The sequence below is a fragment of the Amycolatopsis camponoti genome, assembly GCF_902497555.1.
Lineage (GTDB): Bacteria > Actinomycetota > Actinomycetes > Mycobacteriales > Pseudonocardiaceae > Amycolatopsis > Amycolatopsis camponoti.
The window spans coordinates 1,061,902-1,287,303 of record NZ_CABVGP010000001.1 but is presented as its reverse complement, the minus strand read 5'-3'; the positions used below and the strand labels follow the sequence as shown (position 1 = coordinate 1,287,303).

Sequence of the window (225,402 nt, the reverse complement as noted above, 5' to 3'; positions counted from 1 at the left end):
CGGACAGCATGCCGAGGCCGAGCAGGTCGAACTTGACCAGGCCGACGGTCGCGCAGTCGTCCTTGTCCCACTGCAGCACGCTCCGGTCGGCCATGGTCGCCCATTCGACCGGGACCACTTCGGACACCGGCTGCTTCGAGATCACCATGCCCCCGGAGTGGATGCCGAGGTGGCGCGGGAAGTCCTCGATCCGGGCGGCCAGGTCGAGGACGTCGGCCGGGATATCGCCCGCCGTCTGCTGCTTGGTCCCGCCCCAGCGGTCCACGAGCTTGCTGTAGGCGTCCTGCTGACCGGGGCTGTGGCCGAGGGCTTTCGCGGCGTCGCGGATCGCGGACGGCGCGCGGTAGGTGATGACGTTGGCGACCTGCGCGGCGTGGAAGCGGCCGTGTTTTTCGTAGACGTACTGGATGGCCTCCTCGCGGCGGCCGGACTCGATGTCGACGTCGATGTCCGGCGGCCCGTCGCGTTCCGGGGCGAGGAAGCGTTCGAAGAGCAGGTTCCACTTCACCGGGTCGGCGTGGCAGATCTCCAGGGCGTAGCAGACCGCGGAGTTCGCCGCGGAACCGCGGCCCTGGCAAAGGATGCCGGATTCCCTGCAGAACCGGACGATGTCCCACACCACGAGGAAGTAGCCCGGGAAATCGAGTTTCCCGATGATGGCGAGCTCGTGGTCGAGCTGGGCGTAGGCCTTCGGGTTCTCCTCCCGCGACCCGTAGCGTTTCGCCGCGCCGAGCCGGGTCAGCTCGCTCAGGAACGACATCTCGTCGTGGCCGGGCGGCACCGGGAAGGGCGGGAGATCGGGGGCGACGAGGTTCAGGTCGAACGCGACCTCGACGCCGAGGACGGCGGCCCGCCCGACCGCGCCGGGGTAGCGGCGCTCGAAACGGCGGCGTTGCTCCATCCCGGACCGCAGGAACGCCTGCCCCGACGGCGGCCGCCAGCCTTCGAGGTCCTCGGCCGACCGGCGGGCCCGGACGGCGGCGACCGCGTCGGCCACGACGGCGTCCTCCGGGCGGGCGTAGTGCGCGTTGTTCGAGACGACGGTCGGCAGCCGCAGCTCCCTCGCCATCCCGGCGAGGTGGTCGTTGGCCGCGTCGTCGAGGGGCTGGCGGTGGTCGATCAGCTCGACGGCGACGTGCCGGGGCCCGAACCAGTCCGCCAGCCGGCCCAGCTCGGCCCGCGCGGCGGCGGGCCCGTGCTCGGCGAGCGCCCGGCGGACCGGCCCCTTGCGGCAGCCGGTGAGCACGACGACGTGCCCGGCCAGCTCGTCGACCAGCTCCTCGACGTCGTAGACGGGCCGGCCCTTCTCCCCGCCGGCGAGCTGGGCGCGGGAGATGACCTTGCAGAGCCGGTGGTACCCGGCCTGCTGCCGCGCGATCACCAGCAGGTGCGAGCCTTTCGGATCGGGTTCGCCGGCCTGCGGTGCGGGCAGGTCGAGCGAGAGCTCGGCCCCGAACCCGACCCGGACGCCGAGCTCGCGGGCGGCGTCGTTGAACCGGACGGCGCCGTACATGCCGTCGTGGTCGGTGAGGACGAGGGCGTCGAGCTCGAGCCGCGCGGCCTCCTCGACGAGCGTCTCGGGGTGGCTCGCGCCGTCGAGGAAGCTGAAGTTGGAGTGGACGTGCAGCTCGGCGTAGGGGGCACGGATTCGGTCGCCACCGTGGTCCCGGCTCTTGCGGTCCTGAAGGTCTTTCGGCGCCCCGGCATACCCTTCGCGTTTGCGCGACCACGCCGGGGCGTCGTTGCCGTCGCCTCCCGGAGGTCGGCCGGAAGCGATCCGCTCCACTTCGGACCACGGCACATTCGGATTGTTGAACGCCAAGACTCCGCTCCCCCACAAGGAGTTCGCTGTGGGGAAGCCAGCGACTACTGTTCGAACACACGTACGACTACGACGTATCGATCCTGAGCCGGGGAGCGTCCGGTGTCAACCGCTCCGTCGCATCGGTCACAAAGGACTAGTCGTAGACGCCTTCGACTGTCCACTGTGGATCTACGCCGACGGTGGCTTCGAGCAGCAGCGCGAGGTCGTCGTCCTCGCCTTCCAGGACCACCTGCATCCGGGCCGTCGGCCGCGCGCCGCGCTTCGCCGGCAGCGACGGGTGCACCATCCACGGCCCCGCCGAGCCGAGGACCCGGCGCGACGGCCCGTCGCCGATCGTGACCGTGGCCGGCGGGTAGCTGAGCTCGCCGCGCTCGGTGCAGCGGACCGCGTCGCCGATCGCGTCGAGCACCCGGGCCGACGGTGGCCGGGGCGGCACCCAGGCCGGGGAGGGCGCGGGCAGGCGGCCCGGCCACGGCCGGTCCTCGGTCACCACGCGCCGCGGCTCGCCCCACGGGACCAGGCGGACGCGCTCGGCCGGGCCGCGGCCGCCGTCGAGGAGCGGGGTGACGACGGCGTCCGGCCCGAGCAGGCCCTGGATGCGCACCAGGGCGCGGCCGGCGCGCTCGGCGGCGTCGGCGTCGCGGCCCATCGAGCCGAGCTGCAGCTGCAGGGCTTCCCCGCCGACGACCTCTTCGGGGTCCAGGCGCAGCCGGACGATCCCGGCGCTGGGCCGGTCGCGGGTGGTGAGCCAGCCTTCGCACTGCCAGCGCACGCGGTCGGCCGTCGCGCGGGCGGTCAGGGGTTCGGCGCAGCGCCAGACGCGTACGCGCTCTTCGCCGGCTTCGGTGACGGCGACGATGGCCAGGCGGGTGCAGGCGAGGCCGTGGTTCGCGAGGCCGGCGAAGAAGCGTTCGCCGAGGGTCTTCGCGACGAAGGCGGCTTCGTCGATGCGTCTGAGGGGGTCGTCGAAGGTTTCGGTGACGGTCAGGTCCGGCGGGAGGGCGCGCCGCAGCGGCGGGCGTTCGGCGAGGCCGCGGGCGAGGCGGTGGGCGGTGATGGCGTCCTTGGCGAAGCGGCCGGCGACGTCGCGTTCGGCCAGGGCGGCGAACGCGCCGAGGGTGCGCAGGCCGAGGCGGCGGAGGGTGCCGACGAGCTCGCCGCGGTCGTCGCCCGGCTGGTCCAGCTCGGTGATCGGGAGGGGCGCGAGGAAGGCTTCGGTGCCCCCGGGCGCGACAAGGGCCGAGCGGCGGGCGGCGAGGGTCGCGGCGAAGAGGCCGTCGGCGATCCCGACCTGGCACTCGACGCCGGCACGGGCGGCGACCTCGTCGACGAGGAGCTCGGCAAGGGCTTCTTCGCCGCCGAAGTACCCGGCGGCACCGGTGACGGGCACGGCGACGATGCCCGGCCGCACGACCTCGACCCCGACGGCCTGCGCTTCGACAGCGGCGGCGACGGGTTCGAAGAGCCGGGCGTCGCGGTCCGGATCGTGCTGGTGCATCACGAGTTCCGGGCACCGCGACTGGGCATCGCGCCGGCGCATGCCACGTCCGACGCCACCGCGGCGCGCTTCGGCGGAGCAGGCGACCACCCGGCTGCCGGAGAAGACGGCGGCGGGAGCGAGGGGCGAGGTACCGGCAGCGGCCCCGGCGGCGACGACCGGCCAGTCCGGGCACCACAGCACGAGCAGCCGTGGCGGACCGTTCATCCCGCGGCCGCGCCGAGGATGGTGCGGTGGCGGCAAAACACCCGGCCGCTATCGGCGCGAGGGGCCTCTGTTGCCTGCCCATCGCGCGGAACTACGCAGGGGCGAGACACTGTGGCCCGCCGGTCATCGCACGACCGCGGCACGGCTCCCGGTTCGCCAGGCCCCGCCACGCGCGAGCCACGACAACCGCCGCGGGCAAGCACGACACGCCAGGCATCGCGCGATGCGCCCGATCCGCCGCACTTCCCCGCGCTGAAACAACACCCGGCACGACCTGCCTCATCGCCCAGTCCTAGGCCGCGGCGAAACACCGTGGCCCGCCGGTCATCGTGCGGATCCGGTGCGTCCGCGTGCTCCGGCACCGACCTCTGCGGCACCATCGCTCACCCGGCCACCTCGGCCAAGCGCCGCTCTCGCGGCTCCCCCGCCGCCACCACCCCGCCCGGTCCCGGCAGCTGCAACCGCACCGATGACGGCCTCGCCGCCGATCCTCGGCCGTGGCTTGTCGCCGTCACCTCGCGGGTTCGCAGGTGGCCGTGGCCGTCCGGGGTCAGGCCGTGCCATCGGCGGCCCGATACGCGCAGCTCCAAGTCCGCTCCCGGCCACGGCCCCACCTTCAGCAACACCGTTCCCCGGTTGCGCACCCGGCCCGCCAAGCGGCGGGCGAGCTGGGGCTGGACCGCGACCGGTCCGAGGACCACCACGTCGAACCCGTCCACCAGCGCCGACAACACACCCGTCAGCTCCGCGCCGGGGTGGGGCACCAGCGCGATCCGCTCCAGGTCGACGCCCAGCTCCGCCGCCGCGGCCAGGCCCAGCTCGGGAAGCGCCGTCACCGCCGCCCACGAACCGTCGCGCGTGGCCGCCGCCAGCAGGGCCGGTACCAGGGACGTCGCGCCGGCCAGTGAGATCGTGCTGCCGCGGCGCAACCCGCCGCCCGGCAGCAACCGCGCCAGCGGGGGCAGCACCGTCAACAACCCGGCCGAAGCCGGCGACACGGCCGCGGCCGGGCTCAGCTCCGCCGCCGTGCGGACCCCCGGGATCGCCGTGAGCCCGGCCAGCGCCTCCGGCACCGCCACCACCGCTCACCTCCAGCACCACGTACTCGCACCGGAGACACCCGCACCGCGAAGCCACGGGCGAACCCAGGAGAAAGTTATCGAACACTTGTTCGCATAGTGCGAGACGAGCGGGCTCGCTGTCAAGCCGGGGGTCACCCCGGCGGGGCATGGCCGCTCCGGCACACTGGGCGGCATGACCCGCACGAACCCGGGCCTCGACGCCGCGAGCGTCGACAAGCTGACCGACGCGGTCCTCACCGCGTCGCGGCTGCTCGTGGCGGTGTCCGTCCGATCGATCGCCGCGGCCGAGGACAGCCTGACCCTGCCGCAGTTCCGGCTCCTCGTCGTCCTGCACACGCGCGGGCCGCTCAAGCACGCGACGCTCGCCGAACACCTCGGGGTCACGCCGTCCACCGCCAGCCGCATGGTCGACAGGCTGGTCGCCGGCGAGCTGGTCGACCGCCGGCACAGTCCCGTGTCACGGCGCGAGATCGTGCTGGAGATCACCCGCGAGGGCGCGCGGATCGTCCGGCAGGTGACGACCCGCCGTCGCCGGGAGATCGCCAAGATCGTCGCGCGGATGCCCGGGGAAAGCCGGCAGGGGCTCGTCGACTCGCTCACCGCGTTCGCCGAAGCCGGCGGGGAACCCCCGACCGACGCGGCACCCGAAGCCCTCTGGGGCTGACGCTCGACCGTTCGCCACTACAAGTATTGCCGCTGCGATACGAGCACTCCCCGCCCCCTTCAAGGTATAGCCGAACCCGGGGCTTGCCGCAAGGCCGGGGTCGTCCTCCACAATGGCCGCGCAACCAGCGGAAACAGGGGGAAGCAATGCGGGTTTTGCTGACGACGTGGGGTTCGCGCGGGGACGTCGAACCGCTCGCGGGGCTGGCTGTGGCCCTGCGGGGGCTCGGCGTGGACTCGGTGGTGTGCGGGCCGCCGGACGAAGATTTCGTGACGCTGCTGGAGCGCGCCGGGGTGGCGCACGTGCCGCTCGGCCCGTCGGTGCGCTCGGTGGTGACCCGCGAGCGGCCGGACCCGTTCGCGCTCGCGGACGAGCTGGTCACCGCGCGGTTCGACGCGCTCGGCGCGGTCGCCGGGGACTGCGATGTGGTGGTGGCGCAGGGATTGCTGCCCGCCGGCGCGCGCGACGTCGCCGAGCGGGCCGGGATCCCGTACGTGTACGCGTGCTACCACCTGCACGGGCTGCCGTCGCCGCACGTCCCGCCGGGGATGCGGCCGGGCACGCCGTCGCCGGCGGGCGAGACCGACAACGAGGTGCTGTGGCGCCACGACGCCGAGCGCGTCGACGCCTTGTACGGCCCGGCGCTCGACCGCAACCGGGCGGCGATCGGCCTGCCGCCGGTGACGAACGTCCGCGACCACGTCTTCACCGATCGGCCGTGGCTGGCCGCCGATCCGGTGCTGTGCCCGACGGACCTCGACGTCCGGCGGACCGGGGCGTGGCTCCTGCCCGACGACCGTCCGCTGCCGGACGAGCTGGCGAAGTTCCTCGACGCCGGCGAGCCGCCGGTGTACGTCGGCTTCGGCAGCATGGCCGCGTACGCGCCGGAGGGCATCGCGCGGATCGCGACCGAGGCGGTCCGGGCGCACGGCCGCCGGATCGTGCTGGGCAGCGGCTGGGCCGGCCTGACGGCGGTCGACGACGCCGAGGACAGCTTCGTCGCCGGCGAGGTCAACCACCAGGCGCTCTTCCGCCGGGTGGCGGCGGTCGTGCACCACGGCGGCGCCGGCACCACCACGACGGCCGCCCGGGCCGGCGCGCCCCAGGTGGTGGTGCCGCGGATCGCGGACCAGCCCTACTGGGCCGGACGGGTGGCCGAGCTGGGCATCGGCGCGGCCCACCCGGATCCGGTGCCGACCGCGGAGTCGTTGTCGGCCGCGCTGACCACGGCGTTCGCCTCGGCGGGCCGGACCGTCGAGATCCGCACCGACGGCGCGGTGGTCGCCGCGAAACAGCTCGTCGACCTGGTCTGAGCGTCTGAGCGACGGGCCTCGCCGGAACTCCCGGCGAGGCCCGTCCAGCCTCAGCCCGCGAACGGGCTCGCGTCGATCGCGCAGGTCTTGCCCGCGGCGGGGAACGTCCCCGAAATCAGGTAGTCCCGCTTGACCTGCTCGGTGCACGTGCTCGGCACGTACATCGACGAGTGCCCGTACCCCTCGGTGACGAACACGCGGGCCCGCGCCAGCTCCGCGGCACCGTCGCGAGCGCCGGCCAGCGGCGTCGACGGGTCGAAGCGGTTGTTCAGCACCAGGATCTCCGCCGACGTCCGGCGGTTCCACGGGCCGGTGTACCGGTCGGCGGCCTTCGCCGGCCAGAACGCGCAGCTCATCATGTCCAGCACCGCGATCCGGCCGAAGTACGGGACCCGCTGGTCCTCGGATTCCGCGTATCGGCTGTAGATCGCCGGATCGGTCGGCACGTCGCTGTCACTGCACTGGATCGCGTTGAAGGCCTCCGTGCGGTTGGACGTGTACGGCTCGCCCGCCTTGAGCGCGGCAGCCGTGCGAGGAGCGTCGTAAAGGCGTTGCAGCAGCGACGCGATGTCCGGCCAGCCCCGCGAGTCGGAGAGGTCCGCCGCCGCGTTGATGATCCCGGAGTACGTCCAGGTCTCGCCGTCGGTGGTGATCGGGGCCTGCTTGGCCCGCGCCGTGATCGACGCCCACTTCGCCTTCGGGTCGCCCGAGGAGAACGCGCACTTCGGACCGGCTTCGGTGCACAGGCGCAGGAACTGGTCGAACGTCTGCGAGATGCCGGTGGCGACGTCCTGGCGGGTGTCCAGCGGGACGCTCGTGCCGCTGCCGTCGTGTCCGGTGGCGTTGCCGGCGAAGTCCATCGTGCCGTCGAACGCCATCGCGCGGATGCGGTTCGGGAACAGGTTGGCGTAGGTGGCGCCGAGCTGCGTCCCGTAGGAAATGCCGTGGTAGGTCAGCTTCGCGTCGCCGACCGCGCGGCGCAGCAGCTCCAGGTCCCGCGCGGTGTCGGCCGTCGAGACGTGCTCGAGGATCGGGCCGGCCTTCGCCGAGCACCGGTCCGCGAGCTCCTTCGACTTGGCGTAGAAGGCCGCGTTGCCGCTCGGGTCGCCGGGCATCTCCGGGAACGAGCCGAAGAACGACTCCTGCTCGGCGAGGGTGTCGAAGCACCGGACGGCGGTGCTGCTGCCGATCCCGCGCGGGTCCCACGACACGACGTCGAACCGCGCGCGCAGCTCGTCGGAGAACAGCCACGGCCACTTCCCGCGCTCCCGCAGCCGTTGCAGGCCGGACGCGCCCGGGCCACCGAAGTTGACGAACAGCGTGCCGATCTTGTGCGCGGGATCGGTGGCGGGCTCTTTGATGAGCGCGAGGTCGATCTTCGCGCCGGACGGCCGGTCGTAGTCCAGCGGCACCTCGGCGGTGGCGCACTGGAAGCCGTCGTCGCAGCCGGTCCAGGTCAGTTTCGGTGCCGGGACGGTATCGACGGAGGCCGAAGCCGCGGCCGGTCCGGCCACGACGGCCATCGAGACGCCGAGCGCGACGACCAGGCCGCGCACGATGCCTCCCCCAGGAGAACGACGCACAGAAAGTCCTTTCGACGGAACGAAACGATCACCCCTCCAGACGGGCGAGGGGGTGGGGAGGTTGGCAGCCCGGCGAAAAAAGATCACCGGCGCCGCCGTCCACCAGTCATTCGCGGAAACCCCGGCGAAGGTTCCGGATCGGCCTCGCGGAAGAACCTCTGGCGCAGACTTGTGCTGCATGTCTATAGTACTAGTCACCTAGTTAAATGGAGTTGCCGATGATCGAATTCCACCTCGACGCCCGCTCGGGGCTGTCGCCGTACCAGCAGCTGGTCCAGCAGGTACGGCACGCGCTGCGGCTGGGCCTGCTCGACAAGGGAGACCAGCTCCCGAAGGTCAAGGACGTGGTCGCCGGCCTGGCGATCAACCCGAACACCGTGCTCAAGGCCTACCGCGAACTGGAGCACGACGGCCTCGTCTCGGCGCGGCCCGGCGTCGGCACGTTCGTGACCGCGACGCTCAACGGCGGCACCTCCTTCGCCGTGCTCGGGCCGTTGCGGCAGGACCTGCGCCGCTGGCTGGGCAAGGCGCGCCAGGCCGGTCTCGACGAAGAGAGCATCGAGGCCCTGCTGATGTCCACGTTTCGCGACTCCGCCAGAGAGGACATAGCGTGACCGTCCTGCGTGCCCAGGGACTGGGCAAGAAGTACAAGCGCAAGTGGGCGCTGACCGGCTGCACGCTCGAGATCGAGGCCGGCCACGTGACCGGGCTCGTCGGCCCCAACGGCGCCGGCAAGTCCACCCTGCTGAACATCGCGTCCGGCATGCTGGAGCCGACGACCGGCACCATCGAGGTCTGCGGTGGAACCCCCGGCAGCGGCCCGGACCAGCTGGCGAAGGTCGGCTACGTCGCCCAGAGCACGCCCGTCTACACCGGGCTCACCATCGAAGAGCACCTGCGGCTCGGCGCGCACCTCAACCCGCGGTGGGACGACTCGCTGGCCACCAAGCGGGTCGAGCGGCTCGGGCTCGACCCGAAGCAGCACGCCGGGAAGCTGTCCGGCGGCCAGCGCGCGCAGCTCGCGCTCACCCTCGGCATCGCCAAGCGCCCCGAGCTGCTGCTGCTCGACGAGCCGGTCGCCGCGCTGGACCCGTTGGCGCGCCGGGAGTTCCTGCAGGACCTCATGGAAGCCGTCGCCGAGCACGGGCTGTCCGTCGTGATGTCCTCGCACCTGGTCAACGACCTGGAACGGGTCTGCGACCACCTCGTCGTGCTGGTGGACTCCCAGGTCCGGGTGATCGGCGACGTCGAAGAGCTGCTCGCCACGCACCACCGGCTCTCCGGGCCGCGGCGCGAGGTCGACTCGCTGCCGGCCGAGCAGCACGTCGTCTCCGCGAAGCACACCGACCGCCAGACGACCGTGCTCGTCCGCACCGAGGCGCCGATCCTCGATCCCGCGTGGACGGTCGCGCAGATCGGCCTCGAAGACCTCGTCCTCGAGTACATGAGCAACCCCGCCGCCGCCCGCCCCGCCCTGGAGGTCCTGAGATGACCTGGCTGACCTGGCGCCAGTTCCGCCTGCCCGCGTTGTCCGTGTTCGCCGCGCTGGCTCTGATCGGCGTCGTGCTCGCGATCACCGGGCCGGAGCTGGTGGGGCGCACGAACTTCTCCGACGAGGACACCCTCTTCGGCGGCACGATCCTGGTGCTCTACCTGCTGCCCGCGGTGATCGGCGTGTTCTGGGGCGTCCCGATGATCACGCGCGAGCTGGAGAGCGGCACGCACAGCCTGGTGTGGAACCAGACCGTCACGCGCAAGCGGTGGCTCACCACCAAGCTCGGGTTCGGCCTGCTCACCGCGATGGTCGCGGCCGGCCTGCTCGGCTGGGCGGTGTCGTGGTGGGCGAGCCCGATCGACGCGCTCTCCGCGACGCAGACCGACCGCGGGATGCTCTCGCGCATCATGCCGGTGGTGTTCGGCGCGCGCGGCATCGTCCCGATCGGCTACGCGGCCTTCGCCCTCGCGCTCGGCGTCGCGGTCGGGATGCTGGTGAAGCGGACGGTGGCCGCCATGGCCGTCACGCTCGCCGTGCTCGCCGCCGTGCTGATCGTGGTCCCGACCTTCGTGCGGCCCTACCTCATTCCGCCGGCGCAGATGACGACGGCGATCGTCCCCGAGGACATCACGAACATCACCGGCGACGACACCCACGGGATCCTGGAGATCGGCATGCGGAACCCGGCCGGCGCGTGGGTGCTGGCGAACGAAACCGTGGACCCGGCCGGCACCGTGGTCCATCCGCTGCCGGACTTCGTGCAGAGCTGCGCCCCGAGGCCGGGCCAGGGCCCTCCGGAGCGCGGCAGCATGGAACAGTGCATGTCCCAGCTGGGCGCGCACGGCTACCAGCAGCGCCTGACCTACCAGCCGGGTTCGCGGTTCTGGCCGCTGCAGTGGCTCGAGCTCGCGCTCTTCCTCGCGATGGCCGCCCTGCTCACCTGGTTCTCCTTCCGCCGCATCCGTCACCTGTCCTGAACCGATTCCTGGGGGAATCATGCGCACTCTCGCGGTAGCCACCGCCTTGACACTCACCCTGACCGCGTCGCCCGCCGCTTCGGCGGCCACGACGCCCTCCCTGCCCCGCCCGACCGGTCACGCGCCGGTCGGCGTCACGTCACTGTCCCTGAAGGACACTTCGCGTCCCGACCCGTGGGTGCCGACGGTGCCCTACCGGGAGCTGATGGTCTCCGTCTTCTACCCGGCGACTTCGGCGAACGGGCCGAAGAAGCAGTACATGACGCCGCTCGAGTCCGAACGCAACCTCGAACGGGAGAACATCCCGGGGCTGTCCCTGGACGTCCTGAGCACGGTCCGCACGAACGCCGTCGTCGACGCGAAACCGGCCGGGCGGTGGCACGACCTGCCGCTGGTCTTGCTGTCGCCGGGCTGGACGCAGCCGCGGGCCGTCCTCACGGCACTGGCCGAGGACCTCGCCAGCCGCGGCTACGCGGTGGCGGCGATCGACCACACCTACGAAAACCGCGCGACGACGTTCCCCGACGGGCACGTCACCGGGTGCGCCGCCTGCGAAGTCGACGAGCAGCCCGGGATCTGGGAGAAGGTCGCGCAGGTGCGGTCGAAGGACACGTCGTTCGTGCTCGACGAGCTGCTGCACTCGAAGAAGTGGGGCGCGCTGATCGACCCGGGGCGGATCGGCATGACCGGGCACTCCGCGGGTGGCGCGGTCACGACGCAGGCGATGCTGGCCGACCCGCGGATCCGGGCCGGCGCCGACATCGACGGGAGCATCCACGTCCCGCTCCCGGCGTCCGGGCTGTCGAGGCCGTTCCTGTTCCTGGGCAGCATGGACAACTACGTGCCGGGCCAGGAAGGTCCTTACGACGACTGGGAAACCGACTGGACGCACCTCACCGGGTGGAAGCGCTGGCTCATGGTGTCCGGCACGGTGCACAGCTCGTTCACCGACCTCGGCGTACTCGCCGATCAGCTGGGCGTCGACATCGGCGCGTCGATCGACGGGGCCCGCGCGCTGGCGATCACGCGGAACTACGTAAGCGCTTTCTTCGACCAGAACCTGCGCTGCCGTCCGCAGCCGCTGCTGGCCGCGCCGTCGCCCACCTACCCGGAAGTGACGTTCATCGGATGAAGGTCCTCCTGATGGTGACCGCGCTGACGCTGGCACTGCCCGTGCCGGCGTCGGCGTCACCGGCGCTGTCGCTGGCCGCGCCGACCGGCGACCGGCCGGTGGGCATCACTTCGCTGTACCTGAAGGACACCTCGCGGCCGGATCCGTGGGTCGCGACGGTGCCCTACCGCGAGCTGATGGTGTCGCTCTTCTACCCGGCGGTTTCCGCGCAGGGCATGAAGAAGCAGTTCATGACCGAGACGGAAGCGCAGGCGGTGTTCGACGAGGCCGGGATCACCGGCATCCCGGCTTCGGTCATGACCGCCGTCCGCACCGACGCCGCGGTCGACGCGCGGCCGGCCGGGCACCACCTGCCGCTAATCGTCCTTTCGCCGGGGTTCAAGCGGCCCCGCGCCGAGCTGACGTCGCTGGCCGAAGACCTGGCCAGCCACGGCACCGCGGTCGTCGTGGTCGACCACACCTACGAGAACGTCGCCACGACGTTCCCCGACGGGCGGGTCACCGGCTGCGCGGCGTGCGGCAACTACGACGAGGCGTTCTGGAAGAAGCTGGAACGCGGGCGTGCGGCGGACGTCTCGTTCGTGCTCGACTCGCTGACGCACTCTCGCTGGGCGTCGCTGATCGACGCGTCCCGGATCGGCATGGCCGGGCATTCCGTCGGCGGCGCGAGCGCGCTCGACGCGATGGTGACCGACCCGCGGATCAAGGCCGGCATCGACATCGACGGCACGACGGACGACCCGCTGCTCGCGCCGGGACTCGACCGGCCGTTCCTGTTCCTGGGCCGCGCGAACACCTACACCCCCGGCACGGGCGTCGAATCGGGCAGCTGGCAACGGGACTGGGCGCAGCTGACGGGGTGGAAGCGCTGGCTCGTCGTGGCCGGCGTGGCACACCCGTCCTTCACCGACATCGGCCTGGTGGGCGAGCAGCTCGGCCTCGACTTCGGCGCGACGACGCCGGCGGCGCGCGGCCAGGCCGTCACGGCGGCCTACGTTCGGGCATTCTTCGAAGAGCACCTGGAGGGTCGGGCTCAGCCACTGCTCGACCGGCCGTCGTCGCGCTACCCGGAGGTCAGCTTCGCCATGACGTCGACGCCCTACCTGCCCGCGCCGACCGGGGACCGGCCGGTGGGCAGCACGCAGGTGTACCTGAAGGACACCTCGCGGCCGGACCCGTGGGTGCCGTCGATGCCCTACCGCGAGCTGATGGTGTCGCTCTTCTACCCGGCGGCTTCACCGCACGGGCCGAAGACGCGGTACGTGACCGCGGCCGAGTCGGCGGCGCTGCTGTCCGGCAGCGGCCTGGACGTGCCGCCGGACCTGCTCACCCGGCTGGTGACCACCTCGGTGGCCGACGCCCGGCCGGCCGGGTCCCGGCTGCCGTTGGTGGTGCTTTCGCCCGGCTACACGAAACCCCGGGCCACGCTCAGCGCGCTGGCCGAGGACCTGGCGAGCCACGGGTACGCCGTCGCGCTGGTCGGCCACACCTACGAGAACACCGGCACGAGCTTCCCCGACGGGCGGTTCGCGGGCTGCGCCTCGTGCGAGGTGCCGCACGACGCGGCGTTCTCGGAGAAGCTGCAGCGGGGCCGGGCGGCCGACGTGTCGTTCGTGCTGGATTCGCTGACGCACTCGAAGAAGTGGGCACCGCTGATCGACGCGTCGCGGATCGGCATGGCGGGGCACTCGGCCGGCGGCGCGAGCACGCTGCCCACGATGGTCGCGGACGCGCGGGTGCGCGCCGGGATGGACATCGACGGCACCACGGCGGTTCCGCTGACCCCGCCCGGGCTGGCGCGGCCGTTCATGTTCGTGAGCCACCAGCTCGCGGCCACGGCGTGCGCACCGAACGTCCCGTGGGAGCGGGACTGGGCGCAGCTGACGGGCTGGCGGCGCTGGATCGAGGTGGCGGGCACGCAGCACGCGTCGTTCACCGACGTGGGCCTGGTGGGCGAAGAGCTCGGCGTCGACATCGGCGCGACCACCACCGCCGTGCGCACCCAGGAGATCATCCGGACGTACGTGAACGCGTTCTTCGACCGGCACCTGCGGGGCGAAGCTCGGCCGGTGCTGGACGAGCCGGGCTACCCGGAAGTCTCGTTCTGCCGCTGAGCACGGCGGAAGCGGCACTCGTGGGGGTGTGCCGCTTCCGCCGTTCCCGTGCCCGGCGGGCGACGCGCCTCAACTCCGACAAACCGCGTAGATCAGATGTTCGGCGCGATCAAGCCGATACTGGACCGGTGTATGAAGCGCTCTCGCTGCTCGCCGCCCTCGTCAGCGCGGTCGCCGCCGTGGTCGCCACCTGGATCGCCGTCGCGCAGTGGCGTTTGTCGCGGCCGGGTTCTCCGGTCACCGCGCCGCCACGGTCTTCGCCCGCCGCCCCGCCGCAGCTACCCGCCGCCCGGCCCGCCGGACGCGGACTCGCCCGCGCGGCCGCGGTCGCGGTCGCGCTGGGGGCCGTCACCGCGGTGTTCTCCGCGCTGGGCGACCTCGTGTTCTACGCCCAGCAGCAGGAGTCATCGCCCGGTCAGGAAACCTGGCTCTCGATCCTGCTGGGCACCGCCGTCCTGGCCGGGGCGGGCGCGTTGCTGCTCGGGCTGTTCGTGCTCCTCGCGGGCCTGGTCAAGCGCCGCGGGCGCAGCACCCGGCTGGGCCTGCTCGCGATCGTGCTGAGCCAGACGTTCTGGCTGGCGACCTGGCTGACCACCTTCGTGTAGTCAGAGCTTCCCGCCCGCGACCGGCGGCATGTCCGGCGCCTCCGCGGCCTCCGTGGCCGCCTCGCGGAACAGGTGGTTCTCGACCTCGAAGAGGTTGTCGGCGGCGCGCTCGACGACCGTGAGCAGCGTGGACATCCGGGCCACCTCCTCCACCTGCTCCTTGAGGAACCAGGCCACGAACTGCTCGCCGAGGTAGTCCTCCTCCAGCCGCGCGGCCTTCGCCATCGCCTCGATGTCGGTGGTCACCGCCCGTTCCTGCTCCAGCGCCAGCTCGATGGCCTCGTGCGCGCTCGAGAAGTCGTTCCGGACGTCGCCGCTGCCCGGGATCGCCACCGGCTGGCTCCGGTCGAGCAGGTACCGGACCATCGCCAGCGCGTGGTTGCGTTCCTCGATCGACTGCCGGTAGAAGCGCTTCGCCAGCCTCGGCAGGTCACGCGCGTCGAACCAGACGGCGAGGGCGACGTACTGCTGCGCGGCGGTGAACTCGTGCCGGATCTGCTCCCGCAGGAGCTCGGAGAACTTCGAACGCTGGGTGTCGGCCATGCCCCACAAGGTACGGCGCCGGTGCACCGGCCGGCCACGTCACGGGCGGGGCTGGTACTGCTCCACCCGGATGCTGTCCTTCACCGCGTCCAGGAACTCGTTGCGAGCCGTGTGCAGGGCCCGGTACTCGGGCTTCCCGGGGTTGATCAGCTCGTGCCACAGCGAAACGACCACGCCGGTGCGGTCTTCCAGCTCGTGGGCCTTGGCGATCAACGCCGGCGTCCCGATCACCTCCAGCATCGCGACCTGTTCCCGCATGCCCGCGAGCGCGTAGGCACCGGCCTGGTACCGCAGCTGGCGTTCGTCCTCGTCGGTGAGCACCTGGTACCGGAAGGCGGTGATCCGGGCGAGGTGCCGGGTGATCTCCAGGTAGGTGTCGCGGATCTCCCGGTCCCACCGGCGGCGGTCTTCCCGGTTCAGCTTCCGGCGGTCGCTCAGCGCGATCGCGAGGAGCGCGAGCACCGCGCCCGCGAGCAGGAAGGCCCCCGCGATCACGGGAACGCCCCACCAGGGCGCGGGGCCCGTAACCGGTGCGGCTGGGTCGAGTGCGCTCGGCACCGGCGAGATCATGCGGGCACGATACTCGCGAAATCCGGTGAAAACGCCCGTCAATTCTCCCCTGGCTACGATCGGGCAGGTGGCGAGCTCCCTCCCTGACCTCTCCGGCAAGATCACCTGCGTCACCGGCGCGGCCGGCACCATCGGCCGCGGGATCGCGCTGCGGTTCGCCGAAGCGGGCAGCGCGGTGGCCGTGCACCACCGGCGCCCCGGCGCGGGCGACGACGTCGTCGCGGCGATCGAGGCCGCGGGCGGGCGGGCCCGCGCGTTCGCCGCCGAGCTGACCGACGACAACGCTTGCCACGCGATGCTGGAAGCCGTCGCGGACTGGGGCGGCGGGCTCGACGCGCTCGTGAACAACGCCGGCGTCCAGCCGGTCGAACCGCTCGCGGACCTGACGGCCGGACAGTGGCGGGCGATGCTGGACGCCACCCTGACCAGCGCGTTCTCCTGCACCCAAGCGGCGAGCCGGCTGCTGCGCGACGGCGGCAGCGTCACGCACATCGCGTCGATCGAGGCCCGGCAGCCCGCGCCCGGGCACGTCCACTACAGCGCGGCCAAGGCGGCTTTGGTGATGCACGCCCGCGGCGCCGCGCTGGAGTACGGGCCGCGCGGGATCCGCGTCAACACCGTGTCACCGGGCCTGATTTCGCGGCCGGGCCTGGAAGAGGACTGGCCGGAGGGCGTCGAACGGTGGCGGCGGGCCGCCCCGCTGGGCCGTCCGGGGACACCGGAGGACGTCGGCAACGCGTGCGTCTTCCTGGCGTCCCCGCTGGCTTCCTGGATCACCGGGCACGACCTCGTCGTCGACGGCGGGGTCACGGCCCGGCCGACCTGGTAGACTGGAACGTGTTCTAGTTCTGGGGGTGCCATGTCCTTTCCGATCGTCGACGGCGTGCCGCCGGGACGCGCGCTGCTGGGCTCCCGGATCCGGGAGCTGATCGAGGCTTCCGTGTGCACGGGCGACGACGCCGACTTCGCCGCCGCCGCCCGGCAGGTCGAGGCGGTCACCGCCGCCCTGCGCGCCACCGGCGGATCGCCTCCCCTGCTGCTGGCCGCCCTCGACGGCGGCGGCCACCTCAGCATCAACAACCCGCTGGAAGGACCCGGGAACCCGCTGGCGCCGCCGCTGTCCTGGACGCACATCGGACCGGCGGAGGTCCGGGCCGAGGTCCTGCTGGGCGCGGCCCACGAGGGACCACCGAACCGGGTCCACGGCGGCTGGGTCGCGGCGATCCTGGACCACGTACTGGGCCGCGCGACCGCGGCGGCCGGCTACCCCGGGATGACGGCGTCCTTGACGGTCGACTACCTCCGCGGTACGCCGTACGCCGAGCCGCTCGTCGCGGAAGGCCGGCTGGAACGCCGTGACGGGCGGAAGCTCCACGCGACCGGGACGCTGCGCGCCGGGGACACGGTCTGCGCCACGGCGAAGGCGATCCTGGTGCACTTCAGCGCCGACCGCTTCCCGGTCCCGGTGTCCACATCGGACTGACGACGGTCTGCCGAGGCCGGTCGTGAGTGGGAAACCGTGTTCTAACCCTGTTTCTCACTCACGACCTCACGGGCCACCGTCGTGTGGCGAGGCGACTCCGAACTCGACGACGCCATCAGCACCGCGCAGATCGGCACCGCCATCGCCAGCGCCGCCAGGACGAACACCGGGAACAGGAACGAGAACACCTCCGCGCCCGACGGGTCCGGTGCCGCCGGGTCCAGGTGCAGCCGGACCGCCGCCATGCCCGTGTAGTGCATGCCCGTCACCGCCGCCGCCATCACCAGGCCCGCCGCCAGCCGGGGCAGCAGCTTGTCCAGACCGACCGTGAACCACAGCGCCGCCGTCGCGGCGACCACCGCGATCACCACCGACAGCACCACCAGCGTCGGGTCGTAGCCGATCGTCCCCTTGATCTCGACCGCCCACATCCCCGTGTAGTGCATGACGTTCACCGCGAGCCCGGTCAGCAGCCCGCCGAGCAGCAGCCGCTTCCAGGCGAACCGGTTGCGGACGCCGAACACCAGCAGGCCGCAGAACACCGCCACCACCGACAGGATCGCCGACAGCGCCGTGCGCGTGATGTCGTAGCGCACCGGCAACCCGGGCGTCGAAAAGCCGAGCATCGCGATGAAGTGCATGACCCAGATGCCGACGCCGCCGATCGACAGCGCCGCGAGCCCGAGCCAGGTCAGCCGGGTGCGCGCGTTGTCCGTGGTCCGCGCCTGCAGCGTGCAGGCGAGCCCGAGCGCGCAGCCCACCACCGAAGTCAGGTACGCGAGCACGACGAGCCAGTGGCCCATCGCGAAGTCGTCGTGGTCCATGTGCATTTCCGTGCTCCTGTTCAGGCTTGCTCTGTCATCCGGGGTCAAACCCCGGACCCCGGCCGGGGGGCAAGCCCCCCTGGACCCCCCGAAAGCGATTGATGCGGCGCATGCAATGCGGCCAACGCGTACTCGGCCGCCGCGATGAGGGTCTCTTTCGTCGACTCCGGCGAACGCGCGTCGCAGGTGACCACCTGGACCTCCGCCGGGACCTTGAGGGCTTCGCGCACCTGCTCCGGCGGGTGCTGGCGGGTGTCCTGGAACTGGTTGACCGCCACCAGGAACGGCACCCCGCGCGACTCGAAGAAGTCGATCGACGCGAAGCAGTCCGCGAGCCGGCGCGTGTCGACCAGGACGATCGCCGCCACCGCGCCGCAGACGAGGTCGTCCCACATGAACCAGAACCGGTGCTGTCCCGGCGTGCCGAACACGTAGAGGATCAGGTCGTCGGCCAGCGTGAGCCTGCCGAAGTCCATCGCCACCGTCGTGGAGAACTTCCCCGGCACCGCTTCGGTCCGGTCGACACCGACGGCCGCGGCCGTCATCACGGCCTCGGTGCGCAACGGGTCGATCTCCGAGACGGCGCCGACGAAGGTCGTCTTGCCGGCCCCGAACCCGCCGGCGACCACGATCTTGGCCGAGGTGATCCGCTTGTCAGAGTGCGCGTAGTCCACTGAGGACCCTTTCGAGCAGGTCGTTGCGTTCGTCGAAGGAGGCGTCCGCGGTGAGCGTGTCGCGGATCGACACCTGGCCGGCGACCAGCAGGTCGCCGATGAGCACCCGGGCCACGCCCAGCGGCACGCGCAGGTGCACCGCGACCTCCGCCACCGAGCGCTGCTGCAGGCACAGCTGGGTCACCGCGGCCAGCGGGTTGGTCGGGCTGAAGGGCGCCGTGCGTCCCTCCGCCGTCGTTTCGACGAGGGCTTCCACCGCCAGGTCGACCGACGGCCGGGTGCGACCGGCGGTCCACGCGTACGGGCGGGCCAGTGACGCCGCGTGCCGCCCGCCCTCGCGTCGCCGGCCCTCCGTCACCGGCTCGCTCCCGGCGCGGCCGCGGGCCGCGCCGGTGTCTCGACCATCTTCCCGAACCGATCGACGAGCAGCGTCATCTCGTAGCCGACCAGGCCGATGTCGCAGCCGGGGTTGGCCAGCACCACCAGGTTCGAGCCGTCGCCGACGTTCATCAGCATCAGGAAGCCGTGCTCCATCTCGATGACCGACTGCACGACCCGGCCCGCGGTGAACAGGTCGGCCGTGCCGAGGGCCAGGCTCGAGAGGCCCGACGCGATCGCCGAGAGCTGGTCCGCCCGGTCGCGCGGCATCGCGTCGTTCGCCGCCACGAGCAGGCCGTCCGCCGAGACGAGCGCGGCGTGCGCGACGCCGGGCACCTCCTGCGTGAACGCCGACACCAGCCAGTTCCGGGACCGGTCGGCCACTTCCGCTCCTTCCTGCCGCACGCTCATCACTGCCCCTTCGGGTCGGTCGCGACCCGGTGGCGGGCCGCGCGCATGCCGCTGTAGTGCCGGGAAAGGTTGTTCCGCACGGCGGCCGGGTCCCGGAACGACGAGTCGGCCGGCTGCGGCTGCCGCGGGGCGACCGAGCCCGGGACGAGCTGCGCGCCGGGCTGCCGGGTCGGCAGGCCCGACTCGGTGAGCTCGAGGTCGTCCGGCGCGCCGACCGCGGCTTCGGCGGCCTGCCGGACCTCGTCGGCCGGGGTCGCCCACTCGCCGGGCCGCGCCGGCTTCGCGCGGTCGTCGGCGAACCAGTGCGACAGCATCTGGTCGAAGATCGGCGTCGGCATCGGCGCCACGGCGGCGGGTTCTTCGGCGGGCCACCGGGGTTCCGGCTCGGGCCGGGGGACGCCGTTGACCGCCGGCAGCAGCTCGGGCGGACCCGGCCGGGCCGGCAGGTCGACCAGGACCAGCACGCCCGGGACGTGCACGCTGGCGGTGATGCCGGCACTCGCGGTCCGCGTGGTCGAGGGCCGCAGCCGCACGGTGATCCCGTGCGAGGCGGCGAGCCTGCTCACCACGAACAAGCCCATCCGGCGGGTGGTCTCCGGGCTCACCGACGCGCCGGCGGCGAGCCGCGCGTTCGCCGCTTCGAGGTCCTCGCGGGTCATGCCGAGGCCGGTGTCGACGACCTCGATCAGCACGCCGCCGTCGAAGCCGCGGTCGGCGGTGAGCACGACCTGCTCGCCCGGCGGGGACGAGCGGATCGCGTTCTCCAGCAGCTCGGCGAGGATGTGCACGACGTCGGCCGCGGCCTCGGACTGCACCGACCCGCGGGGCGCGTTGCCGAGCGTGACCCGCTGGTAGTCCTTCACCTCCGACGTCGCGGCCCGCAGCAGCTCGACCGTCGCGACGGGCCCGACTTCCCGGCGCACCGGGCGTCCGCCCGCGAGGACCTGCAGGTTCTCGCCGTTGCGCCGCAGCCGGGTGGCGATGTGGTCGATCTGGAAGAGCTCCGCCAGCCGCTGCGGGTCCTGCTCGTCGGCTTCGAGGTCCTCGATCACCGACAGCTGCAGCTCCACCAGCGACTGGCTGCGCCGCGACAGCGTCATGAACATCTCGCTGACCTGGATCCGCATCTCGGCCTGCTCGCCGACGGCGAGCCGCACCGCCTGCCGGTGCATGTCGTCGAAGGCGCGGGCCAGCTGGCCGATCTCCTCCTCGGAGTCGACGGGCAGCCGCTCGGTCGCCCGCCAGTCGACGTCCTCGCCCTCCCGGATCCGCTCGATCGTGCCGGGCAGCCGCCGGCGCGCGGTGTCGACCGCGGCCGCGTGCAGCCGCCGGATCGGGACGACCACCGAGCGGGCCACGGCCAGGGCGATGGCGAGGGCGCCGAGCAGCGACGCGATCACCAGCGCGGCGTCGCGCAGCGCGTCGGACCGGGCGGCGTCGGTCCGCGCGCCGACGGCGTCCGAAAGGGTCTTCACCTGGTCGGCCAGGATGGTCCCGAGCGCCGCGCGCTTGGCCGCGGGTCCGCCGGCGCCGGGGATGGTGGCGGCGGCGAACCGCGCGGCCACCGCACCGGTGGGCAACGCCCGGCGGATCTGCCCGGTGAGCACCGATTCCTCGGCGACGGCGGCCGCGAGCGCGTCCACCGACCGTCCACCCGGGACTTCCTGCCCGGCGAGCGTCGACCTCAGCTGCGTCAACGCTTTGGTGATATCGGCCGCGGCGTCGAGATCGGTATTCCCGGCTTGGCCGACGACCCCGGGGATCACTTCACTGAGCGAGACGACGAAGTCGTGGTAGGCGGGGGTTTTCGCACCGGCCGAACCGTCCTGCTGGCGCAGGCCGGCCAATTTTCCCAATTGATCTTCCAGCGTCCGGGAAAGCTCCGGGCTCAGCTGCGCGAATTCGGCGTCGTGGCGGATGACGGCGGCTTTCGTGTCGACCGCGGCGGTCTGCGCGGCCGCGCCGTCGTGGATCAGCTCGTCGTCGACCAGCCCGGTGAGCTCGGCGATCCCTTGCACGACCGGCATTTGGTCCCGCACCCCGCTGAGCGCGCCCGCCTGGGCGAGCTCGGCCTGCACCCGGCCGCCGGCCAGCAGCAGCGCGACCAGGACGGGCAGCAACAACACGACGGAGATCTTGGTGCGCAGCCGCCAGGTGCCGGGATTCCACGACGCGGCGGAACTACTACGGCGAAGCGGTTCATCTTCTTTCATCGGTGGCGTGGCTCGATTCGTACCGGTGACCCGAGAACGAATTCCTGGATCCTTTTCCCCCGGAATTCAGAACGCAGACATAACTCCGGCGACCACGGTGCTGTCAAGGAATGCCGGGCGTTTCCCCCGTACGCATCAGCTACACAGGGTGAGCTTCGACGAATGCCCGGGATTCGCCGCCATCCGGTGAATTTCCGTCTTCCCGGCCGGCCTTCGTCCACTGAGGACGGTCAAGGGGCGGTGGCCGGACCGACCCCCAGCCGGTCCGCACCCGGCGCGCGACATCGTCGGCGGCCGTGCGGGATGAACGTGCCAGCGGCGCGGCGGTGGCGTCAACCGGCCTTCGGACGTTTCGCGCCTGCCGGAAACGTCGCAGGTCACAGTGCGGCGGGACCCGGTGCCACCGACGGCTATCCTCGCCGGGGAAAGGGCGGTACGTCGATGCTCAAGATTCACTTCACGGACGCGGACCTGGCGAAGGTGACCATCGCCGAGGACGCCGACCCGATGTGGGAGCTGCTGATGAGCAGCTACCGGATCCGGCGTCCGGAGGGCGAGCCGTTCTTCGGCCGGTGGCGCCGGGGGTCGCGCTCCGCGGTCCCGGAGTCGGGCCGGCTGGTGATGTCCGCCGTTCCGCCGTACGGGTACTGCCCGGACTTCCTCACCCCGGCCGCGCACGCCACGATCGGTGACGGCGTCTCGGCGGTGCTCGAAACGCCGCCGGCGGCCCTGGCCACCGACGTCGCCGAGCTGGCGGCGCAGGGGACGCGCGTCGCGCCGTGGCTGCGCCGGCTGGCGGACGGCGAGACCCGTGAGCTGCACCGCCTCGGCACGGCCCTGCACGACTACTACCGCCGGTGCCTGGCCCCGGACTGGGCCACGGTCCGCCGCGCCGTGGCCCGCGACCACGACCGGCTGCGGTCGAACCTGGACCGCGGCGGGCCGCAGCTGCTGCTCTCGACGGTGCACCCGGACATCACGTGGTCCCCACCGGTGCTGCGGGTGCGCTTCCCGATCGAGCAGGAGCTCCACCTGGACGGCCGCGGCCTCCGCCTGATCCCGACGTTCTTCGCGCACGGCATGCCGACGACGTACAAGGACCCGGGCCGCCCGCCGGCGCTGGTCTATTCGATCAGCCACCCCCGCTTCGACAGCGACGCGGAGCCGGGGGCGTCACTGGCGGCGCTGCTCGGCCAGACGAGGGCACGGGTGCTGGTGACGGTGGCGACGACGCGCTGCAACACGAGCGAGCTGGCCGAGCTGACGGGCGTCTCTCTGGCGACGGCCAGCCAGCACGCGTCGGTGCTGCGAGCCAGCGGCCTGATCACCAGCGCGCGGTCGGGGAAGTCGCAGATCCACGAGATCACGCCGCTGGGGCTGGGCGTCATCCGGGCCAGCTGAGGTACCTGGACGGACGACACGCGTGTCGTCCGGCTGGGTACGGGTTAGCGACGTTCCGAATGAGTCATTCGGGACGTTTCGGGCTGGGGTGCGTGAGCCCGGTGCCTTCCCGAGCCCGACCTGGGCCCGCGGCGCTACCGCGACACCGTCGCCACCCTCCGCGATCGGGTGTTGCCCCGGTGAGCGGCGATCGTGTTAGCCTGTCGCCGTGCAGCGCCCGATGACGTCCTCGCGACTCGTAACCCGGCGCGCCGGCTGAACCAGGTCGCCGGCGCGCAGCGTCGGCGATCGCTCTTTTCCGGGACCTGGCCCCGATCTCATTCCTTCTTCAGCTCGGGAGATCCGCCATGTCCACGTCCTTCGCCTTTCCCGCGACCCGCTCGGCCATGCTGCTGCGCCGGCGCATCGCCACCTACTTCGTCGGCGGCGCCGAGCAGATCCCGGCGCTGGTCGGCGCGCTGGACGGCCACCTCGTCCACGAGCTGTCGGTCGACATCAAGGACGGTGTCCGCGAGAGCGGCATGGTCTGCGCCGTCCTACTGGCCGCCGACGAGACCGAGCCCCTGCTCGACCGGCTGCGCGAACTGCCGTCGGTCGTTTCGGCCGAGCTCGCCTGAGCCGAGCAGGCCGCGCACCGCGTTGGCCACCATGCCCACGCCTTCCTGCGTGAACAGCGACTCGGGGTGGAACTGGACGCCTTCGATCGCGTGGCGGCGGTGCCGGATCGCCATGATCTCGCCGGTGTCCGACAACGCGGTCACGGCCAGCTCGGCCGGCAGCGAAGCGGGGTCGAGCACCAGCGAGTGGTAGCGCGCCACCGTCAGCGGGTTCGGCAGCCCGGCGAAGACTCCGCTCCCGTCGTGCGCCACGGCCGAGCACTTGCCGTGCATCGGCTCGGCCGCGTGCACCACCCGGGCCCCGAACGCCGCGCCGATCGCCTGGTGGCCCAGGCACACGCCGAGGATCGGCACGCGCCCGGCCAGCCGGCGGACCAGCTCGACCGAGATGCCCGCGTCGGCGGGGTCGCCGGGGCCGGGTGAGATCAGCACCAGCTCCGGGGCGAGCGCCTCGACGTCGGTCACGGAGATCTCGTCGTTGCGGTAGACCTGGCACGAGGCGCCGAGGGTTCCCAGGTACTGCACCAGGTTGTAGACGAACGAGTCGTAGTTGTCGAGCACGCAGATCACGCGGCCGCCCCTTCCACCGTCACGCCGAGGGCCCGGGCGCCGGACCCGAGCTTCGCCAGGCACTCCGCGTACTCCTCGGCCGGGTCGGAGTCGTGGACGATGCCGCCGCCGGCCTGCAGCCGGATCTCGTCGTCGCACCAGACCATGCTGCGGATCGTCAGGTAGAGGTCCACGTGGGACACCCCGAACGAGCCGACCGCGCCGGAGTACAGCCAGCGCCGCGACGGCTCGAGGGTGTCGATGATCTCCATCGCGCGCACCTTCGGCGTCCCGGTCATGGTGCCCGCCGGGAACGTCGCCCGGATCAGCTCGGCGGTGCCGCGCTCCCCCGACGGCTCGCCCCACACGTCGGACGTCAGGTGCATGACGTGCGAATACCGCTCGACGGCCATCAGCCGCTCGACCGAGACGGTGCCGGGGCGGCACACCCGGCCGAGGTCGTTGCGGGCCAGGTCGACCAGCATCCGGTGCTCGGCCAGCTCCTTCACCGACGAGCGCAGGTCGTCTTCGGCGAGCCGGTCGGCGCGGCCGTCACGGCCCCGCGGCCGGGTGCCGGCCAGCGGGCGGATCAGCGCCCGGCCGCGCCGGAGCGTCAGGCACGGTTCCGGAGACGCGCCGACCGCCTCGAACTCCGGCCCGCCGTACCAGAAGTGGTACGGCGACGGGTTGATCCCGGTCAGGCGGCGGTAGACGCGCAGACCGTCCACAGTGGCCGGTGCGGTCCAGGCGTTGGACAGCACCAGCTGGAAGACGTCGCCGTCGAGGATGTGCCGCTGCGCGCGCCGCAGGGCGTCGACGTACTCGTCGTAGCCGAAGCCGAACGTTCCGGCCCCGACCGCGACGGTCCCGAGCGGGGCGACGGCGAGCCGGTCGAGCGTCCGGGCGACCTGGGTGGCCGCCTTGCGGGCGGCCGCGGGGGTGGTGCCCCGGCCGATCACACGCCCGTCGGAGACCAGCACCTCGGGCAGGAAGAACTCGTACACCGGACGCCCGCCCGCCGGGTGCCGGCTGGGCAGCCGCTCGAAGTCGCGCGCGGCGTCGTAGGCGAGGAACCCGAACCAGGCCGCCTCGGCGTCGGTCACGTCCGGCGGGAGGTCCAGCCCGGCCAGCAGGTCCACCGCGGCCGTGAGCGGCGCGGGCCCGTCACCGCCGGGGTGGGAGAGGACGGCCAGTTCGCCCGCGGCCAGCACCGCGTCCCGGCCGCCCGGCCCGGCGGTCAGCATGACGCGCCCGGCGGGACGCAGGGCCGCGGCCGCCGCCACCGGGTCGAGCGCCGAGGTCAGCGGGACGACGTGGCGGTGCAGCCGGGCCCCCGGCGACAGCGCGGACGTGATCATCGGGCGACCGCCGGCACCCGGAACTGCGTGCGCTCGTGGTCGCCGACGGGCTTGCCCATGGCGTAGCGGAACGCGGCGAGCTGGATCGCCCGCGGCGGGCAGCCTTCGACGAAGATGCCCAGGTCCCGGCTCTCGTACAGGCAGTTGCCGACGAGGACGACCTCCCCGCGCAACGGCGGCACCTCGACCTGCGGCCCCGAAATGACCGTCATCTCCCCGTCCCACTCGCACAGTTCGCCGGCCAGCGCCCGCATCGCCCCGGCGACGAACCGGCTGCACGCCGGGCAGGCGTTGTCGGCGTAGACGTGGATCCCCTCGCGCGGCACGACGATCTCGACCGGCGCCTTCACCATGTCGAACGCCAAGTCCTCGAGCGGCGTGCCGAGCAGCTCGATGTCCTCCAGGGCCAGAGGTCCCATCCCCCGCGCGTGCGCGTCCCGCAGGTAGGCGACGCTCTCCGGGTCGAAGCCCGCCAGCGTCCCGACGGCGACGTCGAGCGCGACGGCGTTGCGGCTCGCGGCCAGGAAACCGACCTCGCGGGCCTGTCCGTCCATCGGGTAGTTGCCCTCGATCACCGTGGTCCCGTCGCACACGACCAGGTCCTGCGGCCGCATCAGGTTGAGGTCCACAGTGGACTCGTCGACGCCCGCCATGTGCACGATCCGGGTGGTGTACCCGGGCAGCAGCCCGACCAGGTTCTTCATCGCGTTCGAGTAGACGACGCTCGCGTGCGTGCGCAGCTGCGGGACGCCGATGAAGTAGTCGCAGTCCAGGATCAGCTCGGGGACGGCGATCGGCACCCGCAGCGACGTCGCACCGGGGATGCCGGTGATGCGCAGCGGCAGGTCGTCGAAGCTGACGACGCGGGCGTACTTCGCGGCCTCGTGGTCGCGCAGGATCTCGTAGATCGCGTGCGTGCGCTCGGCGATGACCGGGCGCGCCCCGTGCTCGGCGACGACGCGGGCGATCGCGGCCAGCAGCGCCGGCCGCACCTGGAACCCGGGTGCCGTCTGGAACAGGTTCGGCTTGATCAGCACCTCGGCCCCGGGCGGCAGCGCGGCCAGCGGGTCGCCGAGCAGGTCGAGCAGCCGGTCCAGGCCGTCCGGCACCTCGGCGTCGTCGCCGGCCGCCGTGAGGGCGACCTGCTCAGACATCGGTGTCCTCCATGGCGATGACGCGCGCCGGGGCCGCCTCGGCGCCGGCCACCTTGGTCGGCAGCGCGATCAGCCGCACCACCTGCTGGGTCAGCTCGTGCATGTTGGTGACGTACTCCAGCAGCGGGATGCCGGCGGCGAGCAGCGCGTGGTGCACCGGGGACTCCGCGTCGCCCGGCCGTTCGGTGAGGCAGTCGAAGCCGATGAGGCACGCGCCGTTGTCGATCGCCCACCGCGCGGCCGACGGCGTCAGGTAGGGCGGACGGTCCCAGTAGTCGGGCCGGCCCCAGTTGTGCCGCAGGTAGTCGGTGCGGATGAGCAGCCGGTCGCCCGCCTGCCACACCGGCCGCAGCGCCTTTTCCAGGTCGTCGCCGGTGACCTCGTCCAGCTCGCCCTTGTGCGACAGGTCGGCGACGCAGGCGCGGCCGATCAGCGTGTCGAGCGGGACCTCGTCGATGCCTTCGGTGCCCGGGTAGAAGTGCAGCTTGTACTCCATGTGCGTCCCGTTGTGCGGGAAGACGTGCAGGTAGGAGAACGTGCGCTTGGTGCCGTACGGGTCGTTCTCCGGCGTCATCGAGCGTTCGCTGACGAACTTCGGGAACCAGTCGGCGGGGTAGGACGGCATTCCGTCGTAGAAGCCGTGGGTGAGGTCGACGAGTCGGGGCACCGGGGTTCTCCTTGCTCAGCAGGTGAAGAGGCAGGTGTTGCGGACGTCGGGGTTGTTGATCATGGTGATGACGGTGGTGCCGCCGGGCGCGATCGCGCGTACGCCGCCGCCGGAGAGGCCCGACGGGGTCATGAACGCCGCCCACAGCGCGTACCACTCGGAGCGCTCGCCGGTCTCGGGGTCGATCACGGTCTCCAGGTTCGGCCGCACGATCTCCTGGACGAGCGAGCCGGTCCGCGAACCGGCTTCGAGCGTCTCCCGCCAGGTCCCGGCGTCCACCTCCCGGCCGATGACGACGCCCTGGCCGCCGTAGAGGCCGGTCGGCTTGAACACCAGCTGGTCCTGACGCTCGATGCACTCGTCGATGCGCCCGGCGTCCGGGCCCGCGCCGGGGCGTCCGAGCATCCGGCACCACGGCAGCACCCGCTCGATCACGGCCTGCTCGTCCGGGGTGAAGACCGCGGCGGACTCCGACAGCATCGCCAGCGTTCCCTTGTTGCTGAACACGTTCGTCGGCGTCCAGACGACCACCTGGCCGGTTTCGTGGGCGCGGAAGACCGGCTCCAGCAGCGCGTCGCAGTCCGGGTGCGCCAGCATTTCCTCGAGGCCGTAGTACCGCAGGACGACGTCGACCGGGGTGCCCTCCAGGTACGGCTTCCCGGACCGGTACTCCAGGTCGCCGATCTCGCCGACACGGCACTCGACGTCGTTCTCCGCCAGCAGCTCCGCGATCGCGCGCCGCTGGTGGCCGTAGGTCGTCATCCCGCCGGGGCCCTCGACGATCGCGACCACCGGCTCGCCGGCGCCGATCGTCTTGCCCGCGTTGCGCAGCGCCTCGGCGAGGTCGGACCCCATGTCCAGGAACCCGAGCCCGTGCTCGGCGGCGAACTCGGCGACGGCCGGCACCCGCAGGTACGCCTTGGGCAGCGTGCCCACCATGTCCAGGCCGCCGAGCGCGCTGCCGATGTTGTACTCCAGCAGCTTGAACGCCGTGCCGTCGTAGTAGACGTCGGCGCGGCCGTACAGCGGCGGCGGCCCCTCGCCGAGCAGCCGGGTCATCAGCGCGGCGTGCCGGTCGTCGATGCCGAGCGCGGTGCGGAACCGCGTGAAGTCGCCGTCGAAGAGCCGCCGCGGCAGCGAGCCGACGAGCTCGTAGATCGTGACGAGGTCCCGGCCGAACGCGCGGTACTCGGCCTCGTCGACCATGATCGGCCGCGGCAGCAGCCGGGGCCAGGACAGGCGCTTGGTCTCCGACAGCTCGAGGCTCGCCCGCGCGTGGCGCAGCGGGCCGTCCGCCTCCTCGCAGCCGGCGAGGTAGGCCTTGGTGATCCGATCGGACCGTGCCGACATGGTTACCTTCCAGGGTTTCAGGCGGAGACCGCGACGCGCGTCTCGCGACGGGCCAGGATCGCCCGGTACTGCAGGATGATCACGACGCCGAAGGCCAGGTAGATCCCGGCCATCCCGGCCATGCTGACGACCGCGCTCAGGCTGATCAGGATCGAGTTGACGATCTGGCCGAACCGGATGTGCAGGTAGTACGCGGCGAGGTAGCGCGGCCGGCCGTCGTCCGGGGCCAGCTCGGCCAGCAGGGCCTGCTGCACCGGCAGGTTCATCAGCTCGCCGACGGTCAGCACGACGACGGCGACGAGCAGCAGCCAGGCGTCGTCGGTGACGGCCAGCACCGCGAACCCGCCCGCGTACAGCGTGATGCCCGCGTAGAGCCGGGTGCGGTCGGGCATCCGCTTCAGCAGCGAGTTGACGACCAGCGCGAACGCGACGACCAGGACGGTGTTGACCGCCTTGAGCACGCCGAGCATCTCCACGCCGGTCACCGCGCCGAACGGGACCACCTCCTGCGTGGGGAAGTCCGTCGACAGCCGGATCCCGATCGCGGTGCTGAGCTGCCCTTCGAGCGTCAGGATCAGCGTGGCGGCGATGATCAGCCGCCGGAACGTCGCGTCGGCCAGCACCACCTTGTAGCCCTGGACGAACTGGGCGAGCCCAGTGAGCTTGACCGGCGGCCGGGGCGTCTCCGGCTTGGTCTCCGCCACGAGCGCCACGGTGACGGCGAGGGCGAACGCCATCCCGGCCGCGCCGCCGAGGATCACCGCGCCGAAGTGGGAGCTGTACAGGAAAGCACCGAGCAGGGCGCCGGTGCCGAGCGCGAGGTTGATCACCCAGTAGTTGACCGTGTAGACGAACTTGCGCTGCTCCGGCGGGGTGACGTCGATGATCGTCGCGTCGTTGGCGGGCAGCGCGAGGTTCGACCCGAACTTCACGATGGCGTAGCTGAAGTAGACCGCCAGCGCGCCCCAGCCCGAGTAGTACGCGACGGCCATCAGCGCGAGGAAGCCGGTGCCGACGACGTCGCCGATGATCAGCACGGGACGGCGGCCCCAGCGCTCGGACAGGTGGCCGCCGACGAGCATGCCGACCACCGCGAACGCGGCGAACACCAGGATCAGCGCACCGGCGACCGCGACCCCGACGTGCGCCGCGAGGTAGATAGCGATGAACGTCAGGATCATCGCGTCGATCAGCTTGTGCACGAACGCCAGCCCGATCCGGAGCCGGACGTTGCGGTGCAGGGCGAAGAAGCTCCTCATCGGACTTCCACTTCGATCAGGGCGCGGACGTGGTCCGCGCGGGCTTGGGCCTCCGCCGCGTCCGCGGAGCCGGTGAGGATGACGAACCCGTGGCGGGTCTTCGAGCTGACGGTCTCCGGCAGGACGTCACCGGGGGCGAACGGGAAGCTGAGGGTGTGCACGTGGTCCAGTGCGCGAGCCTCCTCGAGACCCGTCACCTTTTCGAGAACCCCGGTGGGAAAGGAGAAGTACGCGATGTGCCCGACGAGCCCGCCGCGGTCCGGGAGGGACGTCCGCCCGGCGAGGGCGGCGAACATCGCCCGCTTGACGTCGAAGCCGGTGGCCAGCCCGATGATGTCCGGGATCTTGTCCCCGCCCAGCCGGGCCTGCGACTCCACGATCCGCGGCCCGTCCTCGGTGCAGATGACCTCGGTGTGCGCCGGGCCGCACTGGTAGCCGACGGCGTCGAGCAGCTCGACCGCGAGCGCGGCGACCGCCCGCGTCTCCGCCGTCTCCGGCTCGCCGAAGAGGTGACCCCGCTCGACGAAGTGCGGCAGCGGGCCGAGCAGCTTGCGCGTCACGCCGATGACGTGGTGCTCGCCGCGCACGGTCATCGTCTCGACGCTGAACTCGGGCCCTCGCAGGTACTCCTCGACCAGCAACGGCCCGGAGTACGCCAGCGCGGCCAGCTCGTCGCCCCAGGCGGGCAGCTCGGCCGGGTCGGTGAGCAGCCGCGTCCCGCGGCTGGCCGACAGCGCGGCGGGTTTCACCACCACCGGCAGGGTGAAGCCGTCGAGCAGCCTTCCGACGTCCTGCCAGCGGTCCGCGGTGGCGAACCGGACCGTCGAGATGCCCTTGTCGCGCAACAGGGTGCGCATGGCGAGCTTGTCGTTGAGCAGGAACACCGAGCGCGGCGAATTGACCGCCGTGCCGAGTTCGTCGGCGACCTCGTGGGCGAGCTGCATGCTCTCCTCGCTGCCGACGTGCCAGACGTGGCCGGCTCCGCTGTCGCGGACGGCCGCGCGGATCGCTTCGGCGTAGGCCGCGCGGTCGGTGAAGTCGACCAGCCACAGGCTCTCGGCGAGGCTCTCGACCTCCGCGAGGTACGCGGGCGCGTCCGCGCCGAACAACCGCGTGGCCTCGGCCGGGTCCCAGATCGCCGTGATCCGGAAGCCTTCCGCCCGCGCCTTGCCGAGGTATGCCTTGTAGGGCATCACCATCACGAGGTTCGGCATGTCTGCTCTCCCTGTCCGGGCATCGGGTGGCCCCAGCCTCGCCGACGCGGCCATCAGCGGGCCATCGGCGGCGCATCGGCGCGGGTGCCGACCACGATCTGCTGGGCGGCGGCCTCGGCGATCCGGCCCGCCAGGTAGGCGTCGGACGCCGTCGTGAGGACGTGACCGACGCGGTCTTCGTTCACCCGCAACGGATCGACCCGCCCACCGGGCTCGACCGACACCCCGGCTTCGCGGACCCCGGGGACCGCGGCGGCGATGTCCAGGCCGCTCACCTCGGTGACGATCCCGGGGTCGGCGGTGAGGTACCGGATGGCCGCGCCGCGCGCCGGCTCGGTCACGACGTCGCCGGCGGGCTCCCCGAGGTACTGGCGGATCAGCAGCTCCATCGTGCACCACCCGAAGCTCGCGTCCATCAGCTCGGTGATCCGGTCGCCCGCCGGGCGCGGGTTGATCTCGATCAGCTTCGGGCCCGCGCCGGTGTACTTGATCTCGACGTGCGCGATGCCGAGGTCGAAGCCCACGGCCTCGGTGGCGGCCACCGCGGCCGCCTCCAGCTCACGCCGGACGTCGCCGGGCAGCGCCGTCGGGAAGCTGTGCCCCAGCTCGACGAACCGGTTGCGGCCGCCCAGGATCTTGTCGGTCACCCCGAGCACGCGGACGGTCCCCGCGTCCGCCAGGATCTCCACGCTGACCTCGAACCCGACGAGGCACTCCTCGACGAGCACCTCGGGCGACCGCGGCTGGCCGCGGCGGTTCGTCGCGGCGGACCGGATCGCGGTGAACGTCCCGGTCACCTCCGCCGGCGTCGTGCAGCGGACGACGTGCGCGCCGCTGGTCTCGTCGACCGCCTTCACCACGCACGGAAACCCGATCTCGGCCGCGGCCCGCACGGCCTGCTCGGCCGTCGTGACGACGCGGAACTCCGGCACGGGCACGCCGCGCGCGGCCCACCGCCGCCGTTGCGCGGCCTTGTCGCGAGCGATCCGGATGGCGGCCGGGTCCGGGCCGGGCAGGCCGAGCTGACGGGCCGCCTCGGCGGCCTGGATGACCTCGTACTCGGCCACCGAAAGCAGCGCGTCGAGCGGCTTCGCGGCGTCAACCGCCTTCACCGCCTCCAACAGCGGTTCCAGCTCGTGCGTCGGACAGGACACGAACTCGTCGACGCAGGTTTCGAGCACCTCGGTGCCGCCCGGCGTCGCGTGGTAGCGGTCCAGCCCGCAGCTGAAGAAGGTGACGTGCAGCCCCAGCCCGCGCGCCGCCCGCAGGGCGTCGAAGCCGGACCCGGACCGGTTCGACTCGACGAACCCGATGCGTCTCATGTCCGTTCCCTCACTCGTAGTTCAAGCCCGGCGTCCGGGCCCGCTTCAGCTCGAAGAAGTGCGGGTTGCGCGCGAGCGCCACCACGCCGTCGAAGAGGTCCACCGCGTCCCGGCCGCGCGGGATGGCGTTGAGCACCGGGCCGAAGAAACCGGTGCCGTCGACGTGGATCGCCGGCGTGCCGAGGTCCGCGCCGACCGGTTCCAGCGCCTCGGCGTGGCTCTTGCGCAGAGCCTCGTCGTAGTCGGTGCTGTCCGCGGCTCCGGCGAGCCCGGCCGGCAACCCGACTTCGGCCAGCGCCTGCGCGACGACCTCGGGGAAGTCCTTGTTCCGTCCGTTGTGGATCCGGGTGCCCAGCGCGGTGTAGAGGTCGCGCAGCACGTCTTCGCCGTGGTGCTGCGCGGCGGCGACGCAGACGCGGACCGGGCCCCACGAGCGGTCGCAGAACTCGCGGTACCACGGCTCGATCTCCCGGTCTTCGTTGAGCACGCCGAGGCTCATCACCCGGAACCGCAGCGCGAGGTCGCGGTGCCGGTCGACCTCGAGGATCCACCGCGAGGTGATCCAGGCGAAGGGACAGGCGGGATCGAAGTAGAAGTCGACGTTCACGGGTGCCTCTCGGTACAGGGGTCGTGAGTGAGAAACAGGGTTAGAACACTGTTTCTCACTCACGACCCGGTGGTGACGGCGTGCAGCCAGCCGAACTCGTCGGGCGCCTCGCCGTACTGGACGTCCAGCAGGGCGTTCAGCAGGCGGCGGGTGACCGGGCCCGTGGTGCCGTCGCCGACGGCCCACTCGCCGTCCGGTGTCACGGCGTGCCCGACCGGGGCCACGGCACGCGCGGTGCCGCACGCGAACGTCTCGGTGATGCGGTCCGCCCGGCAGCCGCGCTCCCAGTCGTCGAGGGTGACCGGCTCCTCCGCGACGGTCAGGCCGAGCCGCCCGGCGAGCCGCAGGATCGAGTCGCGGGTGATGCCGGCCAGCAGCGTCCCGCTCAGGGGCGGCGTGACGAGCCGGTCGCCCTCGACGAAGAACAGGTTGGACCCGCCGACCTCTTCGACGTACCGGCGCTCGCGCGCGTCCAGCCAGACGACCTGGTCGCACCCGTGCGCCGCGGCTTCCCGCTGCGCGATGTAGGACCCGCCGTAGTTGCCCCCGCACTTGATCGTGCCCGTCCCGCCGTCGGCCGCGCGGACGTACTCGGGCGACGCCCACAGCCGGATCGGCGCCGGCTCGGCCGTGGCGGGCCGGGCGGGGCTGCCGATCACGGCGAACAGGTACTCCTCGGCGGGCCGGTTCGACAGGTGCGTCTCCGCGGCGATCAGGAACGGCCGCAGGTAGAAGCTCTGGCCACGCGGGCGCGGCACCCAGGCGCCGTCCACGCGCAGCAGCGCCTCGACGCCCGCGACGAAGTCCGCCTCCGCCAGCTCGGGCATGGCCATCCGGCGGGCCGACCGGGCGAACCGGGCGGCGTGGTCGCGGGGCCGGAACAGCGCCCGCTGCCCGTCCGGGCGCCAGAACGCCTTCAGCCCCTCGAAGACCGTCTGTCCATAGTGGAGTGCCATGGTGGCCGGGTGCAGGGTGAACGCGGCGAGCGGGCCGGTCCGGGCGTCGTGCCACCCGCGGCCGGCGGTCCACCGCGCGGTCACCATGTGGTCGGAGTAGAGCGAACCGAACCCCGGCATGCGCAGCAGTTCTTCGCGCTGCTCGGCGGGCATCGGCTCGACCCGCTCGGGCGCGAACTCCAGGGTGGTCATCAGAACTCCTCGCGTTCGAAGCGGGCCAGGGCCCGGTCGGCCAGTGGCCCGGCGAGCCCGGTGTAGGCCGCCGGGTCCAGCAGGCCCGGGTCCACGTCGAGCAGGTCGGCCAGGTCCGCCCCGGTGCGCTCGGCTTCGGCGGTGGCCTCGGCCAGCAGGCGCTTGGCGGCGGCCTTGCCGAGCGCCGGGGCCAGGACGGCGTTGACGCGTTCGGAGACGATCGCGCCCCGGGTGAGCCGCAGGTTCGCCGCCATCGCGTCGGGGCGCACCCGCAGGGTTTCGGCCAGCCTCGCCGCGTTCGCCGCGGCACCGGCCGTGATGCGCAGGGCGTCCCGCAGCGGCTGCCACTCCGCGTGCCAGCCGCCCGAGGAGCGTTCGTCCTCGACGGCCATCGACCCGAACAGCACGACGGCGAGCGGCGGCAGCTGCCGGGCCGCGGTCGCCACCAGCGTCGCGAACACCGGGTTGTGCTTCTGCGGCATGGCCGAGGACGCCCCGCGTCCCGGCGCGCGTTCTTCGGCGACCTCGCCGATCTCGGTGCGCGACAGCACGAGGACGTCCGCGGCGATCTTGCCGAGCGCGCCGGCGGTGACCAGCAGCGCCGACGCGACGTCGGCGATGGGCGTGCGGATCCCGTGCCACGGCAGGGTTTGCGGGGCCAGGCCGAGTTTGCGGGCCACCAGGTCCGGCAGCTCCAGCGACCCGGGACCGTACTCCTCGTAGGCGGCGAGGGTGCCGGCCGCACCGCCGAGTGACACCGGCAGCGCCGCGCGCGCCCGCCGCACCCGCTCGACGGCGTCGAGGACGAGGTGCAGCCAGGTCGCCGCCTTGAGCCCGAAGGTCACCGGCACGGCGTGCTGGGTCAGGGTGCGCCCGGCCATCGGCGTGTCCCGGTGCGCGCGGACGTGCCCGGCGAGCTGGCCGGCCGTCGCCACGAGGTCTCGGGTGACGCGGTCGAGCGTCGACCTGCACAGCAGCATCAGGGCGGTGTCGAGGATGTCCTGGCTGGTGCTGCCGCGGTGCACGTACTCGGCGGCGGCGGGGTCGACGGCGGCGGTGAGCCCGGCGACGAACGCGACCACGGGGTTCGCGGTCTCGCGGACGCCCTCGGCGATGGCCCGCGGATCGAGGTTTTCCGGCACGGCGGCGGCGCGGATGGCCTTGGCGGCTTCCTCGGGGATGACGCCCAGTTCGGCCTGGGCTTCGGCGAGGGCGACCTCGGTGGCGAGCATCGCGGTCAGGAGCGCGCGGTCGTCGACGAGTTCGCCGGCGCCGGTCGCGGCCCACGCGGGGGCGAGCAGCTCGCTCACGCGGTCCTCCCCAGGTCGTCCTGCTCGGCCGCGATCCGCAGACATGACCGGGCGATCGCGTCCGCGTCGCCGAGGATCACCGAATTGACTCCGGGGCGGATGCCCGCCGCCGTCACCCAGTGGACCGCCTCCGTCGGCACGCCGAACGCGAACCGCCTCGGGTGGGGCCGGTCTCGCGTGTCCAGCACGTGGTACGGCCGCCGCGTCACCGCCAGGCCGCCCGTCTCGAACTCGCCGATGCGGTACGGGCGGCACTCGCCGCGGGCGAGCAACGCGCGCAGCAGGGGATCCGTCGTGCGCCGCACGTCGGTGTCCGGCAGGCGGGCCTCGATCAGCGTCTTCGCGCGGACGACCACGTCGGGGCACGCCGCCGACCGGGCGACGAACCGGCCGTCCGCGCCCTCGATCCGCAGGTCCGGGCCCATGACCTCCAGCACGCCCGCGTCCAGCAGCGCGCCGAACTGCTCGACGCGCTCGGCGGGCGGGCCGATCGACAGGTACGCGTTGAGCGGCATGTACCAGCGCCGCAGGTCGTCGCGGTAGGACGCGCCGGAGATCCCGCCGTGGTCGACGACCAGCCGGATCTCGTTGCGCAGGTCGCGAAGGACGTCTGTGGCCGCCTTGAGCGGACCGGTCACGTTGCCCTTGCGCGCCTCGGCCAGCTCGGTGTCCACAGCGGACCGCAGCCACGTCCGGAACGTCGCCGTCGAGGCGAGGTCGGCGGCCATGTAGGGCACCGCGACGCGCCGCCAGTCCCAGCTCCGGTCGAGCCCGAACTTCGCCAGGACGATCCGCTGCGCCTCGGTCTCCCGCACCGCCAGCGGATCGCCGTCGAGCGGCACCTCCGCGGGCCCGGCCGCCGAGAACGCCTCGGTGAACTCCCCGACGTCGCAGGCGCACCCCTGCTCCCGCACCTGGGCCGCGTAGAAGACCGTGCGGACCTCCTGGTCGATCAACGGCCAGACGTCCCGGCGGAAGTCGGCGCCGTCCCGCAGCCGCCCGATCACCGCCGGCGTCAAGAACCGCGGTTCGTGCCGGCCGGACGCGCCCTTCTCGTTGCGGGCACGGGCCTGGTACGGCACCCCGCGCCGCGATCCGGCGACCAGCCGCGGTTCCCGGCCGGACGGCACGTACGTCAGCGCGCCACCCGGCTCGCGGGTGAACTCGCCGCCGCGTCCGAGCGTGAGCAGGGCCAGGTGGTCGAAGAAGTTCAGGCCCATCCCGCGCAGCAGCACCGGCTCCCCCGCGGGCACGCCGGACGGCGACGCGTCGGCCGGGTTGCCCGGCGCGAAGTAGCGCAGGCCGTGGCGCTCGGCGTACCGGCTCAGGCCCGCTTCAGCCGGGCTGAGCTCGTGCGGCTGGTGGCCCAGCGCGAGCACGACGGCGGCCAGCCCGCCGATGGTCGTGCCGTCGGCCAGCACGACGTCCTGCCGTCCGGCGCGGCCGTCCCGGACGTCGACCGCCCGCGCCTGGTGGGCCACGAACCACAGCGACGGCGGCGCGGTTCGCGTGATCCGCCGCCGCGTCCAGCGCAGGTAGCTGCCGTAGAACGCCCGTGACGGGTAGTCGTCCGGACCGAGCGCCTCGGCTTCGGCCCGGACGGCGTCCGGCACGTCCGGGCTGCCGAGCAGGGCGATCGACCGCGCCCATTCGTACAGGCTCGGGCCGCGCACGACCGGGCCCGCGCAGTCGACGGTCTCGTCGACGAACATCGTCACCTGGCCGGCGACGGTGTTCATCAGCAGCACGCGGTCCTGCGTGCTGCGCCACACCTGGCCGCCGTCGGCCAGCCGCGGGTCGACGAGGTGCACCACGAGCCGGTGGTTCCGCGGCACGAGCACACCGGCGTTGGCGCTCAGCCGTTCCGCGACCGACAGCCCGCGCGGGCCGAGCCCGACCACGGCGATCTCCGACGTCTCCCCGAACACTGTCTCCCACTCCCGTACTGGTCGTGAGTGAGAAACTGGGTTAGAACACAGTTTCTCACTCACGACGTCTTGGTCAGCGTTTCTGCAGGCTTCGGCCCAGCCCGGCCGCGGCGCCGGCGAGCCGGGTCATCAGCCCGGCGAACTGCTCCGGCCGCAACGCCTGCTTCGCGTCGCACAGCGCCTCTTCCGGCCGGACGTGCACGTCGATCAGCAGCGCGTCCGCGCCGGCCGCGATGGCCGCGAGCGACAGCGGCTCGACCAGCTCCGGACGGCCGCCCGAGTGGCTCGGGTCCACGATGACCGGCAGGTGGGTGCGCTGCTTCCACAGCGCCACCGCCGTCAGGTCGAGCGTGAAGCGCGACGACGGCTCGAACGTGCGGATGCCGCGCTCGCACAGGACCACCTGGTCGTTGCCTTCGAGCAGCAGGTACTCCCCGGCGGCGAGCGTCTCTTCGACGGTGCAGCCGAACCCGCGCTTGAGCACGACCGGCAGGCCGCTCTGGCCCACCGCGCTCAGCAGCGCGAAGTTCTGCATGTTCCGCGCGCCGATCTGGAAGCCGTCGACGACCTCGGCCAGCCGTTTGACGTGCTCCGCGTCCACGACCTCGGTGACGAACGGCAAACCCGTCCGCTTCCGCGCCTCGACGAGCAGCTCCAGCCCGGAGAACCCGAGACCCTGGAACGAATGCGGCGACGTCCGCGGCTTGAAGACCCCGCCGCGCAGGCCGACGGCACCGTGTCCGGCGACGAGCTCCGCCGTCGCGAGCATCTGCTCCGGCGTCTCGACCGCGCACGGGCCGGCGATCACCGCGACCGAGCCGTCGCCGATCGTGGCCGGGCCGAGGGACACCTCCGTGCCGGCCGGGCGGATCTCCCGGCGGCCCAGCCACGCCTCGCCGCCCCGGGTCACGCGCCGGGTCGGGAGGGGCAGGTCCGCGGCCGCGGCGAGCAGATCGGCGTTGTCCACTCCGGACACCGGCAGGACGTGGCTCGCCCCCAGCCGGTACATCTGCGTCGGCGTGCCCGCGGACTCCAGGTACCGCAGCCAGCCGTCGACCCTGGCGCGGGTCACGGTCTCGTCGAACACGAGCAGGAGGTCTTGGTCGGTCACGGCGATCGTCTCTTCCCGGAGGGGTTTCATGCCAGCGCGTCGCTGGTGGCGAGGCTCTTGCCCCGGCGGTCACGGACGTACACGGCGAGGTCCTTGTACTTGTCGCGGAGGAAGCGCTTGAGCGACTTCCCGGTGACACCGAGCGGGAAGTCGTCTTCGCCGCCGGCGACCTCGACGACGGACAGTTCGGGCTTCCCGTTGGCCCGCAGGGCTTCGTTGGCCGCGAACAGCACCTTCTCCGCGTCCACGTCCCGGCCGGTCACGACGGCCACGGCGACCTTCTCGCCGCGGTGGTCGCCGGCCACGACGGTGCAGTCCTCGACACCGGAGACCTCGTTGATGACGAGCTCTTCCATCAGCACCGAGTAACCGGGCCCGGAGGCCGTGTGCACGACGTCGACCGCGCGGTCGACCTGGTAGAAGTTGCCCTCTTCGTCCCGGTAGGCGACGTCCCCGGTCAGCCAGTAGCCGGCGAGCTTGCTGCGGTAGTAGGTGTCCTGGTTGCCCCAGTACCCGACCGTCATCGACGGCGGCTTCGCCCCGAGGAAGCCGTATTCGTAGGGCTCGGCGAGCGTGCCGTTCTCCCGCACGATCGCGACCTCGGCGAACCCGACCGGCTTGCCGACGCAGCGGTCGTTGCGCTCGGTCGCCAGGGTGCGCGGCTGCATGAGCACGCCCCAGCCCAGCTCGGTGGTGCCGAGCCGGTCGAGGAACGCGGCCGGCGGCCGCTCCGGCGAGCGGCGGCCCAGGATGTTCTTCAGGTGCCGCTCGTGGATGGCGTCCGCCATGGACACCCAGATGTTCACCGAGTCGAGGGCACCCCGCGGCGTCTCGATCGCCGCCAGCTCCGGGTAGGCGTGGCCGAACGCCATCACCATGGTCGGCCGGTGCGCCTCGACGGCCTCGGCGAGCTCGGCGCCGGAGACGTCCCGGTGGACGACCATCGGCTGGCCGCCCAGCACGGCGTAGGCGTTGAACGACACGCACCCCTGGTGCGACTGCGGAAGCGCGTTCAGGATCAGCGCGTCGGGCTCTTCCTTGTAGTTCACCGCACGCCACTTCGGACCGTCCAAAATGGTCTTGTGGGTGTGGATGACGGGCTTCGGCAGGCCGGTGGTGCCGGAGGAGTGCATGAGGCCGACGGGGTCGTCCGGGTGGTGCCGGAAGCGGTCCGCGTCGGGCAGGACGGCCGACGGCGGCCCGTCCTGGCGCGTGTGCACCCACTTCAGGTTCAGCCGGTCGAGGTCCGGGGCGATCCGGTCGAGGCGTTCGGAGTCGGTGTAGAGGCCGATGGCCCCGCTGCGCTCGATCAGGGCGACGGCGCTGTCCCGCTTCGCGTTGCTGTTGATGAGCATGGAGATCGCGCCGATCCGCGCGAGCGCCGAAAGGTGCAGGAAGTACTGGATGGAGTCCGGCGGGAAGACCGCGACCCGGTCGTGCGGCCGCACACCCTGTCCGAGGTACCAGACCGACCAGCTCTGCACGAGGTGGTCGAGGTCGCGGAGGCTGAACCAGTGCTTCGTTTCGCCGTCGGTGTACGGGATCGGCGTGAGCGAGTGGATGAACGGCTCGTCCGGGTACGGGTTGAGCTCCAGCATGGCGGGCAGCAGGTTCCCCCCGCCGATGCTCGGATCCGCGAGCACCCGGGCCCGCAGTTCGGGGCTCAGGACGGTCTTGTGCGTGAACTCCATGGCATCACTTTCTGCTGCGGTCTACTCCCACGGCCGAGCGTGCCCGAGCGGGCCATCGGCGCGGCCTTGCCGGTGCATCGGTGCTGCATCGGCACCGATGGCGTTGCGAGGCAACGGATATCGGCGTGGCACTGCGCGTTCGCCCGGTCACCGGCAGACAGCGGAAACCGCCCGGGCCGGCAGGCCGCGGACGGTTTTCCAGGCACCCCAGGAGGTTCAGCCGACGCTGCACTCCAGCTCGTCGACCGCGTGCAGCGTCGTCCGGCCGAACGTCGTCAGCAGCGTCGCGTGCTCCTCCGCCTTCGCCCGCGCGTGCTCCCGGACCAGGTCGTGGAAGTGGTAGCGCCCCGCGGCCCGCTGCCGCAGCACGTGGGCGTCGAACAGCTCTTCCAGCAACCGTTCCGCCTCCGGCACCGGCTGCCCCAGCAGCAGCGCCGCGTCGGCCGCGTCGAGCTCCTCGCCGTCGAACGCGCCCAAGGCCCGGAACAGCCGGCGCTGCCCGGCGGGCAACCGCTCGTACGACACCTCCAGCCGGGCCTCGACGCTGCGATCCTCCAGGCTCAGCTCGGCGAGCCGCGTGCCGCGGTCGCGCAGCCGGAACGCCAGGTCGTCGAGCGACCACGCCGGCCGGTTGTGGAACCGGCACGCCGCGATCGCGACCGCCAGCGGCAGGTGCCCGCACAGGGCCACCACCTCCGCGACGACGTCCGGCCACGCCGCCGTGCGCTCCGGTCCGGCGATCCGGGTGAACAGCGCCGCCGCGTCCGGCGGCGGGAACACGTCCAGCGAACGGGACGTCACCCCGTCGAGGCCGGCCAGGCGACGCCGGCTCGTGATGATCACCTGCGCCTTTCCCGTGCCGGGCAGCAACGGGCGGACCTGCCGCGCGTCGAGGGCGTTGTCCAGCACCACGAGGACCCGCCGCTCGGCGACCTCCGCGCGCCAGCGCGCCGCGCGTTGCCTGCTGTCGCGGGGGATCCGGTCCGGCGCGAGCCCGAAGTCGAGCAGCAGCCGCTCGAGCGCCGCGTCCGGGTCGAGCGGCTCCTGGCCCGCCGTGTGCCCGTGCAGGTCGATGTAGAGGTGCCCATCGGGAAACCGGTGCGCCAGCTGGTGGGCGAGCCGGACCGCCAGCGTCGTCTTGCCGACGCCCCCCATGCCGTCGATCGCCAGGATGCTCAGCGCGGTTCCCGCCGGACGGCTCACGGACAGGAACCGCAGCTCCTCGGCGCGGCCGGTGAAGTGCGCGGTGTCGTACGGCAGGAACGACCGGCCCGGCGCCGGCTCGGGCCGCCGCTTCGGCAGGTCGTCGCGCAGGATCCGTTCGTACAGCTCGCGGATGCTCGCACCGGGGTCGACGCCGAGCTCGTCGCGCAGCATCCGCCGGCCCTGTTCGTACGCGTTGAGCGCGTCGGCCGTGCGCCCGCACCGGTGCAGCGCCAGCATCAGCAGCTTGCGCGTCCCCTCGCGCAGCGGGTGCCGCGAGACGAGCTCACCCAGCTGCGGCACCAGCGCCGACGCCTCGCCGCCGTCCAGGCGCAGCCCGATGAGCCGTTCGGTCGCGGTCAGCCGGTTCTCCTCGAACCGCGCGGCGACGATCTCGAACACCGGGTTGTTCAAGCCCGACAGCGCGGGCCCGGTCCACAGGGCGAGCGCCGCCTCCAGGTGCTCGGCGGCCGCGGTGGCGCGTCCGGCGGAGGCCGCCGCCGACGCCGCCGCGACCATCCGGGTGAAGCGGTGCGCGTCGACGTCCTGCGGGTCGACGGTGATGCGGTAGCCGGGCCCGTCCTTGACGAGGATGTGCTTGGCCGTGCCGAAGCTGCGTCTCAGCGCCGCGACGGCGTTGTGGAGCTGTCTTCGCGCGGTCACCGGCGGCTCACCGTCCCACATGGCCTCCAGCAGCCGGTCGGCGCCGACCACCCGGTTCGCGCTGAGCAGCAGCATCGCCAGCAGCCGCTGCTGCCGGAGACCGCCGAGGTCCACCCGCTCCCCGTCACGCTGGACCCGCAAAGTGCCGAGCAACTCGAAGTACATCAGATCCTCCCCCACCGTACGCGAACGGCTACCGCTCGCAGCGGCCGCGCGCCGAACTCGGGAAACATAGCCGAAAAATGCGCTCGGCAAGACGTAATAACCGACACGGTGTTTTCGGCACGGCATCGGACAATGACCGATGCGGACCGTACACGAATAGTCGCGATTGGCTGCCGAACAAATCCAACGCGAAACCTGCGGGTTCGGTATGTGGTTTTTTCATACCCCGTTCGGTGACGGCATAATTCACCACGGCGAACGCGCGCGCAAATAGCCTAAGGCGGCGGTGCGAGTGCGGGCGCGCGATAGGCCGCGACCACTCCCGGTCCGCTCAGGCCGAGACCGCCGAGCTCGCCCACCACGGCGGCGGCGAGTCCCGGCCGCGCTTCGACGGCCGTGTGCGAAGGGCCATCCACCTCCACCCGGAATCCTCGGCCGAGCAGGCGGACGCGCAGGTCACGGGGGCGGATCCCCGCCTCGGCCAACCGCGCGCCCACGGCGATCTCGGCGCGTTCCACCAGTCCCAACCTTCCTAAAGAGACGGGGACGCCCACGGAGATACGTGATGCCAGGCAGGGCGCCGACGGCTTGTCGGCGACGGGCAGCGACCACGCGGCGGCCAGCGCCCGGACATCGCGCTTGCCCAGCCCGGCCTCGGCCAGCGGCTCGACGACGCGCAGCTCACGGGCCGCACGCAGGCCGGGGCGGTGCAGGGCGCGGTGGTCGTCGGCGTGCGTCCCGGTCGCCACGTGCGCGAACCCGCGCCGCACGGCCAGCCCGCCGATCGCGCCGAGCACCGCCTGCTTGCAGAAATAGCAGCGGTCGCCGGCGTTGTCCCGGTAGCCGGGAACGGCCAGCTCGGTGCCGGGGACCTCGGCCAGCTCGACGCCGAGATCGGCCGCGATCCCCCGCGCGGCACCGAGTTCCGCCCTGGCCAGGCTGGGCGAGTCGGCGATCGCCGCCAGCACGCGCCCGGCCGGCAGCACCCGCACGGCCGCGGCCAGCACGAGGGCCGAGTCGACGCCGCCCGAGAAGGCGACGGCCACGCTCCCGAGCTCGCGGACCCGGCCCAGCAGCCGGTCTTCGATTCCGGTCGTCATTACGCCGTCCCCGCTGGTCGCGCGGTCACGGTGATCCAATTTCGGCAAAAGAACAGCACTTGTCCTCCGCTCGAGGCGTCTTGCGTGCGGTAAGTCGATCGCGACGGGTCCACCCAGTCAACCCATTGCCGTATTCGTGCGGCATCCCCCGGGAGCAGTTTACATACGATGAGCGATAAGGCTAACGTGTCGAAGGTGGTATCGACTGGGGTTACGGCGGCGGCGACCGCCGATCTGGGATTCGCGCGATTGGACCTCGACCGGGCCGCCCGGACGGGGGATCCCGAAGTGGTGTTCGGCGCGGGAAAGACACCCGGACAGATCACGGCGGCGCTGAAACGGCTGCACGAGGCCCATCCCGATCGCGCGGTGCTCGCCACGCGAGTCGGCGAAGAAGCCCGCGCGCTGTGCCGGGACCGCTTGCCGGAAGCGGACATCGACGACGCCGGCCGCACGGTGACGCTCGGGACCGTGCCGCCGCCGCGGGGCCGGGTGGCCGTCGTGTGCGCGGGGACGTCGGACCTGCCCGTCGCCCGCGAGTGCGCGACGACGGTGGCGGTCTTCGGCGCCGAGCCGGACCTCGTCGTCGACGTCGGCGTGGCCGGGCTGCACCGGCTGCTGGCCGAACGCGACCGGATCGCCGGCGCCGACGCCGTCGTGGCGATCGCCGGGATGGAGGCGGCGCTGCCCACCGTCCTCGGTGGACTGTGCGGCACACCGCTGATCGCCGTGCCGACGAGCGTCGGCTACGGCTGGCACCTCGACGGCCTGACCGCGTTCCTGACCATGCTGAACAGCTGCGCCCCCGGCGTGGTGACGGTCAACATCGACAACGGCTTCGGCGCGGGCGTCGCCGCGGCCCGCGTCGCCCGGCAGTCGGTCGCGCCGTGACCGTCGCGTGGATCGACGCCGGGAACGGCTGCGCCGGCGACATGCTGCTGGCCGCGCTGGTCGACGCGGGCGCGGACTTCGGCACGATCGTCGAGGGCCTGGCGCGGCTGCGCGTCGACGACGTCCGGCTCACCGAGCAGGTGGTACGGCGGCACGGGCTGCGCGCGCGGCGGATGGTCGTCGAGGCGCCCGAGACGCGGCACGCCCGCCACCTCCCGGAGATCCTCGGCCTGATCGCCGCCGCCGCGCTGCCCGATGCCGCGGAACGCTTCGCCACCAAGGTGTTCGACACGCTCGCGGACGCGGAAGCCACCGTGCACGGCATCGACCGCGAACGCGTGCACTTCCACGAAGTCGGCGCGCTGGACGCGATCGTCGACATCGTGGGGTGCGCGCTCGGCCTGGACGCGCTGGGCCTGCTGGACGCGACCGTGACGGTGTCGCCGATCGCCGTCGGCGGGGGCACGGTGACCGCGGCGCACGGCCGGCTGACCGTGCCGCCCCCGGCGGTGCTCGCGCTGCTCACCGGGGCGGCCGCGCCGATCGCCACGCACCCCGCGACGCGGGAGCTGTGCACGCCGACGGGGGCCGCGCTGCTCGTCACGCTGGCGGACGCGTACGGCCCGATGCCGGCCTGCGTGCCGGTCAAGGTCGGCGTCGGCGCGGGCACGGCCGACCCGCCGGGGCACGCGAACATCGTCCGCGTGGTCGTCGGCTCGGCTTCGGAGCCGGACCGGACGTGGGTGCGCGCGACGATGACCGTCGTCGAAACGACGGTCGACGACCTCGATCCGCGGCTGTGGCCCGATGTCCTGGCGGCCCTGCGCGAAGCGGGCGCGGCCGACGCGTGGTGCGCGCCGGTGACCGCGCCGAAGGGCCGGCCGGGCATGGTACTGACGGCGCTGGCGGCGGACGACCGCGTCGACGGCGTCTGCGCGGCGGTGTTCGCCCACACCTCGACGCTGGGCGTGCGGCTGTCCCCGGTCGAGCGGCGGTCACTGCCGCGCGACAGCGTCGTCGTGGACTACCGCGGGCGCCCGGTGAGCGTGAAACGCGGGTACCTGAACGGGATCGTCGTGACCGCGCAGCCGGAGTACGAGGAAGTGAAGGCCGCCGCGGTCGCCACCGGGCAGCCGCTGCGCCGGGTGCTGGAAGAAGTGCGCGCGGCCGCGCGGTCCTGACCGGTTTGTCCGCGCCCGGGCCGGGTAGCCGACCGGTTCGGGACAAGCGGAGGTGTCATGACGACGGAAGTCCGGTCACGGCGGAGCGCGGCGCGGACCGCCGCCCTGGTGTTCGGGATCGCGTTCCTGCTGGTGGGGGTGCTGGGGTTCGTGCCGGGGATCACCGCGGGGTACGCGGACCTGCACTTCGCCGGCCATGAGTCGGGGGCGCGCCTGTTCGGCGTGTTCACCGTTTCCGTGCTGCACAACCTGGTCCACCTGGTGTTCGGGGTGCTCGGCGTGCTGGCCGCCCGCGCCAACGGCGGTTCGCGGGCGTTCCTGATGATCGGCGGCGGGGTCTACGTGCTGCTCTTCGTGTTCGGGCTGGCGATGAACCACGACACGCCGGCCAACTTCATCCCGGTCGACGACGCCGGCGACTGGCTGCACCTCGGCCTCGGCGTCGCGATGATCGCCGCGGGGATCGCGACGACGGCGGCCGACCGGAAGCGGGGCCGCTATCCCGAGCCGGAGATCCAGGGGCACTGAACCGGCCCTGCTATCGTCGAAGACGAAGATCCTCAGGAGGAGACCACTCGTGGCAGGTGACGTCGACATCTCCGGATAGCTCCGGAGCGTGCGGGCCCCCGGCAGTGCCGGTGCGGCCGCCTTAGACGTCCCCCTTTCGCTTCGCACCACCACGAGGTCTTCGCCATGCCCGAAATCGTGCTGTCCGGCCTGTCCTTCTCCTGGCCCGACGACACCCCCGTCTTCGACCACCTGTCCGCCACGTTCCCCGGCGGCCGCACCGGGCTCGTCGCCCCGAACGGCGCCGGCAAGACGACGTTGCTGAAGCTCGTCGCCGGAGTCCTGAAGCCGTCGGCGGGCAGCGTCACCGCCGACGGTGTCCTCGGCTACCTGCCGCAGGACCTGCCGCTCAGCGGCGAGCCGTCGGTCGCCGAAGTCCTCGGCGTCGCCCCGGTTCTGCACGCCATCGCGGCCGTCGAGTCCGGTGACGCCGGCGAGGCGCACTTCACCACCATCGGCACCGACTGGGACATCGAGGAACGCACGCGCGCCCAGCTCGACCGGCTCGGCCTCGACGTGGCGCTCGACCGTTCGCTGGGCACGCTGTCCGGCGGTCAGATCGTCTCGCTGGGGCTGGCCGCGCAGCTGCTCAAGCGGCCGGACGTGCTGCTGCTCGACGAGCCGACCAACAACCTCGACCTCGACGCGCGGCACAAGCTGTACGCCGTGCTCGACGACTGGTCCGGCTGTCTCGTCGTGGTCAGCCACGACCGTGCGCTGCTCGACCGGATGGACCGGATCGCCGAGCTCGACCGCGGCGAGATCCGGTTCCACGGCGGGAACTTCACGGCGTACGAAGAAGCCGTCGAGGCCGCGCGGGAGGTCGCCGAGAAGAACGTCCGCAGCGCCGAGCAGGAGGTCAAGCGGGAGAAGCGGGAGATGCAGCAGGCCCGCGAGCGCGCCGCCCGCCGCGCGAGCACGGCGTCGCGCAATCTCGGCAACGCCGGGCTACCGAAGATCTTCGCCGGCACCATGAAACGCAACGCCCAGGAGTCGGCGGGCAAGGCGGACGGCACGCACGCGGCACGCGTGGGCGCGGCCAAGGCCAAGCTCGACCAGGCCGAGCGGGCGCGGCGCGACGAGCGGAAGATCAGCCTGGAGCTGCCACGGACGGAGGTCCCGGCGGGCCGCACGCTCTTCGCCGGCGAGGGCCTGCGGGCGCGCGGCCTCTTCCCGGCCGGCGTCGACCTGGCGATCCGCGGCCCCGAGCGGATCGCGCTCACCGGGCCCAACGGCGCCGGGAAGTCCACCCTGCTGCGGCTGGTGCAGGGCGATCTCGCGCCGGACAGCGGTTCCGTCTCGCGGGCCGACGGGCGGATCGCGTTCCTCTCCCAGCGTCTCGACCTCTTGGACGACGACCGCACGGTGGCCGAAAACCTGGCCGCCGCCGCTCCCGCGTTGCCGCCGTCGCACCGGATGAACCTGCTGGCCCGCTTCCTGTTCCGCGGCTCGCGCGCGCACCTGCCGGTCGGCGTTCTTTCGGGCGGGGAACGGCTGCGCGCCACGCTGGCCTGCGTCCTGTTCGCCGAACCGGCGCCGCAGCTGCTGTTGCTCGACGAGCCCACGAACAACCTCGACCTCGTCAGCACGGGACAGCTGGAGAGCGCGCTGACGGCGTTCCGCGGCGCGTTCGTCGTCGTCAGCCACGACGAGCGGTTCCTCGCCGGGATCGGGATCGACCGGTGGCTGCGGCTGGCGGACGGTGACTTACACGGGTGACGTCGCGCGACGGGCGCCGCGGTCTCGCGCGCTTCCTAGCGTGGTGCCGTCACCCGCTGAAAGGAACACCATGTCCGAAGTGACCTACACCGCCGTCGCCACCTCCACCGCGGAGGGCCGCAACGGCGGCCGCGCGACCTCCGACGACGGCGAGCTCGACGTCACGCTCGCCGTGCCCAAGGCTTTCGGCGGCGCGGGCGACGGGACGAACCCGGAGCAGCTGTTCGCCGCGGGCTGGGCGTCGTGCTTCGTCGGCGCGGTGCGCCGGGTCGCGGGCGCGAAGAAGGTGCCGCTGACCGACCTCGCCGTCGTCGCCGAGGTGACGTTGCACCACGACTCGGAAGCGAACGAGTTCCGGCTGAGCGCGGTCCTGCACCTGGAGGCGTCGGGCATCGACCAGGCCACGGCCGACGAGCTGGTCACCGGCGCGCACCAGGTGTGCCCGTACTCGAAGGCGACGCGCGGCAACATCGAGGTCACCCTCGACGCCACGGTCGCCTGAGCATCGGCGCAAGGGGTCGTGAGTGAGAAACAGGGTTAGAACACTGTTTCTCACTCACGACCCTCACTGCCGGGCGGCGTCCAGGATCGCCTGGGCGAACGGGCGCGGCGCCTCCTGCGGGACGTTGTGGCCGATGCCGTCGAGGATCCGGTGCTCGTACCGGCCGGTGTACTTCGACCGGTAGGCCTTGCCGTCCTTGGCCGCGCCGTCGAAGTCGCTGGCGATCGTGATCGCCGGGACCGTGATGGCGGGGCCCGCCGCCAGCTTTTGTTCGTACGCCTCGTACTGCGGCTCGCCCGGGGCGAGGCCGAGGCGCCAGCGGTAGTTGTGGACGACGATGTCGACGTGGTCGGGGTTGTCGAAGGCCGCCGCGCTGCGGTCGTAGGTCGCGTCGTCGAAGTGCCACGCCGGGGACGCCGTCTTCCAGATCAGCTTGTTGAAGTCGTGGCGGTTGGCCGCGTAGCCGGCGCGGCCACGCTCGGTCGCGAAGTAGTACTGGTACCACCAGCCGAGTTCCGCTTGTGGTGCCAGGGGCTTCCGGTTCGCCACCAGGTTCGTGACGATGTAGCCGCTCACCGCGACGACGGCCTGGCAGCGCTCCGGGAAGAGCGCGGCGATGATGTCGACCGTCCGCGAACCCCAGTCGTAGCCGCCGAGGACGGCCTTGTCGATCCTGAGCGCGTCCATCAGGGCGACGACGTCGAGCGCGACCGCCGCTTGCTGGCCGTTGCGGACGGTCTGCGCCGACTTGAACGTCGTCGGGCCGTAGCCGCGCAGGAACGGGACGATCACCCGGTGGCCGGCCGCGGCCAGGATCGGGGCGACGTCGACGTAGCTGTACGGGTCGTACGGCCAGCCGTGCAGGAGCACGACGGGCTGCCCGGCCGACGGCCCGGACTCGTAGTACGCCATGTTCAGCACCCCGGCGTCGACGTGCTTGACCTCGCCGAGCGAGGTGTGCTCACCCGACCCGGCCCGCAGGTCAGGGGTCGTCGACGGCGCCGCGGCGGGGGCGGTGGCGTTCGACGAGCAGGCCGCCAAGGAGGTCGCCGCCAGCCCCGCCGCGAACGCCTGCCCGAACCTTCTCCTGCTGATCATCTTGACTCCTGTGCGAAAGACCGTGGGACTTTCACGACGTTAGGGAGTTTCGAGTGATCTTCGCGCCCGTCAGGTGACGCAGCGGGTGTAAGTCACCCTTCGAGGGTCTTCAGCATCCCGGCGAGGTCGGCCCGGGAGCTCACGCCCAGCTTGGGGAAGATCCGGTGCAGATGGGTGCCGACGGTCCGGTGCGAAAGGTACAGCCGCTGCCCGATCTCGCGGTTCGTCAGCCCGTCGGCGGCCAGCTGGGCGATGCTCAGCTCGTGCGGGGTCAGCTTCTCACGCGCGTCCGGGCCGCGGTTCGGGCTCGACTCGCCCGCGCCGCGCAGCTCACCCCGCGCGCGCTCGGCCCAGGCCGTCATGCCGAGGGCGTCGAACGTCTCGCGGGCGGTCCGCAGGTGCGTCCGCGATTCGACGACCCGCCGCTGCCGCCGCAGCCATTCGCCGAAGGCCAGGTGGACGCGGCCGCGTTCGGCGGGCCAGCCGGCCAGGTCGGCCCGCAGCGCTTCGGCGAACCGCTCGTCACTCGGGTCGAGCACGGCCCGCGCGTACCGCAGGCCGATGTGCAGGGCGGGCGACGGCGTCCTCAGGCACTCCAGTTCGGCGAGGATGCCGCGCAGGGCGCCGGTCTGCCCGGCCCGGACGGCGGCCTCGGCGAGTTCCGGCACGCAGTACGCGCGCAGGGCGAGCTGGTAGGTGGGGTCGGCCGGGTCGAGCATCCGCCGCAGGTCGGCGAAGGCGTCGTCGAAGCGGCCCTCGCTCAGGGCGATCAGCCCCCGCGTGAGCTGGACGGTGGCGAGCACCGGCCGGGCGCCCGCGGCGAGCCCGGCGCGTTCGGCCTCGGCGGCCAGGGTTTTCGCCTGCTTGTGGTCGCCGCGCAGGGCGGCGATCTCGGCCTGGACGGCGGTGGCCAGGCCGTACATGAACGGCTGGCCGGTCTCACCGGCGAACCGCGCGGCTTCGGCGGCGACGGGCACCGCGGCGGCGAGGTCCCCGAGCCGCACGCGGCTCCACGCCTGGACGGCGAGCGCCCGCGGCAGCGCCCCCAGCCGTCCTTGCGCGCGCAGGCCGGGTGCGGCGGCCGCGGAGAAGCGGGCGGCGAGGTCGAAGGCGCCGACCTGCAGGGCGGCGCTGCCCAGGTACCGGTCGACCTCGGGATCGGCCCCGGTCGCCCCGGCGAGCTTCCGGAGGTTCGTCAGGACGGCTTCGCCGCGCTCGAAGGGAGCGACATAGGCGGTGACGGCCACGACGCGCGGATCGTCATCGGGGACGGGCAGCCGATCGGCGACGTCGAGCAGGGCTTTCCGAGCGGCGTCACCGGGTTCGGTCCAGAAGCACCGCATGGCGGCGCTCCAGAGGATCCGCACGGCGGCATCGGTTTCCCCGTCGTTCGCGGCGTGTTCGGCGGTGACGGCGAGTTCGGCGACGCGCGCGGGGTCTTCGCGAACGCCGTCTTCGAACTCGCTGAGCAGCCGGCTCGCGGTGGCGCGGTGGCGTTTGTTCGCCGGTTTCGCGGCGTGGACGAGCCGTTCGGCGGTCTCGCGACGTCCGGACTCGACGGCCAGCTCGGCGGCTTTGAGCAGCCGTTCGGTCCGGGTGCCGTCGTGTTCGCTGAGCCGGGCGGCCTGTTCGAGAGCGGCGATGGCAGCGGCGGCCCCACCCCGGTAGCGGGCCCGGTCGGCGGTGCTTTCGAGTGCGCGGGCCACGGTTTCATCGGGCCCGGCACTCGCGGCGGCTTGGTGCCAGGCGCGCCGGTCGGGCTGGTCGCGGAGGGCCTCGGCGAGGGCCAGGTGGGCCCGCCGGCGGTCGGTCGGGGTGGCGGCCGCGGGGATGGCCGAGCGCATGAGCGGGTGGCGGAAGGTGACGGTCCCGGCGGAGAATTCGATCAAGCGGGCTTCGACGGCGGGGGCGAGGATTTCCGGCTCGACGTGGGGGCACGAGGTGGGCGCCGGCCCGGCGTCCGTCGCCAGCAGCGAGCCCGTCGCCGCCAAGGTCTCCGCCAGCGATGTCGTCTCGTTCAGCGCCGCCACCAGCAATGCCGTTCGCGTCACTTCCGGCAGCCCCGTCACCCGTGCCGTGAACGTCCTCTCCAGGCGTTCCGTCAGCGGCAGCACCGGATCGAGCCCGTCGAAGCCGGCCAGCCCGGCCGGCAGCTCCGTCAACGCCAGGGGGTGCCCCGCCGCCTCCGTCAGCAGCCGCGTGCGGACCGCCGGTGCCAAGCCCGGCGCGACCGCGTCCAGCAGGTCCGCCGCGTCGTCCGCCCCCAGCCGCTCCAGGACCATCGGTGCCAGCCCGGCCTCGAGCAGCGGGGACGCAACGCCGTCGCGGAGCGTCGCCACCAGGACGATCGGCTCGGTCTCGATCCGCCGCGCCACGAACGCCAGGACGTCGGCACTGGCCCGATCCAGCCACTGCGCGTCCTCCGCCACCAGCAGCAACGGCTTCGCGACCGCCTCCTCGGCCAGCAGCGTCAGCGTTGCGAGCCCGACCAGGTACGCACTCGGCGAAACACCCTCCGCCAGCCCCAAAGCGGTCCGCAACGCGTCGCGCTGCGGCGCGGGCAGCTCCGCCACCCCCGCCCGGACCGGGTGGAGCAGCTGGTGCAGCCCGGCGTACGCGAGGTTCTGCTCGGCTTCGGCCCCCGCCGTCCGCAGCACGCGCAGCCCGGCGACCGACGCCGCTGCCGCCGCCGAAGCGACCAGCGCCGACTTGCCGATGCCCGCTTCGCCGCGGACGACGACGCCGACGCGTTCTTCGGGACCGTCGACGAGCTCGCCCAGCTCCTTCAGCTCGGCTTCCCGCCCGTGCAGCGCCATGGAACCGACTTTACCCAACGGACGTTTCCGCAGCTCAAGGCCGAGTGACGTACATCAACAGCGTCATCCGACGGGCGCGGGCGCAACCCGCCGCCACCTAACTTCGCAGCGTCCACGCAAGCGACCCGAGGAACCGATGAGACGCATCCCGAAGTTCTTGGCGGCCGCCGTGCCGCTCCTGCTGACCGGCCTGGTCCCGCTCGCACCGAGCGCGGCCGCCGCGACGCCGACCTGCGCCGCCGTGTCGGTCCCCGCACCGGCCGGCGCGAAGATCGAGTCGGTGCAGGCGGAACGCAAGACCGCGTACTGCCAGATCACCGTCACCCTGACCCACGACGGCCACGACCACGTCAAGGTCGCCGTGGCCCTGCCCGACACCGGCTGGACCGGACGGCTGCAGGCCCTCGGCGGCAGCGCCTACGCCGCCGGCAACTTCGACGGGCTCGCCCAGGCCGTCAAGGACGGCTACACCGGCGTGACGACCGACGCGGGCGTGTCCCTCGACGGGCTCGACACGTCGTGGGCGCTGACCGCCCCCGGCAAGGTCGACCAGACACTCCTGACCGACTTCGCCACCCGTTCGGTGCACGAAGAGGCACTGATCGGTAAGGCCGTCACGCAGCGGTACTACCACCGCCCGGCGACGTACTCGTACTGGACCGGCTGCTCGACCGGCGGCCGCCAGGGCTACTCCGAGGCGCAGAACCACCCCGGCGACTTCGACGGCATCCTGGCCAACGCCCCGGCCGTCGACTGGACGCAGTTCGCCGTCGCGACGCTGTGGCCGCAGGTCGTCATGAACCAGAGCCACGACTTCCCCAGCACCTGCGTGCTTTCCGCGTTCCGCCAGGCGGCGGTCCAGGCGTGCGACGCGCGGGACGGCGTCACCAACGGCATCGTCGACCGGCCGGACGAGTGCGGCTACGACCCGCGCGGCCTCGTCGGCACGAAGGTCGTCTGCGACGGCCAGGAGTTCACCGTCACGGCGGCGGACGCCGAGGTCATGCGCAAGATCTGGGCGGGCCCGACCGACGAACGCGGCCGCAAGCTGTGGGCCGGGCTCCCCAAGGGCGCGGACTTCACCTGGCTGGCCGGCACGACGCCGGGCCCCGACGGGACGCTCGTCGCGCCGGGCTTCCCGGTGGCCGTCAAGTGGGTGCAATCGTTCGTGGAGAAGCAGGCCGGCTTCGACACCTCGAAGCTGACGTACGCCCAGTACGCCGACGTGTTCCGCCAGTCGGTGCGGGAGTACGACGACGTCATCGGCACGTCCGACCCGGACCTGTCGGCGTTCCGCCGCGCCGGCGGCAAGCTGATCACGTTCGTGGGCGCGAACGACCAGCTGATCCCGCCGGGCGGCACGCTGTCCTACCGCCGGCAGGTCGAGCGGACGATGGGCGGTGCGCAGCGGGTGAACGACTTCTACCGGCTGTTCTCCGCCCCGGGCGTCGAGCACTGCTTCGGCGGTGGCGGCCCGGAGCCGACGAACGCGCTCGGGCAGCTGGTCGGCTGGGTCGAGCACGGCCAGGCCCCGGTCACGCTCACGGCGGCGTCCGCGGACGGCAAGACCCGCGACCTGTGCCCGCTCCCGTCGGTCTCGCGGTACGACGGCCACGGTGACCCGGCGGTGGCGTCGAGCTACCGCTGCCGCTGAGTCAACGCCGTGTGCGCCGGCCTCCCTCCGGCGCACACGGCGAATGGACTTGCGGGTCCAAAAAACGCGGAGCACGGTGGAGTCATGGCACTCGATCAGTACTACCTCCTCGGCCGCTCCGGCCTGCGCGTCAGCCGGCTCGCGCTCGGGACGATGAACTTCGGCACCGGCGGTTTCCACGCCGCCTACGGCAAGACCGAGGACGAGGTCCGCCCGATCTTCCGGAAATACCTCGACGAGGGCGGCAACTTCCTCGACACCGCGGACTTCTACACCGCGGGCGAGAGCGAGACCATCCTCGGCCGGCTCATCGCCGAGGCGAACGTGCGCGAGCGCGTCGTCCTCACCACGAAGTTCACCAACAGCGTCGACCCCGGCGACCCCAACGCGGGCGGCAACGGCCGCAAGCACCTGGTCCGCGCGCTCGAGGCGTCGCTGCGCCGGCTGGGCACGGACTACGTCGACCTCTTCCTGCTGCACACGTGGGACCGGCTGACCCCGGTCGAGGAGGTCGTCCGCACGCTCGACGACCTCGTCCGCGCCGGCAAGATCCGTTACGCGGGCCTGTCCGACGTGCCGGCCTGGTACGCGGCTCGCGCCCAGAGCATCGCCGAGGCGAGCTCGCTCACCCCGATGATCAACCTCCAGCTGCCGTATTCGCTGGTACAGCGGGAAATCGAGACCGAGCACGTCCCGATGGGACAGAACCTCGGCCTCGGCGTCACGGCGTGGAGCCCGCTGGCCGGCGGCTTCCTCACCGGCAAGTACCGCGACGGCGGCACCGGCCGGTTCGATCCGGACGCGCAGTCCTGGACCGAACGCGACTGGCAGCTGCTCGAGCCGCTGGAAGAGGTGGCGGGCAAGCTGGGCGTCACGATGGCCCAGGTGGCGATCAACTGGGTGGCGACCCAGCCGGGCATCGCGTCGGCGATCGTCGGGGCGAGCAGCGCCGGGCAGCTGGGCAAGAGCATGGCGGCGCTGGACTTCGAGATCCCGGCCGAGCTGCGCGAGGTGCTCGACGACGCGAGCGCGGTGCCGCCGGCGTCGGTGTACCGGATGTTCACGGCGCAGTACCAGAACTGGATCGTCACACCGGACACGAAGGTGGGCGACAAGCCCGCGGGGTACGCGCCCGCCGTGCGGAACTGGTGAACGGGGCGCGGAGCGGCCCCGGCCGCTCCGCGCACCCCGCTCAGCCCGAAACCACCTCGCCGCCCTGGACGATGTGGCGGAAGTGCTTCGGCTCCGCCAGCACCCCGAGGTCGTCGAGCGGATCGCCGTCCACCACCAGCAGATCCGCGTACGCGCCCACGTCCAGGGTCCCGATCTCCCCCGTCAGGTTCAGCAGCTCCGCCGCCGTCGACGTCGCCGAACGGATGACTTCCAACGGTGTCTGGACCTCTCCGCGCAGGCGGAACTCGTGGTTCTGATGACGGTGCATGCCCCCCAGCAGGTCCGTCCCGTACACCAGCTTCACGCCGCCGCGGGCCGCGCGCTCCAGGGCCGCCATGCCCGCGCCCAGGACCTCGTCGACCTTGCGCCAGCTCGACTCCGGGAGGCCGTGCTCGCGGCCCTCTTCCTTCAGCGCCCAGTACGTCACCAGCGTCGGCACCAGGTACGCGTCGTGCTCGAGGAACAGCGAAACGCTGCGGTCGTCCAGCAGGTTGCCGTGCTCGATCGACCGGACGCCCAGCTCCAGCGCCCGGTTCACCGCGCGGGCGGTGTACGCGTGTGCCGCCACGTAACGGTTCGCCGCCGACGCCTCCTCGACGATCGCGGTCAGCTCGTCCGCCGAGTACTGCGTCGAGTCGATCCGGTCGGTCGGGGACGCGACACCGCCCGAGGCCATCACCTTGATGTGGTGGGCACCCTTGCGCAGCTCGTCGCGGGCGGCCGCGCGGACCGCGTCGACGCCGTCGGCCACCCGGCCGAGGCCCGCGCAGCACGGGTGGTCGTCCTTGACCTGGGTGCCGCGCGTGCGGCTGTCGCCGTGCCCGCCGGTCTGGCTCAGCGCGCGCCCGCAGAACAGCAGCCGCGGCCCGCGGAACAGGCCGTCCGCCTGGGCGTCCGCCAGGCCGTAGTCGGCGCCCGACGCGTCGCGGACCGTGGTGAACCCGCGGTCGAGCATCCGGCTCATCGTGTGCGCGGCCTGAGCGGCCACGTAGGAGGGTGACGACGACGACAGCGAGCCCAGGTCCGCCGTCGACGCCGTGACGTGCACGTGCGCGTCGACCAGCCCGGGCAGCACGACCGCGCCGCGCAGGTCGAGAACAGGCACGTCGGCCGCGGCGAGACCCGGCCCGGCCTCCACGATCCGGCCGTCGGCGGCACGCAGGTCGCCTTCGGTGTACTCCCCGGACAGCGGGTCGAGCAGCCGGGCGTTGCGCAGCAGCAGGGATCCGGTCACCGGTTCTCCTTCTCCAGGTCGAGCAGGGCGGACACGGCCAGCGGCGCGAGCGATTCGGCCACCACCACCGCATCGTCGTCGTAGGTGCCTTCCGCGTCGAGGATGTTGAGCACCCCGAGCGTCCGGCCGTCGGCGATCACCGGCACGTTGATGATCGAGCCGCAGCCGAGGCTTTCGATCAGGCCGTGGTCGGCGAAGATCTCCCGCACCGCCGCCCGGTCCGGGCCGAAGTACGGCTCCTGCGCGGTGATGCACTTGTCGAGCCAGCCCGCGGCGACCTCGACCGTCTTCTCGCCGCCCACCGGGTACTCCGCCGGGTGGCTGCTGTGCACCCGGCGCAGCGCGTTGCGCTCGGGAACCCACGCGAGCACCGTGAACAGCCGCACGCCGATCGCGTCGCGCACCCGTTCCTCCACAGTGGACAGACTCACTTCGTCATCTCCTTCGCGGCGGCCTTCGGCGCGCCGTGTTCGGTCAGTTCTTCCAGGGAGCGGCCGGCGGTGGACAAGCCGAAGACGAGCACGCAGAGCACGCCCGCCGCCAGTACCGCGGTCGTCATGCCGAAGACGCCGGCGAAGCCGAGGCTCGCCGACGACAGGCCGATGATCGTCGGCGCGAGAATGCTGCCGACCCGGCCGAACGCGCTGGACAGGCCGGTGCCGCTGGCGCGGATCCAGGTCGGGAACACCTCGGGCGTGTAGGAGTACACGCCGGCGTAGGTGCCGTTGAGGAAGAACGACAGCACCGCGCCGGCCAGGGTGATCGACCACGGCGCGCTCGTCTGGCTCAGCCAGAACGCGCTCACGGCCGAGCCCGCGAGGTACAGCGCGATGGTGTGCTTGCGGTCGAGCCTCTCCGACAGCCACGCGGCGGAGAAGTACCCCGGCACTTGGGCCAGGTAGATGATGATCGAGAACTCGAAGCTCTTCGTCACCGTGATGCCGCGTTCGACGAGCAGCGTCGGGATCCACGAGAAGAAGCCGTAGTAGGAGAACGTGATCACGAACCAGACGGTCCAGATCACCGCCGTCCGGCGCCGCATCGCGGGGCTCCACAGGAACTTCAGCGCGCTGAAGAGGTTGACCTTCGGGGTCTCGGTCGCGGGCTGGGCGTCGGCGGGCGGCACCGGCGGGAGCGTCGTGCGGGTGGCCTTCTCGACATCGCGTTCCATCTTGGCGACGACGGTTTCGGCCTCGGCGGTCCGTCCCTTGGCGAGCAGGAACCGCGGCGACTCGGGCAGGGATCGCCGCCACCACAGCAGCATGACGATCGGCAGCGCGGTGACGAGCTGGGCGATCCGCCAGCCGTCGTCGAACGACGGGACGACGAACCGGCCGATCAGCGCGGCCGCGACGAACCCGAAGGAGAAGAAGCCGGCGAGCGCGCCGACGAACCAGCCGCGCCGCTTGGCCGGCACGAACTCGGACAGGAACGGCGCGATGATCGCGCTTTCCGCGCCCGCGCCCGCCCCGGCGAGCACGCGGGCGCCGAGGAAGATCTCGTAGTCGGGCGAGAAGGACGCGATGACGGAGAACACCGCGTAGAAGGCCAGCGCGTACATCATGACCTTCTTGCGGCCGATGCGGTCGCCGAGCAGGCCGGCCGCGATCGCGCCGAAGAGGAAGCCGAACGGCGTCGCGGAGCCGATCAGGCCGAGCTGGCCGTTGTCGAGACCCCACGCCGCCTTGGCGCTGGGCAGCAGGAAGGCGACGACCGCCGAGTCCATGCCGTCGAAGGTGTAGCCGAGCCCGCCGATCAGCAGCAGCTTGTAGTGGGGCCGGCTCAGCGGGAGCCGATCCAGTCGTGCCAGCAGGGTCATGGGGGAACGCCTTCCGTGTCGGGCGCCGGGGAGTGCGGACAACGTATACTGCGTTTTCGCGGTTTTGCAACGTTCATTGCAAGCCGAGATCCCTGCGTTACGGTCTACCCGACCTGAGGGAGGGCACGAAGTGGCGGAAACCGACGACGGTTTCGAGGCGTGGCTGCGGGACCGGCTGCCCGAGCGGGGCCTGCGGCCGAAGTCGGCCGCGGTGCTGGAGGTACTGGTTTCCCAGCCGAGGCGGGCGTCGTTCGGCTCGACGGCCGAGCTGGCCCAGCTCGCCGGCGTCAACGTCGCGACCGTGACGCGCACGGCGCAGGCGCTGGGCTTCGCCGGCTGGCCGGCGTTGCAGCAGGAGCTGCGGGCGCGGTACATGTCGTCGCTGAGCGCGCCGCAGGTGGCCGAGGAGCACCGCGGTGTCGACTCACCGGGCTCGGCCTCGCTGCGCCGGGACCTCGACAGCCTCGCCCTGCTGAACCGCCGCTTCGACGAAGAGGTGCTCCGCGAGGTCGCCCGCGCGATCGCCGCGGCCCGCCGGACGCTGGTGATCGCCGACGGCAGCTACGCGGCGGTCGGCATCGCCTTCGCGCACAACGCGCGTCTCGCGGGCTACGACGTCCACGCGGTGACGGCCGGCGACGCGGAGCTGGCGAACCAGACGGCGAAGCTGACCTCGGACGACGTCCTGGTGGCGATCAGCTTCTGGCGCCTGTACGAGAGCACGGTCCTGGCGGCGAGCGAGGCGAAGAGCCGCGGCGCACGAGTGTTCGCCGTGACGGACGCGGCGAGCCCGGCCCTGGCGGGCGCGGTCGAGCAGGTGCTGATGGTGCCGGCGGAGGGCGTGACGTTCTTCCCGTCGCTGACCGCGGGCATGGCGCTGGTCCAGGCGATCGTGGCGCAGCTGGCGGCGGTCGACCCGGCGCGCACGAGCGAGTCCATCGAGGCCGCGGAGGCGATGTGGTCGCGCTTCGACCTGCTGCACCGCCGCCCGTCCAGCCCGTCGTGAGTGAGAAACAGGGTTCTAACCCTGTTTCTCACTCACGACCGCCGGCCGAGTCGGTGTGACCTGGCTCACTCGGCGACGGTTTTTCGTCCCTCCGGCGGTCTAGATCCGGTCCACACCGCATCGACCGCCGGGGAGTCCCCCATGTCCACCCAGACCACCGCCGTCGTCACCGGAGCCGGCCGCGGCTTCGGGCGTGCCATCGCCGCCGCGCTCGTCGCCGAAGGGCGCACGGTCGTCGGCATCGCGCGCAGCGAGTCCGAACTCGACGCCGTGCGCGACGAACTCGGCGCGGGCTTCGTCCCCGTCGCCGCCGACGCGACCGACGACGCCCTCGCCGAAAGCGTGCTCCGCGAGCACCGCCCGGGCCTGCTCGTCCTCAACGCGGGAACCGTGCCGCACATGGCGCCCGTGCACGAACAGACGTGGGAGACCTTCAGCCGCAACTGGCACGTCGACACCCGGCACGTCTTCGCCTGGACGCGCGCCGCACTCCGGGAACCCCTCGAAAAGGGCGGTGTCGTCGTCTCGATGTCGAGCGGGGCGGCGATCGGCGGGTCGCCGCTCAGCGGCGGGTACGCCAGTGCGAAGGCCGCGATCCGGTACCTGCGCGCGTACGCCGCCGACGAGTCGGAACGCGCCGGGCTCGGCCTCCGGTTCGCCACGCTCCTGCCGCAGCTGACCCCGCTCACCGGTCTCGGCGCGGCCGGCGTCGAGGGCTACGCCGCACGCACCGGCGTCGACCGCGACACGTTCGTCAAGAACATGGATTCGGTCCTGACGCCGGAGCAGGTCGCCAAGGCCGTCCTCGAGATCGTCGACGGAAGTGCGGCCGAGTACCAGGTCAGCGGCACCGGGCTGCGTACGCTCTGAGTGCCATGCCGGACTTCACCGCCGAGACCGAGCCGTTCCGGCCCGAGCTGCTCGCCCACTGCTACCGCCTGCTCGGCTCGATCCACGACGCCGAGGACCTCGTGCAGGAGACCTACTTGCGGGCGTGGCGCGCCTTCGGCGGGTTCGAGGGCCGGTCTTCGGTGCGGCGCTGGCTGTACAAGATCGCCACGACGGCGTGCCTGACGGCGCTGGAGACCCGGGCCCGGCGGCCGCTCCCGTCGGGGCTGGGCGCGCCGGCCGACGACCACCGGGTGGCGGTCGCGGCGGCGGACCCCTCGGTGCCCTGGCTCCAGCCGATCCCCGACGCGCTGCTCGACCCGGCGGCCGTCGTCGCCGGGCGGGCCGGCGTGCGGCTGGCGTTCATCGCCGCGCTGCAGCTCCTGCCCGCCCGGCAGCGGGCGGTGCTGACCCTGCGCGACGTGCTGGCGTTCGGCACCGGCGAGGTCGCCGAGCTCCTCGGCACGACCCCGGCGGCGGTCGACAGCGCGCTGCGCCGCGCCCGCGGCCGGCTCGCCGAAGCGGGCCCGGTGGAGGCGGACCTGGCGGAGCCGGCCGGGCAAGGTCCGGTGCTCGACCGGTACGTCGACGCGTTCGTCCGGGCCGACCCGGGCGCGCTGGTGACGTTGCTGCGCGCCGACGTCGAGCTGGAGATGCCGCCGATCCCGACGTGGTTCACCGGCCGGGACGCGGTCACCGGGTTCCTGGGCCGGCGCGTGCTGCGCCCGGGCGCCTGGCGGCTGGTCCCGACGCGCGCGAACGGCCAGCCGGCCCTGCTCGAGTACACGGCCACCGGCGACGGCCGGTTCGAGGCCCACGGCGTCCAGGTCCTGACGCTGACCGGCACCCGGATCGCCCGCATCACGGCGTTCAACGACGCGACACTGGTCCCGGTCTTCGGCGCGCACGCCATGCTGGGGTCATGAGTCCCCGCATCGGCCTGCTCTACCCGACGCGCGACTGCGGTGAGGACGACTTCGCCGCCTTGTGCCGCCGGCTCGACCCGGCCATCGACCTCGGCTTCGCCTACGTGGACTGGGGTCCGGGCATCGGGCGCGTCGACGAGCTGGACGCCGCGGGCAAGACGGCGGCCGTGCGGGAACTCGGCGCGCCCTCCCGCCTGACGGCGGCCACCGAGGACTTCGCCCCGGCGCCGGACGTGGTCAGCTGGGCCTGCTCCAGCTGCAGCTTCACCCGCGGCCTCGACGGCGCCCGTGAGCAGGCCGACGCGCTGAGCGCGCTCCTCGGCGTTCCGGCGAGCAGCACCTCACTGGCCTATCTGACCGCCCTCGCCCGGCTAGACCTCGACGGGTAGCCCTCGCGTCCGTCTACCACCCGGACCTGACCGCGGTCTTCGCGGGCTTCCTCGCCGAAGCGGGCGTGACGACGGTGCACACGGTCTCGGCCGACGCCGCGTCCGACCGGGCGCTCGCCACGTGGGACGGGCGGCGGATCACCGATCTCGCCGTCGCGGCCGACCACGACGACGCGCAGGCGGTGCTCGTCCCGGAGACCGCGCTCCACACGACGCCGTTGCTCGCCGAGCTGGAGGACCGCCTCGGCAAGCCGGTGCTGACCGCCACCGCCGTCACGGTCCGGGACGCGCTGGAGCAAGCCGGCGCGGCACCGGAGTGTGCGGGGCTCGGGGCACTCTTCGCTAGGAACGCCCGCCGCCCGCGGAGCTCATCCGCTTCGTGAACCGCGCCGCGACGTCGCGCAGCTTCGTGTTCGTGTTCTGGGACTCGACGATCAGGCGCTGCATCGCCGCGTCCTCGCTCACCCGGTGGATCAGCATCAGCATGCCCTTGGCCTGCTCGATCACCGCGCGCGTCTCCATCGCGTGCCGGAGCTCGTCGGCGAGCAGGCGGGCCTCCCGGTAACGGCGGGTCAGCCGCAGGACCGTCTCGACGCACAACGTGAACAGCCGCAGCACCTTCGTGTCGAACTCGTGGTAGCCGTGGGCCCCGAAGCCGAACAGCGTGATCGCGCCGACGAGCGTGTCGTCCACGCGCAGCGGCACCGCCAGGTAGCTGCCGACGCCGAGCTCCTTGGCCGCGAGGACGAACTCGGGCCACCGCTCGCCGGTGTCGCCGACGGCGACCCGGACGACCTCGCCGGTGAGCGCCGCGAGCAGCCCGGGACCGTCACCGGCGGCGTACTGCACGTCGTCGATGCGCCGGGCGCGCTCGTCGGTGAAGGCCGCCGTGGTCGTCACGCCGTCGCGGACGACCACGATGCTCGCGAGGTCGGCGTCGGGCACCACCCGGACGGCCTCGCCACAGACGGCGTCGAGCAGGCCCGGAGTGTCGGAAAGCGACTCGAGGACCCCGACGAGATCGGCCAGGACGGCGTTCAGCTCGTCGACCCGCTCCGCCATGCCGTCGCCAGTGGTCGGCACAGCTCCCACCCCTCCCCATGCGTCAAGCGGCGAGCAACGGGAAAGGGCTCGCCAGCAGCGTCAACCGAGACCACCGCTGGCGTTTCAACGGGTCCGGGAGAACTCTACCGGCCGCCGCGTCCGGTTCGGCGTCGGCCGCGCCGGGCCGGTTCGCGACGGCGTTTGCCGGGGCTCGCGGCGGGTACGCGCGGAGGGCTGAGGGGGCACGTGAGGAGGCCGTCATGGCCGAACAGGAAAAGCACCACGGCTGGGCACCGGACGTCGCGGGCGACGACCCGACGGCGGCCGAGGCCGCCGACAAGGCCCGCGAGGCGAGCGGCTCGCCCGGCTCGGAGGTCGCCGCGGACGGGACGCAGTCCCCGACGGACCTGGAGCCGGACTCGGGTGACAGCGGCCGCCGGGGCGCCGAGGAGATCGCGGCCGAGGAAGGCGCTGAGGCGGAGGGCCACAAGGGGGCGTCGCAGCGGCCGTACGGCTCGGTGGACTGAGCGACCGCGCGCCCCGCGCCCCCGGTATCCACGCTAGCGGAGGGCACCGACAGAAATCGGCGTCGGCCGGGCGGGAGTGCCCAGCTGTCCACGGTGCCGCCCAAGCGGCCCGTGGCGTTGGCTGCGCCCCGCGCCCCCGGTATCCACGCTAGCGGAGGGCACCGACAAGATCCGGTGCCCTCCGCGCGTGGCCGCGTGGGGTTGTCCACAGCGCCGGTCCAGCGCCGCTACCGCGCGACTGCCTGCCAACGCTGGTTCGGGCCGTTCGTCGGGCGGTACAGCCCGATGCGGGCGCCGTCGTCGCGGGACTCGCCGGTCACGTCGAGCAGCTGCCCGTCCGCCGCGTTGACGAACGTCCAGGTCCCGTCGCCCGTGGTCGACACCGTCCACTGGGCCGCCGGGTCCGCTGTTCCCGCCGGGGCCAGCGTCACCGCGCCGCCGCTGGTGCTCAGCACCTGGCCCGTCGCCGCCGACGCGATCGTGTACCGGTCGCGGTTGCCGTAGCGGCCCGTGCGGTCGGTCAGCGTCCAGCGCTGCGCGGCCGCCGACGCGTCCGTCGTGCGCTGGACCAGCGCGCCACCCTCCGCCGACAGGGACTTGCCGCTCTGCACCCCCGTGAACGTGACCGGCTTGCCCGAACCCAGCCCGGTGCCCGCGGCCGTCGACGAGACGCCGTCGACCAGGAACGTCGTCACCGAGCGCGCCGGGACCCGCAGCGTCGCGTGGGCCGACGTCACCCGCACCGCCTTGCCGCGGCGGAGGGCACCCGTGACGTCCGTGACGACCGGCGTCACCGACGCGCCCGGCCGGACGCACCCGAAGCCGGACAGGTCCAGCGTGACGTCCTGCTCGCTCGTCCCCGAGTTGGTGTGGACGACCGTCGCCAGGTCCTCCCCGCGCATCGCGGCCGTCGACGCGGTGTCGTTCGACGCGATCAGCCGGTCACCCGGCCGGATGTAGTGGGTGAAGTTCCGCATCGTGTCGAACTTCGTGTTCGTCCGGATCGGACAGTCGGAAGTCGTGCAGTTGAAAGGAACCTGGATCTCGCCCCAGTTCATCCCGGCCGCGGACTCCCCGCCGGGCTTCATGTTGTCGTAGTCCTCGATCGGCTGCCAGCTCACCCACGCACTCGGTTCCAGCAGCCGCAGGTCGTCGGTGATCTGGCCGGCCAGCCCGAGCCCCGGGTCCATGCTGGTGAAGTCCTGCCGGTCGAGCCAGCTGCCGCCGACCTCGCTCATCCACAGCGGCTTCGACGCGCCCTTCGCGATGTCGCGCGGGATCGGCCGGTTGCCGGTGCCGTAGGTGTGCACGTTCAGCCGCCCGGCCGCCGCGCGCGCCGCCGCGGACCAGCCGTTCCAGTCCGCGGCGAAGATGTCCGGGTTGGTTTCGTCGGGCGCGGAGACCACCTTCCCGGGCAGCGCCGCGGCCATCGCCGGGATCAGCTGCGACTGCACCGCCGGGCCGATGTGCGCGCCCTCCTGCCGGCCGCCGGCCGGGTTGCCGTCGGGGCCGAGGGTCGTCTTCCAGTAGTTCGTGTTGGGCTCGTTGAGCGGGTTCACCGACGAGAACTTGATGCCGTGCGCGCGTTCCAGCGTCCGCACCACCTGCGCCAGGTACGCGGTGAAGTCGCCGACCCTGTCGGGCCGCAGCTGCTCGTCGGTGGCGTTGAGGCCGCCCGAGACGTACCCCGAAACGGTCTGGAAGTACGGCGGCGAGTTGCTGAACGCCTCCCACTTCGTGACGCGCTTCTTGATGCGGTCCACCCACCAGCGCTGGTTCGGGTCCGCGGCGGCGTCGAACTCCGCGGGGTCTCCTGGCGTCCACCAGTCCTTGTCGGCGCGGGTCGTCCCGGCCGGCGCCTTCCACCAGCCCGGCACGGCGCCACCCGGACGCAGGTACGCCGGGACGTCCGGGGCGTTGCCGCCGCCGATGTTGAAGCGGGCGATGTTCAGGTTCAGGCCGTCGGCGCCGAAGACGAGGTCGGCCAGCTTGGTCCGGACCGCGTCCGGGTAGCCGCCGGTCGCCTCGGCCATCCACGCCAAGCTCGATCCCCAGCCCTCGAACGGTTGCTGCCGGTAGGAGGGATCGGGCTTCACGGTGACGGCGGTGGCCGCCTCCGCGGGTGCCACGGCGACCCCGGCCGCGGCCATCGGTACACAAAGGACGGTGAATAAACGCCGGAACGTGCGGTTCATCGTCGAACTGCCCTTCGTTTCGGTGGGGACTCAGGCCTCCGTGTGGCCCAGCAGCGGCCGCGGCACGAACCGGGCCGCCGGGTCGAGCATCGTGTCCAGTTCGAGCACGACGAGTTCGTTGGCGCCGGCGCGGACGACCGGGCCCGGCACGTACAGCGTCCGTTGCGGCCCGCGCCGCCAGTACCGGCCGAGCGGGAACCCGTTGAGCCACACGATTCCCTTGCCCCACTCCCCGGTGTCGAGGAACAGGTCCGCGGACGCGTCGGCGTCGAACGACGCGCGCAGCAGCACCGGCCCGGCCACCGGTCCCTCCACAGTGGACGCCGTGACTGGCGCGGGCAACACGGTCAGGTCGAGCGGCAGCACGTCCCAGCCCGCCAGCGGCTCGCCGTGCAACGTCGCGCCGCCGATGATGCCCTTCGCCTCGCCGATCCGCGGGCCGTAGTCGACGCGGCCCTGGTCCTCGACCAGCACCAGCAGCTCGCCGTTCGCCCGCGGCAGCGCGACTGCGCGGTCGTGGTGCTCGCGCAGCAGCGTGCCGACCGGGCCGCCGTCGAAGAACACCGTCGCGCGGTCGCGGACCTCGCCGAACGTCAGGATGCCCGGCCGGTCGCCGCTCACGCGGGTGCGCAGCAGGGCGAGCCGAGGCATCGGCGTCAGCTCGTCGAACGAGGGCAGCTCCTCGTGAAACTCCCAGGTGCCGAAGCGGTCCGGCGCGTCGAGCAACCGGACCGGGTCGCGGAGGACCGCGGAGAGCGCCGGCGCGGGCCGGGCCGGCGGCGGGACGGAGTCCGGCACCTTGTGGTAGCGCGCGATCACGTCGCGGAAGGCGTGGTACTTCGGCGTCGGGTGGCCGGCTTCGTCCAGCGGCGCGTCGTAGTCGTAGGACGTGACGATCGGCTGGTAGACGCCCTTGTCGTTGGCACCGCTGGTGAACCCGAAGTTGGTGCCGCCGTGGAACATGTACAGGTTGACCGACGCGCCCGCGGCGAGCAGCGCGTCGAGCTCGGCCGCCGAGTCCACGGCCGGGGTCGTGTGGTGGTGCGCGCCCCAGTTGTCGAACCAGCCGTTCCAGAACTCGCTGCACATCAGCGGCCCGGTCGGCTGGTGCTCGCGCAGGATGGCCAGCCGCACCTCGGCGTTCGAGCCGAAGGAGGCGGTGCGGTGCAGCCCCTCCAGGCTGCCCGCTTCGAGCATGTCCGGCTGGTCCACCGTGGTCAGCGGCACCGTGATGCCGGACGCGCGCGTGTGGTCGGCCAGCGCTTTCAGGTACCGCTTGTCGTCGCCGAACGCGCCGTACTCGTTCTCCACCTGGACCAGCAGCACCGGCCCGCCGCGGTCGACCTGGTGCGAGACGACGACTTCGTAGACGCGCGTGAGGTACTCGCGCACCGCGTCGAGATAACGAGGCTCGTACCGCCGGACACCGACCGACGGGTCGCGGAACAACCACGCCGGCAGGCCGCCGTTGTCCCACTCCGCGCAGATGTACGGGCCGGGCCGGACGATCGCGTACATCCCGGCGTCGGCGACGAGCCGCAGGAACCGGTCGAGGTCGAGCCCGCCGGACAGGTCGAACTCACCCGGTGCGGGGGCGTGCGCGTTCCACGGCACGTACGTCTCGATGGTGTTCAGGCCCATCCGCCGGGCCTTGTCGATCCGGTCGGCCCACAGGTCCGGGTGCACCCGGAAGTAGTGCAGGGCACCGGACAAGATCCGGAACGGCCGGCCGTCGAGCAGGAAGTCGGTCTCCCCGATCACGAACTCAGGCATGGCCGCCCGCCTCGGGGCACAGCTGGAGCACGGTCCAGGACAGGGGTGGCAGTGTCACGGTGATGGTCGTCCCCCCGGGGTCGGACGTCGCGGCGGCGCCGGGCAGCGGCACCGGCCGGACCGGTTGGGAAGCGGCGGTGTTGGCCGTGTGGCGCGTCCCGCCGTCGGGTGTGGTCAGGGTTTCGGCGGCGTACACGCCGTAGCGCGCGCCGCGCAGGCGTATCCGGACCTCGGTCGGCGACGCCGTGGACCGGTTGGTGAGGAACACCGCGCCGCGCCCGTACTCCCCCGCGGTGGCGGCGACGTCCACGAGGTCGACCTCGCCGTGCTGCGCGGTGCGGAGGCGCTCGCCCTCGACGGCCAGGCGCAGGCTCACCCCGCTCGCCAGCGCGGCCACCTGCCGGAACGGGTGGAACGTCGTCTGCCGCCACGCCGGGCCGCCGGGCTCGGTGCGGATCGGCGCGATGACGTTCACCAGCTGGGCCTGGTTGGCCATGGTGACGCGGTCGACGTTGCGCAGCAGGGAGCTCAGCAGCGACCCGACGACGACCGCGTCGGTGACGGTGTAGTCGTCCTCGATGATCCGCGGGTGCTCCCGCCAGCCGCCCTCGGCGAGCCGCGCCTGGTCGACCTCGTTCCAGCGGCGCAGGTCCCAGACGTTCCACTCGTCGACGCTGATCCCGATCTTCTTGTCCAGGCCCAGCTCGGCGAGGGTCTCGTCGATGATTCCCGCCGTGGTGCGGATGTAGCGGTCCAGCGCGGCGCCGCTGGCGAGGTAACTGTCGGTGTCGCCGTGCAGCTCCTGGTAGTAGGCGTGCAGCGAGATGTGGTCGACCAGCTCCGCGGTGTGGCGCAGCACCGTGCGTTCCCACGAGCCGAACGTCGGCATGTCCGCGTGCGAGCTGCCCGCCACGACCAGCTCGACGTCCGGGTCGACCATCCGCATGACCCGCGCGGTCTCGGCGGCCAGCCGGCCGTACTCCTCGGCGGTCTTGTGGCCGATCTGCCACGGGCCGTCCATCTCGTTGCCGAGGCACCACAGCTTGAAGCCGAACGGGCGGTCGGCGCCGTTCGCGCGCCGCCGCTCGCTCAGTTCCGTGCCCCCGGCGTGGTTGCAGTACTCCAGGACGTCGAGGGCTTCCTGGATGCCGCGGGTGCCGAGGTTGACCGCGTACATCACCTCGGCACCCGCGGCTTCGGCCCACCCGACGAACTCGTGCAGGCCGAAGCGGTTGGATTCCACGCTGTGCCAGGCCGGGTCGAGCCGGACGGGCCGGGTTGCGGCCGGTCCGACGCCGTCTTCCCAGCGGTAGCCGGAGACGAAGTTGCCGCCGGGGTAGCGGACCACCGTCGGCCCGAGCTCCCGGACCAGCTCCAGCACGTCGCCGCGGAAGCCGCGATCGTCCGAAGTGGAGTGTCCGGGCTCGTACAGTCCCGTGTAGACGGACCGGCCCATGTGCTCGACGAACGAGCCGAAGAGGCGACGCGGGACCGGGCCGATGACCTGGCCCGCGTCACCTTCGATGTGGACGGTCATCCCGCGCTGACCGTGAAGCCCTGCTGGTTGCCGTAGTCGACGATGGCCTGCTGCCAGGCCGCCAGACCGGCGTCGAGGCCGGTGGCGTTCACGTAGGCCTTGCCGGCGGTGTCACTGAAGACGCTGTTGGCGTAGGTCTGGTACGGCAGGTAGGTCCAGCCCGGCGCGACGTCCTTCGACGCCTGGGTCAACACCTGGTTGACTTTCTGGCCGCCGAAGTAGGGCACGGCCTCGTCGACGAACGCGGGCGAGGTCAGGTCGGCCGTCGTGGACGGGAAGCCGCCGCTCTTGATGAACGGCTGGACACCGCCGGCGTGGTTGAGCCAGCGCACGAAGCCCGCGGCCAGCGCCGGGTTCTTGCTCTGCTTGACCACGGACTGCGCGCTGCCGCCGTTCTCGGCGGTCACCGGCTTGCCGTCGTAGGTCGGCATCGGCGCGACCGCCCACTTGCCGGCGCCACCGGGCACCGACGAGATGAAGTTGCCCGGCATCCAGGCACCGGTGACCAGGGAGGAGATGGTGCCGTCGCCGAGGGCGCGGAACCAGTCGTCGGACCACTCCTTGACCGGGGCGAGCAGCTTGCCCTGGATCATCTGGTCCCACATCGCGGTCCACTTCTTGGTGCCCGCGTCGGCGAAGTTCACCTTGACGTTCCGGCCGTCGACGGCGAACGGCCGCCCACCGGCCTGCCAGATCATGCTCAGCACGGCCCCGGGATCACCGGTGTCGGAGGTCATGTACTTGGCGGGGTCGGCGGCGTGCAGCTTCTTCGCCGCGGCGAGGTACTCGTCCCAGGTCTTCGGCACCGTGATGCCGTTCTTGTCGAAGACTTCCTTGTTGTAGAACAGCGCCATCGGGCCGGAGTCCTGCGGCAGGCCGTAGATCCCGTTGCCGTTCTTCACCTGCGCCCACGTGGAAGCGCTGTAGTCCTTTTCGAACGACCCGAAACCGAACTGGTTGAGGTCGGCCAGCGAGTCGGTCAGCGCGAACTGCGGAAGGGCGTAGTACTCGATCTGGGCCACGTCCGGGGCACCCGAGCCGGCCTTGATCGCGTTCTGCAGCTTGGTGTACTCCTCCTTGTTCGTGCCCGCGTTGACGTAGTTGACCTTGACGTTCGGGTAGTCCTTCTGGAACGCGGCCACCTGGTCCTTGGCCGACGGCGTCCAGCTCCAGTACGTGATCTCGCCGCCCGCCTTCAGGGCGGCGTCGACGGAGTCCTGGGTGCCGGTGGCGGCGGGCGCCGTGGACGAGCCGCCCCCGGACGAACAGCCGACCGCGAGGGCGGCGGCCAGCGCGAGGGCGGCGGCCGCCTTGGCGCGAGTGCGGATTCTTGACATCGGATGTCCCTTCACGGCGGTGTGACGGTGGAAATTCACTGCTTGACGCTGCCGGCGCTCAGGCCCGATTGCCAGAACCGTTGCATGAGCAGGAAAGCGACGACCAGGGGGATGATGGTGAGCAACGACCCGGTGAGGACCAGGTTGAAGATCGGCTGGGCGCCGGCCCCGTTGGCCTGGGCGCTCCACTGGTTGAGCCCGACGGTCAGCGGGTACCACTTCGGTTCGCTGAGCATGATCAGCGGCAGGAAGTAGTTGTTCCACGTCTGCACCATCGTGAACAGCGCGACGGTGATGATCCCGGGAATCAGCTGGCGCAGCGTCACGGTGAGGAAGATCCGGAGCTCGCCCGCGCCGTCGATCCGCGCCGCTTCCAGCAGCTCGTCCGGGATGGCGTCGGCGGCGTAGACCCAGATCAGGTACAGGCCGAACGGGCTGATCAGCGACGGGATGAGGACCGCCAGCGGCGTGTTGGTCAGCCCGAGCTTGCTGAACATCAGGAACGTCGGCACGGCCAGCGCGGTCGGCGGCACGGCCACCGCCCCGAGGACGACGGCGAACACCGAGCGGCGGCCCGGGAAGCGGTACTTGGCCAGCCCGTAGCCCGCCGCCGTCGCGAGGATCGTCGCGCCACCGGCGCCGACCACGACGTACAGCAGGGTGTTCCCGAGCCAGCGGAAGAAGATCCCGTTGTTGTAGGTGAACGTCTGGCCGATGTTGTCGAACAGCGCGAACGGACCGCCGAAGGACAGGCCCGACGTCGAGAACAGCGCGGGCTGGGTCTTGCTCGCGTTGATCACCAGCCACACCAGGGGAACCAGGGTGTAGACCAGGTACAGCGCCATGAAGCCGGTGAGGACACGCGACTTGCGGGGTTTGGTCACCGAGAACCGGGTCATCGAAGAGACCGCCACGTCACATCTCCTTCCGGGAGCCGCGCAGCTGCACGACGTAGGCGATGACCGCGGTGATCACGCCCATCACGATCGCGACGGTGGCGGAGTAGTTGTACTGCTGCCCGTTGAAGGAAAGGTTGTAGGCGTACATGTTCGGCGTGTAGAAGGTGCCGATCGTGTTCGGTACCAGGTTGCGCATGATGTTCGGCTCGTTGAACAGCTGGAAGCTGCCGATGATCGAGAAGATCGTCGCGACCACGATGGCGCCCCGGATCGCCGGGAGCTTGACGGACAGGATGGTGCGGAACGTGCCGGCGCCGTCGATCGCGGCCGCCTCGAACAGTTCCTTGGGGATCACCTTCAGCGCGGAGTAGAAGATGAGCATGTTGTAGCCCGCGAACTCCCACGTGACGACGTTCCCGATCGACGTGAGCAGCCAACTCGGCGACAACGGCGCCACCGCGGTGCCGAACAGGTGGTTGAAGTCGGCCGCGAGTCCGAAGTGGTCACCGTAGATGAAGCCCCACATCAGTGCGGCGACGACGGCGGGCACGGCGTACGGCAGGAAGATCACGACCCGGAAGAACCCGGCGGCGTGCAGCCGGGCGCTGTCGATCGCCAGCGCCGCGACCAGCGCGAGCAGCAGCATGATCGGCACCTGCACGGCGAGGAACACCAGTACCCGCTGGAAGGCTTCCCAGAACTTCGGGTCGCCGAGCACCTGCGCGTAGTTGTCGGCGCCGACGAACACCGTGCCGCCGAAGAAGGCCTGGTCGCGGTAGAGGCTGAGGACGAACGCGTAGACCACGGGGGCGATGAACGTCAGCGCGAACACCAGCATGAAGGGGGCGACGAAGAGCCAGCCTCGCCATTTCCGCCGCGGACGGCGGACCGGCGGCGCCGGACGGGCCGGCACCGGGACGGGCGGAGCCGCTGTGGACGTCATCGTCTCTCCGGTGTTGCAGATGTTTACGTCAACATGGACGGTCGGAGGGTAACGTGTTGACGTAAACATGTCCAGGACACCCTCTGAGGAGTACTCGTGCCGGCTGCAGCCCCGCGTCGAGGACCGTCGATGGCGGACGTGGCCCGCGAGGCGGGCGTGTCCGGCCAGACGGTCTCGCGCGTCGCGAACGGCAAGACCAATGTGGACGACGCGACCCGCGAGCGCGTCCTCGCCGCGATGCGCCGGGTCGGCTACCGCCCCAACAGCGCGGCGCGCGCGTTGCGCAACGGCAAGTTCCGCAGCATCGGCGTGATCATTTCGGCGCTGCCGACGTTCGGCAACAGCCGCACGCTCGACGCCATCGCGGCGGCGGTCGTCCCGGAGGGGTTCTCGATCATCCTGATGCCGGTGACGCGCCCGACGCAGGGCGAAGTGGCGGGGGCGTTCAGCAAGCTGAACGAGCAGGCCGTCGACGGCGTCATCATCCTGATCGAGCAGCACCAGCTCGACCAGAGCGAAATCGAGCTGCCGCACGGGCTTCCGGTGGTGGTCATCGATTCGAGTGCCCGCTACGACTACCCGGTGGTCGACACGGACCAGGCCGACGGCGCGGCCACGGCGACCCGGCACCTGCTTTCACTGGGGCACGCCACGGTGTGGCACATCGCGGGGCCCCCGCAGTCGTATTCGGCCGAGCGCCGCCGCAAGTCCTGGCGAGCGACACTGGAGCTGGCGGGCGCGTTCGTCCCCCCGGTGTTCGTCGGCGACTGGTCCCCGGCGTCGGGCTACGAGGCGGGTCTGACGCTGGCGGCCGACCCCTCGGTGACCGCGGTGTTCGTGGCGAACGACCAGATGGCGCTGGGATTGCTGCGCGCGTTGCACGAGACGGGCCGGGCGGTCCCGGGCGAGGTCAGCGTGGTCGGCTTCGACGACATGGAGGAGTCGGCGTGCTACTGGCCGCCCCTGACGACGATCCGCCAGTCGTTCGAGGCGGTGGGCCGGCACGCGGTGGCGGCCCTGCTGGCGGAGATCGAGACGGGCGCGGAGGTGGGCGAGCCGGTGACGGTGCCGACGGAGCTGATCATCCGTTCGAGCACGGCACCCCCACCGGCCTGACCACGGGCCGTGCGGCGGCGGACCGAAAGTGTCGGTGCCGGCCGGTAAAGTAGAAAACGGGGGGGCGCCCCTGCGGCGGGCGCTTCGGATGCCGTCGGCGATGGCGGCCCTCCAGGTACGCGGGCCGACCGTCCAGGCACGCGACCTGACTCGCTAGGTACGCAAGCCGACCCGTCTCAGTACGCGACCCGACCCTCCCGGCACGCGATCTCCGGGTACACGACCCAATCCCCCCAGTGCGCGAATCGGCCTTTTCGTTTCAGCGGGCGGAAGCCGGGGCATTACTGGCCACCAAGCCGGGACCGCCGGTCCTGCGAATGTCGCAGTGGTGTGGACCATTCGGCGCACCACCGCAGAAACGAGGCGTCATGCTCGCCATCCTCGCCGCCGTGCTCTTCGGGCTCGCCCTGCTCATGGAGCTGGCCGGGTTCGGCCTGGGCCCGATCATCACCACCGGCACCCTCACCACCGCCGGGCTGCTGTGCGTCGCCCTGCACCTGGCCGGCGTCGCCACCGACCGGTCGCGGTTCAGCCGCAGCCGTCGCCGCCGCTAGCTCGCCGCGGACTCCAGCGCGCGCTGCAGCACCTGGGTGAACACCTCGGGCGACTGGGCGCCGGCGACGCCGAACCGCTGGTCGACCACGAAGAACGGCACCCCGGTCGCGCCGAGGGCCCGCGCCTGCTCGCCGTCCGCCTCGACTTCCGCTTCGTAGGCGTCCGACTCGAGCACCGCGCGGGCCTCGGCCGCGTCGAGCCCGGCTTCGGCGGCCAGCTCCACCAGCGAGTCACGGTCGAACAGCGAGCGGCGTTCGGTGAAGTGCGCGCGGTAGAACCGGTCGACGACGGCGTCGGCCAGCCCGCGCTCGCGAGCGAGGTGCACCAGGCGGTGGCCGTCGACGGTGTTTCCCATGTGGACACCGTCGAGGTGGTACTCGAGACCGTCGGCGGCCGCGCGCTGCTCCATCTGCGCTTCCATCGCGTCGGCTTCTTCGAGCGTCCGGCCGTACTTTTCGGACAGCACCTCGCGCGTCGGCCGGGAGGCCCCGCGCGGGAACGACGGGTCGAGCTGGAACGAGTGGTGCACGACCTCGACGTCGGCCCCGAGCTCGGCGACCGCCTGCTCGAAGCGGCGCTTGCCGAGATAGCACCAGGGACAGACGAGATCGGACCAGATGTCTACGCGCACCCCACCACGCTAACCACGCGGTGGCACGCACTTCAAGGTAACCGTCGGCGACCTGCGCCGCCCCGCGGCTAGGGTGGGCCGGTGACCGTCTCGACCGACGACATCGTCCGCCACGCGGCGCGGCTGCTGGTCGCCGGAACCCGCCTCGACCTCGGCCGGATGGCCGCCGAGCTGGGGATCTCGCGCACGACGTTCTTCCGCCGCGCCGGCAACCGCGACGACGTGATGGGCGCGGGGCTGCGGTTCCTCTCCGACCGGACGTGGCAGCGCGCGCTCGACCGGTGGCGCGCGGCCCACGGCGACGCGGTCCGCACTCCCGAAGGCCGGCTGCGGTGCCTGTGGGTGATGGAGGAGTACCGGCGCGAGGTCGCGGGCAGCGAGGGGATGCGCAAGCTGATCGAGGCCGAGTCGACGGTGGCGTTGCGCGTGCTGACCGACCCGCGCGGCGCCGTCCAGCCCGCTCTCGTCGACGCCCACGTGGAGCTGTTCCGCGCGGACGCCACAGTGGCGGGGCTGACGCCGCTGGTGGGACTGCCGGACCTGGCGTTCGCGGTGGTCCGGCTGGGCGAGTCGTTCCTCTACTCGGACGTGCTCGCGGCGCGGACGGTGGACCTCAAGGTCGCGACGACGTTGCTGGACACGTTGGTGCGCGGTGCTCTGGAGCCGGCCGCGGTGCGCTGACTCGCCACCCGCAGGGACGACCCCGGCCCACTGAGCAAGCGCACAGTCGGTCAGCTACTCACCCGTTCGGGTGTTGTGGAACATTTGCCCGAAGTGTTTCATAGCAGCACGGGAAAGCGTTACCCCGCATCCCGCACGCGGCACGTCCTTCGTTGCCGTGCAACGGTTCCATCGATCCGCCCGCCTGTGTCCGGGCGCGCTTTCGCCTGCCCGGGGAAAGAGAGCGATCCATGTCCGTACTCACCAGCCCGCCGACGTCGTCTGGCTCGGGTGAGAAAGTTTCCCGCCACCGGGGGTGGCGCGCCAAAGCTGCCGGGGTCGTCCTGGCCGCACTCGCGCTGACCACCGGGGTCGCCGCTCCGGCGCCCGCCGCCGCGAACCCCTACGAACGCGGCCCCGACCCGACCACCGCCAGCATCGAAGCCTCGCGCGGCAGCTTCGCCACCAGCACCGTCACCGTGTCGCGGCTGGCCGTCTCCGGCTTCGGCGGCGGCACCATCTACTACCCGACGAGCACGACCGCCGGCACGTTCGGGGCGATCTCGATCGCGCCCGGCTTCACCGCGCTCCAGTCGAGCATCGCCTGGCTGGGCCCGCGGCTCGCGTCGCAGGGCTTCGTCGTCTTCACGATCGACACGCTGACCACCAGCGACCAGCCCGACAGCCGCGGCCGGCAGCTGCTGGCCTCGCTCGACTACCTCACCCAGCAGAGCAGCGTCCGCTCACGCATCGACAGCAGCCGCCTCGGCGTGGTCGGGCACTCGATGGGCGGGGGCGGCACGCTCGAAGCGGCACGCTCCCGGCCGTCACTGCAGGCCGCGATCCCGCTGACCGGCTGGAACCTCACGAAGAACTGGTCAACGGTCAGTGTGCCGACGCTCGTCGTCGGGGCGCAGTCGGACACCGTCGCCCCGGTGGCCACGCACTCGATCCCGTTCTACACCAGCCTGCCGTCCTCTTTGGACAAGGCGTACCTCGAACTGCGCGGCGCCAGCCACTTCGCCCCCAACTCGTCGAACACGACGATCGCGAAGTACACCCTGTCGTGGCTCAAGCGGTTCATCGACAACGACACCCGCTACGAACAGTTCCTCTGCCCGATCCCGGGCACCAGCCTGTCCATTTCGGACTACCGCGGCACCTGCCCGCACCACGGCTGACCGGTCAGCCGGGCACGCCGAGGGTGACGATCACCTTTCCCTTGGCGTGCCCGGCTTCCTGATAGGCGAACGCGGCACGCAGGTCGTCGAACGGGTAGGTCCGGTCGACGACGGGCGTGAGCGCGCCGCGCTCGGCGAACGCGGCCAGCTCACCCAGGACCGCCGCCTTGTCCCGGCAGCCCACCGCGTCGGCGAGCACCACGCGCCGTCGCGCGAACGGGCCCGAGGCCAGCGCGGCGAAGACGTGCCCGGCGGGCTGCAGCCAGCGCCCGGCCGGACCGCCGACGGCGACGAACGTCCCGTCGCGCTCCAGCACCCGGCGGCAGGCGAAGACCGACCGGCCACCGGCGATGTCCAGGACGAAGTCGTAGCGGCGCCCGCAGCGGGTGAAGTCTTCGGTCCGGTAGTCGACGACGTGGTCCGCCCCGAGCGAGCGGATCAGCTCGGCGTTGGCCGCACCACACACGGCGTCGACGTGGGCGCCGAGCGCCTTGGCCAGCTGGACGGCGAAGGTGCCGACGCCGCCGGAAGCGCCGTTGACCAGCACCCGCTGCCCGGGTTCCACCCCACGCAAGGAGACCAGCGCGGTCATCGCGGCCATCGGCAGCGTCGCCGCCTGCTCGTGGGACAGGTTCGCCGGCATCGGCGCCAGCAGATCTTCGGACACGCAGACGTACTCGGCGTGGGCACCCCTCGGCAGCAGCGCGTAGACGTCGTCGCCGGGGGCGAACTTCGCACCCCGCGTCTCGACCCGGCCGGCCAGGTCGCAGCCGAGGACGCCGACCGGAGGGCGGCGCAGGCCGAAGCCGCCGGTCATCAGGCGCGCTATGCGGGGCTCGCCTCTCATGAAGTGCCAGTCGTACGGGTTGACCGAGGTGGCGTGCACCCGGACCAGCACCTCGCCTTCGCCGGGCACGGGATCGGGCACGTCTTCCCAGGTCAGGCTGTCAGCCGGGCCGTACACACGCTGGACGAGGGCCTTCATCGCGTCTCCCTTACGTTGTAAGTCGTACGTTGTAAGGTAGCTCCGCGGCGGTCGCCTGGTCAAGGAGGCCTTACGTTGTACGATCTTGGGCGTGACCACCGACGCCCGAACCCCGCTGAGCCGGGAGCGCGTGCTGCACGCGGCCGTCGCGCTCGCCGACGAGCACGGCCTGCGCGCGGTGACGATGCGCCGCCTCGCGGAGGAGCTCGACGCCGAGGCGATGTCGCTCTACTACCACGTGGCCAAGAAGGAAGACGTGCTCGACGGGATCGTCGAGGTCGTGGCGCAGGAGATCAACGAGACCGTCGCGCGCCTGGAAAAGGGGCCGGACTGGCGGCAGACGGCCCGGCGGCGCATCCTCGCCGCGCGCCAGGTGTTCCTCCGCCACCGCTGGGCGCCGGCGCTGTTCGAGACGCGGTCGTCGACCAGCCTCGGGGTGCTGAAGTACTACGACTCCCTGGTCGGCCTGATGCACGAAGGCGGGTTCTCGCACAACCGGATCCACCACGCGCTGCACGCCCTCGGCAGCCGGGCGCTCGGGTTCAGCCAGGAGCTGTTCGACCCGAGCGCGGGGGCATCGGCGGAGGTCCCGCCGGAGCTGGCCGCCCAGCTGCCGAACCTGGTGGGAATGCTGAGCGAGATCACCCACGACGACCCGGATTCGACCCTGGGCTGGTGCGACGACCAGGCGGAGTTCGAGTTCGGCCTGGACCTCATCCTCGCCGGCCTGGACCTGCTGCGAGAGCGGTAGTCCACCAGGTGGGACGCCCCGCTGCCCGGGGCAAAATCGGGGTGTGTCGCGACCACTGCGGAAGCTCGGCTTCCTGACCATCGGCCTGTTCGACCCCGCTGACCCGCGGCGGGGGCACGAGTCGATCCTCGAGATCATCGAACTGGGTGAACAGCTCGGGTTCGACAGCGCCTGGGTGCGGCACCGGCACCTGCAGCACGGCATTTCGTCGCCCGTTGCCGTGCTCGCCGCCGCCTCCCAGCGGACCCGGCGGATCCACCTCGGGACCGCCGTCATCCCGCTCGGCTGGGAGAACCCGCTGCGGCTCGCCGAGGACCTGGCCACCGTCGACCTGCTCTCCGGCGGCCGGCTCAACCCCGGGATCAGCGTCGGTCCGCCGATGCGGTGGGACGACGTCAAGCAAGCCCTCTACCCGGACACCGCCGACGCCGAGGACTTCTCCTACGACCGCGTGGAACGGCTGCTCGGTTTCGTGCGCGGCAAGCCGGCCACCGAGTTCAGCGGGACGCAGGGCTTCGAGGTGTTCTCCGACCGGGTCCAGCCGCAGGCGCCCGGGCTCGGCGACCGCCTCTGGTACGGCGGTGCGAGCCTGCGCTCGGCCGAGTGGGCCGGGGCGCACGCGATGAACTTCCTGACCAGCAGCGTGGTCAAGGCCGAAGGTGAAAGCACCGACTTCGCCGAGATCCAGCTGTCGCACATCCGGACGTTCCGCGAGCACCACCCGGCCGGTGAGGCGGCCCGGGTCTCGCAGGGCCTGGTCGTCATCCCGACCGACACCGCGACACCGGAGCAGCGCGCGAAGTACGAGGCCTACGCGGCGAAACGGCTTCCCCGCACCGCGGAACCCCAGGGCCCGGCGCGGATGTTGTTCTCCCCCGACTTCGTCGGAACTTCCGCCGAGATCGCCGAGCGGCTGCACGCGCACGCGGCATTCCGCGAGGTCGACGAGGTGGCTTTCGCCCTGCCGTTCACCTTCGAACACGAAGACTACGTGCAGATCCTCACCGACCTCGCGGAACGGCTCGGCCCGGAACTGGGCCGCAATTCCTGAATTACTTGTTGGTGCCCGGGGTGAGCACCTTGTCGATCACGAAGACCGTGGCGTTCTTCGTCGGGATGTTGCCGCACAGGATCTTCGCGCCGTTGACGGTCATGTTCTCGCCCGAGCCCTCGATCTTCAGCGGCCCACCCGCGGCGTTGAGCGAGTCCAGCGTGCCGGCCGACTCGAGTCCCTTGGCGTCGTACCGCTTGCCGACCACGTGGTACTGCAGGATCGGCGACAGCTCCGCCGGCTTGCCCGCCAGCTCGGCGAACTTCGCGTCACCCAGCGCCGCGAACGCCGGGTCGGCCGGCGCGAACACCGTGATCGCCGGCGCGCTGTTGAGCGTGTCGACCAGGTTGGTCGCCTTCACGGCCGCGACCAGCTTGGTCAGCAGCGGGTTCGTCGACGCCGCCGACGCGACGGGCTGCGGGCCCATCGAGTCCAGCGAACCCGGCGCGGAGCCCTGCGGCAGCTGCGAACAGGCCGGGCCGAACACGTCGGCGTTGGTGGTCACGCCGGTGGACGCGGCCGAGTCGACCGAAGACGACGGGGCGGCCATCGACGAAGTCGGGGCGGGGGCGCTGGAGCTGCCCGAAGAAGCGGTGTCGCTGCCGCTGCACGCGGTCAGCGAAAGGGCGGCCACGGCGGCGAAACCGATACCGGCGACACGAAGCTTGGTCACGAAAATCACTCCAAAGAAAGCGGCTGTGAACTTCTTCTTGCGGATGATTCGGGGCTGCAGTGGAACCGGATTGCCACTCGATCGAGTGATTCAGGTCACCGTTTGATGAATTGATTCCGCCGGCAATTGCCCACCGCACCGGAAAATCTTGGTCCTCGCGGCAGTCTCGTCGGATCGCTAGGTCAGGGAGATCCGGCTGACCGCCGGCGTCGTCGGGCTCGCGGACCCGCCGGCGGGCTCGACGGTGATGCCGATCCGGTCGGTACCGGGCGGGATGTCGGACATCAGCATCCGCGGTTGCAGGACGCCGGCCGACTGCGCTTCACCGGACCGGATCATCCACACCTGGTACACGTGGCCCGCGTCGAGCGCGGGGAGGTCCGAGGCGAGCAGCACCGCCTGGTTGCGGCTGCGTGAGACGACCAGGGTCGCGTGCCCCTCGCCGACGCCCTGGATCGCGGTCGCGTCCGGCGCGGACAGCACCGAGTCGACCGGAGCCGGCGGCGCGGACGTCGTCACGACGCCGACCCCGACCGCGACGACGGCGGCCGCGGCCGCCCCGAACAGGGCGACGCGCAGCCCGAAAGCCTTGCCACGGCGAGGCTTTTCCCCACGCCGCGCCGGAACTCTCGGCGGCAGCTGACGCGTGCGGGCGACGCCGGCGAGCACCCTCGCTCGCAGCTCGGGCGGCGGCCCCACGGTCTCGGCCGCGCCCAGCCGGGCACCGGTCGCCCGCAGCTCGGCCACCTCCTGGCGGCACGCGGCACACTCCCCGAGGTGCCGTTCGAACCCGGCACGCTCCACATCGGACACGGCATCCAGCGCGTAGGCCCCGGTCAGCGTGTGCAGCTCGGCGGTCATCGATCCACCCCCAGGCAGTCACGCAGCCGGATCAGACCGTCCCGGATGCGGGTTTTCACGGTCCCGGGCGCCACCTTCAGCACCTCGGCGACCTCGGGATAGGTGTAGCCGTTGTAGTAGGCCAGCACGATGGACTCGCGCTGGAGATCGGTGAGCTCGGCGAGGCACTGCCGCACGCGCTGCTGGTCGAGAGTGGCCAAAGTGGACTCGGTGACCTCGTCGAACGGCCGCCGGACGTCCATCCGGCCCGCCCGCTCCTCGCGGTCGAGCACGGCCTGGTGCGAGCGCACGCGGTCCACGGCCCGGCGGTGGGCGATCGTCAGCACCCACGACAGCGCGCTGCCGCGCTCCGGGACGTACCTCGTGGCCTTGCGCCACACCTCCACCAGCACCTCCTGCGCCACTTCCTCGGCCTGGGCGTGGTTGCGCAGGACGCGCGTCACCAGCCCGAGCACCGGCCCGGCGATGAGGTCGTACAGCGCCGCGAAGGCGGGTTCGTCCCCGGCCGCGACGCGCCCCAGGAGCTCCTCGGCGCTCGGCCCCGGCACCGGTGCCTCGTCCGGATGCAGCCGTAGCCGTCCACGCTCACCCATGCCCGGCACCCTCCACCTCACCCTTGCTTCCAGGAGGCGTTCGCGGCTGGAAGGCGTCGCGGACTGGTGTGGGGTGGCGCTTCCCACCCGGACGGTGCAACTCCGGCGTCTCGACCCATCCGCGAGCCGGACGGCTTCGAAAGCCTGGCGTCGAGTTCTGAGTCGCGGGGGCAAGCGGCCAGTCGGTGGGTGCCACGGGCGCTCCGGGCGCTCAGAGCGCGCAGCGGCTCAAGTGTCGGAGTGACTCCAGTCGCGTATCGACTCCGAAAGTTGAGTCACTTCAGTAATGCAGTGGGTTCACCTGACGCTGGCCGCGAGGTGTACCTGCATCAAAAGTGAAGCGCTGCCAGAAGTGGAGTGACTTCACTTATTGACCGACTTGGGGAACGTCGTCTCACCCTCCGTGAGAACCTGCCCGTTCGGCCACGCCGACGGTGACCTCCGACACTTCTTGATCACCCCAGAGTGTGAAAGTTTTTCGGAACGCTGGGCGTTGAACTCACTATGGGTTATCCCTGGAACAAGACGAAGTTAACCGACGAGTAGCAAAGGCGGTCCCCATGGCCGACCCGCACAGCGTGACCAGTGCCAGCTTCGACTTCGCCCTGCGCACCTTCGGGGCGGCGCCGCGGCCGGTGCCGGCCGAGCTGGAGTACGACACCCGCGATCCCTACGCGGTCGCCGTGGTGCTGCACGCCGGCCCGAGCGCCGTCCGGTGGCTCTTCGGGCGCGACCTGCTCGCCGACGGCCTGCTCGCCCGCTGCGGCGACGGTGACGTGCGCGTCGGGCCCGCCGGCGACCCCGCGCTGGTCGTCGTCGAACTCAACTCCCCCGACGGCGCCGCCGTGCTCGAGGCGCCCGCCAAGGAGATCGCCGCCTTCCTCGACCGGACCTACGAGGTCATCCCGGCCGGGAGCGAGACGGACTGGTTCGACTTCGACGAGGAACTCGCGAAGCTCTCCTACCAGGACTGAGGCCCGCCCGCCGCAGGCGAAGTCCAGCGACGGTGACGGCCGGACCAGCCTCACTGAGTACCGTCGCCGAGTGAGCTTCTTCCTGACGAAAGCGCTCGCCGCGCTCGACGACGGCGGTGACCGCCCCCTGTTCCACCACGAGAACGGCGTCACGACCTACCACCAGGCCCGCGCTCGGCTGCGCCGGCTGCACGGCGGCCTCGGGCACGAAAAGCCCGGGCACGAAAAGACCGTCGCCGTCGACCTGCGCAACCGGCCCGAGACACTGCTCGTCCAGCTCGCCGGACTCCTGCGCGGCTCGACCGTCCTCATGGTCCCGGCCTCCGCGCCGAAGCCGGACCGGCTCGCCGCAGCCGAGGGCGCCACCGTCGTCACCGACCGCCCGGACGACTGGCCCGGCGGCGACGTCCGCACCCTCGACGACCTCGACGGCGAACCCGTGCCGCTGGACCCACCCGAGACCGTCCATCTCCTCTTCCCCACCGGCGGCACCACCGGCGCTCCGAAGCTCATCCGCCACAGCGGCATCTACGACGGCATGGCGTACATCTTCACGCCGGACCCGGCCGGCCCCGGCCGCATGCTGCTCGTCGCCCCGATGACGCACATGACCGGCAACGCCGCCGTCCTCGGCGCCCTCCTGCGCCGCGACACCGTGGTGCTCCAGGACGGCTTCGACGCCGGCGCGGTTCTCGCCGCGATCCAGGAACACCGCATCGACACGCTTTCCCTGACGCCACCGCGCCTGGCCGCCGTCCTCGACCACCCGGCGCGGGACAGCACCGACCTCGGCAGCGTCCGCTCGCTCTCCCTCGGCGCCGCGCCGCTGCCGCCGCATCGGCTCGCCCAGGCCCTCGACGTCTTCGGCCCGGTCGTCGGCCAGGGCTACGGCCTCACCGAAGCCCCGATGATCGCCAGCATCTCCGCGGCCGAGCTGATCGACCACCCGGAGCGGCTGGGCTCGGTCGGCCGGATCGTGCCGGGCATGGAAGGGCGGATCACCGAAGACGGCGAAGTCGAGGTCCGCGGACTGTCCATGATGGACGGTTACCTCGGCGGCCCACCGATCGGCGCCGGCTGGCTGCGCACCGGCGACCTCGGCCGCTTCGACGACGACGGCTACCTCTACCTCCTCGACCGGGCCGACGACGTCGTCGTGGTCGGCGAACACGGGACGAAGGTGCCCTCGACCGTCGTCGAGCACGCGCTCGAGACCCACCCGGCGGTCCGGAGTGCGGCCGTCTTCGGCCTCGCCACGGAGGACGGCCAGGTGCTGCACGCCGTCGTCGTCACCTCGAGCGAAGTCACCGAAGACGCCCTGAAGGCGCACGCGCGGGAAGTCTTCGGCCAGGAGCACTACGTCCCGGCGAGCGTGGACTTCGCCGACGCGCTGCCCCTCACCGAGGTCGGCAAGGTGGACAAGCGCGCTCTCATGACGTCCAGAACTCGCTGAGCGCGCGGGCGGCGCGGCCGGGATCCTGCACCATCCACCAGTGCCCGAGCCCGGGCAGGGTCAGGACCCGGGCCCCGGCCCGCTCGGCCGATCGGCGGCGCAGCGCTTCGGAGCCGACGAAGTGGTCGTCCGTCCCGAGCACGGCGAGTCCGGGACGCGCCGCGGCGGCCGGCAAGGCGCGCCCCAGCTCGGCCATCACCGGCTGGGCGGCGGAGCGGTAGAACGTGAGGATCGCGCGGCCCATCTCGGGGCCTTGCCCGGCGGCCAGCCGGGCCGCGACCGGCTCGGCGATACCGCGGCCGACCATGCGCGCGGTGCGGCCGGCGAGCGTCCCGCCGAGCAGGTCCGCGACCGATCGCTCGCCGTCGCCGGGCGTCTGCCACTGCCGGGCCAGGTCGTGCCAGACGTAGTCCGGGTCGAAGACGCCCAGTGAGTCGCTGACCCAGGTGCGCAGCAGGTCGAGCCGGGTCATCGCGACCGAAACGACGATGCTGCCGCCGATGTCGTGCCCGACGAGGTCGACGGGCTCGCCGAGCGCTTCGAGCTCCGCGATGAGCCAGTCGCGGGAGCCGGTCACCGTGCAGGCGAACCCGTCCGGCACCGGCGCGCCGAAACCGGGCGGGGACAGCCGCAGCACGTCGGCGCGGTCCAGTTCGGCGCACAGCGGGTCCCAGACCGCGGCGGTCTCGGGGTTTCCGTTCACGAGGACGACGGTCATGCCACCACTGTCACATACTTGTTGGTCGTCACGCAAGTTAGGAAGCTACGCGTCACCGGCCCGCAGGGCATGCTCGCGCCCGCTTGGGTCGACAACGCGGTCCCGGCGCGGAAAGTCGCACCGGCGCGTTCAGCTCATGACGAAGCCATAGAGCGCGCGCCAGCGGCGAACCCCCGCACTCAGCTCGTCACGGCGCCGTAGGACGACGACCGGACCAGCTTCGCGTACTTGCCCAGCACGCCTTCCGGGAACTTGTTCGGCAGCGGCTCCCAGCCCTCGCGGCGCCGCGCCAGCTCGGCCGCGTCCACCAGGAGGTCCATGCTGCGGCCCTTGATGTCGACGGCGATCCGGTCGCCGTCGCGGACGAACGCGATCGGGCCTCCGTCGACCGCCTCCGGCGCCACGTGGCCGATGCACAGGCCCGTGGTGCCGCCGGAAAACCGGCCGTCGGTCAGCAGCAGGACGTCGCGGCCCAGTCCGGCGCCCTTGATCGCCGCGGTGATCGCGAGCATCTCGCGCATCCCCGGCCCGCCCTTGGGGCCCTCGTAGCGGATGACGACGACGTCGCCCGCCGAGATCCGGCCTTCGTTCAGCGCCGCCATCGCCTCCTGCTCGCGCTCGAACACGCGCGCCGGGCCCTCGAAGTTGGCCGTGTCGAAGCCCGCGGACTTCACGACCGCTCCCTCCGGCGCCAGCGAGCCGCGCAGGATGGTGATGCCGCCGGTCGGGTGCAGCGGGTTGTCCAGCCGGCGCAGGACCTCGCCGTCGATCGGGTCGGGGTCCAGCTCGGCGAGGTTCTCCGCCACCGTCCGGCCGGTGACCGTCAGCGCGTCGCCGTGGAGCAGGCCCTCGTCCAGCAGCGCCTTCATCAGCACCGGGATGCCGCCGTGGCGGTCGATGTCGTTCATGACGTACTTGCCGAACGGCTTGAGGTCGCCCAGGTGCGGGACGCAGTCGCCGACCCGGTTGAAGTCGTCGAGGGTCAGCGAAACCTTCGCCTCGTGCGCGATGGCCAGCAGGTGCAGCACGGCGTTCGTCGAGCCGCCGAGCGCCATGATCACCGTGATGGCGTTCTCGAACGCTTCCCGCGTCAGGATGTCTCGCGCGGTGATGCCCTTCTCGAGCAGCCCGACCACAGCTTCCCCCGAAAGGTGCGCGTAGTGGTCGCGACGGCGGTCCGCGGACGGCGGCGCGGCCGACCCCGGCATGCTCATCCCCATCGCCTCGGCCGCCGACGCCATCGTGTTCGCCGTGTACATGCCGCCGCAGGCGCCCTCACCGGGGCAGATGGCGCGTTCGATGCGGTCCAGGTCGGCGGTCCCGAGCCGGCCCGCCCGGCACGCGCCGACCGCCTCGAAGGCGTCGATAAGCGTGACGTCCTTCTCGGTGCCGTCGGTCAGCTTCACCCAGCCGGGGGCGATCGTACCCGCGTAGAGGAACACCGAGGCCAGGTCGAGGCGCGCGGCCGCCATCAGCATGCCCGGCAGCGACTTGTCGCAGCCGGCCAGCAGCACCGAGCCGTCGAGCCGCTCGGCCTGCATCACGGTCTCGACCGAGTCGGCGATGACCTCCCGCGACACGAGCGAGAAGTGCATCCCGTCGTGGCCCATCGAGATGCCGTCGGACACCGAGATCGTGCCGAACTGAAGCGGGTAGCCACCGGCCGCGTGCACGCCTTCCTTGGACGCCTGCGCCAGCCGGTCCAGGGACAGGTTGCACGGCGTGATCTCGTTCCACGAGCTGGCGACGCCGATGATCGGCTTGCGCCAGTCGCCGTCGCCCATCCCGACGGCGCGGAGCATGCCGCGCGCGGGCGCGGCCTCGATCCCGTCGGTGACCGTGCGGCTGCGGGGCTTCGGGTCGATCGTCATGGCGCGCCCTCCGATACGACGTTCGGACGCACTGCAGCCTACCCGGCTTCTCGTGGTCCGCTGGCCGGAACGAATCCCTTTCCGGACCCGGGCGAACCGGCGAAAACTCGGCGAAATGATCGCCACAGTGGTGTGGGGTACGGGCAACGTCGGCCGGGCAGCGATCCGGGCCGTCGACGCTCACCCGGCGTTGGAACTGACCGCGGTGCTCGTCCACGACCCGGCGAAGGTCGGCAAGGACGCCGGCGCGCTGGCGGGGGTCGGAGACCTCGGGGTCGCCGCGACCGACGACATCGAAGCCGTGCTCGCCGCGAATCCGCGCGCCGTCGTCTACGCCGCGTCGGGAGACGTCCGGTTCGACGACGCGCTCGCCGACATCGTCCGCGCGGTCGGGACGGGCGCGGTCGTCGTCACACCGGCCCTCTACCCGCTCTACGACCAGCGCAACGCGCCCCCGGAACTGCGGGATCCCGTGCTGGCCGCGATCAAGGAGGGCGGCGGCTCGCTGTTCGTCTCCGGCGTCGACCCCGGCTGGGGCAACGACGTCCTGCCGCTGCTGATCAGCGGGCTCGGCACCGACGTCGACGTCATCCGCTGCCAGGAGATCTTCGACTACTCGACCTACGAGCAGCCCGACTCCGTCCGGTACCTGGTCGGCATGGGCCAGCCGATGGACTACGACCCGCCGATGCTGATGACCGGCGTGCCGTCGATGGTCTGGGGCGGGCAGGTCCGGCTGATCGCGCGCGGCCTCGGCGTCGAAGTCGACGAGCTGCGCGAGACGCTGCAGCGGCGTCCGCTCGAGGAAACCGTCTCCACGCGGACCATGGGCGAGTTCGAGAAGGGCACCCAGGGCGCGGTGCGGTTCGAGGTCCAGGGCATCGTCGACGGCGAAGCGCGGATCGTCATCGAGCACGTCACCCGCATCCACCCGTCGTGCGCGCCGGACTGGCCCACGCCGCCCAGCGGCGACGGCGCCCACCGCGTGATCATCGAAGGCCGGCCGCGCATCGAGGTCAGCGTCGAAGCTTCCGACGAGGGCGAAAACCGGTCGGCGGGCGGCAACGCGACCGCCGTCGGCCGGCTCGTCGGCGCGATCGACTGGCTGGCCGAAGCGGAACCCGGTCTCTACGACGCACTCGACGTCCCGCTGCGCCCGGCAGCCGGCAAGCTCGGAAGGAGGCGCTCGTGAACATCGACATCCCCGAGGGCAAGGACCCGATCGGGTACGTGTGGGGCGAGATGGTGCCCGGCATCGGGATCGCCGCTTCGCAGTTCTCGCTGGCGGTCTACGCGCACACGACGCTGGGGCTGCGGGAGTTCGAAGCCGCGCGGCTGCGGATCGCCCAGATCAACGGGTGCATCTTCTGCCTCGACTGGCGCACCGAGCGCGACGGCGTGAAGGTCGAGCCGGAGTTCGCGGACGCGGTGACGGAGTGGCGCACGACCGAGCTTTTCGACGAGCGCACGCGGCTGGCGGCCGAGTACGCCGAGCGGTACACGCTGGACCACCACAACCTGGACGACGACTTCTGGAAGCGGATGGCCGAGCACTACACGCAGCAGGAGATCGTCGAGCTGAGCATGAGCCTCGGCGCGTGGCTCGCTTTCGGCCGCCTCAACCACGTCCTGGGCATCGACACCGTCTGCGTCCTGCCGTCCCACCAGTCGTGAGTGAGAAACAGTGTTCTAACCCTGTGTGCTGTTTCAGGACCTCACGGACAGATCTGTGTCAGGACTTCCCGGACAGTTTGGTGTTGGTGAGGCGTTGGTAGCGTATCGCGCGGTCTAGCGTGAGCTGGCGGGCGACGGTGTCGCCGATCATGACGGTGACCCGGTCGCCTTGCCAGTAGACGGTGGCGATGCCGCCGGCCCAGGCACGTCCGAGAACGATGGAACATCCGGCGAAGGCAACCACTCCGGTAGCGGAGACCGGCCGGGTGGTCACGCCGCTCGGGCAGCGAGGACCAGCAGCTGGAACGGCTTTCGGGCGAGCGTCGTAGCGCTGCTGGGGTGTCTGCCCATCGAGGCTCTGGTGGCGACGATGGTTGTAGATCGTGCGGTATTGCTCGAGTAGTTCTTGCAGGTCGGTGAGGGTGGCCGCGGGTGGTCGTGCGGCGAGCCATTTCTGCAGGGTCTGGTGGACGCGTTCGTCCTTGCCGCAGGTCTGGGGGTGGTGTGGGGTGGCGGCGATGGTGGTGACCCCGAGTGCGGCGAGGTGGCGTTCCAGCTCGACCATCCAGCCGCGGTGTTTGCCGGTGAAGGCCAGTCCGTTGTCCGACAGCAGCTTCACGGGCAGGCCGTAGCCGGCGAAGGCGTGTTGCAGCGCGGCCCAGGTGTCGGCGGTGGTCTCGCCGGTTGCGGCGTAGGTGCCGACGTCGAGGCGGGAGTGGTCGTCGAGGATCTGGATGATGCAGACCTTGGTGCCGTCGGCGAGGTAGTGCTCCATGCCGTCGATCTGCCAGCAGCCGTTGGGGTCGGCGTATTCGAACCGTCGCCGCGTTTTCGGTTTCTTGCGGGGTTGGGGGGTGATCTGGCCGTGGGCGCGCAGGATCCGGTAGATCGAGGACGGGGACGGCGCGGGCAGCCGGCCGGTGTCTTCCAGGTGCCAGCGGATGGAGATCGGGCCGTTGTCCAGACCCTGGTCGGCGAGTTCTTTGCGGGTCCGCAGCACCGCCTCGGCCACCTGCGGTCCGAACGTGGTCGGCTGCTGGTGCGGGGCGGTGCTGCGGCGGGTGAACCCGTTGGCGCCTTCGGCCCGGAAGCGGGTCACGTACTTGTAGAAGGTGTCCCGGGACAGCCGGCGCTCGCGGCAGAACCGTGCCACGTTGATCTTCTCGCCGTGGGCGGCCCGGGCGACCGCGGCGACGAACTCAGGATCCATCGAAAACCCTGCTCTGCCCATCGACGCATGGTCACCATTGACGCTCTGGTCACCAGGTTGACAGGCCGGTCAGTGTCCGCGATGTCCTGAAACATCAACTGTCGGCGATGTCCTGAAACTCGACACAGTGTTCTAACCCTGTTTCTCACTCACGACCAGCTGCGGGAGACCCCTAGAAGTCCGTCGCGATGATCTTTTCGATGTTCCGTTCGGCCAGCGCCGTAATGGTGACGAACGGGTTGACGCTCGTGTTGCCCGGGATCAGGGACCCGTCGATCGCGTACAGGCCCTGGTACCCGGCCAGCCTGCCGTAGTTGTCGGTCGCCTTGCCGAGCACCGCGCCGCCGAGCGGGTGGTACGTCAGGTGGTCGCCCCAGATCTTGTACACGCCGAAGAGATCCGTGCGGTAGATCGTCCCCTCCTTCGCGTTGATCTTGTCGAAGATGGACTTCGCCATGTCGATCCCCGGCTGCTTCCACGCCGTCTGCCAGTTGAGGTCGACGTTCTGCGTCGCCGGGTTGTAGGTGAACTGCGCGCGGTTCGGGTTCTTCGTGATCGACAGGTAGAACGACGCCCACGTCTCGATCCCGGTCGGCAGCGGCGCCACTTCGGCGAACGCGCCGCCCGCGGCCCAGTTGTCGATGCCGCCGCAGGGGATCGACGACTGGAGGCTGCCGGTCGGGTCCCAGATCTGGTTGGCCCGCCCGACCATCACGTTCCCGTTGTCGCCCCAGCCCTTCCCGACCTCGCCGTTCAGGTTCGGCAGCGCGCCGGTGGACTTCAGCTTCACCAGCAGCTTGCTCGTGCCGACGCTGCCCGCGGCGAAGAACACCTTGTCCGCCGTGACGGACTTCGTCGCCGTCACCCCGCCGGTGGTGTTCAGCTGGTCCATGACGACCGTGTAGCCGCCGCCGGACGCGGGCGTCACGGACGTCACGCGGTGCAGCGGCGAGATGGTGACGCGGCCGGTCGCCTTGATCCTCGGGAGGTAGGTCTTCTGCAGGGACTTCTTGCCGTAGTTGTTGCCGTACAGGATTTCCCCGGCCAGCGCCGAGCGCGGCACGGTGTTGGCCTGTTCCTGCTTCATGTAGTTCCAGTCGTACACGTCCGGCACGAACACGAACGGGAACCCGGACCGCTGCGCCTGCTTCCGGCCGACGCGCGCGTACTGGTAGCACTCGGCGGAGTCGAACCAGGCCGGGTCGATCAGGCCGACGCCGAGCCCGGAGTTGGCGCGCGGGTAGTAGGTGCCGTACATCTCGTCGGCGTTGACCGTCGGGAGGATCGCGCCGAAGTTCTCCCGCTTCGGCGTGACGGCCATGCCGCCGTTGACGAGCGAGCCGCCGCCGACGCCGCGGCCCTGGTACACGGTGATCCCGCTGAACTCCTCGGCGTCGAGGATGCCCGTGTACTTGGGGATGTCCTTGTCGATCGGGAACCCGAGGAAGTTGGACAGCGGCTGCTTCGTCCTGGTGCGCAACCAGAACGAGCGCTGGTCCGGGGTGGTCGTGTTGGCGAAGATCTTGCCGTCGGAGCCGGGCGTGTCCCAGGCCATGCCCATTTCGACCATCTGCACGTCGATGCCGGCTTCGGCGAGCCGCAGCGCGGTGACCTGGCCGCCGTAGCCCGAGCCGATCACGAGGGCGGGCACGCGCGCCGCGTCGGCGATCGTGGCGGACGCGGCTCTGGCGGCGGCCTGGCTCCCCACTGCTGCGGCCGCCAAGATAGAACCAGTTCCAGCGATGAAAAGACGACGGGAAACTGCCCCAGATGCTGTTCTCCACACGGTTTCGTCACGCATGTGATAGTCCTCACCGTTGAGGTATATTAGAACAGGTTATAACTCAGTGGTGCAGACAAGTCGACATATACCCGCGAGTAACCTCCCGGGGTTGCGCGAGGATTCCGCTGAATGGGCCATGATGGACGACTGTGGAGTCGACCCGAGTGGACCGCTGGCTTTGGGCGGTCCGGCTGACCAAGACCCGCCCGGACGCCGCGGCGGCGTGCCGGGGCGGTCACGTGCGCGTCAACGACAAGCCGGCGAAGCCCGCGACGACCGTCGTGCCGGGCGACGAAGTCCGCCTGCGCATCGCCGGGACGACCAGGATCCTCGACGTGGTACGGGTGATCCAGAAACGCGTGGGCGCGGCGGACGCGGCGACGTGCTTCGTGGACCGGACGCCGAAGCCGCCTCCGGAGACCGCGATCCCGGTCGCCCGGCGCGACCGCGGCGCCGGCCGGCCGACCAAAAGGGAGCGTCGCGTGCTGGACGCGTTCCGGCAGCAGGACCTCTGATTCGGCACGACCGGCTCATTCACCGTGAAATGAGTCGGTCGTCTCATCACTGCGGTTTCAGGCCGTCCAGGACCAGCGTCAGCAAATGCGCCGTGCGCGCTTCCCGATCGGCCCCGAAATCGGTGCGCCAGAGGAAACCCACGAGCTGCAGGATATCTTCGGCATCGACGTCCGGCCGCAGTGTCCCGGCCCGCTTCCCCGCGTCCAGCAGGAGCGTGATCGCCGCGCACGTCGGCGCGTAGTACTCCCCCGAGAGATCGGCGCGCGTCGCGGCTTCGACCGCTTCGCCGACGCCGTGCTTGATCCGGCCGTACGCCGCGAGCCGCTCGAACCACTGTCGCAGCGCTTCGGCCGGCGGGTGCTCGGCCAGCAGCGCCGGGGCCACGTCGATCAGTTCCTCGACGTCGTGGCGGTAGACGGCCAGCAGCAGCGCTTCACGCGTGGGGAAGTGCCGGTAGAGCGTGCCCTGGCCGACGCCCGCCGCCTTCGCGATCGACTGCAGCGAGGCCGCGCTCGACGCCTTGAGCGCGACGCGCGCGACCTCGAGGATCCGCTCACGGTTCTGCTCGGCGTCGGCTCGCATCGGGGTCACGTCGCCAGCGTAACCAAGCGGACAAGTGTCCGGGGTTGACCCCGCCGCGGCGGTGTTCGGCCACCACCGCACGATCACGCCGGCGTCAGGAACTCCAGCCGGTTGCCGAGCGGGTCGTGGGTGTAGAAGCGGCGGTGGCCGGGGAAGCCGTCGTCCCATTCGACGGCCACGCCGTGCTCGTGGAGACGTTCCGCCAGTGCGTCGAGGTCGTCGGCGAGGATGCCCGGGTGGGCCTTGCGGGCGGGCCTGAAGCCCGGCTCGACGCCGAGGTGGAGTTCGAGGCCGCCGGCCTGCAGCCAGAGCCCGCCGCGCCCGGCGAGCGCGGGCGGCTTCGGGATCTCCGTCAGGCCGAGGACGCCGGTGTAGAAGGCGCGGCAACGGTCTTCGCTGCCCGGTTCGATGGCCAGCTGGACGTGGTGCAGGCCGAAGGTCATGGTCCCAGCGTGCCACCCCGGCCACGGGATCGACGTTCCCGGCACCGGTTTTCCGGAAATAGCGGGGAGTTCGCGGCAGGCGGGGATGTCCGGGCGGAAAGTGGGTAGTTCCCCTCCCTGACGCGGAAGAGGGGAACTCCATGACCACCGCAGTGGAAGCTCCGGAGCGGCTGCTGGTCGCGGCACGGCCGCTCGTCGTGCGCTACTGCCGCGCGCGGCTCGACGCGGGACTGGCCGACGACGTCGCTCAGGAGGTCTGCATCGCGGTCCTCCGCGCGTTTCCCCGGCGGCCACCGGAACGGTCGCTTCCCGCGTTCGTGTGCGGCATCGCCCGGCAGCACGTCGGCCTCGCCCGCAAGGCCGCCGCGCGACCGCACGACGAACCGGTGGCCGAGATCCCCGACGAGGCCGACCCCTCGATGGACCCCGAGCACCACGCGCTGCAGCGCGAACTGGGCGAGCGCATGGGCAAGCTGCTGCGGGTGCTGCCGGAGAAGCAACGGGAGATCGTGGTCCTGCGCGTGGTCGTCGGCCTCTCCGCGGAGGAAACCGCCGACGTGGTCGGCTCGACGGCGGGCGCGGTCCGCGTGGCCCAGCACCGGGCCCTCGGCCAGCTGAGGAAGGCCGTCGTGGGCTGAACCGGCGCTACGCTGGCGGGGTGAGCGACAGCGAGAACTTCGAAGGACGCGACGTCGGGTCCGGGATCTCCGTCATCCGCGAAAGCAGCGACGTCGTCGGCTCCGGGCCGCGCCTGCACCGGCACCCGTACGCCGAGACGTTCGTCATCATCCGGGGACGGGCCCGGTTCACCATCGGTGCCGAGGAGCGCGACGGCGGCGCCGGGGACGTGCTGGTCGTCCCGGCCGGCACCGCGCACAAGTTCGCGGTGCTCGGCCCCGGCGTCTACGAGGCCGTGCACATCCACGAGAGCGACCACTTCATCACCGAATGGCTGGAGTGACGCTCAGAGACCGCCGGCGGGGATCATCCCGCGCAGCTTCGTCAGCGCGCGGTACTGCGTGATGCGGACGTTGCCGGCGGAGATGCCGAGCGCGTCCGCCGTCTCGTTCGCCGACAGGCCGACGACGATCCGCAGGGTCAGGATCTCCTGGTGCAGCGGCGGCAGCGTCGCCATCAGCCGGCCCAGCCGGGCCCCGAGGTCCATGTCCAGCACGTGGCTCTCCGGCTCGTTGCCGCCCAGCGGCCGGTCCGGCAGCTCCGACACGGGCTTCGACCGGTCGCGCGCCACCGAGCGGAACGCGTCGGCGACCTTGTTCGCGGCGATGGCGCGCACCAGATACAGGAACGAGCCGCCGCGGTCCTGGTAGCCGGGCAGCACCTTCAGCACGGCCAGGCAGACCTCCTGCGCGACGTCGTCGGCCGACAGGTACGACAGGTCGCGCCCGCCGATCCGGGCGCGGCAGTAGCGCGTGACCGTCGGCTTGATCAGCCGCAACAGCGCCTGGATCGCGTCCGGGTCGCCGGTGCGCGCCGCCGCCACGACCGGGTCGAGCTGCTCCTTCGTCAGCTTGCCGTCCGGACGCGGCAGCTCGTCGAGCACGACGTAGCCTTCGACCGCCGTCTCCGCCATCATGGTGTCCACGGGTTCCCTCCTCGCATCGTCCACCGGACCGCTGTCGGGTAACCCGTCGCCCTCGGAAGACCACACTGGTCCTCGGACGATTCTCCTGATGCTTCCCACGATTTCCCGGTCCGACAACCGGAGTAATCGAGGCGCTGACCAGCAACGTTGCAGGGGCGTGGTTCTTGTCCAGATATTGTCCGTTAATCAGAAACGGCCCAGTGGGGTTACCCGGCGGTCGTCCCCCGCGGGCGGGTCAGATAGTGGACAGATCCTGCCGTTCCGGGGTGTCCGGTAGCGAATTCGCGTTCCGATCCGATCCTTGGCGCGTGACCCGATCCGACCGTCAGGAACCGAAGCCATGATCACCCATTGAACGCCACCGGGACCCCTGTGGAGGCCGCCGCCCGGTTCGACGTGTTCCTGTGTTCCGCGGCGGCCGATCAGGTGGAGAAAGCGCTGCGCGCCGGCGGGCTGCGCGTTTTCCGGGGTAATCCGTTCGACGATTTCGAAGTCGGCGCGGCAGAACTGGCGGCCTCGCGCGTTCTGCTCGCCGATCTTCCGCCCGGTCTGGGCACCGAGAAAGTGCTGGCGATCCGCCCGGAAGAATCGCTCCCGGAGCTCGTCGAACGGGTGCGTGCCGCCGCTTTCGGAAATCCCGGTTTCCCTTTGCTGCGGACCATCCACGCCGAGCTCGTCGCCCGGCGGGCGGTCCTGGTCCGCGGGCCGGCGGGCATCGGCAAGACGACGGTGGCCGAGCAGTACGCGTGCCTGGCCGGCCGGGTGTGGCGGACGGGCCCGTTCGGCCACCTCGACCCGGACGACTTCCTCCCCCAGTTCCACCTGGCCCTCGCGACGGCGGCGGGCACGTCCGGGCTCGCCCTGGCCCGGTTGCGCATGCGGCTCGCGAGCCGCGTCGACGCGGCGGGCGAGCGGGTGCTGCTGCTGGTCGACGACGTCCCGGCCGGGCTGCCACCGGGCGTGCTGAACGGGGTGGTGCTGCCGTCGGACCGGGTCCGCACGCTGCTGACGAGCCGAGCCGCCCGCTGGCCGGGGGCGACGGTGGAGGTGCCGGGCTTGGCGCTCGAGGAGGGGTTGCGGCTGCTCGGGCTGCCGGACGCGAGTTTCGTGGCCCGCTGCGACGGCCATCCGATGACGCTGCGGGCCACGGCGAGGCACCGGGCCGGTGCCCAGCCGGACACGGCGCCGCACGCGATCCGGGAGGTGCTGGTCCGGATGAGCCACCCGGCACGCGAGCTGCTGCGGCTGGGCACGGTGCTGGCTCCGGCACCGATCCCGCTCGCGGTGGCGCGGGCGGCTTCGGACGACACCGGGTTCGAGGCGGCGGTGCAGGAGTTGGTGTCGCTGGGGTTCGCGACTTTGACGGGCGAGGGTCTGCGGTTGCAGGGCCTCGCGGTGGAGGTGGCCGGCGGCGAGTTCGGAGAGCCGGCGGCGGAGCGGGTGGCGGAGGCGGTGCTGGGCGCACTGACCGGCGGTGGGTTCGGGGAGCAGACGGGGGAAGGGGTGCTCTCCGAACTGGGTGACGGTGCCTCGCCCGGTCGCGTGGGCGAAGGTTCGCCGGCGCAGAACCGGGCGGCAGACGCCCTGCATCACGAACCGGCCAGTGGCGCCTCACCCGACCGCGCGGGCGCGGCCGAAGACCCGTCGGCTGTCGTAGGGATCGGCCGCACAGAGGTCTCGAGCCCACCCCGGCCGCCAACCGGAGACCTCCCGCCGTCCGCCCACGACACCGCGGCCCGGCGTCACCTCCTGCTTCACCACGCCCGCGCGCTCGCCGACCGCTGCCCCACCCACCGGGTCGCCCTCCTACGTCCCCTCGCGGCCGCTCACGAGGCCCACGGCGATCCCGCCGCCGCCGGTGAAATCCACGCCGCCATCCTCTCGACCGGCGAAGCGACCTCCGCGGACTTCGCCGCCGCGGCCCGGGTCGAACTCGCCTGTGGGCTCGATGCCGAAGCCCTCGGTCACGCCCGGCAAGCCCTCGGCTCCCCCGAAGCCGCCGTGATCGCCGCCCAAGCCCTGGACGGCCAAGGCGACTACGCCGAAGCCGACCGGACCTTCTGGGCCACCCACCGCCCCACCTCCGGCGAAGAACGGTGCCGGGCCGCGAAAGCCCGTCGTCTCCGCGGCCGCCCCCGGGAAGCCATCGCCCTCCTCGAACCCGCGCTGAGCGGCTCCGCCAGCGACGCGCTGACCCTCGAATACGCCTGGAACCTCTTCCAGGACGGGCAGCATCAGCGAGCACGGGACGTCGCCGCCGGGATCGAAGACTGCCCGGACGCCGAGCTGATCCAAGCCGACGCCGACCTCGTGCACCACGACGCTGCCGACCTCGAGAAGGACTACGCCCACCGGTACGGCGTCGAGAGTGCCCGCACCCTGACCGCGTCCGTCCACGCCGGTCGGGCGCTGCTGGCGCGAGGGCATCCGCGAGAAGCGCTGGCCGCCCTCGCCGAGACCGAGCGGACCGTCCGCCGGGTTCTCGGTGACGAACACCGGCTGCACCACCGGGTCCGCCACGCCATGGGGCTCGCGCACGCCCGGCTGCGCGCATTCGACCGTCAGGCCGAGCTGCTCGAGACCATCCGGGAACCGCAGCTCCGGATGCTGGGCCGGACCCACCCGGAGACCCTCGAGACCCGCCTCGACCTCGGGCTCGCGCTCGCCCTCGGCGGCCGCGGCCCGCTCGGGCGCGCCACCGGGCTCGTCGACGATGCCGCCCGCGATGCCGAAACCGCGCCCGGGGTCAGCCCCGGGCTGGCCGCCAAGGCCCGGGCCGCCAAGCAGGTCGTGCGGCTGCCCGAGCCTTTCGTGTCCGCGCTCCACGCCCTCGAACTCCTGATCTGGCCCCGGGACTGACGCTCACCCGGCGCCGGCCGGCTGCCAGCGGATCCCGTACGCGAAGCCGGGCGCGAGGTGGCGGAACCGGACGTGCACCTCGCCCGCGTCGTCGGTCTCCAGCACCGCGCCGCGCGGTGAGCGCGTGTCGTTCTGGAACGCCTTCTCCAGCAGCACGATCCGGTCCGGCACCCGGTCGCCGAACCGGACGTGCAGGTCGAACAGATCGCACGGGTGCCGCGGCACGCAGATGTAATGCGGTTCCCGCATGTTCGCCCGGAATCGCAGTCCGACGTCATGACGTTGACCGCGTCGCAGCGGCCCCGGCAACCGCAACGACAGCCCGATCCGGTCACTCGACTCCATCGCGCGGCCGGCGAGCACTCCGCCGTGGAACACATCGACGACGAGATCGGACTCGTGCACCGAATCGCCGGATTCACCGGCCGCGGTCAGCGTCAGTGCCAGGTCCAGCTCGGCGATTTCGTCCGCGTCCGCCACCACCCGGCGGAATTCGAACGCCTCGGCCACCGGCTGGTCGAGTGCGAGCGTGACGCGCAGTTCTTCGGTGTGCCAACTCCGGCTCGGATAGCCCGGCCGGAGATCCGGCGGACCGGCCGCCACGGCCATTGCGGCGACCTGCTCGATTCCTTCGTCGATCCGCCGTCGCACGGTCCGGTCGTCGCGGTCGAGCGTGATCGCCGCCCAGTGCACCCGTTCCTGGTAGAACGGCTTCCGCGCGCGCTCGTCCAATGCGAACGCGGCCCGCAGCGCGATCTTCAGATCATCCGGCAACGACTCGACGAGCGGGCGCAATCGGTCCGTGAGTTTACGCCGCACCTCCACGGAGTCGTCATCTTCCAAAATGCCACATGTGGCGCGCAAAGCGGGTCCGACGCGATCCGCGAGCGGTGTGGTGAAAATTCCCCTCCCTTTGCGCAAGACCTTCAGCTCGCCGACCACGTCCGCCGCACTGAGGTCCACCGTTCCTCCCTCGCCGTTCCCGCACGGGCATCAATATTCGTCAGCCCTGACGCCGCTGTCCAGTCGATCATGCGGCGGCAAACGGATCGTTATCCCGCGGTTTCCGGACCTGTCGTCACGCGAAACGGGAAACCTCTTCCCGGCGGCCGCATTCTTGGTGGCCGCACCGATTCCGCAACGGATAACGAAGAGCCGCACCACCCTCGCGCACGAGGTGTCGAAGTAGTCGAATGCGGGCAGTGGAACGGGACGGGAGTCAGGCCGCCACGATGCGCGTCAGCACCGAGGGGACGGCCCGTTCGAGCTCGGCCGCGGCTTCCTCTTCGCCGGCCAGGTGCCGGAGCAGCGCCTGCTGGAAGAGGCCGTCGAGCACCGCGTACGCGACGGCCTGCGGCACGACGACCGGCACGGCGGCCAGCTCGGCGTAGCGCGCGACGACGTGGTGGATCATCTCCTCGCGGCGCCGGTCGATCTCGAGCACGTCGGCGCGGAAGGACTCCTCGAACAGGCTCTGGTTGCGCAGGTCGTACCAGAGCCGGTGCATCTTGGCGTCCGCGCGCAGCGTCGCGGCCATCGCCGCCGCGAAGTCGCGCTCCAGCTCGGCCGCCGTCCGCGCGCGGGCGACGAGCTCGTCGTACCGGGTGACGCACACTTCCTCGAACTGCCGCACGCAGTGGGTCAGCAAGTCGACCTTGTCGGCGAAGTAGTAGTGCAGCACGCCGTGCGAGAACGCCGAGTTCTGCGCGATCTCCCGCAGGCTGGTGCGCGCGTAGCCGAGCTCGGCCAGCGTCCGCAGCGCCGACTCGGCGAGCTGGGCCCGCCGGTCGGCGAACTTGTCCACCCCGCGGCGCGAGATCCGGTCCCGGGTCCGCTCCTTCGCCTCTGTCACCTGCACCGTCCGTCACGTCGTGGTTGCCGGGTCCAGCATATCGAGCACTTGACCAGCTTTTCCTTGACGAGTGTCCAAGATACTCTTGACGACCGTCCAGACCCCGGTGATGCTGGGCGCCGACCGGCTCGAGGAGGAGATGTCGATGGGGCGGCACGACCTGTCCGGGCGCGCGGCGCTGGTCACCGGCGGCGCCGGGGGTCTCGGCGCCGAAATGGCCGCGGCGCTGGCCGAAGCCGGGGCCGCGGTGGTGATCGCCGATGTCCGGGAGGACCAGGGCCGCGCGACGGCGGACGCGCTCAAGCAGACCGGCGCCGCCGCTGTCTTCGTCCGGCTCGACGTCACCGACGACGCGAGCTGGGAGCGGGCCGTCGGCGAAACCATCGCCGAACTCGGCGGCCTGGACATCGTGGTCGCCAACGCCGGCGTCGAGATCTCCGGCCTGATCGCCGACCTCGACCCGGCCGGCCTCCGGCGGATGCTCGACGTCAACGTCCTCGGCACCGCGCTCGCCGTCAAGCACGCGTTCCGCGCGATGCGCCCGGGCGGCCCGGCCGGGAAGGGCGGCGCGGTCGTCACCGTCGCGTCGGTCGACGCGACCGTCGGCGGCGCCGGCTACTCCGCGACGAAGTCCGCGGTCGACCGGCTGACCCGGGTGGCCGCCATGGAAGCCGGGAAGCTCGGCTACGACGTGCGCGTCAACTGCCTCTACCCCGGGCCGGGACCCACCGGAACGGGCCCGCGGCCCGCCCTCGGCGAGGTCACCGACCTGGCCGGCGCCGTCGTGTTCCTCGCCTCCGACGCCGCCCGCTTCGTCACCGGCGCCGGCCTGCCGGTCGACGGCGACCTGGGTCCGTGACCGCTGAGCCGCTTGCCGGGGCCGAAGCTTCTCCGGGTTCCGCACCGCCCGGATCCGCCTGATCACGCCGCCGCGCTCCGCCACCAGCCCGGGGCGGCCGTTCACCGTCCGCTCGGCCAGCGTCATCGCCGGAACCCTGACCGGAGGGACCGATCATGCTGCGTGGCATCCGGGCCGAGCTGACCAAGCAGGTCCGCCGCCCCGCGAGCTGGCTGCTGCACCGCCGTGACATCGCCTGATGAGGCGGTACCGGCCACCGGTGCGGTGAGCCGGTACCGCCGTGCGCGCGGTGTAGTGTTTGCCGGTCCGACCGGTGGGTGACCCACGTGAGGTGCCATGACAGTGCGGCGGTACCCAGTCGCGGCCCTGCTCGTCTTCCTCACGGTGGCCCTGGTCGTGGTCAACGGCTTCGCGTTCTGGGGCGACACCTTCGCCTTGTGGATCGACGACGCCATGCAGCTGAGCGCCGGGGTCGCGGCGGTCGTCTGCGGCGCCCTGGTCGCGCGCCGCGTCCGCGGGCACCAGCGCTGGTGGCGCGTGCTCGTCGCGGTCGGCATGGCCGGCTGGTCGCTCGGCCAGTGCGTCTGGTCGTGGTACCAGCTGGTCGACGGGCGCGGGCTGCCGTCGCCGTCGCTGGCCGACGTCGGCTACCTGAGCTTCCCGGTGTTCGCGCTCGCCGCCCTGTTCGTCCTGGCGCGGGCGCGGATCCGGCCGGACCGCGAACGCTTCCAGCCCGCCCAGTGGACGGCGCACTTCGGCGTCGCGGTGGTGCTCGACGGCCTGATCGTCACCGGCTCGCTGTTCATCCTCACCTGGACCGCGGCGCTCGGGCAGCTGGTGCGGGCCACCGCACCGGACAAGCTGACCTGGGCCGTCGCCATCTCCTACCCGTTGTCGGACCTGGTGATCGTGGTCGTCGCCGTGCTGCTGGTCGTGTTCGACCGGGTGGACCGGCCCTACCGCACGAACCTGCTGCTGGCCGCGGTCGGGATCGTCGCGCTGGCCGCGTCCGACAGCGTGTTCGCCTACCTGGTCAGCATCGGCGCGGAAAGCATGAAGCCGTGGTCGGACGGCGGGTTCGTGCTCGGGCCGCTGTTCATCGCCTTCGCCCTGCTGGTGACGCCCGGCCAGCGGCGGCGCGACGAGGCCGGCTCGCCGGGCGGGGTCGACTGGTGGCAGCTGGCCCTGCCGTACGTCCCGGTGACGGCGGTGGCGCTGCTGATCACGGCGCAGCTGCTGGCGGGCGCCGGGCCGGACGGCGTCGAGGTGTTCGTCGGCGTGCTGGTGGTGTTCCTCGTGCTCGCCCGGCAGCTGCTTTCCTTGCTGGACAACAGGTTGCTGCTGCGCCGGGTCTACGACGGGCAGCAGCAGCTGACCCACCAGGCTTACCACGACCCGCTGACCGGCCTCGCCAACCGCGCGCTGTTCGCCGACCGGCTGGACCGGGCCGTGGAGTCCACCGATCGCACCCTCGTGCTGATCTTCGTCGACCTGGACGACTTCAAGGAGGTCAACGACCGGTTCGGGCACGCCGGCGGCGACGTCCTGCTGCACGCCGTCGCCCAGCGGCTGCTGAGCTGCGTGCGCGCGGGCGACACGGTCGCGCGCCTGGGCGGCGACGAGTTCGCGATCCTCCTGGAAGGCGAGCTGGACGCGCCGCAGGCGGTCGCCGACCGGATCCAGGGCGTGTTGCGGCGGCCGTTCGCGGTGCACGGCACGCTCGTCCCGGTCCGCGCGAGCATGGGCCTGGTGGTGCCGGACCCGGCCGAGCCGCTGGTGACGTCGGACGTGCTGCTGGGCCGCGCGGACACGTCGATGTACGCGGGCAAGCGGCTGGGCAAGGACACGACCGTCGTCTACCGGCCGTCGCAGGACGGCCCGCCGGACTTCCCGTCGGCCCTGCGCCGGGCTTCCGGCGGTATCCCGGAAGGCTTCGGCCTGGTGTTCCAGCCGATCGTCCGGCTGGCCGACGAGGTCCCGGTGGCGGTGGAGGCGCTGGCCCGCTGGAGCACGCGCGACGGGACGGTGGTGTCGCCGGAGACGTTCGTCCGCTCGGCCGAAAGCGCCGGCCTCGGCGCCGAACTGGACGCGCTGGTGCTGGACCTCGCGTGCCGGGAGATCAGCAAGGCCGGGCTGGACCTGACGGTGCACGTGAACGTGTGCGCGAGCCGCCTCGGCGCGGCGGCGCTGGAGCAGAGCGTCGGATCCGCGCTGGAACGCTACGGGCTGCCGGCGTCCCGGCTGGTCGTCGAGATCACCGAGACGGTGCCGGTGCCGGACCTGGCGGCGGGAGCGGCGGCGATCCGGCGGTTGCAGGAGCTGGGCGTGCGGGTGGCGCTGGACGACTTCGGCGCGGGGTACAGCTCGCTGACGGTCCTGCACGCGCTGCCGGTCGACCTGATCAAGCTGGACCGGGCGCTGACGACGGGAGTCCAGCCCGAGCGGGACGCGGCGCTGTGCCGGTCGCTGGTCGGGCTGTGCGCGGACCTGGAGCTGGACGTGGTCGCGGAGGGGATCGAGACGGCCGAGCAGGCGTCGCTGGTCATCGCGGCGGGGTGCACCACGGCGCAGGGCTACCTGTACGGCCGCCCCGCGCCGCTTTCGGCACTGCGCCTGCCGACGATCCCCGCCGCGGCTGGTCGTGAGTGAGAAACAGTGTTCTAACCCTGTTTCTCACTCACGACCTCCTCAGCCCACGCCGGGTGGGAGGACGCCGAAGATCGTCGCCGTCGAGCCGGCGCCCTTGCGGTTGATCGGGCCGCCCGCCAGCACCCACGCCCCGGTCGTCGGCAGGGCCTTCAGGTTCGCCAGGATCTCCAGGCTGATCCGGTGCCGCTGGTAGACGAGCTTCGACACCGTGTACGTCTCGTCGGTGCCGACGTCCGGGCTGAACGTGTCGGTGCCGGTGCCGCCTCGGCGGCCGAGCCGTCCCGTGTCGATCAGCCACTTGACCGCCGGGATCGAGAACCCGGGCTGGTGCAGCACGCCGTCCGCGCCCGTGTTCGGGTAGGCCGGGGTGCCCCACTTGGCGTCCCAGCCGGTCCAGAGCACGACGACGGCCTCGTCCGGGATCCGGCCGTGGCGCTTCTCCCACGCCTTGAGGTCGTCGATGGTGACGCCGTAGTCGGGGTTCGCCGCGGCCTTCGCTCTCACGTCGATCTTCACCGCGGGCCGGAATAGATCCGCCGGGTCCATGTCGTCGGCCAGCGGCTGACCGGTGTTGAAGTGGCCGGGCGCGCCCCAGTGCGTGCCGGTGTGCTCGCCTTCGCGGACGAACTGGAGGTAGTAGCCGTCGTCGGGGATCGTGGCGATGGTTTCCAGCGTGAAGGCCGGGTCGCCGGGGAACACGTTGGTCGTGGCGGGGTCGTTGACGTGCGAGAGGTTGACCAGGTTCAGCTGGTCCAGCCGCACCGGCGGCGTCGCCGGTTGCGCGGCCTGGGCCGTCCGCCCGGACAGCGCGGCGCCGAACACCCCGGCCAGCCCCGCGGCCAGCACCCTGCGTCTCATCGGCATGGGGATCACCTTTCACCGGAACACCGCCCGTACGGCGGCCTGCACGGTGATATCACCCGAGCCGCGCGGGGCCAAGGAGTTGCGCGAGGATGAACGCATGGACGACGACATCGAAGACCACGCCGACGAAGGCATCCTGGACCCCGAAGACACTTTGGACGACCGCGACGAGCTGGCGGAGGGTTATTCACCGCCGGAACGCCCGCGGGGCACCGAAGAATGGGGCACCACCGCGCGCGAGGCCGCCGAAGGCGAGAGCTGGGAAGGCCGGCTGGCCCGCGAGGAACCGGACGTCTCGGACGAGGAGGGCGACGGTCTCGGCGACAGCGAGGACTCCGACGGCGAGCTGATCGACGACGAGGTCGGCGACGTCCGCGCGGGCCGCCTGGTGGCGACGGACGAGGGCTTCGGCGCGGACAGCGACGAGGAGCTGTACGCGTCCGACGCGGGCATCGACGGCGGCGCGGCGTCGGCGGAGGAAGCGGCCGTCCACGTGATCGACCCGTCGCGGCGCTGGTGACATGACCGGCGCCCGCCACGGGGCCGGACCCACCCCCACGACGGGTCCGGCCCCGATTTCGCGAGCGGCCTAATCCTTTCCCCCGACCGGCGCGTGGGGTAGGCGGCAGAGCGGTCATGTCCGGATCCGGCCGGACCCGCCCGCGCTGCCGGAAGGGGACACCGATGCTCGAAGGGCTGCTGACACCCGGCGCCGGCGCGCTGTACGACGCGATGGTGCGCACCGGGCCGCTACCGCTGGACGACCCGCGGGCCGAGGGCCCGGAGATGCGGGAGCTGTTCGACCGCGGGTTCGTGCGCCGCGACTACCGCGACGACCCGGTGATCGCGCCGATGGAGCCGGTGCGCGCGGTCGACCACGCCATTCTCGGCGCGCAGCAGCAGCTGCTGGAGCAGCAGCGGCAGATCGTCGCCGCGCGCCAGCAGCTCGACGTGCTGCAGGCGGTGTACCGGGCGGCGAACGGTTCGGGCGGCAACGCGGCCGTCGAGGTGCTGACCGACCCGCGGCGCATCGGCTCGCTGTCGCTGGAGCTGTGCCTGTCCGCGCGCGAGGAGTTCCTGACGTTCACGACGCGCCACTTCAAGCGCAAGCCGGACGCGAGCACGGTGATGCGGCTGCCGGAGGCGGTGACCGAGCGCGGGGTCGCCTTGCGCAACGTGTACGAGCGCGCGGCGCTGGAGTTCGAGGGCGCGAAAGAGGTCGTCGACGCGAGCGTGGCCGCCGGCTGGACCATGCGCGTGGCGCCGGAGCTGCCGATGAAGATGGTGATCGCGGACCGCCATTCGGCGCTGGTCCCCCTCGACCCGAGCGGCATGGAGGGCGCGCTGTTCGTCCGAAGCCCGACGATCGTGGCGTCGTTGCGGATGCTGTTCGAGCTGGTCTGGAGCCAGGCGGTGGCGGTGCACGGCCCGGCGTCCCAGCCGCGCCACGGGCTGACGACGACCCAGGCGAAGGTCTTGGACCTGCTGGCCACGGGCATGACGGACGGCGCGATCGCCCGCCACCTGGACGTGAGCGAGCGGACGGTCCGCAGGCACGTCCAGGGGTTGCTGGAGGCCCTGCAGGCGGACAACCGGGTGGCGGCGGTCTTCGCGGCGACCCGGCTGGGCTGGCTGGGCTGAGCGACCGCGCGGGTGGGTTGACCAGAGCCCGGCTTCGGCCCGCGGTGCTACTCCAGTTTCTTGCACTGCGGCGGGCCGCCGGTCCAGATCCAGACGCACTGGCCGGGGGGCCGGACCGCGGGACCGCCGTCGCTCGCCACGGCGGCGGCGGCGGTTGCGGGTGCGGCGGCCGCCAGCGGTGCGCCCAGCGTGCCGATGACCGCCGCCGCGGCCAGGCCTGTCAACGCTCGCGTGATCATGGTCTTCCCTCCCGCGAAGTGATCTTCCGCCGCCAACCTAAGGCCGGGACGCCGTGCACCGGCAGGGGCGGGTTCGGCCACTGTCCGCTACCGGCCACGGCGGCCCGGCAGCCCAGCAAGCGCCAGCCGGAGTCTGCTCGAAACCGGCCGGAACCGGACATGGCCGCCCTCGACCGGTGTGCTCGAGCGCGTCCCCTCCTACCGTCGAGGCATGGGCGACGAGCCACCTCCACGCTGGTGGGCCGAAGACGGCGCCCACCCCCGGCCGGACCCCGCGGGCTGGTGGCCGGAAGCCGACACCCTGCACTGGGTCCACGTCCGCCCCGATGACGACCCTCCCGGCTAGGCGTGCCCCCGTCGGCTCCTCAAACGCGGTTGTACTCGCGCACCGCGTCGAGGTACCCGGAAATCGCGTCCCGGTTGCGCAGCAGGCACTCCGCCCGGCGCGCCATCCGGTCGCGCTCTTCCTCCAGCGTCGCGATCATCTCCGGGGTCGCGTCCGGGAAGTAGATCGCGCGGGGCTTGTCGAGGCAGGGCAGGATCTGCTTGATGATGCGGGTGGGCAGCCCCGCGTCGAGGAGCCCGCGCACCTGGATCACGCGATCGACCGTCGCGGAATCGTAGTCGCGGTAGCCGTTCGCCCCGCGGGACGCGATGATCAGGCCCTGCTCCTCGTAGTACCGGAGCAGCCGGCGGGACGTGCCGGTGCGTTCGGACAGCTCCCCGATGCGCATGTGCGCCACCTCACGTAGACCTTCACACGTATGTGAGGGTTCGAGCATAGCGGCATGACGCGCTCCCTCCTCGCCCTCACCACCGCCGCGTTCGTCACCGTGCTGACCGAAGCGCTGCCCGCCGGCGTGCTGCCCGGCATGAGCGCCGGCCTCGGCGTCGGTGAGGCGGCGGCCGGCCAGGCCGTGACGGTCTACGCCCTCGGCACCGCCCTCACCGCGATCCCCCTCTCCGCGGCCACCGCGGCCTGGCCCCGCAAACGCTTGCTGCTGGCCGGCGTGGGCGGGTTCGCCGTCGCCAACACCGTGACGGCGCTGTCCTCCGCCTACCCGCTCACCATGGTCGCCCGGTTCGTCGCCGGAGTGGCCGCGGGCGTCGTCTGGGCGCTGCTGGCCGGGTACGCGCGCCGGCTCGCGCCGCCGGAACGCCAGGGCCGGGCCATCGCCGTCGTGATGGCGGGCATTCCCCTGGCCCTGTCGCTCGGGATCCCGGCCGGGACGTTCCTCGGCGGCCTGTTCGGCTGGCGCTCGGCGTTCGGCGCCATGTCGGCGATCGCCGTCGTGCTGCTCGGCTGGATTGCCGTGGGGGTCCCGGACCAGCCCGGACAGGCCGGCGGCCGGGTGCCGGTCCGGCGCACGCTCACCGTGCCGGGCGTCCTGCCCGTGCTGGCCGTGACGCTGGTGTTCGTACTGGCCCACACCGTGCTCTACACCTACGTCGCCGCGTTCCTCGGCCACGCCGGGATGGGCGACGCGGTGGACGTCGTCCTGCTGGTGTTCGGCGTCGCGTCGATGGCCGGGATCTGGGTCGTCGGCACGCGCATCGACCGCGCGCTGCCCACGCTGACGGTCCTCAGCACGATCCTGGTCGCGGTGGCCGCGACGATCCTGGCGACCGCGGCGGGCAGCCCGGTGCTGGTCTACGCCGCCGTCGCGCTGTGGGGCCTCGGCTGGGGCGGCGTCCCCACGCTCCTGCAGACCGCGGCCGGGAACGCGGGCGGCGACGCGGCCGACAACGCGCAGGCCATGCTCGTCACGCTGTGGAACGCGGCGATGGCCGCGGGCGGCGTGGCCGGCGGTGTCCTGCTCGACGCCGCCGGGCCCGCGGCCTTCCCCTGGACGCTGCTCGTGCTCCTGGTCCCGGTGCTCGCCGTGGTGCTCGGCGCCCGGCGGCACGGGTTCCCGGTGGTGTCCTGAATGGACGAAGGGCCCGGGCGGGTTCGCGCCCGGGCCCTCCAGCTCGAGGATTCAGCAGCGGCCGGCGATGGCCCGCAGCAGTTCGGCGTTCGCGGTGTCACCCGACAGCTCCCAGGCGAACACGCCGCCCAGCCCCTGCGACTTCGCGTAGCCGGCCTTCGCCGACGCCGTTTCGGGCGTGTCGTAGCTCCACCACTGCGAGCCGCACTTCGCGTACGCCGTACCGGCGATCTTGCCGTTGGCCGGACACGTCGTCTTGAGCACCTTGTAGTCCTCGACGCCCGCTTCGTACGTGCCCGGAGCGGGGCCGGTCGCCGTGCCGCCGGGCTGCTTCTGCGTGACGCCGTCCCAGCCGCGGCCGTAGAACCCGAGGCCCAGCAACATCTTCGACGACGGGACGCCCTGGTGGCGCAGCTTCTGGATCGCCGCGTCGGCGTAGAACCCGGCGGTCGGGATGCCCGCGTAGGAGCGCAGCGGGGAGTGCGGCGCGGTGGGTCCGGTCGGCTGGCCGCCGGCGACGAAGTAGTCGTACGTCATCACGTTGTACCAGTCGAGGTAGCGGCTCGCCCCGGCGTAGTCGGTGGCGTCGATCTTGCCGTTCTTCGAGCCGTCCGCGGTGATCGCGGCCGTGACCAGCTGGTGCCCGAACTTCGCCCGCAGCGCCTTGACCAGCGCCGTGAACGCCTTCGGCCCGCTTTCGTCGCAGGTGTTGCCGCAGGCGTTCGGGTACTCCCAGTCGACGTCGATGCCGTCGAAGACGCCCGCCCAGCGCGGGTCGTTGACGAGGTTGTAGCAGGACTCGGCGAACGCGGCGGGGTTCTTGGCCGCCTCGGTGAAGCCGGCCGACCAGGTCCAGCCACCGAAGGACCACAGCACCTTGAGCTTCGGGTTCAGCTTCTTCAGCTGGAGGATCTGGTTGAAGCTGCCGTGCAGCGCGCCGGGCTCGGCGCTGTCGGCCTGGCCGCTGACGCTCATCGTGGCGTCGTAGGGCATGTCGTGGTCGGCCCACGGGTCGCCGACGGCGCAACCGCCGCCGGTCACGTTGCCGAACGCGTAGTTGAGGTGGGTCAGCTTCGCGGCCGAACCGGACGTCTCGATGTCCTTGACGTGGTAGTTGCGGGCGTAGACGTCCCAGTCGGCGAAGTAGGCCATCACCTTGTCCTGGGAGTGACCGCCCCCGGACGGCCCCGCTTCGGCGGCGGGCGGCGCGACGACGGCGGCACCGGCGAGCGCCAGCGCTGCGGTGGCGAAGGCGCTGGCGATGCGTTTTCTCATGCGGAGCACGAAATTCTCCTTCGGCGAGCCGGCCGGTCGGACGCGCCGAGACTAACAGGTCCAGACCACTGCGGACCAGAGCGAAACGTTGTGGCCAAAGGGTTTCTCGGTACCCCCGGAGCCGGGTGCGGATTCACGGCGTGCGATGATCGGTCGATGACCGAGTTCGGCTGCGCGCGCTGCTCGGGCGAAGACGCCCTGACCGCGCTGGCGTTCTGCACGACCCGCCTGCGTGAAATCCACCGCCTGGTCGAGAAGTCCCACTTCAGCATCGCGCTACGGGTTTGCCCGGAATGCCGGCAGGCGTTCGCCGCGATCTTCACGGAGTTCGGCGACGGGACCGGCGGCGAAGACGCGCAGTACTTCGACTTCGTCCCGCTCACCCCCGCCGAAGTGACCACAATGGCCGCACAGGGGTCCCGAGTGGATCTCGTCCGGCTGGGTGCGCTCGGCAGCCTCCGGCGGCGGCTTTCGTCGAGCTGGCCACGCGGCAAGGAGAAGCGGATCGCGTGGCGGACGGACACCCTTTCGGTGCGCGAAGGCTACTGAGCCAGCCGGAGGATCGCGGCGGCCGAACGGTCGACGTCCGCTTCCGTCGTCATCCAGTTGGACACCGAAATCCGTAGGTACCGGCGGCCGCGCCAGGTGGTTCCGCCGAGCCAACAGGTGCCGTCGCGCTGAATCCGGTCGATGACCGCGTCGGTCCGGGCGTCGTCGCCGAACGACACCAGGACCTGGTTGAGGACGACGTCGTTCGCGATCCCGGCGCCACCGGCCGCGAGGGTTTTCGCGAAGCGGCGCGCCAGCCGGCAACAGCGGTCCACGAGCTCCGCGACGCCGTCGCGACCCAGCTCCCGCAGCGCCGCCCAGACCGCGAAGCCGCGGGCGCGGCGCGACGACTCCAGCGTCAGGTCGCCCATGCCGGACACCTCGCCGGCGCCGGTCAGGTAGGCGGCGCGGTAGGCGATCGCCCCGGCGTGGACCTCGGGGCGCGCGCAGAAGACGAACCCGGAGTCGTAGGGGACGTTGAGCCACTTGTGGCCGTCGCAGGCCCAGGAGTCGGCCAGCTCGACGCCGTCGAGCAGGCCCGCGGTCCCCGGGTTGGCGGCGGCCCAGAGGCCGAAGGCGCCGTCGACGTGGATCCAGGCGTTCTCCGCGGCCGCTCGGGCGGCCCTGAGGTCGTCGCAGGCGCCGGTGTTCACGTTGCCGGCCTGCAGGCAGACGATCGTGGGGCCGTCGCCGGCCTTCCGCGCGAGGTCGTCGAGGTCGATGGCGCCTTGCGGCCCGGCCTTCACCGGCTCGACGGCCCGCGTGCCGAACCCGAGCAGCCTCAGTGCGCGGTCGACGGTGGCGTGCCGCTCCTCACTCGCGAGGACGCGGACACGCGGGGCACCGGCGAGCCCGTCGCGCTCGACGTCCCACCCGGCCTCGGCGAGGACGTGGTGCCGCGCGGCGGCCAGCCCGACGGTGTTCGCGGCCTGCCCACCGGTGACGAAGCCGGCGGAGGCGGTGGCGGGGATGCCGAGCAGCTCCTTGAGCCAGGTCCCGGCGGCCTCTTCGGCGGCGGCCGCGGCCGGGGAGAGAACGGCGTTGAAGCCGTTCTGGTCCCAGCCGGTGGCCAGCACGTCCGCGGCCGTGGCGGCGGGCAGGGCACCCCCGATGACGAAGCCGAAGAACCGCGGGCCGGCGGTGGCGACGAGGCCGGGCTCGGCGGCCCGCGCGAGTTCTTCCAGGACGGCCCCGGGCGGGGTCGGGCCGTCCGGGAGCGGGCCCCCGAAGGCGGCGTTCAGGGCGGCGGTGTCGACGGCACGGGCGACGGGCCGGTCGGCGAGGGAAGCCCGGTGGTCGGCGGCCAGCTCGGCGGCGCGGGCCAGGAGGTCACGCAGTTCGTCCACGGCCCGACTCTAGGCCGCCTTCGGGTGCGCGGCCCGCACGTTTTCCCGGGCCAGCTCGACGGTCGTCGCGATGCGCCGCCGCCGCGTCTCCTGGCGCCTGGCCTTGGCGATCCACTCCAGGATGAGCCGCTTCGACGACGGCGGGAACGCCGCGAAGTGCCCGGCCGCGACGGCGTCGAAGGCCCGCTCGAGGTCCGGCGGGATGACGCCGTCCTGCGCTTCGGCCAGCGCGTCCCAGGTCCCCGTGCGCCGGGCGAGGTCGACCATCGCCTGGCCCGCCGGCGTCATCCGCCCCGCCGCGGTCAGCCGCTCGACGCGGTCGCGGTTCACCCGGCTCCATGTGCTCTTCGGATTCCGCGGGGTGAAGCAGAGGTACGTGCTTTCCGCGTCCCGCTTCAGCGCTTTGCTGTCGATCCAGCCGAAGCACAGCGCCTGCTCCATCGCCTCGTGGACCAGCACGCCGGGAGCGCTGCTGTGCTTGCGCCGGATGACCAGCCACACCGACGACGCCGTGCCGGCCGACGACGTCAGCCACTCCCGCCACTGCCCGGCCGACGTGACGTCCACCACCGCGATGCCTGCCAAAGTCTCCATGCCCACATCGTCGGGGGTGAAGTGTTCATCTTCTGAGCACTTTCACCGGGAACAACCGAGGGCCGCCCGGCGTAGCGTCCTGGTATGGAGACTCCGTTGAGCACCGACCGGCTCGTGATCCGGGACTGGACGGTGGACGACGCCGAAGCCGCGTTCGAGATTTACGGCGCGGAGGACGTGACGCACTGGCTGACCCCGGCCATGGATCGCGTCGGCGACGTCGGCGCGATGCGTGCGGTCCTGCAGGCCTGGGCCGAGGTGCAGCCGAACCTGCCGCCGCCGCGCGGCCGGTGGGCCGTCGAGCGCAAGGAGGACGGCGTGGTGATCGGCGGCCTCGGCATCCGGCTGCTGCCGCCGTTCGAAGAGGACCTCGAGCTGAGCTGGCAGCTGAGCCCGGGTGTCTGGGGCCAGGGCTACGCGTCGGAGGCCTCGACCGCGCTGATCGAGTGGGCGTTCACCCAGGACACCGACGAGCTGTTCGCCGTGGCGCGGCCGAACAACACACGCGCGATCGCCGTCGCGAAGCGGCTCGGCATGCAGTGGGTCGGCGAGACGGAGAAGTACTACAACCTGCGGCTCCAGGTGTACCGGATCCGGCACACCGACCTCATCGGCTGACCGGCTCCAGCAGGAAGACGCGGATTTCGCGGTCGCCGGCGCGCACGGCGTAGCGGTCGTAGGCCGGCCAGTACGACGCGACGGCGTCCCACATCTCCTGACGCTCGTCACCGGTCAGGAGCCGTCCGGCGATCTCGACGGTCCGGCCGCCGATCGCGACCGTCGCCTTCGGCTGGGCCAGCAGGTTCCCCGACCACGCCGGGTGCGCCTCGCCGCCCCAGTTGGAGCCGATGACGACGTACCCGCCGGCGCGCTCGACGTACAGGAGCGGCACCTGCCGGGGTGCACCGCTGCGGCGCCCGACCGTGGTGAGCAGCAGCGTCCGCAACCCGACCGCCGCGCCGACGCCGACCCGGCCGCCGCTGATCCGCAGCAGCACCCGGTCGGCGGGCACGAGCGCCCGCCCGAGCACCGCGAACGCCTTGCTCTTGCCGAAACCGGCGAACACCCCGCGCAACCCAGCCACGGCCGAACCCTAGCGGCTCACCACCCCGAGGGCGCGGGCGGCGGCACGACCGGCGGCCGGTCGTCGCAGGTGATCGTGTTCGGCAGCAGCCAGGGAGCCAGCCAGCTGCCGTTGCCGCCGAGGTCCGTCAGCGCGAACTCCGATCCCGTCGGCGGGAAGGTGAACGAGCCGCAGTTGTTCACGGCCACCGCGCCGACGTTGCGCGCCTCGACGTTCCGGAACGACGCCGACCCCGCCGAGCGGGCGCTGAGCACCGACGTTCCGGTGCCGTCGACGCGCAGGTCGGCGAACTTCAGCCCGGTGATCGAGTACTTGTCCTTCACCGGGAAGTCGCTGACCAGCATGATCGCGTTGTAGGTGGTGTCGAGGAAGTGGTCGCCGGTCACCGAGACGTCCGCGGCGATGTCCTTCTCCAGCGCGTAGAACCAGATCGCGCCGAGGCCGATCTTCCAGTTCAGCTCGAACGTCCCGGCCCGCACCGTCGTGTTGTCCTTGATCCGCAGCGTCCCGGCGAACGGCTCGGCGCCGAACCGCGACCCCACCTGGATCGCGCTGCCTTCGCGGATCGGGTCGGCGATCAGGTTGCCCGACACCGTGTTGTCGACGCCGCCGTACAGCGCGATCCCGTTGGCCAGCACCGGCGTCTGGACGGTGTTGTGGTCGAACGTGTTCCGCGCGTCCTGGGTCTTCTCCGACCACAGGGCCAGTCCGTCGTCGCCGGTGTTGCGGACGAAGTTGTTCGCCACCACCGAGTCCGTCACGCCCGTGTGGAAGTTGAGGCCGTCGGCGACCTGGTCGGCGATGACGTTGTCCGTGATCTTCGTGCCGCGCATCGGCCCGTCGAACCACAGGCCGACCTTCGTGTGGTGGAGGTACAACGAGTCCACAGTGGAGTCGCTGAGCGCGCCGCCGATCGCGTTGACCTGGTCGGTGTCGACGCGTTCGCGGACGTCGCCTTCGATCGCGAAGCCGGAAAGGTGGACGTGGTGGCTGCCCCCGGCCGAAGCGGGCTTGCCGTAGAAGCCGACGCCGGTGTGCACCGACCCGTCGGGGTCGGGCGTGCCGAGCGCCACCTCGTGTCCCTTGACGATCGTGTACCAGCTGCCGGCGCCCTCGATCGTGACGTCGTCGACGACGATGTGCCGGTTGACCTGGTACGTCCCGGGCGGCAGGTAGACCGCGAGGTGAGCGCGCCGGGCGAAGGAGATGGCACGGTCGAGGGCGTCGGCCGAGTCGCGGCGGCCGGTCGGGTCGGCGCCGAAGAGCAGCGCGTTGGCCGCGAAGGGAACGAACCGCGGCGGTGCGACGAGTTCGGAGTCGAGCAGGTCGAGGACCGTCCACGCGGCGGCGCTTCCGGCCGGGACGGTGAGCCGGACCTTGTCCCCCGCCCGGTAGGAGCGGCCGAGCAGGAGCCGCTGCTCGTCGTAGAAGTGGCTGGGGCGGAACGGCTTTTCGACGACCGGCGCGGGCGTGGTCGCCGCGGGCACGCACGAGCACTCGGTGATCCACCAGTCCGGGTGCAGCAGGCCCGCATCCGGGTCGTTGCTGAACGGGTACTGGTTGTACAGCCAGGAGTACTGCGAAGTCAGCGTCATGCGCTGCCGGTGGGCGCCGTTCACGGTGACGTCGAGCGGCGCGGTGATCCCGCCGCCCCGGGGCGCGTCCGGGACGCTGTAGCGGACGGTGATCGCGTTCGCGGCGGCGGGCAGCGTGAACTCGACGTACTGCCCCGGCGTCACCTTCACCGCCCGGCGGCCGGAGGCTTCGGACGGGAGCGTGTAGGCCGAGCGGTCCGGGCCGATCACGACACCGTCGGTGCGCGCGTTCTCCGCCTCCTGCTCGAGGAAGCCGACGTTCGCGCCACGCCCGGCGACCAGCGCCGGATCGAGCGCGGCCCGCGTGACGACGGGCCGCCCGGCGGCCGACGCGGGAACGGCCACCGCGAGCAGGGTGACGACCGCGGCCAGCACGGTTCCGAAGGTGCGTCGCGCCATCGCGGACCTCGATTCTCGAGTGGAGTGCCGCGGAAGATTAGGTCGCCACGCACCCGGATCACAAGGTTTTGCCAGAACTTACTCTGAAATTGCACACATCCGTACGGATGTTGCGCAACCGAACGTCTGACAGAGTGGGCCCATGACCGGTCCCGCATCCGCCGCCGACGTCTTCGACGCGCTCGGCAAGGACTACGAACACGCCTTCCGGAACCTCGCCGAGCAGCGAGCCGCGATCACCGCGCTGGCCGAGCGGCTGCCCGCGGGCGCGGCGGTGCTCGACGTCGGCTCGGGGACCGGCCGCCCGGTCGCGGACCTGCTCACCGCGGCCGGCCACCCGGTGACCGGGTACGACGTCGCGCCGAAGATGGTCGAGATCGCGCGAGCCCAGGTGCCCGCGGCCCGGTTCGAGGCGGGCGACATGCGCGAACTGTCCTTCGAAGCCGGGACCTGGGACGCGATCACGGCGTTCTTCTCGATGCTGCAGCTCCCCCGCGCCGACCAGGACACGATGATCGGCCGGTTCGCGGACTGGCTGAAACCCGGTGGCCTGCTCGTGTTCGCCACCGTGCCCGCCGACGTGGACGGCGTCGACATCGTCTTCATGGGACACCCGGTCCGCGCGAGCAGCTTCCCCGCCGAGGTCCTCGCGGAGAAGCTCCGCGCGACCGGCCTGGAGATCGTCCGCGAGGACCAGGCCCGGTTCGTGCCGGATCACCCCGGGGCCGGACCCGAGCCGCACGTGTACTTCACCGCGCGCAAGCCTTCATGAGTCGATCGTGGCGTCAACCCCTCACCGGGCCGATCACTCAGTGGACATGAATTTTGCTCAAGTTCGTGCGTGTCCCGGGCCGCGGACCCGAGCTAAAGTGAGGGATGGGCATTGAAGCTCTCGCCAGGCCGGTGCCTCGCGAACACCGCGAGCTGGTGCGCGAGATGCTGGCCAGGCTGCCCGAGTTCGCCGACCGGCTCGCCCGCCTGCTCAGCGAAGAAGACGAGTTCTACCGCCAGGTCGAGCACGTCGCGCCGGGCGAGCTGCGCCAGGTCTGCCAGGCCAACCTCGAGCGCGCGCTGACCGCGCTGGTCGAGGGCCGCGGGCTCGCCCTCGACGCCGCCCGCAAGACCGGGCTCGTCCAGGCGCGGCAAGGCATCCCGCTGCCCGCGGTGTTGCGCGCCTTCCGCATCGGCGGCACCTTCGTCTACGAAGCCCTCCTCGAGCTCGCCGGGCCGGAGTTCCTCAACCCGACCCGGACGATCGAGATCAACTCCTACGTCTGGAAGGCGATCGACCTCTACTCCGACGCCCTGACCACGGCGTACGAGCAGGTCGCGGCCGAGCCGTCGCACGCCGACGCGCGGCGGCTGGACGACCTCTTCCGCGGCCGGCTCACCAGCCAGGCCGACATGGAAGCCGCCGCCCGGGACCTGGGCCTGCCGACCGCGGGCATGTTCGTCGTCGTGGTGACCGAGCGCGTCGAGCCCGACGAGCAGGACACCGTCGAGGCGCTGCTGCGCGCCCGCCGCTGGCGCTCGGCCTGGCGGCCCGGCGGCGAAGCGGGACTGGTCGCGATCGACCGCATCGAGGACGTCCGGCGGCTGCGCGAAGTGCTGGGCTCGCTGCCGGTGGCGGCCGGGATGAGCAAGCCGTTCAGCGGGTTCCCGGACGTCCCGGACGCACTGCACCGGGCCCGGATCGCCCGCCGCTCGCTGCCCACGGCGACCGCGGGCGTGGTGGTGTTCGGCGACTCGCCGGTGACGACGCTGGTCGCCGCCGCGCCGGGGATGGCCCGCGACGTCGTGCGGTCCGCGCTGGCCGGCGTGCTCGCCCTGCCGGGCGCGGAACGCAAGGTCATGCTCGACACGCTGCTCGCGTGGTTCGCGGGCCACGGGTCGGCGAAGGAGGCCGCGGACCGGCTGTTCGTGCACCCCAACACCGTTCGCTACCGGCTGCGCCGCGTGCAGGACCTGACCAAGCGCGATCTGACCGACCCGGTCGACATCGGCGAGCTGTACGTCGCCCTCGAATCGGTGCGGCTCGATCCGGAGACATCGTAGGTCGACACCTAACGATTGACTTTCGATAGATATCCGGCGATAGTCGTCGCATGCTGACCGAAAGACGCGCGGTCGCCGCGCTCCGGGTGTTCCTCGTGGTGCTGTTCGCCGTGCTCGTCGTGTTCCAGACGCTTTCGCTGCCGGGCGGGATCGCCTACCACACGCAGCAGAACCCGCACGACGCTCCGCTGCGCTGGCCGCTGACCGCCATCGCGGTGTTCCTCGTGCTGTGCGTCCAGGTGGTGGTCGTCGCGACCTGGCAGCTGCTGACGCTGGTCAAGAAGGACCGGATCTTCACCCCGGCGTCGCTGAAGTGGGTCGACGCGATCGTCTGGGCGATCGGTGCCGCGTGGCTGGTGTTCGTCGGCATGCTGATCTTCGTCGGCTTCAACGCGGACGACCCGGGGATGCCGATGCTGCTGTTCCTGGTGACCGTGGGGATCACCGTCCTCGGCCTGCTGATGGTGGTCATGCGCGCGCTGCTGCGGCAGGCCACCACCCTGCGGACCGACCTGGAAGCGGTCATCTGATGGCGATCGTCGTGCGCATCGACGTCGAACTGGCCAAACGCAAGCTGAGCGTCGGGGAGTTCGCCGAGAAGGTCGGGCTGACGCCGGCCAACGTCGCGGTGCTGAAGAACGGCCGCGCCAAGGCGGTCCGGTTCAGCACCCTCGAAGCCATGTGCCGCGTGCTCGGCTGCCAGCCCGGCGACCTCCTGGAGTGGGTCGACGACTAGAACTCGCCGCGGTGGCGCCGGGTGGCATCGGCCGCCGCGGCGAACCCGTGGTCGAGCATCTCCTTCTCGTACTCCGCGACGGCGTCGGGCAGCGGTACGCCCGAGACCAGCCGGCCGGCGAGCAGGCCCGCGTCGTGCAGCGCGACCCCGGCGCTGACGCCGGCGGGCGGCATCGGGTGCGCCGCGTCGCCGACGAGGGTCACCGGGCCCGGGGCCCACGGCTCGGGCCGCTCGGAGGTGTGGACGTTCGACGGCACCACGTACGCCGGATCGCCCAGCCGGATCAGCTCCCGCAGCGACGAATGCCAGCCGGCGAGCGTCTTCGCCGCCAGGTCGACCAGGTCCCCGGCGGCCAGCCGGAAGAGGTCCGGGCCGAACCGGCCCGACGGGGCGGCGACGGCCCACATGACGTAGTCCCGGCCCGGCGGGAAACCGAACTCGGCCGGGTCGCGCCGGAAACGCTGCGCGGCGAGGGCGAGCCCGCGGCCGTCCTCGTCGTTCACCCCGAGGAAGCCTTCGAGCGCCGCGTCCGGGGTCAGGGCGCGGGCTTCGGCGGTCAGCGGCGTGCGGCCGTAGATCAGCCGGGCGTCCTCGACGGTCACCGGGAAGTCCGGCAGCAGCTGCCGCCGGATGCCGGAGCCGACGCCGTCGGCGGCGACGAGCAGGTCGCCGTCTTCGGTGGTGCCGTCGGTGAACCGGACTCGCACGCGGCCGTCGTCCAGCAGGCGGTAGCCGGCGAACCCGGCACCGAAGCGCGTGCGGCCGCCGAGGTCGCGCAGCATGATCCGGCGCAGCGTCAGCCGGTCGACGGTGATCCCGGCGTAGGCGTCCGGCGGTAACGGGATCTCGGTGAACGTCCCGAGGCCGGGGCCGGCCGTGGTGACCCCGCGGCCGGTCACGCAGGACGTCGCGGCGGCCTGCTCGTACACCTCGGACGGCAGCCACTCGCGCAATGCCGCGTCGCCTTCGCCGCCGATGTGGATCCGGTAGCCCTGCGCGCGGGCGTCGACGGCGGCGTCCCGTTCGAAGAGCAGGACGTCGACGCCGTGCCGGCGCAGGCCGTGGGCCAGGCACGGGCCGGCCAGCCCGGCACCGCTGATGAGGACTCGCATGACTACCCCCGTAATGAGATGATCTCAACTGAGACCATCTCAGATGCTAGCATCACCGTCATGGAGGCTCAACCAGTCGATCCGGCGGCCATCGGGATGCTGCTCAACCGCGCCCACCGGCTGGCCCGCGCGCACGCCAACGACGCGGCGCGGCCGACCGGCATCGAGCTGCAGCACGCCGGCGTGCTCACGGCGGTCCGGGCGGGCGGGGTCCGCAGCCAGCGCGAGCTCGGCGCGGCCCTCGGGGTCGACAAGTCCACCCTGGTCCGCATCGTCGACGACCTGGAGCACCGGAACCTGGTGCGGCGGCAGCGATCCGCGAGCGACCGGCGGGCCTACGAGATCGTGATCACCGAGGAAGGCGAGCGACGCCTCGACGAGGCGGGCGACCTGTTCGCGGAGGCCGTGGCCGGGCTGCTGAAGGTGTTCGACGACGCGGACCAGCGCCGGCTGCACGAGCTGCTGACCCGGTTCGTGGCGCAGGAGTCGTGAGTGGGAAACCGTGTTCTAACCCAGTTTCTCACTCACGACCAGCCGCGGCAGACCGGCTAAGCCGCGTCCGCCTCCACCAGCCTCGCCAGCTCCAGCAGCGTGCCTTCGAAGCCGGGGCCCGCGCTGAGTGCCACCGTCAGCGGGCCTCCGCGGCGGCCGGTTCCCACCGGGAGGGTCACCGCCGGTTCCGTCCACTGGGGACGGTCCACGCCGGCCGAGACGACGACGTCCGGGCGGGGCGGCGGGCGGCGGCCGGCGTCGAGGTCGAGCACCACGTTGCCGTGCAGGGAAAGCAGGGCCGCCACGTCGGCGACGGCGTCGCGCAGCTCGCGGTCGGCGATCGAGTCCGAATGGGCGCCGATCGCCGCCCGGGACGGCTCGCCGCCGAGCCTCGGCACGATCACGGCGAGGTCGCCCGGGGTGCAGGCGAGCACGCGGATGCCGGGCACGCCGGCGAGCGGGTCGGTCAGCGTGATTCCCGCGCTCGCGGCCGCCGCCACGATCCGGGCCCGCCAGCGCGCGGTGGCCGCGATGGCGACCAGCGAGGGGTCCTGGGGCAAAAGGGGGTTTCCTTTGCGGTACGGCGCGGCGGAGGGAGGATCGTCCGATGGTGGGCCCATGCCCGTTGTGCCCGGGAACAAACTTGTTTGGTCACTTGGTCCGAACGGCGGCGCGCATGCGGCTGTCCGGTCGCACCGGGTGGCTGTGACCGCCGGTCACACTTTGACGCGCGGCGTGGCGCGGGCCACTATCCGCAGCACCTGATTACCGCCGGGTAATTTGGGTGTCGACGGAGACTGACCCAGGAGGACCGTTGCGACGTGCTTTCGGCCTGATCTTGCTGGCACTGGGCGTTTTCGCGGTCGCCGGGGCGGTGCTCCTCCCCACGTACGTCTACCCGAAGCTCGCCAAGGTGCCCCTCGACCAGGACTCGACGTCGGTGCTCGAAGGCACCGCGAGCAAGGTCCTCGCCGTGACCGACGACGGGTCCGGCCCGGTCTCGAACATCCGCGAGAACGCCAAGCTGACCGCCGTGGGCCACGTGCAGGCGAACTTCGCCGCGCCGGAGATGCAGGCGGACACCGACTACGCGGTCTGGCTGCTGGCGGTGCAGGTCACCGACGACGCCGACGGCACGGTGCTCAGCGCGAGCAAGCGGCAGGTCTGCTTCGACCGGCGCACCGGCGAGGGCTACGAGCCGCGAGGCAGCAACAACCCGCAGTGCGACGCCAGGAGCAGCTACGTCACCGAGCTGAAGGACAAGGCCGACAAGGACGGCCAGAAGCCGCCCGAGACGAACGTCGAAAAGGCGCAGCCCGGCCTGAACTTCAAGTTCCCCTTCGGCACCGAGCAGAAGGACTACAAGGTCTACGACGACAACACCGAGGCGGCCGTCACCGCCCGCTACGCCGGCACCGAGACGGTGAACGGGATCGAGACCTACAAGTTCGTCCAGGACATCCCCGACACGAAGCTCTCCTCGAAGAAGGTGCCCGGCTCGCTCGTCGGCTCCGACCAGTCCTCGGTGGACGCCGACCTCTACTACCGCGGTGTCAACACGATGTGGGTGGAGCCGGTCACCGGGATCGAGGTCAAGCAGCAGCAACAGCAGCACCAGGAGCTGCGCGTCGGCACCAGCGGCAGCTCGACGGTCGTGTTCGACGGGACGCTCGCCTACAACGGCCGGACCATCGCGCAGATGGTCGACCAGGTGAACGCGAACAAGGGCAAGCTGGAGTTCCTGTCGAGCACCGGCCCGCTCTGGCTCGGCATCGGCGGCGGCGTGCTGATCATCGTCGCGATCGTCCTGCTGGCCCGCCGCCGCCCGCCGGAGCCCCCGACGTCGCACCGGCGGCGGCAGGTCGCCTACGCGGGTAGCTGAGTCAGCGCTTACGCAGCACCAGGACCAGATTCCAAGAAGCGATTTCGCGAAGGCCGGGAATCCGCACGATCCACATCGCCCAGCTCGGGTGGTACCGCGGGTACCCGGCCACGAAATCGGCGAGCGGCGTCGCCTTCGCCCAGCGGAGTGCGGCGCCGACCGAAACCGGGAACAGGCTTTCCCCGAATTTGTTCTTCGGCTGCTTCCCCAGTTTCCGGAAATAGCGCCGCCGGGCGTAGTGACCGCCGAAGAAATGCCACGGCGCGGTCTCGTGGCCGCCCCACGGCGAGTACCACGGCGTGAACGACGCGAAGACCGTGCCGCCGGGCTTGGTCACCCGGCACATCTCGTCGAGCATCACCCACGGCTCGCTGACGTGCTCCAGCACGTTCGACGAGTAGCAGACGTCGACGGAACCGCTGCGCACGGGCAGTTCCGTGCCGCTGGCGCGGATCATGTTCTCGCCGTACTCACCCCGCGCGGACAGCTCGCCGACGTCCGGGTCGAGGCCGAGGTAGACCGCGCCGGCCGCGCGGAACGCGTCGGAGAAGTACCCCGGCCCGCCGCCGACGTCGAGCACCGTTCGCCCGGACAGCGGAGTGTGCGCCGCCAATTGCCGGACCGAGTCGGCGGCCAACGCGGAATAGAAGCCGTCCGGGTCGGTCTGCTCGGTGAGGAACGTGCGGAACAGCGTGACGGAACGCCCCAGCGTGGCCTGATGAGGTCGGTCGATGACCGGATTACCTACCATTGAACCGTCGCTTTCCCGAATACGTTCCTCTACTGTGTACGCACCGGTAACCTAGCATCGTCGCTACAGTTTGGATAACCCGATGGAACGACCTCGTGTGCTCCTCGTCAACTGGCGCGACACCGGCCACCCCGAAGGCGGCGGGTCGGAGCGGTACGTCGAGCGGATGGCCGAAGGGCTCGCGAGAGCCGGGTACCGGGTCGAAATCCAGTGCGCCGCCTACGCCGGCGCGACCGACGGGGAATGGCGCGACGGCGTCCGCTACCGGCGGCGCGGCAACAAGTTCGGCGTCTACCTGCACGCGCTGCGCGCGATTCGTCGAGCCCGCGCCGACCTGGTGGTCGACGTGCAGAACGGGATGCCGTTCTTCGCCCGGCTGGTCGCCGGCTGTCCCGTGCTGGTGCTCGTGCACCACGTCCACAAGGAACAGTGGATCAGCGCGCTCGGCGAGACGCTGGGCCGGGTCGGCTGGTGGATCGAGTCGCGGCTGGCTCCGTGGCTGTTCCGCAAGTGCCGCTACGCGACGGTCTCCGAGGTCACCAAGGCGGAGCTGGCGGGGCTCGGGGTCGAGCGCGAGCGCGTCACCGTCGTGCCCAACGGCCTCGACGCGCCGCCGCCGTGCGCGTCCGAACGGGACGCTTCGCCGACGCTGGTCGCGGTGAGCAGGCTGGTGCCGCACAAGCGGATCGAGCACGCCATCGACGTCGTCGCGCGGCTAGCGCGGCGCTGGCCGGAGCTGCGGCTCGAGGTCGTCGGCCAGGGACCGTGGGACGAAGTGCTGCGGGCGCACGCGGCTTCGCGGGGCATCGCCGACCGCGTGGTCCTGCACGGCTGGGTCGACGAGCAGGCCAAGCACGAGATCCTCGCGCGGTCGTGGCTGCACCTGTGCCCGTCGGTCAAGGAGGGCTGGGGCATCGTCATCATGGAGGCCGCGGCGCACGGCGTGCCGTCGGTCGCCTACCGCGCCGCCGGCGGCGTGGCGGAGTCCATCGTGGAGGGTCGCACCGGGCTGCTGGCCGAGGACTTCGAGGACTTCACCGCCCAGGTCGACGGCCTGCTCGCCGACGGCCTGCGGCGCGCGGAAATGGGCCTGGCCGGCGCCGAACGGGCCGGGCGGTTCAGCTGGGACGCGAGCGTCGGGCAGTTCGAGTCGCTGGTGCGGGACGTCTCCGGCCGGCCGGCACCCCGGCCGCGGGTCCTGGATCAGGTGGCGCGCGGCTCGGCGCTGGCGTCCTGAACGGCGTCCCGGAACTCGTCCAGCAGCCGTCCGGCGGCGGCCGCGTCGAAGTCCTTGCGGCGGGCCCGCACGGTCAGCGTCGTGGTGCCGCCGGTGGTCGCCGCGCCGAACGCGACACCTGAGCGGCCGCTCGCCGCAGGGTAGAACGCCAGCGAGCGCACGGTGTCCCCGGTGGACACCACGCCGAGGTTGGACACCAGGAACGTCGAGCCGAGCCGGCTCGCCAGCACCCGGGTGCCCAGCCGGGCGAGCCTGCTGCTGCGGGCGGGGAAGTCCGGCTCCGGCGGCTGGTTCCCCAGCACCGCGGCGACATCGGCGCCGGGACGCAGCCGCAGCCGGAAGAACGCGCTGTCGTGCACCGGTTCCGGTGCGGCACCCGAGCGCCACGACGCGCCCAGCGCGGCCACCACGCGGGCGGTGCGGGCGCCGTGCGCGCGGTTCCAGGCTTCGGTGGCGCGGGCGGCGGCCGCGACGAACCCCGCGGCCCCCAAGCGCAGCCGCGGCTCGTGGCGGGCGGCGAAGACGTCTCCCGCGGCCTCGGTGCGCCGGTCGGGCGTGATCCGGCCCGGGGGCGCGAAAAGCGCCTCAGCGAGCCGCTGGACGGCCGAGAGGGCAAAGGGTTTGCCGCCGGTGCGTTCGCCGATCCCCTTCGCCCGCGAAGAAACCGGGACGTCGAGGAGGATGCCGAGCAGCGAGAGCAGCCCCAGGCCGTCGAGCGCGCCGTGGTGCGCCGCGACGAGCAGCGTGGACTCGCCGACGGCGACGCGCAGCAGCGGCGCGGTCCGTTCGTAGGGCGCCGAAGCGAACCGGTCGCGCGTGGCCGGCAGGTCGTCGGCCCGCTCGATCTCCGGCACGGCACCGAGGTGCGGGTACTGCTGGACGGCGGCCGCGAGCCGGGCCCGGAGCTTCTCCGGTTCGGGAGCGGCCGTGCCGAGGTCCGCTTCGAGGAGGATGCTCCAGGAAACGGTGGGGTCGCCGTAGAGCCCGACGACGCGGTGCGCGTGGTCGGAGGCGAGCCGGGTCACCGGGTCAGCGGTTCCCGTAGAGCTTGGTCGGGTGGTCGGCCGGGTTGTACTTCACCTGCGCGTTGAGCTTTTCCTGCACCTGGGCGGAACTGTCCGGGTCGCCGCCCGTGGTGAGGACGAACCCCGCTCCGGTCGCCAGACCGCCTCCGATGATGACGGCGGCGACCACGCCGATGATCGTGCCCACGTGTCACTCCTTCTGCGGCGGGGAACTCCTGCCGCGGCCCAATGTACGCATCGGTAACATGAGGCACAACAGTGCGACGCACAGCGACGCGAGCGCTACTCCGTTCGCCAGCAAGGCGGGCGTCCACGAGATCGCTTTCACCGCGGGCACACCCGGGGTCCGGTAGAGCGTCAGCCACTCACCCGACCACACCGGGGTCGCGTCGGCGAGCAACCGCGTGTCGACGTAGCCGGGAGTCCCGTGCTCGACGAGGATCCAGCCGATGCCCGCGTCGGTGAGTTCACGGGCGGACGTCGCCGCGCGGACGTCGCCGATGCGCGGGTCCTCCCCCGCGACGCGGTCCTGTCCCACTTGGAGCGTGTCGTCCATCAGCACGGGCTTCGGGAGGACGCGCGGTGCCGGGTCGAGCTGCGTGCGGTCGTCGTTCCAGGCGAACCCGCGGAACGCCGACAGCGGCAGCGTCAGCACGTCGCCGGGGCGGTCACCGAGCACTTCGGACACTGCCTGCCAGTCGGCCGGGTACTGCGCGGTGCCGAGCCGTCCCCAGCCGCCCCAGGCCAGGTCCGGCATGGTGAGCAGGGGGAAGACGGCCGCCGCCGTCACGAGCGCGACGCGGCCGCGCTCGGTCCTCAGCTTGGCCGCGGCGACCTCGATGGCCAGCGCGAAGCCCAGTGCGAGCGGCAACGCCCACCAGGCGACCCACTTCTGGGCGTCGCGCAGGAGCCCGGCGCCGGGCAGGTGCCGCGTGGCCGCGGTCAGCAGCGCGTCGCCGCCCGGCAGCGTCGCCAGCGACGCCAGGAGGACGCCCGCGACGCCCAGGCCGAACAGCGAGCGGGCCGGCGCCTTCCCCCACCGCCGGGTGAGCGGCGCGAGGCCGGCGACCGCGATGGCGACGACGATGAGCGTCAGCACCGGGATGAGCGGCAGGGACCGGCTGCCGGGAACCGTTTCGGCGTTCCAGATGCCGCCCAGGCCGAGCACGCTGAGCAGCGCGGGCCCCCAGCTTTCGGCGCGGGCGCTGAACGCCGTGACGCCCGCCGGGTCCGAGTAGGTGCCGCCGGCGTGGAGGAACGTCGGGACCAGCCACGGCAGGTTGAGCACGACGGCGATGGCGATCGTCTGCCAGAGGCGGCGGGAACCGGCGGCGACGGCCATGACGACGGCGGCGAGCACGCCACCCGGCGGGGTCAGGACGGCCGGGGCGCACGCGAGCACCAGCTTCGGCAGGGCGTTCGGCTCGTGCTCGCGCGTCTTGAGTCCCGCGTCGACGATCCAGGGCAGGCAGGCATACGTCAGCAGCAGCGGCCAGTGGCCGATGAACAGCCGTTCCGCGACGTACGGCGACCACGCGTACGCGGTCGCGGCGACGAGCCGCGTGCCCAGGTGCTCGGTCGGGACCAGCCGGCCGGCGCCCAGCGCGGCCCCGAAAACGGCCAGCAGCAGGACGAGCTTCTGGACGATGTCGCCGGGCAGCACGGTGGTCACGAGCGCGACGGCGGCGTCGGCCGGGACGGACCGCGGCAGCGTGTCCCCGATCCCGAAGGCGTCCGGCACGAAGTACTGCCGGGGCGCGAACACCATGTCGTAGGACAGGACGAACCCGCGGCCCAGCAAGGGTGCGCAGACGGCGAACGCCAGGAGGGCCGACACGACCGGGAGCGCGAACCGCCTGCTCGGTGCGTCCACTGCCCTTCCTTTCCGCTGTCCGCGCGATTAGGGTCCCTGGAAATTACCCGCCGGTAATGGGAGCCCGCCGTTGAGCGTAGACACCGAAGTGCCGGCCCGGACCGGCAACCGGGTCGCGGCGATCCTCGTCTCGCTCGCGCTCGCGGGCAACAACGCCGGCAGCTACGTGCTGAGCCTCGCGGCCGCGCGGATCCTCGCGCCCGGGGCGTTCGGGGAGCTGAGCTCGCTGCTGGCGGTGCTGGTGATCGGCGTCGTCCCGGCGATGGGGCTGCAGACGGTCGTCGCACTGCGGGTCGCGCGCTCGCCGTCGCTGGCGCGGGGTTCGCTGTTCGCCCTGGGGCTGGTGACGAGCGCGATCGTCGCGACGGCGGCGTTGACGCTCAGCCCGTTGCTGGTGCTCCTGCTGCACCTGGGGTCGCTGACACCGGCGCTGCTGGTGACGGCCGCGCTCGGGCCGTTGACGCTGCTGGGGGTCTTCCACGGGATGCTGCAGGGCGGCCACCGGTTCGCCACGCTGGCCGGGCTGATCGCCCTGGAGGGAGCGGGCAAGGTCGGCGGGTCCCTGGTCGGCCTGGTCGTCTCGGGCTCTCCCACGGGGGCGCTGGCGGGGACGGCGCTCGGGTCGCTGGCGGTGGTGGTCGCGGGCTGGTGGGTCTGCGGCCGTCCGCGTCCCCGCTGGGCCGACCGCCACGGCGCGGAAGTACTCCATACGGCGCAGGCGATGCTGGCGCTGGTGCTGCTGGTGAACCTGGACCTGGTGCTGGCGCGGCACACGCTGCCGTCGTCGTCCGCCGGGGAATACGCGCTGGGGGCGATCGTCACGAAGATCGCGTACTGGCTGCCGCAGGCGGTGGGAGTGCTGGTGCTGCCCCGGTTCGCCGCGTCGGCCGGCCGGCGCCGGGTGCTGCCGGTGGCGTTGGCGGTGTGCGCGTTCCTGGACGCCTTCGTGCTGCTGGCTTCGGTGGTGCTGGGGCCGTCGCTGCTGTCGCTGATCGGCGGGGCGAAGTACGCGGGGAGCACGATGCCGGTGTGGCCGTTCGCGCTGGCCGGGTCGATGCTGGCGCTGGTCCAGATCCTGCTGTACGCGCGCCTGGCCGACGGCGATCGCCGCGTCGCGGTGCTGATGTGGGCCGCGGTGGGGGTGGAGGCGCTCCTGATCACGACGTGGCTGCACGCGTCGGCGACCCAGGTGGTGACGGTCGCGGCTTGCTGCGCGGGCGGCCTGGCGGTGGCGGGCTTCGTCCTCGAACTCCGAGCCCGCCGAGTAGTCGGTCGCCGGGACGTCGTGAGTGAGAAACAGGGTTAGAACACAGTTTCCCACTCACGACCGCCGCGGCAGACTCAGGTGGCCGGGTCCTTGCGGGTGAACCAGTCCACGCACGTCGCCACCATCGCGGCCGCCGCCAGGAGCAGGGCCGCCTGGGTCACCGGGCCGTACGCCCACTCCTGGCCGTGGCCCAGGACGCGGCCGGTCACCGACACCACCGCCGCCACGGCCATGCCGCCGAACGCCAGGTACCGCGGGGCCCGGTCCCAGAACTGGCGCGCCAGCAGGCACGCGATCAGCAGCACCACCGGCAGCATCCCGCCCAGCGCCACCAGCAGCACGATCAGCGCCACCGGCACCGGCGAACCCCCGGGCACCACCCGGAACGACCGCCGCCGGGCCGGCCAGAAGACCCCGGCGAGCATCAGCAGCACCGCGAACGCGCCGATCAGCAGCGCCGTCCGGTACGCCGAGTCCGGGGTGAACGCGAGCGACACCACCCCGCCCGCGCCGGCCGGGACGATCCACGCCTGCTGCCAGCCGTCGACCCGGGTGCGGGCCAGCTCGCGACCGTCCAAAGTGGCCACCCAGCCCGCGTTCGCGTTCTCCGGGACGGCCAGCACCGCCTCGTCGCCCGGCGCCACCTTCACCGACCGCGACGCCGCGTCCCACTTCTCCACCTGCACCGCGCGGTGCACGACCGGAGCCGCCGGCACCGAAGGACGCAGCCACAGGTCCTGGACGACGAACGCGTCCGACCGGTCCGTCCGCAGCTCGTGCCCGCCGGACGGCAGCGAGATGCCGCCCTCCGAGTCCCGGCACATCGTCAACGCCAGCGGCCGGTGGGCGGTGATGTCGGCCAGCGTCCCCCGCACCGACGTCCGGTAGTCGAGCCCGTCGAGGTGGACGTTCGGCCCCGACCCGCACGGCACCGTGAACGCCGGGTCCGGCCCGGGCAGCAGCCCGTCGGTGCCGGACAGCTCCAGGCTGCCGATCCCGACCACCGCGCGCGCGGCGGGGTCGTCGTCGTCCCCGGGCAGCACGATCTGCAGCTGGTCGGTGTCGAGGGGTTCGAAGGACGCCGACCCGCTCGCGTCGAGCTCGACCGTGCGCGAGCTCGCGCGCCCCACCAGTTGCACCTGCCGCGGCGCGCGAGCCCCGCTCGAGGGCGAAACCCCGATGTGCAGCCCGGAAATCCGCTTCGGGCCGGTCCAGCCGAGGGTGAGCGCCGGACGCAGGTCGGTGGCGTCGGGCCGCCACGTCGTGCCCGGGTCGCCGTCCACCGCCGCGAAGCCGCCCGCGGCCGGGTCGCCAGCCAGCTGCGACGTCGACGCCACCGTGACCCCCGGCAGCTGCACCGGGTTCTTGCCGCCGCCGGCGGGCAGCACCGAGCCGCCGACGAGGAACGTCTGCTCGGCCGGGGTGCTGAACAGGCGCCGGATGCCGTCGGGCTCCTCGCCGTCACGAGCGGCGGACGCGTCGCACCGCACCGCACCGCCGTCGGGCAGGCACGCGTACCGCGGCTGCGCGCCGCGCGTGAACGCGAACCCCGGCGCCGGGCCGGCGGGCAGGTCGGCCGGGACTTCCAGCGCGCGCTGCGGCTCGGTGCCGGGGATCTTCAGGTCCGCGATGCCGACGTTCCCGTCCTGCCGCCCGACCACCAGCGACAGCAGCGTGATCCGCACCTTGCGGGTGACCCCGGCGGCGACGCTGTAGTTGTGCGACCCCGCACCGCGGATCACCTGCTGGTCGACCGAGCCGTTGTCGGTGGTGATCCGGATCCGGGTCGGCGGCCAGCCGACGCGGAGGTCGTCCACCATCTGCAGGTCCACCGAGTTCACCAGCCGCGGGGTGTCCAGCTCCACCTCGAGCCACTGCCCGACCGGCCCGGTGAACGACGACGAGTGCCACGCCGTGCGCGGGTCGCCGTCGATCGCCGCGAACGGCTGGTGCCCCGGGTCGGACCCGCCGAACGCGTCGGCGAACGACGCGGCCGTCGACGCCGTCACCGCGCGGATGCCCCGGTAGGCGGCGACGGTCTGGTGCTCCTCGCCCGGGAACGGCAGGACATCACCGGCCGCACGCTGCTGGCGGAACGCCTCCCCGGCGGTCAAGGTCTGGCTGAGGTTGTCCCGCACGCCGCCGACGTTCCGTTCGGCGCGGCGCAGGCCGTCGGTCACCAGCCGCGGCCCGCCGGGCGAGCCGCCGTCGCCGGTCAGCACGGTCGGCACCGCCGGGTCGAGCTGGCCGGAGCCGATCAGCGGGAGCAGGTTCTCCGGGCCGCCGCTCACCGTCGGGACGTCCTTTGTGGACGTCGCCGTGGCGAGCGGTACCGGCTGCCGCACCTCGTAGATCTCGAGCGGCCCGAACGCCGCCGCCTTGGCGATGCCGGGCGAGCCGGCCAGCCCGGCCCGCAGCGTCGCGATCGGCGGAGCGGTGTTCCGGTCCCGGTCGATGTCGTTGCGCAGCAGCAGGAACCGGTACCCGGACCGCGCGAGCACCGCGGCGAGCCCGGGATCGCCGCGGCCGTCGGCGAGCGCCGCGTCGACGGAGTCCATCAGCCGGGTGTTGCCCTCGGACCCCAGCGGGACCTGGTTGCGGACCGCCCACGGGCTCTTCGCGATCGCCTGCGCGGGCTCGTCGACCGTGCGGCCCCAGTCGTACTCGCCGAAACCGGTGGCCGGCAGCAGCAGCGTCCGCGCGTTCGGATCGGCCTTGGCGACGTAGCCCATCGCGTCGTACCAGTACCCGGGCACCTCGTCCCAGCCCGGCCCGGACCGCAGGTTCAGCAGCCACGCGGGCGCGGCCATCACCAGCACGAGCAGGAGCCCGAGCGCGGGACGCAGGAACCGGCGCGCGGACTTCACCCGGACCGGGCTGGAGATGCCGTGCACGAACGCCAGCATCAGCGGCAGCCGCAGCACCGGCTCGAACTTGTGGACGTTGCGCAGGGGCGCGAGCGGCCCGTCGAGCAGGTGCCGGACCTGCTCGGCCAGCGGGCTGTCGAGCGTGCCGACGTACCCGATGGTCAGCAGCGTCAGGCCGGTGAGGACGCCCAGCACCAGGAACCGGCGCTCGGGCAGGCCGCGCCGGGTCAGCCCGAGCAGGCCGACGCCGGCGACGAGCCCGGTCGCCAGCATCAGCACGGGGTTGTCGATCAGCGACCAGCCGCCGGGCCACCACGGCGTGCCCTGCACGACGTAGGCGACCCACTGGTTGGTCCCGCGCAGCACCTCGAACAGCGACATGGGCGCGGTCGTGTTCGTCGCGGACTCGATGTAGTCCAGGAACGGCAGGCTGTACTCGCCGAGCAGCAACAGCGGCAGGATCCACCACAGCGTCGCGCCGACGACGAAGACGAACCACCACAGGACCAGCTCGACGTGGTGGCGGGTCCACTTGCGGGTCAGCAGCCACAGTCCCGGCAGGACGAGCGCCATCACGACCATCGCGCCGTTGACCCCGCCCATGCACAGGACGGCGACCGCGGAGAGCCCCGCGGCGCGCCGCGGGGAGCCGATCGTGCCGGCCCGGACCAGCGGCACCAGCACCCACGGCAGCAGCACCGCGGGCAGCATCTCCGCGGACAGACCACCGATTTCGGTCAGCATGCGCGGCGCGAGCGCGTACCCGAGCGCGCCGATCAGCCGCGTGCGCTCGGTGCCGAGCTTCATCGCCCGCGCCAGCAGCAGGGCGCCGCCGAACGCGGCCGAGAGCAGGACCGCGCCCCACAGCCGCTGCGCGACCCACGCCGGCATCCCGACGGCCTGGCACAGCGCGAAGAACGGGCCCATCGGGAAGAGGTAGCCGTACGCCTGGTTCTGCAGCTCCCCCGCCGTGGCTTGCGGGTTCCACAGGTGCAGCGCGCGGCCGAGGAACGCGAGCGGGTCGACGGCGAGGTCGAGCTTGGTGTCGAACGTCGTCTTCCCCGGCATCTGCAGGAACGACAACGTGGTCAGCGCCAGCACGATCCACGTGCTGGGCCGCCGGAAGAACGCGCCCGCCGAGAACTTCCGGGCGCCGCCGGAGGGCGGGGCGTCGTCCCGGGACCGTTCGCGGGTGGCGGTTACCATCCGGTAGATACTAGGCGGAAACCTGGCTACGATGTGCCGACGATTTTCCCGGGTCCCCCGAACTCCAGGCAGGTGCGCCATTCCGGACGAACTCGTGGCGGACGGCTTCGCCGACGCGTGGGCTCTCGCCGAGCCCGTCAAGGGCTGGATGACGCGCGCGCAGGGCGAAGCGCTGTGGCAGGCCGCCCGGCGGCTCGAAAAAGGTGACGTCGTCCTGGAAATCGGCAGCCACCAGGGCAGATCCACGATCGTCCTCGGCGCGGCGGCCCGCACGGTCGGCGCCACGGTGATCGCCGTCGACCCCTTCGTGGACGGCAGGCTGTTCGGCGGATCACCGACGCGGCAGCTGTTCGAGCGCAACATCCGCCAGGCCGGGCTGGACGACGTCGTCGAGCTCGTCGCCGGTTACAGCACGGAACTGCGGCCTCACTGGGACCGGCCCATACAGCTGCTTTACATCGACGGCAAGCACGACTACTGGACCTACACCGACGACCTGCGCTGGTCCGCGCACCTGCCGCCGGACGCGGAAATCCTGGTCCACGACTGCTTTTCCTCGATCGGCGTCACGCTCGGCACGATCGCGAAGGTCCTCTTCGGACGCCGGTACACCTATGTGGACCGGGCGACGTCGCTGGCGCGGTTCAAGCTCACGCCACCGTCCACGGCGGACCGCGTGCGCGTGCTGGCGCAGCTGCCGTGGTTCCTGCGCAACGTCGGGATCAAGGTGCTGCTGCGCCTGCGGCTGCGGCCGGTGGCCCGGCTCCTCGGCCACGACAGCCCGTACGACCCCTACTGACGTCGTGAGTGAGAAACAGGGTTAGAACACTGTTTCTCACTCACGACGTCTGCGGCGTCCCGACCTCGACCCGCGCGACGCACACCGGCGCGCCCGGGCTCGACAGCTGCACGCCGATGTGGTCGAAGAGGCCGTCCACCGGCAGGTACAGCGAATGCAGCCCGGCCTGGAACCACACCGGCGTCCGGTCGACCAGGCCTTCGCCGCCGTCGGAGGTGAAGTAGTCGATCTTCAGCAGGTGCCGGCCCAGCACCGGTGCGTCGAGCGGGACGCGCACCTGCGTCTCGCCGACCGTGTACCCGCAGTTCGGCACCGGTCCCGGCACGCCACGGGATTCCGCCGCCACCCCGGTGATCAGGTGGGGCGTGCCGGTGGCGTCGAGCTGGTGCATCCGGTTCGTCGGCTGGTCGAAGTGTGTGCCGGGCACCAGGCCGGCCACCCGGGACGCCTGCGAGTCCGCGCCGAACCACTCGTGGACCACATCGGACGGCACGAACGTGTCGTAGAAGACCAGATCCGGGTCCTCCGCGACGGCCGCCCGGACGTTTCCGAGGTACTGCGCGGAATGCTCGAACCGCAACGCCGGCGCCAGCCGGGAAAACCCCACCGCCGAACTGACGAGCAAAAGCACGCACGCGGTTAGCGCGATCGGCCGCTCACGCTTTCCACCGGACGGCGCAACTTCGCCAGGGGTCAGGAAAGCGAACGCTCCACAAAGGGCGGCCACGAACGCGAGTTCGGCGAGGTACCGCGGGTCGTCCCCGGCGGCCGGGCCGACTTCGCGCAACCGCGTCAGCGCCAGCAGCCCGACGTCCAGCGCGAGCAGCAGCCCGAACAGTGCCCACGCCCGCCAAGCCCGGCGGCCGCCCACACGCACGCCCGCGAACAGCAGCGCCAGTGCCGCGGCGAACAGCAGGACCACGACCGCGAACGGCGACGGCGCCCAGGTCGCGCCCGGTCCGGGCCCGGACCACGGCCCGCCGGCGAGCCCGGGCAGCAAGGTGTCGCCGAGCATCCGGCCGGTCAGGTCGGCGACGGTCCCGGCGGTCATCGGCGGGCCGCCGGAGGCGACCTGGCTCGACGTCAGCGCGAGGTAGCCCACGACGAACGCGACGAGCAGCGCCGCGTGCCCCGCCCAGTAGCGCCACCGCTCCCGGAAGGACTGTCCGAGCAGGACGGTCACCCCGGCCAGCAGCACCGGGACCACCACGGCCTTCTCGTAGAACGCGAGGCCGAACAGCGTCCACGCGAACGAGCCGATCCACCACCGGCCGCCTTCGCGCAGGTAGCGGACGTGCCAGTACAGCGCCCCGGTGGCGGCGAGCACCACCGGGACGATCTGGATGCCGTACGCCCACCACAGCGTCGGGACCAGCAGCAGCGTCGAGGCCGTGAACACGGTGAACGGCACCAGGATCGCCCAGCGACGGCCGAAGCAGCGCACCAGGAGACACCAGAACAGCACCGTCGCGGCGGCCCGCATCAGCAGCAGCGGCAGCACCATGAGCGGGAAGTTCAGCGGCGCCCACCACGTCAGCACGGCCACGACGAAGAACCCGCCGGGCGTGAGGTGCCCGTGGTAGTCCTGGAAGAGGAAGCCGAGGTCGAACGGCCCGGCCACGGCGGCCCGGTAGGTCATGACGAAGTCGTCCTGCGCGAGGTTGCCGTGCAGCGCCGCCCAGGCGTGGAACGCGAAGGGCACCACCCCGGCGACGAACGCGGCGAGCACCAGCGCGGACGGTCTTCGGATCACCCGTGGCGCGGGCTTTTCGGTCTCCACCAACACGGGTGCCCTCACTTCTTGCAGGCCGGCGGCTGGCACATCAGCGTGCTCAGCGCCTGGTAGAAGACGTCGGAGATCTTGCGCGGGTCCGGCGTGGTGAACGATTCGCCGCCGGTCGCCGCCGAAACCTGTTTCAGCTCGCTCGCGTCGATGTCGGGGCCGATGCCGATCCCGATCACCGGCAACGGTTTCCGCGGGTCCTGCAGCCGGGCCAGCTCGCTGAGCAGGCCCGGCAGCCCGACGGAGTCGCTGTCCTCGTTGCGGCCGTCGGTCATCACGACGACGACGTTGATCCGGCCGAGCTGCCAGTTCTGGCGGGCGTTCTGGTACGCGGCGAGGATCGAGTCGTACAGCCCGGTCGCGCCGCCCGCCTTCGGCTTGACCGCCTGCAGCGTCTGCACCCCGCCGCCCGCGAGCTGCTGCTGGATGGTCCGCATCGGCAGCAGTTCCTTGTAGTCCTTGTCGCCGTCGAGCTTGGTGGAGAACAGCCACAGGCCGATTTCCGTGGTGGGCTTGAACAGCCCGAGGCCCTGCGTCGCGGCTTCCAGCGTGAGCGCCATCCGGCTCCGGCCGGTGCCGGGGACGGTGGCGGCCATCGAACCGGACACGTCGAGCAGCACCTGGACGCGGGCGCTGAGGTTCGCCCCGGCCCACGCCTGCAGCACGCCGTACATCGCGTCCGGCGCGGGCGGCCCGGCCGGGCGCGGCGCGGCGTTCGTGCGGGTGTCCCGGGGCCGGTCGCCGAGCAGCTGCCCGGCCGGCGTCCGGAACCCGGCGTCGGCGAAGCTCTTCGTCGCGGTCTGGTCGAGCAGCAGCCGCAGGAACCGCTCGGCCGCCGAGCGCGAAGCCTCCGACGCGCGCGGCAGCACGACGTACGGGTAGTCGAAGCTCGGCACGCCGGCCGCCGGGTACGCGGCGACGAGCTTGCGCGCCAGCACGGACTGCTCCGACGCCGGCGACGCCGTGAACGGCTCCTTCACCGCGGACAGCTTGCGGATCTCCTCGGTGAACGCGGCGGCGGGGTCGGGCGCGTCCTTCGTCAGCTGCTGCAGGCCGATGAGCGCGGCGATCCCGGCCGGGTCGCGGCTCGGGTCGGGCAGCCCGACCGGGCTTCCCGCGAGGACGTCCGACCAGGACGGTGACTTCCCCGGCCAGCCGGCCTGTTTCGCGACGTCGTCGGTCAGTGCCAGCACGACCGGCGAGCTCGCCACCGACTGACCGGACTCGGGCAGGTTCCACGCGCCGCCGTCGCGGGCCTGCAGCAGCCAGGTGCTCGACTCCGGCACCCAGACGTCGGGGCCGTTCGCGCCGTTGGCTTCCAGCGCCGCCGCGGTGGCCGTCGACGCGGACGCCGTGACCTCGACGGTGTAGCAGTCCGGCGCCGGCACGGACCGGGCCAGCGCGGTCAGCACCGGCGCGACGTCCGGCGCCGCGGTGATGTGGACCGGCGTCGTGGTGTCGCAGCCACCGGCGGCGAGGCGGTCGCGCAGGTAGTCGACGCCGAACCAGGCGAGCAGGGCGACCACGAGCAGCACGCTCAGGACGACGACCCGCGCGTCGAAGCGCCGGGCCCGCGCCGGGTGTGCCGCCATGCACGTACCTTCCGTCGTGAAGTCCTGGCAGCTTGCCAGCCGGGTGAGCGGGAAGCCAGAGCCGATAGCGGAAAGTCACCATCGCCGCGTGATCCCGAGGTGAAGGAATTGCGCGGTGCGGCCGCCTCGGTGACCGTACGAAACTGCGTAACATTGTCGCTTGACGCCCGTCCCACATGGGTAACAGCACGATGGCGGATCGCGGAGACGATTTCGCCGTCCCCGAAACGGCGAACGGCACCGAACGGAGACGTAACCCGTGCGCACGATGTACGACGCGGTCACGGCCGCGAACATCCCCGCCGGCGCGCAGATGGTCGCGGGATACATCGACAAGATCCAGCTCGAACCCTGGTCGGCCGCCGACTGGGCGCGCTTCCCGAACGCGGTCAAGGTCACGATCGTCAAGAAGGCATCGACCAACGACGGTCACGTCCTGGACGTCGAACCCGGCGACGCCAGCCCGGGCGAGGCACCGGGCTGGGTCCGGATGCGCCGGGCGGCCGGCGCGGACCCCACGATCTACTGCAACCTCTCGACCTGGCCCACGGTGCGCTCGGCGTTCTCGTCGGCCGGCGTCGCCGAGCCGCATTACTGGATAGCGCACTACAACGGCGATCCCGCCATCCCGGACGGCGCGATCGCCAAGCAGTACCGCGGGGACGTCGCCCCGGGCTACGACGTCTCGTCCGTCGCCGACTACTGGCCCGGTGTGGACGGAAACGGGTCCGCCTCGACTGGAGTGGAGATCATGGAGCGCATCACCGTCACCCCGCCCAACGCCAACCAGAACACCGTGCGGGTGTTCCTGTCCGGCAGCCCCGGCGCGGCGATCGTCATCCGGCCGCGGCTCGGCGGTGACGGCTTCTCGAAGCCGATGTGGGTCGGCGACATCTTCGCCTGGGGCAACGACCACCAGGGCGTCGGCCACAACCCGACGCAGGTGGCGGGCTACAACAACAAGCTGACCTCGCACCGGCGCTACGACCTGCCGGGCGCGGTCTGGGCCGACATCAACTACAGCGCGGCCGACCCGTTCGAGCTCGACATCGTCGGATAGCACGGGGTCCGGGGCCGCCCCGCGTGTCGGCGGCCCCGGATTCCCGGCCGTGGCAGGATCGCGGCATGGAACGCGTGCTCGGCATCGGTGGGTACTTCATCCGCGCGGCGGACCCGGCGGCCCTGGGTGCCTGGTACCGGGACTGCCTCGGCCTCGACGCCGGCTCGGCCGAAGTGTGGCAGCAAGAGGCCGGGCCCACGGTCTTCGCGCCGTTCGAGGCCGCGACCGACTACTTCGGCGCCCGGTCGCAGCAGACCATGCTCAACTTCCGGGTCCGCGACCTCGACGCGATGCTCGCGCAGCTTCGCGAGAACGGCGCCGAAGTGGCCGAGGAGACCCAGGACATGAACGGCATCGGCCGGTTCGGCTGGGTCACCGATCCCGAAGGCAACCGCATAGAGCTGTGGCAGCCGTCCTGACCGTGCCCGGCCACGAGCGGATGCCGTGCCACCTCGAGACCGAGCGGCTGATCCTGCGGCCGTGGACCGAATCCGACGCCGGCGCGCTCGGCGCCCTGCACGCCGAACGCGGCAACGGGACACCGGAGGTCGAGGACATCCGGGCCCTCATCGCGAAGCAGCTCGCCGCGACGGCGAAGACCGGAATCGCCCTGCTGCCGATCCGGCGCCGGGACGAAGGCGACTTCATCGGCTACTGCGGCTTGATCATCGGCCGTTCCACCCTCGAGGAGCCCGAGATCGCGTACGAACTGTTCCGGCGCGCGCACGGGCGCGGCTACGCCACGGAGGCCGCCGAAGCGGTGCTCGGCGCCGCGAAAGCGACCGGGCGGCAACGGCTCTGGTCGACCGTCGGCGCCGGGAACACCCCGTCGCTCCGCGTCCTCGAAAAGCTCGGGTTCGAGCGGGATCACGTTTCCACCGAGGACAACGGTGAAGTGGTCTGGCTCACGCGCTCGCTGCTATGACGCGGGCGGGAGTGCGCGGCACAGCGCGTCGATCGCCGCCGGGTACGCGTGTTCCGGCGGCGTCGCGTAGCCGACCACCAGTCCGTCCATTGTGGACATCGTGCTGCCCGGGTGCCGGAACGCCGCCAGGCCGTCCAGCGCCAGCCCTTGCCACGCGGCGGCTTTCAGCGCGGACCGCTCGGAGCCGGGCGGCAGCCGCAGCACCGCGTGCAGCCCCGCGGCGATGCCGGTCGGCACCACGTGCGGTGCCCGTTCGGCCAGCGCCTCGACGAGGAGATCGCGGCGGCGGCGGTACCGTTGCCGCATCCGCCGGATGTGCTTGTCGTACGCCCCCGATCCCAGGAACTCGGCCAGGGTGAGCTGGTCCAGCACCCCCGCCCACGCCTCGCGCTCCCCCTTCACCGCCAGCACGGCGTCGACGAGGTGCTCCGGCAGCACCAGCCAGCCGAGCCGCAGCGCCGGGGAAAGGCTCTTGCTCACCGAACCGGCGTAGACGACGTGCTCGGGGGCGAGACCCTGGACCGCGCCGACGGGCTTGCGGTCGTAGCGGAACTCGCCGTCGTAGTCGTCCTCGATGAGCACGCCGCCGGTCGTGCGGACGTGGTCGGCCACCGCCGTGCGGCTGTCGTGGTGCAACGGACCGCCGGTCGGAAACTGGTGCGCGGGCGTCAGCAGCACCGCCGGCGCGTCCAGCTCCTCGATGCGGGCGCCTTTTTCGTCCAGGGCAAGGGGAATCGTCTCGACGCCGGCCGCGGCGAGGATCGAGCGGTGGAACGCGAGGCCGTACGCCTCGACGGCGAGCGGGCCGCGCAGCACCGCCGGGAACAGCAGCCGCAACGCGTGCGCGAAGCCCGAGCACACGACGATCCGCTCCGGTGACGTCCGCACGCCGCGGGCTCGCGCGAGGTAGCCGGCCAGTGCTTCCCGCAGTTCGCGCCGTCCCCGCGGGTCGCCGGGCCCGAAGGCGTCGTGCGGGGCGACGCTCAGCGCTCGGCGCGCGGCGGTGAGCCATTCCGGACGCGGGAACGACGTCGCGTCCGGCTGGCCCTGCCGCAGGTTGTGCCGCGGCACCGGAGGACCCGGCGCGTTCTTCGGCGCCCGGGTGGCCGGGAGCGGTTCGGCCCGCGCGGCGACGCGGGTGCCCGAGCCCTGGACGGCGGTCAGCCAGCCCTCGGCGACCAGCTCGGCGTACGCGTCGGCGACGGTGTTGCGCGCCAGCCCGAGGTCGGCGGCCAGCGACCGGTAGGGCGGGAGCCGGGTGCCCGGGGCGAGGCGTCCGGCGCGGACGGCGTCGCGCAGCGCGGTGATGAGCGCGGCCCGTTTGCCGCCGGTGCCCGCCAGCTCGAGGTGCAGGTCGGCGCCGAGCCGCTCCCCCAGATTGACCCATGATTCCGGCACGGAAATGCACCCTACACGGAGGTCAACCGGGCCCTAGATTTCTGGTCATGACGAACTCCCGCCTCAACTTCGCCAAGTCCGCTCCGAAGGCCTTCAAGGCCCTGATCGGCTTCGACGCCGCCGCCCGCGCCGGCCTGGACCCCGCGCTGGTCGAGCTGGTCCAGATCCGCGCGTCGCAGCTCAACCGCTGCGCCTACTGCCTGCACATGCACACCTCCGACGCCCGCAAGGCCGGCGAGAGCGAGGAGCGGCTGCACATGGTCGCCGTGTGGCACGAGGCCGGTCACTTCTTCAGCGAAAAGGAACAGGCCGCGCTGGCCCTCACCGAAGCGGTGACCCTCATCTCCGGCGGCGTCCCCGACGACGTCTACGCCCGGGCCGCCGGCCAGTTCGCGGAAGACGAACTGGCGCAGCTGCTCGCGCTGATCTTCACCATCAACACGTGGAACCGCATCGCCATCACGACGGCGAAGGTGCCCGGCACGGACGAGCGGGTGGCCCGGTGACCCGCCGCCCGGGCGCGGTGCTGGCACTGCTGGCGTTCGCGCAGCTGATCATCTCCCTCGACTACAACATCGTGTACGTGGCACTGCCGGACATCGGCCGCGAACTCGGCTTCTCCGCCCAGAGCCTGCAGTGGGTGGTGAGCGCGTACGCCGTGGCGTTCGGCGGGTTCCTCCTGCTGGGCGGCCGGGCGTGCGACCTGTTCGGCCCGCGCCGGGTGTTCGCCGCCGGGTGCGCGCTCTACGCCGGGTCTTCGCTGGTGGGCGGGTTGGCCGGGGACCCCGGCCTGCTCGTCGGCGCCCGGGCCGGGCAGGGCCTGGGCGGGGCGCTGCTCTTCCCCGCGACGCTGACACTGGTCGGCACGCTGTTCGCGGCCGGCCGCGACCGCAACCGCGCGTTCGCGGTGTGGGGTACCGCGGGCGGCAGCGGGATGATCCTCGGTTCGCTGCTCGGCGGCGTGCTGACGCAGGTGTCCGGCTGGGCGGCGGTGTTCTTCGTGAACGTCCCGTTGGCCGCGGCGGCCGCGGTGCTGGCCTTCGCGCTCTTGCCCGGCGACCCCGCCCGGGAGCCCGGCCGCCGGTTCGACCTCGGCGGCGCGCTGACCGCGACGCTGGGGACGACGTCGGTGGTGTTCGCGCTGGTCGAAGGCCCCGAGCTGGGCTGGACGTCGGTGGTGGTCCCGGCTTCCGCCGGCTTCGCGCTGCTGGCCGCGTTCGCGGTGATCGAGCGCCGCAGCCGCGACCCGCTGTTGCCGTTGCGGCTCCTGCGGGAGCGCAACCTCGGCACCGGGGTTGTCGTGACGTTCCTCTACATGGGCACGTTCGGGACGCTGCTGTACTTCCTCACCGCGTACTTCCAGGGCGTGCACGGCTACGGCGCGCTGGCGACCGGGCTGGCGTTCGGCGTCCCGATGGTCGCGATCGCGGCGGGTTCGCAGGCGGCCGGCCGGCTGGCCACCCGCTACGGCACGCGTCCGACGCTGGTGGTTTCCTTGCTCGCCGGCGGAGCTGGGGCGGCATTGCTGGGGCTGTCGATGACCGCGGAGGCGTCGTACCTCGCGGTGGTCCCCGCACTGGTGGTGCTCGGGCTGGGCCAGGGAGCGGGCTACACGCTGATGTTCGGTGCGGCGGCCGCCGGGATTCCGGTGACGGCGCAGGGAATCGCGTCCGGAGTGGCGTCGACGGCCCAGCAGGTCGGCGGAACGGTCGGGCTGGCGGTGTTCGTGGCCGTGGCCAACGCGGGAACGTCCGAAGTGGACGGTCTGCGCACGGCGGTGCTGCTGGCCGCGGCGGGCATCGCGATGACCGCGCTGGCGGCGCTGCGGTTCCGCGGCTCCCGGCCGGGGGTGGCGATCCCGGCCTGAGCAGCCCCCGTTTTCCACGCTGGCCGAGGGCACCGACACGATCCGGTGTCGTTCGGCCGCGGAAGAGCCACCATCCCCCGCGATGGTGGCTCTTCCGCGTGGTTTCAGTCCGCGAGAGCCAGCAGGTCTTCCGGCTCCAGGACCGGCTCCTCCGCCTCCCGCTTCCGGGCCACCAGGCCGCTGATCGCGATCAGCAACCCCAGCACCGCGATGCCGGTGACCACGCTCAGCGCCGGCGTCAGGCCGGTGAGCAGGGCTGCCGGGGAGGCCTCACGGCCGCCGTTGGCGGTCAGGACCGCCGTCACCACCGCGAGCCCGATCGCGCCGCCGACCTGGAGGGACGTGTTCAGCAAGCCGCCCGCCAGCCCCTGCTCGCTGTCCGAAATCCCGGCCGTGGCCTGGATGTTGAGCGAGGAGAACGCCAGCGTGAAGCCGATGCCGAGCAGGATCATGCTGGGCAGCACGAACGCCGCGTACCCCGAGTGCTCGTCCACCCGCAGGAACAGCGCGTAACCCAGCACGTGCGCGACGACGCCCGCGAAGATCGTGCGCGGCGTGCCGACGCGGTCGATCAGCGGCTCGATGCGCGGCGAGCCGAACGCCACGATCAGCGCCGCCGGCAGGAAGCCGAGCGCGGTCTGCAGCGCCGACCAGCCGAGCACCCGCTGCAGGTACAGCATCACGACGAACTGGAACCCGATGTACGCGCCGAAGAACAGCGCGCCGCCGAGGTTCGCCCTCGCGAGCGGTCCCGAGCGAAGAATTCCCAGGCGCAGCAACGGGTGGCTGCTGCGCTTCTCGATGACCACGAACGTCACCAGCAACGCGAGCGCGACGGCGAACGTGATCAGCGTGCGCGGCGCGGCCCAGCCGATCTCGGGTGCCTCGACGACGCCGAACACCAGCAGCAGCGAGCCGGCGGCGCCGGTGATGGCGCCCGGGAAGTCGTAGCCGCGGCCCTCTTCCTTCGCGTAGCTCGGAATCAGCTTCCACGCGGCGACCAGGGCGACCAGCGCGATCGGCGCGGGCAGCAGGAACGTCCAGCGCCAGCCGACCTCGGTCAGCAGGCCGGAGAACACGAGCCCGGCGGAGTAGCCGCTCGCCCCGAACACGGCGAAGATGCTGATCGCCTTGTTGCGGGCCGGGCCTTCCTGGAACGTCGTGGTGATGATGGACAGGGCGGCCGGGGCGGTGAACGCGGCGGCCAGGCCCTTGATGAAGCGGCTCGCGATGAGCAGCGCGCCGTCGTCGACGAGGCCGCCGAGCAGCGAGGCCAGCGCGAACACGGCGACGGCGACCAGGAACACGCGACGCCGGCCGAGCAGGTCGGCGGTGCGCCCGCCGAGCAGCAGCAGGCCGCCGTAGCCCAGGACGTAGCCGCTGACGACCCATTGCAGCGCGTTGGTGGACAGGCCGAGGTCGGCCTGGATGGCGGGGAGCGCGACCCCGACCATCGACACGTCGAGCGCGTCGAGGCCGATGACGATCGAAACGGTGAGCAGGACACCCCAGAGACGTGCGTCCCACCGGGTCGAGGTGGTGGACAAGGACACGGAAGAGCTCATGTCGGCGACAGTACATGCACGCGCATCTAATGTCTAAGCATTTAATGTATTTGCATCTGATGTCCGTGCATGCTAGGTTGGTCGCCGTGAGCGACGTCGCTGAGCAGGGTCTGGTCCAGGAGTGGCACGAGTTGCTGGCCCGCTACTCGGCCGTGTTCACCACGCTCGAGTGCCGCCTGCAGGAGCGCCACGGGATCGGCGCGAACGAGTTCGAAGCCCTGGAACGGCTCGCGACCTGCGACTTCAAGTGCCGCTCGGCCGACCTCACCGGCGCCATCCACCTCAGCCAGAGCGCCACTTCCCGGCTGGTCGCCCGCCTCGAGAAGGAAGGCCTGGTCGAGCGCGCGCTGTGCGAGGTCGACCGGCGCGGCATCTTCGTGACCCTCACCGACGCCGGCCGCGAGCGCTACCTCGCGGCGAAGCGGACGCACCGCGAGGTGCTCAACGAGACCCTGCGCTGACTCAGCCCACGGGCCCCTCGGCCGCCGTCACCTGAACCTGCCGCTGCCCGCCCGCGGCACCGGTCACCGTCAGCGTCAGCTTGTCGCCCGGGTGGTGGGTGTCCATCACGTTCGTCAGCGTCGTCGCCGAGTCGATCGGCTTGCCGTCGATCGCCGTGATCACGTCGCCGGCCGCGAGGCCCGCTCGCTGCGCCGGCCCGCGCGCGACGACGTCGCGGATCCGGGCCCCCTGACCATCGGAGACCGAGACGCCGATGAACGCCGTCTTGCCGATGTGGATCTTGTCCGACGCGGTGCCCGCGACGATCCGGTGCGCGATGTCGACGGCCTGGTTGATCGGGATCGCGAAGCCCTGGCCACCGGCGCCGCTGCGGCGCCCGTTGAGCTGGTAGCCGGTGGACGCGGCGGTGTCGACGCCGATGACCTGCGCGTTCGCGTTGACGAGCGGGCCGCCGGAGTCACCGGACTCGATGTTCGCGCGCACCTGGATCAGGCCGGTGAGCTGCTCGGACGACCCGCTGGACTCGTCGGAGGCGGTGATCGACCGGTCGAGCGCGGTCACCGTGCCGGGCGCCGGGACGGGGTCGCCGCCCTTGCCGCCGGCGTTGCCGAGGCCGAGGATCTGGTCGCCGACCTTCACCGTGGACGAGTCGCCGATGCTCGCGGTGGGCAGGCCGGAGGCGTCTTCGAGCTGGATGACCGCGACGTCCTCGCTGCGGTCGTACCCCACGACGTGCGCCTGGTACGTGTCCCCGGTGCCGATGCTGGTGACCTTGATGCTGGTCGCGCCGGCGACGACGTGGTTGTTCGTGAGCACCTCGCCGTCGGCGGTGAGCACGATGCCGGTGCCCGCCGCGGCCGCGCCCTGCAGCCCGAGCTCGGTGTTGATGTTGACGATCGCCGGGTTGACCTTCGCGGCCACGGCGCCGGCGTCGAGCGCGGTGGCCGACGCGCTGGGCTGGCCGGAGAAACCGAAGTTCTGGTTGCCGCTCGCGTTCGGGGTGGTCGAGGCGGAGATGAGGTGCCCGATGCCGAGCCCGGCGACGACCGCGATGGCCACCGCGACGACGGCGAAGGTCAGCGCCCGCAGCGGACGCCGTCGCGGCGGCTGCGGGACGGGCGGCGGGTAGCCGTACCCCGGTTGGCCGTAGAACCCCTGGGGCTGGGTGTACTGCGGCGGGTACGGGCGTCCCCACTGGTCACGGGCCTGGCCGTACTGGTGGTCGTAGGGCTGCTGCCCGTAGTACTGCTGCCCGGTGGGGGGCTGCTGGTCGTAGTAGCCCTGGCCCTGCGGGTATTCGCCCTGGCCGTAGCCGTACGGGTACCCGCCGTCGCCCTGCGGCCCTCGGTCGTACTCGCTCATGCACAGCTCCAGCCCTCGACAAGCCTCCGGCCGTTCCAGGAAACCCCGCGATCCTGAGAATTTCCTGGCGCGGTTCCATGGAGTTGCTGTGGATTACCCGGCGAGGTCGAAGCTATCCCTCCCGGAGGGCCGTGGTGAGGCGATCGGCCCGGGCGTGGATCGCGGCGACCGTCTCGCGCAGGACCGCGTCCTCCGGCAGGCCCGCGGAGAGCACCTCGATGCTCACCCCGGCGGTCGCCGCCGCGGCACGGGCCGCTTCCGCCGCGGCCGCGAGATCGGTCGCGACCCGCGGCCCCGGCGGCACGCGCTCGGCGAGGTCCAGCACCACCGTCGCCCCCGCGATCACGTCCGCCGGCGGGACGCGGGCGCCTCGCCGGGCGTCCGCCAGCGCGCGGTCGCGGAGGTCGCCCGCCGGCTGCCGTCGGGCGCGGGTGACCGTCTTGGCCGCGTGCGCGTCCTTCTCCGCCAGCCGCAGCGCGTGCATGCTCAGCGCCTCCGCTTCGGCCACCACCGCACGCTCCTCGGCGCAGCGGGCCACCAGCGCCGCGGCCTGGGCGACGTGCAACGCGGCCGTCACGCCCCCGCCCGGGGAGTCGGGCGAAGCGAGGGCCTTGAGGAAGTCGGTCATGGTCTGGTCACGCATCGCTGTGCCTTCCGTCTAGCGCCGGATCCGTTCCATGCCGGGGTCGACCAGCGGCTCGGCGGCCACGGTGGCCGCGACCCGGCGGCCGAAGTACTCGATTTCGACACCACTGCCGACGTGCGCCGACGCCGGCAGCCACGCGTACGCGATCGGCCGGCCGATCGTGTAGCCGTACGCCGCGCTCGTGACGTAGCCCGAAGCGACCCCGTCGACGAACACCGGTTCCTTGCCCAGCACGACCGTGCGGCCGTCGTCGACCGTCAGGCAGCGCAGCCGCCGCGACGCCGTGTCCTCGCTCCGGCCCTCGATCGCGGCGCGCCCGAGGAACTCGCCCTTCGCCGGGCGCACGGCGAAGCCGACGCCGGCTTCGTACGGGTCGTGCTCGGTCGTCATGTCGGTGCCCCACAGCCGGTAGCCCTTCTCCAGCCGCAGGCTGTTGAACGCCGCCCGCCCGGCCGCGATGACGCCCAGGGGCTGCCCAGCCGCCCACAGCGCGTCCCACAGCCGCAGGCCGTTGTCCGCGCTCGTGTAGATCTCCCAGCCGAGTTCGCCCACGTAGGACAGCCGCATCGCGACGACCGGGACACCGGCGATCCGCGCCTCGCGGGCCCGGAAGTACTTCAACCCGGTGTGCGAGAAGTCTTCCCGGCTCAGCGGCTGCACGAGGTCACGCGCGAGCGGGCCCCAGACGCCGATGCAGCACGTCCCGCCGGTGATGTCCCGGATCCGGACGCCGTCGGGCGCGTGCTTCACGAGGTGGTCGACGTCGATGTTCCCGTTGATCCCGGCCTGGAACAGCTCCGGCCCGAGGCGCGCCACCGTGACGTCGCTGCGGACGCCGCCCGCCTCGTCCAGCATCAGCGTGTAGGTGACCGACCCGACCGACTTCTCCAGCTGGTTCGTGTTCAGTGACTGCAAGAACTCCAGTGACCCACTTCCGCTGACCTCGACGCGCTTCAGCGGCGTCATGTCGTACAGCGCCACACCGTTGCGCGTGTGCCACGCCTCGGCCGCCGCGATCGGCGAGTGGAACTGCGCCGACCACGCGTCCCGCGCCGGCGGCAGCGCGTCGTGCGGCAGCTTCTTCAGCAGCGGCGCGTTGGCCTCGAACCAGTGCGGCCGCTCCCAGCCACCCGCCTCCAGGAACACCGCGCCCAGCTCGCGCTGCCGGACGTGGAACGGCGTCACGCGCAGGTCGCGCGGGGAAAGCTTGGGCTGCAACGGGTGCAGGATGTCGTAGACCTCGACGAAGTTCTGCTGCGACGTCTCGCTCACGTACGACGGCGCGAGCTGGACGTCCTCGAAGCGGTGGACGTCGACCTCGTGCAGGTCGGTCTCCGAGCGCCCGTCGACCAGCAGCTCGGCGACGGCCTTGGCGATGCCCGCGGAGTGCGTCACCCACACCGCTTCGGCGAGCCAGAACCCGCGGACGTCGGCGGACTCGCCGACCAGCGACTGGCCGTCGGGGGTGAACGAGAAGATGCCGTTGAACCCCTCTTCGACCTTCGTCTGCCGCAGCGCGGGCAGCAGCAGCTTGCTCTCCTCCCACGACGGCGCGAAGTCGTCCTCGGTGAAGGGCAGCATCGACGGCATGGCCGTTTCGGTCACCGACGGGTCCAATGTGGACTCCTCGACCGGCATCGGCCGGTGCGCGTAGGAGCCGATGCCGATCCGGTCGACGTGCTCGCGGAAGTAGAGGTCCTGGTCCTGGTGGCGCAGGATCGGCAGGCTCGCTTCGACCTCCTCGGTGTTGCGGCCGACCAGCTCGTCGACCCGGCCGGTCTTGACGTACTGGTGCGCGAGCGGCAGCAGCGGGACGTCCATGCCCACCATCGCGCCGACCTCGCGGCCCCAGAAGCCGGCGCACGACACGACGACGTCGGCGGGGAAGTCCCCCTGGTCGGTCCGGACCCCGGTGACGCGCCCGCCCTCCCGCAGGACGTCGGTCACGCGGGTCGACCCGACGAACCGAGCACCCCGCGAGGTGGCCCGCTCAGCCAGCACTTCGACGGCCTTCGCGGCCCGCGCCAGCCCATCGGTCGGCGTGTGCAGCGCGCCGAACACCTGCGAGCCGTCGAGCAGCGGCCACCGGCGGACGCACTCCTCGGCGTCGATGATCGAGCCCGGGACGCCCCACGACGTCGCCCAGCCGTGCTTGCGCTTGAGGTCCTCCCAGCGCGCCGGCGTCGTCGCGACCTCCATGCCGCCGACCTGGAGGAAGCAGTCCAGCTCCAGGAGCTTCCCGACGGTGTACTTCGCGAACTCCGTCATGCTCTTGGAGGTGTTGGTCTGGAACACCAGGCCGGGCGCGTGCGACGTCGAGCCGCCGGTGCGCGGCAGCGGGCCCTGGTCGAGGACGGTCACGTCGGACCAGCCCCGGGTGGTCAGCTCGTCGGCCAGGTTCGCGCCGACGATGCCGGCGCCGATGATCACGACTTTCGGTGCGGTCATGGCGGAACTCCTTCTACCGGAAGACGACGGTGCTGTTGCCGTTGAGCAGGACGCGGCGTTCGCAGTGCCAGCGCACCGCGCGGGAGAGGGCGAGGGCTTCGGCGTCGCGGCCGACGGTCACGAGCTCGCGCGGCGAGTACGTGTGGTCGACGCGCTGGACCTCCTGCTCGATGATCGGGCCCTCGTCGAGGTCGGGCGTGACGTAGTGCGCGGTCGCGCCGACGTACTTCACGCCCCGGTCGTAGGCCTGGTGGTAGGGCTTGGCGCCCTTGAACCCGGGCAGGAACGAGTGGTGGATGTTGATCGCGCGGCCTTCGAGCTTCTGGCACAGCTCGTTGGACAGCACCTGCATGTACCGCGCGAGCACGATGAGGTCGGCCTCGTACTCCCCGACCAGGTCGAGCAGCCGCTGCTCGGCCTCGGGCTTCGTGTCGGACGTGACCGGGACGTGCACGAACGGGACACCGGCCGCCTCGGCCATCGGCCGGAGGTCCTCGTGGTTGGAGACGACCACCGCGATCTCGGCGCCGAGGCCGCCCGCACGCCAGCGGAAGAGGAGATCGTTGAGGCAGTGCCCGAACTTCGACACCATCACCAGGACCCGCGGCGGTGTCCCGTCCGAGAAGCCGAACTCCATGCCGAAGTCCCCGGCCACCGGGGAGAACGCCCGCGTGAGATCGTCCACCGTGGTCTCTTCGGTGCAGGTGAACGACGTGCGCAGGAACAGCGAGCCGCGGACGTCGTCGTCGAACTGCTGGTGCTCGACGATGTCGCAGCCCTGCCCGACGAGGAACGTCGTGACGGCGTGCACGATGCCCGAACGTTCGGGGCACTTGAGGGTCAGGGTGAAGGTCACGAGACGTACTCCAGGCTCGCGTCGGCCAGCCAGGCCTCGAAGTAGTCCGAAAAGGACTGACGCACGAGGATCGTGAACCCCTCTTCCCGGGCCATGAGCACGATCCCGGTCCGCGCCAGCAGGGTCTGCACGCACGTGCCCGGCGGCGAAACCGACGGGTCGAGGTCGATCGAGCACCCGTGCGCCAATACGTCCCGCGCGTGCGAGCCCGTGAGCCGCACGACGTTGCGCTGCGCCGACACATCCACGACGGCGGCACTTTCACCTGAAAGCGACGCTTCCAGCTCGGCCTGGCGGCCGGGTTCGGCGAGCACGAGGTACTCGTCGGGACCCATCCACAGGATGTCGACGCCGTGGCCGCTGGTGAACGTGCACGGCGCGGGCAGGTCGACGCCGAGCAGGGTCTGCCCCTCCCGGAGGCGCACGGTGAGCTGGGTGCGGAACGGTTCTTCGACCGCGTCAACCGTCACGGCGGGCTCCTTCCTTGTCGAAGAGCACGGATTCGGTCACGGTCACCGGCACGACCTGGTCGCCGAGCGGGACGTACAGCGTTTCGCCGACGCGTTCGCGGCCCGAGCGCACCAGAGCGAGCGCGAAGGTGCGGCCGAGGGCGGCGCTGTCGTAGCTGGAGGTGACGTGGCCGAGCATCCGCACCGGGGGTTCGGGCACGACTTCGGACTCGATGATCTGCGAGCCTTCGGGCAGCAGCACCGACGGGTCGACCGGCAGCAGGCCGACGAGTTGCTTGCGGTCCGGCCGGTTGTTCTCGGCGCGGGCGAAGGAGCGCTTGCCGATGAAGTCGGCCTTCTTCTTCGACACCGCCCAGGACATCCCTAGGTCCTGCGGGGTGACCGTGCCGTCGGTGTCCTGGCCGATGATCGGGTAGCCCTTCTCGGCGCGCAGGACGTGCATGGTTTCGGTGCCGTACGGCGTCGCCCCTTCGTCCACTACGGACTGCCACAGCGCGGGCCCGTACCAGGACGGGACGTTGATCTCGTAGGCCAGCTCGCCGGAGAAGCTGATCCGGCAGACGCGGGCCTTGATCCCGGCGACCTCGGCATCCTGCCAGGTCATGAACCCGAAGGCTGCGTTGCTCACGTCGAGGTCCGGCGCCAGCCGGCCCAGGACTTCCCGCGAGCGCGGCCCGACCAGGGGGATCGTCGCCCAGTGCTCGGTGACCGACGTCGCGAAGACCTCGAGGTGCGGCCACTCCGTCTGCAGCCACTCCTCCATCCACTCGAGGACCATCGCCGCGTTGCCGGTCGTGGTCGTGACCAGGAACCGGTTCTCCCCGACGCGGATGACCGTGCCGTCGTCGATCACCATGCCGTCGACACCGCACATCACGCCGTAGCGGATCCGGCCGACCTTGAGGGTGCTCATCATGTTCGTGTAGAGCATGTCGAGGAACCAGCCGGCGTCCGGGCCCTGGACGTCGATCTTGCCCAGCGTGGACCCGTCCATCACCGCGACGTCGTTGCGCGCAGCGCGGCATTCGCGCCGGACGGCGTCGTGCATCGACTCGCCGGCTCGCGGGTAGTACCACGGCCGCTTCCACTGGCCGACGTTCTCGAACTCGGCGCCGTGCTCGACGTGCCACGGGTGGATCGTCGTGACGCGCACGGGATCGTGCAGGTCACCGCGGTTGCGCCCGGCCAGCGCGGCGAAGGACACCGGGGTGTACGGCGGCCGGAACGTCGTGGGGCGCTGGGTCGACAGGTCGACACCGAGGTCTTCGGCGGTGATGCCCGCGGCGAGCATGCCGGACGTCTTGCCCTGATCGTGCGCGGTGCCGATGGTCGTGTAGCGCTTGATGTGTTCCAACGACCGCAGTCCGGCGCCGGTCGCGCGCAGGACGTCGGACACGGTCGCGTCCCGCTGCTGGTCCACGAACCTGGTGTCCACTTCGGACTCCGGGGCGGGCACCTGCCAGAGGATCTTCGCTTCCGGCAATCCCTCGCCCGCCGCCGCGCCGACGACGCTGACGTTCGGCAGGTCGCCGTCCGGGACGTAGGAGCCCAGCTCGGGGGCGTACCGGAGCTTGCCGCGTGCCTGGCTGAACAGGTGCACGGCCGGGTTCCAGCCGCCGGACACGAGCAGCAGGTCGCACGGCACCCGCTCACCCTCCAGCGACCCCAGCTCCGCGACGTGCGCGGCGGTGATGTGCTCGCCGCCGTCGGTGCCGATGACGCCGTAGCCCTCGCGGGCGTCGACGATCCGCACGATCTCGGCCCCCGCGTCGGCCAGTTCGGAGGCGGCGACCAGCGCGGAGTCGTTGGTGGTGAACACGACCACGCGCCGCCCGGCCAGCACTCCGTAGCGGTTCAGGTAGGTCCGCGCGGCCGAGGCGAGCATGATGCCGGGGCGGTCGTTGTCCGGGAAGACGATCGGCCGCTCGTGGGCGCCGGTGGCGATGACGATCCGCTTCGCCCGGATCCGCCAGACCCGCTGCCGCGAAATCCGCTCGGGCGCGGCGGGTTCGCCCCGGCGCTCCAGGGCCAGCACGAACCCGTCGTCGTACACGCCGAACGCCGTCGTGCGCGAAAGGAACCGGACTCCTTCGGGCGCCTCGCCGCCGGGCTGGTCGTCGACGAGCAGCACGCGTCCTTCCGCGGCAGCGGCGGCCGCGCGGCCCGCGGGCCCGGCACCGATGACCAGGACATCGCAGTGGGCGTGCTTCGCGTCGTACCGCGCGGGATCCGGCTCGGCGGCCAGGCGACCTTGGCCGGACAGGCCGCGCGCGACCAGACCGTCGTACAGTTCGACCGTCGTCGCGGACAGCATCGGCTCCGGGAACGGCGCTTCGATCTGGACCAGCGCGTTGGAGTCCTCGACGCCGGCGCCGGCGATGCCGCGCGGCCGGCCGTACTTGATGCTGGTCGCGACCCGGTGGATGCCGTTGGCCAGCAACGCGGAAGCCAGGGTGTCGCCGAGGAAACCGGTCAGCTCGCGGCCGTCGAAGGTGAACTTGAGCGGGGTGCCGGGCAGTCGGGTCACGGGATCACCGGCCTGGGCTCGTCGAGGCGGTAGACCGCCTTCAGGTCGTGGGTGCGGGTGTCGCGGACGGCGTTGAACCACCGGCGGCAGCCCGCGGAGTGGCTCCAGCGCTCGGCGAGCGGGCCGCTGGGGTTGGCGCGGAAGAAGACGAACTTCGCCCAGTCCTCATCGGACAGTGCGGCCGGGTCTTCCGGGTAGGCGACGTGGGCTTGGCCGCCGTAGTGGAATTCGGCTTCCTCGCGCGGCCCGCACCAGGGGCAAGGGATCAGCTGCATCGAGACTCCTGCTTGTGAACGACTCAGTGCGCGACGGCGGCGGCGCCGTGCTCGTCGACGAGGGCGCCGGTGGTGAACCGGTCGAGGGTGAACGGTTCGGCGTACTCGTGCGGCTTCCCGCGGGCGATGGTGGCCGCGAAGACGTCACCGACGCCGGGGGTGGCCTTGAAGCCGCCGGTGCCCCAGCCGCAGTTGAGGAACAGGTTCTCGACCGGGGTGAGCCCGACGATCGGCGACGCGTCCGGGCTGACGTCGACGATGCCCGCCCACGTCCGCAGCAGGTGCGCCCGCGCGAACACCGGGAACAGCTCCAGCGCGGCGGCCATCTGCTCCTCGATGATGTGGAAGGAGCCGCGCTGGCCGTAGCCGTTGTAGCTGTCGATGCCGGCGCCCATGACCAGTTCGCCCTTGTGCGCCTGGGAAACGTAGACGTGCACGGCGTTCGACATGACGACCGTCGGGTGGATCGGTTCCAGCAGCTCGGACACCAAGGCCTGCAACGGATGGGACGCCAGCGGCAGGTCCAGGCCGACCATCTTCGCCAGCACCGACGAGTGCCCGGCGGCGCACAGCGCGACCTTGCCCGCGGCGATCCGGCCCCTCGACGTCTCGACGGCGGTGACCCGGCCGTTCACCGTCGAAATGCCGGTGACCTCGCAGTTCTGGATGAGGTCGACACCCATTTCGTGGGCGGCGCGGGCGAAGCCCCACGCGACGTAGTCGTGCTTCGCGATGCCCGCGCGCGGCTGGAAGGTCGCGCCGAGCACCGGGTAGCGCACGTCCGGTGCGGTGTTGACGATCGGGCAGATCTCCTTGACGCCCGCCGCGTCCACCCATTCGGCGTCGATGCCGTTGAGCTTGTTGGCCTCGACGCGGCGGACGCTGTCGCGGACGTCCTGCAAGGTGTGCGCGAGGTTCAGCACCCCGCGCTGGCTGAAGAGGATCGGGTAGCCGAGGTCCTCTTCGAGGCCTTCCCACAGTTTGAGGGAGTGCTCGTAGATGCCGGAGCTCTCGTCCCAGAGGTAGTTGGAGCGGATGATCGTGGTGTTGCGGGCCATGTTGCCGCCGGCGAGCCAGCCCTTCTCCAGCACGGCGACGTTGGTGATGCCGTGCACCTTGGCCAGGTAGTACGCGGTGGCGAGCCCGTGCCCGCCGCCACCGACGATGACGACGTCGTAGGCCTTCTTCGGCTCCGGGTCGGTCCAGAGGAAGTCGGGGTGCTCGGGCAGGTCGGTCATCGGGCCTCCCCCGGGTAGAGCGGGAACGCTTCGGCGAGCGCGGTGACGCGGGCCCGCAGCTTCTCGACGCCGTAGCCGGGCTCGAGCGCCTCGGCGATGACGTCGGCGGCTTCGCGGAACTCGGCGTCGCCGAAGCCGCGGGTGGCCAGGGCGGGCGTGCCGATCCGCAAGCCGGAAGTGACCATCGGCGGCCGCGGGTCGAACGGGACGGCGTTGCGGTTCACCGTGATGCCGACCTCGTGGAGCCGGTCTTCGGCCTGCTTGCCGTCCAGCTCGGAGTCGCGCAGGTCGACGAGCACCAGGTGGACGTCGGTGCCGCCGGTCAGCACGGAGATGCCGCTCTCGGTCAGCAGCCGCTCGGCCAGGAGCTTCGCGCCGCGCAGGGTCCGCTGCTGGCGTTCGACGAACTCCGGTTCGCCGGCCATCTTGAACGCGACGGCCTTGGCGGCGATGACGTGTTCGAGGGGGCCGCCCTGCTGGCCGGGGAACACCGCGGAGTTGACCTTCTTGGCGAGCGCCGCGTCGTTCGTGAGGATCACGCCGCCCCGCGGGCCGCCGAGGGTCTTGTGGGTCGTGGTCGTCGTGACGTGGGCGTGCGGCACCGGCGACGGGTGCAGGCCGGCGGCGACCAGGCCGGCGAAGTGGGCCATGTCGACCATGAGGTACGCGCCGACCTCGTCGGCGATCTCGCGGAAGCGGGCGAAGTCGAGCTGACGCGGGTAGGCCGACCAGCCGGCGATGATCAGCTTCGGCCGGTGCTCCTTCGCGAGCCGTTCGACCTCGGCCATGTCGACCCGGAAGTCCTTTTCGGACACTTCATAGGCGGCGACGTCGTAGAGCAGGCCGGAGAAGTTGATCCGCATCCCGTGGGTCAGGTGGCCGCCGTGGGCCAGCGACAGGCCGAGGATCTTGTCGCCGGGCTTGATGAGCGCGGCCATCGCGGCGGCGTTGGCCTGGGCGCCCGAGTGCGGCTGGACGTTGGCGAACCCCGCGCCGAACAGCGCCTTGACGCGGTCGATGGCGAGTTGTTCGAGGACGTCGACGTGCTCGCAGCCGCCGTAGTAGCGACGTCCGGGGTAGCCCTCGGCGTACTTGTTGGTGAGCACCGAGCCCTGGGCCTGCAGGACGGAGAGCGGGGCGAAGTTCTCGGAAGCGATCATCTCCAGCGTCGTCTGCTGGCGGCGCAGCTCGGCGCCGATCGCGTCGGCGACCACCAGGTCGTAGTCGGCCAGGGAGCGGTTGAGCACTGGATCGATCGTCGCGGTCATCGCGAAACCTTCCGTGGTCGACTTCTGATATATCAATCGTCGATGTAGGCTATGCGGCGTGCATCCCCATGTCAATCCCCCGTCGCTGGCGGAACAGGCGTACCTCTTCGTCCGCGACCAGCTCGTCATGCTCGACATCCCGCCGGGCTCGCCCATCAACGAGGACGAGCTCGGCGGCACGCTCGGCATGGGCCGGACGCCGATCCGCGAAGCACTGAAACGGCTGGAGTCCGAACGGCTGGTCGTCGCATACCCGCGGCGGGGCACGTTCGCCACCGACGTCCACATCTCCGACCTCGCGCACATCTCCGAGGTCCGGCGGACGCTGGAGCCGATGGCCACGGCGGCCGCCGCCGAGCGCGCGACCGAGGCCGACCGGGCGACGCTGACCGAGCTGCGCGCGCAGCTCGACGCCGGGGTCCCCGCCGGGGACAACGCCGAGCTGCTGCGCACCGACCTCGCCCTGCACCGGGCGATCTACCGGTGCGTGCACAACCCGTTCCTCGAGGACACCCTGATCCGGTACGACAACCTCGCGACCCGGATCTGGTGCGTGTTCGTGCCCCGGCTGTCCGGGATGGCCGGCCACGTCGACGAGCACGTCCCGCTCCTCACCGCGATCATCGAGGGCGACGCCGAGAAGGCCGCCGCGTTGACGCTCGAGCACGTCGCCGGGTTCGAGGCCGCCATCCGGGCGTTGATCTAGAGACCCAGCCGGCCGCGGACCCAGTCGTGGAACTCGCCGATGTGGTGCTCGCTGGGCACGAGCACGCCGCCGTTGACGTACGAACGGGAGTCCATGGCCAGCTGGCAGCGCTCGCAGGCCTCGAAGTCCTGCAGGTTCACCCGGTGGAACAGCTCGACCGAGCGGGACAGGTCCCGGCCGGACTCGACGACGCCGGGCAGGTACAGCCAGTCGCAGCGCACCAGCGTCCGGTCCGGGGCCAGCGGGAACATCCGGTGCAGGATGACGTGGTCCGGCACGAGGTTGACGAACACCTGCGGGCGGATGGTGATGGCGTAGTACTTGCGGTCCTGGTCTTCGGTGACGCCGGGCAGCCGGTCGACGCCCTCGCTGCCGTCGATGGTGAAGCCCCGGACGTCGCCGCCGAACTCGGCGCCGTGGCCGACGTAGTACTGCGCGGCGTACCCGTCGGCGAACTCCGGGAGGACCTCGGTGAGCTCCGGGTGGATCGTCGCGCAGTGGTAGCACTCCATGAAGTTCTCGATGATCTGCTTCCAGTTGGCCTTCACGTCGTACTCGATGCGCTTGCCCAGCGCGAGGCCGTCGACGCCGTACGCCTCGATCGCCTCCGCGCCGCCCAGTCGTTCGGTGACCGCGGCGACGACGCTGCCGTCGAACGGCGGCGGCTCGTCGGCCAGGCAGACCCAGGCGTACCCGAGCCATTCGCGCAGGTGGACCTTCGTGAGGCCGAACTCGGTCCGGTCGACGTCCGGCATGCCGGTGAGGTTGGGCGCGGCGATGAGCTTGCCGTCGAGGCCGTAGGTCCAGGCGTGGTACGGGCACTGGAAGGCGCGCTTGACGGTGCCGCTTTCGGACGTGCAGAGCCGGGCGCCGCGGTGGCGGCAGACGTTGAGGAAGGCGTTCAGCTTCCCGTCCCGGCCGCGCGAGACGAGGACGCTCTCCTTGCCGACCTGGACGGTCTCGAACGAGCCGGGCCCGGCGAGGTCGGCGCTGCGCACGGCGCAGAACCAGTCGGCCTCGAAGATCTTCGCCTGCTCCAGCGCGAAGACCGCCGGATCGGTGTAGGCGGAGCCCGGCAGCGTGGCCAGCAGGCTCGGCGGGAGATCGGTAGTGGTCACCGGCGTGGTCCTCTCCGCGGATCAGTTCGGGAGTTGCGCAGAACGCGTCTTGTTGCTCACCCCGAAACAGAGTGACTGCCACCCCGAAGCGCTGTCAACCCAAGTTTTTCAACGCCCGCCAAAGATTTCCGGCACGTTTCGGGCATCACGCGTGACTGGACGGGCATCACGCGTGACTGGGCGGGCATCAGCGCGATGCCTCTCCAAGCACGTGTGATGCCCCTTCAATCACGTGTGATGCCCCTTCCGTCACATCGTGGGGCCGTGGATGGCTCGGCGGAAGAGGGTTTCGATCTCTTCGCGGGTCGGGCGGGGGTCGGCCAGGGCCGCCTGCATCAGCAGGCCGCAGAACAGGCCGGCCAGCAGGCGGCCGGTCAGGGGGTCGGTGCGGGAGCCGAAGAACGCGATGAGCGCTTCGTCCCAGGCCGCGCTCGCCTTGCGGAGCGCCGGCCGGTGCAGCGCCGCGACGTACAGGTCGTACTCGACCACCGTGTCCCGGTACTGCTCGTTGATGTAGCCCATCACCAGTTCGGCGAGCGCCGCGGCGAAGTCGGCGTCCGGCGGCAGCGCGGACTCCCACTCCTTCAGCGCGTGGACGTTCTTCTCCGCCGCCTCGTGCAGCGCGACTTCCAGCAGGTCGTCCAGCGTCGCGAAGTGGTAGGTCGTCGAGCCGAGCGGGACACCGGCCGCCGCCGCGACCGAGCGGTGCGTGACCCCGTCGATCCCCCGCTGGGCGACCACCTCGATCGCCGCCTTGGCGATCCGGGCCCGCCGTTCGGGGTCGTTCGGACCGCGGCGCCGCGTTGCGCCGGGTTCGCTCCTGGCCATCAAGCCCCCTTGTGGACATCTGTACACGCTTCGCGTACAAATGTACGCACTCGACGCGCGACGCAGCCACTACCGATCCGGGAAGGGCCGCATGAAAGACCTCCACATCGACGGAATCTGGTCGGACGCCGGAAACCACTCCGACGTGCTCAACCCCGCCACCGGCCAGGTGATCGAGCAGGTCGCCGAAGCCGGCCGCGAGGAAGTCGACGCCGCGGTCGGAGCGGCCAGGCGGGCCTTCGACGCGGGCCCCTGGCGCCGCACGACCGCCCTCGAACGCGGCGAGCTGCTCCGGCGCACCGCCGCCCTGCTCGTCCGCGACCGCGAAGAGCTCGCCCGCACCGAGAGCCTCGACACCGGCAAGACGCTGGGCGAAGGCCGCATCGACATCGACGACGTAACCAACGTCTTCCGCTACTACGCCGACCTCGCCGGCAAGGACGCCGGACGCCTGGTCGACGCGGGCAGCGCGACGGTCGTCAGCCGGATCGTGCACGAGCCGGTCGGCGTCTGCGCGCTCATCGCGCCGTGGAACTACCCGCTGCTCCAGATGTCCTGGAAGGTCGCGCCCGCGCTGGCCGCGGGCAACACCGTCGTGCTCAAGCCCAGCGAAGTCACGCCGCTGACCACGATCAAGCTCGTCGCCCTCCTGGAGGAGGCCGGCGCGCCGCCCGGCGTCGTCAACCTCCTGCTCGGGCCGGGCCACGTCGGCGCGGCGATGGTCGAGCACCCGGGCGTCGACCTGGTCTCCTTCACCGGCGGCTACGCGACCGGCGAGAAGATCATGACGGCCGCCGCGAAGGGCGTCCGGCGGGTCGCCCTCGAGCTCGGCGGCAAGAACCCGAACGTGGTCTTCGCCGACGCCGACTACGACACCGCCCTCGACTACGCGCTGATGGCCGCGTTCGTCCATTCGGGACAGGTCTGCTCGGCGGGCGCGCGCTTGATCGTCCAGGATGGGATCCATGACCGGTTCGTGGCGGACCTCGCCGCGCGCGCCGACCGGATCCGGGTCGGCGACGGCCTCGACCCCGCGACCGAGACGGGCCCGCTCGTCTCGGCGCAGCACCGCGCCAAGGTCGAGGGCTACATCGAAAGCGCTCTCGCGGAAGGCGCGACGCTCCGGGCGGGCGGCAAGCGGCCGGAAGGTCCGGAGTACGAAAACGGTTTCTTCCTGCGGCCGACGGTGTTCTCCGGCTGCACCAGGGACATGGCGATCGTCCGGGAAGAGGTCTTCGGCCCGGTCGTCACCGTGGAACGCTTCACCGAAGAGGCCGACGCGATCGCGCTGGCCAACGACACCGAGTACGGGCTCGCCGGAGCCGTGTGGACGTCGGACGCGTCCCGCGCCCAGCGGGTCGCCGGGGCCCTGCGCCACGGCACCGTGTGGATCAACGACTACCACCCCTACCTGCCGCAGGCGGAGTGGGGCGGGTTCGGGAAGTCCGGCATCGGCCGCGAACTCGGGCCGTCCGGGCTCGCGGAGTACCAGGAAAGCAAGCACGTCTACCAGAACATCGATCCCGTTCCGCAGCACTGGTTCAAAGGCTGATCCCTCCCCCACCCACGATGTGAGGACGTTGCCATGACCACGCAAGAAAAGCCGGCGGGCGGGGGGCCTGCCCCGGACGACAGCTCCGACCTCGAGAAGTTCGGCTACCGCCAGGAGCTCGAACGCTCCCTGGGATCCTTCTCCAGCTTCGCCGCCGGGTTCAGCTACATCTCCATCCTCACCGGCGTGTTCCAGCTGTTCTTCTTCGGCTTCGGCTCGGGCGGGCCGGCGTTCATCTGGACGTGGCCGCTGGTCTTCGTCGGCCAGGCAGCCGTCGCGTTGTGCTTCGCCGAGCTGGCCGGGCAGTTCCCGCTCGCCGGCTCGGTGTACCAGTGGGCCAAGCAGATCGCGAAACCCGCGACGTCGTGGCTGGCCGGCTGGATCATGATCATCGGCGCGATCGTGACGGCGGCGGCGGTCGCGGTCGCCTACCAGATCATCCTGCCGCAGGTCTCGACCGCGTTCCAGATCGTCGGCAGCGACGACGACGCCGGCCTGACCTCGACACCCGGCGGCGCGCAGAACGCCATCATCCTGGCCCTGGTGCTGGTCGTGTTCGCCACGATCATCAACATCATCGGCGTCAAGCTGATGGCGAAGATCAACAACTTCGGCGTCGCGGTGGAACTCGGCGCGAGCGTCCTGCTGGTGATCGCGCTGGCCATCCACATCAAGCGGGGCCCCGGCATCGTCTTCGACACGGCTGGCACGGGTGACGGTCACTCGTCCGGGTACCTCGGGGCGTTCCTGGTGGCGTCGCTGATGAGCGCGTACGTCTTCTACGGCTTCGACACCGCGGGCTCGCTGGCCGAGGAGACCACCCAGCCGCGGCGGCACGCACCGCGCGCGATCCTCCGGGCGATCACCGCGGCGTTCATCGTCGGCGGGCTGATCATGCTGTTCGGCATGATGGCCGTCGGCGACCTGAGCGCCAAGGAGCTCAGCACGTCCGGCATGCCGTACCTGCTGAAGAGCACCCTCGGCGAAGGACTCGGCGACGCGTTCCTGATCTGCTCGGCGATCGCGATCACCGTCTGCTGCCTCGCGGTGCAGACCGCGGCGATCCGGATGGCGTGGGCGATGGCCCGCGACGGCCGGCTGCCGTTCAGCAAGGCGATGGCGAAGGTGTCGCCGCGCTCGAAGACGCCGGTCCTGCCCGCACTGCTGACCGGCGGCCTCACCGTCGTCGTGCTGCTGATCAACCTCGGCAACCAGCGGGCGTTCTTCATCCTGACCTCGACGGCGATCATCCTGTTCTACATCCCCTACCTGATGGTCACCGGCCCGATGCTGATCCGCCGCCTGCGCGGGCAGTGGCCGCGCCCGGAGCACGGCCCGTACTTCAAGCTGGGCCGCTGGGGCACGGTGGTGAACCTGGTCGCGGTGCTCTACGGCGCGGGGATGACGATCAACCTGATCTGGCCGCGCCCCGAGGTCTACGGCGAGGACCACTGGTACTTCCAGTGGGGCGCGGTGATCGTCACCGGGCTGATCGTGATCATCGGTGCGATCATGCTGTACGTCCGGCGCCGCACCTGGGGTTCGTCGCACACGAGCCCCGAGCACATGCCCGACAGCGCCCCGGATTCGCTACCCGGCTGAGAATCTTATTCTGGTTAGGACGGCGCTACGGATCGTGACATACCTGCCGGCAGTGACTCTCGCGCCGGCCGACGGCTGAATAAGGTTCTCAAGGAGGACCCCATGAGTTCCGATACCTACGACTTCGTCATCGTCGGCGGTGGCTCGGCGGGCTGCGCGCTGGCGAACCGGCTTTCGGCGGACCCCGCGAACAAGGTCCTCGTGCTGGAAGCCGGGCGGTCCGACTACAAGTGGGACGTCTTCATCCACATGCCGGCCGCGCTGACCTTCCCGATCGGGTCGAAGTTCTACGACTGGGGCTACCGCAGCGAGCCCGAGCCGCACATGAACCGCCGCCGCATCTACCACGCTCGCGGCAAGGTGCTCGGCGGGTCGTCCAGCATCAACGGGATGATCTTCCAGCGCGGCAACCCGATGGACTACGAACGCTGGGCCGGCGACCCCGGAATGTCCACTTGGGACTATGCCCATTGCCTGCCGTACTTCAACAGGATGGAAAACTGCCTCGCTGATGCGCCGGACGGGCAGTGGCGCGGCCACGACGGGCCGCTCGAACTGGAACGCGGCCCGGCGACCAACCCGTTGTTCCAAGCCTTCTTCGACGCCGCCGAGCAGGCGGGCTACCCACGCACCGACGACGTCAACGGCTACCGGCAGGAGGGCTTCGCGGCCTTCGACCGCAACGTCCGGAAAGGACGGCGGCTGTCGGCGGCGGGCGCGTACCTGCACCCGGTGGAGAACCGGCCCAACCTCACGGTGAAGACGCACGCGTTCGTGTCGCAGATCCTCTTCGAGGGCACGCGCGCGATCGGCGTCGAGTACGCCGAGGGCCGGGGCATGCCGGGTGAGGTGTACGGCAAGGAGATCATCCTCTGCGGCGGGGCGATCAACAGCCCGCAGCTGTTGCAGCTGTCCGGCGTCGGCAACGCGGCCGACCTGGAGAAGCTCGGCATCGACGTCGTGAAGGACCTGCCGGGCGTCGGCGAGAACCTCCAGGACCACTTGGAGGTGTACATCCAGTACTCCTGCAAGCAACCGGTGTCGATGCAGCCGTCGCTGGCGAAGTGGAAGCGGCCCTTCATCGGCGCGCAGTGGCTGTTCCTGCGGTCCGGGCCGGCCGCGACCAACCACTTCGAGGGCGGCGGGTTCGTCCGCTCGAACGACGAGGTGAAGTACCCGAACCTGATGTTCCACTTCCTGCCGGTGGCGATCCGCTACGACGGTTCGGCACCCACGGAAGGCCACGGCTACCAGGTGCACGTCGGCCCGATGTACGCCGACACCCGCGGCTCGGTGAAGATCACCTCGACCGACCCGCGGCAGCACCCGGCGCTCAAGTTCAACTACCTGTCGACGGAGAACGACCGCAAGGAATGGGTCGAAGCCGTGCGGGTGGCGCGGAAGATCCTCAACCAGTCCGCGATGGACCCCTACAACGGCGGCGAGATCTCGCCGGGGCCGTCGGTCGAGACGGACGAGGAGATCCTGGACTGGGTCGCCAAGGACGCCGAGACGGCGCTGCACCCGTCGTGCACCGCGCGGATGGGCGTGGACGAGAAGTCCGTCGTCGACCCGCAGACCATGCGGGTGCACGGCACCGAGGGCCTGCGCGTCGTCGACGCGTCGGTCATGCCGTACATCCCCAACGGCAACATCTACGCACCGGTGATGATGACCGCCGAGAAGGCGGCCGACCTCATCCTCGGCAACACCCCGCTGGCCCCGATCAAGACGCCGTTCCACCGGCACGGGGAGAACTAGCCCGGACGTCGTAGCGCCCGTACCGCCATCCTCGGTACGGGCCTTCGACGTGCCCGGAATATCCGTTACCCGCTAACGGAAACTACCGGGGCGTACCCCCTTGACGACGTCCTTCAGGGGATTCAGACTTTGTTGCGGATCACAGTAGATGTTCCCCTATGCGCAACAGTCTCGGAGGACTCATGATTCGCGCATGCACGGTGGACGAGCTGCCCCCGGGTGAGTCCGTCCGGATCCCCGGGTCGCCCGCCATCGCGGTGTTCAACACCGAAGACGGGGAGCTGTACGCCATCGACGACACGTGCACCCACCAGGACGCCTCCCTGGCCGACGGCTGGCTCGAAGGCTGCTTCGTCGAGTGCCCGCTGCACGCGGCGCTGTTCGACCTGCGCACGGGTGTGCCGAGCTGCCTGCCCGCGAAGGAACCGGTCCGCACGTACTCGGTCGTCGTCGACGAAGGCGTCATCTACGTCCAGGGCGTGGCTCGCGAGGACGCGGCGTGAAGCGCATCGCGGTCGTCGGCGCGTCGCTCGCCGGGGTCCGCGCCGCGCAGGAGCTGCGCGCGCAGGGCTACGACGGCGGGATCGTGCTGATCGGTTCGGAGGCGCACCTGCCCTACGACCGGCCGCCGCTGTCCAAAGGCTTCCTGGCCGGGACGGCGTCGCAGGCGTCGCTGGAGCTGCTCGACGCGGGGGACCTCGCATCGCTGGCCCTGGACTTCCGGCTCGGCGTGCAGGCGACGGCGCTGGAGCCCGCCGCACGCCGGGTGCTGCTGTCGGACGGCGGTTCGGTGCACGCGGACGGCGTGGTGATCGCCACCGGCGGCCAGGCGCGCACCTTGCCGGGTTTCGCAGCCGCCCACACGCTGCGGACACTCGACGACGCTCTCGCGTTGCGCGCGGCGTTGGTGCCCGGGGTGCGGGTGGCGATCGTCGGCGCCGGGTTCATCGGGGCCGAGGTGGCCTCGACGTGCCGTTCGCTGGGTCTCGACGTGGTCGTCCTGGAAGCTTTGGCCGCTCCCCTGGCACCGGTCCTGGGCCCGGAGCTGGCGGCGGTGTGCGCGCGGCTGCACGCCGACCACGGCACGGACCTGCGTTGCGGCGTCCGGGTCGAGGGCATGTCCGAGGCGGGCGTCCACCTGGCCGACGGGTCGCTCGTCCCGGCCGACGTGGTCGTGGTGGGCGTCGGCATGACCCCGGCGACCGACTGGCTGGCGGGGTCGGGGCTGACCGTCGGCAACGGCGTCCACACCGACGCGGGCCTGGTGACGGAGCTGCCGCAGGTGGTCGCGGTCGGCGATGTGGCCCGGTACGCGGGACGGCGGCACGAGCACTGGACGAACGCGTCGGAGCAGGCACCGGTCGCGGTGGCGAACCTGCTCGCCGGGCAGACCTCGCGCACGTACTCACCGAGCGGGTACGTCTGGTCGGACCAGTACGCGGGGACCCTGCAGCTGGCCGGCCACCCCCGCCCGGACGACACGCTTTCGGTGGTCGACGGCGACCTGTCGTCCTCGTCGTTCGCGGCGGTGTGGCAGCGGGACGGCGCGACGGTCGGCGTGTTCGCGCTGAACAACGCGAAGCTGTTCAACCGCCTGCGCCGCCCGCTCCGGCAGCCGGCGGTCGCCTGAAAGTCTCAACCGGCGTTTCAAAGATACGCTTCACCCACATGGAGCTGACTCTCGACGAGCTGCGGGCGTTGACGGGCTGGGCGGCCGACTGCGCTTCGCGAGCGCTGCCCTTGTACGAGTCGCGGGTCCCCGGCGATTCTCGCCCCCGGGAAGCGATCGCGGCGGCGCGAGAGTTCGCTTCGGGCGCTCTGCGGACGAAGTTGCTTCGCACGGTGGCGTGGGCGGCTTTGAAGGCGGCGGGCGAGACTTCCGACCCCGCCGCTTCCGCCGCCGCACGCGCGGCCGTCGGCGCGGCGGGTGCGGCTTACCTGCACCCCCTGGCGTCGCCGCACCAGGTGAAGCACATCGTCGGCCCCGCCCAGCAGGCAGCACTGGCGTGCGAACTCGCCGGCGGTGACGCGGAAGCGGAGATCCGCTGGGCCCTCGACCACGCACCGCCGGCGGTCTCCGGCCTCCTCCGCCGCTTCCCGCCCGGCAAGCCGGGCAAGTCCCGGCTCGGCGAGCTGCACCGGCGGCTGGAGTCGGCCCTCCGCGCCTGACTCTCAGGCGAGGGTGGGACGTTCGACGACCACGGTGGCCATCAGGGAATGCCCGGTACCGAGGCCTTGCTGGGCTTGCTGTTCCCACGCGAAGAGCGACGTCGCCAGCTGCTTCGCGTGTTCGGGCGAGCGCGGGTCTCCGGTGGTGATGATCCGGTTCCAGCGCTCGGCGAAGGCCGCGAAGAACAGTTCCACCGGCCGGGGCGCGTTCCCGGTGGGGGGCTCGAACCGCAGCCGGGCGGGGTCGACGTCGGTGGTGCCGCGGGCGAGCTCGTTGAGGAGGGTGCGGTAGGGCGGGATCGCCGGGTTGAAGGCGAGGGTGGCGGTGTGGCGGCCGGCGAGGATCGACCGGTCGGTGAACGTCGTCCCGCTCAGCCGGGCCCGGGCCCGGATCGCGGCTTCGACGAGCGCCGCGTCGAGCGACCCGCGGTCGAAGAAGCTCATCCGGTCGTGGAGGGTTTCGGTCGCGTCCTCGAAGAAGCTCATGTTGTAGGACCAGCGGGTCTCCGGCCACTTCGGCGTCCACTCGACGGAGTAGCGGCCGAGGACGTCGACGACGAGCACGGCGCGGTCGCGGGTCTCGACGATCCGCCGCATGAGGCCGGTCAGGACCTCGACGACGTCCTCGTGGGGAAGGTGGGAATAGGGCACGCCGCAGGAGAGGTAGAGGTCGAAGTCGCCCGCGGGCAGCTCGGACCGCATGTCCGCGACGACGAACTCCGCCCGCCGGCCGGCGTGGAGTGCGCGGGCCGTGTCGACCATGTCGGGGTCGATGTCGACCCCGAGGTAGTCGAGGGTGTGCTCGTCGGTCAGCGGGGCGAGGGCGCCGTGCCGCTCGGTCAGCAGCGCCAGGCCGTCCCCGGTGCCGCACCCGACGTCGAGCACCCGCAACGGCCGGCCGGGCGCACGCGGGATCCGGGAGATGGCATCACGCAGTACTCGGTGGGTGACCACTTCTTCCAGCATCGTCTTGACCGGATCACGCCTTTTGGGCGAGGTGTAGTGGGCCGTCGCGTCGCGGTAGGACATGATCGAAACGTAGTTCATCACCGTCACCGGCTGGTGCGGAATCGGCTAGAGGGCCAGCTCGTCCAAGTCCGATTCCAGCCTCGCCCGCCAGGTCCAGCGACGCTCGGTCGTGTCCGCGTCCTCGCCCGCCGGCGGGCCCAGCGGCAGCGCCGGGTCCTTGATCCCGAACGTCACCCGGTAAGCCAGCACGGACGCCGCGGTCCGGATCCACGCGTCTCCCGAAGCGCCCGTCGGGGGTGACACACCGAGCGCGTGCCCGAACCACGTCGGCAGCAGGGCGTTCGACCCCAGCGCGTCCGTGATCCGGGTCCGGAGCCGGACCTGCAGGTCGTGCCACGCTCGCTCGGCGCGCTCCAGCTGGGGCACGATCCGCGCCTCGACCGCGTCCGCCTCGCGCAACGCCAGGCGGGCCTGGTCCGCTGCCGCGATCGCCGCCGGGATCTCCTCGTCCAGCAGCGTCCGGCGCCGCGTCGACAACGCCCGCAACGACGACTCCGCATCACCGCGAGCGCGCGAACCACGATCTGTCGACGCCAGGACGCGCATCACCTCCAGCAGATCGGCATCGCAGCGGGACAAGGCCGCCTGCACCGAAGAAAGCCGCGTGATCTCCGCCGAGTGCCGGGCGCGCTGCTCCTTCGTCACCAGCTCCTTGTGCAGGTCGTCCCAGCGGGCCGCCTCCTTCGCGAGCGCCCGGGTCTCCGCGCCGACGTCGTCGAGGTTCAGCTGGGGTACGCCGTCGGCCACGCGCACCGCGCGCTCCAGGGCCTGCACCTGCTGCTGCAGCCGGTCCAGCTGCCGGCCCAGCAGGTCGATGCGGTCCTCCTGCCGGTGCCCGCCGCCGCGCTCGAGCCGCTCGGTCAGGTCGGCCACTTCGCGGCGCAGGCGGTCGTCGGACTCCTCGGCGGCCGCGCGCAGGCCGTCGACCGCAGCGAACAGCTCGTCGAGGTCGCGCCGCGTCGAGTCGGCGGGCTCCTCGTACTCCTGCGTGAACTCGGGATCGTCGCCGTAGGTCGCGTAGCCGTGGCTCACGGGATCCGGCTTTCCCGCCACAGCAGCCCGCACGTGCCCGCGACGCCCAGCGCCACCAGGATCGTGCAGACGACCGTCCCCGGCCACGGGATCAGCGCGCCCACCAGCACCCCGGCCGTGCCGCTGCCCGCCCACGCCGCCCGCGTCCGCTCGCGGATGACGTCGCCGACCCGCCGGACCGGCCCGAAGCCGATCCACAGGCCCGCCGCGAACAGCGGGACGAGGGCGAGCAGCCACACCGGCGACAGCACGTCGAACAGCACCAGCGCCGCGGCGGCCAGCGGCACCAGCACCGGCGCGGCCGCGAAGTAGACGACCGCGCGCTGCGTCGCCGCGTGCCGCGACTCGAGCTCGGCGTTCGCGAGCCGGTGCCTGGCCTCCTCGAACGCCAGCTCGGAGTCGAGCAGCCGGTGGGCCGTCGCGACGAGCTCGTCCATCGCCTCGACGTCGGCGGGCGGGGTCGCCAGCCCGCCGCGCAGGTCCTGCTTGAGCCGGCCCACGCGTGCTTCCGCCTGGTCCCGGTCGTGCTGGGCTGGAGTCGTCACGCGAACACTTTAAGTGCCACGACCGTCACATCCGACTCACTGCGCGCGGTGAGTCGTTACAGGTCGCCCAAGGCCGTGACCGGCGCTTCGACGCAGTCCGCGACGAACCGCAGGAACCCGCCCGCCGTGCCGCCGTCGCAGACGCGGTGGTCGAAGGCCAGCGTCAGCTCGCAGACCTTCCGCACGGCCAGCGTGCCGCCGACCACCCACGGCCGGTCGATGATCCGGCCGATGCCGAGGATCGCGGCCTCGGGGTGGTTGATGATCGCGGCCGAGCCGTCGACGCCGAAGACGCCGTAGTTGTTCACGGTGAACGTGCCGCCGGTGAGGTCCGCGGGCGCGAGCTTGCCGTCGCGCGCGGTGCGAGCGCGGTCGCCGATCGCCGCCGAAAGGTCCCGGGTCGACAGCGCGCCGGCGTCCCGCACGACCGGCACGACCAGCCCGCGGTCGGTCTGCGCGGCGAACCCGAGGTGGATCTCGTCGAGCAGCACGATCTCGTCGCCCTCGACGCGCGAGTTCAGCTCCGGGTACTTCTTGAGCCCCGCGACGGCGAACCGCGCGATCAGCCCGAGCAGGCTCACCGGCCGGTCCGTCTTGGCGTTCAGGGCCGCCCGCGCGGCGACCAGCTCGGACGCGTCGACGTCGACCCACACCGTCGCTTCGGGGATCTCGCGCCGGGACGTCGTGAGCTTGTCGGCGACGGCCTTGCGCACGCCGGTCAATGGGATGCGCTTGCCCTTCGCGACGGGCTTCTTGAGCGCCGCCTCGACGTCGGCGCGGCGGATGATCCCGTCCGGACCGGTCGCGGCGACCTTCGCGAGGTCGATCCCGTTGTCCGAAGCCAGCTTCCGGACGAACGGCGAGATCACGCCGGGCGCCTTGGCCTTCGGAGCAGGCGCTTCGACGCGGCGGACGCGTTTGCGGCGGGTCGTGGGCGCGGTGCCGTAGCCGATGAGGACGTTGCCGCTCCCGGACGACGTCGTGACGCCGGGCTCGGCGAACCCGCCGACGGACAGCAGCGGCGCGCCGACCGGCAGCAGCTGCCCCGGCTCGCCGTGCAGCGCGGACACGACACCGGCGAAGGGCACCGGCACCTCGACGGCGGCCTTCGCCGTCTCGACCTCGACGACGATCTGGTCGACCTTGACCGTGTCGCCGATCGCGACGTGCCAATTGAGGATGGCCGCCTCGGTCAGGCCCTCGCCGAGGTCCGGCAGCAGGAAGTCAGGCACCGGCCACCACCGGGGTGTCGGCCCACTGCAGGCGCGCGATCGTGTCGAGGATCCGGTCGACGTCGGGCAGCGTGTGGCGCTCGAGCTTCGGCGCCGGGTACGGGATGTCGAGCCCGGTCACGCGCAGCACCGGCGCGTGCAGCTGGTGGAAGCACTGCTCGGTGACGCGCGCGACGACCTCGGCGCCGTAGCCGCCGAAGCCGGCGGCCTCGTGGACGACGACGGCCCGCCCGGTGCGGCGCACGGACGCCGTCACGGTCTCGTCGTCGAACGGGCTCAAGGAACGCAGGTCGACGACCTCGACGTCCCAGCCTTCGGCCGTCGCGGCTTCGGCGGTCTCCAGCGCCGTGGCGACCATCGGGCCGTACGCGATGAGCGTGACGTCCTTGCCCTGGCGCCGGACGACGGCCCGGTCCATGGCCGGGCCGCTGCGGGTGAAGCTCACCTCTTCGCCGGACCAGTAGCGGGCCTTCGGCTCGAGGAAGACGACCGGGTCCGGCGACTGGATGGCGTCGCGGAGCAGGTCGTAGGCGTCCTGCGCGGTGCCCGGCGTGACGACGCGCAGGCCCGGCGTGTGCGTGTAGTAGGCCTCGCTGGAGTCGCAGTGGTGCTCGACGCCGCCGATGCCGCCGGCGTAGGGAATCCGGATGACCATCGGCAGCGAGAGCGCGCCGCGGGTGCGGTTGCGCAGCTTCGCCACGTGCGAGGTGATCTGCTCGAACGCGGGGTAGGCGAAGGCGTCGAACTGCATCTCGACGACCGGGCGGAACCCGCCCATCGCCATCCCGACCGCGAACCCGACGATGCCGGACTCGGCCAGGGGCGTGTCGAAGCAGCGGTCCTCGCCGAAGTCGGCGGTGATGCCGTCGGTGACCCGGAAGACGCCGCCGAGCGTGCCGACGTCCTCGCCGAACACGAGCACCCGGTCGTCGTCCTTGAGCGCGTCCCGCAGGGCGGCGTTGAGCGCCTGCGCCATCGTGGTCGTCATCAGGCCTCCAGCTCGGCCGCGACCATGGCCCGCTGGCGCTGCAGCTGGCGGGTCGGCTCGGCGTAGACGTGGTCGAACAGGGACATCGGGTCGAGCTCGGCGTCGGCGTTCAGGGTGTCGCGGACGGACTGGGCGAACTCTTCGGCTTCGGCTCGGAATCGCTCGACGTCGTCTTCGGTCAGGTCGTCTTCCAGGTAGGTCCCGAGCCGCTCGAGCGGGTCCGCTTCGCGCCACTTCGCGACTTCGTCCGCGTCGCGGTAGCGGGTGGCGTCGTCGGCGTTGGTGTGGGCGTCGATGCGGTAGGTGTGGGCCTCGACGAGGACCGGGCCCTTGCCTTCGCGGGCGTGCTTCACGGCGTCGTCGAGGACGGCGAGGACCGCGACGGCGTCGTTGCCGTCGACCTGCTCCGAGCGCATGCCGTAGCCGATGCCCTTGTACGCCAGCGCGGGCGCGGCGCTCTGCTTCTCGAAGGGGACGGAGATCGCGTAGCCGTTGTTCTGCACGAAGAACACCACGGGTGCCTTGAAGACGGCGGCGAAGTTGAGCGCCTCGTGGAAGTCGCCTTCGCTGGTGGCGCCGTCCCCGATGAGCGCGAGCGCGACGGCGTCTTCACCGCGTCGCTGCATCGCGTGCGCGAGACCGGTGGCGTGCAGGGTCTGCGTCGCGAGCGGAGTGCACTGGGGCGCTACGCGCGTCTCGGCGGGGTTGTAGCCGCAGTGCGCGTCGCCGCGAAGCAGCGTCAGGACTTCGCCGGGCTTCAGGCCGCGCGCGACGAGAGCGACCGAGTCGCGGTAGGTGGGGAAGAGCCAGTCGTCGTCCCGGAGGGCGAGCGCGGCGGCGACCTGGCAGGCCTCCTGGCCGGCGCTGGAGGGGTAGACGGCGAGGCGGCCCTGCTTGGTGAGGGCGGTCGCCTGGACGTCGAACCGGCGGCCCAGGACCATCAGCCGGTAGGCGGCTTTCAGCCGGTCCTTGGTGGGTTCGGCGTACTCGCCGTGCTGGTCGACGCGCGTTCCGTCCTCGGCGACGAACCGCACCGGCGACCCGGACGGCAGCAGGGTCTCCGTGGCCATGACGCACACCACCTCTCGCAGACATATGATGCTCAGATGGTCGTTCTTGATGGTCGTGTGTTCAAGGGTTCCGCGAAATGAGCGACAAAGGGTCTTTTTCGGAGCCAGTCGCTGACCAAACGTCCTTCACGGCCTCGACCGGCGGCGGCCTCACGGGACGAACGGTCCCGGCGCTCGACGAGGTCGACCGGGCGATGCTGGCGGAGCTGTCCGCGGACGGCCGTCTGGCGATCCGGGCGCTGGCGGAGAAGCTGCACATCTCGCGCACGAACGCGTACACGCGGCTGGAACGCCTGATGGCGGAGGGCGTGATCACCGGCTTCGGCGCGCGGATCGACCCGCGCCGGGCGGGCCTGGGCACGTCGGCGTACATCATGGTGACGGTGGAGCAGACGTCGTGGCGCACGATGGCGACCGACCTGCACAAGATCCCGTACGTCGACCACGTGACCCTGGTGGGCGGCGACTTCGACATCCTGCTGCTGGTCCGGACGCCGGACAACACGACACTGCGCGACGTGGTCCTGGAGCGGCTGCAGGCACTGGAGGGTGTGCGGTCGACGCGGACCTGGCTGATCTTCGAGGAACTGCCGGGCTCGGTCCTGCACTGAGCCGGACGCCGCCGGGATCACCCGCACGGACGCACCTCGCCGACGGCGAGGCAAAACCCTTGCCCGGCAGTGCCCTTGACCTTCACCGGCGCACCGGCTAGGCGTGGCCGCCCTCCGGGCGACTCTTATTTTATGTCGAGAAATAACCAGCTCGAAACCTATTGACGCCGTCCCCTTCGCCCGGTGAGGATCGGCCGGTCCGCCGCCGTTCACCGCAGAATGGACCAGACCATGGCCAGAAGATCACGCGCGTGGTCCCGTGCGCGTCGAAGTTCGCTCGTCACCTTGATGAGCCTGAGCCTGCTGGGCGGGGTCGCCACCGCGACGCCGGCCCAAGCAGACGCACCGGCCCAGCCCGTCATCGGCCAGCCCGCCAAGGACAAGAACGGCTGCGCCAAGATCGAGAACACCCTGCCGACCCTGGCGGACTGGCCCAAGGTCGACAGCCGGTTCAAGGGCAAGGCCGACGACGAGGCGCGCATCGCCCAGATCCTCAAGGGCATGACCCTCGAGGAGAAGGTCGGGCAGATGACGCAGCCCGAGATCACCTCGATCACCCCCGACGAGGTCCGCCAGTACGCCATCGGCACGGTCCTCAACGGCGGCGGCGCGTGGCCCGGCGGCAACAAGCACGCCACCCAGCAGGACTGGCTGAACCTCGCCGACGCCTACTGGAACGCCTCCAAGACCAGCCGCACGAAGATCCCCGTCCTCTGGGGCATCGACGCGGTGCACGGCAACAACAACGTCTACGGCGCGACCGTGTTCCCCCACAACATCGGGCTCGGCGCCGCGCACGACCCGTGCCTGGTGCGCGACATCGCCGGCGCGACCGCCCGGCAGATCCGCGCCACCGGCCAGGACTGGGCCTTCTCGCCCACCCTCGCCGTCGTCCAGGACGACCGCTGGGGCCGCACCTACGAAGGCTTCTCCGAGGACCCGCGCATCACGCGCTCCTACGGCTTCGAAGCCATCGACGGCCTCCAGGACGGCGCCACCAAGCGCATCGGCTACAACGGCGTGATCGCCACCGCCAAGCACTTCATCGGCGACGGCGGCACGATCAAGGGCCAGGACCAGGGCGTCAACCCCTCGTCCGAGGCCGACATGATCAACATCCACGGCCAGGGCTACTACGGCGCGCTCGCCGCCGGCACCCAGACCGTCATGGTGTCGTTCAACAGCTGGACCAACGCCGACCTCGGCATCAACGAGGGCAAGCTGCACGGCAGCGACAAGGCGCTCAACCAGATCCTCAAGGGCAAGATGGGCTTCGACGGCCTCGTCGTGTCGGACTGGAACGGCATCGGCCAGGTCACCGGCTGCACGAACTCCTCGTGCCCGCAGGCGATCAACGCCGGCGTCGACATCGTGATGGTGCCCGCCGACTGGAAGGCGTTCATCACCAACACCGTCGCCCAGGTGCAGAACGGCCAGATCCCGATGGCGCGGATCGACGACGCCGTGACCCGCATCCTGCGCGTCAAGCTCCGTGACGGCCTGTTCGAGTCGCAGAAGCCGTCCGACCGCTCCTACGCGAACTCCGACGAGGCGCTCAAGGACAACTGGCTGGCCCGTGACGCGGCCCGCTCGTCGCAGACGCTGCTGAAGAACAACGGCAACGTGCTGCCGCTCAAGCCGAAGTCGAAGGTCCTGGTGGTCGGCAAGAGCGCCGACAGCATCCAGAACCAGACCGGCGGCTGGACGCTGAGCTGGCAGGGCACCGGCAACACCAACGCCGACTTCCCGAACGCCACCTCGATCCTGACCGGCATCAAGCAGGACCTCGGCGACGCGAACGTCACGTTCGACGCCACCGGCAGCGTGGACCCGAAGGGCTACGACGCCGTCATCGCCGTCATCGGTGAGACGCCGTACGCCGAGGGCGTCGGCGACCTGACCCGCAAGACGCTGGAGGCCTCGAAGCTCTACCCCGAGGACCTGGCCGTGCTGGACAAGGTCAGCGGCAAGGGCACCCCGGTCGTCACCGTCTACGTCGGCGGCCGCCCGCTGTACATGAACAAGGAGATCAACCGCTCGGACGCGTTCGTCGCGGCCTGGCTGCCCGGCACCGAGGGCGGCGGCGTCGCCGACATGCTGGTCAAGGGCAAGGACGGCACCGGCTACCAGGGCACGCTGTCGTACTCGTGGCCGAAGAGCGCGTGCCAGTCGCCGCTCAACCCGTGGTCCCCGGACTACGACCCGCTGTTCAAGCTGGGCTACGGCCTGAAGAGCGGCCAGCGCGTCACGATCGGCCAACTGGACGAGACCCCCGGCCCGGCGGCCTGCGGCTCCACCGGCGGCGGCGGGACGGCGACCGAGGACCTGTCGATCTACGACCGCACCGACGTGCCGCCGTACACCAGCCAGATCGGTTCGGCTTCGAACTGGGGCGGCACCGTGATCGGCCCGGACGGCACGGCCGACCACCCGGAGATCAACACGGTCCCGACGGACGTCAACGTGCAGGGCGACGGCCTGAAGGCGACCTGGACGGGTACCGGAGCGGCCCAGCTCTACATGCAGAACACGGCGGGCACGAACGACCTGCGCAGCTACCTGAACGCGGACGGGGCGCTGGAGTTCGACACGACGGTGCAGCAGGCGCCGGTCAACCGGACGGTGATCAGCATGCACTGCGTCTACCCGTGCTTCTCGGAGGTGAACGCGACGAAGCTGTTCACCGACCTGGCGGGCGGCCCGAAGACGACGGTGAAGATCCCGTTGTCCTGCTTCAACAACGGGCTGGACTTCGAGCACATCAACACCCCGTTCCTGGTGTACACGGACGCCGCGTTCCAGGCGTCGTTCGCGAACGTGCGCTGGGTGCCCAACGGGGCGAAGGATCCTGATGCGAGGCCTTGTTCGAGTTTGACGTAAGTACCGGCCGGGCCGGGGGCGAGAAGCTCCCGGCCCGGTCTCGTTTCAGCTGGGCGGCGCCGACAGAATGAGGAGATGACCTCCGAAGCGACCGCGCTCGCGGACGAACTGCTGGAAGTGCTGGCCACCTGGATGCCGCTCGAGGCGACCTTCGTCGGCATCGCCGGCCACGACGCCGAGCTCGCCGACCCCGGCGAGGACGCCCAACGGGAGATCCGCGAGCAGGCCGCCGGCATCCTCGCGCGGGCCCGGGCTTCGGCGGACGCCGACCGGGTGACGCTCGGCGTCGTCGTGCAGCAGGCCGAGGCCGTAGTCACCCAGATCGACGCCCGGACCGTCGAGTTCACCTTCGCCGACCCGATGTTCGCGACCGGGATCAGCCACCTCACCTTCCTGCCGCAGCTCGCGCCGTCCGGCGAGCGGGCCGAGGAGGACTACCTGACGCGGCTGGCCGCGCTCCCGTCCTTCTACGAGGCGCTGGCGCAACGCCAAGGGGACGGGCTTCGCGCGGGACGGACGCCGGTCGACCGCAACGTGGGCAACGCCATCGCGTTCCTGGACCGCTACCTCGCGCAGGAGGAACTGTTCGCCCAGCCGCTGACCGGCGGCCGCGGCGAGCGGCGTGACCGGCTGGTGGCCGAGGTGGTCCGGCCGGCGTTGGCGCGCTACCGCGAGTTCGTCGCCACCGAGGTCGCCGGGAACGGCCGTCCCGGCGACCGGCCGGGACTGTGCTGGCTCGAAGACGGCGAAGCGCACTACGCGGCGTTGGCGCGCATGCACACGACCACCGACCACACGCCGGAAGAGCTGCACCGGCTGGGCCTCGACGTGCTCGCCGGGCTCGAAGCCGAGTACGCCGAGCTGGGCGGCCGGGAGTTCGGGCTGACCGACCCGGCCGCCGTGCGCCGCCGGCTGCGGACCGACGAGAGCCTCCGCTGGCGCGACTCCGAGGAGATGCTGGAGACCGCGCGCGCCGCCGTCGCCCGCGCGACCGCCGCGGCGCCGGACTGGTTCCACCGGATGCCCCGCGCGGAGTGCGTCGTGCGGGCCGTCCCCGACGCCGACGCGCCCGTCGCCGCCGCGGCGTACTACTTCCCGCCCGCTCTCGACGGCTCGCGCCCGGGCGTCTACTTCACCAACACCCACGAGGTGCGCACGCGCGACCGGTTCATCGCCGAGACCGTGGCGTTCCACGAAAGCGTGCCCGGCCACCACTTCGAGACGTCGCTGGCGCTGGAGCTGACCGGCCTCCCGCAGCTGCGGCGGGTCGCGCCGGTGACCGCCTACAGCGAGGGCTGGGGCCTCTACACCGAACGGCTCGCGGACGAGATGGGCTTGTTCTCCAGCGACGTCATGCGGCTCGGCATGGTCGCCGAGGACTCGGTGCGCGCCGCGCGGCTGGTGGTCGACACCGGCCTGCACGCCCTGCGCTGGACGCGCGAGCAGTGCGTCGAGTTCCTCCGCACGCACACGGTCCTGAGCGAGGTCGAGGTCCAGTCCGAAACGGACCGGTACATCGAGTCCCCCGGCCAGGCGCTGGCCTACATGACCGGCCGGCTGGAAATCCTGCGCCTGCGCCGGTTCGCCGAATCGGCCCTCGGGGAATCCTTCGACATCAAGGACTTCCACGACGTCGTGCTCGGCGGCGGCCCGCTGCCGCTGAAGGTACTGGGGGACGTGGTCCGCGCCTGGGCCGGCTAGTGCTGCATGCCGTAGGACTTCTGGCAGGGGTAGCCGTCGCCGGTGGCCGACCAGCTCGCCGGGTAGCCGTTCTGCGCCCAGGCCGCGAAGGCCTGCGGATAGGTGTACCCGGTGGCGCGCAGCCACTGGCACGGCGTCTGGTTCACGCCCGGGGTGATGGTGATCCAGGGCTGGGCGTAGATCCAGCTCGACTGGGCGTACCACTGACTGCCGGCCGGGACGTACGACTTCGGCGGCGCGACGGCGGTCACCGTCTGCGTCGGCGGGGGTGAGACCGTGACGGTCGGGGTGCTCGGCGCGGTGGTGACGACGGTCTGGATCCCGGCGGGGACGGCGTTCCCGGCGACGGGAACCCCGCAGGCGGCGAGGGCGAGCACGGCGGACAGGGCGGCGGTGGCGCGGAAGAGGCGCATGGGTGGGCTCATTTCGTCCGGGTCATGTGGCTGCCGGCGATGACTCCGCCGGAAACGGTGTAGGTGCCGGAGAAAGTCCGCGTGGTGCCGTCGGCCTGCAGGGCGGACAGCACGACCGAGACCGTGCTTCCCCGGACGTCGGTGACGGTCACCGTGTCCCACGACGTCGTCGCGAAACCGTTGACGTACTTGGTGTATCCACCGCCGCCGGCGATGCGGCTGCCGCCGAGCGACCACGCCGTCGCGAAGTCGCGGCGGTTGATCGCGTCGTAGTACGCGACGACGGTGCGCGCCTCCGCGGTGTCGGCCGGTGCGACGTACACCGGCGGTTGCTGGACGTACACCGTCTGCGGCGCCGCGGGTACGGCGACCACGGTCGTGCTGGTCGTCGGCGCCGGCGTCACGGCGACCTGAACCGGTACCGGCACACCGACGACCGGCGTTCCACAAGCGGCAGCGCACACCGAAACCAGGGCGGCGACGAGAATTGCGGCTTTCATGGGAATCAACTTCTTCCGTCTCCGCCTTCTGGAATCGGCCGCCCGGCCGGATCCGCAACGGATTCGCGAGAACGCGACGCAAGCGTTATCCCGTGGGATTCACCCGTTCTTGCGCACGATGTCGTAAGCCGTCATCGCGGCGGCCAGGTGGCGGGCGTCCGCGGGGCGGGTCGCGTCGTAACCCGTGATCAGCTGGATCCGGCCCAGCCGGTACGTCAGCGTGTTGCGGTGGATGGTCAACGCCGTCGCCGCTTCGCCGCGGTTGTAGTCCGACGTCACGAACGCGCGCAGCGCGTCGATCAGGTGCGGGTGCTCTTCGAGCGGGGCCAGCACCTGGGCCAGCGCTTCCCGGGCCGGGCCCGGCTGCGCGAGCTGGTACTCGATGGCCAGGTCGGCGAGGCGGTAGAGCCGGGCCGGTCGGCTCAGGTTCTCCGCCAGGGCCAGGATTTCCACGGCTTCCGAATGCGCGGCGGGGATGTCCGCCCGGGTCGCCGCCCGCGCCGCGGCCGCGGTGCAGCGGCGGCCGCAGATCTCGTCGACGCGGGCCGCCACGGCCTCCGCCGCGACGCCGTCCGGCACGAGCAGCACCCCGCCGTCACCCTTGAACGTCACCAGCACCTGACTGTCCACACCGGACCGGACGGCGCGGAAGAGGTCCGTCGCCGCCCGGGTTCCCGCGGAGGCGGGCAGTGCCGGGAGGTGGAACACCACGACGTCGTAGCTCTCGGCCAGCTCGCGGTGGCGCACCGGCCGGCCGGCGAGCAGGCTGGCGGCGAGGTTCTGCCGGTCCTCCCGGTGCTCCCAGTCGAGGTCGTCGCGCTCGCGCAGGTACGCCTGCGCCACGCGGGGCATCACCTCGCCGAGGAAGTCCAGCATCCGGGCGCCCAGCGCCAGGCGGTCGCCGCCGACCAGCTCCCAGGCGACGCTCGCGGCCAGCGGGTAGATCTTCAGCACGGCCTCCAGCGGCACGCCGTCGCGGGCGCGTTCGGCACCCCAGGCGATCGGCAGGGACAGCTCCTCGGACGTCGGGCGCCGGTCCTCGGCGACCGTGGTCAGGAACAGCTCGAACACCGCCGCCGCGTTGGCGACCAGGTCACCCTCCAGCACGGTCGCCGGGAGCAGCCGGTACGCCGGGATCTCGGCGGCGCACCGGGCGATCATCGCGGCCGCGATCTCACCCGATCGAGGGAACAGCTGCGCCACCGGATCCATGCCACATTGTCACCATGCACAAACGCCGTCGGCAAGTTTCTGCGCGTTCTGCCAGCAGACAGCGTTGATCAAGGCGCGCATGCTGTGCAGAGCAACCAGACGAAAGGACTTCGCAATGGGGCGGGGAACGAAACGATGGCTGGCCGGGCTCGGGATCGCGAGCCTGCTCGCGCTGGGCGCGGCGGCGCCGGCCCAAGCGGCCGGCGGCGGGAACAACGACTTCGGCTGCCGGCCGGGCGCGGCCCACCCGAACCCGGTCGTGCTGCTCCACGGCACCTTCGCCACCTACTACGAGGACCTCAACTTCCTCCAGGCCGACCTGGCCGCCCGCGGCTACTGCACGTTCTCGCTGACCTACGGCGCCTACCCGCAGTTCCCGTTCGTCGGCGGGCTGAAGCCGGTCGCGGAGTCGTCGCTGGAGATCAAGAACTTCGTCGAAAAGGTGCGCGCGGCCACCGGCGCGGCCAAGGTCGACGTCGTCGGCCACTCCGAAGGCGGCCTCCAGTCGATCTACCTGGCCAAGATGCAGGGCATCCAGAGCGAGATCGGCAAGGTCGTCGCGATCGCCCCGCCGACGCACGGCGCCAACGCGTCCGGCCTCCTGACGCTCGCCTACACGGTGCTCGGCAAGTCCACCTGGGACACCATCGTCAAGACGATCGGCCTGCCGATCTTCGCCGACGAACTGGACGGCGGCGCCGCGATCGTCGCGCTCAACACCGGCCCGGTCGCCCAGCCCGGCATCGACTACACGATCATCACCTCGCGCTACGACGAGCTGGTGACCCCGACCGAGACGTCGTTCATCCGCGAGCCCGGCGTGCACAACCGCTACGTCCAGGACTCGTGCCCGTTCGACCCGGTCGGCCACATCGGCGAGGCCTACGACCTGAACGTCTGGCACCTGGTCCGCAACGCCCTGGACCCCGCCCACGCAACACCCATCGCGGTCTGCGCGGTGGGCTCACCCGGCTGACCGGTCGTGAGTGAGAAACAGGGTTAGAACACTGTTTCTCACTCACGACCGCTTCAGCCGAGGCCGATCGCGAACACGTGCAGGTCCGCATCGGACGGCAAGGTCACCGAAGCGATCGTCTTCCCGGCCGGGGCGTCGAACGGCGCCGTCGCGTAGACCGACGCCCCGCCGCCCTGTCCGCCCGGCTGGTTGCGGTGGTCCGTGCGGGCCACCAGCGTGTTGCCGAACACCGGATCGGTGCCGCCGCCCGGGAAGACCCAGTCGCCGAACGACAGGTCCGCCTGCGCGGTGGTGCCGTCGGTGAAGGTGACCGTCGCGGTGCCGCGGTGGTCCCCGTTGGACGCCGTGCCGATGAACGACAGCCGGGTCCCGCTCACCTGGATCGTCTGCCCGGCCGCGACGACGTTGTCCGGCCGTCCGGCAGGCGCGGCGGGCCAGGTGAACGTCGTGCCCACGGCCTGCGACGGCTTCCCGCCGACCAGGCCCGCCGCGGCCAGCGCCTGCCGGGACAGGCTGTTCCCGGCGCCGTCGATGTCCGCCGAACCCGTGTCGCCGTCGTCGGAGATGCCGACGTTCGCATACGCCGCCGCCAGCCCACCGCGCGGCGCGACCAGCACGATCACCGAGCCGGGCACCGATGTCGGGCCACCGCGTACGGTCACCGGCACCTGGTAGTAGCCCTCGGGGGTCCCGGCCGCCACCGACACGCTCAGCTTCGCGGTGCCGCCGCCGGTCCGGTCGTCGAGGCGGAGCTGCCGTGGCCCGGTCACCGTGATTCCGGCCGGCGCCTGCGTGGACACGTCCAGCACCCGGTCGTGCCCGCCGAGCCGCTGCCCGCTGACCGTGAACGAACCGCTGGTACCGGGCTCGACGACGACCTGGTTGGTCGCCGACGCCAGGAACGGCTTCTCATTGTCCCGATAGGACGGTGGCGTCGAGTCCGCCGCCCATCGCTTGTCCGGAGTGGACGCCAGCGAGAAGTCCAGCCGGCCGCCGTCGCGCGCGGTGTTCGCGGGCAGGTACGTGCGGTCCCAGTCCCGGCCGTCGAGCGACAGGGCGTGGACGTACGTCGCCGGGGCCTTCGGCGCGTGGATGTCGATCGTCCGTCCATTGGGGAGGGACAACACCGCACGCTCGAACAACGGGCTCGCCACGACCAGGTCCGGCGTGCCCGGGGTCGCCGGGTAGATGCCCAGCGCGGCCCAGACGTACCACGACGACTGCGCGCCGAGGTCGTCGTTGCCCGGCTCGCCGTCCGGGGTGGCGCTGAACAGCGTCGTGGCGATCTCGCGGACCACCTGCTGGGTCTTCCACGGCTGCCCGACGTGGTTGTACAGGAACGGGACGCCGAAGTCGGGTTCGTTGCCGGCCCACATGTTCGGCTCGTTCGGGCCGACGTTCAGCTTCTGGAAGAAGGTGTCCAAGCGGGTCGCGACCGCCGAAGGCCCGCCCATCGCCGTCACGAGACCGGCCGGGTCCTGCGGCACCAGCCAGGTGTACTGCGCGGCGTTGCCCTCGTCGAAGCCGTCCTGGCCGAACTTGCCGGGCGGCGGCGGCACGTACGCCGGGCCGTCCGGGAACCGGCCGTCCTGCGCGCGCGGCTGGAGGTAGCCGGTCGCCGGGTTGAAGATGTTCTGCCAGTTCTGGCCGCGCTTGGTGAACTCGCGCGCGACGTCGCGGTCGCCGATGCCCTGCGCGAACCGCGCGATGGCGAAGTCGTCGATCGCCCATTCCAGGGTGATCGACGCGCCGACGCGGGCGTGGTCACCACGCGAAGCGTCGTTGTTCGGCAGGTACCCGCGAGCGACGTAGTCCGCGATCCCCCGGCGTTCCTGGTACGCGCCGGGCGTGTCGTCGACCGACGTCGCGCCCTTGACCAGGTACTTCAGCGCCGTCTTGACGTCGAAGTCGCGGGCGCCGAACGCGTAGAGGTTCGAGATCAGCGCGACCGAGCTGTCCCCGGTCATCTGGCCGGTGTAGCCGTTCGCCATCGGCCAGCGCGGCCACCAGCCGCCCTGCACGGCGTCGTTCGTCAGCGACTGCGCCATGTCGCTCGCTTCCTTCGGGAACAGCATGGCGTGCAGCGGCGCGAGCGAGCGGTAGGTGTCCCAGTCGGAGAAGTTCGCGTACTGGTGCCGCCCCTTCGGCAACGTCCGGATCCGGTTGTCGAAGCCGATATAGCGCCCGTCCACGTCGTCGAAGGTGTTGGGGTGCATCAGTGAGTGGTACAGCGCGGTGTAGAACGTCTTGAGCTGCGCGGTGTCCCGGCCCGCGACGCGGATCTTGCCCAGCGCCTGCGTCCACCGGTCGCGAGTGGACTTCCGGACCGCGGCGAAGTCGAAGTCCGGCACCTCCGCGGCCGCGTTGGCCTTCGCGCCGTCGACGCTCACGTAGGACATCGACACCTTGGCGTGCACGGTTTCCGAACCGAACGTCAGGTACGCGCCCGCCCGCGGCGAGTCCACGCTGTCGGTGTCCGGTTTGACGGACGAGCCGTCCCAGGTGCCGTGCGCGGTGAACGGCTGGTCGAAGGTGATGGAGTAGTAGACGGTGTAGTGGTTCCCCTTGCCGCAGAAGTTGCCGGTGGTGGCCGAGCCGCTGACCTCGCGGTCACCGGTGATCTTCAGCGTGGCGGCGGTGTTCCCGGCCAGGCTGGCCCCGCCCTTGACCAGCACCTGTGGCGTCGACCCGGCCGGGTAGGCGAACGTCGCGAGCCCGGTGCGCGTGGTCGCGGTCAGCTCGGCCCGGACCTTCGAGTCGGCGAGCGTCACGGCGTAGTAGCCCGGCTCGGCCTGCTCGTCGTCGTGGGTGAAGTGCTCGACGCGGTCCCAGGGCGCGCCGCCGACGTCGCCGGTGACCGGCAGGATCGGCACGTCACCGAACGCGTTGCAGCCGACCGAGGCGTGGTCGAGGCTGAAACCTCGGATCTGGTCGGAGTGGTACTGGTAGCCGGCGTACGCGCCTTGGGTGTCCGGCGAGAACTGCATCATCCCGAACGGCGCCGCGGGGCCGGGGAAGTTGTTGATTTCGCCGACCGAACTGCCGCCCCGGCCCGTGCCGATCAGCGGGTCGACGTACGCGGAGGGGTCTCCGACCAGCGATGACATCGTTGTCGGAGCCGCTGAAGCGACAGCGGGCGCCCCGATCACCGCCGTCGCGACCAGCGCCGCCATGAACCTGAACCGCACCCGGTGCCTCCCAGAGCCTGACCGACCTGTCATCCGACCTTTGCCTGTGCCGGAGCCCCGGGTCAACACTTTGACAAAGACCTGGCTCGTGCCCTCAACGTATGAAGATCCGGTCAGGATCGGGTGACGACCGGGTGAGGGCGCCTAACCTCGACGCCGTGTGCGCACGTGTGCTGGTCGCCGAGGACGACGAGAAGCAGGCCGAAGTGCTCCGGCTGTACCTGGAGAGCGAGGGCCACACCGTCGTGCTGGCCCCGGACGGCCGGGCGGCCCTCGACGAGGCCCGCCGCGACCGGCCCGACCTGCTGGTCCTCGACGTGATGATGCCCAAGGTCGACGGTCTCGACGTCTGCCGGATCCTGCGCGGCGAGTCCGACGTGGCGGTGCTGATGCTCACCGCCCGCGCGACCGAGGACGACCTGCTCCTCGGCCTCGACCTCGGCGCCGACGACTACCTGACCAAGCCCTACAGCCCGCGCGAGCTGATGGCCCGCGTCCGGACGCTGCTGCGGCGCACGGCCGCGCGCAGCGAACCCCCGGACACGGCGTTGCGCGCCGGCGCGCTGCGGCTCGACCCGGTGCGCCACGAGGTGTCGATCGACGGCCGCCCGGTCGAGACGACCCCGGGCGAGTTCCAGCTGCTCGAGACGCTGATCCGGCAGCCGGGCCGGGTGTTCACCCGCCGTCAGCTGCTGGAGCTCACCCGCGGCGACGACCGGTTCGTCAGCACCCGGATCATCGACGTCCACGTGCTCAACCTGCGCAAGAAGCTCGAGCCCGACCCGCAGAACCCCGTCTACCTGCGGACCGTGTTCGGTGTCGGGTACAAGCTGACGGCGGACGATGACGCCTAGCTTCCCGCTCCGGCGCAGTCTCGTCGTCCGGCTGACGGCGGTTTCGCTGCTGATCGCGCTGGGCTCGATCGCCGCGACCGCGTGGCTCGCCGTGCAGACCACCACCCGCGCGATCCAGCAGGAACAGGGCCAGGCCCTCTCCGGCGACGCGACCATCTACACCGAAGTGCTCGGCTTCGCGGCGGTCAACCACACCTGGGACCAGGTCGGGCCGAAGCTGAAGACGCTGTCCGACCAGACCGGCCGGCGGATCGTGCTGACCACGCTCGACCGCCGCGTCCTGGGCGACTCCGGCGGCGCGCCGGTCACCCTGCCGGTGAAGGCGACCGCGTCGGTCGACCCGCTGCACGTCGACCCGGTCCTGCTGCCCCAGGCGGGGACCAGCGGCATCGACCCGCGCGCGGTGGGTCCGTTCCGGCTGCCGGCGCAGGAACGCGCCGACCTCGACGGCCTGGCCAGGAAGGCGGCCGCCTGCCTGTCGGAGTTCGGCTTTCCCAGCCAGGTGCGGGACACGGCGAACGGCCGGCCGCAGCTCACCGGGCTCGACCCGCTGGCCGCGCAGTACTTCGCGGCCAAGTGCGGGATCTACGACCTCGCGGAGGCCACCCCGACCGAGTCGGCCGCGCTCCGGAGCCTCGACGAAGCCGTGAACCGCTGCCTCCAGGCCCAGGGCGCCGAGCCGGTGAAGCTCGGGCTCGACTTCGAGGCGGTCGCCGTCGTCGACCAGGGCCCCAGCCGTGCCTGCGTCGACTCGGCCCGCCGCGAGCAGCTCACGTCGTTCGTCGCGCCGCCCGCGCTGCTGTTCACCCTCGGGCCGAGCGGGTCGCCGCTGCCGACGTTCACGCTGTCGCAGGAGAACCTGACGCGGATCCTCGCGGTGACGGGCGGCGTGCTGCTGCTGGCGGCCGCGATCACCGTGCTGGTCGCGCGGCGGCTGGCCCGGCCGCTGCGCGCGCTGACGGAGGCGGCGCAGCAGGACCGGCCGGCACCGGTGAAGTCCCGTGACGAGGTCGGCTACCTCGCCGCCGCCTTCAACGACCTCACCGCCCGCCGCGAACGCATCGAGGAGCAGCGCAAGGCGATGGTCAGCGACATCGCCCACGAGCTGCGCAACCCGCTCAACGTCATCCGCGGCCGGCTGGAGGCCGCCGAGGACGGCCACCTGCCGTTCGACCGCGCGCTGAGCGCGTCGCTGCTCGAAGAAACCGTGCTGCTGCAGCACATCGTCGAGGACCTGCAGGACCTCGCCGCGGCCGACGCCGGCCGGCTGCGGCTGCACCCCGAGCCGGTGGACGCGGCCGAGCTGGCCGGCCACGTCGCCGCCGCGCACGCCGACCGGGCCGCCGCGGCCGGCGTCACGCTCACCGTCTCCGCGCACGGCGAGACGGGGTTCGAGGCCGATCCGGTGCGGCTGCGCCAGATCGTCTCCAACCTGGTGACCAACGCGGTCCGGCACACGCCGGCCGGCGGCCGCGTGACGATCCACGTCTCGTCCACTGTGGACGAGGTGGTGATCGCCGTCGCGGACACCGGCACCGGCATCGCCGCCGAGGACCTGCCGCACGTGTTCGACCGGTTCTGGCGGGCCGAGAAGTCCCGCAGCCGCCAGACCGGCGGCAGCGGGCTCGGCCTCGCCATCGTGCGGCACCTCGTCCGGGCGCACGGCGGCACCATCGACGTCGAGTCCGAAGTGGACTCCGGTTCGACGTTCACCGTCCGGCTACCGAAGCCGGATCTCCGTGGTGAGGGTGCCGGGGTGCGGGACCCGCAGGACGTGCAGCCGCCGGGCGCCGTCGCGCAGGAACGTGACGGCGGTGGCGGTGACGGTGACGGCGAGGGCAGTGCCCCAGCCGATCGTGATCGTCGTGCGGCCGCGGCGGATCGTCAGCCCTGACGCCGTCGCGCTCGCGTCCGCACCGTGGGCGACGGGCGTGCCGTCGGCGAACCGCACGTCGTCGCCCGGGTGCAGGACCAGCGGGATCTGCTCGGTGAGCGGCGTCGTGCCCCGGACCGCGCGGGTGACCGTGTCGCGCGTGATCGTCAGGTCCGTCCGGATCCGGGTGTCCAGGCCGTACCGGACGACGACCGGCGCGGCGCCGGGCACCTTCCGGCTGCCGTCCCAGACCCGGTCACCGATCGCGTAGGTGGCGTCGAGCAGACCGCGGGCGTCCGGGGTGCCGTTCGGGAGCAGGCTGGCCCAGCACTGCGTGTCGTCCTGTTGCGAGTGGACGACCATGCCGGCCCGCGGGTGCCACAGCATGCCCTGCGCGCCCCGGACGTAGGTCGACGGCCGCGTGCCCCAGAACCCGGCGAGGTACAGCTGCGGACGCCGGACGTAGACGTAGGCCTGGTTCAGCTCGGTGTCCCGGCGCTGGACGGCGAAGTCGTCCGAGCGCAGGTACGGGAGCTGCCGGATCGACGCGTGCTTCTCACCGCGCGACGGGAACGCCTCGCCGTACGAGACGTGCGCCAGGATGCGCGGCGAGGTGTCCTGCTTGGCCGGTCCGATCGCCGGGCCCGGCACCTTCGCCCACTGCCGGCGCGTCTCGGCCCGGTCCTCCCGCGTGGTGAAGAACGCGGCCAGATCCGGCACCTCCGGGACGAACAGCGAGGCGAGGTTGGTCCGGTCGGGATCCGGGATGACGTCGTCGTAGTAGGCCACGTGCGTGCGGCTCGACGTCGCGACGTAGGTCAGCGAGCCCGAGCCGTCCGGTTCGCGCACGACGTTGTAGCCGAACCAGTCCGCGAACTTCCGGGCCATGCCGACGACCGTGCGGTTGCGGGTCAGCGCGTGGATCTCGGCCAGCTCCGGGAGCATCACCTCGAAGTTGTAGTTGACGTCCATCCCGGTCGGCTCGTAGAAGAACCCGGCCGGGCTTTGACCGTTCGCCGCGAGGAACTCGATCCGGTCGCGCAGCTGTTTCGAGAGCACCGCGTCCGGGTTCAGCTTCAGCGCCAGCTGCGACGACGACAGCCCGGACGTGTTCTGGTTCGCGTACTCGATCGGGTGGACCCAGATCGGGTTGGCCGGGTTCAGGAACCACGTCATGCCCTGGTGCAGCGAGGCTTCGAGGTCGGCCCGGCGGGCGGGCAGCGCGTTGACCTGACGCAGGTTGGCGAGGGTCTTCGCGAGGTAGCCCAGGCCGAACCCGGTGGCGGCCTTGGACTTCTCGGTGATCGAGTACTCCGGGAACGAGCCGTCGGCGTGCTGCAGGTTCAGGTAGTGCGCGATCGCCGCGTCGAGCCGGTTCCGCAGCGCGGGGTCGAGGTAGTACGGGTTCCACGGCCGGCGGTTCGCGTAGAACCAGCTCAGCGTGTAGACGTGCTCCTGGACGCGGGCGTTGTACGGCTCGCTCGGCGTCCGCCACCAGCCGCCGCCGAAGAACCCCAGGGTGGCGGGATCCGTGCTGACATCGTTGACAATGCCCGGCAAAATGGCGAGGTAGGGCGCGAAGCGCTGCTCCGCGGGTGTGAAGAGCCGCCGCACCGGGGCACCGGGCGGCAGCGGGGCGAGCGGCGGGTACGGGCCCACCGGCGGGGGTACCGCGGCGGACGCGGTCCCGGCACCGACGATGCCGAGCGCCGCGGCGGCCGTGGCTCCGCCGAGGAAGGTTCTGCGATCGATCACAACTGCCTCCTGGGGTTGTGGTCGTGAGTGAGAAACAGTGTTCTAACCCTGTTTCTCACTCACGACCTCTCCTAGCCCTTCAGGCCGCTCTGGGCGAGCCCTTCGACGAACTGGCGCTGCGCGATGATGAACACGACCAGGACCGGCACGACCGTGGTGGTCGCGGCGGCGAGCTGGACGTTCCAGAGGTGGCCGCCGTAGACGTCGACGTACTGTGTCAGCGCCACCGGCAGCGTGAACATGTCCTTGTCGGTCAGGTAGACCAGCGGTTCCAGGAAGAAGTTCCAGGTGTTGAGGAACGTGAAGATGGCGACCGCGGCCAACGCGGGTTTCGCGATCGGCATAGCGACGCGCCGGTAGAGCCCGAACCGCGACAGGCCGTCGAGCCGGCCCGCTTCTTCGAGCTCGCCCGGGATCGTGATGAAGAACTGCCGCATCACGAACGTCGCCAGCACACTCGGCGCGCCGAAGATCGGGACGACGATCAGCGGCCAGTGCGTGTTGGTCAGCCCGAGGTCGTCGACCAGCCGGAACAGCGGGATGATCGTGACCTCGCTCGGCACCATCAGCCCGATGAGGATGAGCCCGAACACCTTCTCGCCGCGGAACCGGATGCGCGCGAACGCGTAGCCGGCCAGCGAGGAGAAGAACATCGTGCCGAGCGTGACGAGCACGGCGATGTAGAGGCTGTTGAAGTACTGCCGTGCCAACGGGAAGTCCGTGAACGCGGCCTTGTAGTTTTCCCACTGCGGCTGGTTCGGGAACAGCTTCGGCGGGTACGCGAGAACTTCGTTGGCCGGCAGCAGCGACGCCGTGATCATCCACCAGGTGGGGAACACGAACGGCACGGCCAGCACGACCATCACGACATAGGTCGCGATCTTGGCCCTACGACTCATGGAACACCCACCGCTTCCGCATCCGCCACTGCAGCAGCGTGAGCACGAGGATGACGAGGAACAGCACGACCGCCAGCGCGGAGCCGTAGCCGAGGTCGTGGTTGGCGAAAGCCTGCTGGTAGAAGTAGAACACCAGCACGTTGGTGCTGTCCGCGGGCCCGCCGAGGGTCAGCACCTGGATCTGCGCGAACACCTGCAGCGCGCCGGCGACGGTGATGATCGCCGTCAGCAGCGTCGTCGGGCTGATCATCGGCAGGGTGACCGAGCGGAAGCGCCGCCACGGCCCGGCCCCGTCCAGCTGCGAAGCCTCCACAATGGACTGCGGGATGCCTTGCAGCGCGGCGAGGAACAGGACCATGTTCAGCCCGACGTTTTTCAGCACCTGCACCACGATCACCGACAGCATCGCGGTGCCGTTGCCGCGCAGCCAGTTCGGCCCGTCGATGCCGACCGTCTGCATCAGCGCGTTGATCCCGCCGTTGTCCTGCAGGAGGAAGTTCCAGACGATCGTCCACGCGACGAGCGTGACGACCACCGGCGAGAAGAAGACCGTCCGGAACACCGTGGTGCCGCGCAGCTTCAGGTTGAGCAGCAACGCCAGCGAGAGCGCGAGCGCCAGGTTGAGCACGACCAGGCCGACGCAGAAGATCGCCGTGGCGCGGGCGACCTTCGGCGCGGTCGGGTCGTCGAAGAGCTTCGCGTAGTTGTCGGCGCCGGCGAACGCCGACGTTCCGGCCAGCAGGTTGACGTCCTGGAAGCTGTACCAGACCACCGCGGCGAGCGGCGCCACCACGAAGGCGAGAAAGCCGAGGGCCTGCGGGGCGATGAAGAGCCACCCCGCGAGCTCGTCGCGCTTCTTCGACGTCAACGTCATCGGCTCAGCGCCGGGTCGATCGCCTGGCAGACACCGGCCAGCGCGGCGGGCACGTTCGCGTCCGGCTTCCACATCGGGTCCAAAGCGGACTGGACGAGCGAGGCGATCCGCGCGCTCCCGGTGTGCGACGGCAGTACGGCGCCGGTCTTGATCCCGTTGACCACGACGTTCTGCAGTTGTTCCTGACTGAACAGCGGGTTCGCCTTGGCCAGGGTGGCCGCGTTGAGCAGGCTGTCGCGGGCCGGCGGGAAGTACTGGCCGAGCTTCGCCGAGTTGGCCGGGTTGGTGAAGAAGGCGAGGAAGTCCGCCGCCGCCTTGGCGTGCTTGCCCTTCACCGGGACGCCGATCCCGGCCTGGCCGATGACCTGCGCGGCCGCCTTCGGCCCGGCGGGCAGCGGGACGATCCCCCACTCGAACGGCTTGGCCTTGAGCAGCCCGGCCCGGCTGATCTGCGCGATGGTCAGGCCGCTTTCCCCGGCGAAGAAGTCCGCCGTCGTGCCCGGACCCGGCAGCGCCTTGTCGGTGAAGATCGCCTGGTGCAGGAACGTCATCGCGGACGTCATCTCCGGCGAAGTGAACCCGCAGGACTTGCCGTCCGGGCCCCAGGCGTCGGCGCCGAAGCCGCGCCAGACCGAGGCCAGCAGCACCCACTGCTTGTACTCGAACTCGCGGATCACCAGGCCGGCCTTGCCGGTGTCCTTCGCGGCGACCTGGGTGGCGATCTGCTTGGCCGCGTCCCAGGTCCACCGTCCACTCGCGAGCAGCTGGTCGGGCGTCTCGGTGATCCCCGCCTGGGTGAGCAGGTTCTTGTTGTAGAACATGCCGAACGGCGACGTCGAGAACGGGTACGCGTAGAGGCCGCTGTCCTTGGTCCACAGTTTCGTGGCGGACGGGACCAGTTCACCCGCGTTGTAGCCGGCGGCGGCGTCCAATGTGGGCTTCAGGTTCGTGAGTGCTCCCGACTGGACGAAGTCGGGCGCGTCGCGTTCGAGGATCCACGCCAGGTCGGGCGGGTTGCCGCCGGAGAGCTGGGTGGTGAGCGCGGCCGAGTAGGCGCTGGTGTCCCCCGGCACGACGTCGAACTTGACCGACGCGACCTCCGGGTGGGCCTTGCGGTACTCGGCGGCGATGGAGTCGAAGAGGGCGAGCTGGTTCTTGTCGGTCGTCCAGACCGTCATGCGCAGGGCGACGTCCTTGTCGTCGCCGGCGCCGCCCGAGCACGCCGTCGAAGCCAGTGCGACGGCGGACAGGGCCGCGGCGAGCAGCCGGATTCTCCGGTAGGCCACGATGCCTCCTGGTTATTCGAATTAGCAGCGACCGTAAGCGTCGCCTGGAATGCTGTCAACAGGCCGTTCGGCCTCAGCGGGAGTCTGTTGTGGAGGGTCTTGCCGTGGTGGCGCCCTCGTGGATCGTGCACGGCAGGAGCAGCTGGCGGGGCTGGGGGTTCTTCAGCAGCCCGACGAGCACGCGCACGGCGTGCGCGCCCATTTCGTGGCGCGGGATGCGGAACATCGACCAGTCCGTGCCAGTGCTCGGCACGGCGTGCGCGTGCGGTTGCTGCGACGGGTCGGCGTCCCCGAGCACCACGATGGACAGGTCGCCGGGCACGCCCAGGCCGAGTTCGTGCGCGCAGGCCAAGAGGCCGTCGGCCATCGCCAAGCTCTCGACGAGCAGCGCCGTGACGCCCTCGTCGAGCGCCTGCCGCAACGCCGGCGCCGGGTCTTCCTCGAGGAACACCAGCGGCGGACGGCGCCGCTTGCGCGCCGCCGCTTCGTACCCGCTGCGGCGATCGAGCGTCGGCTCGTTCTCCTCGGTCACGCTGAGCAGGCCGATCCGGCGGTGCCCGAGCGCCCACAACCGGTCGTGGACCTCACGGGTGGCCGTGACGTAGTCCGCGCCGACGTAGCTGATCGGCCCGGTCGGCGACTCGCGGCGCCCGACGAACACGAACGGGAACTGCTCCTCGACGAGCTGCGCGAGCTCTTGGGGGTCGTTGTGCCGGCCCAGCAGGATCGAGCCGTCGGCGATGCGCAGGCGGTTCGTGCCCTGGTCGTAGATGCGGCGGCGCCCGTCGCGGCGGCCACCGCTGGTGAACAGCAGCAGGTCGAAGCCCTGTTCCTCGGCCTCCTCCTCGATGCCGAGCAGGAACGGCCGGTAGAAGTCGGCCACCCCGGACGGGAACACCGACTCGTAGGTGAAGACGCCGAGGATCTGGTTGGTCCCGCCGCGCAGCCGGCGGCCCATGATGTCCACGGTGTACCCGGTTTCGCGGAGCACCTGCTGCACGCGGTCGCGGGTCTCGGGGGTGATGCGCAGGCTGTCGGAGCCGTTGAGGACCATGGACACGACGGCCTGCGAGACGCCGGCCAGGCGCGCCACCTGGGCCTGCGTGACCCGGCCCGAACCCGCCGTCATCCGTGACTCCCTCCCGTGCGGTTCGCCTGGACTCTACCGGCGGCCGCATCAGTACCCCCGCACTTCCGGCCACCGGCGTTCCACCCCGGCGGCGTCCAGCACGCGCGCGAAGTCTTCGAAGTGCCGTGGGTCTTCACGCACTGCCCGCGGCTCGACGCCCTCGCCGATGGCGAACGCGGCGAGCAGCCCGGCGACCTCGCCGATGTTCCACTCCACGGGGTGCAGGCGGAAACAGCCGTTGGTGATGTGCGTGGTGCCGATGTTCTTGCCGGCGGGCAGGAGGTTCTTGGTGCGGACGGGCAGCAACGCCCCCAGCGGGATCTCGTACGGGACGCTGGCGACGTCGATGTAGTTGTCCCCGCCGGTCGACGGGTGCAGGTCGATCCGGTAGCTGCCGACCCCGACGGCGTCTTCGCGGCGGACGCGGCCGTCGACGCCGAGGATCTCGGCGGAGACGTCGTGTTCGGTGACGGTGGTGACGGCCTTGATGCGCCGCGCTTCGCGGACGTACGCCGACTTCGCGAGGCCGTCTTTCGTGTCGGTGACGTCCGGGCGCAGCCTGAGTCCGGGGAAGCCGGTGCCGCCGTCCGCGCGGGGGGCCTCCGTCTGCAGCCAGTACAGGACGGACAGGCTCAGCTGCTTGGCTTCGTGGTGCGCCGCTTCGACGTCGGCTTCGGTGGTGTGGCCGGGGATCGTGAGCGCGGGCTTGAGCCAGTAGTCGTTGAGGGGCCAGTTGACGAGCGTGATGTCGGAGTCGAAGGCGCCGTCGGTGTGCAGGTTGCGGGCGAGGATGCGGCGGAAGGCCCACAGTTCCTTGTCGCCGGCGTCGGCGCTCTGGTCGGCACTCACGGCCAGCGGGTCGCCGGGCGGGTTCGGGACGAAGGTGCGCTTGACGGGCTCGAGCGTCCGGGGGTCGGGCGCGACGAAGCCGAGCAGCGGGCCAGGCCAGAAGTCCGGCTGGTAGTCGCGCCAGAAGCCGTACATCTCCGGCTTGTCGATCACGTGGTTTTCGCCCTCGTGGTGGGAAACCGCGAAGCAGTAGGTGATGCCCTGGAGGTTGGCCGGCGCGGCTTCCTCGGGCGCGTGCGGCTCGTCGTGCGTGCTCCTGGCTTCCGCCCCGGTGACGTGCTCGGTGCCGGTGAGCGGCAGGAGGTCGCCGTTCTCGGTGGCGTCGAGGACGTACTGCGCCTTGACGGTGACTTTGTCCTGCCCGCTTTCGAGCACCACGGCGTCGACGCGGTCGTGCGTCGTGTGCGCGTCGACCGGCCGGTGGTTCCGGAGGACGTGGATCCGCCCGGCGCTGACGTGCGGCGCGAGCATGGCCTCGATGACGGCCAGCGCCACCCGGGGTTCGCCGCAGAGCTTGCTGACGCGCCCAGCGCCGGGGTTCAGCTCCGGGCGCTTCGCGGCTTCGGCGCGGAGCGGGTAGTGGCGGCGGTAGTGATCGCGGATGCCCGCGCGCAGGTCGCGGTAGGTGCGGGTGGAGCCGAACCGCTCGATCCAGGGGTTCTCGTCCGGCGGCACGGCTTGCGCGGTGAGCTGCCCGCCGAGCCAGCCGGTCTCCTCGGTGAGCACGACCCGGCGGCCGTGGCTCGCCGCGGCCAGCGCGGCGGCGACCCCGCCGAGTCCCCCGCCGACCACCAGAATCTCCGTGTCCAGTTCCCTCATGAAGCCTTCCCGGCGCTGATAATTCGAATTACTACGCGGGTATGGTGCGCTGGAGGAAGCCCGGACGTCAAGAGCCAGATTGTGCGCTAAGGGGCATCACGCGTGACTGGGCGGGCATCACGCGTGATTGAGCAGGCATCAGCGCGATGCCCCTCCAATCACGCGTGATGCCCCTCCAGACACGCGTGATGCCCCGCTGATCACGCGAGTCGACCCTTCCGTCACGGGTTACAGGGGGATGCCGGAGTAGTTGTCGGCCAGTTCGGTCGCCGCCGACACCGAACTCACGGTGCGGCGGAGCTGGGCGAGCTGGAGCTGGGCGTCGAAGTCGTCGCCGTGGCGGTGCAGCATCGACGTCATCCACCACGAGAAGTGCGTGCATCGCCAAACCCGCTGCAACGCCGTCTCCGAGTACGCGTCGGCAAGCGTGTCGTCGCCCCGGAACGACGCCGTCAGCGCGCGGGCCAGCAGCGCGACGTCCGCCACCGCCAGGTTCAGCCCCTTCGCGCCCGTCGGCGGCACGATGTGCGCCGCATCCCCGGCCAGGTAAAGGTTTCCGTGCCGCATCGGCGTCGTCACGAAGCTCCGCATCGGGAGCACGCTCTTCTCCGTGATCGTGCCGGTCTCCAGCGTCCAGCCGGAAAAGGCGAGCCGCGTGGCCAGCGCCGTCCAGATCCGGTCGTCGCTCCACTCGGCGATGTCCTCGTCCGGCGCGACCTGCAGGTAGAACCGGCTCACGCGCGGCGAGCGCATGCTGTGCATCGCGAAGCCGTCCGGGTGCCAGGCGTAGATCAGCTCGTCGGCCGACGGCGCGACGTCGGCCAGCACACCCAGCCACGCGAACGGGTACGCCCGCTCCCAGACCTGCGACGACGGGATCGACAACCGGCTCGGCCCGTGGAACCCGTCGCAGCCGACGACGACGTCCGCGTCGACCCGCTGGGCCGCGCCGTCGGCGTCCACAAAGGTCACCGACGGCGAGCCCGTCACGTCGTGCAGCGCGACGTCCGACGCCGAGTAGTACGCCGGGTGGCCGGCCTTTTCCCGCGCCACCATGAGGTCCTTGGTGATCTCGGTCTGCCCGTAGATCGTCACCGACCGGCCGACGAGGTCGACGAAGTCCAGGTGGTGCCGCTCGCCCGGCCACTGCAGGTGGATGCCGCGGTGCTCCATGCCTTCGACGTCGAGCCGGGCGCCGAGCCCCACCGAGCGCAGCAGCTCGACCGTGCCCGCCTCGAGCATGCCCGCGCGGATGCGCGCCTGGACGTGCTCGGCGGTCTGCCGCTCGACGAGCACCGAGTCGATGCCTTCGAGGCCGAGCAGGTGGGACAGCAGCAGCCCGGCCGGGCCGGCGCCGACGATGACGACCTGGGTGCGCACGGCAGTTCCTTTCACGCGACGAGAGCCCGAGCATGAGCCACCCACCTCGGCGGCCACCACGATATTCTCGTTCAGTGAGAGAGTGTCCGCGAGATTCCCCGCGCCGCCGCGCGCAACGCCGGGATCTGCATCCGCGCGGAGTCGTCGTTGGGCACGATCACCGACAGCGCCGCGACGACGTCCCCGCCCGGCCCCCGCAGCGGCACGGCGATCCCCGTCGTCTCCTCGTCGATGAAACCCGCGCAGAACGCGTAACCGTCTCGTCGCACGTCGGCGAGGAACCGCCGCAGCCGCCCCGGCTCAGTCAGCGTCGTGCGCCGGAAAGCTTCCAGCGGACCCGTCAGCACCTGTTCCTGCAGCTCGGCGGGCGCGTGGGCAAGCAGCACCAGTCCGGACGACGACGCGTGCAGCGGCAGCCGCCCGGCCACCCGCGTCACGTTCACGACCGCGCCGGGCGCCGAAAGCCGCTCGACGAACAGCACCTCGCGGTCCTCCAGCACCGCGAGCTGCGTGTGGTGCCCGACGACGGCGTGCAGGTCCTCCATGAACGGCAGCGCCGCCTCGCGCAGCCCCAGCGTCGGGGACGCGCGCGAAGCCAGCTCCCACAAGCGGACGCCCACCCGGATCCTCCGATCGGAGTCCCGCCGCAGCCAGCCGTGCCCGACCAGCTCTTCGATCAGCCGCGACGCCGTCGCGACGTGCAGACCCGCCCGCCGTGCGATGTCGGTGACGCGCAACGCGGGCGCGTCCGGTTCGAACGTCTCGAAGATCCGGACGACGCGCGTCAGCACGGAGTCGCGTTTCACCACGTCAGGCAGTGTGCCCCACCGCGGCGGGGCACACCGCCCGGCGTCACGGCAGCGCGTTCAGGAACGGCTCGTGGCTGTTCTGGAACTCCCAGTTGTAGTACTTGTCCCAGTTGATCGACCACGTCATCAGCCCTCGCAGCGCCGGCGACGTCCCGCCGCGCAGCGTGTACGAACCGCAGCCACTGCCCTTGACCAGGCAGTTCACCGCCGTCTGGACGTCCGCGGGCGACGTGTAGCCGTTGCCGGCGCTGACCGCCGCGGGCAGCCCGACCGCGATCTGGTCCGGCCGCAGCCCCGGGAAGAACTGCCCGGTGTTCGCGACGGTGAAGCCGGCCTTGAGCATGTCGGTCATCGCGATGTGGAACTCCGCGCCGCCCATGTTGTGGTACTGGTTGTCGAGCCCCATGACCGGGCCGGAGTTGTAGTCCTGGACGTGCAGCACGGTCAGCGAGTCCCGCAGCGCGTGGATCACCGGCAGGTAGGCGCCGGTCCGCGCGTCGCCGGCGCTCGTGCCGCCGTAGAACTGGTAGCCGACCTGCACGAAGAACGTCTCCGGCGCCATGGTGAGCACGAAACCCGAGCCGTACTTGGCCTTGAGCGACTTCAGCGCGGAGATCAGGTTGACGATCACCGGCGTGGTCGGGTTGCGGAAGTCGCTGTCGCCGGCGTTGAGCGAGAGCGAGTGGCCCTCGAAGTCGACGTCGAGCCCGTTGAGGCCCCACTTGTCGATGATCGCCGAGACGGAGCTGACGAACTTGTCGCGCGCGGCGGTCGTCGTCAGCTGGACCTGGCCGTTCTGGCCGCCGATGGAGATCAGGACCTTCTTGCCCTGCGCCTGCTTGGCCTTGATGGCGGCGGTGAAGTCGGCGTCGCTTTCGACGTTCGGGCACTCGGCGGCGGAACAGCGGTTGAAGCGGATGTCGCCGGAGGTGACGGACGTCGGTTCGCCGAACGCGAGGTCGATGATGTCCCAGGCGGCGGGGACGTCGGCCATCCGGACGTACCCGGAGCCGTTCGCGAAGCTGGAGTGCAGGTAGCCGATGAGGGAGTGCTTCGGCAGGCCGGTGTCGACGCAGCCGGTGGTGGTCGCGTTGGTCGTCCCGCTCTTCGGCGATTCACCCGCGGAGTTGTACGCGGCGACCGCGTAGCTGTGGGTCGAGCAAGCGGCCAGGCCGCTGATGGTGGCGCTGGTCCCGGTGACGGTCGCGACGGCCGTGGTGCCTTCGTAGACGCGGTACCCGGTGACAGTGCCGGCGGCGGCACCCCAGCTCAGGGCGATCGAGTTCGTCGTGACGCTGCCGGTGGCCGGGTTGCCGGGGGCACCGGGCGTGCCGGGGGTGCTGCCGCCGGGGCCGTCGAGGACGACGTCGTCGGCGTAGTAGGTGCCGGCGCCGTACCAGCCGTGGAGGTAGAGCTGGGCGGAGGTCTGGTTGCCGGTGGTGAAGGTGAGGGACAGCTGGTTGTAGGCGCCCGAGTTGCCCGACCAGGTCGAGGCGCCGCCGGTGATGCCGAGGTAGACGGGGTTCCCGCGCACCCAGGCCGAGACGGTGTACGTGGTGTTCGGCTGAACGGACACGGTCTGCGCGCACTGGGCGAAGTCGGCGCCGACGGGCGTGCCGGCGAGGGCGTACCCGCCACCGTGCACGGGGGTGCTCACGGTGGTCGCGTTCGCACAGGTCCAGCCGGAGAGCGAGCCGGCCTCGAAACCGGGGTTGGCGAGGAGGTTGGCCGCCTCGGCGGGACCGGCCGCGAGACCGGAGAGCGCCAGTACGCAGGCGGCGAGGGTTGCGGACAGTCTGGAACGCCTCATCGGGTCCTCCAGTCGGGGAGTTACCGATATTGTCTAGACCAATATGTAAAATGTCCAGACCAACCGAGGGTGACGACGGGTCTCGTCGCCCGGCCACGCGACCGCAGGCGAGGGCGGGATGAGCAGGCACGCGACCCGGCCCTCCAAGCACGCGCGCCGCGGGACAGGTCGCGTCAGCAGCCCACCAGCAGCTTCGCCACCACTCGCGTCCGCCGTGCCCGCGCCCGGTCGATCACCTGCACGCTGCTCCACCCGGCCGGCACCCGCTCCGCCAGCAGCGCCTCGCGCCACTTCCCCGCCCGCCGGACGTGCCGGGCGAACGACCGCGGCCGCACGATCCGCCCCCGGCTCCGCTGCCCCGCCAGCGCCTCCGAAGCCGTCGCGTCCAGGAACAACAGCCGCACCGGCCGGCCGCTCACCGCGCCGACCAGAGCCAGGAGCGCGCGCGTCGAAGCCCGCGTCGACGGCTCGTGGACCACGATCGGCCCCGCCGCCATCGCCCGCCGGACCACCCGGGCGCGGTGCCACGCGTGGACCACCGGCCGGTAACACCGGTACGGCACCGACGGGACCGCCGCCGCCAGCCGGGCGCGGACCTGGTCGGAATCCAGCACTACCAGACCGGGCGCGGCGTGGTGGAGCATCGTCGTCTTGCCCGCGCCGGGCAGGCCCGCCACCACGAGCAGGTCGCGGGGCCCGAGCTCGATGACCGTGGGCTCGCTCATGCCCCCTCAACGCCCCGTCGAAGGTAATGGTTCCTTTACCTTTAACTCACGGAGCGTGATCACTTCGAGAGCAGACCCGACCGTACGGCGCACGCCACCCGCGAAGACGCCCCGATGTCACCTCCCGTGCCCGACGTCACCCACTCGCCTGAAAACCCATGCGCGGCAAGGCATTCATCGCTCCGGAACCGCTTCGGGTGAAGATCGTCCGCATCCCTTCCCGGCGTCCGGATTTTGCCTATCTTCTGGAAGGACGCACCGCTAGAACAGGGGAACTCGCCATGACCCAGTCGCTGGAACTCCCGGTCCAGGAATTCTGTCTCGATTGGACGCTCACGGGCGACGACGGTGGCCGCGTCGGAGTCACGCTCTCCGGGCAGGTCGCCCTGCTCGACAACAACCGGTTCTACAAGATCGACGGCGTCGTCTACGTCACCGAGGGCGACGCCGACATCCGCGCGGTCGGCAACCCGTGCCTGTCCGTGCGCCGCAACGGCGTCGAGAAAACCGGGCGGCAGTGGGGCTGGGAGATGTGTTCGGCCCGCAAGCGCCTCGCCGCGCTGAACACGATGGAGGGCTACTTCGTCCGCACCGGCTACTGGGCGCCCGCCGACCGCGCCATCCAGCTGAGCCTCTGCGCCGAAGCCGGGTGGAGCCGCCGCAAGAGCTACAGCCCGACCGTCACCGTCCGGATGGTCGACTGACCACTGTGGACGCCCGGCGCCGCGCCGCCGCGACCACGAGCCCGGCCGCGACCGCGCCCGCCACCGCACACCCGGCGCCGAACCCCGGAGCCGGTTCGTGCACGCGCAGCACGGAAACGCACAGCCACGCCACGGCACCGAACAGCAGGCCCAGCACCGGCCCGCCGACCGACGCGCCGCGCCAGCGGTGGCCGTTGCGGATGGTCCGCAGCCCGGATTCGAGGTAGGCGAGCGCGAACAGCGCCAGGATGAGACTGCCCGCGCCCATCGCGCTGGCCAGCGGGTGCTGGCTGGTGAGCAGCGTGAACGTCTGCGTGACCGGCCCGGTCTGCACCGTCGCCGTGACCGCGCCGCCGACGACCCAGCGCGCGATGGCCGGCAGCGTGAGCTGCGCGGTGAAGCCGTTGCCCGCCGCTTTCGCCTCGGTTTCGGCCGAGCCCAACGGAATCCCGGCCGCGGACAGCGTGAGCGCGACGCGACCCGGGTTGCCGGTGCCGGTCAGCGTCAGCGGCTTGCTGAGGTCCACCTCGACCGGCACCGTGACGGGCTGCGCACCGAGGTTCAACGTCGGTGACGCCTGGTGCGGCAGCTGTTCCGGGTTGAGCAGCGCGAGGACGACCAGCACGATCGCGGCGGCCGCCGCGGCCAGCCGCAGCCACAGGACAGCGGCGTTCGAGCCGGACCCTTCGCCCGTCCGGCCGGACTCCGGACCTCCGTCACCCGTCCGGCCGTCGCCCGGCCCGGGACCGGTGTCCGGCCCGCTCGGCGCGACCAGCGTCGCGTTCGGTCCCGGCGGCCGCTGGACCGGCCGGGTCCGGGCTTCCCCCGGCGGCCCCGGCGCGGTGGGCGAGTTGAGCCCGGCGATCACCCGCGGGGTCAGGTGCAGCACCGGCACCCCGGACCGCTCGAGCCAGCCGGGCCCGTAGACGGCGGTGGCGGCCCCGGCCAGGTCGGCCGCGAACGACTCGGCCTCGCGGTAACGCGCATCGAGCTCACGCGCGAGGCTGCGCATGATCACGCCGGCGATCGGCATCGGGACGCCCGCGATCGGCCGCGGGTCGGTGAACATGTGCTGGCGCATCATGCTGATCGCGCCGCGTGTGTTGTCGAACGGCAGCTGCCGGGACAGCAGCTCGTAGAGCACCGTGCCGGCCGCGTAGACGTCGGCCGCCGGGCTCAGCGCGTTGCCCATCGCCTGCTCGGGCGCGATGTACGCCGGGGTGCCGAGGATTTCGCCCCCGTGCGTGACGAGCGTGGCGCCCTCGCTGATCACTCGCGCGATGCCGAAGTCCGCCACCTTCACCACACCCTGCAGGTTGAACAGCAGGTTCCGCGGCTTGACGTCGAGGTGCAGCACGCCGGCCCGGTGCGCGGCGTGCAGCCCGGCGAGCATCGCCAGGCCGATCGCGCACGCCTGCTCGCCGCTGACGCCGCCGCCGTGGAACCGGCTGTGCACGGTGCCACCGTCGAGCCGTTCCATCACCAGCAGGTGCTCGCGGCCGGTGCGGACGTAGTCGTACACCGGCACGATGTGCGGGTGGTCGAGGCTGGCCAGCACGCGGGCCTCGCGGTCGAACAGCTCGCTGCTGGCCTGGTGGTTGAGCACGTCCCAGGGCAGCTGCTTGATCGCGACGCTGCGCCCGAGCGTCCGGTGCGTCCCGGCGAACACGACGCCCATGCCGCCTTCGCCGATCTCAGCCCCGATGTCGTACTGCGGCAGCGCGGCGACCAGCTCGGCCGGTGCGCTCATCGGGTGAATTCCTGGGTCGGCGGGACAGCCATCCGGACCGTGGTGTCACTGTCGGTCACCGCTCGCGGCGGCGCCGGGTGCGGCGTCAGGTAGCCGAGCAGGAACGCGATCGCCGCGGCGCCGAGCACCACCGGGATCTCGATCGCCGGCTCCGGCGGGACCAGCCGCAGCACCGACAGCGTGATCACCGCGACCAGGCCGGTGCCGAACCCGGCGGGCAGGAACCGCAGGCCGCGGCGCCACCGGTTGGCGGCCAGCCGGTGCCGCGCGAGCGCGAGCAGCGCACCCAGCCAGGCCAGGACGGTGAGCACGAGCATCGCCAGGCCGAAGACGCCGTAGACCGACCAGAAGGAGCCGCGGACGTCGGCGACCGTCGTCGCCTCGCCGAGCGTCGCACGCTGGGCGTCGAGCAGTTCGACCGACGACGGCAGCAGCCCGGTCGCCTGCCCGGCGAGGTCGCCGAGGTCCAGCACGAACGTCCGGGTGACCGAGCCCCGCGCCGGCACTTCGAACGGCGCGGTCGTGTCGTAGGCGAAGAACGTGAGGGCGAGCGCGACGCCGGAGAGCCGCACGCTGCGGACCTTGATCGGGGCGCTGCCGGAGTTGGTGGCCACGACCTGCAGTTCGACCTGCTTGGCCGGGTCGACCGGGACCGTGGCGTCGGCGATCGGCCGCCGGTCGATCGACACCTGCACATCGAGTGAGCCGGCTTCGGCCGACGCGGGTGGCGCGCCGAGCAGCACCCCGCACAAACCCAACGCAACCCCCGCCGCGATGACACGTCCCATTGGGCATCCCCTACTTGCGTTATCCGACTGGTCCGGAATGCTACAGCGAGCACACACCGGGGAGGGACGTCCCAATGCGATTCGTGGTTCGGCTGTTTTTCGGCACCGTGGCCGGAGCGATACTTCTGCTCGCGGTCGCGGGTAACGCCAACGCACAAGTTCCGCCCTCGGTTGGTTTGAAACCGTCGAGCGGTCCGGCGGGCAGTTCTTTCACCATTTCCTGGAATGGTTTCCCGACGTGCCGCATCATCAATTTCTTCTGGGCGGGCACGAGCCTCGGCTCCAAGGTGGCCCCGGCGACCAGCGGGTCGTTCCCCACCGCCGTGCCCGCGGGCGCGAAGCCGGGCTCCTACACGGTGACCGCGACCTGCACGAGCCAGAAGGAGACCGCCAGCGGCACCTTCGTGGTCACCGGAGTCACCACGACCACCCCGCCGCCGGTGACCACCACCCCGGTCACCCCACCGCCGGCGACCACGACCCCGACCCGGCCCGGCACCACCACGACCCCGCCGACCACGACCACCACCCCGCCGACGACCACGACCACCCCGCCGTCGTCCACCACGCCGACCACGCCCGGTACCCCGGCCACCACCAGCAGCACCGAGCCGAAGCCGGGTGAGCTGGTGCTCGACCGGCCGAGCGTCCAGCCCGGCGACGAGCTGTCGGCGTCCGGGAAGGGCTGCGAGCCGAGCCGGATGGTCACCCTGACCTCCGACGGGATGGAGGTCGGCTCCGCCTACGCCGACGCCTCCGGCGCCTTCACCGCGCCGGTCGAATTCACGCGGATCGAGGCGGGGCGGCACACCGTCATCGCCGAGTGCGGGGTGCGGCTGACCGGCGCGGTCGACCAGGTCGTGACGCGGTCGTCCGGCGGGCAGACCGGGACGCTGGTCATCCTCGTGTTCTTCGTGCTCGCGGGCATGACGGCGGTCCGCTTCCGCTGATCCCCGATTGACATGCAGCCGTCTGGCTGCCTATCGTGAACAGGCAGCCAAACGGCTGCATGTCAGCTGGAAGGTGCGATGGACGAGGTGTTCAAGGCGCTGGCCGACCCCAGCCGCCGTCAGCTGCTGGACGTGCTCAACGAGCGCAACGGCCAGACCCTGCGCGAACTGTGCGGCGGCCTGGACATGGCCCGTCAGTCGGTCAGCAAGCACTTGGCCGTGCTCGAAGCGGCCGGACTGGTCACGACGACCTGGCGCGGCCGCGAAAAGCTGCACCACCTCGACGCCGCGCCGATCAACGCGATCGCCGAGCGCTGGATGACCCGCTACGACCGGCGGCGGGCCGGCGCGCTGGCCGACCTGAAACGAGCCTTGGAGTCCGAACCCGTGAATGAATTCGCGTACACCACCTACATCAGCACGACCCCGGAAAAGCTCTGGCAAGCGCTTACCGAACCGGCGTTCACCCGGCAGTACTGGGGCGTCGCTTTCGAAACCGACTGGACGAAGGGCTCGCCGATGACCTGGTCCGAAAGCGGCGCGAAAACGAGCCACCCCGACCAGGTCGTGCTCGAATCGGACCCGTACCGACGGCTTTCCTACACCTGGCACACGTTCACCCAGGAATGGGCGAACGGAAACGGGATCGACGCGGAAACCCTGGCCAAATTGCAGGCGGAAGGTCGTTCGAAGGTCACTTTCACGCTCGAACCACAGGGGGAGACCGTGAAGCTGACGGTGCTGCACGACGGCTTCGAACCGGACAGCACGGTCAAGGCGATGTGCAGCCAGGGCTGGCCGGCGCTGCTGTCGAGCCTGAAGACGCTGCTGGAGACGGGCTCTCCGCTGCCGTGACCAACCGAACCAACCGGACGAACCGTCCCAACAAGACAGATCTGGCACAGGAAAACGTCTGATTTCTCCCCCTTTCGTGGGCGACCGGTTGAAGTCCCGGTGAATTCCCTCATTTCGACGGCATCCGATGCGGTTTTCCGGGCGATAGGCTCGCATAATCCGTGACCGGTGATGGTCCGATCGAGTGACGGGAGAGTGTGCGTGCCGGGGTCAGTGCGTAGCCGCTGGATCGTGGCGGCCGTGGTCGTGGCCGCCGCGGCGGGAGCCGTCGTGGCGTTCTGGCCGGACAGCGCGGCCGCCGGCGACCCGGAGATCGCGGTGTCGCGCTCGTCGTGCGGCACCGGCTGGTCGGACCCGAAGCCCGGGCCGCAGACGTTCCGCCTGCACAACACCGGATCGGTGACGGCCGAGGTCGACCTGATCGACCCGGCGACCGGCGTGATCTACGGCGAGGTCGAGGGCCTCGGCGCGGCGACCACCCGGCCGCTGCAGGTCAACCTCGGCAACGGCAGCTACGCGTTCCGCTGCCTGCCCGAGGACGCGGGCGCGATCGTCGGGCCGGCCGTGCAGGTCAGCGGCGGGGTGGAGCGGACCGGCCCGGGCGTCGCGCCGGTGACGCACAACGACCTGCTCGGGCCGCTCAAGGCCTACCAGCAGCACGTCACGACGGGTCTCGCCGAGCTGGTCACGAACACGGGCGCGCTGAAGAGCGCCGTCCACGGCGGCGACCGCGCGGCGAGCGAGACGGCGTGGCTGACGGCCCACCTGACCTACGAGCGGCTGGGCGCGGCGTACGACGCATTCGGCGACTCGGACGGCGCCATCAACGGCACCGCGGACGGCCTCCCGAACGGCACGTCGGACCGGGGTTTCACCGGTTTCCACCGCCTCGAGCAGGGCCTCTGGCACGCCGAGGACCTGCCCGCGCTCGGCGCGACGGCCGACCAGCTGGACACCGACGCCCGCGCGCTGCAGGCGTCGTTCGCCGAGAGCCAGGTCGACGGCAACGACCTCGGCCTGCGCGCGCACGAGATCATGGAGAACACGCTGCAGTTCGAACTGACGGGCCGCACGGACTACGGCAGCGGCACCAACCTGGCCACGGCCCGCGCGAACCTCGACGGCACCCGCGCGGTGCTGGACGTACTCCGCCCGCTGCTGGCGCCGAGGTACCCGGATCTGTCCAAGGTGGACAGCTGGCTGACCCGCACCCGGACCACCTTGGACGCGGCCCACCGGCCGGACGGCAGCTGGACACCGCTGGCGGAGCTGCCGCAGAAGGAGAGGCAGAAGCTGAACGCCGACGTGAGCGAGCTGACGGAGCTGCTGGCCCCGATCGCCGCGATCGCGGAGCCGAGGAGGGTTTCGTGACCGACTGCCCCGTGCCGCACGCGACCGGTGTCCCCCGCCGCTCCTTCCTCCGCCGGGCCGCGGTGGGTGCGGGCCTCACCGTTGCCGCCGGGGCCGGGCTTGGTGCTTCCTCCGGTGCCACCACCACCGACAGCACCGCTCCCGTTGCCTTCCACGGCAAAAACCAAGCCGCCATCCTTCGGGTCCCGCCGACCCAGACGATCGTCGCCTCCTTCGATGTCGTCGCCGAGTCCAAAACCGAGCTGGCCGACCTCTTCCGCGCCGTCACCGATCGGGCGCGGTTCCTCACCGGGGGCGGGGCACCCGCCGCTCTGGGGATCACCGCTCCTCCCGCCGACTCCGGGGTTCTCGGGCCCGTGGTGCCCGGTGGGGATCTGGGCGTGATCCTCGGTGTCGGCGCGTCGCTGTTCGACGAGCGGTACGGGCTCGCGAAGCTCAAGCCCGCCAAGCTGAAGCCGATGACGACGTTCGCGAACGACGCCCTCGATCCCGCCCAGTGCCACGGTGACCTCAGCCTCACGCTGTCCGCCAACTCGACCGACACCGTCCTGCACGCCCTGCGCGACATCGCCCGCGCGACCCGCGGGGGCATGCAGCTGCGCTGGAAGCTCAACGGCTTCAGCTCCCCGCCGCGGCCGGAAGGCACTCCGCGCAACCTGATGGGCTTCAAGGACGGCATCTCGAACCCGGAAGTGTCCGAAGCAGACAGTCGAGTGTGGACGAAAGCGGGCGAACCCGCGTGGGCCGAGGGCGGCAGCTACCAGGTCGTCCGGCTGATCCGGATGCTCGTCGAGTTCTGGGACCGGGTCTCGCTGGCCGAGCAGGAGAACATGTTCGGCCGCCGCCGCGACACCGGCGCTCCGCTCGACGGCACCGAGGAGACCGACGTGCCGCGCTACGCCGACGACCCGGTCGGCACCGTGATCCCGCTGACCAGCCACATCCGGAAGGCCAACCCGCGCACGCCGGAGACCGACGCCAGCCGGATCCTGCGCCGCGCGGTGAACTACGACCGCGGCATCGACAGCAACGGCAACCTCGACATGGGCCTGATCTTCGTCTGCTACCAGCAGGACCTGGAGCGCCAGTTCGAAGCGGTCCAGACGCGGCTGGCCGACGAACCCCTCACCGACTACATCTCCCCGTTCGGCGGCGGCTACTTCTTCGCGCTGCCGGGCGTCACCGGGCCGGACGACCACTTCGGCCGCTCTTTGCTCGCCTGACCGGCGAACCCACCACGAAAGGAATCCACTGTGGACAAGAGAACCCGCCGGCGACGGCGTGGCCTGCTCGGCGCCGGGGCCCTCGCCTCGGTGGCCACGCTGGCCATCGTCACCGGCTCCGCGGCGACCACCGCGGAAGCCCAGCCGCTGAACGTCTTCCCGGCCCACTGGATCCCCACGGCCACGCCGATCAAGCACGTCGTGGTCATCTTCGGCGAGAACATCTCGTTCGACCACTACTTCGGCACCTACCCGAACGCGGCCAACACCGACGGCACCCCGTTCACCGCCGCGCGCAACACCCCGAAGGTCAACGGCCTCGACAAGAAGCTGCTGACGAACAACCCGAACGCGTACAACCCGAAGCGGCTCACGCACGAGCAGGCGATGACCTGCGACCAGAACCACAACTACGGCGCCGAGCAGGCCGCTTTCAACGGCGGCAAGATGGACGAGTTCGTCGAGAAGACCGAGACGGACAAGTGCACCGGCCAGCCGGTGCTGTTCGGCGAGCCCGGCCTGGTGATGGACTACTACGACGGCAACACCGTCACCGGCATGTGGAACTACGCGCAGCACTACGCGCTGAACGACAACTCGTTCAACACGGTGTTCGGCCCGTCCACGCCGGGCGCGCTGAACCTGATCTCCGGCCAGACCCACGGCGGCCGGGCGGTCGACCCGGTGACGCACGAGCCGGTCAGCGACGCCTACGTGGTGTCCTCGCCGGACGCGAACGGCGTCGGCACGGTCATCAACGACCCGGACCCGGCCTGGGACGACTGCTCGGGCAAGAACCACACGAGCAAGGACAACCTGGCCACGATGCAGGGCCGCAACATCGGCGACCTGCTCAACCAGCGCCACGTGACGTGGGGCTGGTTCCAGGGCGGCTTCCGCCCGACCGGCACGGCCAACGGCTACGCGGTGTGCGGTCAGACCCACACGAACGTCGGTGGCAACGCGGCGGTGGACTACAGCCCGCACCACGAGCCGTTCCAGTACTACCCGTCGACGGCGAACCCGAAGCACCTCCCGCCGTCCTCGGTGCAGGCGATCGGCCAGACCGACCGCGCGAACCACCAGTACGACACCTCGGACTTCGACGCCGCGCTGAAGGCCGGCTCGATGCCCGCGGTGAGCTTCCTCAAGGCACCGGAATACCAGGACGGCCACGCGGGGTACTCGGACCCGCTGGACGAGCAGCAGTTCGTGGTCGGCGAGATCAACAAGATCCAGCAGTCCCCGGAGTGGAAGTCGACGGCCGTCGTCCTGGCCTACGACGACTCCGACGGCTGGTACGACCACGCGTCGTCGCAGATCGTCAACGGCTCGCACGACGCCGCGCAGGACCAGGCGGTGTGCACGGGCAAGCCGACGAAGGTGGGCACCTACGCGGACCGCTGCGGCTACGGCCCGCGGCTGCCGCTGCTGGTGGTTTCGCCGTACAGCAAGGTGAACCACGTCGACCACACGCAGACGGACCAGACCTCGGTGCTGAAGTTCATCGAGGACAACTGGTTCGCCGGCCGGATCGGCGACTCGTCCTTCGACTCCCGCGCGGGGTCGATGAACGGGATGTTCGACTTCTGGTGGCCGCAGGCGAAGGCGGTCACGCTCGACCCGAAGACCGGTGCCGTGACGCACCGCTAGCAAACCCGTCGTGAGTGAGAAACAGGGTTCTAACCCTGTTTCTCACTCACGACGGCTCAGCGCCAGGTCCCAAGCCAGGGTGACCACGGTCCCCGTGTCCCCGGACGCGATGTCCGCCCGGTCCGCGCTCGCCCGCACCAGCATCAACCCGCGCCCGCGCGCGGAAACCGGGCGCGGGTCCACCACCGGGGTCCGCCACTGCCCGTGGTCGCCGATGACCACTTCGATCCGGTCCGGGTACACCGCCGCGTCGAGGTCGACCACCCCGGAACCCGTCGCGTCGTACGCGTGGTCGGCGACGTTCGCCAGCGCCTCGTAGCTCGCCAGCACGATGTCCTGCGCCCGGCTCTCGTCGACGCCCGCGGAGAGGACCCACGCCATCAGGTCGTGCCGGAGCCGCCGCAGGGCCTGGGGCTCCGCCTGCACGCCGTGGCAGCGGAACGGTCCCGGGGGTTCGTCCATCGGTCGCCTTTCCGGGCCCGTCACTGGCTGAGCGCTTCGTCGACCGTCGCGTGGATGCCGATCCACGTGTCGAGGCCCGTGGTCTTCAGCGGCCCCGACGTCACCTGCGAGTCGCTCACCACCCGCAGCCCGCGCTCGGGCAGCTTGCGGTGCGCCGCCGCGAGCACCTGCAGGCCCGCCGAGCAGAAGAACGTCACCGCGCGCAGGTCGACCACCAGCGTCCGCGGTTCACCGGCCAGCACGACACCGACGACTTCCTCGAACTCCGGCGCGCTCACCAGGTCGATCTCCCCCGCCACGGACAGCACCGCGGCCGAGTCCCGCCAGTCGAGCGTGACCGCCAGCTCGACGGCGGGAAGATCCCGGGATGAAGAGGTCACGGCGCTTTATGGTGCCCCAATCTCCGCCGCCACGCCATCGATGCCCTCACCGGTGCGGCAGCTGGACCACCGTGACCCAGAAGTCGTCGATCTTCCGGACCACCTCGACGAACTTCTCGAAGTCGACCGGCTTGGTGACGTAGGCGTTGGCGTGCAGGTCATAGCTGCGCACGATGTCCTCGTCCGCTTCGGACGTCGTCAGCACGACCACCGGGATGGTGCGCAGGTCCGGGTCCTGCTTGATCTCGCCGAGCAGCTCCCGGCCGTCCTTGCGGGGCAGGTTGAGGTCGAGCAGGATCAGCCCCGGCCGCGGCGCCTTCCCGAAGCGGCCCTTCCGGTTCAGGAACTCGAGGGCCTCGACGCCGTCGCTCGCGACGTGCAACGCGTTGCGGATCTTGTGGTACTCGAAGGCTTCCCGCGTCATCAGCACGTCGCCGGGGTCGTCTTCGACGAGCAGGATGTCGATCGGGTCATGCGCCTGCGTCATGCGTCCCCCCTGTCCTCGGCCGCCGGAATGGTGAAGCGGAACGTGGTGCTCTCGGCCTCGGTGTCGAGCCAGATCCGGCCGCCGTGGTACTCGACGATCCGCCGGCACAGGGCCAGGCCGATGCCGGTGCCCGGGTACGCGGTGCGGGTGTGCAGCCGCTGGAACAGCGCGAAGACCCGTTCGGCGTACTCCGCGTCGATGCCGATCCCGTTGTCCGACACCGAGAACACCCAGTCGTCGCCGTCGCGGTGCGCGGTGACCCGCACCTCCGGCGGCGTCTCGTCCTTGAACTTCAGGGCGTTGCCGATCAGGTTCTGGAACACCGCCGTCATCAGCGCCGGCTCGACGCGCACCTCGGGCAGCTCGCCGTGGTCGACCTTGCCGGCGCTCAGCGAGAGCGCGACTTCGAGGTTCGCGAGCGCGTCGTCGACCAGCCGGCCCGCGTCGACCACGACGTGCTCACCCGGGTTCCGGCCGACCCGCGAGAACGCCAGGAGGTCGTTGATCAGGACCTGCATGCGTTTCGCGCCGTCGACGGCGTACTCGATGTACTGCTCGCCCCGCTCGTCGAGCAGGCCCTGGTAGCGCTTCTGCAGCAGCTGGCAGAAGCTCGCCACCTTTCGCAGCGGCTCCTGCAGGTCGTGCGAAGCGACGTAGGCGAACTGCTCCAGGTCGGCGTTCGACCGCTCCAGCTCGCGGGTCCGGCGGTCCAGCATCGCGTGCGCCCGCTCGAGCTCGGCCACCTCGTCGAGGATGCGCTGCCGCATGGCCTCGACGTCGGCGCCGAGCTGGGCGATCTCGCGCGGCCCGCTCCCGCTCACCGGCCGGTGGACGTCCTGGTCGGCGGCCTGGCGGACCTCGCCCGCCAGCCGCAGGATCGGCCGGGTGATGACCTGCCGCAGGCCGAGGAACAGCACCACGAACAGCAGGACGACCAGCACCGCGATGGCGACGAGCATGGCGGTCAGGAAGTTCCCCGCGCGCTCGAGGTCCGCCCGGCCGGCGTCCCGGACGGTGGTGAGGTGGTCGAACTGCGTGCCGAGCGCCTGCCGCACGGCGTTGAACAGGGTCCGGCCGCGCTCGATCTGCGCCTGCGTGAGCGGGCTCGCGCCGGGTTCGGCGCCGGGGGCGGCCACGGCCTGCCAGGCCACCGCCGCGCGCAGGACGGCTTCCAGGTCGTCGCCGGCCTGGGTGCCGGGGAGTGCGCCGAGCTGGCGCAGCTGGCTGACCGCGTCGCCTTCCGCCTGGCGGCCGTCGGTGTAGGGGGTGAGGAAGTCGGGCTGCCGGCCGAGCTGGTAGCCGCGGATGCCGGTCTCCTGGTTCAGCAGCGCGGTCGACAGCTGCGTCGCGGCCAGCCGCTGGGGCCCGATGACGTCGAGGAGGCTGGTGCGGGCCTCGGTGAGGTTGTTCAGCGCGATCACGCCGCCGGCCACCGCGGCGAGCAGCAGGACGGCTTCGACGACGGCGAACAGGCTCAGCCAGCGGCGGATCGTCCACCCGCGTGCCTCAGCGCTCATCGGGCGCGCTCCCCGCGTCGTGGCTGAGCAGGGCGAGGGCGACGTCGTCGTCGAGCGGGCCGGAGTTGAGCCGTTCGGCGCGCGCGATCAGCTCGTCGAGCAGGTCGGTGCCGTCCAGCCCGGCCTGGTGCTGGATGTCGAGGACGATGGCGGCCATCCGCTCGTGGCCGAGCCGTTCCGACCCGGCGCCGACGCGGCCTTCGAACACGCCGTCGGTGTAGAGCAGCAATGACCAGCCGGGTTCCAGCGGCACCTCGAGGGCCTCCCACTTCGTGCCTTCGACGACGCCGAGCGGGACGCCGAGCCGTTCGCCGGAGAGCAGGTGCCCGTCGGCGGGGGTGAGCAGCAGCGGCGGCAGGTGCCCGGCCAGCGACAGGCGCAGGGACCTCCGGTCCGGCGCGACGACGACCATGCAGACGGTGGCGAACAGCGGCTCGATCCGCTCGTGCACCAGGACCCGCTCGACCATGCTCAGCACGTCGGCCATCGGCAGGCCGGCCATCACCAGCGAGCGCCACGCGATCCGCAGCGCGACGCCGAGCGCGGCCTCGTCCGGGCCGTGGCCGCAGACGTCGCCGATCATCATGTGCACGGTGCCGTCGGCGAGCTCGATCGCGTCGTAGAAGTCGCCACCCAGCAGGGATCCGTTGCGGCCCGGGCGGTAGCGGGAAGCCAGTTCGAGGTGCTTGTCGCGCAGCAGCGGGACGGGCAGCAGGCCGCGTTCGAGCCGCGCGTTCTCGCGGGCGAGCAGCTGCTGCTGCAGGAACTGCTGCTCGACCTGCTCGGCGCGCTTGCGTTCCCGGGCGAACCGCAGCGCCTTCACCAGCAACGGCCCGTCGACCTGGTCCTTGACGAGGTAGTCCTGCGCGCCCGCGGCGACCGCGGCGACGCCGGTGGCCTGGTCGTGCCCGCCGGTCAGGACGACGATCGCGACGCCGGGCGCGTGCTGGCCGAGCTTCGTCAGCCCGCTGAGGCCCATGGCGTCGGGCAGCTGCAGGTCGAGGAGGACGCAGTCGGCGGTGAGCGGGCCGGCCAGCGCGGCGGTCAGCGTTTCGACGCGTTCGAGCGAGAACGGCACGGACGTGTCCGCCAGCATCTCCTCGACCAGCAACGCGTCGCCGTCGTCGTCCTCCACCAGCAGCACGCGCAAGCGGGTGCCGGAGTCCCACGATGAGTCGTGCGCGGCGGTCACCGGCTTCTCCCGTTCGGCTGCTCGTGAGCCAGCACATCCAGACGATCACCCTAGCGGCACCGGCGGCGGCCGCCTACGGCCGTGGAACCGGTCCCACTGGGGTAGCGCTTTATAGCACCCCGCCGTGTCACCGGGCGGGTAACGGTTCGGGTCGTGACCGTGCCGGAACCGGACGATCCGGTTCTACGCTGCGGCCATGTCCCCGACGCGGGCGCCGCGCGCCGCTTTCGCCTGGTGGGGCGCGACTGCGTGCTGGTTCCTCGGCTCGCTGCTCGGCGGGCGCCGGACGGCCGTCGAAGCCGCCGTCCCGCTTCCGGTGGCGATCCTCGCCTACGCGGTCTGCGCCGGGCTGTGGGCGGCGCTCACCTACGGCGTGTACCGCGGCGTCAAGGGAACTCGGGTGGCGCTGGCCGTCGTCGGCGCGCTCGGCGTCGCGGACCTGGTGCTGCAACTGTTCGCGGACATCGCCGTGGGCGCCGTCCTGCACGGCGCGTTCTTCCTGGCCGCGCTGCTCCTTTCGGCCGCCGGGTTCGTCCTCCTGTTCAGGCCCCGCTGAGCCGCGCGGCGAGGAACTCCTGCTCGACGGCGTTTTCGCTCAACGCCAGCGCGGCGCGGTAGGCGTCGGCCGCTTCGGCGTCGCGGCCGAGGCGGTGCAGCAGGTCCGCTTTGGTGGCGGGCAGGTAGCGGTAGCCGGCGAGCCGTCCGTCGTCCTCCAGCCGGGCGATCTCGGCCAGCGCCGCCGCCGGGCCGTCGACCATCGCGACGGCGACCGCGCGGTTGAGCGCCACCACGGGCGAGGGCCACAGGCGCAGCAGCACGTCGTAGAGGGTCAGGATCTGCGGCCAGTCGGTTTCGGCGTAGCTGGGCGCCTGGGCGTGCAGGGCGGCGATCGCGGCCTGCACGCCGAACCGCCCGGGCGGGCCGCCCTCGAGCGCCTCGACGACCAGCCGGTCGGCCTCGGCGACCATCGCGGTGTCCCAGCGGGACCGGTCCTGCTCTTCCAGCCGCAGCAAGCGGCCGCCATCGTCGGTCCGGGTGGCCCGGCGGGCCTGGTGCACCAGCAGGAGCGCGAGCAGCCCGGCTACCTCGGTGTCGGCGGGCAGCAGAGCCCGCAGCATCCGCGCCAGGTCCAGAGCGCGCCCGGTCAGCTCGTCGCGCACGAGGTCATCACCCGACGGCGCGGTGTGCCCGGCCGCGTAGAGCAGGTGCAGCACGGTCAGCACGACGGACACGCGTTCCGGCAGGTCCTCGGCCGCCGGCACCGCGTACGGGATCCGCGCGGCGGCGATCTTCTTCTTGGCGCGGGTGATCCGGGCCGCCATCGTCGGCTCGGGCACCAGGAAGGCGTGCGCGATGTCGGCCGTCGCGACGCCGCACACGAGTCGCAGCGTCAGCGCGACCTGGGCCTCCTGCGCGAGCGCCGGGTGGCAGCAGGTGAAGACGAGCCGGAGCCGGTCGTCCGGGATCGGCCCGGCGGGCTCCGGCGGCTCGGCGGTGTCCGGCTCGACCAGCAGCGGCAGCTTGCGCCGCAGCACTTCCCGGTGGCGGACGCCGTTGAGCGCGGTCCGGCGCGCGACCGTGGTCAGCCACGCGCCGGGCCGGTCCGGGACGCCGTCGTCGGCCCAGCGCTTCAGGGCCTGGAGGTAGGCGTCCTGGACGGCCTCTTCGGCCTCGTCGAGGTCGCGGGTGACCCGCACCGTCGCGGCGAGCACGTAGGCCCACTCGCGACGGTGCGCCTCGGCGACGGCGTCCTGGACGGAGCTCAGCCCGGCACCACCTGGAAGTCGACGAGCGGCCGGACCTCGACGCCGCCCTCGACGACCGGCGTCAGCTTCGCGCACGCCAGCGCGTGGTCGAGGTCGCGGGCCTCGAGCACGTACACCCCGGCCAGCACCTCCTTGGTCTCCACGAACAAGCCGTCGGTCACCAGGTCGCCGCGGATCGCGGTCGCCGTCTCGTTGGGCTGCAGGGCCAGGCCGGCGGTCACCTTCCCGCCCAGCGCCGCGATCCGGTCCGGCAGCCCCATGTGCCCGTCCATGATCTCCTTCGGCAGGTCCTCCGGGGGCACTCGCTCGTAGATCAGCACCGCGTACTGCGCCATGGCCGTTCCTCCTGGTCGTCGGTTCCTTTCCTACTCCGTCACGCGGGAGGGGACCAATTCGACAGCTCAGAACAACGGGCGTCCGGAATTTTTCGCGGCGACGTACGCGTGCCAGTCGGCGGTGACCTGGTCGGCGTAGCTCGTCGCGAACGCGCGGGTCTCGCTCTGCAGCCCGGACACGGACGTGATGGCGCCGTCGATCGCCGCGTCCGCCGAGTACGCGAGCCCGGTCCCGGGGATGTCCTGGTCGGCGCGGGAGTGCGCGGCCGCGAGCAGGCGGCCGACGTCGCGGACGGTGTCGTCCCAGACCGCCGACGACGTCAGGTCGCCGATCTCCAGGTCCTCGGCGAACGGCGACTTCTCCTTGACCAGCACCGGGGTGCTCCCGACGCTCGCCCAGCCGGCCAGCGGGTCGGACTGGTTCGCGAGCCACCGCAGCGCCAGGGCCGGACGCTGGCCGCCGGTGAGCGTCGTGGCGTTCGGCGCGAGCTGCTTCGGCGCCGGGTCGACCTCCTGCTTGAGCTCGAGGATCCGGTCGTCGGACGACGACGTCGTGTCGCCCTCGACGAGGACGTACCAGCGGAACCGGCCGAGGCTGCCGGTGCCCGCACCGGTCCGCCGCCGCACGTCCTTCACGACCGCTTCCGACGTCTTCAGCGGCCGGCCCGCGGTCGTCCGGTAGGCCGCGACGGCGTCGACGAGCTGGGTGCGCGTCGCCGACGACACGGTCTGCAGCTCGGGGTCGGCCTTGAAGTGGCCGCCGGTGGTCCACTTCGCGACGAGGTCGGCGCGCTTGTCCCCGGCCGACCGGTCGATCAGGTCGCCGACGAGGTCGGAGGTGGTGCTCGAAGTCAAGCGCCAGCTCGCCTCGTCGCCGGTCCCGTGGAACTTGGCGATCCACTGGGCGTATTCGGCGACGAACGTGTCGACGTCGGTGGCGATCTGGCTCGCGCTGCGCCCGTTCGCCCGACCGGCGAGCACGATCGAGACGGCTTCGCGGCGCAGCTCCCACGTCCACGAACCGCGCCAGGCGTCGTCGGTGTCGTTGATCGCGAACTGCTCTTCGTTGTCGGCCCCGCGGTCGGCGCCGGTGTTCTCCAGGTGGGCGTCGCCGGTCAGCCAGACGTCGCCGGCCGCGGTGGCGTACCCGGACTTCGGGAGTTCGCCGAGGTCGCGGTAGTAGAGCGGCGACGTGCCGCGGAAGAACGCCCACGCGCTCGACGCGAGCGTCTGCGTCCGCAGCGTCAGCTCGTCGTCGGTCGCGCCGGCGTTCAGGACGTGGAGGGCGTGGTCGCGGTCGTACACCACCGCCACCGGGTCCCGGGTGAGGCCGGCGGCCTCCCCGGGCGCGGCGGTGGCGAGCAGCGTGACGACGGCGAGGATCCCCACAGTGGTTCGGCGCATTCGCTCACAGCTACCGGACCGACGTGAACCCCGGTCAGCGCGCGGTCAACGTGACGGCGAACGTGTTGCTGTCACTTTGGAAGAGCGAACTCAGGTACGCCGTGAACGCGCCGCAACCGGTCAGCGGCGGGATCACGTACTCCCCGCTCACCGGGCCGCCCGACGCGAGCACGAACCCGCTGCCCGTCTTCAGGTCGACCGGGATCGGCGCGCTCGCCCGGCAGCCCGCGTCGGCGACCGGCAGCCCGAAGAGCGTCACCTGCGGGAGCGCGAGCGCGAGATTCGCGTGCGCGACGAACCCGCCGCCGGTGAGCTCGCCGGTCTGCGGGCCGTCCGGGCGGAAAAGCAGGTCGGCCGTCCCGGGCACGAAGCCGAAGACCTTGAAGTCCGCCCGCGTCCGGTCGAACGCCGGGCTGAAACCCGTGAACGACCCGGTGACCGGCGCGGTCGCCCCGAGTGCCTTCAGCGTCGTCGAACCGGTGACGTCGTAGCTGTACTGCTGCGTGCCACCGAGGTCGAAGCTCAGCAGCACCGGATTCTGACCGGCGTCGAGCGTGCAGTCCGAGGTGAACGAGCCGAGCCCGGTGAACGAGCCGTCCGCCTTCTTCGGCGTCAACCGGGTGCTGAAGTCCCCGATGGTCAGTGTCGTCTTCCCGGCGTTCGGCAACCGCACCGGCGGAACCGAGCCGGTCGCCCGCGTGGTGAACGCCCCCGAGGACGGGACCGCCGTCTTCGCCACGGTCAGCGGCAGGCCGAGTGGCAGCGTCAGCGCACCGTTGGCCAGCGTCACCCCTGCGGACGCCGTCCCTTCGATGCTCGCCGCGCCGACCAGGGCCAGGCCGCGGGTGGACTTGTCCGGCACGGTCACCGCGACCGCGAGGTCGGACGTCGTGAACGTGCCACCGGGCGCCGAAGGCACCTCGAAGGACGCTTTGATCTCCACGTCCAGCTTCTGGAGGCCGATCAACGGGAACGGGCAGGTGTAGCCGAGCTTCTTGGTGACCGGCGTCGACGCGTCCGCGGCCGGGGCGGCGAACGGCAGCACCAGGCAGGCGAGGCCCGCCGCGAGCAACGACCGCGCTTTCCGCACGGGCTCTCCTTTCTCCGGGCATGGCACCGGCCCCCGCCGCGGCGCGGCGGGGGCCGGCAGTTCGGGTCACTTCTTGGCGAGCACGAGGTCCAGCTTGTTGCCGTCGCTCTTGGCGAACGCGCTGATGATGTCGTTGAACGAGCCGCAGTTCTGCAGCGCGGACAGCGAATAGGTGCCCGACAGCTTCCCGCCCTTGAGCAGGTCGAAGTCGGCGCCGGTGGTCATCTCGCTGGTCGACGACGTGGTCGTGCCGCACTTCGGGTCCGTGCTGATCGGGATGCCGAACAGGTTGACCGTGGTGAGGAACGTGTCGAACTTGATGTGCGCCTTGAAGCCGGTGCCGACCAGCTCACCGGTCTGCGGGCCGTTCTGCACGACCTTGACGTCCGAGCTGCCCTGGATGAACCCGAACAGCTTGAAGTCGGTGTGCGTCGGGTTCAGCTTCAGGTCGCCGGTGAACGTCTTGGCCGACAGGTTGACGTCGGCGTCGAACGAGCCGGTGATCGGCGCGGTGCTGCCGAGCGACTTCAGCGAAGTCGACCCGGTGATGCCGAAGGAGTACTTGATGCCCCCGCCCGGCGGGGTCGTGGTGGGCGGGGTGGTCGTCGGCGGCGTGGTGGTCGGGGGTGTCGTCGTCGGCGGGGTGGTGGTCGGCGGGGTCGTCCCGCCCCCGCCGGCGATGGTGATCGTGGCCAGGGTGTTGTTCTGGCCGGCGTCCTGCGTGCAGGGCGCGTCGATCGTGCCGTCCGGCGTGATGCCGGTGACCGAGCCGTCGGCCTTGCGCGGGGTGACCTTGAGGTTCAGGTCTCCGACGGTGATCTTCGCCTGGCCGGGCTGGGTGAACGTCAGCGACGGCGTCTTGCCCGCCGCGTTGATGTTCAGCTCACCCGAGGCCGGGATGTTCGTCTTGTCCAGCGTGATCGGGACGTTGACCGGCAGGTTGAGGCTCGGCGCGGCGACGGTCGCGGCCGCCGTCGCGGTGCCCTCGATCGTCGTGGCGCCGATCAGGCTGAGCCCGGCGACGGTGTCCGCGTTGATGGTGGACACGGCCTTGATGTCGAACGCGCCGGTCGGCTGGCCGGTGTTCACCGTGGTCGGCAGGTCGGTGTTGATCACCACCTTCAGCGACTGCGAACCCACCAGCGGCAGCGTGCAGTGGTAGTTCAGCGTCAGCGAGATCGGGTCGGCGGCACTGGTCTGCGCCCCGAGCACCAGTGCGGTGGCGACCAGCCCCACCGCCGCCGTGGCCGCGGCGGCCGCGACCGTCTTCTTCTTGCCTCTTGGGTGACTCACAATGGTCCTTCCGTGTATCAACAGTGATACGAAACGGCGCGCGTTCCCTGGAAATCGCGACCGGAACGTAAGTTAACGAGCACCGCTGGCGCCGTTCAAGAGCTTTCGGTAAAAAGGTCACACGGCCACCGCAAATTGTCACACCGGCACGTCGGCCGGGCCCGGTTCCTAGCAGGCGCGGAAAGGTTTCCCCAGCACAGGGTGGCTGCCGAACCGCTGACGCACGTGACAATTCCTCACCGTGAAACGTTGACCCGGATGCCAACCGGCTATTCTCTCCTTGCTCACGCACAACCGCGCCGCGTAGCTTCGAAACCCATGAAAAGAATGCACAGCGCGGTGCTCGCAATGGCGGCGGCCGCACTTCTGTCGTGCGCCGCCTGCGGGTCGGACGCTCCGGCCGACCCCGGCCGGCACGCCGACCCCGCGGCGCTGGCCTGGGTCGACAAGGTCTGCACGGGGGTGGCGACGGGCTCGGCGAAGCTGGCGCAGCCGCCGGCGGTCGACGAGGCCGACCCGGTGAAGACCCGGGACGCGATGGTCGACTTCCTGGGCCGCCTGGGCTCGGCCCTCGACGACATGGCGGGCGGCCTGCGCACCGCCGGCGTCCCGCCCGTCCCGGATGGACAGTCCGCAGTGGACAAGGCGACCGGCAACCTCACCCAGACCCAGACGAAGCTGGCCGAGACGAAGTCCAAGATGGAGCAGGCGAAGGTGACCGACCAGCCGAGCCTGCGCCGGGTCATCTCGGAGGCCGACTCGACGATGGGTCAGCTCGCCGATCCGGAGGGCCCGATCAAGGACCTCAAGGCGAACCCCGAGCTGAACCTGGCCTTCAGCGAGTCCGCGACCTGCAAGCGCGTTTACGGGACGGGCTCGTGACGGCCCGCCGCGCGCTCGCCGCCCTGGTGGCGCTGGTGCTCGTCGCGGCGGTCGCGCCGGCGGCTTCGGCGGCGCCGGTGGGCACCGGCCCGTTCGACGACTCCTTCTACACTCCGCCTTCGCCGCTCCCGGCGGGCAAGCCGGGCGACGTCATCCGCTGGCGGACGTCGAACGCCGGGCCGCGCAAGGCATCCGTCGACGCGTGGCAGGTCATGTACCTGTCCACCAACGCACTCGGACAGCCCGACGCCGTCACCGGGACCGTGCTGGTGCCGAAGAACGCCGACCGCGCGACCGCGCCGATCGTGTCGTTCGACCCCGGCACGCACGGCCCGGCCTTCGAGTGCGCGCCGTCGAAGATGATCGACATCGGCGCGTTCTACGAGCAGCCCGGCCTCGACGACCTGCTCGACGCGGGGTACGCCGTCGCCGTCCCCGACTACGAGGGCTACCAGAGCGCGCCGAAGACGACGTACGTCGTGGGGAAGTCCGAAGGCCCGGCGGTGATCGACGGGGTCCGCGCGGCCCAGCGGCTCCCCGCGGCCGGGCTGTCCACGACGTCGAAGGTCGTCTTCCGCGGGTACTCCCAAGGGGGCGGCGCCGCGGCGTGGGCCGGGGAGCTGCAGCCGGCGTACGCGCCGGAGCTGAACCTGGTGGGCATCGCGGCCGGCGGGGTGCCCGCCGACCTCGTCCAGGTGACGCTGCAGCTCGACGGCAAGTTCGGCTTCGGCGTGTTCGCCTACGCCCTGCTCGGCCTCGACCAGGCGTACCCGGAGCTGCGGCTGGACTCGTTCCTCAGCGACAACGGCCGCGCGAAGCTGGCCGAGATGAAGCAGAGCGCGTGCACGTTCGAGCTGCTCACGACGTACGCGAACCAGAAGATCGCGGACTACACGACCGGCCCGGGCTACATCAAGCCCGCGTGGGTGGCGCGGCTGACCGAGAACAAGCTCGGCGGCAGCCCGCCTCGGGTCCCGGTGTTCCAGTACCACGGGACCGGCGACCAGCTGGTGCAGTTCGCGCAGGCCGACGCGCTGCACAAGGCGTACTGCGCGGCCGGGGTGGCGGAGACGTGGAAGACCTACGACACCGACCACATCACGCTGGTCTACACCGGCAACGCCGACGTGCTGGCGTTCGTCAAGGACCGGATCGCCGGGAAGCCGGCGACGTCGAACTGCTGATCAGCGGTTCGGCCTGCCGTGCGGGTGCTGCTGCTGCCACGAGCTGACCACCGAGCTCACGTACTGCTGCCACTGGTCCTCGGCCGGCGGCGCCGACGTCGTGGGGGGCGCGGGCTTGCGCCCCGCGGCGGCCGGCGGGTTCGTCGTCCGGACGGGCGAGTCGCGCACCTTCGCGGTGAGCGGCGGCGGCTCCGCCGAGGCGCTCATCGTCTCCACGGCGTCGGTCGAGGCCGGCGGCGCGGCCGGAGCGGTGGCGCCGGGCGGCGGCGTCGCCGTCCCGCCGACCTGCTGCGGCTGGAGGAGCACGACGGCGGCGAGCCCCAGCGCGACGGCCGCGCCGGCGGCGAGGACGTACGGCTTGGTCCGGCGGGACTCGGCGGGCGGCGCTTCCCGGGGACGTTCGTCCTCGGGCTCAGGGGCCGCCAGCTCGGCGTCGAGGATGGCCAGCGGGTCGGGCTTGGGGTCGGGCTCGGGCTCGATCCCGGCTTCCCTGGCGAGCATCGCGTCGAGGTCACCGCGGATCATCAGCGGTTTCGTCTGCGAGAGGTTCACCAGCTCGGCGACCGAGGGGAGCTCACCCTCACCGCCCGTGCGTGCCATCGAAAGACCTCCACCCTGTCGGCATCACCTGGAGGAACCATGCCCGAGCCGCGAGAGCTGCTCCGCTTCGCCGTCGTCGGCCTGGCCGCGTACGGGGTCACCCTACTGGGCGACTACAGCCTGAAGCTCACCGTGTTCCGTGAGAAACCGGTAACGGCGCTTTTCTTCGCGACGGTGGCCTCGACGGCATTCGCGTACCTGCTGTCCCGCCGCTGGTCGTTCGCGGGCCGCGGCGGCCACCGGCGGGCCCGGGAGGCGGTGCTGTTCTTCGTGGTCAACGCGGGTGCGGTGGCCGTGAACCTGGTACCGCCGCTGGTGTCGCGCTACGCGCTGGGGCTGGCGGTGCCGCACGTGAGCTACCTGGCGCAGGAGGTCGCGGACTTCGTGGCGGGGATGGTCCTCGGCACGCTGGCCGGGACGACGTTCCGCTGGTACGGCTACCGGCGGTGGGTTTTCCCGAGGTCAGCACCCCCGCTCGAGGTCGCCCGGCCGGGTGGTGGTCTGCCGCGGCTGGTCGTGAGTGAGAAACAGGGTTAGAACACTGTTTCTCACTCACGACCGCTCGGCAACGCCCGTTCCGCCAGCAGCGCCAACTCCAGCCGCAGCCGCTCGCCCGGGTCCTCCAGCCGCGCCCCGAACAGCTCGCCCAGCTTCTTCAACCGGGCCCGGATCGTCTGCGGGTGCAACTCCAGCATCCGCCCCAGCTCGGGAGCACTGCCTCGGGTCTGGACCAGCGCCAGCAACGTCTCCGCCAGCTGCTCCCGCCGCCGCCCGGACAGCTCCGACAGCGGCTCCAGCGTCGTCGATGCCAGCTGGGCCACCAGGAACTCGTCCGCCAGCAGCAACAACGTCGTCAGGTGGTCGCGGCACCACACCACCGGGCCCGGCGCGTCCAGCAGTCCGCGCGACGCCAGGTCGAGCGCGCGCCGGGCGACTCTGAACGACTCCGGTGCCGCTGCCGGGTTCACCAGGGGGCCGACCGCCGCCATCCAGCCGGCCGGTAGCGACGCCAGGCCCGCCAGGTCCGTGTCCGGGGCCGGCGTCAGCGCCGCCGGTGGGTTGCCCGACGGGTCGGCCGGGACGTGCTCGGGCAGCAGGCCCGGCGGGAACTCCGGTGCTCCCGGCAGCGCCCGGAACGCCACCGCCGCCACGCGCGAAGGCGCCGGCAGCCCGGATGCCGCGACCAGACCGTCCACTTCGGCCGGTGTGCGGCCGCCGATCAGCGCGCGCAGCAGCCGGCGGTGCCGCTCGCCGGTGCCGGACATCGCCGCCTCCGCCGCGCTGTATCCCTCGGCGACCGCCGCCATCGACGTCTCGACGTCGGCGAACATCCCCTCGGCCGCGCCGTACAGGACGTCGCCGGACAGGCCGGCATCCCGGGCGACGTCGGCGATCCACCGCCACGTCACCCGGCTCGACACGCGCACCGCCGCCTGCACCGCCTCGCGGCTCAGACCACTGTGGAACGCTTCACGCCCGTGCCCGCGGAACTCGGCCAGCCGGTCGGCCTGGTACATCGCGGGCGTGCCGACGCGGTCGATGTCCCGCTCGATCCCGCGCCGCGCCTGCTCGATCGCCGCCGTCCGGGTGGGACCGCGGCCGAAAGCAGCGGAATATTCCGGAATCTCGGCGGCGATGCCGTCGACGCAGGCCCGCGCGATCTCCGGGATCCGCGGGCGCACCGCGTCGCCGAGCTCGTGGGGCAGCCTGGCCCACACGGAGCCGTCCGAGGCAGGGGAACCGCGCATGGGAATTCGGTCCTCCACCGGAAATTGACACCGCAGAAATAACCCCACCATCTGACACGGAGCGTAGATCCGCCCACCCGTCCGTGTCAAAAGGACGTCACCGCGTCACCCTTTCCGGGATCATCTCGTTGATTTTTCAGTGACACAACGGTCGGATACGCTCTGCTCCGCCCGGACGAACTCGAAGGGGGATTCGTGGTCGAGTACCGCAGCTTCCGCCTGCTGGCCTCGCTGCCGCGCGCGCTGGGCGCGGGCCTGCGCCCGCACGTCGGGCACGCCGCGGCCTCGATGATCCAGGAGGTCCAGCGCACGGTCCCCGCCTACGGCCAGCCACTCAAGGGCGTGTTCGGAAAAGTCCTGGTCAAGAGCGTCGAGTACGCCGTGCGGCACTGCATCGACTCGATGGGCGAGCCGGGCCTGTCCCACGAGCACTGGGTCGATTTCTACCGCGGGCGCGGCCGCATCGAGTTCACCGAGGGCCGCAACCTCGACGCGTTGCAGGACAGCGCCACCATCGGGGCCCGGGTGGCGTGGCGGGCGATGCACCCCGGCGTCGTCGCCGCGGGGGTCGACCCGGCCGTCATCTCGGTCGCCGCCGAGGCCATCTTCGCCTACGTCGACGAGCTGTGCGCCACCGCGATCGAGGGCTACCAGCAGGCGCAGGCCGAGGCCGAGGGCGCCGTCCCGGTCCGGCGGCGACGGCTCCTGGAGCTGATCGTCCAAGGCCCCGAAGGCGCGGCGACCAGCATCGCCGGGCTCGCCGGCGGGGCGGGCTGGCCGCTGCCGGAGACCGCCGCGATGGTCGCTCTCGAACGCGGCCCCGACGCCGCCGACTTCCCGGCCGACCTGCTCGGCGACGGCGTCCTGGCCGACCTCGAGAGCCCCGAGCCGCACCTGCTCACCCGCGATCCCGACGCCGACCTCGCGCCCCTGGAGGCCAAGCTCGACGGCTGGCGGGCCGCGGTGTCCCCGACCGTGCCGCTGGCCGACGCCCCGGCCGCGCTGCGCACCGCCCGCCGCGCGCTGCTGCTGTCCGGCCCGGACATCCCCGGCCCGATCATCTGGTGCCGCGACCACCTCGCCACGCTCTGGCTGCTCGCGGAGGACTTCCTGGCCGCCGAGCTGGCCCGCCAGAGCCTCGACCCGTTCGCCTCCCTCAGCGAAAAGCAGCGCGACCGGCTCAGCGAGACGCTGCTGGCCTGGCTGGAGACGCGCGGCGGGGCACCGGAGATCGCGCAGCGCCTCGGCGTGCACCCACAGACCGTGCGCAACCGGCTGCGGCAGCTGGAGGAGCTGTTCGGCGACCGGCTCAAGGACGCCGACGACCGCCTCGGCATGCAGCTCGCCCTGCGTGCTCAGCGGCTCATGCGCGCGCACCGGCCGGACGGTGAGCGGGAGCGCTGAGGGCGCGGTCGAGCGCGTGCACGGGCATCGGCAGCACGCGCCGCCACGGACGGCGCCCCGGCCGCGGCGGCCGGAGCCGCTGACCGGGGGACGGAAAACTCGCGCGGCAGGACATCAGCGCGTCCGGTGCGTCATTGCGACCATGCCTTCGAGGAATACGCGGATACCGGCGGAATGTCGATCCGCATTACCGGTGAAACCGCGAGAACGCGCACCCTCGATCGCCTTTCCGGCGCCGTTCTTGTCACGCGCACCCGCATTCGGGCGCAGTGGTGTTCACCACACCGCGTGCGAGTAGTCGGATGCCCTATTTTCGGGTTCGCGAGAAAGGCCGCCGATGACCCTCGAGACGTACACGCTCACCCTCCACGGCCGCCGGATCCGGCTGCACGAGCACCTGCCGCCGCCGGGTGCGGGCGACGAAGCGATCGTGCTGCTGCACGGGATCGCGGGCAGCGCCGAAACCTGGGCGCCGGTGTTGGCGCGGTGCGCCGCGCTGGGCCGCCGCGTGCTGGCGCCCGATCTGCCCGGCCACGGCGAATCGGAGGCGCCGCGCGCGGACTACGGCCTCGGCGCGATGGCGAGCACCGTGCGGGACGTGCTGGCGGTTTCGGGCGTGCGGCACGCGACCGTCGTCGGCCACTCTCTCGGTGGTGGCGTCGCGATGCAGTTCGCCTACCAGTTCCCGGAAATGTGCGACCGGCTGGTGCTGGTCGGCAGCGCCGGGCTGGGCCCGGAGGTCAGCCCGGTGCTGCGGGCCACGGCGCTGCCGGGCGCACCCGCCGTGCTGGCACTGACGGTGAACCGCGTGACGCTCGCGATCGCGCGGGCGTCGGCCCGCCTGGGACGCCGGCTCGGCGGGTCGTTGAAAACTGAAACACGGGAGCTGGCCAGGCATTTCGGCTCACTGGCCGACCCGGCGCGGCGGCGCGCGTTCCTCTTCATCGCCCGCAGCCTCATCGACCTGCGCGGGCAGCGCGCGAGCGCCGTCGAGAAGCTCTACCTGGCCGAAGCCGTGCCGACGCTGCTGGTCTGGGGTGCGCGGGACCCGCTCATCCCGCTGAGCCACGGCCGCCGGACCGCCGAGGTGCTGCCGAACGGCCGATTGACCGTGCGGGAAAACGCGAAACACTTTCCACATGTGTCCGATCCGGACGGGTTCTGCCTGCTGCTGAACGAGTTCGTCCGAGGGACCGAACCCGCACGGCTGACCCTGGACGACGTCGTCGAGCGCCTGATCGCCCGGAATCCGGTGCGCGAGCCCCGCTGAAAAGTTGTCACTCGCGCACCATCCGCCCGAAGCGGAAGTGTCACCTCTCACCGCGCCGTTCCACCCGTTCGGGTGTAGTCCGGACGGGTTACCGCAAAGTCAGCGGAGAACCCGTTGACAGTGCCGTTCGCGCGAAATTATGTTGCCTGAGCCACAAAATCCGGACCGGCTTCGACGACGAAGAGGCCAGTTTTGTTGCCAGCAAGGATAAAACACATGACCGACGTGGACACCGGGTTTGCCACCGCCGCACTGCGGGCGGGCCGGCCTCACCCTGGCGAACGCTCTTCCGGACCGGCGTACCGGCAGCAGTCCGTGTCGGCCGACCGGCCCAGGACCACCTACCCACCGACCCAGCGGACCTCGGGGGAACCCCGGCCCGGGCGCGCTTCCGGCGCCATCGGCCTCTGGGCGTCGCTGCCCCGCGAGCTGGCGATCCGCTTCAAGCCGCGGGTCGACCCGCTGGCCCGCGCCATCCTGCAGGAGGTCCAGCGGGCGGTGCCCGAATACCGCCAGCCCCTCGAAGGCGCGTTCGGGCACATCATCACGCAGGGTGTCCGGCAGGCGATCATCCAGTGCCTCGACAGTGTCGGCACCCCCGGTGCCGTGGCGCTCGAGACGTGGACGACCGTGTTTCGCAACCTGGGCAAGATCGAGTTCAACGAGGGCCGCAGCCTCGACTGCCTGCAGACGGCCTACCGCGTCGGCGGGCGCGTCGCGTGGCGGCACATCTCGGAGTTCGGGCAGGCCAGCGGCGTCGCCGCGGACACGCTGTGCACCAGCGCCGAGGCCATCTTCGCCTACGTCGACGAGATTTCCGCGCTCTCGATCGAGGGCTACACGGCGGCGCAGACCCGGGCCGCCGGCACCCGCGCGCGCCGCCGGAGACGGCTGCTCGAACTGCTGCTCGCCGACCCGCCGTCGGCCCCGCAGACGATCAGCGCGCAGGCCGCGACCGCCCAGTGGGCGCCGCCGGCCGAGGTCACGGTCGTCGCCCTCGAACCGCGTGCCGACCAGCACAGCCTCGCCGCGCCGGACCTGCACTCCGACGTCCTCGTCGACCTCGAGGGCAGCGAGCCGTGCCTGGTCACCGGCGACCCGGAGAAGCACCTGAAGAACCTCGCCGAGCGGCTGGGCGGCTGGCGCGCGGTGATCGGCCCGACCGTGCGGCTCACCGACGCACCGAGGTCACTGTTGTGGGCGCGCCGGACGTTGAAGCTCGTCCAGCGCGGCGTGCTGCCGGACGCGCCGGTCACGCGCTGCACCGACCACCTGTCCACGCTGTGGCTGCTCGCCGACGAGTTCCTGGTCCGCGAGCTGTGCACCCGCAGCCTGGAGCCGTTCCGGGACCTCACCCCGAAGCAGCGGGCGCGCCTCGGCGAGACGCTGCTGATCTGGCTGCAGTCCCGCGGCAGCGCGCCCGAGATCGCCAAGAAGCTCAAGGTGCACCCGCAGACCGTGCGGTACCGCATGCACCAGCTCATCGACCTGTTCGGCGACCGGCTCAACAACGCCGACGACCGGCTCGACATGGAGATCGCGCTGCGGGCGGAGGCCCTGCTCGATTCCTAGCTCCCTCAGGCGACGAGGTGGTGTGGCGTGTGACGGGACCGTCGGGCGAAACGACCTTCGGGCCGATGCTGGGCGGCGACGGCCGGCCGGGACAGCTGTGGGCCCTGCTCCCCCGGGAGCTGGCCGCGGTGTTCCGACCGCGGATGCTCGACGTCGCCGACGAGGTGCTGCGCGAGATCCAGCGGACCATCCCGGACTACGCGCGGCCGCTCGACGGCGCCTTCGGCAAGGCGCTGCGGGCGGGCGTGCAGGGGGCGATCCTGCAGTTCATCGACCGGATCGCCGCGTCCGGACCGCTGCCGGACTCGCGCCGGAAGCTGTTCGTCGGGCTCGGCGTGCACGAGCTGGCGCAGGGCCGCAACCTCGACGTCCTGCAAGCCGCCTACCGCGTCGGCGCGCGCGTCACCTGGCGGCGGATGGCCGAGGTGGGGACGCGGGCGGGCGTGCCGTCGCCGACGCTGTGCCTGCTGGCCGAGGCGATCTTCGCCTACATCGACGAGCTGTCGGCGTTGTCGATCGAAGGGCACGCGGCGGCGCAGGCCCGGGCGGCGGGCGCGCTCGAACGGCGTCGCCGCCGGCTGCTGGACCTGCTGCTGGCGGACCCGCCGGCACCGTCGCGGACGGTCCAGGAAGCCGCGACGGCGGCAGACTGGCCGTTGCCGCACCGGCTGGTCGCCGTGGCGCTGGACGGGCCGGTGGACATCGCCGGGCCGGACGTGCTGGAGGACTTCGAAGACGGGATGCCGCGGCTGCTGCTGCCGGCACCGCCGGACCGTGCGGAGCTGACGGCGGCGCTGGCCGGCCACCGGGCCGCGGTCGGCCCGCCGGTGCCCCCTCGCCAGGCCGCGCGGTCACTGGCGACGGCTCAGGAAGCGTTGCGGCTGGCGGCGGCCGAAGTCCTCCCGGACGAGCCGCTGACCTGGTGCGACGATCACCTGGCGACGTTGTGGTTGCGCAAGGAGCCGTTCCTCGCGACGGAGGTGTCCCGCCGCCGGCTGGCCCCGCTGACGGCGTTGAACCCGAAGCAGTACAACCGGCTGGCGGGGACGCTGCTGGCGTGGCTGGAAACGTGCGGCAACGTCCGCGAGGTGGCGGACCGCCTGGCGATCCACCCGCAGACGGTCCGCGCGCGGGCCCAGGAGCTGGAGACGTTGTTCGCGGATCACCTGCGCGACCCGGACGACCGCTTCGAGATGATCCTCGCCCTCCGCGCCACCTTGACCTAGCTGTCCGACCCTCCGGATACGCGGGCCGACCTCTCAGACCGGGGTGATGCCGGGGCTCGTGCGGCCGGCCAGCTCGGCGGCGAGGAGTCGAGCCGGCACCGCCACGTGCGGCGGGTCGAGCATCGTCCGGTGATCCCCCGGCACGGTCTCGACGTGCAAGTCGGCGCAGCACGCGGCCCAGCCCGCCGCGGCCGCGTCCGCCGCCCGGTACAGCACGACGCGGCCCGCGTACGACTCCGCTCCGAGCGGCGCTTCGGAGTCGAAGAGCACCACGACGTCGACTCGTTCGCCCGATGCGGCCAGCCGTCGCGCGGTCTCGAACGCCAGCACCCCGCCGGCCGCCCAGCCACCCAGCCGGTACGGCCCGGACGGCTGCACCTCCCGCAGCGACGCGACGCAACCCTCCACATCGGACGCTTCGACGCCGCGGCACGGAACGCCCTCGAGCCGGTCCAGGAGCGGCCGGTACACCATGGACTCACCGAACAGGACCAGCGGCGGAATCCCCGGCCGCCGGTCGGGGGTGGCGACGGGCGCCCGGGTGCCTGTCACGTACTCGGCGAGGTCTTTCAGGTTCGCGCCGCCCAGCAGCAGCGGCACCGGCAGGGTCACGCCGAATTCGCGCTCGGCCGCCGCCCGCGCCCGCATCGCCGTCAGGGAGTCCAGGCCCAGCTCGACCAGCGGAACGTCCCGGGGTACCGCGTCGCCGAGCAGCCTGGCGACGATCGTCGTGAGCCGCTCGTGTGCGGTCTCCGGCACGGGAACGGCCGGCAGCACGGCCGAGAAGAACGGCCGCCGGCCGAGCTCCGGGAACCGCCCGGCGACGCGGCCCGCGTCGAGCCGCGCGATCCCGACCGACGACCGGTCCGCGGCGAGCACCGCGGGCAGGGCTTCGAGGGCCTCGGCCACCGGCATCGGGTCCAGCACGGGATCCGCGCCCCAGTTCACCGTCGTCGCGGGCAGCCCGCGCGTCCGCCGCCAGGTGGCGAACGCGTCCAGCCACGCGTCCGCGGTCGCGAGGGCCGTCCGGCCGGGCGCACCGATCAACGACGCCGACGACGAATACAGCAGCCACCAGTCCGGGGGCGCGTCGGCGGTCGCGTCGTGGAGCCGTCGCGCACCGAGCACTTTGGACCGCCAGAGCGACGCGACGTCATCGCCTGCCGCGTGCACGATTCCCCGCAGCGGCAGGCCGTCCGCGGTGGCGGCGGCGACGAGCCGTTCCGCGACGCCGGGTTCCGCGATGTCTCCGGCGACGACCACGACGTCCACTCCGGACAGTCCGATGTCGTCACCGGACAGTCCGCAAAGGACGATCCGGGTCGCACCGTTGCCGGCCAGCCAGCGCGCCGTGGCCGATCCCCGCGCGCCGGTGACCACGTACGCGCCCGGCCCGGTCGACACGCCGTCGACGAGCGGGACGCGGGTCAACCGGGCCGCGTACCGGACGTCGCGGCGCCAGCGCACCTCGTCGTCGGGCGCGCCCGAACGCAGTTCGCGCGCGAGAACGTCCACCTCGGACCGTGCGTCGCAGTCGACGAGCGTCGCCCGCAGTTCCGGTCGCTCGAAAGCGAGCACGCGCACCAGACCGCGCAGGAACGCCAGCCCCGGCTCGCCGCTCGACTGCGTGACCAGGTGGAAGCGGATGTCGAAGGCCAGGCGGGCGAGCACCGAGCGCACGGTGCGCAGCAGGTCCTGGGCGTCCTCGGGATCACGGTAGGCGTGCGGCGCCCCGGTGAGGAAAACGACGCCGCGCACCGGCCGCTCGGCCAGGAACGCGGGCAGCTCGCCGAGGTCGTCCTGCGGCAGGGAAAGCGCTTCGTCTCCGGCGGCGGCCAGCGCCAACGCGAGCGCGACGGCCCGGCCGAGCGCGGCCGGGTGCTCGTCGGTGAGCAGCAGCCACGAATTCCGCCTCCCTGAGGGGACCGGCGGCA

At 71.7% G+C, this 225,402-nt stretch carries 207 protein-coding genes (2 of these 207 cut by a window edge); 89 read left to right on the top strand and 118 right to left on the bottom strand.

All coding sequences use genetic code 11. From position 1 onward, the window contains the following. The 3 genes from AA23TX_RS06205 to imuA' form a co-directional block, all read right to left on the bottom strand. Positions 1-1,822: the 5' portion of an error-prone DNA polymerase gene (locus tag AA23TX_RS06205; protein WP_196425200.1), read on the bottom strand. The gene continues 1,484 nt to the left of window position 1, outside the view; only the first 1,822 of its 3,306 coding nucleotides appear in the window; its start codon is at positions 1,820-1,822; the stop codon falls past the left edge of the window. A 136-nt stretch (positions 1,823-1,958) separates the two neighbouring features. Continuing rightward, positions 1,959-3,530: a DNA polymerase Y family protein gene (locus AA23TX_RS06200; RefSeq protein WP_196425199.1), complete on the bottom strand. Its 1,572-nt coding sequence runs from the start codon at positions 3,528-3,530 to the stop codon at positions 1,959-1,961. Between the two features lie 383 nt (positions 3,531-3,913). Then, positions 3,914-4,609: a DnaE2-dependent mutagenesis accessory factor ImuA' gene (gene imuA', locus AA23TX_RS06195; RefSeq protein WP_155541612.1), complete on the bottom strand. Its 696-nt coding sequence runs from the start codon at positions 4,607-4,609 to the stop codon at positions 3,914-3,916. A 175-nt stretch (positions 4,610-4,784) separates the two neighbouring features. On the opposite strand from imuA', the gene AA23TX_RS06190 reads away from it, so the two are divergent. Both AA23TX_RS06190 and AA23TX_RS06185 read left to right on the top strand, forming a co-directional pair. Further along, the gene (locus tag AA23TX_RS06190) at positions 4,785-5,276 is read left to right on the top strand and encodes a MarR family winged helix-turn-helix transcriptional regulator (protein ID WP_155541611.1); all 492 of its coding nucleotides are present in this window, start codon (positions 4,785-4,787) and stop codon (positions 5,274-5,276) included. Between the two features lie 146 nt (positions 5,277-5,422). After that, positions 5,423-6,589: a glycosyltransferase gene (locus AA23TX_RS06185; RefSeq protein ID WP_155541610.1), complete on the top strand. Its 1,167-nt coding sequence runs from the start codon at positions 5,423-5,425 to the stop codon at positions 6,587-6,589. Positions 6,590-6,639: 50 nt separating this feature from the next. Here AA23TX_RS06185 and AA23TX_RS06180 read toward each other — a convergent pair whose 3' ends face one another. Beyond that, complete coding sequence (locus AA23TX_RS06180) at positions 6,640-8,145, bottom strand: alpha/beta hydrolase (protein WP_155541609.1); 1,506 nt, start codon at positions 8,143-8,145, stop codon at positions 6,640-6,642. 245 nt (positions 8,146-8,390) lie between these two features. Here AA23TX_RS06180 and AA23TX_RS06175 point away from each other — a divergent pair, with 245 nt between their 5' ends. From AA23TX_RS06175 to AA23TX_RS06150, 6 genes are all read left to right on the top strand, one after another. Further along, positions 8,391-8,786, top strand: a complete 396-nt coding sequence (locus tag AA23TX_RS06175; protein ID WP_230862366.1) for a GntR family transcriptional regulator — start codon at positions 8,391-8,393, stop codon at positions 8,784-8,786. After that, positions 8,783-9,664, top strand: a complete 882-nt coding sequence (locus AA23TX_RS06170; protein WP_155541607.1) for an ABC transporter ATP-binding protein — start codon at positions 8,783-8,785, stop codon at positions 9,662-9,664. The genes AA23TX_RS06175 and AA23TX_RS06170 overlap by 4 nt, the downstream gene beginning before the upstream one ends. Then, a complete protein-coding gene (locus AA23TX_RS06165) occupies positions 9,661-10,644 on the top strand; it encodes an ABC-2 membrane transporter-related protein (protein ID WP_155541606.1) in 984 nt (327 codons plus the stop codon). The genes AA23TX_RS06170 and AA23TX_RS06165 overlap by 4 nt, the downstream gene beginning before the upstream one ends. 19 nt (positions 10,645-10,663) lie before the next feature. Beyond that, positions 10,664-11,776 (top strand): alpha/beta hydrolase family protein, encoded by a 1,113-nt coding sequence (locus AA23TX_RS06160; RefSeq protein WP_155541605.1) that lies wholly within the window; start codon positions 10,664-10,666, stop codon positions 11,774-11,776. Continuing rightward, on the top strand, positions 11,773-13,890 hold the full coding sequence (locus tag AA23TX_RS06155) for an alpha/beta hydrolase family protein (RefSeq protein ID WP_155541604.1): 2,118 nt from the start codon (positions 11,773-11,775) through the stop codon (positions 13,888-13,890). Before AA23TX_RS06160 ends, AA23TX_RS06155 begins: the two co-directional genes overlap by 4 nt. 128 nt (positions 13,891-14,018) lie before the next feature. Beyond that, a complete protein-coding gene (locus AA23TX_RS06150; protein ID WP_155541603.1) occupies positions 14,019-14,495 on the top strand; it encodes a hypothetical protein in 477 nt (158 codons plus the stop codon). Here AA23TX_RS06150 and AA23TX_RS06145 read toward each other — a convergent pair whose 3' ends face one another. Then, a complete protein-coding gene (locus tag AA23TX_RS06145) occupies positions 14,496-15,038 on the bottom strand; it encodes a ferritin (RefSeq protein WP_155541602.1) in 543 nt (180 codons plus the stop codon). It lies immediately after the preceding gene. A gap of 39 nt (positions 15,039-15,077) precedes the next feature. Continuing rightward, positions 15,078-15,608: a hypothetical protein gene (locus AA23TX_RS06140; RefSeq protein WP_155541601.1), complete on the bottom strand. Its 531-nt coding sequence runs from the start codon at positions 15,606-15,608 to the stop codon at positions 15,078-15,080. A 67-nt stretch (positions 15,609-15,675) separates the two neighbouring features. Here AA23TX_RS06140 and AA23TX_RS06135 point away from each other — a divergent pair, with 67 nt between their 5' ends. Continuing rightward, the gene (locus AA23TX_RS06135) at positions 15,676-16,437 is read left to right on the top strand and encodes an SDR family NAD(P)-dependent oxidoreductase (RefSeq protein ID WP_155541600.1); all 762 of its coding nucleotides are present in this window, start codon (positions 15,676-15,678) and stop codon (positions 16,435-16,437) included. Between the two features lie 30 nt (positions 16,438-16,467). After that, positions 16,468-17,091: a PaaI family thioesterase gene (locus AA23TX_RS06130; RefSeq protein WP_155541599.1), complete on the top strand. Its 624-nt coding sequence runs from the start codon at positions 16,468-16,470 to the stop codon at positions 17,089-17,091. A gap of 41 nt (positions 17,092-17,132) precedes the next feature. On the opposite strand, the gene AA23TX_RS06125 is transcribed toward AA23TX_RS06130, so the two are convergent. Genes AA23TX_RS06125 through AA23TX_RS06105 form a run of 5 tightly spaced genes read right to left on the bottom strand, consistent with a single transcriptional unit; the run spans position 17,133 to position 21,591 of the window. Then, positions 17,133-17,915, bottom strand: a complete 783-nt coding sequence (locus AA23TX_RS06125; protein ID WP_196425417.1) for an MHYT domain-containing protein — start codon at positions 17,913-17,915, stop codon at positions 17,133-17,135. Positions 17,916-17,959: 44 nt separating this feature from the next. Beyond that, complete coding sequence (locus AA23TX_RS06120; protein WP_196425198.1) at positions 17,960-18,589, bottom strand: GTP-binding protein; 630 nt, start codon at positions 18,587-18,589, stop codon at positions 17,960-17,962. After that, a complete protein-coding gene (locus AA23TX_RS06115; protein ID WP_155541597.1) occupies positions 18,570-18,947 on the bottom strand; it encodes a DUF742 domain-containing protein in 378 nt (125 codons plus the stop codon). Before AA23TX_RS06115 ends, AA23TX_RS06120 begins: the two co-directional genes overlap by 20 nt. Then, positions 18,944-19,378: a roadblock/LC7 domain-containing protein gene (locus tag AA23TX_RS06110; protein WP_196425197.1), complete on the bottom strand. Its 435-nt coding sequence runs from the start codon at positions 19,376-19,378 to the stop codon at positions 18,944-18,946. Before AA23TX_RS06110 ends, AA23TX_RS06115 begins: the two co-directional genes overlap by 4 nt. After that, complete coding sequence (locus AA23TX_RS06105) at positions 19,378-21,591, bottom strand: HAMP domain-containing sensor histidine kinase (RefSeq protein WP_230862365.1); 2,214 nt, start codon at positions 21,589-21,591, stop codon at positions 19,378-19,380. Before AA23TX_RS06105 ends, AA23TX_RS06110 begins: the two co-directional genes overlap by 1 nt. 441 nt (positions 21,592-22,032) lie before the next feature. On the opposite strand from AA23TX_RS06105, the gene AA23TX_RS06100 reads away from it, so the two are divergent. Together AA23TX_RS06100 and AA23TX_RS06095 are read left to right on the top strand one after the other, a co-directional pair. Then, positions 22,033-22,992, top strand: coding sequence for an ArsR/SmtB family transcription factor (locus AA23TX_RS06100; RefSeq protein WP_155541595.1), 960 nt, complete (start codon positions 22,033-22,035; stop codon positions 22,990-22,992). 347 nt (positions 22,993-23,339) lie between these two features. Then, complete coding sequence (locus AA23TX_RS06095) at positions 23,340-23,609, top strand: hypothetical protein (RefSeq protein WP_155541594.1); 270 nt, start codon at positions 23,340-23,342, stop codon at positions 23,607-23,609. Here AA23TX_RS06095 and AA23TX_RS06090 read toward each other — a convergent pair. The 16 genes from AA23TX_RS06090 to larE all read right to left on the bottom strand — a co-directional run bounded on the left by AA23TX_RS06090 (position 23,529) and on the right by larE (position 43,408). Next, positions 23,529-24,179: an anthranilate synthase component II gene (locus tag AA23TX_RS06090; RefSeq protein WP_155541593.1), complete on the bottom strand. Its 651-nt coding sequence runs from the start codon at positions 24,177-24,179 to the stop codon at positions 23,529-23,531. The genes AA23TX_RS06095 and AA23TX_RS06090 overlap by 81 nt on opposite strands. Next, positions 24,176-25,516, bottom strand: a complete 1,341-nt coding sequence (locus tag AA23TX_RS06085; protein ID WP_230862364.1) for an anthranilate synthase component I family protein — start codon at positions 25,514-25,516, stop codon at positions 24,176-24,178. The genes AA23TX_RS06090 and AA23TX_RS06085 overlap by 4 nt, the downstream gene beginning before the upstream one ends. Continuing rightward, positions 25,513-26,670: a DUF362 domain-containing protein gene (locus AA23TX_RS06080; protein ID WP_155541592.1), complete on the bottom strand. Its 1,158-nt coding sequence runs from the start codon at positions 26,668-26,670 to the stop codon at positions 25,513-25,515. Before AA23TX_RS06080 ends, AA23TX_RS06085 begins: the two co-directional genes overlap by 4 nt. Next, positions 26,663-27,337, bottom strand: a complete 675-nt coding sequence (locus AA23TX_RS06075; RefSeq protein WP_155541591.1) for a cyclase family protein — start codon at positions 27,335-27,337, stop codon at positions 26,663-26,665. The genes AA23TX_RS06080 and AA23TX_RS06075 overlap by 8 nt, the downstream gene beginning before the upstream one ends. 15 nt (positions 27,338-27,352) lie before the next feature. Beyond that, entirely contained in the window at positions 27,353-28,687 is a 1,335-nt protein-coding gene (locus AA23TX_RS06070) for a glutathionylspermidine synthase family protein (protein WP_155541590.1), read from the bottom strand. Positions 28,688-28,704: 17 nt separating this feature from the next. Further along, positions 28,705-29,946, bottom strand: a complete 1,242-nt coding sequence (locus AA23TX_RS06065) for an MFS transporter (RefSeq protein WP_155541589.1) — start codon at positions 29,944-29,946, stop codon at positions 28,705-28,707. Continuing rightward, positions 29,943-31,160 (bottom strand): ATP-grasp domain-containing protein, encoded by a 1,218-nt coding sequence (locus AA23TX_RS06060; RefSeq protein ID WP_155541588.1) that lies wholly within the window; start codon positions 31,158-31,160, stop codon positions 29,943-29,945. Before AA23TX_RS06060 ends, AA23TX_RS06065 begins: the two co-directional genes overlap by 4 nt. 53 nt (positions 31,161-31,213) lie before the next feature. Then, positions 31,214-32,482, bottom strand: a complete 1,269-nt coding sequence (locus AA23TX_RS06055; RefSeq protein ID WP_155541587.1) for an ATP-grasp domain-containing protein — start codon at positions 32,480-32,482, stop codon at positions 31,214-31,216. Positions 32,483-32,492: 10 nt separating this feature from the next. Further along, on the bottom strand, positions 32,493-33,089 hold the full coding sequence (locus AA23TX_RS06050) for a mycothiol-dependent nitroreductase Rv2466c family protein (RefSeq protein ID WP_230862363.1): 597 nt from the start codon (positions 33,087-33,089) through the stop codon (positions 32,493-32,495). 59 nt (positions 33,090-33,148) lie between these two features. Then, positions 33,149-34,237, bottom strand: a complete 1,089-nt coding sequence (locus AA23TX_RS06045) for a branched-chain amino acid aminotransferase (RefSeq protein ID WP_155541586.1) — start codon at positions 34,235-34,237, stop codon at positions 33,149-33,151. Beyond that, on the bottom strand, positions 34,237-35,547 hold the full coding sequence (pcaB, locus tag AA23TX_RS06040; RefSeq protein WP_155541585.1) for a 3-carboxy-cis,cis-muconate cycloisomerase: 1,311 nt from the start codon (positions 35,545-35,547) through the stop codon (positions 34,237-34,239). Before pcaB ends, AA23TX_RS06045 begins: the two co-directional genes overlap by 1 nt. Next, positions 35,544-37,475, bottom strand: a complete 1,932-nt coding sequence (locus AA23TX_RS06035) for an FAD/NAD(P)-binding protein (protein WP_155541584.1) — start codon at positions 37,473-37,475, stop codon at positions 35,544-35,546. Before AA23TX_RS06035 ends, pcaB begins: the two co-directional genes overlap by 4 nt. Before the next feature lie 73 nt (positions 37,476-37,548). Continuing rightward, entirely contained in the window at positions 37,549-38,616 is a 1,068-nt protein-coding gene (aroF, locus tag AA23TX_RS06030) for a 3-deoxy-7-phosphoheptulonate synthase (RefSeq protein ID WP_155541583.1), read from the bottom strand. Further along, on the bottom strand, positions 38,613-40,277 hold the full coding sequence (locus tag AA23TX_RS06025; protein WP_155541582.1) for a class I adenylate-forming enzyme family protein: 1,665 nt from the start codon (positions 40,275-40,277) through the stop codon (positions 38,613-38,615). The genes aroF and AA23TX_RS06025 overlap by 4 nt, the downstream gene beginning before the upstream one ends. A 216-nt stretch (positions 40,278-40,493) precedes the next feature. Continuing rightward, a complete protein-coding gene (locus AA23TX_RS06020) occupies positions 40,494-42,308 on the bottom strand; it encodes an AfsR/SARP family transcriptional regulator (protein ID WP_196425195.1) in 1,815 nt (604 codons plus the stop codon). A gap of 275 nt (positions 42,309-42,583) precedes the next feature. Further along, on the bottom strand, positions 42,584-43,408 hold the full coding sequence (gene larE, locus AA23TX_RS06015; RefSeq protein ID WP_155541580.1) for an ATP-dependent sacrificial sulfur transferase LarE: 825 nt from the start codon (positions 43,406-43,408) through the stop codon (positions 42,584-42,586). Positions 43,409-43,603: 195 nt separating this feature from the next. Here larE and larB point away from each other — a divergent pair, with 195 nt between their 5' ends. From larB to AA23TX_RS05990, 5 genes are all read left to right on the top strand, one after another. Further along, positions 43,604-44,299 (top strand): nickel pincer cofactor biosynthesis protein LarB, encoded by a 696-nt coding sequence (gene larB / locus AA23TX_RS06010; protein WP_230862362.1) that lies wholly within the window; start codon positions 43,604-43,606, stop codon positions 44,297-44,299. Continuing rightward, a complete protein-coding gene (larC, locus tag AA23TX_RS06005) occupies positions 44,296-45,480 on the top strand; it encodes a nickel pincer cofactor biosynthesis protein LarC (protein ID WP_230862361.1) in 1,185 nt (394 codons plus the stop codon). The genes larB and larC overlap by 4 nt, the downstream gene beginning before the upstream one ends. Before the next feature lie 57 nt (positions 45,481-45,537). Further along, positions 45,538-46,008 (top strand): DUF4383 domain-containing protein, encoded by a 471-nt coding sequence (locus AA23TX_RS06000; RefSeq protein WP_155541579.1) that lies wholly within the window; start codon positions 45,538-45,540, stop codon positions 46,006-46,008. Between the two features lie 165 nt (positions 46,009-46,173). After that, positions 46,174-47,766, top strand: a complete 1,593-nt coding sequence (locus AA23TX_RS05995; RefSeq protein ID WP_155541578.1) for an ABC-F family ATP-binding cassette domain-containing protein — start codon at positions 46,174-46,176, stop codon at positions 47,764-47,766. Between the two features lie 70 nt (positions 47,767-47,836). Next, complete coding sequence (locus AA23TX_RS05990; RefSeq protein WP_155541577.1) at positions 47,837-48,268, top strand: organic hydroperoxide resistance protein; 432 nt, start codon at positions 47,837-47,839, stop codon at positions 48,266-48,268. A gap of 63 nt (positions 48,269-48,331) precedes the next feature. Here the strand turns inward: AA23TX_RS05990 and AA23TX_RS05985 are convergent, their stop codons facing one another. Together AA23TX_RS05985 and AA23TX_RS05980 are read right to left on the bottom strand one after the other, a co-directional pair. Next, entirely contained in the window at positions 48,332-49,366 is a 1,035-nt protein-coding gene (locus AA23TX_RS05985; protein ID WP_155541576.1) for an alpha/beta fold hydrolase, read from the bottom strand. 92 nt (positions 49,367-49,458) lie between these two features. Next, positions 49,459-52,182, bottom strand: a complete 2,724-nt coding sequence (locus AA23TX_RS05980; RefSeq protein WP_155541575.1) for an AAA family ATPase — start codon at positions 52,180-52,182, stop codon at positions 49,459-49,461. 136 nt (positions 52,183-52,318) lie between these two features. On the opposite strand from AA23TX_RS05980, the gene AA23TX_RS05975 reads away from it, so the two are divergent. Both AA23TX_RS05975 and AA23TX_RS05970 read left to right on the top strand, forming a co-directional pair. Further along, positions 52,319-53,836, top strand: a complete 1,518-nt coding sequence (locus tag AA23TX_RS05975; RefSeq protein WP_155541574.1) for a tannase/feruloyl esterase family alpha/beta hydrolase — start codon at positions 52,319-52,321, stop codon at positions 53,834-53,836. An 84-nt stretch (positions 53,837-53,920) separates the two neighbouring features. After that, positions 53,921-54,988: an aldo/keto reductase gene (locus AA23TX_RS05970; RefSeq protein WP_155541573.1), complete on the top strand. Its 1,068-nt coding sequence runs from the start codon at positions 53,921-53,923 to the stop codon at positions 54,986-54,988. A 40-nt stretch (positions 54,989-55,028) separates the two neighbouring features. Here AA23TX_RS05970 and AA23TX_RS05965 read toward each other — a convergent pair whose 3' ends face one another. From AA23TX_RS05965 to AA23TX_RS05955, 3 genes are read right to left on the bottom strand one after another with little or no spacing between them, the layout of a single operon-like run. Then, positions 55,029-56,243, bottom strand: coding sequence for a metal-dependent hydrolase family protein (locus AA23TX_RS05965; RefSeq protein WP_155541572.1), 1,215 nt, complete (start codon positions 56,241-56,243; stop codon positions 55,029-55,031). After that, entirely contained in the window at positions 56,240-56,674 is a 435-nt protein-coding gene (locus tag AA23TX_RS05960; protein ID WP_155541571.1) for a GAF domain-containing protein, read from the bottom strand. The genes AA23TX_RS05965 and AA23TX_RS05960 overlap by 4 nt, the downstream gene beginning before the upstream one ends. Next, the gene (locus tag AA23TX_RS05955) at positions 56,671-58,062 is read right to left on the bottom strand and encodes an MFS transporter (RefSeq protein WP_155541570.1); all 1,392 of its coding nucleotides are present in this window, start codon (positions 58,060-58,062) and stop codon (positions 56,671-56,673) included. The genes AA23TX_RS05960 and AA23TX_RS05955 overlap by 4 nt, the downstream gene beginning before the upstream one ends. A gap of 130 nt (positions 58,063-58,192) precedes the next feature. Between AA23TX_RS05955 and AA23TX_RS05950 the strand changes: the two genes are divergently transcribed. From AA23TX_RS05950 to AA23TX_RS49955, 5 genes are all read left to right on the top strand, one after another. Then, on the top strand, positions 58,193-59,068 hold the full coding sequence (locus AA23TX_RS05950; protein WP_155541569.1) for a MurR/RpiR family transcriptional regulator: 876 nt from the start codon (positions 58,193-58,195) through the stop codon (positions 59,066-59,068). A gap of 141 nt (positions 59,069-59,209) precedes the next feature. Continuing rightward, positions 59,210-59,938 carry an SDR family oxidoreductase gene (locus tag AA23TX_RS05945; RefSeq protein ID WP_155541568.1) on the top strand — a complete coding sequence of 243 codons (729 nt, stop codon included), beginning with the start codon at positions 59,210-59,212 and terminating at the stop codon, positions 59,936-59,938. 5 nt (positions 59,939-59,943) lie between these two features. After that, entirely contained in the window at positions 59,944-60,882 is a 939-nt protein-coding gene (locus AA23TX_RS05940; RefSeq protein ID WP_155541567.1) for an RNA polymerase subunit sigma-70, read from the top strand. Continuing rightward, a complete protein-coding gene (locus AA23TX_RS49960) occupies positions 60,879-61,271 on the top strand; it encodes a hypothetical protein (RefSeq protein ID WP_230862360.1) in 393 nt (130 codons plus the stop codon). Before AA23TX_RS05940 ends, AA23TX_RS49960 begins: the two co-directional genes overlap by 4 nt. A gap of 26 nt (positions 61,272-61,297) precedes the next feature. Further along, entirely contained in the window at positions 61,298-61,654 is a 357-nt protein-coding gene (locus AA23TX_RS49955; protein WP_230862603.1) for a hypothetical protein, read from the top strand. On the opposite strand, the gene AA23TX_RS05930 is transcribed toward AA23TX_RS49955, so the two are convergent. Beyond that, on the bottom strand, positions 61,614-62,333 hold the full coding sequence (locus AA23TX_RS05930) for an ANTAR domain-containing response regulator (RefSeq protein ID WP_196425416.1): 720 nt from the start codon (positions 62,331-62,333) through the stop codon (positions 61,614-61,616). The two genes, AA23TX_RS49955 and AA23TX_RS05930, sit on opposite strands and share 41 nt — an antisense overlap. 242 nt (positions 62,334-62,575) lie before the next feature. Between AA23TX_RS05930 and AA23TX_RS05925 the strand changes: the two genes are divergently transcribed. Continuing rightward, positions 62,576-62,842, top strand: a complete 267-nt coding sequence (locus AA23TX_RS05925; RefSeq protein ID WP_155541565.1) for a hypothetical protein — start codon at positions 62,576-62,578, stop codon at positions 62,840-62,842. A gap of 227 nt (positions 62,843-63,069) precedes the next feature. Here AA23TX_RS05925 and AA23TX_RS05920 read toward each other — a convergent pair whose 3' ends face one another. The 6 genes from AA23TX_RS05920 to AA23TX_RS05895 form a co-directional block, all read right to left on the bottom strand. After that, positions 63,070-64,992, bottom strand: a complete 1,923-nt coding sequence (locus tag AA23TX_RS05920; protein ID WP_230862359.1) for an RICIN domain-containing protein — start codon at positions 64,990-64,992, stop codon at positions 63,070-63,072. Between the two features lie 75 nt (positions 64,993-65,067). Then, positions 65,068-66,810, bottom strand: coding sequence for a glycoside hydrolase family 35 protein (locus AA23TX_RS05915; RefSeq protein ID WP_155541563.1), 1,743 nt, complete (start codon positions 66,808-66,810; stop codon positions 65,068-65,070). Next, a complete protein-coding gene (gene arfA, locus AA23TX_RS05910; protein ID WP_155541562.1) occupies positions 66,803-68,347 on the bottom strand; it encodes an arabinosylfuranosidase ArfA in 1,545 nt (514 codons plus the stop codon). The genes AA23TX_RS05915 and arfA overlap by 8 nt, the downstream gene beginning before the upstream one ends. Continuing rightward, positions 68,344-69,684, bottom strand: a complete 1,341-nt coding sequence (locus AA23TX_RS05905; protein WP_155541561.1) for an extracellular solute-binding protein — start codon at positions 69,682-69,684, stop codon at positions 68,344-68,346. Before AA23TX_RS05905 ends, arfA begins: the two co-directional genes overlap by 4 nt. 35 nt (positions 69,685-69,719) lie before the next feature. After that, a complete protein-coding gene (locus AA23TX_RS05900) occupies positions 69,720-70,583 on the bottom strand; it encodes a carbohydrate ABC transporter permease (RefSeq protein ID WP_155544280.1) in 864 nt (287 codons plus the stop codon). 16 nt (positions 70,584-70,599) lie between these two features. After that, positions 70,600-71,526, bottom strand: coding sequence for a carbohydrate ABC transporter permease (locus AA23TX_RS05895; RefSeq protein WP_196425194.1), 927 nt, complete (start codon positions 71,524-71,526; stop codon positions 70,600-70,602). A gap of 129 nt (positions 71,527-71,655) precedes the next feature. On the opposite strand from AA23TX_RS05895, the gene AA23TX_RS05890 reads away from it, so the two are divergent. Continuing rightward, positions 71,656-72,642, top strand: a complete 987-nt coding sequence (locus tag AA23TX_RS05890; protein WP_196425193.1) for a LacI family DNA-binding transcriptional regulator — start codon at positions 71,656-71,658, stop codon at positions 72,640-72,642. 368 nt (positions 72,643-73,010) lie between these two features. Further along, the gene (locus AA23TX_RS05885; RefSeq protein ID WP_155541559.1) at positions 73,011-73,196 is read left to right on the top strand and encodes a hypothetical protein; all 186 of its coding nucleotides are present in this window, start codon (positions 73,011-73,013) and stop codon (positions 73,194-73,196) included. On the opposite strand, the gene AA23TX_RS05880 is transcribed toward AA23TX_RS05885, so the two are convergent. Continuing rightward, entirely contained in the window at positions 73,193-73,816 is a 624-nt protein-coding gene (locus AA23TX_RS05880; RefSeq protein WP_155544279.1) for a DsbA family oxidoreductase, read from the bottom strand. The two genes, AA23TX_RS05885 and AA23TX_RS05880, sit on opposite strands and share 4 nt — an antisense overlap. A 93-nt stretch (positions 73,817-73,909) precedes the next feature. Here AA23TX_RS05880 and AA23TX_RS05875 point away from each other — a divergent pair, with 93 nt between their 5' ends. Next, on the top strand, positions 73,910-74,509 hold the full coding sequence (locus AA23TX_RS05875; protein WP_155541558.1) for a QsdR family transcriptional regulator: 600 nt from the start codon (positions 73,910-73,912) through the stop codon (positions 74,507-74,509). A gap of 230 nt (positions 74,510-74,739) precedes the next feature. Further along, positions 74,740-75,669 carry a bis(hydroxyethyl) terephthalate hydrolase gene (bdeA, locus tag AA23TX_RS05870; RefSeq protein WP_155541557.1) on the top strand — a complete coding sequence of 310 codons (930 nt, stop codon included), beginning with the start codon at positions 74,740-74,742 and terminating at the stop codon, positions 75,667-75,669. Positions 75,670-75,673: 4 nt separating this feature from the next. Here bdeA and AA23TX_RS05865 read toward each other — a convergent pair whose 3' ends face one another. Next, on the bottom strand, positions 75,674-76,654 hold the full coding sequence (locus AA23TX_RS05865; RefSeq protein WP_155541556.1) for an NAD(P)-dependent alcohol dehydrogenase: 981 nt from the start codon (positions 76,652-76,654) through the stop codon (positions 75,674-75,676). Between the two features lie 91 nt (positions 76,655-76,745). Between AA23TX_RS05865 and AA23TX_RS05860 the strand changes: the two genes are divergently transcribed. Both AA23TX_RS05860 and AA23TX_RS05855 read left to right on the top strand, forming a co-directional pair. Then, positions 76,746-77,405, top strand: a complete 660-nt coding sequence (locus tag AA23TX_RS05860) for a TetR/AcrR family transcriptional regulator C-terminal domain-containing protein (RefSeq protein ID WP_155541555.1) — start codon at positions 76,746-76,748, stop codon at positions 77,403-77,405. 43 nt (positions 77,406-77,448) lie between these two features. After that, positions 77,449-78,456, top strand: a complete 1,008-nt coding sequence (locus tag AA23TX_RS05855; RefSeq protein ID WP_155541554.1) for an LLM class flavin-dependent oxidoreductase — start codon at positions 77,449-77,451, stop codon at positions 78,454-78,456. 1 nt (position 78,457) lies between these two features. On the opposite strand, the gene AA23TX_RS05850 is transcribed toward AA23TX_RS05855, so the two are convergent. From AA23TX_RS05850 to sigK, 3 genes are all read right to left on the bottom strand, one after another. Continuing rightward, positions 78,458-79,129, bottom strand: a complete 672-nt coding sequence (locus tag AA23TX_RS05850; protein ID WP_155541553.1) for a fasciclin domain-containing protein — start codon at positions 79,127-79,129, stop codon at positions 78,458-78,460. 177 nt (positions 79,130-79,306) lie between these two features. Then, positions 79,307-79,990, bottom strand: a complete 684-nt coding sequence (locus AA23TX_RS05845; RefSeq protein WP_155541552.1) for an anti-sigma factor — start codon at positions 79,988-79,990, stop codon at positions 79,307-79,309. After that, complete coding sequence (gene sigK / locus AA23TX_RS05840; protein ID WP_155541551.1) at positions 79,987-80,583, bottom strand: ECF RNA polymerase sigma factor SigK; 597 nt, start codon at positions 80,581-80,583, stop codon at positions 79,987-79,989. Before sigK ends, AA23TX_RS05845 begins: the two co-directional genes overlap by 4 nt. Positions 80,584-81,143: 560 nt before the next feature. On the opposite strand from sigK, the gene AA23TX_RS05835 reads away from it, so the two are divergent. Then, a complete protein-coding gene (locus tag AA23TX_RS05835) occupies positions 81,144-81,557 on the top strand; it encodes an SsgA family sporulation/cell division regulator (protein WP_155541550.1) in 414 nt (137 codons plus the stop codon). Positions 81,558-81,627: 70 nt separating this feature from the next. Then, positions 81,628-83,010, top strand: a complete 1,383-nt coding sequence (locus AA23TX_RS05830; protein WP_155541549.1) for a class I adenylate-forming enzyme family protein — start codon at positions 81,628-81,630, stop codon at positions 83,008-83,010. On the opposite strand, the gene AA23TX_RS05825 is transcribed toward AA23TX_RS05830, so the two are convergent. Continuing rightward, a complete protein-coding gene (locus tag AA23TX_RS05825; RefSeq protein WP_155541548.1) occupies positions 82,988-83,728 on the bottom strand; it encodes an alpha/beta fold hydrolase in 741 nt (246 codons plus the stop codon). The genes AA23TX_RS05830 and AA23TX_RS05825 overlap by 23 nt on opposite strands. Before the next feature lie 179 nt (positions 83,729-83,907). After that, on the bottom strand, positions 83,908-85,599 hold the full coding sequence (ilvD, locus tag AA23TX_RS05820; protein ID WP_155541547.1) for a dihydroxy-acid dehydratase: 1,692 nt from the start codon (positions 85,597-85,599) through the stop codon (positions 83,908-83,910). Between the two features lie 115 nt (positions 85,600-85,714). On the opposite strand from ilvD, the gene AA23TX_RS05815 reads away from it, so the two are divergent. Both AA23TX_RS05815 and AA23TX_RS05810 read left to right on the top strand, forming a co-directional pair. Beyond that, positions 85,715-86,791, top strand: a complete 1,077-nt coding sequence (locus tag AA23TX_RS05815) for an NAD(P)H-dependent amine dehydrogenase family protein (protein WP_155541546.1) — start codon at positions 85,715-85,717, stop codon at positions 86,789-86,791. After that, positions 86,788-87,273: a carboxymuconolactone decarboxylase family protein gene (locus tag AA23TX_RS05810; protein WP_155541545.1), complete on the top strand. Its 486-nt coding sequence runs from the start codon at positions 86,788-86,790 to the stop codon at positions 87,271-87,273. The genes AA23TX_RS05815 and AA23TX_RS05810 overlap by 4 nt, the downstream gene beginning before the upstream one ends. A gap of 58 nt (positions 87,274-87,331) precedes the next feature. Here the strand turns inward: AA23TX_RS05810 and AA23TX_RS05805 are convergent, their stop codons facing one another. Beyond that, on the bottom strand, positions 87,332-88,483 hold the full coding sequence (locus AA23TX_RS05805) for an IS481 family transposase (protein ID WP_155541544.1): 1,152 nt from the start codon (positions 88,481-88,483) through the stop codon (positions 87,332-87,334). A 172-nt stretch (positions 88,484-88,655) separates the two neighbouring features. Continuing rightward, a complete protein-coding gene (locus AA23TX_RS05800) occupies positions 88,656-90,206 on the bottom strand; it encodes a GMC oxidoreductase (protein ID WP_230862358.1) in 1,551 nt (516 codons plus the stop codon). A 224-nt stretch (positions 90,207-90,430) separates the two neighbouring features. Here AA23TX_RS05800 and AA23TX_RS05795 point away from each other — a divergent pair, with 224 nt between their 5' ends. After that, complete coding sequence (locus AA23TX_RS05795; protein ID WP_155541542.1) at positions 90,431-90,781, top strand: RNA-binding S4 domain-containing protein; 351 nt, start codon at positions 90,431-90,433, stop codon at positions 90,779-90,781. A gap of 46 nt (positions 90,782-90,827) precedes the next feature. On the opposite strand, the gene AA23TX_RS05790 is transcribed toward AA23TX_RS05795, so the two are convergent. Both AA23TX_RS05790 and AA23TX_RS05785 read right to left on the bottom strand, forming a co-directional pair. Beyond that, complete coding sequence (locus tag AA23TX_RS05790) at positions 90,828-91,364, bottom strand: TetR/AcrR family transcriptional regulator (protein ID WP_155544278.1); 537 nt, start codon at positions 91,362-91,364, stop codon at positions 90,828-90,830. An 83-nt stretch (positions 91,365-91,447) separates the two neighbouring features. Beyond that, positions 91,448-91,807, bottom strand: a complete 360-nt coding sequence (locus tag AA23TX_RS05785) for a VOC family protein (protein WP_155541541.1) — start codon at positions 91,805-91,807, stop codon at positions 91,448-91,450. Between the two features lie 140 nt (positions 91,808-91,947). On the opposite strand from AA23TX_RS05785, the gene AA23TX_RS05780 reads away from it, so the two are divergent. Together AA23TX_RS05780 and AA23TX_RS05775 are read left to right on the top strand one after the other, a co-directional pair. Continuing rightward, positions 91,948-92,445: a sigma-70 family RNA polymerase sigma factor gene (locus AA23TX_RS05780; protein ID WP_155541540.1), complete on the top strand. Its 498-nt coding sequence runs from the start codon at positions 91,948-91,950 to the stop codon at positions 92,443-92,445. A 20-nt stretch (positions 92,446-92,465) separates the two neighbouring features. Further along, the gene (locus tag AA23TX_RS05775) at positions 92,466-92,768 is read left to right on the top strand and encodes a cupin domain-containing protein (protein ID WP_155541539.1); all 303 of its coding nucleotides are present in this window, start codon (positions 92,466-92,468) and stop codon (positions 92,766-92,768) included. Positions 92,769-92,771: 3 nt separating this feature from the next. Here AA23TX_RS05775 and shbA read toward each other — a convergent pair whose 3' ends face one another. Continuing rightward, on the bottom strand, positions 92,772-93,401 hold the full coding sequence (shbA, locus tag AA23TX_RS05770) for an RNA polymerase sigma factor ShbA (RefSeq protein ID WP_196425415.1): 630 nt from the start codon (positions 93,399-93,401) through the stop codon (positions 92,772-92,774). Positions 93,402-93,761: 360 nt separating this feature from the next. On the opposite strand from shbA, the gene AA23TX_RS05765 reads away from it, so the two are divergent. Continuing rightward, entirely contained in the window at positions 93,762-96,269 is a 2,508-nt protein-coding gene (locus tag AA23TX_RS05765) for a hypothetical protein (RefSeq protein ID WP_155541537.1), read from the top strand. 3 nt (positions 96,270-96,272) lie between these two features. On the opposite strand, the gene AA23TX_RS05760 is transcribed toward AA23TX_RS05765, so the two are convergent. After that, the gene (locus AA23TX_RS05760; protein ID WP_230862357.1) at positions 96,273-97,064 is read right to left on the bottom strand and encodes a hypothetical protein; all 792 of its coding nucleotides are present in this window, start codon (positions 97,062-97,064) and stop codon (positions 96,273-96,275) included. 424 nt (positions 97,065-97,488) lie between these two features. Further along, positions 97,489-98,121, bottom strand: a complete 633-nt coding sequence (locus tag AA23TX_RS05755) for a TetR/AcrR family transcriptional regulator (RefSeq protein WP_155541535.1) — start codon at positions 98,119-98,121, stop codon at positions 97,489-97,491. Between the two features lie 70 nt (positions 98,122-98,191). Here AA23TX_RS05755 and AA23TX_RS05750 point away from each other — a divergent pair, with 70 nt between their 5' ends. Together AA23TX_RS05750 and AA23TX_RS05745 are read left to right on the top strand one after the other, a co-directional pair. Beyond that, complete coding sequence (locus AA23TX_RS05750; RefSeq protein ID WP_230862356.1) at positions 98,192-98,980, top strand: SDR family NAD(P)-dependent oxidoreductase; 789 nt, start codon at positions 98,192-98,194, stop codon at positions 98,978-98,980. A gap of 336 nt (positions 98,981-99,316) precedes the next feature. After that, a complete protein-coding gene (locus AA23TX_RS05745; RefSeq protein WP_155541534.1) occupies positions 99,317-101,629 on the top strand; it encodes a putative bifunctional diguanylate cyclase/phosphodiesterase in 2,313 nt (770 codons plus the stop codon). A gap of 39 nt (positions 101,630-101,668) precedes the next feature. On the opposite strand, the gene AA23TX_RS05740 is transcribed toward AA23TX_RS05745, so the two are convergent. Continuing rightward, positions 101,669-102,493 carry a cyclase family protein gene (locus tag AA23TX_RS05740; protein WP_155541533.1) on the bottom strand — a complete coding sequence of 275 codons (825 nt, stop codon included), beginning with the start codon at positions 102,491-102,493 and terminating at the stop codon, positions 101,669-101,671. A gap of 97 nt (positions 102,494-102,590) precedes the next feature. Between AA23TX_RS05740 and AA23TX_RS05735 the strand changes: the two genes are divergently transcribed. After that, positions 102,591-103,013 carry a DUF5709 domain-containing protein gene (locus tag AA23TX_RS05735; RefSeq protein ID WP_155541532.1) on the top strand — a complete coding sequence of 141 codons (423 nt, stop codon included), beginning with the start codon at positions 102,591-102,593 and terminating at the stop codon, positions 103,011-103,013. A 164-nt stretch (positions 103,014-103,177) separates the two neighbouring features. Continuing rightward, on the top strand, positions 103,178-104,134 hold the full coding sequence (locus AA23TX_RS05730) for a LuxR C-terminal-related transcriptional regulator (protein WP_196425191.1): 957 nt from the start codon (positions 103,178-103,180) through the stop codon (positions 104,132-104,134). A gap of 47 nt (positions 104,135-104,181) precedes the next feature. On the opposite strand, the gene AA23TX_RS05725 is transcribed toward AA23TX_RS05730, so the two are convergent. Beyond that, on the bottom strand, positions 104,182-104,373 hold the full coding sequence (locus tag AA23TX_RS05725; RefSeq protein WP_155541530.1) for a hypothetical protein: 192 nt from the start codon (positions 104,371-104,373) through the stop codon (positions 104,182-104,184). A gap of 211 nt (positions 104,374-104,584) precedes the next feature. Between AA23TX_RS05725 and AA23TX_RS50700 the strand changes: the two genes are divergently transcribed. Further along, positions 104,585-104,719: a hypothetical protein gene (locus AA23TX_RS50700; protein ID WP_277875373.1), complete on the top strand. Its 135-nt coding sequence runs from the start codon at positions 104,585-104,587 to the stop codon at positions 104,717-104,719. Between the two features lie 19 nt (positions 104,720-104,738). Here AA23TX_RS50700 and AA23TX_RS05720 read toward each other — a convergent pair whose 3' ends face one another. Then, positions 104,739-105,107: a MerR family transcriptional regulator gene (locus AA23TX_RS05720; RefSeq protein ID WP_155541529.1), complete on the bottom strand. Its 369-nt coding sequence runs from the start codon at positions 105,105-105,107 to the stop codon at positions 104,739-104,741. A 54-nt stretch (positions 105,108-105,161) separates the two neighbouring features. On the opposite strand from AA23TX_RS05720, the gene AA23TX_RS05715 reads away from it, so the two are divergent. Next, positions 105,162-106,301: an MFS transporter gene (locus AA23TX_RS05715; protein WP_155541528.1), complete on the top strand. Its 1,140-nt coding sequence runs from the start codon at positions 105,162-105,164 to the stop codon at positions 106,299-106,301. Positions 106,302-106,352: 51 nt separating this feature from the next. Here AA23TX_RS05715 and AA23TX_RS05710 read toward each other — a convergent pair whose 3' ends face one another. Further along, positions 106,353-107,576, bottom strand: a complete 1,224-nt coding sequence (locus AA23TX_RS05710) for a glycoside hydrolase family 18 protein (RefSeq protein ID WP_439328746.1) — start codon at positions 107,574-107,576, stop codon at positions 106,353-106,355. 156 nt (positions 107,577-107,732) lie between these two features. On the opposite strand from AA23TX_RS05710, the gene AA23TX_RS05705 reads away from it, so the two are divergent. Beyond that, positions 107,733-108,125, top strand: coding sequence for a hypothetical protein (locus tag AA23TX_RS05705; RefSeq protein WP_155541526.1), 393 nt, complete (start codon positions 107,733-107,735; stop codon positions 108,123-108,125). Here AA23TX_RS05705 and AA23TX_RS05700 read toward each other — a convergent pair. Together AA23TX_RS05700 and AA23TX_RS05695 are read right to left on the bottom strand one after the other, a co-directional pair. Continuing rightward, positions 108,119-109,462 (bottom strand): pyridoxal phosphate-dependent decarboxylase family protein, encoded by a 1,344-nt coding sequence (locus AA23TX_RS05700; protein WP_155544276.1) that lies wholly within the window; start codon positions 109,460-109,462, stop codon positions 108,119-108,121. The two genes, AA23TX_RS05705 and AA23TX_RS05700, sit on opposite strands and share 7 nt — an antisense overlap. 18 nt (positions 109,463-109,480) lie before the next feature. Beyond that, on the bottom strand, positions 109,481-110,065 hold the full coding sequence (locus tag AA23TX_RS05695) for a YdeI/OmpD-associated family protein (RefSeq protein ID WP_155541525.1): 585 nt from the start codon (positions 110,063-110,065) through the stop codon (positions 109,481-109,483). An 84-nt stretch (positions 110,066-110,149) separates the two neighbouring features. Here AA23TX_RS05695 and AA23TX_RS05690 point away from each other — a divergent pair, with 84 nt between their 5' ends. Beyond that, on the top strand, positions 110,150-110,683 hold the full coding sequence (locus tag AA23TX_RS05690; protein ID WP_155541524.1) for a GNAT family N-acetyltransferase: 534 nt from the start codon (positions 110,150-110,152) through the stop codon (positions 110,681-110,683). On the opposite strand, the gene AA23TX_RS05685 is transcribed toward AA23TX_RS05690, so the two are convergent. Together AA23TX_RS05685 and AA23TX_RS05680 are read right to left on the bottom strand one after the other, a co-directional pair. Continuing rightward, positions 110,673-111,140 (bottom strand): nitroreductase family deazaflavin-dependent oxidoreductase, encoded by a 468-nt coding sequence (locus tag AA23TX_RS05685; RefSeq protein WP_196425414.1) that lies wholly within the window; start codon positions 111,138-111,140, stop codon positions 110,673-110,675. The genes AA23TX_RS05690 and AA23TX_RS05685 overlap by 11 nt on opposite strands. Before the next feature lie 26 nt (positions 111,141-111,166). Beyond that, on the bottom strand, positions 111,167-113,143 hold the full coding sequence (locus AA23TX_RS05680; RefSeq protein ID WP_155541522.1) for a glycosyl hydrolase family 28-related protein: 1,977 nt from the start codon (positions 113,141-113,143) through the stop codon (positions 111,167-111,169). A 142-nt stretch (positions 113,144-113,285) separates the two neighbouring features. Here AA23TX_RS05680 and AA23TX_RS05675 point away from each other — a divergent pair, with 142 nt between their 5' ends. The 4 genes from AA23TX_RS05675 to AA23TX_RS05660 all read left to right on the top strand — a co-directional run bounded on the left by AA23TX_RS05675 (position 113,286) and on the right by AA23TX_RS05660 (position 115,934). Beyond that, complete coding sequence (locus tag AA23TX_RS05675; RefSeq protein WP_155541521.1) at positions 113,286-113,915, top strand: class I SAM-dependent methyltransferase; 630 nt, start codon at positions 113,286-113,288, stop codon at positions 113,913-113,915. Between the two features lie 104 nt (positions 113,916-114,019). Then, on the top strand, positions 114,020-115,198 hold the full coding sequence (locus AA23TX_RS05670; RefSeq protein ID WP_155541520.1) for a PucR family transcriptional regulator: 1,179 nt from the start codon (positions 114,020-114,022) through the stop codon (positions 115,196-115,198). Between the two features lie 50 nt (positions 115,199-115,248). Further along, positions 115,249-115,728 carry a DUF2975 domain-containing protein gene (locus AA23TX_RS05665; protein WP_155541519.1) on the top strand — a complete coding sequence of 160 codons (480 nt, stop codon included), beginning with the start codon at positions 115,249-115,251 and terminating at the stop codon, positions 115,726-115,728. Continuing rightward, the gene (locus AA23TX_RS05660; RefSeq protein ID WP_155541518.1) at positions 115,728-115,934 is read left to right on the top strand and encodes a helix-turn-helix domain-containing protein; all 207 of its coding nucleotides are present in this window, start codon (positions 115,728-115,730) and stop codon (positions 115,932-115,934) included. Before AA23TX_RS05665 ends, AA23TX_RS05660 begins: the two co-directional genes overlap by 1 nt. On the opposite strand, the gene AA23TX_RS05655 is transcribed toward AA23TX_RS05660, so the two are convergent. Next, entirely contained in the window at positions 115,931-117,046 is a 1,116-nt protein-coding gene (locus tag AA23TX_RS05655) for an FAD-dependent oxidoreductase (protein WP_155541517.1), read from the bottom strand. The genes AA23TX_RS05660 and AA23TX_RS05655 overlap by 4 nt on opposite strands. Positions 117,047-117,106: 60 nt before the next feature. On the opposite strand from AA23TX_RS05655, the gene AA23TX_RS05650 reads away from it, so the two are divergent. Beyond that, entirely contained in the window at positions 117,107-117,538 is a 432-nt protein-coding gene (locus AA23TX_RS05650) for a MarR family winged helix-turn-helix transcriptional regulator (protein ID WP_196425189.1), read from the top strand. A gap of 56 nt (positions 117,539-117,594) precedes the next feature. Here the strand turns inward: AA23TX_RS05650 and AA23TX_RS05645 are convergent, their stop codons facing one another. Beyond that, positions 117,595-118,098, bottom strand: coding sequence for a hypothetical protein (locus AA23TX_RS05645; protein WP_196425188.1), 504 nt, complete (start codon positions 118,096-118,098; stop codon positions 117,595-117,597). A 254-nt stretch (positions 118,099-118,352) separates the two neighbouring features. On the opposite strand from AA23TX_RS05645, the gene pgfA reads away from it, so the two are divergent. Beyond that, entirely contained in the window at positions 118,353-119,420 is a 1,068-nt protein-coding gene (gene pgfA, locus AA23TX_RS05640) for a cell envelope lipid trafficking protein PgfA (protein ID WP_155541515.1), read from the top strand. Between the two features lies 1 nt (position 119,421). Here pgfA and AA23TX_RS05635 read toward each other — a convergent pair whose 3' ends face one another. After that, a complete protein-coding gene (locus AA23TX_RS05635) occupies positions 119,422-120,171 on the bottom strand; it encodes a class I SAM-dependent methyltransferase (RefSeq protein ID WP_155541514.1) in 750 nt (249 codons plus the stop codon). A gap of 82 nt (positions 120,172-120,253) precedes the next feature. Here AA23TX_RS05635 and AA23TX_RS05630 point away from each other — a divergent pair, with 82 nt between their 5' ends. After that, on the top strand, positions 120,254-121,408 hold the full coding sequence (locus AA23TX_RS05630; RefSeq protein WP_230862355.1) for a glycosyltransferase family 4 protein: 1,155 nt from the start codon (positions 120,254-120,256) through the stop codon (positions 121,406-121,408). On the opposite strand, the gene AA23TX_RS05625 is transcribed toward AA23TX_RS05630, so the two are convergent. Genes AA23TX_RS05625 through AA23TX_RS05615 form a run of 3 tightly spaced genes read right to left on the bottom strand, consistent with a single transcriptional unit; the run spans position 121,375 to position 124,306 of the window. Next, positions 121,375-122,433, bottom strand: a complete 1,059-nt coding sequence (locus AA23TX_RS05625; protein WP_155541513.1) for a hypothetical protein — start codon at positions 122,431-122,433, stop codon at positions 121,375-121,377. The genes AA23TX_RS05630 and AA23TX_RS05625 overlap by 34 nt on opposite strands. Positions 122,434-122,437: 4 nt before the next feature. Beyond that, positions 122,438-122,620 (bottom strand): hypothetical protein, encoded by a 183-nt coding sequence (locus tag AA23TX_RS05620; RefSeq protein ID WP_155541512.1) that lies wholly within the window; start codon positions 122,618-122,620, stop codon positions 122,438-122,440. A 3-nt stretch (positions 122,621-122,623) separates the two neighbouring features. Then, complete coding sequence (locus AA23TX_RS05615) at positions 122,624-124,306, bottom strand: MmpA family trehalose lipid delivery protein (RefSeq protein WP_155541511.1); 1,683 nt, start codon at positions 124,304-124,306, stop codon at positions 122,624-122,626. A gap of 70 nt (positions 124,307-124,376) precedes the next feature. On the opposite strand from AA23TX_RS05615, the gene AA23TX_RS05610 reads away from it, so the two are divergent. Further along, a complete protein-coding gene (locus tag AA23TX_RS05610; RefSeq protein WP_155541510.1) occupies positions 124,377-125,612 on the top strand; it encodes a lipopolysaccharide biosynthesis protein in 1,236 nt (411 codons plus the stop codon). Positions 125,613-125,647: 35 nt separating this feature from the next. Here AA23TX_RS05610 and AA23TX_RS05605 read toward each other — a convergent pair whose 3' ends face one another. After that, a complete protein-coding gene (locus tag AA23TX_RS05605; protein WP_155541509.1) occupies positions 125,648-129,646 on the bottom strand; it encodes an alpha-(1->3)-arabinofuranosyltransferase in 3,999 nt (1,332 codons plus the stop codon). A gap of 94 nt (positions 129,647-129,740) precedes the next feature. Here AA23TX_RS05605 and AA23TX_RS05600 point away from each other — a divergent pair, with 94 nt between their 5' ends. After that, complete coding sequence (locus AA23TX_RS05600; protein ID WP_230862354.1) at positions 129,741-130,445, top strand: class I SAM-dependent methyltransferase; 705 nt, start codon at positions 129,741-129,743, stop codon at positions 130,443-130,445. 40 nt (positions 130,446-130,485) lie between these two features. Here the strand turns inward: AA23TX_RS05600 and AA23TX_RS05595 are convergent, their stop codons facing one another. Both AA23TX_RS05595 and AA23TX_RS05590 read right to left on the bottom strand, forming a co-directional pair. Continuing rightward, positions 130,486-132,228, bottom strand: a complete 1,743-nt coding sequence (locus AA23TX_RS05595; RefSeq protein ID WP_155544272.1) for a glycosyltransferase family protein — start codon at positions 132,226-132,228, stop codon at positions 130,486-130,488. An 11-nt stretch (positions 132,229-132,239) separates the two neighbouring features. After that, positions 132,240-133,820: a substrate-binding domain-containing protein gene (locus tag AA23TX_RS05590; RefSeq protein ID WP_155541508.1), complete on the bottom strand. Its 1,581-nt coding sequence runs from the start codon at positions 133,818-133,820 to the stop codon at positions 132,240-132,242. Between the two features lie 259 nt (positions 133,821-134,079). Between AA23TX_RS05590 and AA23TX_RS05585 the strand changes: the two genes are divergently transcribed. The 3 genes from AA23TX_RS05585 to AA23TX_RS05575 all read left to right on the top strand — a co-directional run bounded on the left by AA23TX_RS05585 (position 134,080) and on the right by AA23TX_RS05575 (position 135,805). Next, positions 134,080-134,880, top strand: coding sequence for a glycoside hydrolase family 25 domain-containing protein (locus tag AA23TX_RS05585; RefSeq protein ID WP_155541507.1), 801 nt, complete (start codon positions 134,080-134,082; stop codon positions 134,878-134,880). Between the two features lie 65 nt (positions 134,881-134,945). Continuing rightward, positions 134,946-135,299 carry a VOC family protein gene (locus AA23TX_RS05580; RefSeq protein WP_155541506.1) on the top strand — a complete coding sequence of 118 codons (354 nt, stop codon included), beginning with the start codon at positions 134,946-134,948 and terminating at the stop codon, positions 135,297-135,299. Further along, positions 135,284-135,805: a GNAT family N-acetyltransferase gene (locus AA23TX_RS05575; protein WP_230862353.1), complete on the top strand. Its 522-nt coding sequence runs from the start codon at positions 135,284-135,286 to the stop codon at positions 135,803-135,805. The genes AA23TX_RS05580 and AA23TX_RS05575 overlap by 16 nt, the downstream gene beginning before the upstream one ends. On the opposite strand, the gene pdxR is transcribed toward AA23TX_RS05575, so the two are convergent. Then, positions 135,800-137,203: a MocR-like pyridoxine biosynthesis transcription factor PdxR gene (gene pdxR / locus AA23TX_RS05570; RefSeq protein ID WP_155541505.1), complete on the bottom strand. Its 1,404-nt coding sequence runs from the start codon at positions 137,201-137,203 to the stop codon at positions 135,800-135,802. The genes AA23TX_RS05575 and pdxR overlap by 6 nt on opposite strands. Before the next feature lie 47 nt (positions 137,204-137,250). On the opposite strand from pdxR, the gene AA23TX_RS05565 reads away from it, so the two are divergent. Together AA23TX_RS05565 and AA23TX_RS05560 are read left to right on the top strand one after the other, a co-directional pair. Beyond that, positions 137,251-137,709 carry a carboxymuconolactone decarboxylase family protein gene (locus tag AA23TX_RS05565; RefSeq protein ID WP_155541504.1) on the top strand — a complete coding sequence of 153 codons (459 nt, stop codon included), beginning with the start codon at positions 137,251-137,253 and terminating at the stop codon, positions 137,707-137,709. Beyond that, positions 137,706-139,070, top strand: coding sequence for an MFS transporter (locus tag AA23TX_RS05560; RefSeq protein ID WP_155541503.1), 1,365 nt, complete (start codon positions 137,706-137,708; stop codon positions 139,068-139,070). Before AA23TX_RS05565 ends, AA23TX_RS05560 begins: the two co-directional genes overlap by 4 nt. A 104-nt stretch (positions 139,071-139,174) precedes the next feature. Here AA23TX_RS05560 and AA23TX_RS05555 read toward each other — a convergent pair whose 3' ends face one another. Further along, on the bottom strand, positions 139,175-140,635 hold the full coding sequence (locus tag AA23TX_RS05555) for an MFS transporter (RefSeq protein WP_155541502.1): 1,461 nt from the start codon (positions 140,633-140,635) through the stop codon (positions 139,175-139,177). 86 nt (positions 140,636-140,721) lie between these two features. Between AA23TX_RS05555 and AA23TX_RS05550 the strand changes: the two genes are divergently transcribed. Then, the gene (locus AA23TX_RS05550; protein WP_155541501.1) at positions 140,722-141,096 is read left to right on the top strand and encodes a MarR family winged helix-turn-helix transcriptional regulator; all 375 of its coding nucleotides are present in this window, start codon (positions 140,722-140,724) and stop codon (positions 141,094-141,096) included. Between the two features lies 1 nt (position 141,097). Here AA23TX_RS05550 and AA23TX_RS05545 read toward each other — a convergent pair whose 3' ends face one another. From AA23TX_RS05545 to glyA, 9 genes are all read right to left on the bottom strand, one after another. Then, positions 141,098-142,459, bottom strand: a complete 1,362-nt coding sequence (locus AA23TX_RS05545; protein WP_155541500.1) for a S1C family serine protease — start codon at positions 142,457-142,459, stop codon at positions 141,098-141,100. A gap of 112 nt (positions 142,460-142,571) precedes the next feature. Next, entirely contained in the window at positions 142,572-143,102 is a 531-nt protein-coding gene (locus AA23TX_RS05540; RefSeq protein WP_155541499.1) for a cyclodeaminase/cyclohydrolase family protein, read from the bottom strand. Positions 143,103-143,117: 15 nt separating this feature from the next. After that, the gene (locus AA23TX_RS05535; protein ID WP_155541498.1) at positions 143,118-145,553 is read right to left on the bottom strand and encodes a GcvT family protein; all 2,436 of its coding nucleotides are present in this window, start codon (positions 145,551-145,553) and stop codon (positions 143,118-143,120) included. A gap of 13 nt (positions 145,554-145,566) precedes the next feature. Then, complete coding sequence (purU, locus tag AA23TX_RS05530) at positions 145,567-146,409, bottom strand: formyltetrahydrofolate deformylase (RefSeq protein WP_155541497.1); 843 nt, start codon at positions 146,407-146,409, stop codon at positions 145,567-145,569. Beyond that, positions 146,406-146,879, bottom strand: coding sequence for a sarcosine oxidase subunit gamma (locus AA23TX_RS05525; protein WP_155541496.1), 474 nt, complete (start codon positions 146,877-146,879; stop codon positions 146,406-146,408). Before AA23TX_RS05525 ends, purU begins: the two co-directional genes overlap by 4 nt. After that, positions 146,869-149,406, bottom strand: coding sequence for a 2Fe-2S iron-sulfur cluster-binding protein (locus AA23TX_RS05520; protein ID WP_155541495.1), 2,538 nt, complete (start codon positions 149,404-149,406; stop codon positions 146,869-146,871). Before AA23TX_RS05520 ends, AA23TX_RS05525 begins: the two co-directional genes overlap by 11 nt. Further along, the gene (locus tag AA23TX_RS05515) at positions 149,403-149,681 is read right to left on the bottom strand and encodes a sarcosine oxidase subunit delta (protein ID WP_155541494.1); all 279 of its coding nucleotides are present in this window, start codon (positions 149,679-149,681) and stop codon (positions 149,403-149,405) included. The genes AA23TX_RS05520 and AA23TX_RS05515 overlap by 4 nt, the downstream gene beginning before the upstream one ends. Before the next feature lie 23 nt (positions 149,682-149,704). Continuing rightward, positions 149,705-150,919 carry a sarcosine oxidase subunit beta family protein gene (locus AA23TX_RS05510; RefSeq protein ID WP_155541493.1) on the bottom strand — a complete coding sequence of 405 codons (1,215 nt, stop codon included), beginning with the start codon at positions 150,917-150,919 and terminating at the stop codon, positions 149,705-149,707. After that, the gene (glyA, locus tag AA23TX_RS05505; protein ID WP_155541492.1) at positions 150,916-152,187 is read right to left on the bottom strand and encodes a serine hydroxymethyltransferase; all 1,272 of its coding nucleotides are present in this window, start codon (positions 152,185-152,187) and stop codon (positions 150,916-150,918) included. The genes AA23TX_RS05510 and glyA overlap by 4 nt, the downstream gene beginning before the upstream one ends. A 58-nt stretch (positions 152,188-152,245) precedes the next feature. Between glyA and AA23TX_RS05500 the strand changes: the two genes are divergently transcribed. Then, complete coding sequence (locus AA23TX_RS05500) at positions 152,246-152,893, top strand: GntR family transcriptional regulator (RefSeq protein WP_155541491.1); 648 nt, start codon at positions 152,246-152,248, stop codon at positions 152,891-152,893. Here the strand turns inward: AA23TX_RS05500 and AA23TX_RS05495 are convergent. Both AA23TX_RS05495 and AA23TX_RS05490 read right to left on the bottom strand, forming a co-directional pair. Then, the gene (locus AA23TX_RS05495) at positions 152,890-154,011 is read right to left on the bottom strand and encodes an aromatic ring-hydroxylating oxygenase subunit alpha (RefSeq protein ID WP_155541490.1); all 1,122 of its coding nucleotides are present in this window, start codon (positions 154,009-154,011) and stop codon (positions 152,890-152,892) included. The two genes, AA23TX_RS05500 and AA23TX_RS05495, sit on opposite strands and share 4 nt — an antisense overlap. Before the next feature lie 249 nt (positions 154,012-154,260). Next, a complete protein-coding gene (locus AA23TX_RS05490; protein ID WP_155541489.1) occupies positions 154,261-154,839 on the bottom strand; it encodes a TetR/AcrR family transcriptional regulator in 579 nt (192 codons plus the stop codon). A gap of 91 nt (positions 154,840-154,930) precedes the next feature. Between AA23TX_RS05490 and AA23TX_RS05485 the strand changes: the two genes are divergently transcribed. The 6 genes from AA23TX_RS05485 (at position 154,931) to AA23TX_RS05460 (ending at position 161,923) form a co-directional block, all read left to right on the top strand. Continuing rightward, the gene (locus AA23TX_RS05485) at positions 154,931-156,391 is read left to right on the top strand and encodes an aldehyde dehydrogenase family protein (RefSeq protein ID WP_155541488.1); all 1,461 of its coding nucleotides are present in this window, start codon (positions 154,931-154,933) and stop codon (positions 156,389-156,391) included. 33 nt (positions 156,392-156,424) lie between these two features. After that, positions 156,425-157,993, top strand: a complete 1,569-nt coding sequence (locus tag AA23TX_RS05480) for an amino acid permease (RefSeq protein WP_155541487.1) — start codon at positions 156,425-156,427, stop codon at positions 157,991-157,993. A gap of 102 nt (positions 157,994-158,095) precedes the next feature. Then, entirely contained in the window at positions 158,096-159,754 is a 1,659-nt protein-coding gene (gene betA / locus AA23TX_RS05475; protein ID WP_155541486.1) for a choline dehydrogenase, read from the top strand. 182 nt (positions 159,755-159,936) lie between these two features. Next, complete coding sequence (locus tag AA23TX_RS05470; RefSeq protein WP_155541485.1) at positions 159,937-160,257, top strand: bifunctional 3-phenylpropionate/cinnamic acid dioxygenase ferredoxin subunit; 321 nt, start codon at positions 159,937-159,939, stop codon at positions 160,255-160,257. After that, positions 160,254-161,384 (top strand): NAD(P)/FAD-dependent oxidoreductase, encoded by a 1,131-nt coding sequence (locus AA23TX_RS05465; RefSeq protein WP_155541484.1) that lies wholly within the window; start codon positions 160,254-160,256, stop codon positions 161,382-161,384. Before AA23TX_RS05470 ends, AA23TX_RS05465 begins: the two co-directional genes overlap by 4 nt. 38 nt (positions 161,385-161,422) lie before the next feature. Further along, the gene (locus AA23TX_RS05460; RefSeq protein ID WP_155541483.1) at positions 161,423-161,923 is read left to right on the top strand and encodes a putative immunity protein; all 501 of its coding nucleotides are present in this window, start codon (positions 161,423-161,425) and stop codon (positions 161,921-161,923) included. A gap of 3 nt (positions 161,924-161,926) precedes the next feature. Here the strand turns inward: AA23TX_RS05460 and AA23TX_RS05455 are convergent, their stop codons facing one another. The 6 genes from AA23TX_RS05455 to pdhA are packed head-to-tail and all read right to left on the bottom strand — an operon-like array spanning position 161,927 to position 167,819. Further along, the gene (locus AA23TX_RS05455; protein WP_155541482.1) at positions 161,927-162,970 is read right to left on the bottom strand and encodes a class I SAM-dependent methyltransferase; all 1,044 of its coding nucleotides are present in this window, start codon (positions 162,968-162,970) and stop codon (positions 161,927-161,929) included. Between the two features lie 27 nt (positions 162,971-162,997). Further along, a complete protein-coding gene (locus AA23TX_RS05450) occupies positions 162,998-163,984 on the bottom strand; it encodes a coiled-coil domain-containing protein (RefSeq protein WP_155541481.1) in 987 nt (328 codons plus the stop codon). Continuing rightward, positions 163,981-164,529 carry a hypothetical protein gene (locus tag AA23TX_RS05445; protein ID WP_155541480.1) on the bottom strand — a complete coding sequence of 183 codons (549 nt, stop codon included), beginning with the start codon at positions 164,527-164,529 and terminating at the stop codon, positions 163,981-163,983. Before AA23TX_RS05445 ends, AA23TX_RS05450 begins: the two co-directional genes overlap by 4 nt. A gap of 56 nt (positions 164,530-164,585) precedes the next feature. Further along, positions 164,586-165,761, bottom strand: coding sequence for a dihydrolipoamide acetyltransferase family protein (locus tag AA23TX_RS05440; protein WP_155541479.1), 1,176 nt, complete (start codon positions 165,759-165,761; stop codon positions 164,586-164,588). Beyond that, positions 165,754-166,749, bottom strand: a complete 996-nt coding sequence (locus AA23TX_RS05435) for an alpha-ketoacid dehydrogenase subunit beta (RefSeq protein WP_155541478.1) — start codon at positions 166,747-166,749, stop codon at positions 165,754-165,756. The genes AA23TX_RS05440 and AA23TX_RS05435 overlap by 8 nt, the downstream gene beginning before the upstream one ends. After that, positions 166,749-167,819, bottom strand: coding sequence for a pyruvate dehydrogenase (acetyl-transferring) E1 component subunit alpha (gene pdhA / locus AA23TX_RS05430; RefSeq protein ID WP_196425187.1), 1,071 nt, complete (start codon positions 167,817-167,819; stop codon positions 166,749-166,751). Before pdhA ends, AA23TX_RS05435 begins: the two co-directional genes overlap by 1 nt. A gap of 77 nt (positions 167,820-167,896) precedes the next feature. Here pdhA and AA23TX_RS05425 point away from each other — a divergent pair, with 77 nt between their 5' ends. The 3 genes from AA23TX_RS05425 to AA23TX_RS05415 all read left to right on the top strand — a co-directional run bounded on the left by AA23TX_RS05425 (position 167,897) and on the right by AA23TX_RS05415 (position 173,011). Next, entirely contained in the window at positions 167,897-168,430 is a 534-nt protein-coding gene (locus AA23TX_RS05425; protein WP_277875372.1) for an Lrp/AsnC family transcriptional regulator, read from the top strand. Between the two features lie 288 nt (positions 168,431-168,718). Beyond that, positions 168,719-171,310 (top strand): glycoside hydrolase family 3 protein, encoded by a 2,592-nt coding sequence (locus AA23TX_RS05420; RefSeq protein ID WP_155544269.1) that lies wholly within the window; start codon positions 168,719-168,721, stop codon positions 171,308-171,310. Between the two features lie 75 nt (positions 171,311-171,385). Continuing rightward, positions 171,386-173,011, top strand: coding sequence for a DUF885 domain-containing protein (locus AA23TX_RS05415; RefSeq protein ID WP_155541476.1), 1,626 nt, complete (start codon positions 171,386-171,388; stop codon positions 173,009-173,011). Here the strand turns inward: AA23TX_RS05415 and AA23TX_RS05410 are convergent. The 3 genes from AA23TX_RS05410 to AA23TX_RS05400 form a co-directional block, all read right to left on the bottom strand. Next, positions 173,008-173,424: a hypothetical protein gene (locus tag AA23TX_RS05410; RefSeq protein ID WP_230862352.1), complete on the bottom strand. Its 417-nt coding sequence runs from the start codon at positions 173,422-173,424 to the stop codon at positions 173,008-173,010. The genes AA23TX_RS05415 and AA23TX_RS05410 overlap by 4 nt on opposite strands. Positions 173,425-173,432: 8 nt before the next feature. Then, positions 173,433-173,924, bottom strand: coding sequence for a hypothetical protein (locus AA23TX_RS05405; RefSeq protein ID WP_155541475.1), 492 nt, complete (start codon positions 173,922-173,924; stop codon positions 173,433-173,435). Positions 173,925-174,023: 99 nt separating this feature from the next. Continuing rightward, a complete protein-coding gene (locus tag AA23TX_RS05400) occupies positions 174,024-175,136 on the bottom strand; it encodes a PucR family transcriptional regulator (protein WP_155541474.1) in 1,113 nt (370 codons plus the stop codon). Between the two features lie 115 nt (positions 175,137-175,251). Between AA23TX_RS05400 and AA23TX_RS05395 the strand changes: the two genes are divergently transcribed. Continuing rightward, positions 175,252-176,112: an esterase/lipase family protein gene (locus AA23TX_RS05395; protein WP_155541473.1), complete on the top strand. Its 861-nt coding sequence runs from the start codon at positions 175,252-175,254 to the stop codon at positions 176,110-176,112. 53 nt (positions 176,113-176,165) lie between these two features. Here AA23TX_RS05395 and AA23TX_RS05390 read toward each other — a convergent pair whose 3' ends face one another. Beyond that, positions 176,166-179,300, bottom strand: coding sequence for a GH92 family glycosyl hydrolase (locus AA23TX_RS05390; RefSeq protein WP_230862351.1), 3,135 nt, complete (start codon positions 179,298-179,300; stop codon positions 176,166-176,168). Positions 179,301-179,458: 158 nt separating this feature from the next. Between AA23TX_RS05390 and AA23TX_RS05385 the strand changes: the two genes are divergently transcribed. After that, positions 179,459-180,154 carry a response regulator transcription factor gene (locus AA23TX_RS05385; RefSeq protein WP_155541472.1) on the top strand — a complete coding sequence of 232 codons (696 nt, stop codon included), beginning with the start codon at positions 179,459-179,461 and terminating at the stop codon, positions 180,152-180,154. Continuing rightward, complete coding sequence (locus AA23TX_RS05380; protein WP_155541471.1) at positions 180,144-182,048, top strand: sensor histidine kinase; 1,905 nt, start codon at positions 180,144-180,146, stop codon at positions 182,046-182,048. The genes AA23TX_RS05385 and AA23TX_RS05380 overlap by 11 nt, the downstream gene beginning before the upstream one ends. A gap of 1,805 nt (positions 182,049-183,853) precedes the next feature. On the opposite strand, the gene AA23TX_RS05370 is transcribed toward AA23TX_RS05380, so the two are convergent. From AA23TX_RS05370 to AA23TX_RS05330, 9 genes are all read right to left on the bottom strand, one after another. Continuing rightward, positions 183,854-184,681: a carbohydrate ABC transporter permease gene (locus AA23TX_RS05370; protein ID WP_155541469.1), complete on the bottom strand. Its 828-nt coding sequence runs from the start codon at positions 184,679-184,681 to the stop codon at positions 183,854-183,856. Next, entirely contained in the window at positions 184,671-185,555 is an 885-nt protein-coding gene (locus AA23TX_RS05365; RefSeq protein ID WP_155541468.1) for a carbohydrate ABC transporter permease, read from the bottom strand. The genes AA23TX_RS05370 and AA23TX_RS05365 overlap by 11 nt, the downstream gene beginning before the upstream one ends. Then, positions 185,552-186,841 (bottom strand): ABC transporter substrate-binding protein, encoded by a 1,290-nt coding sequence (locus AA23TX_RS05360; protein ID WP_230862350.1) that lies wholly within the window; start codon positions 186,839-186,841, stop codon positions 185,552-185,554. The genes AA23TX_RS05365 and AA23TX_RS05360 overlap by 4 nt, the downstream gene beginning before the upstream one ends. Positions 186,842-186,914: 73 nt before the next feature. Next, the gene (locus tag AA23TX_RS05355; protein WP_155541467.1) at positions 186,915-187,970 is read right to left on the bottom strand and encodes a LacI family DNA-binding transcriptional regulator; all 1,056 of its coding nucleotides are present in this window, start codon (positions 187,968-187,970) and stop codon (positions 186,915-186,917) included. Between the two features lie 48 nt (positions 187,971-188,018). Further along, entirely contained in the window at positions 188,019-189,638 is a 1,620-nt protein-coding gene (locus AA23TX_RS05350; protein ID WP_155541466.1) for an FAD-dependent oxidoreductase, read from the bottom strand. A gap of 228 nt (positions 189,639-189,866) precedes the next feature. After that, positions 189,867-191,018, bottom strand: coding sequence for a 4-hydroxybenzoate 3-monooxygenase (locus AA23TX_RS05345; protein ID WP_155541465.1), 1,152 nt, complete (start codon positions 191,016-191,018; stop codon positions 189,867-189,869). Positions 191,019-191,089: 71 nt separating this feature from the next. After that, the gene (locus tag AA23TX_RS05340; RefSeq protein WP_439328745.1) at positions 191,090-191,827 is read right to left on the bottom strand and encodes an IclR family transcriptional regulator; all 738 of its coding nucleotides are present in this window, start codon (positions 191,825-191,827) and stop codon (positions 191,090-191,092) included. A gap of 43 nt (positions 191,828-191,870) precedes the next feature. Beyond that, positions 191,871-193,637 carry a chitinase gene (locus AA23TX_RS05335; RefSeq protein WP_155541464.1) on the bottom strand — a complete coding sequence of 589 codons (1,767 nt, stop codon included), beginning with the start codon at positions 193,635-193,637 and terminating at the stop codon, positions 191,871-191,873. Positions 193,638-193,810: 173 nt separating this feature from the next. Further along, entirely contained in the window at positions 193,811-194,362 is a 552-nt protein-coding gene (locus tag AA23TX_RS05330; protein ID WP_155541463.1) for an AAA family ATPase, read from the bottom strand. 281 nt (positions 194,363-194,643) lie between these two features. Between AA23TX_RS05330 and AA23TX_RS05325 the strand changes: the two genes are divergently transcribed. Then, positions 194,644-195,066, top strand: a complete 423-nt coding sequence (locus AA23TX_RS05325; protein ID WP_155541462.1) for a hypothetical protein — start codon at positions 194,644-194,646, stop codon at positions 195,064-195,066. Here AA23TX_RS05325 and AA23TX_RS05320 read toward each other — a convergent pair. The 3 genes from AA23TX_RS05320 to AA23TX_RS49530 all read right to left on the bottom strand — a co-directional run bounded on the left by AA23TX_RS05320 (position 195,044) and on the right by AA23TX_RS49530 (position 198,313). Beyond that, entirely contained in the window at positions 195,044-196,816 is a 1,773-nt protein-coding gene (locus AA23TX_RS05320) for a serine/threonine-protein kinase (RefSeq protein WP_155541461.1), read from the bottom strand. The two genes, AA23TX_RS05325 and AA23TX_RS05320, sit on opposite strands and share 23 nt — an antisense overlap. Beyond that, a complete protein-coding gene (locus AA23TX_RS05315; RefSeq protein WP_155541460.1) occupies positions 196,813-197,604 on the bottom strand; it encodes a hypothetical protein in 792 nt (263 codons plus the stop codon). The genes AA23TX_RS05320 and AA23TX_RS05315 overlap by 4 nt, the downstream gene beginning before the upstream one ends. 349 nt (positions 197,605-197,953) lie before the next feature. Then, entirely contained in the window at positions 197,954-198,313 is a 360-nt protein-coding gene (locus AA23TX_RS49530) for a hypothetical protein (RefSeq protein ID WP_196425186.1), read from the bottom strand. Between AA23TX_RS49530 and AA23TX_RS05310 the strand changes: the two genes are divergently transcribed. The 5 genes from AA23TX_RS05310 (at position 198,306) to AA23TX_RS05290 (ending at position 203,656) form a co-directional block, all read left to right on the top strand. Further along, positions 198,306-198,554 carry a hypothetical protein gene (locus AA23TX_RS05310; protein WP_155544264.1) on the top strand — a complete coding sequence of 83 codons (249 nt, stop codon included), beginning with the start codon at positions 198,306-198,308 and terminating at the stop codon, positions 198,552-198,554. The two genes, AA23TX_RS49530 and AA23TX_RS05310, sit on opposite strands and share 8 nt — an antisense overlap. 78 nt (positions 198,555-198,632) lie before the next feature. Next, positions 198,633-199,409 (top strand): ArsR/SmtB family transcription factor, encoded by a 777-nt coding sequence (locus AA23TX_RS05305; protein WP_155541459.1) that lies wholly within the window; start codon positions 198,633-198,635, stop codon positions 199,407-199,409. A 213-nt stretch (positions 199,410-199,622) separates the two neighbouring features. Then, a complete protein-coding gene (locus AA23TX_RS05300; RefSeq protein WP_155544263.1) occupies positions 199,623-200,780 on the top strand; it encodes an imelysin family protein in 1,158 nt (385 codons plus the stop codon). Beyond that, positions 200,777-202,003 (top strand): Dyp-type peroxidase, encoded by a 1,227-nt coding sequence (locus AA23TX_RS05295; RefSeq protein WP_155541458.1) that lies wholly within the window; start codon positions 200,777-200,779, stop codon positions 202,001-202,003. Before AA23TX_RS05300 ends, AA23TX_RS05295 begins: the two co-directional genes overlap by 4 nt. A 30-nt stretch (positions 202,004-202,033) precedes the next feature. Beyond that, positions 202,034-203,656 (top strand): phospholipase C, encoded by a 1,623-nt coding sequence (locus AA23TX_RS05290; RefSeq protein WP_155541457.1) that lies wholly within the window; start codon positions 202,034-202,036, stop codon positions 203,654-203,656. A 42-nt stretch (positions 203,657-203,698) separates the two neighbouring features. On the opposite strand, the gene AA23TX_RS05285 is transcribed toward AA23TX_RS05290, so the two are convergent. The 5 genes from AA23TX_RS05285 to AA23TX_RS05265 are packed head-to-tail and all read right to left on the bottom strand — an operon-like array spanning position 203,699 to position 207,694. Beyond that, a complete protein-coding gene (locus AA23TX_RS05285) occupies positions 203,699-204,118 on the bottom strand; it encodes an ATP-binding protein (protein ID WP_155541456.1) in 420 nt (139 codons plus the stop codon). 20 nt (positions 204,119-204,138) lie between these two features. After that, positions 204,139-204,498: an STAS domain-containing protein gene (locus AA23TX_RS05280; RefSeq protein ID WP_155541455.1), complete on the bottom strand. Its 360-nt coding sequence runs from the start codon at positions 204,496-204,498 to the stop codon at positions 204,139-204,141. A gap of 46 nt (positions 204,499-204,544) precedes the next feature. After that, positions 204,545-204,985 (bottom strand): response regulator, encoded by a 441-nt coding sequence (locus tag AA23TX_RS05275; protein WP_155541454.1) that lies wholly within the window; start codon positions 204,983-204,985, stop codon positions 204,545-204,547. Then, complete coding sequence (locus AA23TX_RS05270) at positions 204,982-206,502, bottom strand: sensor histidine kinase (protein ID WP_155541453.1); 1,521 nt, start codon at positions 206,500-206,502, stop codon at positions 204,982-204,984. The genes AA23TX_RS05275 and AA23TX_RS05270 overlap by 4 nt, the downstream gene beginning before the upstream one ends. Then, on the bottom strand, positions 206,492-207,694 hold the full coding sequence (locus AA23TX_RS05265) for a PP2C family protein-serine/threonine phosphatase (RefSeq protein WP_155541452.1): 1,203 nt from the start codon (positions 207,692-207,694) through the stop codon (positions 206,492-206,494). The genes AA23TX_RS05270 and AA23TX_RS05265 overlap by 11 nt, the downstream gene beginning before the upstream one ends. A 196-nt stretch (positions 207,695-207,890) precedes the next feature. Here AA23TX_RS05265 and AA23TX_RS05260 point away from each other — a divergent pair, with 196 nt between their 5' ends. After that, entirely contained in the window at positions 207,891-208,250 is a 360-nt protein-coding gene (locus AA23TX_RS05260) for a hypothetical protein (RefSeq protein ID WP_155541451.1), read from the top strand. On the opposite strand, the gene AA23TX_RS05255 is transcribed toward AA23TX_RS05260, so the two are convergent. The 5 genes from AA23TX_RS05255 to AA23TX_RS05235 form a co-directional block, all read right to left on the bottom strand. Beyond that, positions 208,237-209,460 (bottom strand): RNA polymerase sigma factor, encoded by a 1,224-nt coding sequence (locus AA23TX_RS05255; RefSeq protein ID WP_230862601.1) that lies wholly within the window; start codon positions 209,458-209,460, stop codon positions 208,237-208,239. The genes AA23TX_RS05260 and AA23TX_RS05255 overlap by 14 nt on opposite strands. Further along, a complete protein-coding gene (locus AA23TX_RS05250; RefSeq protein ID WP_155541449.1) occupies positions 209,457-209,795 on the bottom strand; it encodes a YciI family protein in 339 nt (112 codons plus the stop codon). The genes AA23TX_RS05255 and AA23TX_RS05250 overlap by 4 nt, the downstream gene beginning before the upstream one ends. A 66-nt stretch (positions 209,796-209,861) precedes the next feature. Continuing rightward, on the bottom strand, positions 209,862-211,199 hold the full coding sequence (locus tag AA23TX_RS05245) for a DUF2252 domain-containing protein (RefSeq protein WP_230862348.1): 1,338 nt from the start codon (positions 211,197-211,199) through the stop codon (positions 209,862-209,864). A 34-nt stretch (positions 211,200-211,233) separates the two neighbouring features. Further along, a complete protein-coding gene (locus tag AA23TX_RS05240) occupies positions 211,234-212,289 on the bottom strand; it encodes a DUF6801 domain-containing protein (protein ID WP_155541448.1) in 1,056 nt (351 codons plus the stop codon). Positions 212,290-212,355: 66 nt separating this feature from the next. After that, positions 212,356-213,582, bottom strand: coding sequence for a DUF6801 domain-containing protein (locus AA23TX_RS05235; protein WP_155541447.1), 1,227 nt, complete (start codon positions 213,580-213,582; stop codon positions 212,356-212,358). Positions 213,583-213,900: 318 nt separating this feature from the next. Between AA23TX_RS05235 and AA23TX_RS05230 the strand changes: the two genes are divergently transcribed. Together AA23TX_RS05230 and AA23TX_RS05225 are read left to right on the top strand one after the other, a co-directional pair. Next, positions 213,901-214,464 (top strand): hypothetical protein, encoded by a 564-nt coding sequence (locus AA23TX_RS05230; protein WP_230862347.1) that lies wholly within the window; start codon positions 213,901-213,903, stop codon positions 214,462-214,464. Continuing rightward, positions 214,461-215,648: a lipase family protein gene (locus AA23TX_RS05225; protein ID WP_155541446.1), complete on the top strand. Its 1,188-nt coding sequence runs from the start codon at positions 214,461-214,463 to the stop codon at positions 215,646-215,648. The genes AA23TX_RS05230 and AA23TX_RS05225 overlap by 4 nt, the downstream gene beginning before the upstream one ends. Here AA23TX_RS05225 and AA23TX_RS05220 read toward each other — a convergent pair whose 3' ends face one another. After that, on the bottom strand, positions 215,649-216,248 hold the full coding sequence (locus AA23TX_RS05220; protein ID WP_155541445.1) for a hypothetical protein: 600 nt from the start codon (positions 216,246-216,248) through the stop codon (positions 215,649-215,651). It lies immediately after the preceding gene. 39 nt (positions 216,249-216,287) lie between these two features. On the opposite strand from AA23TX_RS05220, the gene AA23TX_RS05215 reads away from it, so the two are divergent. Continuing rightward, a complete protein-coding gene (locus AA23TX_RS05215; protein ID WP_155541444.1) occupies positions 216,288-216,785 on the top strand; it encodes a GtrA family protein in 498 nt (165 codons plus the stop codon). A gap of 11 nt (positions 216,786-216,796) precedes the next feature. Here the strand turns inward: AA23TX_RS05215 and AA23TX_RS05210 are convergent, their stop codons facing one another. Further along, on the bottom strand, positions 216,797-217,996 hold the full coding sequence (locus tag AA23TX_RS05210; RefSeq protein ID WP_155541443.1) for a PucR-like N-terminal domain-containing protein: 1,200 nt from the start codon (positions 217,994-217,996) through the stop codon (positions 216,797-216,799). Between the two features lie 195 nt (positions 217,997-218,191). Between AA23TX_RS05210 and AA23TX_RS05205 the strand changes: the two genes are divergently transcribed. The 4 genes from AA23TX_RS05205 (at position 218,192) to AA23TX_RS05190 (ending at position 223,468) form a co-directional block, all read left to right on the top strand. Then, positions 218,192-219,400, top strand: coding sequence for a PucR family transcriptional regulator (locus AA23TX_RS05205; protein WP_155541442.1), 1,209 nt, complete (start codon positions 218,192-218,194; stop codon positions 219,398-219,400). Positions 219,401-219,737: 337 nt separating this feature from the next. Next, positions 219,738-220,670, top strand: a complete 933-nt coding sequence (locus tag AA23TX_RS05200; protein ID WP_155541441.1) for an alpha/beta fold hydrolase — start codon at positions 219,738-219,740, stop codon at positions 220,668-220,670. A 216-nt stretch (positions 220,671-220,886) separates the two neighbouring features. After that, positions 220,887-222,242, top strand: coding sequence for a PucR-like N-terminal domain-containing protein (locus tag AA23TX_RS05195; protein WP_155541440.1), 1,356 nt, complete (start codon positions 220,887-220,889; stop codon positions 222,240-222,242). A gap of 29 nt (positions 222,243-222,271) precedes the next feature. After that, positions 222,272-223,468, top strand: a complete 1,197-nt coding sequence (locus AA23TX_RS05190; protein ID WP_155541439.1) for a PucR family transcriptional regulator — start codon at positions 222,272-222,274, stop codon at positions 223,466-223,468. A 33-nt stretch (positions 223,469-223,501) separates the two neighbouring features. On the opposite strand, the gene AA23TX_RS05185 is transcribed toward AA23TX_RS05190, so the two are convergent. After that, positions 223,502-225,402, bottom strand: the 3' portion of a protein-coding gene (locus AA23TX_RS05185; RefSeq protein ID WP_155541438.1) for a type I polyketide synthase. It continues 3,373 nt past the right edge of the window; only the last 1,901 of its 5,274 coding nucleotides appear in the window; the start codon falls outside the window, past its right edge; its stop codon occupies positions 223,502-223,504.

Bases quoted from the DNA above. Each gene is read 5' to 3' on its own strand.
- AA23TX_RS06200 (WP_196425199.1), bottom strand. From the start codon at position 3,530: ATGAACGGTCCGCCACGGCTGCTCGTGCTGTGGTGCCCGGACTGGCCG.
- AA23TX_RS06190 (WP_155541611.1), top strand. From the start codon at position 4,785: ATGACCCGCACGAACCCGGGCCTCGACGCCGCGAGCGTCGACAAGCTG.
- AA23TX_RS06185 (WP_155541610.1), top strand. From the start codon at position 5,423: ATGCGGGTTTTGCTGACGACGTGGGGTTCGCGCGGGGACGTCGAACCG.
- AA23TX_RS06175 (WP_230862366.1), top strand. From the start codon at position 8,391: ATGATCGAATTCCACCTCGACGCCCGCTCGGGGCTGTCGCCGTACCAG.
- AA23TX_RS06165 (WP_155541606.1), top strand. From the start codon at position 9,661: ATGACCTGGCTGACCTGGCGCCAGTTCCGCCTGCCCGCGTTGTCCGTG.
- AA23TX_RS06160 (WP_155541605.1), top strand. From the start codon at position 10,664: ATGCGCACTCTCGCGGTAGCCACCGCCTTGACACTCACCCTGACCGCG.
- AA23TX_RS06155 (WP_155541604.1), top strand. From the start codon at position 11,773: ATGAAGGTCCTCCTGATGGTGACCGCGCTGACGCTGGCACTGCCCGTG.
- AA23TX_RS06145 (WP_155541602.1), bottom strand. From the start codon at position 15,038: ATGGCCGACACCCAGCGTTCGAAGTTCTCCGAGCTCCTGCGGGAGCAG.
- AA23TX_RS06140 (WP_155541601.1), bottom strand. From the start codon at position 15,608: ATGATCTCGCCGGTGCCGAGCGCACTCGACCCAGCCGCACCGGTTACG.
- AA23TX_RS06130 (WP_155541599.1), top strand. From the start codon at position 16,468: ATGTCCTTTCCGATCGTCGACGGCGTGCCGCCGGGACGCGCGCTGCTG.
- AA23TX_RS06125 (WP_196425417.1), bottom strand. From the start codon at position 17,915: ATGGACCACGACGACTTCGCGATGGGCCACTGGCTCGTCGTGCTCGCG.
- AA23TX_RS06110 (WP_196425197.1), bottom strand. From the start codon at position 19,378: ATGAGCGTGCGGCAGGAAGGAGCGGAAGTGGCCGACCGGTCCCGGAAC.
- AA23TX_RS06105 (WP_230862365.1), bottom strand. From the start codon at position 21,591: ATGAAAGAAGATGAACCGCTTCGCCGTAGTAGTTCCGCCGCGTCGTGG.
- AA23TX_RS06100 (WP_155541595.1), top strand. From the start codon at position 22,033: ATGCTCAAGATTCACTTCACGGACGCGGACCTGGCGAAGGTGACCATC.
- AA23TX_RS06095 (WP_155541594.1), top strand. From the start codon at position 23,340: ATGTCCACGTCCTTCGCCTTTCCCGCGACCCGCTCGGCCATGCTGCTG.
- AA23TX_RS06085 (WP_230862364.1), bottom strand. From the start codon at position 25,516: ATGATCACGTCCGCGCTGTCGCCGGGGGCCCGGCTGCACCGCCACGTC.
- AA23TX_RS06080 (WP_155541592.1), bottom strand. From the start codon at position 26,670: ATGTCTGAGCAGGTCGCCCTCACGGCGGCCGGCGACGACGCCGAGGTG.
- AA23TX_RS06070 (WP_155541590.1), bottom strand. From the start codon at position 28,687: ATGTCGGCACGGTCCGATCGGATCACCAAGGCCTACCTCGCCGGCTGC.
- AA23TX_RS06065 (WP_155541589.1), bottom strand. From the start codon at position 29,946: ATGAGGAGCTTCTTCGCCCTGCACCGCAACGTCCGGCTCCGGATCGGG.
- AA23TX_RS06060 (WP_155541588.1), bottom strand. From the start codon at position 31,160: ATGCCGAACCTCGTGATGGTGATGCCCTACAAGGCATACCTCGGCAAG.
- AA23TX_RS06055 (WP_155541587.1), bottom strand. From the start codon at position 32,482: ATGAGACGCATCGGGTTCGTCGAGTCGAACCGGTCCGGGTCCGGCTTC.
- AA23TX_RS06045 (WP_155541586.1), bottom strand. From the start codon at position 34,237: ATGACCACCCTGGAGTTCGCGCCCGAGCGGGTCGAGCCGATGCCCGCC.
- aroF (WP_155541583.1), bottom strand. From the start codon at position 38,616: ATGAAACCCCTCCGGGAAGAGACGATCGCCGTGACCGACCAAGACCTC.
- AA23TX_RS06025 (WP_155541582.1), bottom strand. From the start codon at position 40,277: ATGGAGTTCACGCACAAGACCGTCCTGAGCCCCGAACTGCGGGCCCGG.
- AA23TX_RS06020 (WP_196425195.1), bottom strand. From the start codon at position 42,308: ATGTACTTCGAGTTGCTCGGCACTTTGCGGGTCCAGCGTGACGGGGAG.
- larE (WP_155541580.1), bottom strand. From the start codon at position 43,408: ATGACGACCGGAATCGAAGACCGGCTGCTGGGCCGGGTCCGCGAGCTC.
- AA23TX_RS06000 (WP_155541579.1), top strand. From the start codon at position 45,538: ATGACGACGGAAGTCCGGTCACGGCGGAGCGCGGCGCGGACCGCCGCC.
- AA23TX_RS05995 (WP_155541578.1), top strand. From the start codon at position 46,174: ATGCCCGAAATCGTGCTGTCCGGCCTGTCCTTCTCCTGGCCCGACGAC.
- AA23TX_RS05990 (WP_155541577.1), top strand. From the start codon at position 47,837: ATGTCCGAAGTGACCTACACCGCCGTCGCCACCTCCACCGCGGAGGGC.
- AA23TX_RS05985 (WP_155541576.1), bottom strand. From the start codon at position 49,366: ATGATCAGCAGGAGAAGGTTCGGGCAGGCGTTCGCGGCGGGGCTGGCG.
- AA23TX_RS05980 (WP_155541575.1), bottom strand. From the start codon at position 52,182: ATGGCGCTGCACGGGCGGGAAGCCGAGCTGAAGGAGCTGGGCGAGCTC.
- AA23TX_RS05975 (WP_155541574.1), top strand. From the start codon at position 52,319: ATGAGACGCATCCCGAAGTTCTTGGCGGCCGCCGTGCCGCTCCTGCTG.
- AA23TX_RS05970 (WP_155541573.1), top strand. From the start codon at position 53,921: ATGGCACTCGATCAGTACTACCTCCTCGGCCGCTCCGGCCTGCGCGTC.
- AA23TX_RS05955 (WP_155541570.1), bottom strand. From the start codon at position 58,062: ATGACCCTGCTGGCACGACTGGATCGGCTCCCGCTGAGCCGGCCCCAC.
- AA23TX_RS05945 (WP_155541568.1), top strand. From the start codon at position 59,210: ATGTCCACCCAGACCACCGCCGTCGTCACCGGAGCCGGCCGCGGCTTC.
- AA23TX_RS05940 (WP_155541567.1), top strand. From the start codon at position 59,944: ATGCCGGACTTCACCGCCGAGACCGAGCCGTTCCGGCCCGAGCTGCTC.
- AA23TX_RS49960 (WP_230862360.1), top strand. From the start codon at position 60,879: ATGAGTCCCCGCATCGGCCTGCTCTACCCGACGCGCGACTGCGGTGAG.
- AA23TX_RS05930 (WP_196425416.1), bottom strand. From the start codon at position 62,333: ATGGCGGAGCGGGTCGACGAGCTGAACGCCGTCCTGGCCGATCTCGTC.
- AA23TX_RS05925 (WP_155541565.1), top strand. From the start codon at position 62,576: ATGGCCGAACAGGAAAAGCACCACGGCTGGGCACCGGACGTCGCGGGC.
- AA23TX_RS05920 (WP_230862359.1), bottom strand. From the start codon at position 64,992: ATGGCCGCGGCCGGGGTCGCCGTGGCACCCGCGGAGGCGGCCACCGCC.
- AA23TX_RS05915 (WP_155541563.1), bottom strand. From the start codon at position 66,810: ATGCCTGAGTTCGTGATCGGGGAGACCGACTTCCTGCTCGACGGCCGG.
- arfA (WP_155541562.1), bottom strand. From the start codon at position 68,347: ATGACCGTCCACATCGAAGGTGACGCGGGCCAGGTCATCGGCCCGGTC.
- AA23TX_RS05905 (WP_155541561.1), bottom strand. From the start codon at position 69,684: ATGTCAAGAATCCGCACTCGCGCCAAGGCGGCCGCCGCCCTCGCGCTG.
- AA23TX_RS05900 (WP_155544280.1), bottom strand. From the start codon at position 70,583: ATGACCCGGTTCTCGGTGACCAAACCCCGCAAGTCGCGTGTCCTCACC.
- AA23TX_RS05895 (WP_196425194.1), bottom strand. From the start codon at position 71,526: ATGACGTCCACAGCGGCTCCGCCCGTCCCGGTGCCGGCCCGTCCGGCG.
- AA23TX_RS05890 (WP_196425193.1), top strand. From the start codon at position 71,656: ATGGCGGACGTGGCCCGCGAGGCGGGCGTGTCCGGCCAGACGGTCTCG.
- AA23TX_RS05885 (WP_155541559.1), top strand. From the start codon at position 73,011: ATGCTCGCCATCCTCGCCGCCGTGCTCTTCGGGCTCGCCCTGCTCATG.
- bdeA (WP_155541557.1), top strand. From the start codon at position 74,740: ATGTCCGTACTCACCAGCCCGCCGACGTCGTCTGGCTCGGGTGAGAAA.
- AA23TX_RS05865 (WP_155541556.1), bottom strand. From the start codon at position 76,654: ATGAAGGCCCTCGTCCAGCGTGTGTACGGCCCGGCTGACAGCCTGACC.
- AA23TX_RS05845 (WP_155541552.1), bottom strand. From the start codon at position 79,990: ATGACCGCCGAGCTGCACACGCTGACCGGGGCCTACGCGCTGGATGCC.
- sigK (WP_155541551.1), bottom strand. From the start codon at position 80,583: ATGGGTGAGCGTGGACGGCTACGGCTGCATCCGGACGAGGCACCGGTG.
- AA23TX_RS05835 (WP_155541550.1), top strand. From the start codon at position 81,144: ATGGCCGACCCGCACAGCGTGACCAGTGCCAGCTTCGACTTCGCCCTG.
- AA23TX_RS05825 (WP_155541548.1), bottom strand. From the start codon at position 83,728: ATGACCGTCGTCCTCGTGAACGGAAACCCCGAGACCGCCGCGGTCTGG.
- ilvD (WP_155541547.1), bottom strand. From the start codon at position 85,599: ATGACGATCGACCCGAAGCCCCGCAGCCGCACGGTCACCGACGGGATC.
- AA23TX_RS05815 (WP_155541546.1), top strand. From the start codon at position 85,715: ATGATCGCCACAGTGGTGTGGGGTACGGGCAACGTCGGCCGGGCAGCG.
- AA23TX_RS05805 (WP_155541544.1), bottom strand. From the start codon at position 88,483: ATGGATCCTGAGTTCGTCGCCGCGGTCGCCCGGGCCGCCCACGGCGAG.
- AA23TX_RS05790 (WP_155544278.1), bottom strand. From the start codon at position 91,364: ATGCGAGCCGACGCCGAGCAGAACCGTGAGCGGATCCTCGAGGTCGCG.
- AA23TX_RS05785 (WP_155541541.1), bottom strand. From the start codon at position 91,807: ATGACCTTCGGCCTGCACCACGTCCAGCTGGCCATCGAACCGGGCAGC.
- AA23TX_RS05780 (WP_155541540.1), top strand. From the start codon at position 91,948: ATGACCACCGCAGTGGAAGCTCCGGAGCGGCTGCTGGTCGCGGCACGG.
- shbA (WP_196425415.1), bottom strand. From the start codon at position 93,401: ATGATGGCGGAGACGGCGGTCGAAGGCTACGTCGTGCTCGACGAGCTG.
- AA23TX_RS05745 (WP_155541534.1), top strand. From the start codon at position 99,317: ATGACAGTGCGGCGGTACCCAGTCGCGGCCCTGCTCGTCTTCCTCACG.
- AA23TX_RS05740 (WP_155541533.1), bottom strand. From the start codon at position 102,493: ATGCCGATGAGACGCAGGGTGCTGGCCGCGGGGCTGGCCGGGGTGTTC.
- AA23TX_RS05735 (WP_155541532.1), top strand. From the start codon at position 102,591: ATGGACGACGACATCGAAGACCACGCCGACGAAGGCATCCTGGACCCC.
- AA23TX_RS05730 (WP_196425191.1), top strand. From the start codon at position 103,178: ATGCTCGAAGGGCTGCTGACACCCGGCGCCGGCGCGCTGTACGACGCG.
- AA23TX_RS05725 (WP_155541530.1), bottom strand. From the start codon at position 104,373: ATGATCACGCGAGCGTTGACAGGCCTGGCCGCGGCGGCGGTCATCGGC.
- AA23TX_RS50700 (WP_277875373.1), top strand. From the start codon at position 104,585: ATGGGCGACGAGCCACCTCCACGCTGGTGGGCCGAAGACGGCGCCCAC.
- AA23TX_RS05720 (WP_155541529.1), bottom strand. From the start codon at position 105,107: ATGCGCATCGGGGAGCTGTCCGAACGCACCGGCACGTCCCGCCGGCTG.
- AA23TX_RS05715 (WP_155541528.1), top strand. From the start codon at position 105,162: ATGACGCGCTCCCTCCTCGCCCTCACCACCGCCGCGTTCGTCACCGTG.
- AA23TX_RS05710 (WP_439328746.1), bottom strand. From the start codon at position 107,576: ATGAGAAAACGCATCGCCAGCGCCTTCGCCACCGCAGCGCTGGCGCTC.
- AA23TX_RS05705 (WP_155541526.1), top strand. From the start codon at position 107,733: ATGACCGAGTTCGGCTGCGCGCGCTGCTCGGGCGAAGACGCCCTGACC.
- AA23TX_RS05695 (WP_155541525.1), bottom strand. From the start codon at position 110,065: ATGGAGACTTTGGCAGGCATCGCGGTGGTGGACGTCACGTCGGCCGGG.
- AA23TX_RS05690 (WP_155541524.1), top strand. From the start codon at position 110,150: ATGGAGACTCCGTTGAGCACCGACCGGCTCGTGATCCGGGACTGGACG.
- AA23TX_RS05680 (WP_155541522.1), bottom strand. From the start codon at position 113,143: ATGGCGCGACGCACCTTCGGAACCGTGCTGGCCGCGGTCGTCACCCTG.
- AA23TX_RS05675 (WP_155541521.1), top strand. From the start codon at position 113,286: ATGACCGGTCCCGCATCCGCCGCCGACGTCTTCGACGCGCTCGGCAAG.
- AA23TX_RS05670 (WP_155541520.1), top strand. From the start codon at position 114,020: ATGGGCATTGAAGCTCTCGCCAGGCCGGTGCCTCGCGAACACCGCGAG.
- AA23TX_RS05665 (WP_155541519.1), top strand. From the start codon at position 115,249: ATGCTGACCGAAAGACGCGCGGTCGCCGCGCTCCGGGTGTTCCTCGTG.
- AA23TX_RS05660 (WP_155541518.1), top strand. From the start codon at position 115,728: ATGGCGATCGTCGTGCGCATCGACGTCGAACTGGCCAAACGCAAGCTG.
- AA23TX_RS05655 (WP_155541517.1), bottom strand. From the start codon at position 117,046: ATGCGAGTCCTCATCAGCGGTGCCGGGCTGGCCGGCCCGTGCCTGGCC.
- AA23TX_RS05650 (WP_196425189.1), top strand. From the start codon at position 117,107: ATGGAGGCTCAACCAGTCGATCCGGCGGCCATCGGGATGCTGCTCAAC.
- AA23TX_RS05635 (WP_155541514.1), bottom strand. From the start codon at position 120,171: ATGGTAGGTAATCCGGTCATCGACCGACCTCATCAGGCCACGCTGGGG.
- AA23TX_RS05630 (WP_230862355.1), top strand. From the start codon at position 120,254: ATGGAACGACCTCGTGTGCTCCTCGTCAACTGGCGCGACACCGGCCAC.
- AA23TX_RS05605 (WP_155541509.1), bottom strand. From the start codon at position 129,646: ATGGTAACCGCCACCCGCGAACGGTCCCGGGACGACGCCCCGCCCTCC.
- AA23TX_RS05590 (WP_155541508.1), bottom strand. From the start codon at position 133,820: ATGGCGGCACACCCGGCGCGGGCCCGGCGCTTCGACGCGCGGGTCGTC.
- AA23TX_RS05580 (WP_155541506.1), top strand. From the start codon at position 134,946: ATGGAACGCGTGCTCGGCATCGGTGGGTACTTCATCCGCGCGGCGGAC.
- AA23TX_RS05565 (WP_155541504.1), top strand. From the start codon at position 137,251: ATGACGAACTCCCGCCTCAACTTCGCCAAGTCCGCTCCGAAGGCCTTC.
- AA23TX_RS05555 (WP_155541502.1), bottom strand. From the start codon at position 140,635: ATGAGCTCTTCCGTGTCCTTGTCCACCACCTCGACCCGGTGGGACGCA.
- AA23TX_RS05545 (WP_155541500.1), bottom strand. From the start codon at position 142,459: ATGAGCGAGTACGACCGAGGGCCGCAGGGCGACGGCGGGTACCCGTAC.
- AA23TX_RS05540 (WP_155541499.1), bottom strand. From the start codon at position 143,102: ATGCGTGACCAGACCATGACCGACTTCCTCAAGGCCCTCGCTTCGCCC.
- AA23TX_RS05535 (WP_155541498.1), bottom strand. From the start codon at position 145,553: ATGACCGCACCGAAAGTCGTGATCATCGGCGCCGGCATCGTCGGCGCG.
- AA23TX_RS05515 (WP_155541494.1), bottom strand. From the start codon at position 149,681: ATGCAGCTGATCCCTTGCCCCTGGTGCGGGCCGCGCGAGGAAGCCGAA.
- AA23TX_RS05510 (WP_155541493.1), bottom strand. From the start codon at position 150,919: ATGACCGACCTGCCCGAGCACCCCGACTTCCTCTGGACCGACCCGGAG.
- glyA (WP_155541492.1), bottom strand. From the start codon at position 152,187: ATGACCGCGACGATCGATCCAGTGCTCAACCGCTCCCTGGCCGACTAC.
- AA23TX_RS05490 (WP_155541489.1), bottom strand. From the start codon at position 154,839: ATGGCCAGGAGCGAACCCGGCGCAACGCGGCGCCGCGGTCCGAACGAC.
- AA23TX_RS05485 (WP_155541488.1), top strand. From the start codon at position 154,931: ATGAAAGACCTCCACATCGACGGAATCTGGTCGGACGCCGGAAACCAC.
- AA23TX_RS05480 (WP_155541487.1), top strand. From the start codon at position 156,425: ATGACCACGCAAGAAAAGCCGGCGGGCGGGGGGCCTGCCCCGGACGAC.
- betA (WP_155541486.1), top strand. From the start codon at position 158,096: ATGAGTTCCGATACCTACGACTTCGTCATCGTCGGCGGTGGCTCGGCG.
- AA23TX_RS05470 (WP_155541485.1), top strand. From the start codon at position 159,937: ATGATTCGCGCATGCACGGTGGACGAGCTGCCCCCGGGTGAGTCCGTC.
- AA23TX_RS05460 (WP_155541483.1), top strand. From the start codon at position 161,423: ATGGAGCTGACTCTCGACGAGCTGCGGGCGTTGACGGGCTGGGCGGCC.
- AA23TX_RS05455 (WP_155541482.1), bottom strand. From the start codon at position 162,970: ATGAACTACGTTTCGATCATGTCCTACCGCGACGCGACGGCCCACTAC.
- AA23TX_RS05435 (WP_155541478.1), bottom strand. From the start codon at position 166,749: ATGACGACCACGATGGCGCAGGCGCTCAACGCCGCCCTGCGGGACGCG.
- pdhA (WP_196425187.1), bottom strand. From the start codon at position 167,819: ATGGCCACGGAGACCCTGCTGCCGTCCGGGTCGCCGGTGCGGTTCGTC.
- AA23TX_RS05425 (WP_277875372.1), top strand. From the start codon at position 167,897: ATGAGCGACAAAGGGTCTTTTTCGGAGCCAGTCGCTGACCAAACGTCC.
- AA23TX_RS05420 (WP_155544269.1), top strand. From the start codon at position 168,719: ATGAGCCTGAGCCTGCTGGGCGGGGTCGCCACCGCGACGCCGGCCCAA.
- AA23TX_RS05415 (WP_155541476.1), top strand. From the start codon at position 171,386: ATGACCTCCGAAGCGACCGCGCTCGCGGACGAACTGCTGGAAGTGCTG.
- AA23TX_RS05410 (WP_230862352.1), bottom strand. From the start codon at position 173,424: ATGCGCCTCTTCCGCGCCACCGCCGCCCTGTCCGCCGTGCTCGCCCTC.
- AA23TX_RS05405 (WP_155541475.1), bottom strand. From the start codon at position 173,924: ATGAAAGCCGCAATTCTCGTCGCCGCCCTGGTTTCGGTGTGCGCTGCC.
- AA23TX_RS05400 (WP_155541474.1), bottom strand. From the start codon at position 175,136: ATGGATCCGGTGGCGCAGCTGTTCCCTCGATCGGGTGAGATCGCGGCC.
- AA23TX_RS05395 (WP_155541473.1), top strand. From the start codon at position 175,252: ATGGGGCGGGGAACGAAACGATGGCTGGCCGGGCTCGGGATCGCGAGC.
- AA23TX_RS05380 (WP_155541471.1), top strand. From the start codon at position 180,144: ATGACGCCTAGCTTCCCGCTCCGGCGCAGTCTCGTCGTCCGGCTGACG.
- AA23TX_RS05370 (WP_155541469.1), bottom strand. From the start codon at position 184,681: ATGAGTCGTAGGGCCAAGATCGCGACCTATGTCGTGATGGTCGTGCTG.
- AA23TX_RS05365 (WP_155541468.1), bottom strand. From the start codon at position 185,555: ATGACGTTGACGTCGAAGAAGCGCGACGAGCTCGCGGGGTGGCTCTTC.
- AA23TX_RS05355 (WP_155541467.1), bottom strand. From the start codon at position 187,970: ATGACGGCGGGTTCGGGCCGGGTCACGCAGGCCCAGGTGGCGCGCCTG.
- AA23TX_RS05350 (WP_155541466.1), bottom strand. From the start codon at position 189,638: ATGAGGGAACTGGACACGGAGATTCTGGTGGTCGGCGGGGGACTCGGC.
- AA23TX_RS05335 (WP_155541464.1), bottom strand. From the start codon at position 193,637: ATGAGGCGTTCCAGACTGTCCGCAACCCTCGCCGCCTGCGTACTGGCG.
- AA23TX_RS05330 (WP_155541463.1), bottom strand. From the start codon at position 194,362: ATGAGCGAGCCCACGGTCATCGAGCTCGGGCCCCGCGACCTGCTCGTG.
- AA23TX_RS05325 (WP_155541462.1), top strand. From the start codon at position 194,644: ATGACCCAGTCGCTGGAACTCCCGGTCCAGGAATTCTGTCTCGATTGG.
- AA23TX_RS05320 (WP_155541461.1), bottom strand. From the start codon at position 196,816: ATGAGCGCACCGGCCGAGCTGGTCGCCGCGCTGCCGCAGTACGACATC.
- AA23TX_RS05315 (WP_155541460.1), bottom strand. From the start codon at position 197,604: ATGGGACGTGTCATCGCGGCGGGGGTTGCGTTGGGTTTGTGCGGGGTG.
- AA23TX_RS05310 (WP_155544264.1), top strand. From the start codon at position 198,306: ATGGTCACCCTGACCTCCGACGGGATGGAGGTCGGCTCCGCCTACGCC.
- AA23TX_RS05305 (WP_155541459.1), top strand. From the start codon at position 198,633: ATGGACGAGGTGTTCAAGGCGCTGGCCGACCCCAGCCGCCGTCAGCTG.
- AA23TX_RS05285 (WP_155541456.1), bottom strand. From the start codon at position 204,118: ATGGACGAACCCCCGGGACCGTTCCGCTGCCACGGCGTGCAGGCGGAG.
- AA23TX_RS05275 (WP_155541454.1), bottom strand. From the start codon at position 204,985: ATGACGCAGGCGCATGACCCGATCGACATCCTGCTCGTCGAAGACGAC.
- AA23TX_RS05270 (WP_155541453.1), bottom strand. From the start codon at position 206,502: ATGAGCGCTGAGGCACGCGGGTGGACGATCCGCCGCTGGCTGAGCCTG.
- AA23TX_RS05260 (WP_155541451.1), top strand. From the start codon at position 207,891: ATGTCCCCGACGCGGGCGCCGCGCGCCGCTTTCGCCTGGTGGGGCGCG.
- AA23TX_RS05250 (WP_155541449.1), bottom strand. From the start codon at position 209,795: ATGGCGCAGTACGCGGTGCTGATCTACGAGCGAGTGCCCCCGGAGGAC.
- AA23TX_RS05245 (WP_230862348.1), bottom strand. From the start codon at position 211,199: ATGCGCCGAACCACTGTGGGGATCCTCGCCGTCGTCACGCTGCTCGCC.
- AA23TX_RS05230 (WP_230862347.1), top strand. From the start codon at position 213,901: ATGAAAAGAATGCACAGCGCGGTGCTCGCAATGGCGGCGGCCGCACTT.
- AA23TX_RS05220 (WP_155541445.1), bottom strand. From the start codon at position 216,248: ATGGCACGCACGGGCGGTGAGGGTGAGCTCCCCTCGGTCGCCGAGCTG.
- AA23TX_RS05215 (WP_155541444.1), top strand. From the start codon at position 216,288: ATGCCCGAGCCGCGAGAGCTGCTCCGCTTCGCCGTCGTCGGCCTGGCC.
- AA23TX_RS05210 (WP_155541443.1), bottom strand. From the start codon at position 217,996: ATGCGCGGTTCCCCTGCCTCGGACGGCTCCGTGTGGGCCAGGCTGCCC.
- AA23TX_RS05200 (WP_155541441.1), top strand. From the start codon at position 219,738: ATGACCCTCGAGACGTACACGCTCACCCTCCACGGCCGCCGGATCCGG.
- AA23TX_RS05195 (WP_155541440.1), top strand. From the start codon at position 220,887: ATGACCGACGTGGACACCGGGTTTGCCACCGCCGCACTGCGGGCGGGC.